This window comes from Pseudomonas sp. Pseusp10, assembly GCF_059492225.1.
In genome coordinates this window covers 1,560,687-1,791,372 of the sequence record NZ_CP168528.1, presented here as the reverse complement: position 1 = coordinate 1,791,372, position 230,686 = coordinate 1,560,687, and the positions used below count along the sequence as shown (strand labels likewise).

Genomic DNA, 230,686 nt, shown 5'->3' with positions numbered 1-230,686 from the left:
CCAGCACCACCCGAGGGTGCAGCAAGTAGTTCGCAGAGGCGCCGAAGGTCGCATCGCCACTGGCCTGCTGATCCCAGTTGCTGAGCAGTTTGCTTTCCTGACCGGCGAACAGGTTGTAGCGCCAACGCTCGTCGAGGTTGCGCCAGTTGCTGGGCTTGTACACCAGCTCCTGGGTAGTCGAGGTGATCTGGCCATCTTCGATCAGGCGCACTTCCACATCGTAAATGCCACCGGGCAATGGCCGGGTGTCCAGGGTCTGCAAACCGGCGGGCACCGATTGGGTGTTGATCAGCAAGCCATCACGAAAGATCTCCACCGAAGCCTGGCGGTTGGCGGTGACATAGATGGGATAAACACTGGGTTTCGGACTGTCGATTGCCAGGCTGTCGGAACTGCCATACATCACGCCCACGGCGGTGTCGGGGCTGGTCCCGAACGAGCGTGGCTGACGGGTCAGGCCTTCGGAATTGGGGGTGAAATAGCCCAGGCGGAAAAAACTGCCCTCCAGTTCACGCTGGGTGAAAAGTTCGTGTACCGCGTGGAATGTCTTGTTGTCCGGGCCACCAAGACGGGCCAGTTGCATGTTGAAGGTCTGGCTCCAGTTGCCCAGGCTGCCGCTGGCCTCGAGGCCGAAGCGTCCGCCCAGGTCCTGATCCTGACCGCCGTTGAGATTGATTTGGTTACGCACCATCAGGCCGCTGCTGCCACCTTCGGGTTGATCGTAAAAACGCCTGGCTTCGCTGTCGCGCTCGGCGTTTTCGGTGACGATCGACAGCAAAGAGTTTTCAAGGTTGTAGTGCACCGCCAGCATCTGCTCCGGGCACTGCCCCGAGCAGGCACCCAGTGCCACACCGGGTTTGAGGATGTCGACCCAGGTCTGGCGCTCACTGGCGCCGAAACGGCTGTCGCCGGTATCGGTGAAATCGAGCAACGTCACCCGGTCATCGCGGGACAACACAATCATCGCCTCGCCGAGTGGCTGTTGATCGAGCTCGACCCGAACCGCCAGCGGCACATCGAAAAAGTGCTCCTCGAAATCCGCCGGCAAGCCTTTGGCCTGGGCCAGCAAACTTCTGGGCGTATTATCAATTGAAGTGGGCGCCGCAAATGCACTGCTACATAACAGCAACGCAAGCGCTGCCGCGATGGGCGTCATCGGGAACATGAACGAGTACTCTAATTACGAAGAAGTTGAACCCGACCGACAAGTTGAAACTTGCCGGCCGGTCACGTTACTCAAGCAAGTAAGCGCTTACGACTCTTTCAATCTCAAAGAGCAACAGGAGGAACAGCGTCGAACATCATGGTGACGGCACCGGTGTAATCACCCGGGGTAAAGGTAGTGCCGACAGCCTTGATGTTGAGTGGGGCGCGGTAGTTGACGTTCGACTCGGTCTCGCCGACCACCATTTGCGGCGTCGTGGTCAGGACTACATTGTTGAGTGCCACTTGCAGGTCGATCGACGTGGCGCCGGAGATCAGCTTCGGCACGCTTTCAAGGCTGGCGTGTACCGAACCGTTGTTGTTGCGCATGTCGAAGAAACCGTTGACTTCGCCCATGGTACCGGTGGAAGGCCGGAAGCTCATGTCCTGGTCTTTGTTGACCAGATCCGGATCGACCGGGACTACATAAAAGCCATTGGTCGGCACATGGGCAATCAGGCTGATGGAGTGACGGGCTTCACCCGCGGCAAAAACGGCGGAAGAACTCAGAGCCAGAACAGCCAGTGGAGCGGCAATCGCGAATTTCTTGAACATCATTCAGTACCTGTCTTTATAAAGTTTTCGGTTCATTGAAAGTTCCGACAAAACAAAAAACCGTCACGAGCAGTTTTGTGTAATCCCGAACTTTCAACGCCGAAGAATGATCAAGCAATTCTTCTGGAAAGTAAGCCGGAAAGTTCCATGAAGTGCGTAGCCAAAGTGCCACGACCATAGAAAGAAAAATACTGAATTATCGAAAAACTCACTGTTCGACTGTAAGAGACGGACTACATGAAGCCAATGATCGACTAATAACAGGCGACAAAGACACAGCAACTTCTGTAGGAGAGATATTACATAACCAATAAATAAAGGCGCAAACCGAATATTTAGAGAGTTAACACTAATTTCAACTTTTCCACCTCCATTAAAAGCAATTCCGGGAACGGTGAAAGCGCCATTTTCAATGACGGTTACGCCTGGTGCCGGATGCGCCGTTGGTCAGTCAGCCTTGCTCGCTCAATAAGATATATCTTAAGTTGTATCTAAACACGACGAGATAAAGCAAAAATGAGAGACCATCATTCCCCCCACCGCGAACACGGCGACGGCCGTGACGGCTTCGAGAAGCGCCCCGGCCGCGAACGCGGCGGTCGCGGCCCACGGGTGTTCGCCCCCGGCGACCTGAAATTGCTGCTGTTGGCGTTGATCGCCGAACAGCCATGCCACGGCTATGACCTGATTCGCCAGATCGAAGGCATGTTCGACGGCGCCTACAGCCCCAGCCCCGGTGTGATTTATCCGACCCTGACATTCCTTGAAGAAAGCGAAATGATTGCGGGCGATGCCGAAGGCGGGAAAAAACGCTACAGCGTGACCGATGCCGGACGTCTGTTCCTGAAAGAGCAAGCCATTGCACTGGATGGCGTGCGGATGCGCATCGACGTCAGCAAGCGTTCGCTACGCGGACATGATCGCCCGGCAGAAATCCATGAAGCCGTGCATAACCTGCGCCACGCCCTGCAAATGCACCATGGGCGCTGGAGCCCGGACGAAATCCTGCGGGTACGCGACCTGCTCAACAACACCGCCAAGGCCATCGTCGACGGCCCGGCCGTTCAGGAGAAAGCCGAATGACTGAAGTGATCGCCTCAACCATTCACCGTGTCATGCACGAGATCAAACGCCGTCGCCTGGAAGTGCTGCGGGTGGTCGATCTGACCCCGCGCATGCGCCGGATTACCCTGGGCGGGCCTGAGCTGGCTGGCTTCGTCAGCCTGGGTACGGACGACCACGTCAAGCTGCTGTTCCCGCAGAACGCCGAGCAAGCGGCGACGCTGGAAACCCTGGTGCTGGGCGCCGGCAAGGCCAACGGCCCGTTGCCTGAAATGCGCGACTACACCCCGCGCCGCCATGACCCCGACACGCTGGAACTGGACATCGACTTTGTGCTGCATGGCGACGGCCCGGCCGCGACCTGGGCCGAACAGGCCCGACCTGGACAGTTCCTGCACATCGGCGGGCCAAGGGGCTCGATGATCGTGCCGGACATCTTCGACAGCTACTTGCTGATCGGCGACGAAACCGCCCTGCCCGCCATCGCCCGACGCCTGGAAGGGCTGGCGGCCAATCGGCGTGCCCTGGTGATCGTGGAAGTGGAAAACGGCAAGGAGCAGCAAGTGCTGGAAAGCGCTGCCGAGGTCAATGTGATCTGGGTGCTGCGCGAAGGTGGCAAGGACCATTTGCTGAGCACTGTGCGTCAGATCAAGGCTCCTGCCGGCAGCCTGTACGCGTGGGTGGCGACCGAGAGTAAGGTGTCGCGGCAAATTCGCCGGGTGTTGCTCGATGAGCACGGGCTGGATGAGCAGTTCGTCAAGGCTGTGGGTTACTGGCGGCTGGATGACAGCGAAGAGGATTGAGCCTTGAAGGATCGCAGCCTGCGGCAGCCCCAGGTACTGACGCCGAAGTCGTTCCAGTCATCCGCGATCCGTAGCAGCTGGCGTAGCCTGCGTCCGGCTGCGCAGCAGTCGTTCCAGTCATCCGCGATCCGTAGCAGCTGGCGCAGCCTGCGTCCGGCTGCGCAGCAGTCGTGAAGTCAGACGATGTGGAGCATCAGTCAGACCGAGTGCTCGGGTTCTACGACTGCTGCGCAGCCGGACGCAGGCTGCGTCAGCTGCTACAAAGAGCGTGTCGTGGCACGCCAGCGATCCAGTCCGATCAGCAACAGTGCAATCAACACAAACCCCAGCAACAACCCACCCGCATTGATAAACACCTGTGGATAACCCAGCTTCTCCACATCAATGAACGGGTACGGATAAGTCGCCAGCAGATGCCCGCGCAGCAGCGAGTAGGCGAAGTACACCAGCGGGTAAATCATCCACAACGCGATGTGCCCCAATCGCAACGTACCCTTCGGTACACAGCACCACCAGTAGCCCAGAAACAGCAGCGGCATGACGTCATGCAGCAGCTCATCGGCCAGCCATTGCCAGCCTTCGGGATGCCACAAGTGACGCAGCAACAGGTTGTAGGCCAGGCCGACCACGGCGATGCTCACGGACACTCCACTGCTGACCCACGGCTGTAAAAACCAGTGGCGCGCGGCCGACTCACGGGAAGTCAGTTCACAGGTCAGTACGGTCGCCACCAGCGTATTGCTGAGCACGGTGAAATAGCTGAAGAAGCTCACCAGCCCACCTGTCAAACTGGCTGCCAGCGTCCAGCGTGAGTAAAAAATCAGGTACAGCTGAATGCTCAATCCGGCCCAACCAAGGATGGCAGCAATAGCGACGAAACGACGCCGCGCAACTGACGGGATGAACATGTCAGAGCGGACGCTTGGTGCGCATCAACTTCACATACAGGCGCTCGACCTTCTCCCGAGCCCACGGGGTTTTACGCAGGAACGTCAGGCTCGACTTGATGCTCGGATCGCTCTTGAAGCAGCGGATATCGATGCGCTCGGCCAGCCCCGACCACTCGTAGTGTTCAACCAGCGCGTTGAGGATCTGTTCCAGCGTCACGCCATGCAACGGATCGGTGTTGTGTTCAGTCATGCCGGGCCTTCGAGCAGAGTGGGAATTGGAAGCCGCGCACCTTAGCCGAGGGCTTCGCTGGGGGGAAGCGATCTATCAAATGTAGGTGAACTTGTAGGAGCGAGCTTGCTCGCGATGCGCCAGAGAGCACCGCGGGGTGTCAGATTGGGCGCGTTATCGTTGACGACCATCGCGAGCAAGCTCGCTCCTACAACTGTTACCGAATCCGAAAGGCTGCATGTCAGTAAAAGCCCTTTCTCTATTTGTAACAGATCATTATCCTTGCGCCCGCTTTAGCTGAAACGCTTCTGCTAGCCATTTCTTCCGTCTAATCCCCCAGAAAAAGATCAAGAATTTCTTCTCTATGCCTGATTTCCAACTTTCGAAAGACAGCGCTGTCTTTAAGCCTGTTGCCTGCCGAAAAACCTTGAACCTGATAGGCGGATTCACCGCTTTGGGCCTTGCCACTTGCGCTCACTCGGCTCCGGCCTTCGATAGCGACTCACCGTGGATGCTCGGCGACTGGAACGGCACTCGTACCGAACTTGCGGAAAAAGGCTACGACTTCAAAGTCGATTACACCGGCGAAATGGGCAGCAACCTGCATGGCGGTCACGACCACGATCGCACCGCACGCTACAGCGACCAGTTTGCCCTCGGCACTCATTTGGACTTGCAGAAGATCCTCGGCTGGGACGCCGCCGAGTTCCAGCTGACCATCACCGAACGCAGCGGCAACAACATCAGCAACGACCGCATCAACGATCCGCGTGTCGGCGGCTTTACCTCCGCCCAGGAAGTCTGGGGCCGTGGCCAGACCTGGCGCCTGACGCAGATGTGGTATCAGCAGAAATTCTTTGACCAGAAACTCGACATCAAGGCCGGCCGTTTCGGCGAAGGCGAAGACTTCAACAGCTTCCCCTGCGACTTCCAGAACCTGGCGTTCTGCGGCTCCCAGGTCGGCAACTGGGCGGGCGACATCTGGTACAACTGGCCGGTCAGCCAGTGGGCGCTGCGGGTCAAATATCATCTTACGCCGCAGCTGTACGCGCAGATCGGCGCGTATGAGCAAAATTCGTCGAACCTGGATCGCGGCAACGGCTTCAAACTCAGCGGCAGCGGCACCCAGGGCGCGGTCCTGCCGGTGGAACTGGTGTGGACGCCGAAGCTCAACGGCCTGCCAGGTGAATACCGCGCCGGTTACTACTACAGCAGCGCCAACGCCACCGATGTCTACAAGGACAGCAACGGCCAGCCTGCCGCCCTGAGTGGCGAAGCCTACCGCAGCGCCTCGAGCAAGCACGGCATGTGGCTGGGTCTCCAGCAGCAAGTCACCAGCCTCGCAAGCGATCATTCCCGCGGCCTGAGCCTGTTCGCCAACGGCACGATGCACGACAAGAAGACCAACGCCATCGACAACTACGTCCAGGCCGGTCTCGTCTACAAAGGCCCGTTCGACGCGCGCGCCAGGGACGACATCGGTTTTGCCATGGCCCGCGTCCACGTCAACCCGGCCTTTCGCAAGAATGCCGAGGCGACCAATCAGGCCCACGCCGTCTTCGACTTCGACGACTCGGCCTTCCTGCCGCCGCAGGACACCGAATACAGCGCCGAACTCTATTACGGCGTGCACGTGACCAACTGGCTGACCGTGCGCCCGAACCTGCAATACATCCGCCACCCGGGTGGCGTGAACCAGGTCGACGACGCGCTGATCGGCGGGATCAAGGTCCAGTCGTCGTTCTAAAAAACACCGAAAGAACCTGTGGGAGCGAGCTTGCTCGCGATGGTCGTCAACGATAACGCTGCGAGCCTGACACTACACGGCGTTCTCAGGTTTTTCGCGAGCAAGCTCGCTCCTACAACATGCCCGCGCCGGATCGTCATCTACAGTGAACTTGCGCGGGACTACTTGAAACGTCACGGAGAATCACACTATGAGCACCGATAGTGCCTTGAGTCGAAGCCGTCTATGGCCGACCCTGCTCGGCATTCTACTTCTACTGATGGGCCTGGCCATGCTGGCCGGGGGGATCAAGCTGAGCATGCTCGGCGGCTCGCTGTATTACCTGCTGGCCGGTATCGGCATCGCGCTGAGCGGCGTGTTGCTGATCGCGGCCCGCCGCGCGGCGCTGGGCCTGTACGCACTGGTGCTGTTCGCCAGTACTGTTTGGGCGCTGTGGGAAGTCGGCCTCGACTGGTGGCAACTGGTGCCACGCCTGGCGCTGTGGTTCGCCCTCGGCGTGGTGATGCTGCTGCCGTGGTTCCGTCGTCCATTGCTGATCAACGGCCCTGCCCCTATGGGTACAGGCGCCTTGAGCGTGGCCGTGGTCCTGGCCGGTGCCACCGCCGTGGCCAGCCAATTCACCCATCCCGGCGAGACCCTCGGCGAGTTGGGTCGTGAATCGGCTGACATGACCAGCACTGCGCCGCAGATGCCTGAAGGCGACTGGCAGGCCTATGGTCGCAGCGAATTCGGTGACCGCTATTCGCCACTCAAGCAGATCACCCCGGCCAACGTCGGCAAGCTGCAGGAAGCCTGGCGTATCCAGACCGGCGATCTGCCAACCGCCGATGACCCGGTGGAACTGACCAACGAAAACACCCCGCTCAAGGCCAACGGCATGCTCTATGCCTGCACCGCCCACAGCAAGGTGCTGGCGCTGGATCCGGACACCGGCAAGGAACTGTGGCGTTTCGACCCGCAGATCAAGAGCCCGGTGGGTTTCAAGGGCTTCGCCCACATGACCTGCCGTGGCGTGTCGTACTACGACGAAGCGGCCTACGCCAAGTCTGAAAACGCTGCCTCTGCAGTGATTTCCGAGGCCGGCAAAGCCGTCGCCCAGGCCTGCCCGCGTCGTCTGTACCTGCCAACCGCCGATGCACGCCTGATCGCACTCAACGCCGACACCGGCAAGGTCTGCGAAGGTTTCGGTAAAAACGGTGTGGTTGACCTGACTCAAGGCATCGGACCGTTCACCCCGGGTGGCTACTACGCCACCTCGCCGGCAGCGATCACCCGCGACCTGGTGATCATGGGCGGCCACGTCACCGACAACGAGTCGACCAACGAGCCATCCGGCGTGATCCGTGCGTTTGACGTACACGACGGTCATCTGGTGTGGAACTGGGACAGCAACAATCCAGACGCGACCGAACCGCTGCCAGAGGGCGAACACTACAGCCGCAATTCGGCCAACATGTGGTCGCTGGCCAGCGTCGACGAAAAACTCGGCATGGTCTACCTGCCGCTGGGCAACCAGACCCCTGACCAGTGGGGCGCAGACCGCACCCCGGGCGCCGAGAAGTTCAGTGCCGGCCTGGTCGCGCTGGACCTGGCCACCGGCAAGGTGCGCTGGAACTACCAGTTCACTCACCATGACCTGTGGGACATGGACGTCGGCAGCCAGCCAACCCTGCTGGACTTGAAAACCGCCGACGGCATCAAGCCGGCCGTGATCCAACCGACCAAGCAAGGCAGTCTGTACGTACTCGACCGTCGTGACGGCACGCCGATCATCCCGATCAAGGAAATCCCGGTTCCGCAAGGCGCCGTGAAAGGTGACCACACCGCGCCGACCCAGGCCCGTTCGGACCTGAACCTGCTGGCCCCGGAACTGACCGAAAAAGCCATGTGGGGCGCCAGCCCGTTTGACCAGATGCTGTGCCGCATCCAGTTCAAGGAGCTGCGTTACGAAGGTCAATACACCCCGCCGTCGGAACAGGGCAGCCTGATCTATCCGGGTAACGTCGGCGTCTTCAACTGGGGCGGAGTTTCGGTCGACCCGGTTCGCCAGATGCTGTTCACCAGCCCGAACTACATGGCCTTCGTCTCGAAGATGGTGCCTCGCGCCGAAGTCGCGGCCGGCAGCAAGCGCGAAAGCGAAACAGCGGGCGTGCAACCGAACACGGGCGCACCTTACGCGGTGATCATGCACCCGTTCATGTCGCCGTTCGGCGTACCGTGCCAGGCTCCGGCCTGGGGCTACGTGGCCGGCATCGACCTGACCACAGGCAAAGTCGTGTGGAAACGCAAGAACGGCACCAGCCGCGACAGCTCGCCATTGCCTATCGGCCTGCCACTCGGCGTGCCAAGCATGGGCGGCTCGATGGTCACCGCCGGCGGCGTCGGCTTCCTGAGCGGCACGCTGGATCAATACCTGCGCGCCTATGACGTCAACACCGGCAACGAGCTTTGGAAATCGCGCCTGCCGGCTGGCGGTCAGGCTACGCCGATGACTTACACCGGCAAGGACGGCAAACAGTACGTGCTGTTGGTCGTCGGTGGCCACGGCTCACTGGGCACCAAAATGGGTGACTATGTGATTGCGTACAAACTGTCCGAGTAAGTTTTAGCGGCAGTCAAAACAAAGGCGACGCCCGTGAGGACGTCGCCTTTTTTGTCGCCGCAGATTTCAAATCACCCCCGCCCCCCTGTGGGAGCGAGCTTGCTCGCGATGGGGGCATGACAGACACCCTTGAGGTGACTGTCAGACCGCAATCGCGAGCAAGCTCGCTCCCACAGGGGATAGTGTCGCCGCAAAATCCAGCTAACCTGTCTCTGCGCTGAACACGCCGTCGAAACACGCCCTTGCAGAAAATGCCCGTTGAAACCACCGCCAACCTGCCCCATCTAAGACCCATACCCATTGCGCAGGTGCCCCCATGAGCGACCAGCAAGAATTCCCCGAAGACCCAAGCGAATACGCCGATCCGCAAAGCGCCCCACAGCACAAACCCGGCAAAGGCCTGGCCCTGCCCGGCCAGAACCTGCCGGACAAGGTCTACATCATCCCGATTCACAACCGACCGTTCTTCCCGGCCCAGGTGCTGCCGGTCATCGTCAACGAAGAGCCGTGGGCCGAGACCCTGGACCTGGTGGCCAAGTCCGAACACCACTCCCTGGCCCTGTTCTACATGGACACGCCCCAGGATGACCCGCGCCATTTCAACACCTCGGCCCTGCCGCTCTACGGCACTCTGGTCAAGGTGCACCATGCCAGCCGCGAAAACGGCAAGCTGCAGTTCGTCGCCCAGGGCCTGACCCGCGTACGCCTCAAGACCTGGCTCAAGCATCACCGCCCGCCGTATCTGGTGGAAGTCGAATACCCGCACCAACCCACCGAGCCGACCGACGAGGTCAAGGCCTACGGCATGGCGTTGATCAATGCGATCAAGGAGCTGCTGCCGCTCAACCCGCTGTACAGCGAAGAGCTGAAGAACTACCTCAACCGTTTCAGCCCCAACGATCCGTCGCCGCTGACCGACTTCGCGGCGGCCCTGACCTCGGCCACCGGCAGTGAGCTGCAGGAAGTGCTCGACTGCGTGCCGATGCTCAAGCGCATGGAAAAAGTCCTGCCGATGCTGCGCAAGGAAGTCGAAGTCGCGCGTCTGCAAAAAGAGATTTCCGCCGAAGTTAACCGCAAGATCGGCGAGCATCAGCGCGAGTTCTTCCTCAAGGAACAACTCAAGGTCATCCAGCAGGAACTCGGCCTGACCAAGGACGACCGCAGCGCCGACCTTGAACAGTTCGAACAGCGACTGACCGGCAAGGTCCTGTCGCCACAAGCTCAGAAACGCATCGAAGAGGAAATGAACAAGCTGTCGGTGCTGGAAACCGGCTCGCCCGAGTATGCGGTCACCCGCAATTACCTCGATTGGGCGACCTCGGTGCCGTGGGGCATATACGGTGAAGACAAACTCGACCTCAAGCACGCGCGCAAGGTGCTGGACAAACACCATGCCGGCCTCGACGACATCAAGGACCGCATCCTCGAATTCCTCGCGGTCGGGGCTTACAAAGGCGAGATCAGCGGTTCCATAGTGTTGCTGGTGGGGCCGCCGGGCGTGGGCAAGACCAGCGTCGGCAAATCCATCGCCGAATCCCTGGGCCGGCCGTTCTATCGCTTCAGCCTTGGCGGCATGCGCGACGAGGCCGAGATCAAGGGCCACCGCCGCACCTACATCGGTGCGCAACCGGGCAAACTGGTGCAGGCGTTGAAAGACGTTGAAGTGATGAACCCGGTGATCATGCTCGACGAGATCGACAAGATGGGCCAGAGCTACCAGGGCGACCCGGCCTCGGCGCTGCTGGAAACCCTCGATCCGGAGCAGAACGTCGAATTCCTCGACCACTACCTCGACTTGCGCATGGACCTGTCGAAAGTGCTGTTCGTGTGCACCGCCAACACCCTCGATTCGATCCCCGGCCCGTTGCTCGACCGAATGGAAGTGATTCGCCTGTCGGGCTACATCACCCAGGAAAAAGTCGCCATCGCCAAGCGTCACCTGTGGCCCAAGCAACTGGAAAAGGCCGGTGTGTCCAAAGGCAGCCTGAGCATCAGCGACAGCGCGCTCAAGGCGCTGGTCGACGGTTATGCCCGTGAAGCCGGCGTGCGCCAGCTGGAAAAAAACCTCGGCAAACTGGTGCGCAAAGCGGTGATGAAACTGCTCGATGAGCCGAACGCCGTGATCAAACTCGGCCCGAAAGACCTGGAAACGTCCCTCGGCAAACCGGTGTTCCGCAACGAGCAGGTACTGTCGGGTGTCGGCGTCATCACCGGTCTTGCCTGGACCAGCATGGGCGGCGCGACCCTGCCGATCGAAGCCACGCGCATCCACACCCTCAACCGTGGGTTCAAGCTCACCGGGCAACTGGGCGATGTGATGAAGGAGTCAGCGGAAATCGCCTACAGCTACGTCAGCTCGCACCTGAAGTCGTATGGCGGCGATCCGAAATTCTTCGACGAAGCCTTCGTGCACCTGCACGTGCCGGAAGGCGCCACACCGAAAGACGGCCCGAGCGCCGGCGTGACCATGGCCAGTGCACTGCTGTCGCTGGCACGCAATCAACCACCGAAGAAAGGCGTGGCCATGACCGGTGAATTGACGTTGACCGGGCATGTACTGCCGATTGGCGGTGTTCGCGAGAAGGTCATTGCAGCGCGGCGGCAGAAGATTTTCGAACTGATTCTGCCGGAGGCCAACCGCGGCAATTTTGAGGAATTGCCGGAGTATCTGAAGGAAGGCATTACCGTGCATTTTGCCAAGCGCTTTGCGGATGTGGCGAAGGTGTTGTTCTGATGCTCTTGTAGCGCCTGTACTGCCGTCTTCGCGGGCAAGCCCGCGAAGGCGTCAGTCCTGACACCACCGTCCAGGCTGACCGTCACACTTTGTCTCATCTTAAGTTATGCTCGCCGTTCGTCGTGAACGCCGGAGCCCCCGACCCCATGTCCCCCATTCGCCTGCTTGCCCCCCTCGCCCTCGCCTTGCTGGCCGCGTGCGCCACGCAACCTGCACACAACGTGACCGTGGAAAAACAAAGCGAATGCCCGGTGCAGCTCAGCAATGGGCAAAACCTGATCCTGACCCTGCCGAGCAATCCGACCACGGGCTATCGCTGGGCGATCCAGGATTCGGCCGGCGGCGTACTGCACGCCTTGGGGCCTGAGGTTTATCGAAATCCGGAAGATGCCGGCATCGTCGGTGCGGCCGGGGTTTCGACCTGGCGCTTTCAGGCTTTTGCGACCGGCACCGGGCGTTTGCGCCTGACCTCGCAACAGCCATGGGCACCGGAAGTGTTGCCGGTGGACTCGTTCGACTGTGCGATCTCGGTTAACTGACCGTGGGCTGGCTGATTCTGGCGCTGATGGGCGCGGTGACCTTTCTTTATGGCCTGAGCGTGCACGCCTCTCTGTTGTGTCTGCTGGTCAAGCCACTGCCGGTGCTGGCCCTGCTCGGCTGGCTGCATGACGCACCGCCCGGCGAATATCGGCGCTGGATCAGCCTGGGCTTGATCTTTTCCTTGCTCGGCGACGTGTTGCTGGCCTGGCCCGGGGACTTGTTCGTGTTTGGCCTGGGCGCGTTTCTGGTCGCCCACCTGGCCTATCTGAAAGCCTACCTGAGCGATTGCCGGCGCCTGGCTCCTTTCCCCCTGGTCATCGCCCTCGGCGTCGGTGCGGTGCTGTTGGGGATTCTGATTGCTCATGGACTGGGGCCACTACTGGTTCCGGTGATCGTCTACGGCCTGGCCATCAGCGCCATGCTCTGGCGCGCGCTCGCGCGGCTCGGCAGCGACGTGCCCAAGCGTTCGGCGCTGCTGGCGACGGCGGGTGCGGTAGCGTTTGTGTTCTCCGACAGCGTGATTGGCATCAGCCGTTTTGTGGTGCCGTTCGACGCGGCGGCTTATGTGATCATCCTCAGCTATTGGCTGGGGCAATGGGGCATCACTGCCTCGGCATTTCCCCAGTCCCGCCGCACTTTGTAGCAGCTGCCGAAGGCTGCGTTCGAGGGCGAAGCCCTCGCCATCCAGCCCACCTGAAAAACGAGTCGCAAGATTTACGACTGCTTCGCAGCCGAACGCAGCCTTCGGCAGCTGCTACCTGGATTGCGCGCTCATCCGGCGGTTTATCAGACAACCCGCGCATCCCCGCGCCAACTTGGCTAAAATGCCGGCCTTTTCCACCTACGCCGCTGGAACCGCCGTGAGCAAAGAATCCGATCGCCTTTTCGCCCAGCCTTTGGCCCAGGTGCCTGACTTCGCCTTTAACGAGGATGTGGTGCGGGTGTTCCCGGACATGATCAAGCGCTCGGTGCCGGGCTATCCGACCATCGTCGAAAACCTTGGCGTGCTCGCCGCGCAGTTCGCCCAGCCCAATAGCGTGCTCTACGACCTGGGCTCGTCGCTGGGCGCCGTGACTCAGGCCCTGCGCCGGCACGTGCGCACCGACGGTTGCCGGGTGATTGCTGTGGATAACTCGACGGCGATGGTCGAACGCTGCCGCGAGTACCTCAACGGACAGGATTCGATGTTCCAGGAATTGCTACCGGTCGAAGTGATCGAAGGCGACATCCTCGCTCTGGAGTTCCAGCCTGCCTCGGTAGTAGCGCTGAACTTCACCCTGCAATTCATTGCCCCGGAACAACGCACCGCGTTGCTGACGCGTATCCGCCAGTCGCTGCTGCCCGGTGGAGCGCTGATCCTTTCGGAAAAACTGCGCTTTGAAGACGAGCAGGAGCACGCACTGCTGACCGACCTGCACATCGCCTTCAAACGCGCCAACGGCTACAGCGAACTGGAAATCGCCCAGAAGCGCAGCGCCATCGAAAACGTCATGAAGCCCGACAGCCTCGAAGAGCACCGCGAACGCCTGCTGGCCGCCGGGTTCTCGAAAGTCGTGCCGTGGTTCCAGTGTCTTAACTTTGCCTCGTTGATTGCCTTGCCATGATTGATCTGTCCCCCCTCGCCCGCCGTCTGGCCGGCACCCCGCTGGCCGACTGGGCCAACACCCTGCAAGCGCAACTCGACAAGAAAATGGAAAAGGGTCATGGCGACCTGGAGCGCTGGCAAAGCGCGCTGGACGCCTTGCCGAAAATCCAGCCGAGCGAAGTCGATTTGCTCAACGGCTTGAAGCTGGACACCGACTGCGACGATGCAACCCGTGCGCAAATGCGCACCGCGTTGATGGGGTTGTCGCCATGGCGCAAGGGGCCGTTCGACCTGTTCGGCGTGCACGTCGACACCGAATGGCGCTCGGACTGGAAGTGGTCCCGTGTGGCACCGCACCTGGACCTTGCGGGCAAGCGCATCCTCGATGTCGGCTGCGGCAACGGCTATTACATGTGGCGCATGCTCGGCGCTGGCGCGGACAGCGTGATCGGTGTCGACCCGAACTGGCTCTTTTTCTGCCAGTTCCAGGCCGTACAGCGTTACCTGTCGGAGCCGAACGCCTGGCACCTGCCGTTTCCCTTTGAAGACCTGCCGCCGAACCTCGAAGGCTTCGACACGGTGTTTTCCATGGGCGTGTTCTATCACCGCCGTTCGCCCATCGAGCACTTGCTGGCGCTGAAGGATTGCCTGGTCAAGGGCGGTGAACTGGTGCTGGAAACGCTGGTGGTCGAAGGCGACAAGCACCAGGTGCTGGTGCCGGAAGACCGCTATGCGCAGATGCGTAACGTGTGGTTCCTGCCGTCGGTGCCGGCGCTGGAGCTATGGCTGCGTCGTGCCGGGTTCACCGATGTGAAGTGCGTGGATGTGAGCACCACCACGGTCGCGGAACAGCGCGGGACGGAGTGGATGAAGTATCAGTCGCTGAGCGACTTCCTCGACCCCGAGGATCACAGCAAGACCATTGAAGGGCTGCCGGCGCCGATGCGGGCGGTCATCGTCGCTCGCAAATAAATCTCCAGACAATGGAGATCCCCTGTAGGAGCGAGCTTGCTCGCGATGGTGGATCAGTCGACATCAATGAACCTGACACTCCATCGCGAGCAAGCTCGCTCCCACAGGGGTTCGGTGTTTAGTCTGAAGGCTTTGCTCTGCGCGCCTTGAAAAACTCGCTCAACACCGCCCCGCACTCCTCCGCCAACACCCCGCCTTCATACAGCACCCGGTGATTCAGGAAACCCTGGGTAAAGAACTGCCCCTGGCTCTGCACAATCCCGGCTTTCGGCTCCAGTGCGCCGTACACCACCCGCGTTATCCGCGAATGCACGATCAGGCCTGCGCACATGCTGCACGGTTCCAGCGTCACGTACAGCGTGCTGCCCGGCAGGCGATAGTTGCTCACCGCTTGCGCAGCGGCGCGGATCGCGACCATTTCCGCGTGGGCGCTGGGATCGCTGGCGCTGATCGGGCAGTTGAAGCCGCGACCGATGATTTCACCGTCCTGCACCAGCACCGCGCCCACCGGCACTTCGCCCAGGGCTGCGCCTTGAGCCGCCAGGGCCAGGGCTTCACGCATGAAGTCGCGGTCACGGCTGCGGTCGATGATCGCGGCGGGACGAATCTGACGCATCACGCCACCTCGATGGCGGCCATCAGGCCGGTTTCCATGTGGTCGATCACATGGCAGTGGAACATCCATACCCCCGGGTTATCCGCCACCAGCGCCACTTGCACGCGCTCGTTCTTGCCCAGCAGGTAGGTGTCGGTGAAATACGGAATGACCTTGTGCCGGTTCGAGGCGATGACCTTGAAACTCATGCCGTGCAGGTGAATCGGGTGCTGATACTGAGTCATGTTTTTCAATTCAAAAATGTAGCTCTTGCCCTTCTCGAGCTTGGCAATCGGGCGGTCGGCGCAGGTCTTGTCGGTGATGTCCCAAGCCTTGCCGTTGATTTGCCACAAGCTCGGTGGTTTGCCATTGTCGACATTGACTGATACCGAGCCGACCCATTCGAAATTGAAGTTGAGTTTCTCGGCATTGGCCAGGTCGGGCTCGGCGATCGGGTTGGCAGGCAGTGCCGGCGGCCACTCGGTCGGCGCATCGCTATTGGCCACCGAACGGAACGTGCCCAGGCGCACCGGACCGTTGCGCAGGGACAACTCTTCACCGGCCGGCGGGGCCTTGATCGCCAGGCAAATGCGCATGCCGGGGCCGAGCCAGTACTCCTTGCCCAGCGGCCGTGGCTCGATCGGGTTACCGTCCAGCGCGTAGATCTGCGCTTCGACGCCGGGAATGTTCAGGCGATAGGTCAATGTGTTGTCGAGGTTGAGCAGGCGCACGCGGGTAATCTGCCCGGCCGGCAACTCGATCACCGCTTGCGGCACGCCATTGATGGTCGCCAGGCGCCCCGCCGTGCCGCCCCGGGCCGCTTCCCGGGGAATGCTGAACTCGACGAAATTGCCCACCTCGTCGACATGCCAGCTCTTGAGGCTCAAGGTTTTTTCATACTTGAAGCCGGTCGGCTCGCGTTCTTCGACGATCAGCGGCCCGACCAGACCGCGACCGAGTTCTTCGCTGCTGTTCACGTGCGGGTGATACCAATAGCTGCCGGCATCGGGTACGCGGAATTTGTAGTCGAAATACTCGCCCGGCAGCACCGGAAGCTGCGATACGTAAGGCACGCCATCCATTTCCAGCGGCAGGCGGATGCCGTGCCAGTGAATGGTGGTGGCGACCGGCAGGTGATTGATGAAGCGCACCCGCAACCAATCACCCTGGCGCGCCCGCAACTCGGTGCCCGGCGCCGAAGGGCCGAACGCCCAGGCCTGGGTCTTGTGCCCGGCCACCAGTTCGACGTCCAGCGGCGCCGCGATCAGTTCATAGTCGTGACCCGCGTCAGCGTCGGCCATCTTGCCCAACCAGTAACGCGACGCGCCACCAGCCCCCACGCCAACGACAACAAGACCGGCCAGGCCACCGAGGATTTGGCGACGGGTAAAGGACATGAACTCAACTACCTCACGTATCAGCTACAGGCCCGGGGCCCGCAAAAGGCGAATACGATACACCCGCAGTTGTGAAAGAAACAGCAAAGCGGGCGTGACGACGGGCCGCAGCCGGACGGCACTCTGTTTTGATCTGTCTCTGACAGCACAGATCCATCAATACCTGAGACTGCGCGCCGCTATTCCTACAGACCAGGCTGTAGTCCGCCCTGCATAGTGCCGACTTCAAACCCATCCATTTCTCAAGGAGAGAGAAATGAATTCCTCAGATACAAACTCACAATTCCTACTTCCCGACCCCGACGACGTGCAGGCCCTCAAAGACCTGGTGATCCCGTTCGTGGAAGCCTGTCCCGACATGCACGATATGGCCCACGGCGAAGCCCAGGGCATTCTGGACAAATACGGTATCGAGCACATCGACCCGGACAAGGTCTGGTGGCACCGCTTCGACAATACTTCAGTCAGCAGCAATACGGCCTTCCTGTTCTGGGAACACTATCCCAAACCCTGCGAGTCGCTGACGCTGCCGCAGCTGGTGGTCCAGCGCTTCCACTCCCACGACCAGGACAACGCCGACCTGCTGGACAGTGATGGCGGTTTCTACAATGAGGGCGCAAACGCCCGCATCTACAACGAAACCAACGAAATCCGGATGTACCCCAGCAGCGTCATAAAGGATCTATGGCGAATCAACTTCAGTGACCGTTACTGGGAAAAAATGGGCAGCTTCTGGGTAAACCATTCGGATGACTATCGGACACTGGCCAAGCTCAATTTCATCTCCAAGGCCCTGGAGGAGCATGACAGCTCGCGCCTGAGCAACGAAAACCTCAAGACCGTGCTCAAAGCCGTGGCGGGAAATATTTCCTGGCCGATCACCCTGGACATGCTCAGGTCCGAAGCGTCACCTGTAAATGATCTGCGGGTCACGCCCCTGACCATCGGCACTTACCAGTCCACCGACATCCTGCGCATCGTCGACAAAAAGGGTTATCAGATTGTCTATACACCCGGCGAGCTGGATGCATTCCATGTATTCGAAACACCCCATGACTTGCATCTATGGCTGATGCATCACAACAACAAGGCCGACAATCGCGCACGTTTCATGGCGCATTTCCCTCTGTCGGCGCAACAACAGGATGGCGACAACGCTGGTCTTAACCACACCATCGATTTGCTCTTTTTCGGTGGTTCCTACGACAACAGTCAACTCAACCTGGATTGGCCGGCGCTGGAGATGGATGCCTTTACCTGGCTTCGCGACTCTGTCAGGGAGCGTATGTTCGACGATGCCGATCTGTCGCTGCGATCCAATGGCGATCTGCGGGAGAAAATGTGGATCGGCTATCTTTCGACATTTACCCGACTCTTTGGCGCCATGGCCGTCGCTGGCTGGCCGGTCGCCCTTGCGGCCGTCGGTGCCGGCCTGGCCAACATTGGCCTGAACATCGCCGAGGCCGTCAATGGACACAGCGTTGCCGATCGCAAAAGCGGGGTCATTGGCGCCATCACCGCCTCTATCGACAGCCTTTTCAACCTGTTGGCCCTGCGCGGCGCCGTGGAAATATCGGAAGTCGGCAGCGCCAAGGAAGAGTTCACCCCCCAGGAAAACCTCGCCGAGCCTGAGTACACCGCCGGCGCCACGCCCCGCCCCCCGGTGATCACCACACGCCCGGTCCCTCCCCTGGACAGCGAAAACCCGCTGGCCCCCTTCCAGACCAATGAAATTCTCGATGGCCTGCAAGTGGTCAGCGACGAAGGCAAGTATCGCAATATTTACCAGCCCCCGACTGGCGGCAACTACATCGGGATCGACTATTCCTACTATCAGGTCCGCTACGTCAACGAGATGAAAACCTGGGTCATCATCGACCCGGCCAACCCATTCTCCTTCCACCGCAACCTGCCGGTTCGCCTGAACGCCGAAGGTGAATGGGAACTTCTCGGTCGCCCCGGACTGAAGGGGGGCGGGAAATTTTTCGACCAGCTGCCGTGGGGCCGCCCGGCCGCCCCTCTACCCGACATCAATAGCGCTCCGACACCCTACGATGTTCCTGCTGAGTTACGACAAGATCTCAAGCCTGTGGCCTGGAACGAAGTGGATGACAAACATTTGAATGACGATTTCGTCGACCTGCGAAATCCGGAGGGGCCCTCCAGCCAGTTCAAGGCATTGCGCAAAACTTTGTACCGGGACGCACATGACTACTTTGCCAACGCTTCACTGCCGCCGCGCCCCGCCATCCCGGCTCTGAACGCGGCCAGCAAACCGAAAGACATCATCAAGACGCTGCTCAAGGAATCTCCAAGCCTAGTGATCGGTGAAAACCACTCGAGCGTCGGCAGCAAGCAATTCCTTATCGAAAACATGGACATACTCGCCAAGCAAAAGGTCAAGACCTTGTACATGGAGCATTTGCTCACTGACTATCACCAGGCCGACCTGGACATCTTCAACCGGGGTGGCGATCTATCGGAGGATCTGGAGAGCTACCTGAAACAGCTCGACAGGGGCCACGGAACTGACCCTTCCGGTCGTTTTTCCTTTCGCGAAGTGGTCAAGGCCGCACAGAAAAACCACATCCGCGTGCAGGCCATTGACTGCACGGCCAGTTATCACTCGAGAGGAATTTCCGGCGCATCCGCCAACTATCGGCAAGAAATGATGAATTACTTCGCCAAGACGGTCATCGATGCCGACCAGGCAGCCAGGGGTGCGCATCGTTGGGTGGCGCTGGTCGGTGAGTCTCACGCCAATACCTTTAACGCAGTACCGGGGATCAGCGAGCTCGAGGGTGGTATCGGCCTGCGCATCGAGAGTGCCGAAGCAGGCCAGGCCAGAGGCATCGAGCCAGATCCGGGAAGAACCGGTACCGATCCGGAGAAGCTGACGCCAGTCTTCGTCAAAAACGACTTGCGCCTGCAACTGGAATTGCCGCCAGGGCTAGTCAGGGAACAGGCGCTGAGCGTTGCACTCAAGGAGCCAGGAATGATGACCCTGGAACAAACCGGCAGCGAATTTGAACTGGTTCATCGCAGCAGGGAGGGACTCTTGGTGCACACGCCTATCGCACGCGATGTCAAAGGTTTCTACATCAAAAACTCCAAGTGGAATATCAACAACCAGCGTTTTGGTACGTTCAAGGAATTGATGGACGCCCTCACTGGCATGGGCATGACACTGACCCGGGTTCCCTGAGACGCTGACCAGCGAGCCACGCACAAAAAAGCCGCGTGAAACTCAGGTTTCACGCGGCTCCATGTGGTCCAGTCTTCAGGCCATCAGGGCCTGCAGTGGATCATTCCCACTCAATGGTCGCCGGCGGCTTGCTCGACACGTCGTAGGTGACGCGGGAGATGCCTTCGATTTCATTGATAATACGGCCGCTGACGGTTTCCAGCAGTTCGTAAGGCAGGTGTGCCCAACGCGCGGTCATGAAGTCGATGGTTTCCACGGCACGCAGGGCCACGACCCAGGCGTAACGACGGCCATCGCCGACCACGCCAACCGATTTCACCGGCTGGAACACCACGAATGCCTGGCTGACCTTGTGGTACCAGTCGGCCTTGCGCAGTTCTTCGATGAAGATGTGGTCGGCACGACGCAGCAGGTCGGCGTATTCCTTCTTCACTTCACCGAGGATGCGCACGCCCAGGCCCGGGCCCGGGAACGGGTGACGGTAGACCATGTCGTACGGCAGGCCCAGTTCCAGGCCCAGACGACGGACTTCGTCCTTGAACAGCTCGCGCAGTGGTTCGACCAGCTTGAGGTTCATTTCTTCCGGCAGGCCGCCCACGTTGTGGTGCGACTTGATCACGTGGGCCTTGCCGCTTTTCGCGCCAGCCGATTCGATCACGTCCGGGTAGATGGTGCCCTGGGCCAGGTACTTGATGTTGTCCAGCTTGCAGGACTCGGCATCGAACACGTCGATGAAGGTACGGCCGATGATCTTGCGCTTCTTCTCCGGGTCGGCTTCGCCGGCCAGGTTGCCCAGGAACTGCTCCTCGGCGTTGGCGCGGATCACCTTGACGCCCATGTTCTCGGCGAACATGGCCATCACTTGCTCGCCTTCGTGCAGGCGCAGCAGGCCGTTGTCGACGAACACGCAGGTCAGTTGGTCGCCGATGGCCTTGTGCAGCAGCGCGGCAACCACGGACGAGTCAACGCCGCCGGACAGACCAAGCAGTACGTTGTCGGTGCCGACCTGGGCGCGAACCTGGGCGATGGCGTCTTCAGCGATTTTCGACGGAGTCCACAGGGCTTCGCACTCGCAGATGTCGAGGATGAAACGCGACAGAATACGACCGCCTTGCTTGGTGTGAGTCACTTCCGGGTGGAACTGCACGCCGTAGTAGCGACGCTCATCGCTGAACATGCCGGCGATCGGGCAGCTCGGGGTGCTGGCCAGGATGTGGAAGTCAGACGGCATTTTGGTGACCTTGTCACCGTGGCTCATCCATACGTCGAGGCCGAACAGGCCGTCGGCGTCGATGTGGTCTTCGATGCCGTCGAGCAGGCGGCTCTTGCCGACCACGTCGACGCGGGCGTAACCGAACTCACGCAGCTCGGAACCTTCAACCTTGCCGCCCAGTTGCTCGGCCATGGTCTGCATGCCGTAGCAGATACCGAACACCGGTACGCCCAGGTCGAAAACGGCTTGCGGGCAGCGAGGGCTGTTGGCTTCGTGGACCGACTCCGGGCCGCCTGCGAGGATGACGCCTTTAGGAGCGAACTCGCGGATCGCATCTTCGTCCATGTCGAACGGGTGCAGTTCGCAGTACACGCCGATTTCACGCACGCGGCGGGCGATCAGCTGGGTGTACTGGGAACCGAAGTCGAGGATCAGGATGCGGTGAGCGTGAATGTCGAGGGCCATGATTCAGTCTCGTCTAAAAAATTCGGAAACAGTCGTGATTCAGAAACAACTCGGGGCTGAATAAAACAGCCCCGGTTGCTTGGTTTGTTGCTTGAAGGCTCAACCTACGCGGTAGTTCGGCGCTTCTTTGGTGATCTGCACGTCGTGCACGTGGGACTCGGCCATGCCGGCGCCGGTGATCCGCACGAACTCAGGCTTGGTGCGCATCTCTTCGATGTTGGCGCTACCGGTGTAGCCCATCGAAGAGCGCAGGCCGCCCATCAACTGGTGGATGATCGCGCTCAGGGTGCCCTTGTACGGAACACGCCCTTCGATGCCTTCCGGAACGAGCTTCTCGGCGCCTGCCGAGGAGTCCTGGAAGTAACGGTCGGAGGAACCTTGAGCCTGGGACATGGCGCCCAGCGAACCCATGCCGCGATAAGCCTTGTACGAACGGCCCTGGAACAGTTCGATCTCGCCCGGAGCTTCTTCGGTACCGGCGAACATCGAGCCCATCATCACGCAGGAAGCACCGGCAACGATGGCCTTGGACAGGTCACCGGAGAAACGGATACCGCCGTCGGCGATCAACGGCACGCCAGTGCCTTCAAGGGCAGCGGCGACGTTTGCGATGGCACTGATTTGCGGCACGCCGACACCGGCGACGATACGGGTGGTGCAGATCGAGCCAGGGCCGATACCGACCTTGACTGCGTCAGCGCCGGCTTCGGCCAGGGCCTTGGCGGCAGCGCCGGTGGCAATGTTGCCGCCGATGACCTGCACTTCAGGGAAGTTCTGTTTGACCCAGCGAACGCGGTCGATCACGCCTTTGGAGTGACCGTGTGCGGTGTCGACCACCACCACGTCAACGCCGGCATTGACCAGGGCGGCTACGCGGTCACCGGTGTCTTTACCGGTGCCGACGGCCGCGCCAACGCGCAGACGACCTTGATCGTCCTTGCTGGCCAGCGGGTAAGCCTTGGCTTTTTCGATGTCGTTGACGGTCATCATGCCCTTGAGGGCGAATTTGTCGTCGACGATCAGCACGCGTTCGATGCGGTGCTTGTGCAGCAGTTCACGCACATCGTTCTTGTCGGCGCCTTCCTTGACCGTGACCAGACGCTCTTTAGGCGTCATCACTTCACGGACAGTGGCTTCCAGACGGTTCTCGAAACGCACGTCACGGGAGGTGACAATGCCGACCAGGTCGCCATTGTGCAGCACCGGAACGCCGGAGATGTTGTGCATGCGGGTCAGTTCGAACAACTCGCGCACGGTGGCGTCGGCGACGATGGTGATCGGGTCCTTGACCACACCGGCTTCGTAACGCTTGACCTTGCGCACTTCGGCAGCTTGCTGCTCGATGGTCATGTTCTTGTGGATGATGCCGATACCACCTTCCTGAGCCATGGCGATTGCCAGACGGGCTTCAGTGACGGTGTCCATGGCAGCGGAAACCAGTGGAATATTCAGCTCGATGCCACGGGTAAGGCGGGTCTTGAGACTGACTTCGTTAGGAAGCACCTCGGAATAACCGGGCACTAGGAGAATGTCGTCGAATGTCAGAGCTTCTTGGCTGATACGCAGCATCGCGGGGGCTCCCGAGCGGGAAAATGGAAGCGCGCCATTATAGTCAGACACCCCCTCGGGTTCAATGTAAAACTCTGACTATTATTGGCATTACGGATATACGGGAATCAAAACCATGAAATTGCTGTTTTTTTGTAGGAGCGAGCTTGCTCGCGATGAAACTGAAGGCGGCACTTGTTTCCAGACAGCACGCGTCATCGTTTACGCCCATCGCGAGCAAGCTCGCTCCTACAGGTTTCAGAGTTCGACTTTTACCCAACTGACCGGCTGATCCAGCCAATCGGCGAACTCGTCGAGAAAGTGCTGTTTAAACCCGGCTTCGGCCCAGTTGTTGAAGATGAAACCGAGGTTGGAGAAGCCGCATTCCTGCAGGAACAGAAAGCCGTTGATGTCGTCTTCATGTCCGCATTCCGGGCAGGTGAAGTTATCGGTGCGTCCTGGCATCCAGTCTTCCAGGCTTTCGAACAGGGCTTCACCGATTTCCTTGCGGCACTCGGCACAACCTGCTTCTCCAAGGAAACCCTTGGCCGGCGTATAGATGCAGCGCTTGGTGACAATTTCCAGGCCGTTGACGGCTTCGCCAAACGGCAGCGCCTCCGGATGCAGGACCACCTCACGGGCACCCTCGGCGATGGCGTGGCCCATGCGGTTGCCGGTGCGGCCGCAAGTGGTCAGTTCTTCCTGGATGATGTTCTTGCGCACCAGCCAGCGCACGACGGCCCTGGCCCGGGGTTCGTGCACCGGCAGGGTGGAGATTTTCGGGACGATGATGCTTTGGGAATTCATGGGTACAGGCCTGAAGCTTTGATGAAGGGACCTCAGTGGTCGCGCGGACAAGACACATATCCAAAATTATAGGCTGACCCTGTGGGAGCGGGCTTGCCCGCGAAGAGGCCGGCAAATCCAACATCTACTCCGACTGACACACCGCCATCGCGGGCAAGCCCGCTCCCACAGGGTTACGGGCAAGTCCACAATGCTTTTTACAGTTCTACGACAACCGCTTGCGAAGCACGGGTTGCCTTGGCGCGGGCGGCTTCGATCGATTCGTCGCGCGCCAGGGCCACGCCCATGCGGCGCTGACCGTTGACTTCAGGCTTGCCGAACAGACGCAACGCGGTATCCGGCTCGCTCAAGGCAGCGCCCAGATTGGCGAAAGCGGTCTGGGTCGACTGCCCTTCCACCAGGATCACCGCCGAGGCCGACGGCCCGAACTGACGGATCAACGGAATCGGTAGACCGAGAATGGCCCGTGCGTGCAGGGCGAACTGCGACAGGTCCTGGGAAATCAGGGTCACCAGACCGGTGTCGTGCGGGCGCGGCGAGACTTCGCTGAACCACACCTGATCACCCTTGATGAACAGCTCGACGCCGAACAGACCACGGCCACCCAGGGCTTCGGTCACGGCTTTGGCGACGCGTTCGGATTCAGCCAGGGCAATCGGACTCATGGCTTGCGGCTGCCAGGATTCCTGGTAGTCGCCCTTCTCCTGACGGTGGCCGACCGGCGCGCAGAAGGTGGTGCCGCCCACATGGCGCACGGTCAGCAGGGTGATTTCGTAGTCGAAATCGATGAAGCCTTCGATGATCACCCGACCTTTACCGGCGCGGCCACCTTCCTGGGCGTAGTCCCAGGCTTTCTGCACGTCATCGACGCTGCGCAGCAGGCTCTGGCCCTTGCCCGAAGAACTCATGACCGGCTTGACCACGCAGGGGAAACCGAGGTCTTCGACGGCTTTGCTGTAGTCCTCGAAGGTGTCGGCGAAGTGGTACGGCGAGGTTGGCAGGTCCAGCTCTTCGGCGGCCAGGCGACGGATGCCTTCGCGGTTCATGGTCAGTTGCGCGGCGCGGGCGGTCGGGATCACGTTGAAACCTTCGGCCTCCAGTTCCACCAGGGTCGAGGTGGCGATGGCTTCGATTTCCGGCACGATAAAATGCGGCTTCTCGGCTTCGATCACGGCGCGCAGGGCCGCACCATCAAGCATGTTGATCACGTGGCTGCGGTGCGCAACCTGCATGGCCGGCGCGTTGGCGTAGCGATCCACGGCAATCACTTCAACGCCCAGGCGTTGCAGCTCGATCACCACTTCCTTGCCCAACTCGCCACAGCCACACATCAATACGCGGGTCGCGGTGGACGACAATGGAGTTCCGATACGGGTCATCTGAAGGTCCTCAAGGAGCGGATCATCGCGGGACGCGCCATGCGCGCTTCCCATGGGGAGAAAGCGCGGCATTTTACATGAACTTCAGCCGACGACAGCCTGTTTGCGCAGGCGCCAGGCCATGATCAGCCACACGGCGGTGACCCCGGCGAACTTCGAACCCAGGGCGGTGAGGATCACCCCCGGTGTCAGCGCGTCGATCATGCCGAAAAAGATAAAGGTATCGAGGGGAATGCTCAGGGCCGAACTTATCCACAGGCGATCATGCAGCGGACGCTTGGTGATGCTGAACACCAGCCAGTCGATGCATTCGGAAACCGCGAACGCCGTGGCGCTGGCCAGGGCGATGGACGGATCGGAGGTGACATAGGACAACACCAGCGCCACCAGCATCGCCGCGAGGGCGCCATGTCCGAATCGGGCTTGCACCATGTCGCGCAATACAAACACCAGCCCGCCCCAGGCCGACCAGATGATGTCCAGGTGCGGCGCGGTGGAAAAGGCGTAGTTGATCAGCACGACGCTGCTGATGTAGGCGATCAGGAAGAGCATGGGCAGTGGGATGCCTGAGGATTCAAGGCGCACAGGGTACTTCAGTCATGCAATGCCGCCAAATGCAACGCGATCCTTGTAGCAGCTGGCGAAGCCTGCGTTCGGCTGCAAAGCAGGCGCAAATTCTGAGTCCCCGGTCTTCCAGAAAGTCCGCGTTGCCTGATTCCACGACTGCTGCGCAGCCGAACGCAGGCTTCGCCAGCTGCTACCGGTTCGGGGTTTTGTTGAGCATCCAGATCAACCCGCTGGCCTTGGCCCGCTCATGACACAACCCCAGCACCTTGCGGCGCTCGGCGTTGTCCATACGGCTCCAGCGGGTGATTTCTTCCACCGTGCGCTGGCAACCGGTACAGATGTCATCCTCGTCCAGCGCGCAAATGTTCACGCAGGGCGATGCTACCGGGCGTTCGGTGTCGGTCATTGTTCCTGCTCGGCCAGATCGCGGGCATAACGCTGCGAGTTGTGCACGTAGTGAGCAGCGCTGGCCTCCAGCATTTTGATTTGCGGCTCGGTCAATTCGCGCACCACTTTGCCAGGTGAACCCATGACCAGCGATCCGTCCGGAATCTCTTTGCCTTCGCCGATCAGCGAATTGGCGCCGATGATGCAGTTCTTGCCAATCTTCGCGCCATTGAGAATCACCGCGTTGATGCCGATCAGGCTGTAGTCGCCGACGGTGCAGCCATGGAGCATGGCGTTGTGGCCGATGGTCACGCCAGTGCCGATGACCAGCGGGTAGCCCATGTCGGTGTGCATCACGGTGCCGTCCTGGACGTTGCTGTTCTTGCCGATCAGGATCAACTCATTGTCGCCGCGCAGAACGGTGTTGAACCAGACGTTGGCGCCCTCTTCCAGCTTTACCTTGCCCACCAGCACGGCACTGGGAGCAACCCAGCTCTGTGGATGGGTTTCGACGCGGGCGTCGCCCAGGCGGTATTTCATTGTGTTGTCCTCAAGGCTCAGGCAGGCAGGTTCAAACCATTCGAACGATGGCTTCAGGTATTGATAAAGCTTTTGGGAGGTTGGTGCAGGCTGATTTTCGCGTCATACAGCAAGTTGATCAACTCGACGATCATGATCGCCGTCAGCCCCCAGATCTTGTATTCACCAAAGCGATAGCTCGGCACATACCAGCTGTGGCCCTGATAATCGATGCGATGGGTATGTTCACGGGGGTCCTTGCGGAAGAACTCCAGGGGCACGCTGAACACGGCGGCGATCTCGGCATCATTGGCCTGGTATTCGACGAAATCCGGAATCACCCCGACATACGGGGTGACCTTGATGCCATGCAGGCTGATCAACGGGCTGAGCGGGCCGATCACCTCGACCAGCCCCGGCGGCAAGCCGATCTCTTCTTCGGCCTCACGCAAGGCGGTGAAAATCAGGTCGGGGTCTTCGGGGTCACGGCGCCCGCCGGGAAAGGCGACTTCACCGCCATGGGTCGACAGTCCGCTGGCACGCAGGGTCAACACCAGCTCTGGCTCGTCACTGCGGGTGATCGGCACCAGCACTGCGGCCTCGGGAAAACGATGGTCGGTCTCCAACGTGCGTGGTGTGTGGTTACTTACCCGATGCAGTAGCTCGTCCAGCATGAGTGTTCTCGATCTGTGCCTTACCCGGCATCATGCACCAATCGCTGCGGCCGCCCAACCCCCGCAACCGCCCCATGTCGCGAAACGACAACTTGCCGACAGACACTGCCGCACGCCAAGATAGGCCCAGCATTCAGGAACCCAAGCATGAAATTTTGCAGCCAGTGCGGCAACCCGGTGACCCAGCGCATTCCCGAAGGCGATTCCCGCCTGCGTTTTGTCTGCGACAGCTGTCAGGCCATTCACTACCAGAACCCCAATATCGTCGCCGGCTGCGTGGCGACCTGGGGCAGCAAGGTGTTGCTGTGCCGGCGGGCCATCGAGCCGCGCCGCGGCTACTGGACCCTGCCCGCCGGTTTCATGGAGAACGGCGAGACCATCGAGCAGGCGGCCATTCGCGAAACCGCCGAGGAAGCCTGCGCCCGGGTGCGCAACCTGAGCATCTATACCCTGATCGACGTGCCGCACATCAGCCAGGTGCATGTGTTCTTTCGCGCCGAGCTGGCGGACCTGGACTTTTCTGCCGGCCCCGAGAGCCTGGAAGTGCAACTATTCGACGAAGCGGACATTCCTTGGGATGAGCTGGCTTTCCGCACGGTGGGCCGTACCTTAGAATGCTTCTTCGCTGACCGGCGGACCGAGATCTATCCCGTACGGTCTGAATCGATCCCGCCGCTTGCTCAGCCTGCCAATACCTGATGTCATCTTGTTATCATTCGAAGGCGCTGAACGATCGTCCGAACGCGCCCCCGAGCCTACGGCGGCTCCTGCAAAAACATCTATACATAAATAGTCGCGACACCTCCTGGGGAATCGTTTCAATGCGCTGGTTGCTTGCCCTGTTCTGTTTGTCGTTCGTCACGGTATCCCAGGCTTCTGCCGTGGAAACCCTGGACGGCAAGGTCATCGAGAAAATCCTGATTCTCAAGTCTTCCCATCAATTGCAATTGATCAATGACGGCAAGCCGCTCAAGACCTATCGCATTTCCCTGGGCAAGCGTCCCAAGGGGCCGAAGCTGATGGAAGGCGACAAACGCACCCCGGAAGGCTTCTACTGGGTCGACTGGCGCAAGACCAGTGATAAATTCAACCTGGCAATGCACATTTCCTACCCGAACATCAGCGACTCTGCCCGCGCCCGACGTGAAGGCGTCGAGCCCGGCGGCATGATCATGATCCACGGCACACCGGATACCGTGGACACCCCGGAAGACCTGTTCCACACCCTGGACTGGACCGACGGCTGCATCGCCATGCGCAACATGGACATGCGCGAAGTCTGGAACCTGGTGCCGGACGGCACGATGATCGAGATTCGTCCGTAATCGCAACACCCACCTTGTAGCAGCTGGCGAAGCCTGCGTTCGGCTGCGAAGCAGTCGTGAAATCAGCCGACGCGTTGTGTCAGGAATACTTCGCACTCAGGTTTTACGACTGCTGCGCAGCCGAACGCAGGCTTCGCCAGCTGCTACAGGTCGAGTTTCTTCTTCTGACCGCCACCGTCGGTCGCCCTCGAAAAAATAAATTCAACAGATCGCGGTCTGCGACAGCACCTGCCGGAGAGATACCAGTTCCCTTCTCAGAAGCTGCCGCAGGCTGCGATCTTTGCTATTGAACTCCCCACCTCTAATACCACTTCAAACATCCCCCCATTTCAATCGCTCTTCAGAGCTGGATTTACCGTGCATCCTGCCAGCCAGTGGCGTTGACATGGTATTCAAGTGGTATTAGTTTTTGCTCCATTCAAGGGTGACAACACTCCAATATCCGCCCCGGACACCGCCATGAACGATCTCCACGCCCTGCGCCCCGACGACACCCAGCCCACGCCGCTCTACCTGCAACTGGCGCGCAACCTGGAAGCGGCGATCCATGCCGGCCAGTGGAAAGCCGAACAGGCCATGCCTTCGGAGCGCAACCTGAGCGAGACACTGGGCATCTCCCGCGTCACTGCCCGCAAGGCGCTGGAAGTGCTGCTCGAACAAGGCCTGATTCGCCGCAACCAGGGCTCCGGCACCTTCATCACGCCGCGCCTCGAACAACCGCTGTCGCGCCTTTCCGGTTTCAGTGAAATGCTCCGTCTCAAGGGTTTCGTGCCCGGCTCGCAATGGCTGGAGCGGGAAATCACCCTGCCGACCCACGAAGAGCTGATCCGCCTCGGCCTGTCGCCCAACGACAAAGTCGCGCGCCTCAAACGCCTGCGTAAAGCCGACGACACCGTAATGGCTATCGAGATGAGCACCCTGCCCGCCTCGATCATTCCCAAGCCGCAAATGGTCGGCGATTCCCTCTACGAATTCCTCGACGGCATCGGCAAACCGGTTGTCCGCGCCTTGCAGCATATCCAGGCGATCAACGCCTCGGACGAGTTCGCCGCGCTGGTCGGCATCGCCCCCGGCACCGCCATGCTGCTGATGACCCGGGTCGGCTACCTGGAAGACAACACGCCCATTGAAGTTACCGACACCTATTGCCGTAACGACTACTACGACTTTGTCGCAGAGCTTCGTAGATAAAGAGCTGCGTCGCTAAACACCGAGAACCCCACATGTCCGAAGACAACATCCTCACCCCCGACGGCTGGGTACGCGGCCGGCTGGTTCACGAACACGGCAAGGTCGTCGCCATCGAAGGCGTGTCCTGCGATCCGGCGGACAACGATCTGCCGTACCTGCTGCCGGGCTTTATCGACCTACACGTGCACGGCGGTGGCGGCAAAGACATCATGGAGGGCACGCCGGCCTTCGAAACCATCACCCGCACCCACGTGCGCTTCGGCACCACGTCGTTGCTGGCCACCACCATGACCGCACCGAACGAAGAGATCTTGCGCGTGCTCAAGGCCGTCGGCGAATTCTGTGAGCAGCGACCCCACGGCTGCGCCCGGGTGCTCGGTGTGCACCTCGAAGGCCCCTACATCAATCCCGGCAAACTCGGTGCGCAACCCAACTTCGCCCACACCGCGCTGATGGCCGAAGTCGAAGCGTACCTGGCGCTCGCACCGATCCGGGTGATCACCATTGCCCCGGAAATTGCCGGCCACGACGCCTTGATCCGTGACCTCAGCGCCCGTGGCGTCCGCATGCAAATTGGCCACACCCTGGGCAGTTACGAGGAAGGCGTGGCTGCGCTGGCAGCCGGCGCCAGCAGTTTCACCCACCTCTACAACGCCATGAGCCCGCTGCATCACCGCGAACCGGGGATCGTCGGCGCCGCGTTGGCCCACGCCCAATACGCCGAACTGATTCCGGACTTGCTGCACGTGCACCCCGGCGCGATCCGCGTGGCCCTGCGTTCGATCCCGTGCCTGTACTGCGTCACCGACTCGACCGCCGCCGCCGGCATGCCCGACGGCGAATACAAGCTCGGCAGCCACACCGTGACCAAATGCCTGGGCGGCGTGCGCCTGCCCGACGGCACCCTGGCCGGCAGCACCCTGACCATGGATCAGGCCCTGCGCAATCTGGTGAAGATCGGCCTGCCCATCGCCGAAGCCTCGCAGCGCCTGTCGCAATTCCCCGCCGACTACCTCGGTATCACCGAACGCGGGCGCCTGCAACCGGGGGCCTGGGCCGACTGCGTGCGGCTGGATCGCTCACTGAAACTGACCGCTGTCATGGTCGAAGGAGAAGACATTGACTTCAAAAATGCTTGAAGAGGCGCTGTCCTCGTTCGAGGCCGTGCAAGCCCAGCTGCAACAACTCGACCCGCAGTTGATCGAGATCGCCGGACGTCTGCGCCGTCAGCCGCCGCAAGTGGTCATGACCGTGGCCCGCGGCAGCTCCGACCACGCCGCCAGCTACTTCGCCTACCTGACCATGCAACTGCTGGGCATCCCGGTGGCGTCGTTGCCGATGTCGGTGGTGACCATGCAGCAGGCGCCGTTGAAGGTCAGCGGCCAGGCGGCATTCGCCTTTTCGCAATCGGGACAAAGCCCTGACCTGGTCAACAGCCTGCGCCTGTTACGCAAACGCGGTGCCTTGAGCATTTCGCTGGTCAATGCCGAAGACTCGCCGCTGGAAGCCGCCTGCGAATTCAGCCTGCCACTGTGTGCCGGCACCGAAAGCAGCGTCGCCGCGACCAAGAGTTTTATCGCCACCCTCAGCGCCAGTGCCCGGCTGATTGGTCACTGGAAAGAAGACGCCGAACTGCTCGAGGCTGGTTCCGCCTTGCCCGAGGGACTGCGCGACGCCGCGCAGCAGGACTGGAGCCCGGCCATCGACGCCTTGCGCGACTGTCAGCGGCTGATGGTGATCGGCCGTGGCGCCGGTTTCGCCATCGCCCAGGAAGCGGCGCTCAAGTTCAAGGAAACCTCAGCGATCCAGGCCGAAGCCTTCAGCAGCGCCGAAGTCCGTCACGGCCCGATGGCCTTGATCGGCGACAACTACCCGCTGCTGGTGTTCGCCCCACGGGGTGCCGAGCAGGCCGGTTTGCTGAGCCTGGCAGCCGACATGCGCCAGCGTGGCGCCCGTGTCCTGCTGGCCGCACCGGATGACGTGCTCGAACGCGACCTGACGCTGACCCGCGCCGAGCACCCGGCCCTCGACCCGATACTGGCGATCCAGAGTTTCTACGTGATGGCCGCCGGCCTGGCCGTGGCCCGCGGCATGGACCCGGACCAGCCGCGGCACTTGAGCAAAGTCACCCGTACGCACTAACCCCCCTTGTAGGAGCGAGCTCGCTCGCGATGGTCGTCAACGAAAACGCGTGTTTGCTGGATAAACGCGGCGTTCTTTAGTCCATCGCGAGCTCGCTCCTACAAGGGGGCGCATTGATCCGAACCGATGTTTTGAATGAGACCGAGCCATGCACAACAACAATAAAGAGCTGACCTTAAGCGCCCCGCTCAGCGGCCCGGTGCTCACGCTTGCCAAAGTCCCGGACCCGGTGTTTGCCAGCGGTGCCATGGGCGACGGCATCGCCATCGATCCGCTCAACGACACCCTTCACGCCCCGTGTGCCGGCGTGGTGGTACATGTCGCCCGCACTGGTCATGCGGTGACCCTGCGGGCCGACAACGGCGCGGAGTTGCTCCTGCACCTGGGCCTCGACACGGTCGAATTGCAGGGTCAGGGTTTCTCCATGCTGGTCAAGGAAGGCGCGCGTGTCGCCAATGGCCAACCGCTGCTGCGCTACGACCTGGACAAGGTTGCGCAACAGTGCAAAAGCCTGGTCAGCCTGCTGATCCTCACTAACAGCCAAGACTTTCAGGCACGGCCCATCACCCTCAAATCGGTGAAGGTCGGCGAGCCGCTGCTGCACATCATTCGTCGACAGACATCGAACGCAGAGGTCGATGTCGAGTTTGCCGGCGCAGAGATTGTCGGCCTCGTACGCATTGCTCACCGTGGTGGTCTGCACGCGCGGCCGGCCGCGTTGATCCGTCAGACCGCGCAAGGTTTCAAAAGCAAATCGCAGCTGCATTTCGCCGGCAAGTCGGCAACCTGCGACAGCCTGATCGGCCTGATGGGGCTGGCCATCGGCGAGCAGGCAGAAGTCCAGGTCAGTTGCCAGGGTCCGGATGCCGAGGCCGCGCTGCAAGCCTTGCTGACCGCGTTATCCACAGCCTTGGCCGAAGACAGTCACGCCACCGCGCCACCCACGATTGCCCAACGCAATCGCCCCGCCGAAGCCGGTGTGTTGCACGGCGTCTGTGCGGCGCCCGGCCTGGTCGGCGGGCCGCTGTTTCGCCTGAATGCGATCAGCCTGCCGGTGGATGCCGGCCATCATGATCCGCAGCAGCAACGGCAGGCTCTGGACGCGGCACTGAGCCAGGTGCGCAGCGACATCGACCACACCCTGGCCCAGGCAAAAAAACACAAGGACAGCGCCGAAGAGGCGATTTTCGCCGCACACCTGGCGCTGCTCGAAGATCCGGCCTTGCTGGGCGCCGCCAGTCAATCCGTCGCCCAGGGCACGGCCGCGACTCACGCCTGGAGCCAGGCCATCGACGCGCAATGCGAAGTGCTCCAGCAAACCGGCAGCACATTGCTCGCCGAACGCGCCAACGACCTGCGCGACCTCAAGCAACGGGTGCTGCGTGTATTGCTCGGCGATACCTGGCATTACGACGTGCCGGCCGGCGCCATCGTCGCGGCCCATGAACTGACGCCCTCCGATCTGCTGCAACTGAGCCAGCAAGGTGTCGCCGGGCTGTGCATGGCCGAAGGCGGCGCGACCTCCCACGTGGCGATTCTGGCCCGGGGCAAAGGCCTGCCGTGCATGGTCGCACTGGGCTCGACGCTGCTGGATCAACGACAGGGGCAACCGGTGGTGCTGGACGCCGACGGAGGCCGTCTCGAACTGACACCCAATGCAGAGCGCCTTGCGGACGTGCGCCAGCTGCAACAGCAACAGCAACAACGCCGGGCCGAACAACAGGCCCAGGCGCATACACCGGCGCTGACCACCGATGGCCTGCGCATCGAAGTCGCGGCCAACGTGGCGTCCAGCACGGAAGCGGCAGACGCATTGGCCAATGGCGCCGACGGCGTCGGCTTGCTGCGCACCGAGTTTCTCTTCGTCGACCGCCACACTGCTCCGGACGGACAGGAACAATGCCACGCCTATCAAGCAGTGCTCGATGCCATGGGCGACAAGTCGGTGATCATTCGCACCATCGACGTTGGTGGCGACAAGCAACTCGACTACCTGCCACTGCCCGCCGAGGCCAATCCGGTGCTCGGCCTGCGCGGCATTCGCCTGGCTCAGGTTCGCCCTGAACTGCTCGACCAGCAACTGCGCGCGCTGCTGCACCTGCGCCCGTTGTCACGCTGCCGGATCCTGCTGCCGATGATCACTGAAGTTGATGAGCTGCTGCACATCCGCCAGCGCCTCGACGCCTTGTGCGATGAACTCGGTCTGACACAACGCCCCGAACTGGGAGTGATGATTGAAGTGCCGGCCGCCGCGCTGCTGGCCGAGCAACTGGCGGAGCACGCCGACTTCCTGTCCATCGGCACCAACGACCTGTCGCAATACACCCTGGCCATGGACCGCGACCATGCCGGGCTTGCCGCGCGCGTCGATGCACTGCACCCGGCCCTGCTGCGGTTGATCGCCCAGACCTGCGCCGGTGCGGCGCAGCACAAGCGTTGGGTCGGTGTGTGCGGTGCACTTGCTTCCGATCCGCTGGCCACGCCGGTGTTGATCGGCCTGGGGGTCAGCGAGTTGTCGGTGAGCCCGGTACAGATCGGTGAAATCAAGGACCGCGTGCGTCATCTCGACGCCAGCGAATGCCGGCGCATCAGCCATGACCTGCTCAAGCTGAGCAGCGCCAGCGCCGTGCGTCATGCCTGCCACCAGCATTGGCCTCTGAGCTAAAGAACAACAAGAATCCAGGGAGATCCGCCATGTACCAACTTTTCATTGAAGGCCTGCAGCGCCTCGGTCGCGCACTGATGCTGCCGATCGCGATCCTGCCGATTGCCGGCCTGCTGCTGCGCTTGGGCGATACCGACCTGCTGAACATCGCGATCATCCACGACGCCGGTCAGGTGATTTTCGCCAACCTGGCGATGATCTTCGCCATCGGCATCGCGGTCGGTTTCGCCAAAGACAACAACGGTACGGCGGGGCTTGCCGGGGTGATCGGCTACCTGGTGATGATCTCCACGCTCAAAGTGCTCGACCCGAGCATCAACATGGGCATGCTCGCCGGGATCGTCAGCGGCCTGATGGCCGGCGCGCTGTACAACCGTTTCAAGGACATCAAGCTGCCGGAATACCTGGCGTTCTTCGGTGGCCGGCGTTTCGTGCCGATCATCACCGGCTTCAGCGCGGTGGGCCTCGGCGTGGTGTTCGGCCTGATTTGGCCGCCGATCCAGCACGGCATCAACAGCTTCGGCGTGTTGATGCTGGAAAGCGGCAGCATCGGCGCATTCATTTTCGGCGTGCTCAACCGCCTACTGATCGTCACTGGCCTGCACCACATCATCAACAACATGGCATGGTTCGTCTTCGGCAACTTCACCGACCCGGCCACGGGCGCCCTCGTGACCGGCGACATCTCGCGCTACTTCGCCGGCGACCCCAAGGGCGGCCAATTCACCACCGGCATGTTCCCGATGATGCTCTTCGGCCTGCCCGCCGCGTGCCTGGCGATGTACCGCAACGCCTTGCCGGAACGACGCAAAGTCATGGGCGGGATCTTCCTGTCGATGGCCCTGACCTCGTTCCTCACTGGCGTCACCGAACCCGTCGAGTTCGCCTTCATGTTCCTTGCGCCACTGCTCTTCTTGTTGCACGCGCTGCTGACCGGCCTGTCGTTGGCTATCACCAATCTGCTGAACATCCACCTGGGGTTCACCTTCTCAGGTGGTTTCATCGACATGATCCTTGGTTGGGGCAAGTCCACCAACGGCTGGCTGGTGTTTCCGGTGGGCCTGGCGTACGCCGTGATCTATTACGTGGTGTTTGATTTCTGTATCCGCCGCTTCGACCTGAAAACCCCGGGACGTGAAGGTGTTACGGCCACCGAGCAAGTCGCTGTGGCCGACAACGAGCGTGCCGGGGCTTACATCAAGGCCCTGGGCGGCGCCGAAAACCTGATCACCGTCGGCGCCTGCACCACGCGGTTGCGCCTGGACATGGTGGATCGCCACAAGGCCTCGGATACAGATTTGAAAGCGCTCGGCGCCATGGCCGTGGTGCGTCCGGGCAAGGGCGGGAGTTTGCAGGTGGTGGTCGGGCCGATGGCCGACGCCATCGCCGACGAGATTCGCCTGGCGATGCCGGCGTTGGGTCGCGCCATCGTGTCGTCGCCTGCGGCAGTCATTGATGAACCCGCACCTCACGCCGTGGAGACACCTGAAGCCCGGCGATGGCTGGAGGCGCTGGGCGGTGGCGACAATGTGCTGCAACTTGACTGCATCGCCATGACCCGCATCCGCCTGCAACTGGCCGATGGCAAGGCCTTGTCGGAATGTGATTTGAAAGCGCTGGGTTGCCAGGGTGTGAGTCAGCTGGACGGTGACGTTTGGCATCTGTTGATTGGTGACAAGGCACCGACCTTGAATGATGCGCTGGAAGCGTTGGTCAATCGTAGCGAGGTCAGTGCCAAGGTTTAGATTCTCGGTGCCTGACAGGCCGCCATCGCGAGCAGGCTCGCTCCCACATTGGATCGGCAAACACTGGACCATTGTGGGAGCGGGCTTGCTCGCGAAAAGGCCATCACATTCAGCATCAATGTTGCCGGTTAGACCGCCTTCGCGAGCAAGCCCGCTCCCACACTGGATCGGTGTACATCCTTTGAATCGCAACCAAAAAAAAACCCGCTGAAATCACTTTCAGCGGGTTTCTCATCTAAGCAGCCAGGAAGATCAGAAATCCTCCAGTCGCCACACTTCATAAGCCGGCGTCTCGTAGGGATGGCTCTGCTTCAGAGCCGCCACCACCGCGCGAATCAACTCATCCGCCACCACCAGCTCGACCTTCCATTCCTCGACCTGTTCGACCTGCCCCGCTTGCCCAATGAACGGCTGGCTGCCGTCCAGTGGGCGAAACTGGCCAAGGCCCAACACCTGCCATGCGCAGTGATCATAAGCACCGATCCGTCCGCCACCGGCGGCGAATACGGCACTCTTGACCACGTCGACATGACTGTCGGGAACAAAAAAGCTGAGCTTGTACACGGCGCTTAGTTTACCCACACGCGAGCATTACGGAACATGCGCATCAGCGGTGCATCTTCGTTCCAGTCATCGGAACGCCACGAGTTCTGCACGGCGCGGAACACTCGCTCCGGGTGCGGCATCATGATCGTTACGCGACCGTCGCGGCTGGTCAGGCCGGTGATCCCGCGCGGCGAGCCGTTCGGGTTGGCCGGGTAGCTTTCGGTGACCTTGCCGTGGTTGTCGACGAAACGCATCGCCACGCAACCCGACAGATCGGCTTCCAGCAGTGCTTCTTCGCTGGCGAACTCGGCATGACCTTCGCCGTGGGCGATGGCGATCGGCATGCGCGAACCGGCCATGCCCTGCAGGAAGATCGAGTTCGACTCCTGGATCTGCACCATGGCAACACGGGCTTCGAACTGCTCGGAACGGTTGCGCACGAAGTGCGGCCAGAACTCGCTGCCCGGGATCAGCTCGTGCAGGTTGGACATCATCTGGCAACCGTTGCACACGCCGAGGGTGAAGCTGTCGTTACGCTCGAAGAAACCCTGGAACGCATCGCGGGCGCGGCTGTTGAACAGCGCGGATTTCGCCCAGCCTTCACCGGCACCCAATACGTCGCCGTAGGAGAAACCACCGCAAGCGACCATGCCCTTGAACTCGTTCAGGTCGACACGGCCGGCCAGAATGTCGCTCATGTGCACGTCAATCGCGTTGAAACCGGCGCGGTCGAACGCAGCCGCCATTTCCACCTGACCGTTGACGCCCTGCTCACGCAATACGGCAACCTGTGGGCGAATGCCTTTCTTGATGTAAGGCGCGGCGATGTCCTGGTTGATGTCGTAGCTCAGCTTGACGCTCAGGCCCGGGTTGTCTTCTTCCAGCAGCACGTCGAACTCTTGCTCGGCGCAGTCGGCGTTGTCACGCAGACGCTGGATCTGGTAGCTGGTCTCGGCCCACTGGCGTTGCAGCAGACGACGCTGGCCTTCGAACACGGTGTCACCGTTGAAGGTGATGCCGATCTCGCCATTGTTGATTGGCTGACCGATCACCGACACGCAATCGCCCAGGCCCGCAGCGCTGAACTGCGCGAGGATGTCCGGGGTAGCGTCCTGGCGAACCTGGATCACGGCACCCAGTTCTTCGTTGAACAGGATCGCGGCGATGTCGGCGGAAGAATCCGCCAGGCTGTCGAGGTTCAGGCTCAGGCCGCAGTGACCGGCGAACGCCATTTCGACGACGGAGGTCAGCAGACCACCGTCGGAACGGTCGTGGTAAGCCAGCAGGTGACCGTCGGCGTTGAGGCCCTGGATCACGGCGAAGAAGGCCTTGAGGTCTTCGGCGTCGTCGACGTCCGGAGCCTGCTTGCCGAGCTTGCCGTGAACCTGTGCCAGGATCGAGGCGCCCATGCGGTTCTGGCCGCGGCCCAGGTCGATCAGGATCAGGTCGGTGGTGCCCTTGTCCATGCGCAGTTGCGGGGTCAGGGTCTGACGGATGTCAGTCACTGGCGCGAAACCGGTGACGATCAGGGACATCGGCGAAGTGACGGACTTGTCCACGCCTTCATCGTTCCAGCGCGTGGCCATGGACATCGAGTCCTTGCCCACCGGAATGGTGATGCCCAGCTCAGGGCAGAGTTCCATGCCGACCGCTTTCACGGTGTCGTACAGACGTGCGTCTTCGCCCGGGTGACCGGCAGCCGACATCCAGTTCGCCGACAGCTTGATGTCGGAGATCTTGCCGATGCGCGAAGCCGCGATGTTGGTCAGGGTTTCACCGATGGCCATGCGACCCGACGCCGGAGCGTCCAGTAGTGCCAGCGGAGTACGCTCGCCCATGGCCATGGCTTCACCGGTGTAGACGTCGAAGCTGGTGGCGGTGACGGCAACGTCGGCCACCGGCACCTGCCACGGGCCGACCATCTGGTCACGGGCCACGAGGCCGGTGATGGTGCGGTCGCCGATGGTGATCAGGAAGCTCTTGCTGGCCACGGCCGGGTGATGCAGGACGCGCTCGACGCAGTCGGCAATGTTCAGGGTCGACGGATCGAAGTCATCGCCCAGCTCGGCTTCACGCACCACCGAACGGTGCATGCGCGGCGCCTTGCCCAGCAACACTTCCAGTGGCATGTCCACCGGGCTGTTGCCGAAATGGCTGTCGGTGACAGTCAGCTGTGGTTCGGCAGTGGCTTCGCCGACGACGGCAAACGGGCAACGCTCACGTTCGCAGATCGCCTTGAAGCGTTCGAAATCCGCCGGGCCTACGGCCAGAACGTAACGTTCCTGGGATTCGTTGGACCAGATTTCGTGCGGGGCCATGCCCGGCTCGTCGTTTGGAATGTTGCGCAGTTCGAAACGGCCACCGCGGTCGCCGTCGTTGACCAGTTCCGGGAAGGCGTTGGACAGACCGCCCGCACCCACGTCGTGGATGAAGCTGATCGGGTTCTTGTCGCCCAGTTGCCAGCAACGGTCGATGACTTCCTGGCAACGGCGTTCCATTTCCGGGTTTTCGCGTTGTACCGAAGCGAAGTCCAGGTCTGCCGAGCTGGTGCCGGTGGCCATGGAGGAAGCTGCACCGCCGCCCAGGCCGATCAGCATCGCCGGGCCGCCAAGCACGATCAGCTTGGAGCCAACGAGGATCTCCCCTTTCTTGACGTGTTCTTCACGGATGTTGCCCATGCCGCCAGCCAGCATGATCGGCTTGTGGTAGCCGCGAACTTCGTCACCGTGCGGGGTGGTGATCGATTGTTCGAAGGTACGGAAGTAACCGGTCAGCGCCGGACGGCCGAATTCGTTGTTGAACGCGGCACCGCCCAATGGGCCTTCGATCATGATGTCCAGTGCGGTAACGATGCGCTCAGGCTTGCCGTACGGCACTTCCCACGGCTGTTCGAAGCCCGGGATCTGCAGGTTGGACACGGTGAAACCGGTCAGGCCAGCCTTCGGCTTGGCACCGCGACCGGTGGCGCCTTCGTCGCGAATTTCGCCACCGGAACCGGTGGACGCGCCCGGGAACGGAGCAATCGCAGTCGGGTGGTTATGGGTTTCAACCTTCATCAGGATGTGCACCGGTTCCTGCACCGCGCCGTACTGGCGGGTTTCAGGGTCCGGGAAGAAGCGGCCGGCCACGGAGCCGACGATCACCGAAGCGTTGTCCTTATAAGCCGACAGGACACCTTCGTTGTGCATCTGGTAGGTGTTCTTGATCATGCCGAACAGGCTTTTTTCCTGGCTCTGGCCGTCGATGTCCCAACTGGCGTTGAAGATCTTGTGACGGCAGTGCTCGGAGTTCGCCTGGGCGAACATCATCAGTTCGATGTCATGCGGGTTACGCTTCAAGCCGACGAAGGCGTTGACCAGGTAGTCGATCTCGTCTTCGGCCAGGGCCAGGCCCAGCTCGGTGTTGGCTTTTTCCAGCGCGGCGCGGCCGCCACCCAGCACGTCGATGGCGGTCAGGGGTTTCGGCTCGGCGTGGCTGAACAGGCCGGCGGCCTGTTCGAGGTTGCCCAGAACGATCTGGGTCATGCGGTCGTGCAGCCCGTCAGCAATAAGCTGGGCTTCAGCGTCGCTGAACTGGCCGGCCACATAGAACGCGATGCCGCGCTCCAGGCGCTGGATTTTCGCCAGGCCGCAGTTGCGGGCGATGTCGCTGGCCTTGCTCGACCACGGCGAGATGGTGCCGAAACGCGGCAGCACCAGAAACAGACGACCGGTCGGTTCTTGTACCGGAACGCTTGGACCGTACTTCAGAAGGCGCGCAAGCACCTGATGTTCGTCGCCGGTCAGGACGCCGGTAACTTCGGCGAAGTGAGCGAATTCAGCATACAGGCCGCTGACAGCCGGAACCTTCTGGCTCAGTTGCTCAAGGAGCTTGCTGTGGCGAAAGGCAGAAAGGGCAGGAGCGCCGCGCAGGATCAACATCTTCGGGACAGCCTCGGGAAGGGGTGTGCTTTGAGGCCGTGCATTCTAGCCTAAACAGCCCGCGACAGCACCCGAAACGCTACGCACGGTTGCACTCGGGTATCGATCTGTGTTTCTGCCTCGAAAGTCAGGTTAACCAGGCATGTGACGACAGCTTATTTTTACTGTAACAGAATGCAGACAAGGCCCGTTCCTGCGGGGTTTCGGCCGGATTTGTGATCTCTAGCAGACTAGCCCTTCACTGTCGAGATATGGCGCCCGTGGTCCTTTGCGTATACTGCGCAGATGTTTTTCCCAACGGCTTTACGTCCGCGGTACGCCAAATGGCTGATCGCAACCGGACTCTTCCTGATGCTCGGTGGCTGTGTTGATAAACCCAACACGCTCGAGCGCGTAAAGGAGGATGGTGTGCTGCGGGTGGTTACCCGAAACAGCCCCGCCACCTACTTTCAGGATCGCAACGGTGAAACCGGCTTCGAATACGAGCTGGTGAAGCGCTTCGCCGACGATCTGGGGGTCGAGCTCAAGATCGAGACCGCCGACAACCTCGATGACCTGTTCAACCAGATCGGCAAGCCCAACGGTCCGGTGCTGGCGGCTGCCGGCCTGGTCAGCAGCGACGAACGCAAAAAGCAGGTGCGCTTCTCCCACTCCTACCTGGAAGTCACCCCGCAGATCATCTACCGCAACGGCCAGTCACGGCCGACCGATGCGAAGGACCTGGTGGGCAAGAAGATCATGGTGCTCAAGGGCAGCACCCACGCCGAACAACTGGCGCAGTTGAAACAGAAGTTTCCCGGCATCGAATACGAAGAGTCTGACGCAGTCGAGGTCGTCGATCTCCTGCGCATGGTGGATGAAGGTCAGATCGACCTGACGCTGGTCGACTCCAACGAAGTGGCAATGAACCAGGTGTACTTCACCAACATCCGGGTCGCCTTCGACCTCGGTGACGCCAGCAACCAGAGCTGGGCCGTCGCGCCGGGCGACGACAACAGCCTGCTCAACGAAATCAACGATTACCTCGACAAGGTCAAGAAAAACGGCACCCTGCAACGCCTCAAGGACCGCTACTACGGGCATGTCGACGTCCTCGGCTACATGGGCGCCACCACGTTTGCCCAACACTTGCAGCAACGCCTGCCCAAGTACGAACAGCACTTCAAGGCGTACGCCAAGAAAGAGAAAGTCGACTGGCGCCTGTTGGCGGCCATCGGGTACCAGGAGTCGTTGTGGCAAGCTGCCGTCACGTCCAAGACCGGCGTGCGCGGCCTGATGATGCTGACCCAGAACACCGCGCAGGCCATGGGCGTGTCCAATCGCCTCGATCCGAAACAAAGCATCATGGGCGGCGCCAAGTACCTGGCCTACATGAAGGACCAGCTCGACGATTCGATTCAGGAACCCGACCGTACCTGGTTTGCCCTGGCGGCCTACAACGTCGGCAGCGGCCACCTGGATGACGCACGCAAACTGGCGGCCAGGGAAGGGTTGAACCCGGACAAATGGCTGGATGTGAAGAAGATCCTGCCGCGCCTGTCGGAAAAAAAGTGGTACAGCAAGACCCGTTACGGCTACGCCCGTGGCGGCGAACCGGTGCATTTCGTGGCGAACATCCGTCGTTACTACGACATCCTGACCTGGGTCACGCAGCCGCAGCTTGAAGGCGATCAGGTCGCCGAGGGCAAACTGCTGGTGCCGGGGATCGACAAGACCAAGCCGGCGCAGGAACCTTCGCCCCTGTAGGAGCGAGATTGCTCGCGATGGTGGGTAACGATAACGCGGGTTTTCTGAAAGAACGCGGCGCTCTCAAGTCCATCGCGAGCAAGCTCGCTCCTACAGGGTTTTGTATTGGCTTTTAAGCTTTTGCGGCAGCCGCCAGAATCAGCGCCTTCATCTCCGAAACAGCCGACTTGAACCCAACGAACAGCGCGTGGGCCACCAGTGCATGGCCGATGTTCAGCTCGTTGATGCCCTTGATCGCCGCCACGGCTTCAACGTTGTGATAGTGCAGGCCATGGCCGGCATTGACGATCAGCCCCTGGGCCAGGCCGAAGGCCACGCCATCGGCCACACGCTTGAGTTCTTCAGCGACTTCGGTTGGCGTCTCGGCATCGGCGTAACGCCCGGTGTGCAGCTCGATGGCTGGCGCGCCGACACGGCGGGAGGCTTCGATCTGACGCTCGTCGGCATCGATGAACAGCGACACTTCGGAGCCGATCTTCGACAGGCGCTCGACCGCCGCCTTGATCCGCGCTTCCTGCCCCGCCACGTCCAGACCGCCTTCGGTGGTCAGTTCCTGACGGGTTTCCGGCACCAGGCAAATGTGCGCCGGGCGGATGCGCTCGGCGAACTGCATCATTTCTTCGGTGACGCCCATTTCGAAGTTCATGCGGGTTTGCAGCACGTCCTTGAGCAGCAGAACGTCGCGCTCCTGGATGTGCCGACGGTCTTCGCGCAGGTGCACGGTGATGCCGTCAGCGCCCGCCTCTTCCGCGTCCAGTGCTGCCTTGACCGGGTCCGGGTAACGGGTACCCCGGGCCTGACGCAGGGTGGCAACGTGGTCGATGTTCACGCCAAGGAGAATACGGGTGCTGGTGGTCACGGAAGCGCTCCAGAAGAAGAGAAAGTTCGGTGCACAGCATACATGGGGAATTTACGGTTTTCGAAACAACTCGCGGGAAACCAAAGGTCGGCCCCCGAGATGCACCGCCAGCGCCTGACGCATCAAGCGCTTGGCCGCCGACAAGGCACCCGGCGCGCTCCAGTCGGCATCAGCCATCGCCAGCAGTTCAGCGCCATTGAACAAACCCGGTTGCAGCAGGTAGACCCGTTCAAGCCCCGCATCCACTTGCAAACGATAAAGACCGTCGGGGGCGATGGCCTCATCATGGATATCCGTAGTCAATGAGAATCCGTAGCCGAGGTCATCGAGCAAGCGCCACTCGAAGGAGCGCAGCAAGGGCTCCAGGGGGCGACCTTCGGCCAGGGCCAGCAAGGTGGCGGCGTAATGATCGAACACCGAAGGGAGCGGATCTTCAGCGGGCAACAGACGAATCAGCAGTTCATTGAGGTAAAGACCGCTGAACAGAGCCTCACCATTGAGCCAGGTGGAAACACCGGCACTTTCCATACGCCCGACGTTCTTCAGCTCACCCTTGCCCCGGAACTCCACTTCCAGCGGCACGAACGGCCGCGCCAACGTCCCGGCCTTGCCCCGTGCACTGCGCAACACTGCCCGCAACCGGCCTTGCGGCGTGAGGAAATCCACCAGCGCGCTGTTTTCACGGTAGGCGCGGGAGTGCAGGACGTAGGCGGGTTGGGCGATGGGCGGGGTTGAGGACATGGCAATCAGAATTCTCAAGACAGGAACACGATCTTACAAACACCCCAAAACCATTGTGGGAGCGAGCTTGCTCGCGATTGCGGTCTGCCAGTCAACATTGACGTTGAATTTCAGGCCCTCATCGCGAGCAAGCTCGCTCCCACAGGGTTTCTCTGGTGTATCAGGAACCGAGTCTTACAGGTCGCCATAACCCAGCGAACGCAGCGCACGTTCGTCATCGGACCAGCCACCCTTAACCTTGACCCACAGGTTGAGCATGATCTTGGAGTCGAACAGCAGCTCCATGTCCTTGCGCGCTTCGGTGCCGATGCGCTTGATGCGCTCGCCCTTGTCGCCAATGATGATTTTCTTCTGGCCATCGCGCTCGACGAGAATCAAGGCATGGATGTGCAGGGTCTTGCCCTGCTGCTTGAACTCTTCGATTTCGACCGTGATCTGGTACGGCAGCTCGGCGCCCATCTGGCGCATGATTTTCTCGCGCACCAGCTCGGCGGCGAGGAAACGGCTGCTGCGGTCGGTGATCTGGTCTTCCGGGAAGAAGTGATCGTTTTCCGGCAAATGCCCGGCAATCACGCGCTCCAGCGCATCGAGGTTGTGCCCGTGCTGCGCGGAAATCGGCATGATCTGCGCATTCGGCAGCTGCTCCTGCAACCAGCTCAGGTGCGGCATCAGCTCGGCTTTGTCTTCGATGCGATCGGTCTTGTTCAGCGCCACGATCAGTGGGCCGGTCACGTACTGGACGCGCTCGAGAACCATCTGGTCTTCTTCGGTCCACTTGGTGCGGTCGACCACAAAGATCACCACGTCGACGTCTTTCAACGCCGCCGAAGCAGTCTTGTTCATGTAGCGGTTCAGAGCCTTTTCGCCGCCCTTGTGCATGCCAGGGGTGTCGACGTAGATCGCCTGCACATCGCCCTCGGTCTTGATACCGAGCATGTTGTGACGGGTGGTCTGCGGCTTGCGCGAGGTGATCGCCAGCTTCTGACCGAGGATGTGGTTCAGCAGCGTGGACTTGCCCACGTTCGGACGGCCGACGATGGCAACATAGCCACAGCGAGTTGCGTTTGTATCAGTCATTGCCATTCTCCACACCCAGGGCAATCAGTGCTGCGGCGGCCGCTACCTGTTCGGCAATACGACGACTCACACCCTGACCTCGGCTTTTTTCATTCAGTAAGATGATTTCGCATTCGACGAAGAACGTCCGGCAATGCGGCTCACCCTGGATATCCACCACTTCGTAACGCGGCAGTTCACAACCACGAGACTGCAGGAACTCCTGCAGGCGGGTCTTTGGATCTTTGTTGGTGTCGACCAGCGTCAGGCCTTCGAACTCTCCGGCCAGCCAGGCGAGCACACGCTCGCGGGCCACTTCCATGCCAGCATCGAGGTAGATCGCACCGATCAACGCTTCCAGGGCATCGGCCAGAATCGACTCGCGACGAAAGCCGCCGCTTTTCAGTTCACCGGAGCCCAGGCGCAGGTATTCGCCCAGATCGAAACCACGAGCCAGTACGGCCAGGGTCTCACCTTTCACCAAGCGCGCGCGCAAACGCGACAACTGGCCTTCGCGGGCCAGCGGGAACCGCTCGAACAGCGCCTCACCGGCGACGAAGTTGAGGATGGCGTCACCGAGGAATTCCAGGCGTTCGTTGTTACGCCCGGCAAAACTGCGGTGAGTCAGGGCCAGGACCATCAGTTCCTGATCCTTGAAGGTGTAGCCGAGCTGACGCTCTAGACGGCTTAAGGAGACGCTCACGGTTTACCCACGCTGAGTTCGTGGCTGGATTCCACCGCCATCGCCGTGATGCGGCGCAGGCTTGGGACAATTAACGCTGTGTTCAAAAATTACGTCCTGAATATCATTGGCTTCATGCTTCCGGGCGCCGAAATGTGCCGGTTCCAGAAATGCATTCGGCGCTGTGTTCAACAGCGCCGTGTTTGATTACTTGATCAGGCCAACCCGCGAGAAATTCGGCAGGTGGCTGAGTTTTGGTTCCGGCCAGCTCATCCAGACCGCAAAGGCCTTGCCGACGATATTCTTGTCGGGAACCATGCCCAGCAGATCCTTGGGAATGCTCGGATCATCCCAGTAGCGACTGTCGTTCGAGTTGTCGCGGTTGTCGCCCATCATGAAGTAGTGCCCGGCCGGCACGGTCCATGAATGGTCCGGCATTGCACGGTAGCGGCTCATTTCCTTGCGGATCATGTGCTCGGCTGCACCGAGTTTTTCCTTGTAGAGCTCAGCGCTGCCCAGCGTGCCCGGCTCGGAGCCGACCAGTTGCTCGGCAATCGATTGACCGTTGACGAACAGACGCTTGTCCGCGGTGTAGCGAACCGTGTCGCCCGGCAAGCCAACTACACGCTTGATGTAGTTGACGTTCGGATCGCTCGGGTAACGAAACACCATGACATCGCCGCGCTGCGGATCACCGACTTCGATGATTTTCTTGTCGATCACCGGCAAGCGGATCCCGTAGGAAAACTTGCTCACCAGAATGAAGTCGCCGACATCCAGGGTTGGCTTCATCGAACCGGAAGGAATCTGGAACGGTTCCACCAGGAACGAACGCAGCACCAGCACGATGAACAGCACCGGGAAGAACGACTTGCCGTATTCAACCAGCAGCGGCTCCTTGTTCAGCTTCTCGACCACAACCATGTCAGGCTGGCTGACGCTGCCCTGATAGGAGGCAATGGCGGCACGCCGACGCGGCGCCAGGATCAACAGATCGAGCAACGCCAACAGGCCGCAGACGAACACGGCGATGACCAGCAACAGCGGGAAATTTAGTGACATAGGACCTAACTATCCAACCTGAGCACTGCAAGGAAGGCTTCCTGTGGAATTTCCACGTTGCCGACTTGCTTCATGCGTTTCTTACCGGCCTTTTGCTTTTCCAGCAGCTTCTTCTTACGGCTGACGTCACCGCCGTAGCATTTGGCCAATACGTTCTTTCTGAGCGCCTTGACGGTTGTCCGCGCCACAATCTGCCCGCCAATGGCGGCCTGGATTGCCACGTCGAACATCTGCCGCGGAATCAGATCCTTCATCTTCTCGGTCAACTGGCGACCTTTGTAGTGCGAGTTGTCACGGTGCACGATCAGCGCCAGGGCGTCGACCTTGTCGCCGTTGATCAGCACGTCCAGTTTCACCAGGCTGGCCGATTGGTAACGATCGAAATGGTAGTCCAGAGAAGCATAGCCGCGACTGGTGGATTTCAGACGATCGAAGAAGTCCAGCACCACTTCGTTCATCGGCAGGTCGTAGGTCACTTGTACCTGGGAGCCGAGGAACAGCATGTCGACCTGCACACCGCGTTTTTCGATGCACAGGGTAATGACGTTACCCAAGTGCTCTTGCGGCACAAGAATATTGGCGCGCACGATCGGCTCGCGCATGTCTTCGATGGCAGACAGGTCCGGCAGCTTCGACGGGTTGTCGACGTAGATCGTCTCACCGGTCTTGAGCAGCAGCTCGAAGATTACCGTCGGCGCCGTGGTGATCAGGTCCAGGTTGTATTCGCGCTCCAGGCGCTCCTGGATGATTTCCATGTGCAGCATGCCGAGGAAGCCGCAACGGAAGCCGAAGCCCAGGGCGTCGGAGCTTTCCGGCGTGTATTGCAGCGACGAATCGTTGAGGGTGAGCTTTTGCAGCGCTTCACGGAAATCTTCGAAGTCGTCGGAGCTGACCGGGAACAGACCGGCGTATACCTGCGGCTGAATGCGCTTGAAGCCTGGCAGTACGTCGACGTCCGGAGTTGTACTCAAGGTCAGGGTATCGCCCACTGGCGCACCGTGAATGTCCTTGATGCTGGCGATGATGAAGCCCACTTCACCGGCTTTCAGGTCAACGGTCGGGGTGTGTTTCGGGTTGAACACGCCGACGCTGTCCACCAGATGGATCTTGCCAGTGGACTTGACCAGGATCTTGTCACCCTTCCTCACGCGGCCGTGGCGCACGCGAACCAGGGAGACAACGCCCAGGTAGTTGTCGAACCAGGAGTCGATGATCAACGCTTGCAGCGGATCTTCGATGTTGCCGGTCGGCGCCGGAATGGTGGTCACCAGGCGCTCGAGCACTTCATCGACGCCCAGACCGGTCTTGGCACTGCAAGTGACCGCGTCGGTGGCATCGATGCCGATGATTTTTTCGATTTCTTCCTTCACGCGGTCCGGATCGGCCTGTGGCAGGTCGATCTTGTTCAGCACCGGCATCACTTCCAGGCCCTGTTCGATCGCCGTGTAGCAGTTGGCAACCGACTGCGCTTCAACGCCTTGACCGGCATCGACCACCAGCAGCGCGCCTTCACAGGCAGCCAGCGAACGGCTCACCTCATAGGTGAAGTCAACGTGGCCGGGGGTATCAATGAAGTTGAGCTGGTAGTTGATACCGTCTTTGGCTTTGTAATACAGAGTAACGCTGTGCGCCTTGATGGTGATCCCGCGCTCGCGCTCGAGGTCCATGGAGTCCAGGACCTGGGCTTCCATTTCGCGCTCGGCCAGGCCGCCACACATCTGGATGAAGCGATCGGCCAGCGTCGACTTGCCATGGTCAATGTGGGCGATGATGGAGAAATTGCGGATATGACTCAAATCACTCACGGATCAACACTCAAAAAGGCTGCAGGCATAGCCCGCCGAAAAATAGCCGGGAATTGTACCTGATCCACGGCGCAAGCGTCACGTTCGCAGGTCAGACGGCACCTACAAAAACGCCCCGGTCTTGCGACCAGGGCGTTTTTTATCGTCAAAGCAGTCGGAAAATGCCCGCTGTCAGCCTGCCCGGCGCATCAGCCAGAGCCCCGCCACGGCACAAATACCCGCCGGCACCAGCACCGAAAGCAAGGGTGGGAAGCCGAACACCTGGCTCGACGGCCCCAGCAGATCCTGAACGATGCGGAAGGTGAAGCCCACCAGCACGCCGGTGAACACTCGTTGACCCAGGGTCACCGAACGCAGCGGACCGAAGATGAAGGAAATCGCCATCAACACCAGAGCGGCAGTGACCAGCGGCTGCAACACCTTGACCCAAAATGCCAGCCAATAACGGCTGTTGTTCAACCCCTGCTCCGCCAGATAGTGGATATACCCCCACAGACCGCTGATCGACAGCGACTCCGGCACCATGACCACAGTGCTCAACAATTGCGGACTCAAGGCTACTTCCCATCGCTCGACCGGGGCCGACACCACTTCAGTGCTGCGCTCGTGGAACAGCGTCGTCGTGACGTCCGTCAACTGCCAGTGATCCGTGTCGAACTCGGCACGCTTGGCAAAGCTCGCCGACAGCATGTGCCGTTCGTTGTCGAAACGGTAGCGGGTCACGCCGTACAGGATGCCGTTGGGTTGTACCGAGTTGACGTGAATGAACTCATCGCCCTGGCGGTGCCACAAGCCGTGCTTGGCGCTTTGTGCATCGCCGCTGCCCTGGGCCAGCGAGCGATTGGCCTGCGCGGCGGTTTCGGCAGGCGGCGCGATGTACTCGCCGACCAGCACACCGGCGAGCATCAATACCAGCATCGGTTTCATCACCGCCCAGACGATCCGGCCGATCGACACACCGGCGGCGCGCATGACGGTCAGTTCACTGTTGCTGGCCAGACTGCCCAGACCGATCAGGCAACCGATCAGCGCAGCCATCGGCAGCATTTCGTACATCCGGCGTGGCGCAGTCAGCGTCACATAACTCAGAACATCGAGCAGGGTGTAGGTATCGGTGACTTCACTCATCTCGTCGATGAAGGCAAACAGTGTCGCCAGGCCAAGAATGATCCCGAGCACCGCCAGAATCGCAATCAACACGCTGCTACCAATGTAGCGATCCAGCTTAACCACGGGCCACCTCCAGCGCGCTGCGGCGACTTGCCCTCTTCAAACGCAAGGGTTCCCAATAGAGCAGGCCCAGGCCGATGGCCAGGAAAATCCCGTGCACCCACCACAAGCCCAGTGCCGCGGGGATCTTGCCCTTGTCCAGGGCACCGCGGGCGGCAATCAGAATGGTCAGGTAGGCCATATAAAGAAGAACCGCCGGCAGCAACTTGAGAAACCGGCCCTGACGCGGGTTGACCCGCGACAACGGTACCGCCATCAAGGTCACGATGAACACCAGCAACGGCAGTGACATACGCCATTGCAATTCGGCGCGCAAACGAATGTCTTCACTGCCGACCAACTTACTGGTCGGCATCGCATCACGGTCGGTGACTTCGTCACTGACGTCCGGTTTTGGCAGCAACACACCGTACTCGTCGTATTTGATCGCCCGGTAGTCGGCCTGACCCGGACTACCGTCATAGCGATAGCCGTTATCAAGGATCAGGTAGCGGTTGCCGTCCGGGCGAATCTCCTGACGCCCCTTTTCCGCCACCAGGACAGAAATCCCGCGATCCTTGTTATTGGAACTGATGTTTTTTTGCGAGATGAACACACCGCCCAGGTTGACGCGGTCATCCGACATGCGCTCGGTGTAGGTGACCCGGGTACCGTCTCGCAGGGCCTGGAAACGCCCTGGCTCCAGGGTATCGAATTCGGTCAGGGCATCCTGCTTGTTCAGCAGCAACTGAAACTGGTTGGCCCCTTGTGGCGCCAGGCTCAGGCTCAGCCACGCCACGATGAGTGCAACCAGGGTGGCCGGAAACATTGTCATCCAAACCAGCCGCTGCTGGCTCATGCCGGTGGCCGAGAGCACGGTCATTTCACTTTCGAGGTACAGGCGCCCGTAGGACAACAGGATCCCGAGAAACAGCCCCAGCGGCAGGATCAGCTGGAGGAATCCCGGCAGACGAAAGCCCATGATCAGGAACAGCGAACCCGGATCCAGCAGGCCAGAGGCCGCCTGGGCGAGGTACTTGATGAAACGACCGCTCATGATGATGACCAGCAGCACGGCGCTGACGGCGCTCAAGGTCAACAGGACTTCGCGGGACAGGTAACGGAAGACAATCAAACCAGACACTCCAGGGTTGTCAGGCTAAGGCGGCCAAACAAGCAAACGTATCGGACAGCCCGCAAGGCAGAGCCGCCGAAAAAAAGATGGCGCATTATCCTGTGATTGGGCACGCCTGTCACTGCGCAATGCATGGGGCAGGTGTAGGAGCGAGCTTGCTCGCGATGGTCGTTAACGATAACGCGGGAGACCTGAAACCCCGCGGTGGTCTCGGGTTCTTCGCGAGCGGGCTCGCTCCTACAGGGCCGTCAATTCCATGAAGATCGTACAACCGAGGGTTGTCAGCCGCCGGTAGCGAGGTTCAAACTGCGGCCTTTGTCGCCGGTCGATCCTGGCGCCTTTCTGTCTATAAGCAATCGACGCACATAAGGTGTCGGGCGCATGCGTGATAACCATCAATTCAGGGACCCGGACATGGAACTGGTTGTAAAAAGCGTCAACCCCGAAACGTTGAAGACCGCCACTCTCGTGGTCTCCGTCGGCGAAGGCCGCAAGCTCGGCGCTGTTGCCAAACGACTCGACGAACTGAGCGGCGGCGCGATCAGCGCAGTGCTCAAGCGCGGCGACCTGGCCGGCAAGGTTGGCCAGAGCCTGTTGCTGCACAGCCTGCCGAACCTCAAGGCCGAGCGTGTGCTGCTGGTGGGCGTGGGCAAGGATGATGAACTGGGTGACCGCCCGTTCCGCAAAATCATCGCCGGTATCCTCAACACCCTGAAAGGCCTGGGTGGCAGCGATGCGGTGCTGGCCCTGGATGAAGTGGTCGTCAAAGGCCGCGACAGCTACGGCAAGACCCGCCTGCTGGCCGAAACCCTGGTGGACGGCGAATACAGCTTCGAGCAGTTCAAGAGCCAGAAAGCCGATCCCCGCGCCCTGAAGAAAATCACCCTGCTGACCATCAAGGCCGCTCAGGCCGAAGTGCAACGCGCCGTGACCCACGCCACCGCCATCGCCAACGGCATGGCCTTCACCCGTGATCTGGGCAACCTGCCGCCGAACATCTGCCACCCGACCTTCCTTGGTGAGCAGGCAAAAGAGCTGGGTAAAGAGTTCAAGGACCTGAAAGTCGAAGTCCTCGACGAGAAGAAGATCAAGGCGCTGGGCATGGGCTCGTTCTATGCCGTGGGCCAGGGCAGCGCACAGCCACCGCGCCTGATCGTCATGCAATACAACGGCGGCAAGAAATCCGAGAAGCCATACGCGCTGGTTGGCAAGGGCATCACCTTCGACACCGGCGGTATCAGCCTGAAACCGGGCGCCGGCATGGATGAAATGAAGTACGACATGGGCGGCGCCGCCAGCGTGTTCGGCACCCTGCGTGCCGTGTTGGAACTGAAGCTGCCGATCAACCTGGTGTGCATCCTGGCCTGCGCCGAGAACATGCCGAGCGGCACTGCGTCGCGACCAGGCGACATCGTCACCACCATGAGCGGCCAGACCGTGGAAATCCTCAACACCGACGCCGAAGGCCGTCTGGTGCTGTGTGATGCCCTGACCTACTCCGAGCGCTTCAAGCCGCAAGCGGTGATCGACATCGCCACCCTGACCGGCGCCTGCGTGGTCGCCCTGGGTTCCCACACGTCGGGCCTGCTGGGTAACAATGACGAACTGATCGACCAACTGCTGAGCGCCGGCAAGGCTGCCGACGACCGCGCCTGGCAACTGCCGCTGTTCGATGAGTACCAGGAACAGCTAGACAGTCCATTTGCCGACATCGCCAACATTGGTGGCCCGAAAGCCGGCACCATCACCGCAGCCTGCTTCCTGTCGCGCTTCACCAAGAACCTGAACTGGGCGCACCTGGACATCGCCGGCACTGCCTGGACCAGCGGCGGCAAGGACAAGGGCGCCACTGGCCGTCCGGTTCCCCTGCTGACCCAGTACCTGCTGGATCGCGCCAAAGCCTGAAACCGTTGATGGGCGGCGGCGTCACTTTCCGGTGACGCCGCTTGCCGCTCTGGAACCGCAATGACCAAAGTCGACTTCTATATCCTGCCCAGCGCCGATCCTTCGGCACGCCTGGACTTTGCCTGCAAGCTCACCGAGAAAGCCTGGCGCATGGGCCACCGGATCTACCTGCATTGCAGCGACGCGGCCCAGCGTGACGATCTGGATGCGCGGCTGTGGGCGTTCAAGGGTGAAAGCTTCGTGCCCCACGGTCCTGCCGACAGCGAACCTGACGGCTTGATTGTTTTGGGGTTGGGCGATGACTGCGGTCAGCATCAGGATTTGCTGGTCAATCTCGACCTGAAAGTCCCGGCCTTCGCCAACAAGTTCGCCAGAGTGGCGGAAGTGGTGGTGGAGGATCCGACGATCAGAGCGGCCGCGCGGGAGAGTTTCCGTTTCTACCGCGAACAGGGCTATCCTCTGCAAGATCACCGTTTACAGCGACTCTGAGCCTTCCAATGGACACTCCAAAACCGCTGCAACAGTCCGCGCACCTGCTGGACGACCTTGAGTCGATCCGCCAATTGCTCGGCAATGACAACCTGCAACCGCCCCTGCTGACCGACACGGTCGAGGAAGGCGATCAGGAACAGATTCCCATGTTGTTCGACGCCGTGAGCGAGCCTTCGCCACCCGTCGTAGCGACAACCCCTGCCCCCATCGTTGAACCCGTCGCCGCGGCGACGTCGACGCCTGCCGCCAGCAAGAACCCGGATGACTTGCTGCACCTGGACAGCGAATTGCGCGCCGCCGCGCAGCTGATCATGCAAGACGTGATCGACGATTTCGCCCCGCACATCGAAACCGAAATCAAACGCCGCCTCAGTGCACGACTTGAGCGGTTGTTGAGCCAGTACAACGATTGAACAACTTGCGGCGAGGGCTCTTCTGTGGGAGCAAGCTTACTCGCGATGAGGGCGTCACATTCAACATTGATGTGTCTGTTCGACCGCTATCGCGAGCAAGCTCGCTCCCACAAAAAGCCCCCGCCACAGGTTGAATCTTCAGGTACTGAGATAGCGCCCGATCAACGCGATCCCGCTGGCCAGCACCAGCCACGTCACCAGGCGCACGAACGCCTCGCGGGACAAGCGCATGGTCAACCGCCGTCCGAACCACAGCCCCAGCGCCATAGCCGGCAACAGACAAACCGCCAGCACCAGTAACGGCAAATCGGCATACACACCGGCGATTGCAAACAGGCTCAAACGCACCACCGTACTGCAACTGATCAGTGCGCTCTGGGTGGCCCGGGCCGCCTCCTTGGGCAACCGGCTGTTCAGATAGATCGCATAGAGAAAGCCGCCGCTGCCAAACAACGCGCCAAACATTCCGCCCACCGTCCCCATCGGCAGTGCCCACAGGGCGGACAGTTGCGTCGGCCGGGTCTTGATCCACAGGCTGTAAATCGCATAGGCGCTGATGAACAACCCCATCAACAGTAGCAACAGGTCGGACTTGAGGTTCAGCAGGAAAATCACTCCCAGCGTGCAACCCACGGCCATACACGGCAACAACCGCAACAGCTCCGACCTGGCTACATCACGCCGCGAAGGCAACAGATTGCCGAATGCAGCGACAAAATCGAGCAGCACCAGCAACGGCACGATCTTCGACAGCGGCATGAACAGAATCAGAATCGGTCCCGCCACCAGCGCCGTACCGAAACCGGCGATGCCGAATACGATGTAGGCCAGGGCAATCCCTGCGCCGATGACCAGCCATTCCATGGCGCCGAATGGCCATTGGGTTAACAACTCAAGCACACTCATTCTCCCTGTCTTCCTTGATTACCGCTGACGACTTTAAACCTGTGGGAGCGAGCTTGCTCGCGATGGCGTCTTAAAATTCATCGACGATGTCGACTGCTGGACCGCTATCGTCGGATCGCCGCCCGGAGCAAGCTCGCTCCCACATCAAGCGGCTCCACAAGGGATTTATGCTGGGCCATGGAGATTGCCGGGCAAATGCCTTTAAACTGCGCCCCATGATTAAAGATCCCTTTGCAAGACTCGGCCTGGACCGTGAAGTCCTGACCGTCAGCCAGCTCAATGGCCGCGCGCGGGTGTTGCTCGAAGACGTGTTCAGCAACATCTGGGTCGAAGGCGAAATCTCCAACCTCGCCCGCCCGGCTTCCGGCCACGTGTATTTCACCCTCAAGGACAGCGGCGCACAGGTGCGTTGCGCGCTGTTCCGGCAGAACGCGGCACGGGTTCGCCAGGCCTTGAAGGACGGGCTCGCGGTCAAGGTGCGAGGCAAAGTCTCGCTGTTCGAAGGGCGCGGTGATTATCAGCTGATCCTCGACACCGTGGAGCCGGCCGGCGATGGCGCCTTGCGCCTGGCTTTCGATGCACTCAAGGAAAAGCTCAGCGCCGAAGGCCTGTTCAGTGCCGAGCGCAAGGTCCCGCTGCCGGCGCATCCGCAACGCATCGGCATCATTAGTTCGCCCACCGGCGCGGTGATCCGCGACATCATCAGCGTGTTCCGCCGCCGCGCACCGCAGGTGCAGTTGACGCTGATCCCCACCGCCGTACAGGGCCGCGAAGCCACCGCACAGATTGTCCGCGCCCTGAAACTGGCGGATGCCCGCGGTTTCGACGCACTGATCCTGGCCCGTGGCGGCGGGTCGCTGGAAGACCTCTGGTGCTTCAACGAAGAAGCCGTGGCCCGTGCCGTAGACGCCTGCGTGACGCCGATTGTCAGCGCGGTCGGCCATGAAACCGACGTATCGATCAGCGACTTCGTGGCCGACGTTCGCGCACCCACCCCTTCCGCTGCCGCCGAATTGCTGGCACCGGACTCCAGCGATCTGGTGCGTCGGGTCGAAAGCCTGCACCGACGCTTGGTAATGCGCATGCGTGACCGCCTGATGCGCGATCGACTACGCCTGGAAGGTATCTCCCGGCGCCTGCGTCATCCCGGCGAGCGCCTGCGCCAGCAAGCGCAACGCCTGGATGACCTGGACATGCGCATGCGCCGCGCGTTCGAGCGTAGCCTCAACACCCGTCGCGAACGCTTGATCCGCCTGGAAACCCGTCTGGCCGCACAACATCCGGGCCGGCAACTGGCAATGCTGCGCCAGCGCCTCGACAGCCTGGCCGAGCGCCTGCCGCGCGCCATCCGCGAAGGCCTGAAGAACCGTCGCCTGCAATTGCACAGCCAGATGCAGACACTGCATGTAGTCAGCCCGTTGGCGACCCTCGGCCGTGGTTACAGCATTTTGCTGGACGAGCGCGGCAATGCGATCCGCAGCGCCGCGCAAACCCATACCGGCCAGCGCCTGAAAGCCAAACTGGGCGAAGGCGAACTGCAAGTCCGGGTCGAAGACAATCACCTGACGCCCGTCACCCTTTCTTTACTGGACTGATCCATGCCGCGCTTCCTGGCTCCATTGCTGTTGCTGTGCCTGACCTTCAATGCCCACGCCGACAGCTACATCACCCGCCTGTTGAACAAACCGGTGCCGGGCGGCGTTGCGGTGGTCGACCTGGGCACATCCATCCAGGCGCCAAAAGCCAGTTATCAAGGCAAACCGGTGCTGGTGGTCAAGGAACAGGAAAACTGGCTGGCCATCGTTGGCGTGCCGCTGACGGTCAAACCAGGGGCTCAATCGATCAGCAGCGGCGGTCGTAATCTGAGTTTTACAGTTGGCAACAAGACATACCCGGAACAGCGCATCACCCTGAAGAACACCCAACAGGTCAATCCGGACCCGGAGAATCTCAAGCGCATCGAGCGTGAATTGGCCGAGCAGATTGCCGCTTACCGCACGTTCAGCCCCAACACCCCGAGCAACGTGCTGCTGGACAAACCGGTGAACGGGCCGCTGTCGAGCAAGTTCGGCGTGCGGCGCTTTTTCAACGGCGAAGAGCGCAATCCCCACTCAGGCCTGGACTTCGCCGTGCCGGCCGGTACGCCGATCAAGACTCCGGCTGCCGGCAAGGTGATCCTGATCGGTAACTACTTCTTCAATGGCAACACGGTATTTGTCGACCATGGTCAGGGCTTTATCAGCATGTTCTGCCATATGTCGAAAATCGACGTGAAGGTGGGGCAACAACTGGCCCGGGGCGGTGTGGTTGGCAAGGTCGGGGCGACTGGCCGCGCGACCGGACCGCACATGCACTGGAACGTCAGCCTGAACGATGCGCGGGTGGATCCGGCTATCTTCATTGGTGCGTTTCAACCTTGATTATTGCGTAAGGTAGCTGACGCCATCGCGAGCAAGCTCGCTCCCACAGTGTCCGTGTTCACGCAGATCCAATGTGGGAGCGAGCTTGCTCGCGATGGCATTTTCACAGGCACCGAAAGTCGTCCAGCCACGCCCCACACCAATTGCGCACCACTCAAACCTTGCGCAAACAACAAAACAATCATTGCCAATCACAGCAATAAAATCTCGATAAACACTCGCCCACGAGTATTCCTCTCAATTTTTTTCGACTGCTTGCCAACCTTCACCCCCGCGGTTAGGGTTGAAGGCATGAAAACCTCTCACACCCTCATTCAGCTCCGCCAGCACCGCAGCCTGTGCCTCGTCAGTGCACGACTGCCGGGCTGAATCGTGGTGCCTCGTCCCAAGCGTTACGCCAAGAACTTTTGATCCACCGGCAGGCCGCCTTTTTTCGGCCCACACAATAAGGATTTCCTGATGAGCATGCTCAAAGACCCGTCTTCGAAATACCGCGCGTTCCCGACCATCGACATTCCGGACCGCACCTGGCCATCGAAAACCATCACCGCCGCGCCGATCTGGTGCAGCTCCGACCTGCGCGACGGCAACCAGTCGCTGATCGAACCGATGGACGCGGTCAAGAAGCTGCGCTTCTGGAAAACCCTGGTTCAGGTCGGCGTGAAGGAAATCGAAGCGTCGTTCCCGGCCGCCTCGCAAACCGACTTCGACTTCGTTCGCACCCTGATCGAAGGCAACCACATCCCGGACGACACCACCATCCAGGTGCTGACCCAGGGCCGTGAAGACCTGATCGAGCGCACTTTCGAATCCCTGCGCGGTGCGAAGAAAGCCATCGTTCACCTGTACAACGCGACCTCCCCTTCCTTCCGCCGCATTGTCTTCAACCAGGACAAGGACGGGGTCAAGGCCATCGCCGTGAACGCCGCCAAACTGTTCGTCAAGTACGCGGCCATGCAGCCGGACACCGAGTGGACCTTCGAATACTCGCCAGAAACCTTCAGCGCCACCGAACTGGAGTTCGCCAAGGAAGTCTGCGATGCGGTGATCGAAGTCTGGAACCCGACGCCCGAGCACAAGATGATCCTCAACCTGCCGGCCACCGTCGAATGCGCGACGCCGAACATCTATGCCGACCAGATCGAATGGTTCGGCCGTCACATCAACCGTCGTGACAGCGTGATCATCAGCCTGCACACCCACAACGACCGTGGCACTGGCGTTGCCGCGACTGAGTTGGGGCTGATGGCTGGCGCCGACCGTGTCGAAGGCTGCCTGTTCGGCAACGGCGAGCGTACCGGTAACGTCGACCTCGTGACCGTGGCCCTGAACCTCTACACCCAGGGCGTGAACCCTGAGCTGGACTTCTCCGACATCGACGGCGTGCGCAAAGTCGTCGAAGAGTGCAACCAGATCCAGGTGCACCCGCGTCACCCGTACGTCGGCGACCTGGTTCATACCGCGTTCTCCGGCTCGCACCAGGATGCGATCCGCAAGGGCTTTGCCCAGCAGAAACCGGACGAGTTGTGGGAAGTACCGTACCTGCCAATCGATCCGGCCGACATCGGCCGCAGCTACGAGGCGGTCATCCGCGTCAACAGCCAGTCGGGCAAGGGTGGTATCGCCTACCTGCTGGAACAGGAATATGGCATCAGCCTGCCGCGTCGCATGCAGATCGAGTTCAGCCAGGTCGTGCAGCGTGAAACCGACCGCCTGGGCCTGGAAATGACCGCCCAGCAAATCCACGCGCTGCTGTACAGCGAGTACTTGCAGGCCAACACTCCGTACGCGCTGGTCAGCCATCGCCTGCAAGAAGAGAACGGCCACAGCGCGGTGGAAGTCGAAGTCGCCAGCCAAGGCCAGGGCGAAACCAATCTGCACTGGCGCGGCAAGGGCAACGGCGCCCTCGAAGCGCTGGTGGCCGGCCTGCCGATTCCGGTGGAAATCATGGACTACAACGAGCACGCCATCGGCGCGGGCACCAATGCCAAGGCCGCGGCCTACATTGAACTGCGTGTGAACGGTGAACGTGCGGTGCATGGCGTCGGCATCGACGAAAACATCACCACCGCCAGCTTCAAGGCCCTGTTCAGCGCACTGAACCGCTCGCTGAGCCAGCCGGAAGCGAAAGCGGCGTAAACACCGCTGATACACAAAAGGCCCCGGGGTGTGAACCTCGGGGCCTTTTTGTTTGCCTGTCCGTTTTTGTGTTGTTTGTCCCGGCCCCATCGCGAGCAAGCTCGCTCCCACATTGTCCGTGTTCACACTAACCACTGTGGGAGCGAGCTTGCTCGCGATGAGGCCCTGTCAGACAGTAAAGATTTCAGGTGAACTCGAAGGTATCTGCATCCAGATTCGCCGGAAACCGCTGCCGATACGCGGCCAGCTCTGCCGCATCCAGCGTAACCTTGAACACCCCGTCAGCCTCCCCCGCACTGAGCAGCGTCTCACCCTGGAAATCCAGTACCTGGCTGTCACCCGTATACGCAAAGCCTTTGCCATCCGTGCCAATGCGGTTCACCGCCGCCACATAGCACAGGTTCTCGATCGCTCGCGCGGGCAACAAGCGGTTCCAGTGCTGGCGCCGGGCACCTGGCCAATTGGCGGTGTACAGCAGCAGATCCGTGTCCTGGGCGTCACGACTCCACACCGGGAAGCGCAAGTCGTAGCAAATCAGCGGCCGCACTCGCCAGCCCTTGAGCTCGAACTGCACCTGGCGGTCGCCGGGGGTGTAGTGGTTGTGCTCGCCAGCCATGCGGAACAGGTGACGCTTGTCGTAGTGCAACACTTCGCCGTCCGGACGCGCCCACAGCAGACGATTGCGGTGACTACCGTCGGCGGCCTGAACGATCACACTACCGGTGATCACCGCATCCAGCTTCGCCGCCTGAACCCGCAGCCACTTGCTGGTGGGGCCGTTTTCCGGCTCGGCGAGGGTCTCGGATTCCATGGAGAACCCAGTGGTAAACATTTCCGGCAGGATGATCAGGTCAGCGCCGCTAGCCTGTTCCAGCAACAGTTCGAAATGCTCGAGATTGGCCTGACGGTCGTGCCAGGCCAGGGACGTCTGGATCAGCGCCACGTTCAAATTGGGCAATGCACTCAGATCACGCATAGTTTTTCCGCTGCCTCACGCAGGGTCTCCTCACGCTTGGCAAAGCACAGCCGCACCAGGCGCTGGCCTTCAGGAGGCGTCTGGTAGAACACCGAGATCGGGATACTGGCCACGCCATGCTCGCGAGTCATCCACAGGGCCATCTCGACGTCATTGAGGTCAGGGCGGATCTGCGAGTAATCGACCAACTGGAAATAGGTGCCGGTCACCCGGGTGAAACTGAAACGCGACGGCGCCAGCAGATCGCAGAACAGATCGCGCTTGGCCTGATAGAAACCAGGCAGCTCTTCCACGTGCTCGGGATGCTCGGCCATAAAATCGGCCAAGGCATATTGCAGCGGCGTCACACCACAGAAATTGACGTACTGGTGCACCTTGCGCAATTCCGCCGTCAGGGCCGGTGGTGCGACCACGTAGCCAGTTTTCCAGCCTGTGACGTGGTAGGTCTTGCCGAACGAACTGACCACGAATGCACGCTGATACAGTTCCTCATGGGCCAGCACGCTGACGTGGGGCACACCGTCAAACACCAGGTGCTCGTAGACTTCGTCGCTGATCACATAAATGTCGCGATCGCGGATCAAGGCTGCCAACTGGTCGAGTTCGGCACGACTGATCAACGCACCACTAGGGTTGTGCGGGGCGTTGAGAATGATCATCCGCGTGCGCGGGCTGAGTGCCTGGGCAAGCTTCTCGAAGTCGATACTGAAGTCGTTCAGGCCCAGTTGCACATGCACGCAACGACCGCCGGCCAGCTCTACCGAAGGCTCGTAGCTGTCGTACGCCGGGTCAAATACGATGACTTCGTCACCGCTGTGGATAACCGCCTGAATGGCACAGAAAATCGCCTCGGTCGCGCCGGGGGTGACCGTCACTTCAGTATCCACATCCACCTGCGCGCCATAACTGCGGGCGATCTTCGCCGCGATCTGCTGACGCAACACCGGCAGCCCGGTCATTGGCGAATATTGATTATGGCCGCTGGCGATATGCCGGCCAACCGCATCGCACAGGGCCTGCGGGGCCGCGAAATCGGGAAAACCCTGGGACAGATTGAGCGCGCCGGTCTGTGCCGCGAGCTGAGACATCTGAGTGAAGATAGTGATGCCGACATTCGGCAGCTTGCTGGTGATCATCGGTGGTTCCCTGCTCTACACCCGGCTCTACGGCGGCGCGGGGGAGTCCGAGGATAGCCCAAACGGCAGGCATGAAAAAGGGCGCCATTGGCGCCCTTTCCATCCCACGGGAAAAACCTCGATCAGCGCTTGTCGCGACGCTTCTTGTCGGCCTTCTTGTGGTGCGACATCAAGCGACGCTTCTTGTTGACCTGACGGTCGGTGAGCGTGTTCTTGTTGCCTTCGTACGGGTTCTCGCCGCCCTTGAACTCGATGCGGATCGGCGTACCGACCAGCTTCAGCACACGACGGTAAGTGTTTTCCAGGTAACGCACGTAAGACTTCGGCACCTTCTCGATCTGGTTGCCGTGGATCACGATGATCGGCGGGTTCGCACCACCGAGGTGGGCATAACGCAGCTTGATCCGGCGGCTGTTGACCATCGGCGGCTGGTGCTCGCTGACCGCGTCTTCCAGGATCTGGGTCAGGCGGCTCGTCGGCCAGCGGGTGACCGCGGACTTGAACGAGTTCTGTACCGAGGCGTAGAGGTTACCCACACCAGTGCCGTGCAGGGCCGAGATAAAGTGAATATCGGCAAACTCGACGAAGAACAGCCGACGCTGCAATTCGATCTTCACGAAGTCGCGCTCGCTCGGCGTCATGCCGTCCCACTTGTTGATCGCGATGACCAACGCACGACCGGCCTCAAGGGCAAAGCCCAGCAGGTTGAGATCGTGGTCCACCACACCTTCGCGGGCGTCCATCACAAAGATCACCACGTTGGCGTCTTTGATCGCTTGCAGGGTTTTGACCACGGAGAACTTTTCGACTTCTTCGTGGATCTTGCCGCGCTTGCGCACACCGGCGGTGTCGATCAGCGTGTACTTCTCGTCGTTACGCTCGAACGGGATGTAAATACTGTCGCGGGTGGTGCCGGGTTGGTCGTAGACGATTACCCGGTCTTCCCCGAGCATGCGGTTGACCAGGGTCGACTTGCCGACGTTCGGCCGGCCGATGATCGCGATCTTGATCCCGTCTTTTTCGCTTGGGCCAGGAATGCGCTTGGCTTCCTCGCCTTCGGCGACGTCTTCTTCCTCGCCTTCTTCCAGCTCGTCTTCGTCTTTCGGGAAGTCACTCAGTGCGATTTCCAGCAACTGGGTGATACCACGGCCGTGGGCACCGGCGATCGGGATCGCATGGCCCATGCCCAACGGGGCGAATTCGGCGCGGGCCATTTCCGGGTCGATGTTGTCGACCTTGTTGGCCACCACGTGGGAGCGCTTGTTACGTTTGCGCAAATGCTCGGCGATCATCTGGTCGGCGGCGGTGAAACCGGCCTTGGCATCTACCAGGAACAGAACGACATCTGCTTCTTCAATGGCCAGCAGCGACTGCTCGGCCATCTTTTCGTCCATACCGTGCTCGTCACCGGAGATACCGCCGGTGTCGATCAAAATGTAGGAACGCCCTTGCCACTTGGCCTCACCGTACTGGCGATCACGGGTCAGACCGGACAAGTCGCCGACGATGGCGTCACGAGTCCTGGTCAGGCGGTTGAACAAGGTGGACTTGCCGACGTTCGGTCGGCCCACCAGGGCGATTACGGGAACCATGCGGCTCTCCACTTCGTTATTTCAGAAAATACAAAAGCCGCTGCGAGGCAGCGGCTGGTGCTCGGGGCAATCACGTTGTCATTTGTAGGAGCGAGCTTGCTCGCGAAAAACGCAAAGACACCGCGTTTATTCAGGTCGCCAACGTAATCGTTGACGTCCATCGCGAGCAAGCTCGCTCCTACAGTCCTACAAACGGTGAAGCCGCTTGGGGGTTAAAACCCAAGCATAGTCGTTACTTGATGGTCAGGGCTTCCAGTTTGCCGCTGTTGCCATACACATAAATCGTGTCACCCACCACCAGCGGACGGGCACGCAGGCCGTCGCTGTCGATGCGTTCACGGCCGACGAATCGACCGTCCACCTGACTCAGCAGGTGCAGGTAACCTTCCAGGTCACCGACTGCAACGTAACTGGAGAACACTTCCGGGGCCGACAGTTGGCGACGGGCCAGCGAATCGTTGCTCCACAAGGCCGAGGTAGAACGCTCATCGACGCCTTCAACGGTGCCCGAAGACAGGCTCACATAAACGGAGCCCAAACCCTGGGCGACACCGGCGTAGCTGGAAGCATCACGCTGCCAGAGCTGACGGCCGCTTTGCAGGTCCAATGCGGCAACGCGCCCTTGATAGCTGGCGACATACAGTGTCCCGCCCGACAGCAGCAAGCCACCGTCGATATCGACCACACGCTCCAGCTCCGAACGACCTTGCGGGATCGCTACGCGCTGTTCCCACACCGGCACGCCGTTGGTGATATCCACGGCAACCACTTTACCGGTCGACAGGCCAGCCACCGCGAGGCGGTTGGTCACGATCGGCGCACTGGTACCACGCAGGGTCAGTACTGCAGGCGTGCTGTCATAGATCCAGCGGCGGTTACCGGTGGAGGCATCCAGGCCGATCAGACGATCGTCCTGGGTCTGAACCACCACAACGTCACCGTTGTTGGCTGGCGGAGCCAGCACTTCGCTGGACACGCGAGCGCGCCACTTTTCTTCGCCGTTGATGGCGTCCAGGGCAACGATTTCACCCTTGAGCGTACCGATCATGACCAGACCGTAACCAACGCCAACAGCGCCGGAAACAGGCAGTTCGAGATCTTTCTTCCATTTGACGTCGCCCGTGTTGCGGTCCATCGCCATCAACACGCCAGTGACGTCCGCGGCGTAGATGGTTTCGCCATCGATGGCCGGAACCAGCATGTTGTAGGTTTCGCCCTGACCGTCACCGATCGAACGACTCCACTGCTTGTGCAGAACCACTTCTTCCTTGAAGTCGACCAGTTCGGCCGGGGGCAGTTCTTTTTTGCTGTTGCTGCTGCAACCCGCGGCCAACAAGGCCAGAGCCAGCAATGCTGCATGTTTCCAACGAATCACGTCACGCATCCCCTTTGGCCAGGTCGTCCAGCTTGATTTGCAGGCCACCGACCGCCGCTTCATCCGACAGTGCCGCCTTGGCTTTTTGATACGCCGCGCTCGCCTCATCGGTACGACCCAACTGCACCAGCAGGTCGCCCTTGAGCTCTTCGCGAGTGGCCAGGAATGCCTTGTCGGCATCGCCTTCAAGCAGCTTCAGTGCTTCGTCGGCCTTGTTCTGCGCACCCAATACCTGGGCCAGACGCTGACGGGCGATTTCGCCCAGCGCCGGGTTGGCCGGTTTGTCGACAATGGCTTTCAGCTCGCTGGCCGCGTCGTCCAGCTTGCCGCTGTCCACCGCCACTTTGGCCACGAACAGGCTGCCGTATTGCGCGTAGGCGCTGCCGCCGAACTCGCTGTTGAGCTTGCCGGCCAGGTCCGAAACACGCGCCGCATCGGGCTTGCCGTCAGGCGTCAGCGTGGTTTCGAGCAATTGCTGATAGAGAATCGAGGCGCCTTGCGACTGATTGCTCTGATACTTGTGGAACGCCTGCCAGCCGAACACGATGACCAGCGCCAACAGGCCGCCAGTAACCAGGGGCTTACCGTTGCGTGACCACCATTCCTTCAATTCCGCCACATGTTCGTCTTCGGTACTCGACACCCCAATACTCCTTAATCGCTAATTCGGCTGTTTAGACAGCTTCAATCCTGCACGACGCAGGTGGCCAGGTGAGCGGCAAGCGCATCCCAGGCAATGCTTTGTTGTTCGCCCTGGCCACGCAGGGGTTTGAAACCTACCACTTGCTGGGCCATTTCGTCGTCACCGAGGATCAGCGCGTACAGCGCACCGCTCTTGTCGGCCTTCTTGAACTGGCTTTTGAAACTGCCGGCGCCGGCATTCACTTGCAGGCGCAGGTTGGGCAACTGGTCACGCACACGCTCAGCCAGGGTCAGGCCGGCGAGCTCGGCGGCTTCACCGAAGGCGCAGAGGTAGACGTCGACCTGACGGGAGATCTCTTCCGGGATCTGCTCCAGGGTTTCCAGCAACAGCACCAGACGTTCGATGCCCATGGCAAAGCCAACACCGGCGGTCGGCTTGCCGCCCATCTGCTCCACCAGACCGTCGTAACGGCCACCGGCACACACGGTGCCCTGGGCGCCGAGCTTGTCGGTGACCCATTCGAAAACGGTCTTGCTGTAGTAGTCCAGCCCGCGAACCAGCTTCGGGTTGATCACGTAAGGAATGCCGGCGGCGTCCAGACGAGCCTTGAGGCCCTCGAAATGCACGCGGGATTCTTCGTCGAGGTAGTCGGCCATCTTTGGCGCATCGACCAATACCGCCTGGGTGTCGGCATTCTTGGTATCAAGAACCCGCAGCGGGTTGGTTTTCAGGCGACGCTGGCTGTCTTCGTCGAGCTTGTCCATGTGCGCCGAAAGGTACTCGACCAGCGCTTCACGATAACGGCCACGGGACTCGCTGGTGCCCAGGCTGTTCAGTTCGAGCTTGACCGCATCGCGGATGCCCAGTTCGCCCCACAGGCGCCAGGTCAGCACGATCAGCTCGGCGTCGATGTCCGGACCGTCGAGGTTGAACACCTCGACACCGATCTGGTGGAACTGGCGATAACGGCCTTTCTGCGGACGCTCGTGGCGGAACATCGGGCCGATGTACCAGAGTTTCTGAACCTGGCCGCCGCCGGTGATGCCGTGCTCCAGCACCGCACGCACACAGGCCGCCGTGCCTTCAGGGCGCAGGGTCAGGGAGTCGCCGTTGCGGTCGTCGAAGGTGTACATCTCTTTTTCGACGATGTCGGTCACTTCACCGATGGAGCGCTTGAACAGCTCGGTGAACTCGACGATCGGCATGCGGATCTGCTTGTAACCGTAGTTATCCAGCAGGCGCGAAACGGTGCCTTCGAAATGACGCCACAGGGGGGTCTGTTCGGGCAGGATGTCGTTCATGCCACGAATGGCTTGCAGAGACTTGCTCACTTAAATTCCTTAATTCGTTCGGCTCTTTTTAGCCAGGCTTAGCCGCGCGCAATTACGGCAGCGTCAGCTTCGACCTTCTCGGCCGCTTTCTGGCGGATCAAGCGTTCAAGCTCATCCACCAGATTGTCATTCGTCAGTTTCTGCGACGGCTTGCCGTCGATGTAAATCAGGTTTGGCGTACCGCCGGTCAAGCCGATATGGGCTTCCTTGGCTTCGCCCGGGCCGTTGACCACGCAACCGATGACCGCGACATCCAGCGGCACCAGCAAATCTTCGAGGCGCCCTTCCAGCTCGTTCATGGTCTTGACCACATCGAAGTTCTGCCGCGAGCAGCTCGGGCAAGCGATGAAGTTGATGCCACGGGAACGCAGGTGCAGGGATTTGAGAATGTCGTAGCCGACTTTCACTTCCTCGACCGGGTCGGCCGCCAACGAGATGCGGATAGTATCGCCAATCCCTTCGGCGAGCAGCATACCGAGGCCCACGGCAGATTTCACCGTGCCGGAACGCAAACCACCGGCTTCGGTGATACCCAGGTGCAGCGGCTGGACGATTTCCTTGGCCAGCAAGCGGTAGGCTTCGACGGCCATGAACACATCGGAAGCTTTCACGCTGACCTTGAAGTCCTGGAAGTTCAGGCGCTCAAGGTGCTCGACGTGGCGCAAGGCAGACTCGACCAGCGCGGCCGGGGTCGGCTCGCCGTATTTCTTTTGCAGGTCCTTTTCCAGGGAACCGGCGTTCACGCCGATACGGATCGGAATCCCCCGGTCACGGGCGGCATCGACCACCGCGCGCACGCGGTCTTCGCGACCGATGTTGCCCGGGTTGATTCGCAGGCAATCGACACCCAGTTCAGCTACGCGCAAAGCGATCCGGTAATCGAAGTGAATGTCGGCAACCAAGGGCACCTTGACCAGTTGCTTGATCTTGCCGAAGGCTTCGGCGGCGTCCATGTCCGGTACGGAGACCCGCACGATATCGACGCCGGCTGCTTCCAGACGATTGATTTGCGCGACAGTGGCCGCGACATCGTTGGTGTCGCTGTTGGTCATGCTCTGCACAGCGATAGGTGCATCGCCGCCAACAGGCACGTTACCGACCCAGATCTTGCGGGATTCGCGACGTTTGATTGGAGATTCGCCGTGCATGACTTATTGACCCAACTTCAGGCGAGCAGTCTCGCCACTGGTGAACGGAACGACATCAACCGACTGGCCGTTGTAGCTGACCTGAGCGCCGCGCGCAAAGCCCAGACGCACGGTAAACGGTGGTTTGCCATTGACTGCCAGGCTGTCGCCTTTGCGCTTGAGACCGCTGAACAGCACCTTGCCGCTACCGTCGGTCACTTGTGTCCAGCAATCGGCGGTGAACTGCACCCCGACCTGGCCTTGACCGGCCACTGGCGCGGTTACCGCTGGAGCAGGAGCCGGAGCGCTCGGGGCTACCGGCGCAGTCACCACCGGGGCCGGAGCTACTGGAGCTACCGGGGTCGGAGTTGCCGGGGTCACCGGCGTTGCGACAACGGGCGCGGCAGTGTGGGCTGGTGCGGTCGGCGTTGCCGGGGCGGCTGGCGCAGTCGCCTGAACCTGCTCAGGTGCTTCAGCCGGAGTGTCGGCCTGTGGCAGCGCGAGGGCGGTTCCGCCTTCAGTCTGACCTTCCACGACGGCCTGGTCTTCCGGCTCGTCCAGCGGATGAATCTGTGTCGTACCGTCGGCGCCCTCGACTTCAACGTGTTCCGGAGCCAGACCGATCAGGTCCTTGGTGCGCATCGAGGTTTGATCCTGCCACCAGACAAAACCGCCGCCGATCACCGCAATCAGCAACAGCAGGCTGACAATTCGCAAAATGGTGTGGGAAACCCGAACCGGTTCTTCAATACGGCCCAGGCTGTGGACGTTGCTGCCTTGGGAGTCGGTGCCGGTGGATTGATCGAACTGCTGGACCAGAACGGCCTGATCCATGTCGAGCAACTTGGCATAAGCACGAATATAACCGCGGGCAAAGGTATGCCCAGGCAGTTTGTCGAATTGGCCCGCTTCAAGATTGCTCAGGGAATTGACGGTGAGGTTGAGCTTGAGGGCCACTTCGGCCAGCGACCAGCCATTGCTTTCGCGGGCCTGGCGCAGAGTCTCACCAGGGTTAACGCGATTCGCTGCTACAACTTCGGGATGCGCCGCTTTCATCATTGCTCCGACAGGTATTGCTGATATTCCGGCGTACCGGGATAGAGTCGTTTTAGTTGCAGGCCGGCACTTGCGGCCTTGTCGCGATCTTCAAACACTTTTGCCAGTCGAACGCCGAGCAATAGACTACGTGCATTTTGTTCGGCGAGCTGGTTAAAACGGTCGTAATAATCGCGCGCGGGCACATAATGCCTGTCTTCGTAAGACAACTCAGCCATTTCCAGCAATGCACGTGGTTGCTGGCGATTCAGGCGCAGGGCTTTTTCCAGTTGCTGCCGGGCCAAATCGCGCTGACCAAGCATCGCAGCGGTCATGCCCAGGTTCTCGAACACCCGCGAACGCTCAGGATACAGGGTATCGGCAGCGGCTTGCTCAAAGCGCTCGTAGGCTTCCTTGTAACGTTTCTGCTCGAACAAAAAACTGCCGTAGTTATTGAGGATTCGTGCATCGCCGGGACGGGAAGACAGTGCCTGGCGAAAATGTTCGTCGGCAAGTTCCGGTTCCATCTCGGCCTGGAACACCAACCCCAGCGCCGCATTAGCATCCGGGTCGGAGCCATCCAGCTCCAGCGCTTTTTTCAGCGGAACCTTGGCGCGCTCGGTCATGCCTTGTTGCAAATACCCGATACCGAGTTGCACATACGCCGCACGCGCTTCATCACGGCCCTTGCTGGTCTTCATCGGGTTGTAGTCGCCCGAAAGCACGCAGCCAGCACACAGGCTGGCCAACAGCAAAAGCAGCGCAAAGCGCAGTGACATAGAGATCCTCTCTCGGTTATTCCGCAGCGTTTTGAGCCATATCGTTGTCAGCGTTCAATTCACGCACGGCGATATAACGTTCGCTGCGACGGGTGCGATCCAGCACCTGCCCTACCAATTGACCACAGGCCGCGTCGATGTCTTCACCACGGGTGGTGCGGACGGTGACGTTGAAACCGGCATGATGAAGCTGATCCTGGAAACGACGAATCGCGTTATTGCTCGGACGCTCGTAACCGGAATGCGGGAACGGGTTGAACGGGATCAGGTTGATCTTGCACGGGATGTTCTTGAGCAACTCGATCATTTCCACCGCGTGCTCGACCTTGTCATTGATGTCTTTGAGCAAGGTGTACTCGATGGTCAGCACGCGCTTTTCGCCGAGATTCGACATATAGCGCTGGCACGACTCGAGCAGCATCTTAAGCGGATATTTCTTGTTGATCGGCACCAATTGGTTACGCAATGCGTCATTCGGTGCGTGCAGGGACAACGCCAGGGAGACGTCGATGTGCTTGGAGAGCTCATCGATCATCGGCACCACGCCGGAGGTCGACAGGGTCACACGGCGCTTGGAAATGCCGTAGCCCAGGTCGTCCATCATCAAATGCATGGCCGCGACGACGTTGTCGAAGTTCAGCAGCGGCTCACCCATGCCCATCATCACCACGTTGGTGATGGCACGGTCGACGGTTGCCGGGACGCTGCCAAAGGATTTGTTGGCAATCCACACCTGACCGATGACTTCGGCGGCGGTGAGGTTGCTGTTGAAGCCTTGCTTGCCGGTGGAGCAGAAACTGCAATCCAGGGCACAGCCTGCCTGGGACGAAACGCACAAGGTGCCGCGCTTGCCCTGGGGAATGTACACGGTCTCGACGCAGCTGCCGGACGCCACGCGCACCACCCACTTGCGGGTGCCGTCGCTGGAGATGTCCTCGCTGACCACTTCTGGACCACGGACCTCGGCAACAGCCTTGAGCTTTTCGCGCAAGGCCTTGCTGACGTTCGTCATGGCATCGAAATCATCGACACCAAAGTGGTGAATCCATTTCATTACCTGACCGGCACGGAAACGCTTCTCCCCGATTGAGTCGAAGAATTTTTCCATTTCCAGCTGAGTCAGACCCAGCAGGTTAGTTTTTACAGTCGATGTAGTCATGGATTCACCTTCACTCTTAAGCCGATGCTTAGCGAGTGGTTACTTCAGTAGCTGCGAAGAAGTATGCGATTTCGCGAGCGGCAGCGGCTTCGGAGTCCGAACCGTGTACGGCGTTGGCGTCGATGGAGTCAGCGAAGTCAGCACGGATGGTGCCCGGAGCTGCTTCTTTAGGGTTGGTAGCGCCCATCAGCTCACGGTTCAGAGCGATAGCGTTCTCGCCTTCCAGAACCTGAACGACAACCGGACCGGAGATCATGAAAGCAACCAGGTCGTTGAAGAAACCACGAGCGCTGTGCTCAGCGTAGAAGCCTTCAGCTTCGGCTTTGGACAGTTGCTTCAGTTTCGAAGCTACAACGCGCAGGCCAGCTTTTTCGAAACGAGTGGTGATCTCGCCGATCACGTTTTTAGCAACGGCGTCAGGCTTGATGATGGAGAAAGTACGTTGAACAGCCATGGTGTAACTCCAGAAACGGTAATTTACGAAAAATTAAACCCGCGAATTATACGCGGGTTCTCGGGTATTGCCTAACCTGCGGCGTGGCTCAGTCGCGTTCTTCGATCCAATGGGCCTGAATGGCCTCCAGGATCTTTTCGCCACAATGCTCAGGCATGTCGTCGAAATCGGGCAGTTCCATCACCCAATTACGCAGATCGACGAAGTTGACCGACATAGGGTCCACGTCGGGCTTGCTTTCAGCTAGCTGGATCGCGATCTCCAGCACATCAGTCCACTTGAGTTTCATGACAATTCCTTGAATCAGTGCGGTGCTTCGGCTGCGTGGTTGAGCGAGTACTTCGGAATTTCGACGGTCAGGTCTTCGACACCGACCTTGGCCTGACAACCCAGGCGCGATTGAGCTTCCAGCCCCCAAGCCTTGTCAAGGTAGTCTTCTTCCAGCTCGTCAGCCTCTTCCAGCGAGTCGAAACCCTCGCGGATGATGCAATGACAAGTGGTGCAGGCGCAGACGCCGCCACAGGCGCTTTCCATCTCGATATGGTGTTCATGGGCCAGCTCGAGGATGGAAATACCCGTCTCAGCCTCAACAACCATGCCCTCGGGGCAAAACTTCTCGTGTGGCAGAAAAATGACCTGCGGCATCGTTATTCCTCAATCTCATTCAGGTTGCGCCCCGCCAGCGCGGCTTTCACCGTCGAGTCCAGGCGGCGGGCAGCAAAGGCGTCGGTCACTTGCGACAGACGCTTGGTCTGCTGCTCGATGGCGTAACCATCGGTACCTTTCATCAGTTCGCTCAGTTCCTGCATCTGCATCTCGATGACCATGCGCTCTTCGGCATCGAGCAGACGATCGCCATCAGCCTCCAGAGCACCCTGCACCGCTTCGATCAGGCGCTGGGCATCGACCTGCTGCTCGCGCAACACGCGGGCAACTTTGTCGTCATTGGCGTGCTGGAACGAGTCCTTGAGCATTTTGGCGATTTCGCCGTCGGTCAGGCCGTAGGACGGTTTGACCTGAATGCTAGCCTCGACGCCCGAACCCAGTTCGCGGGCGGAAACACTGAGCAGACCATCGGCATCGACCTGGAAGGTCACGCGAATCTTCGCAGCACCAGCCACCATCGCTGGAATACCACGCAGTTCGAAACGAGCGAGGGAACGGCAGTCGCTGATCAGCTCACGCTCACCCTGCAACACATGGATGGCCATGGCCGACTGACCGTCTTTATAAGTGGTGAAATCCTGAGCGCGGGCGACGGGAATGGTGGTGTTGCGCGGAATCACCTTTTCCATCAGGCCGCCCATGGTTTCCAGACCAAGGGACAACGGGATCACGTCGAGCAGCAGCAGTTCGCCACCATCACGCTTGTTACCAGCCAGCGTATCGGCCTGGATCGCAGCACCAATGGCCACCACTTGATCCGGATCGATTTCTGTCAGCGGCTGGCGAGCGAAAGCTTCGGCGACGGCTTCACGAACACGAGGCACGCGAGTCGAACCACCAACCATGACCACGGCATGCACGTCTTCCAGCTCGATGCCGGAATCGCGAACAGCGCGACGGCAAGCTTTCAGGCTGCGAGCCACCATCGGCTCGATCAGCGCATTGAAAGCTTCACGGGACAGTTCGGCCTTCCAGTCGCCATAGGCAACTTCAACGGCCGCAGCATCGGTCAGTGCTTCCTTGGCCGCGCAGGCGGTTTGCAGCAAATTGCGCTGCACACCCGGATCGAGGTCAGCGGACAGACCGGCGCCCTCAATGATCCAGCCAGCGATCGCGTGGTCGAAGTCATCGCCACCCAGGGCGCTGTCGCCGCCGGTAGCCAGGACTTCGAACACACCGCCAGTCAGGCGCAGAATCGAAATATCGAAGGTGCCGCCGCCCAGGTCATAAATGGCGACCAGGCCTTCGGCATGCTGATCCAGACCGTAAGCCACCGCCGCCGCCGTCGGCTCATTGAGCAAACGCAGCACGTTCAGACCGGCCAGTTTGGCTGCATCCTTGGTGGCTTGACGTTGGGCATCATCGAAATAGGCCGGAACGGTGATCACCGCGCCCACCAGCTCGCCACCCAGGGTCGCCTCAGCGCGCTGGCGCAGGACCTTGAGGATATCGGCAGAGACTTCGACCGGGCTTTTCGGGCCCTGGATCGTCTCGATGAACGGCATGTGCGACTCGCCGTCAACAAAACGGTACGGCAGTTGCTCGCCCAATTGCTTGACGTCGGACAGACCACGACCCATCAAGCGCTTGACCGACAGCACGGTGTTCAAGGGATCGGTGGCGGCAGCCAGCTTGGCCGACTCGCCGACTTCGACGCGATCGGCGTGGTAGCGCACGGCAGACGGCAGGATGACCCGCCCTTCTGCGTCAGCCAGAGGCTCGGAAAGACCACTGCGCAATGCAGCGACCAGCGAATTGGTAGTGCCCAAGTCGATCCCCACAGCCAGACGACGCTGGTGCGGTTGAGGACTTTGGCCGGGTTCGGCGATCTGCAGTAGGGCCATCGTTATCAGGACTTATCTGTATATCAGGCGTGCGACCGGAGCGGCACTGGGTTAATCGTCGAGGCGCTCTTCTAACTGGCGCACTTCGTAAGTGAGCTTGTCGAGGAACTGCATGCGCCGCATCAGGCGTTCGGCCCGTTCACGTTGCGCGGCATCATTCCAGCAAGCTGCGAAGCTTTGGTTCAGCTCATCCTGGGCTGCCTTCAGGCGGCGCTTGAAGACCGCAACGCCGTTGAGGTCGGCACTGTCCTGCAGGTCCTCGAGCTCTTCACGCAACTCCATTTGTTGCAGAAGGAACTCCGGATCATGCACCGTGACTTCCAGCGGCAGCTCGCCACCATTCAAGGCGAGCAGGTAGCGCGCGCGCTTGGGCGGACTCTTGAGCGTCTGGTAGGCCTCGTTGAGGCTCGCCGATCGCTCCAGGGCCAATCGTTGTTCGCGTTCGGAAGCGTCGGCAAAGCGGTCCGGATGAACACCGCGCGCCAGCTCGCGATAGCGCGTAGCCAGCTGATCGAGGTCCAGGTTAAAACTCGGTTGCAGCTCGAATAAAGCGAAATGACAAGGAGTACCCACGACAAGCCTCAGATGTTGAAGCTTTCGCCGCAGCCACATTCACCGCGTACGTTGGGGTTGTTGAACTTGAAGCCTTCGTTCAACCCTTCCTTGACGAAATCGAGCTCGGTGCCGTCCAGGTAGGCCAGGCTTTTCGGGTCGATGATCACTTTTTCGCCGTGACTCTCGAACACCTGATCCTCTGCAACCACCTCGTCGACAAACTCCAGCACGTAGGCAAGGCCGGAACAGCCTGTGGTGCGAACACCCAGACGAATCCCTTCACCTTTGCCGCGCCCGTCGAGGGAGCGCCGCACGTGTCGAGCAGCCGCTTCTGTCATGCTGATAGCCATCGGTGACTCCTTACTCGTCGCCAAAACTCGAAAATCAGATCAAGCCTTTCTTCTGCTTGTAATCGCGAACAGCCGCCTTGATGGCGTCTTCAGCGAGTACCGAGCAGTGAATTTTCACTGGCGGCAGGGCCAGTTCTTCAGCCAGCTGAGTGTTCTTGATGGTTTCTGCTTCGTCCAGGGTCTTGCCCTTCATCCACTCGGTGGCGAGGGAGCTGGAAGCGATAGCCGAACCGCAGCCGTAAGTCTTGAACTTGGCATCTTCGATGATGCCGGCGTCGTTGACCTTGATCTGCAGGCGCATCACGTCGCCGCACGCCGGAGCGCCGACCATGCCGGTGCCGACATCAGGATCTTCCGCGTCCATCTTGCCGACGTTGCGCGGGTTTTCGTAGTGGTCGATGACCTTTTCACTGTAAGACATGATTCTCAATCCTCACTCATCAGGGCCGCTCTTGAGGCCCTGCAGTTACGCTGCGTCAGTCGCCGCGTCGCTACAGGACCTGTATCCGGCGGCTTCTATAGTTAGTGTGCCGCCCACTCGATCTTCGAGATATCGACACCATCTTTGTACATGTCCCACAGCGGCGACAGAGCTCGCAGCTTGATAACCGCCTCGCAGACTTTCTGCGCGGCGTAGTCGATTTCTTCTTCGGTGGTGAAGCGGCCGAAGGTGAAACGGATCGAACTGTGGGCCAGTTCGTCGTTGCGGCCCAGGGCGCGCAGTACGTACGAAGGCTCAAGCGATGCAGAGGTGCAGGCCGAACCGGACGAAACCGCCAGATCCTTGAGCGCCATGATCAGCGACTCGCCTTCAACGTAGTTGAAGCTCAGGTTCAGGTTGTGCGGAACGCGGGCGGTCATGCTGCCGTTGACGTACAGCTCTTCCAGATGCTCGACCTGTTTGAAGAAACGGTCGCTCAGGGCCTTGATGCGCACGTTCTCGGCAGCCATGTCTTCCTTGGCTACACGGAAAGCTTCGCCCATACCGACGATCTGGTGGGTCGCCAGGGTACCGGAACGCATGCCGCGCTCGTGACCGCCGCCGTGCATGGTCGCTTCGATACGTACGCGCGGCTTGCGGCTCACGTACAGGGCGCCGATGCCTTTAGGACCGTAGGTTTTGTGGGCAGAGAACGACATCAAGTCGACTTTCAGTTTTGACAGGTCGATATCGACCTTGCCGGTGGACTGAGCAGCGTCGACGTGGAACAGGATGCCCCTGGAGCGGGTCAGTTCGCCGATGGCTGCGATGTCGTTGATGGTGCCGATTTCGTTGTTCACGTGCATGACCGAAACCAGGATGGTGTCATCACGCAGTTCTGCTTCGATCATTTCAGGCGTCACCAGGCCATCGGTGCGAGGCTCGATGTAGGTGACTTCAAAACCTTCACGCTCCAGTTGGCGCATGGTGTCGAGGACAGCCTTGTGCTCAATCTTGGTGGTGATCAGGTGCTTGCCCTTGGTGGCATAGAAATGCGCCGCACCCTTGATTGCCAGGTTGTCGGACTCGGTGGCACCGGAGGTCCAGACGATTTCACGCGGATCGGCGTTGACCAGGTCGGCGACCTGACGGCGAGCGTTTTCAACGGACTCTTCGGCCTTCCAGCCGAACACGTGGGAACGGGACGCCGGGTTACCGAAGTTTCCGTCGACCAGCAGGCATTCACTCATTTTTTGCGCAACACGCGGATCAACCGGGGTGGTCGCAGAGTAATCAAGGTAAATCGGCAATTTCATGGACTATCTCCTAAATCAGGCTGGCTGGCGTGCCGCTAGCTCTTTGGCTGTCATTCGACGGCGGACGCTTCAATCTTGTCCAGGCGCGGCACCTTGCTGTTGCAACGGCGCTGGTCCTGACGCTGGGCTACTTCTTGCACCTCACGGCGAGTCACAAGATCAGCCAAGCTGATACCGCTCAGAAATTCGTGAATCTGCAGGCTCAGATCGCACCACAAGTGGTGAGTCAGGCAAGTGTCGCCGGAATGGCAATCACCCTGCCCCTGGCATTTGGTGGCATCGACCGATTCGTTTACCGCATCGATCACCTGGGCGACCTGAATGCCCTGCATATCGCGGGACAACTGGTAACCACCGCCCGGACCACGCACACTGGACACCAGATTGCTGCGGCGCAGCTTGGCGAAAAGCTGTTCGAGGTAGGACAGGGAGATGCCTTGGCGCTCGGAGATATCGGCCAGGGACACGGGCCCGTGCTGCGCGTGCAACGCCAGATCAAGCATGGCGGTCACGGCGTATCGGCCTTTTGTAGTCAGTCGCATGGACAATTACCACGGAGTTCGGAATGAGGCGAGTATGCAATTCCCGAGTATTTAAGTCAACTATAAGACCTAGTACTTTAGTCAGGTTTACCCGCAAAAGAGCGGCCGCATCATAGCAAAGGCTGGCCGTATACAGCCAGCAGTACCGCGTCATCGTTCATCGCGAGCAAGCTCGCTCCCACATTGGACCGCGCCCACCCGGACAACTTGATCTCCTGTGGGAGCGGGCTTGCTCGCGAAGGGAGCGGCGCGGTCTAGCTGGCCTGACTCTGATCCTTGTCCTTCACACAGGCGAAGTCTTCCTCGCGCAGCTCAGGCAGATCTTTCGCACAGTAATTACTGCCCAGATCCTTCAACGCCCCGCACATCCCCTCCAGACGCCCGTCGACTGCCTGCAGGTGATCGAGCAACTGATTAATGGCGCGAGCCACCGGGTCCGGCATGTCTTCTGTCACACCGTAGGCATCGAAGCCGATTTTCTCAGCCATGGCCTTGCGCTTGGCGTCCTGCTCTTCGTCGGGCTTGACGATGATTCGCCCCGGAATACCCACCACCGTGGCACCCGGTGGAACCTCTTTGGTCACCACCGCGTTGGAGCCGACCTTGGCACCCGCACCAACAGTAAACGGGCCAAGTACCTTGGCGCCGGCACCGACAACGACACCATCACCCAGCGTCGGGTGGCGCTTGCCTTTATTCCAGCTGGTGCCACCAAGGGTGACGCCCTGATAAATGGTCACGTCGTCGCCGATCTCGGCGGTTTCACCGATGACGATGCCCATGCCATGGTCAATAAAGAAGCGACGACCCACCTTGGCGCCCGGATGAATCTCGATCCCGGTCAACCAGCGGCCGAAGTTCGACACCAACCGCGCCAGCCATTTCAGGTCCGCGCGCCATAGCATCGCCGACAAACGGTGAATCCAGATGGCGTGCATGCCCGGGTAGCAAGTCAGGACTTCAAAAGCGTTACGCGCCGCCGGGTCTCGGTGGAATACGCTCTGGATATCTTCACGCAAACGCTCGAACATCATTAATCCTTCCGATTTAGAAGCTCACCACGGGCCGCTTTCTGGGTTTCCGTGAGGATGCCACGCAAAATATTCATTTCCGCCCGACTGACCGAGCTGCGTCCGTACAACCGGCGCAGGCGCGCCATCAAGTGCCGCGGCTTTTCCGGATCGAGGAATTCGATGGCCACCAGGGTTTGTTCCAGGTGTTCATAGAATCGCTCCAGTTCATCCATGGTCGCCAGCTCAGCGCTTTTGACCGAAGCCACTTCTTCCTTCTCGACCTTGCTCGGCTGACCTTGGGCCGCCAGCCAGGACATGCGCACTTCATAACCCAACACCTGCACCGCCGCCCCAAGGTTCAGCGAGCTGAACTCAGGGTCCGATGGAATGTGCACGTGGTAATGACATCGCTGCAGCTCTTCGTTGGTCAGGCCGGAATCTTCGCGACCGAACACCAGGGCGATTTCCGCACCTTGCCCCGCTTCCTCGACCACTTTCGCGCCGCATTCGCGGGGATCGAGCAGCGGCCAGGGAATGCGCCGGTCGCGGGCGCTGGTGCCGAGCACCAGGTTGCAACCGACCAAGGCATCTTCCAAGGTGGCGACGACTTGCGCGTTTTCAAGGACATCCCCGGCACCGGAGGCACGGGCATCGGCCTCGTGATGCGGGAACAGACGAGGCTCGACCAGCACCAGCCGCGACAGCCCCATGTTCTTCATGGCACGCGCAGCCCCGCCGATATTGCCCGGATGGCTGGTATTGACCAGGACGACACGAATGTTTTGCAGCAAGGGAGGCGCTCTCGAACACAATAATCGGGAGCAGAATCTTACAGCTACACCTACCGTTAAGCTATGAAAGCGAACGTCGTCCTTCTCCTGTAGAAACTTTCTGATAGAATGCCCGGCTTTCTTTAACAACCTTAGGTGACACATCCATGCAGCCCATGCTGAATATCGCGCTGCGCGCCGCCCGCAGCGCCAGTGAATTGATCTTCCGCTCCATCGAGCGCCTGGATACCATCAAGGTCGACGAAAAAGACGCCAAGGATTACGTATCCGAGGTGGATCGCGCCGCCGAACAGAAAATCATCGACGCCCTGCGCAAGGCCTACCCGAATCACTCGATCCTGGGTGAAGAGACCGGCATGCACGCCGGCACCGGCATCGAAGGCGAAGAGTACCTGTGGATCATCGATCCGCTGGACGGCACCACCAACTTCCTGCGCGGCATTCCTCACTTCGCTGTCAGCATCGCCTGCAAATACCGCGGTCGCCTGGAACACGCCGTTGTTCTGGACCCGGTTCGCCAGGAAGAATTCACCGCCAGCCGTGGTCGCGGCGCTCAACTGAACGGTCGTCGCCTGCGCGTCAGCGGCCGTACCAGCCTGGACGGCGCCCTGCTGGGTACCGGCTTCCCGTTCCGTGACGACCAGATGGACAACCTCGACAACTACCTGGGCATGTTCCGCGCACTGGTTGGCCAGACCGCCGGCATCCGCCGCGCAGGTTCGGCAAGCCTGGACCTGGCCTACGTGGCTGCCGGCCGTTTCGACGCGTTCTGGGAATCGGGCCTGTCCGAGTGGGACATGGCTGCAGGCGCCCTGCTGATCCAGGAAGCCGGCGGCTTGGTGAGCGACTTCACCGGCGGTCACGACTTCCTTGAAAAAGGCCACGTCGTTGCCGGCAACACCAAATGCTTCAAGGCAGTCCTGACGGCCATCCAGCCGCACCTGCCGGCCTCGCTGAAGCGCTAAGCTTCCAGCGACAGAAAAAGCACCCTGCGAGGTGCTTTTTTTATGCCTGGAATTTGCACTCGAAATCACCACAAACCCACTGTAGGAGCGAGCTTGCTCGCGATGGCCGCGAACGATAACACGCGCTATCTGATAACCGCGGCGCCCTTGGGGTCTTCGCGAGCAAGCTCGCTCCTACAAGGGGCACGTAACGACCCATAAATCCCGGGCACAAAAAAGCACCCCGCAGGGTGCTTCTTTTTTATCCAGCGTCAGCTGATCACTGAGCCGCCTGATTCTCCGACAAGATCAACTTGCCTTCTTTATCCACAGGAATCTGATTGCCCGGATCGCGATCCATACGCACTTTGCCTTCCTTGCCGTCCAGCGAATAACGCACGTCGTAACCTACAACCTTGTCACTGATGTCGTTAACCGTATTACAGCGGGTCTGGGTCGTGGTGTAGGTATCACGCTCTTGCATGCCTTCCTGCACCTTGTTGCCGGCATAACCACCACCGACAGCACCCGCGACCGTGGCGATCTTCTTACCGGTGCCGCCACCGATCTGGTTACCCAGCAATCCACCTGCCAACGCACCGACCACCGTACCGGCGATCTGATGTTGATCTTTCACCGGCGCCTGCCGGGTGACCGTTACATCCTTGCATACTTCACGCGGAGTCTTGATTTGTGTCTTGACCGGCTCAACGGCTAATACCTGAGCAAACTCAGGGCCGCTTTTTTTAACCAGGCTGTAGGTGGCCACAGCACCCCCGGCAGTCACACCGACAGCACCCAGTACCGCACCAACCAGCATCGACTTGTTCACATGAACCTCCTGGACCATCACATGCGGAACATGTCCGCGCTTCTCCCAGCCTTGGAGCACAAAAAAAGGCGCGAGTTCAACTCGCGCCTTTTTTGGACTACACCACCCCAGGAAGCTTCCTTCAAGGACGGTCGTCGACTTCCTTCTCGGTAGTGGCAGGAGGAATCAGGTCTTCCGTGCTTAGGTTCAGCCAGATCAGCACCACGTTAGCGATGTAGATCGACGAGTAAGTACCCGCCATAACACCGATGAACAGGGCGATGGAGAAGCCAAACAGGTTGTCGCCGCCGAAGAACAGCAGGGCCGCGATCGCCAGCAAGGTGGAGATCGAAGTCGCCATGGTCCGAAGCAGGGTTTGCGTGGTCGAGATGTTGATGTTCTCGATCAGGCTGGCCTTGCGCAGCACGCGGAAGTTCTCGCGAACCCGGTCGAATACCACGATGGTGTCGTTGAGAGAGTAACCAATGATCGCCAGTACCGCCGCCAGCACCGTCAGGTCGAAGGTGATCTGGAAGAACGACAGGATACCGATGGTCACGATCACGTCGTGGATCAAGGACACGATCGCACCGACCGCAAACTTCCACTGAAAGCGGAAAGCCAGGTAGATCAGGATGCCGCCCAGCGCCATCAGCATGCCGAGGCCGCCCTGGTCGCGCAGTTCTTCACCCACCTGCGGGCCGACGAACTCGACACGCTTGACCGTCGCCGGGTTCTCGCCACCGACCTTCTGCAAGGCTTCGGCTACCTGGTGACCCAGTTGCGGATCTTCGCCAGGCATACGCACCAGCAGGTCGGTAGTTGCACCGAAGTTCTGCACGATAGCTTCGTGATAACCCGCGGTCACCAGCTGCTCACGCACCTTGGTAACGTCGGCCGGACGCTCGTAGGTCAGCTCGATGAGCGTACCGCCGGTGAAGTCCAGGCCCCAGTTCATGCCCTTGTGAAAGACACTGAACATTGCCAGCGCGGTAAGGAACAATGTGACGCCGAACGCAAAGTTGCGAACGCCCATGAAGTTGATTGTACGTAACATGGCAGCCCCTTAAATCCACAACTTCTTGAAGTCACGACCGCCGAAGATCAGGTTGACCATCGCGCGGGTCACCATGATGGCCGTGAACATCGAGGTAAAGATCCCGAGGGACATGGTCACTGCGAAGCCCTTGACCGGGCCGGTGCCCATGGCAAAGAGGATGCCGCCGACCAGCAAGGTGGTCAGGTTGGCGTCGAGAATCGCGGTGAATGCCCGGCCGAAGCCTTCGTTGATTGCGCGCTGCACGGTCATGCCGGCGGCGATCTCTTCACGAATCCGCGAGAAGATCAGCACGTTGGCGTCGACCGCCATACCCATGGTCAACACGATACCGGCGATACCCGGCAGGGTCAGCGTTGCACCCAGCAGCGACATCAGGGCCAGCAGCATCACCATGTTCACCGCCAGGGCGACGGTGGCGATGAGGCCGAAGAAGCGGTAGATGGCCATGATGAACAGCGAGACGAACAGCATGCCCCACAGCGACGCATCAATACCCTTGGTGATGTTGTCCGCACCCAGGCTAGGACCAATGGTGCGTTCTTCAGCAAAATACATCGGCGCAGCCAGACCACCGGCACGCAGCAGCAGCGCCAGCTCGGACGACTCGCCCTGGCCGTTCAGGCCGGTGATACGGAACTGAGCCCCCAGCGGCGACTGGATGGTCGCCAGGCTGATGATCTTCTTCTCTTCTTTGAACGACTGAACCGCTACGTCTTTCTCGACGCCGTTAACCACTTGCTTGGTGTAAGTGGTCACCGGACGCTGCTCGATGAAGATCACCGCCATGCTGCGACCGACGTTGCTGCGGGTCGCACGGCTCATCAGCTCGCCACCGTGGCCATCCAGGCGGATGTTCACTTCAGGCGTACCGTGCTGAGAATCGAAACCGGCCTTGGCGTCAGTCACCTGGTCACCGGTGATGATCAGGCCACGCTCGATCAGCGCAGGAGGACGCTTGCCCTCACGGAACTCGAAGGATTCGGAAGTGGCTTTCGAAGCACCCGGCTCAGCAGCCAGACGGAACTCGAGGTTGGCCGTCTTGCCGAGGATACGCTTGGCTTCGGCGGTGTCCTGCACGCCCGGCAGCTCAACCACGATGCGGTTGGCGCCCTGACGCTGGACGATCGGTTCGGCAACACCCAGCTCGTTGACGCGGTTACGCACCGTGGTCAAGTTCTGCTTGATGGAGTATTCGCGGATTTCCGCCAGCTTGGCCGGGGTCATCGCCAGACGCAGCACCGGTTGACCATTGAGGTCGGCCGGAACAATGTCGAAATCGTTGAAGTTCTTGCGGATGATCGAACGGGCCTGTTCACGGCTGTCTTCATCAGCGAAGCCCAGCTGGATGGCACCATTGAGTTGCGGCAGGCTGCGATAGCGCAGCTTTTCTTTACGCAGCAGGCTCTTTACATCGCCTTCGTAGACTTTCAGGCGCGCATCGAGGGCTTTGTCCATGTCCACTTCCAGCAGGAAGTGCACACCACCGGACAAGTCCAGACCCAGCTTCATCGGGTGCGCAGCGAGGTTGCGCAGCCATTGCGGGGTGGTTTGTGCCAGGTTCAATGCAACGACGTAGTCATCACCCAACGCCTTGCGTACAACGTCCTTGGCCGGCAGCTGGTCTTCAGCCTTGGTCAGGCGAATCAGCCCGCCCTTGCCGCTGGCAGACAGGGTCGCTGCCTTGACGTTGATCCCGGATTCCTTGAGCGCAGCGCTCACACGATCCAGATCAGCCTGATTGACCTGCAGCGCAGTGCTTGCACCGCTGACCTGAATGGCCGGGTCATCAGGATAAAGATTGGGAGCGGAATAAATCAGACCGACCGCCAGCACCGCCAGGATCAGAATGTATTTCCACAGAGGATATTTGTTCAGCATCACGCCGCCCGTTTATGACGCGGGGCGCCTTGCGCGCCCCGTCGATTGAATATGAAGTTGAAACTTAGATCGCTTTGAGCGTGCCTTTTGGCAGCGTGGCGGCAATGGCGCCTTTCTGGAATTTCATTTCGACGGTGTCGGAAACTTCCAGAACGACGAAATCGTCGGCCACTTTAGTGATCTTGCCGGCGATACCGCCGGTGGTCACAACTTCGTCGCCCTTTTGCAGGCTGCTCAGCAGGTTTTTCTGCTCTTTGGCGCGCTTGGCCTGTGGACGCCAGATCATCAGGTAGAAGATGACCAGGAAGCCGACCAGGAAAATCCACTCGAAACCGCCGCCCATAGGGGCTGCCGCAGGTGCAGCAGCGTCTGCCATGGCATTAGAGATAAAAAAGCTCATTTAGCACTCCTAGTTGCAAATGTTGATTCTTGGGGTCAGAAAACTCAGTCCAAAGGCGGAACAGGTAACCCGCGTTTGGCGTAGAAGGCATCGACAAAGGCGGCCAATGTACCCTGTTGAATAGCCTCGCGCAAACCAGCCATAAGCACTTGATAATGGCGCAAGTTATGGATGGTATTGAGCATGCTTCCCAGCATTTCGCCGCACTTGTCCAGGTGATGCAGATAAGCGCGGGAGAAGTTCTGGCAGGTATAGCAATCGCAGGTCGGATCCAGCGGCGAATCATCATGGCGATGGAACGCGTTACGGATCTTCAGCACGCCAGTATCAATGAACAGATGCCCATTGCGGGCATTACGGGTTGGCATCACGCAATCGAACATGTCCACACCGCGGCGCACACCCTCAACCAAGTCTTCCGGTTTGCCAACGCCCATAAGGTAACGAGGTTTGTCAGCCGGCATCTGGCCCGGCAGGTAATCCAGCACCTTGATCATTTCATGCTTGGGCTCGCCCACCGACAGACCGCCGATGGCCAGGCCGTCGAAACCGATCTTGTCCAGGCCTTCCAGGGAGCGCATGCGCAGGTCCTGGTGCATGCCGCCCTGAACGATACCGAACAGCGCCGCCGTGTTGTCACCATGGGCGTTTTTCGAGCGCTGGGCCCAACGCAGGGACAGTTCCATGGATACGCGGGCGACGTCTTCGTCCGCCGGGTACGGCGTGCATTCGTCAAAAATCATCACGATGTCGGAGCCCAGGTCACGCTGGACCTGCATCGACTCTTCCGGGCCCATGAACACCTTGGCGCCGTCGACCGGGGAAGCGAAGGTCACGCCCTCCTCCTTGATCTTGCGCATGGCGCCCAGGCTGAACACCTGGAAACCGCCGGAGTCGGTCAGAATCGGGGCTTTCCACTGCATGAAATCGTGCAGATCGCCGTGCTTCTTGATCACTTCCGTGCCCGGGCGCAGCCACAGGTGGAAGGTGTTGCCCAGAATGATTTCAGCGCCCGTCGCCTCGATATCCCGTGGCAGCATGCCCTTGACCGTGCCGTAGGTGCCCACCGGCATGAAGGCCGGGGTCTCGACGGTACCGCGCGGGAAGGTCAAACGACCGCGACGAGCCTTGCCATCGGTGGCAAGCAGCTCAAAAGACATACGACATTGGCGACTCATTCTGTTTCCTCAGGGCCACGTGGCGCGGGGTTACGGGTGATAAACATCGCATCACCGTAGCTGAAAAAGCGGTACTCGTTGTCGACGGCGGCTTTATAAGCGGCCATGGTCTCGGGATAACCGGCGAACGCCGAAACCAGCATCAACAGCGTGGATTCGGGCAAATGGAAGTTGGTGACCAGGGCATCGACCACATGAAACGGCCGGCCCGGGTAGATGAAAATGTCGGTGTCGCCGCTGAACGGCTTGAGCACGCCATCGCGGGCGGCGCTTTCCAGGGAACGCACACTGGTGGTCCCCACCGCCACCACCCGACCTCCGCGCGCGCGACAGGCGGCAACCGCATCGACCACGTCCTGGCCGACTTCCAGCCATTCGCTGTGCATGTGGTGGTCTTCGATCTTCTCGACCCGCACCGGCTGGAAAGTACCCGCGCCAACGTGCAAGGTCACGAACACCGTCTCGACGCCCTTGGCGGCAATCGCCTCCATCAGCACCTGATCGAAATGCAGCCCCGCCGTCGGCGCCGCCACCGCGCCCAAACGCTCGGCGTAGACGGTCTGGTAACGCTCGCGGTCGGCGCCTTCGTCCGGGCGGTCTATATAAGGAGGCAACGGCATGTGCCCGACGCGGTCGAGCAGCGGCAACACCTCCTCAGTGAACCCCAGCTCGAACAACGCATCGTGACGCGCCAGCATCTCGGCCTCGCCACCGCCGTCGATCAGGATCTTCGACCCAGGCTTGGGCGACTTGCTGGAACGCACATGGGCCAGCACGCGATGACTGTCCAGCACCCGCTCCACCAGGATTTCCAGCTTGCCGCCGGAAGCCTTCTGGCCAAACAGCCGCGCCGGAATCACCCGGGTATTGTTGAACACCATCAAGTCGCCGGGACGCAAATGCTCCAGCAAATCAGTGAATTGACGGTGTGCCAGGGCGCCGCTGACCCCATCCAGGGTCAACAGGCGACTATTGCGACGCTCGGCCAAAGGATGGCGGGCGATCAGCGAATCGGGGAGCTCGAAAGTAAAGTCAGCAACGCGCATGATGGGGTTCGTCTAGCAGGGCCGGGAAGTCTAGCGGAATTATCAAAAATTCTCCATGTACCTGATTGACCAGCGGTTATCTCATCTCTATACTTCGCCGCCATTGAGCCCTGATGGCGGAATTGGTAGACGCGGCGGATTCAAAATCCGTTTTCGAAAGGAGTGGGAGTTCGAGTCTCCCTCGGGGCACCATTTGATGTACATAGACGTCCAAGGACGTCTAGGCAACACCCCTAGAGCCCGCTAACTGCGGGCTTTTTGGTCTCTGGGGTTCCATCCCCGTCCCTTGCCAGCCAGCCTCTTTTTGGTACATTTTCTGTACATATTCCAGTTCGAGAACCGGAGGAGTACAGCGATGCCATTGACCGCCTTGCAAATCAAAGCGTCCAAGCCTGCCGACAGACCGTTCACGTTGAGTGATAGTTCGGGTCTTGCCCTGCTGGTGAAACCCAACGGCAGCAAGTATTGGCACTTCCGGTACACGTATCAGGGTCGGGCGGCACGCATGTCACTGGGCGTGTATCCGCATATCTCCTTGCAGGAAGCTCGTGAACGAGCTGCGGAATGCCGCAACCTACTCAAGCAAGGCACCAACCCCGGCGCCAAACGCCGCGATGACAAGCTGCGACAGCAGGAGGCCGGGCTCAACACCTTCAGGCGAGCCGCGGAGTACTGGTACCAATTCAAATCGGACTCCGGCCGCAGCAGCGCCACGCTGAAGAAGATCCGCGACTATCTCGATAAGGATCTACTGCCCGCTCTCGGCGAGAAGCAACTGGAGCTCATCACGCGAAGCGACTGCGCAAAACTGCAGGCCTGCATCGAAAAACGAGGCGCCTTCAATGTTGCGGACAAGACCCGGACCTGGCTGAAACAGATTTTCAGTCAAGCCATTGCACGCGGCCTGTGCGAACACAATCCAGCCTCCGAACTCCATGCCATTGCGATAGCCCCACCGCCCACTCAACACTACCCACATCTGCACGAACACGAACTACCTGAGTTTCTCCGGGCCTTAAGCAAGACCACCAGCCGGCTACCAGCGAGGATTGCATCATGGATGACAATTCTAACGGCGAGCCGCCCCGGCATGGTTCGCTACGCAAAATGGGAGGAAATCGATTTTGAGGAAGGGATTTGGACCATCCCGGCCGCCCGCATGAAGATGCGCAGAGACTACGTTAGCCCTCTACCTCATCAATTGATTACCATGCTTACCAAACTGAACCAAAGCACTGGCCGCAGTCGGTATCTATTCCCAGGCAATGGTGAAAAGCAGCCAGTCATCAGTGAAAACACGATCAACCTGGTGTTCGCCAAGATCGGCTATAAAGGACGACTCGTCAGCCATGGCACTCGTCATACCGCAAGCACGCTGCTGCGCGAACATGGCTGGCTGAAGGACCATGTCGAAAGCCAGCTGGCTCACGTCGAGGGCGGCATCTCTGGTGAGTACAATCAAGCCCTATACCTGCCGCAACGTCGGATCATGATGCAGTGGTATGCAGACTATCTCGACGCCCTCAAAGAAGGCATTACAGCCAACCTTCGCGATCAATTTGATACTCGCGTTAATCAGTTCCTCGCACGCCCTTCTGCACCGCCTCTAACAGCATCCCATACACACAAAGATGATCACATCCAAAAGCTGCCTATCGAGACAGACTCAACGGCGACTCAGTGATCACGTGACGCCTCACCAATTCGACCCGGTCGACGACAACATCATCGCCTTGCAAAACTACGGTGGCGCATTCCAGCACTGGTAAGCCGGTGAGATCTCCACAGCCCAGCCTTCCACGCGGGCCCATCCAAACAGGGCTGCAAAGCCGCCCTGTTTGGATGGACCTCACTTAAAAAATCTAAAGCCCATACAGCTGTCTGTGGAAAACCACTGATTTCCACCGGTGGATAATTTCTTCCACCGCCTCAGAAATCCGGAAAATTCGAGCCTTGACCCGAATTATCCACAGGCGTAGAAAAGATCGGGCAAAGCGCTGTCGTTGACAGCAACCCAGGTAGCCAGAACCTTTAAGGCTACGCCACACCGTGGTGGTTCTCCCAAAGTGCGATTAGCGTCCGGCGGCTCGCACGGTCACAGCGATGTGATGGATGCCTACTTCTACCAGAGTGCCACTGGCGGCAACTCATACCCTTTTATAGCTGCCCTGCAGCAACCTATTCGCTTGGCCATTTCATTGCGCCAACCTGCGCCCGTCTCTTTCTTCCGGAAAGAGACGGGCGCTCCTACCATTGCTGCAGCCCACCTCGTACAAGGCATTGCGGCATTCCCCCTCGTGACAATCGGCGTGACAAACACCGAAGCCACCAGCAACAGCGATGCAGATGATGGTGCCGCAGCCCAAGGAATGGACTGCACCTGACTGACAGTCAGGCGTGCACCGGTCATCGCATCGCTGCCTTAACCCGACTCAGGATCTCGCGGCGCCGGTCTCGTCAGTCAGCGCAGCCTCCACCCGCCCACTTCCTCGGAAGTGTTCAGGAGGCCAGATCATGAGATGCCCAAGCTCCCGGTCGTAAAGAGCCGCCAGTCCCGCGTTAGTGGACAACCCTCACAGGTCGCAGGGGCCTTGATCCCTGATAACACTCAGCATTCTTGGCGGGATGACGTGGGGGAAGGATTCAGTGATTTGATATCGAGAGGATTGGGGTTATGGCGTTAGTCGGCAGACGGGATGGACGCAATTTTGGCTATGGCCGGCAATTGAGCTACGCCGGGCCGCAGGCGTTGAAAGATATGTTCGGCGGTGGGCATTACGGCACGGTCAAGGCGCATAGTGATCGCTGGCAGGCATTTGTACGCTGGTGTCGGTCGGAGGATGGGCCGGGGTTTAACGATGCGCGACAAATTGATCGGCAGACCTTGCTGGACTACGCCGGGTATCTGCGCCAGCAAGTTGTACAAGGTGAGCTCGCTATCGCGACTGCGCAAAACCGATTATCCAGTGCGAATCGGACCATGGCCGCGCTGCGAGGTGATCAGTATGTGAAGGTGTCGAGTCCGAGCAAGGCTTTAGGACTGCAGCGCACAACCGTCCGCACAGCAGCCCTGCAAGGCGAGGATCGTGAACAGGTGAAGCGGATCGTCGAGGCGCTCTGCGAATACCAACTGCCGCGCGCGGCTGCCATCGTGCAGCTGGCACGAGCCACAGGCATGCGCTTACGCGAGGCGATTTTGGCCGACCTTCCGCGCTTGAAGCATGAGGCCGAACAATACGGCAAGATCAACATCCAGGACGGTACCAAAGGTGGCCGTTCAGGCGCGTCAGCACCTCGCTGGATCAGGGAGGATGATCATATTCGTGACGCACTGAGGTTTGCCCAAAAGGTCTCGCCCGACGATAGCCGCAACCTGCTTGCACCGAACGAACGCTACCTCGATTTCTTGCAGGGAATCGTCGGCCCCGCACGGGACATCCTCCATAAGAACAACCTCAAAGGCTTCCATGAATTGCGGGCAGCCTATGCATGCGAACGTTACGAGCAAATCACCCATCATCCCGCGCCTATCAACGGTGGCCATTGCTATCAGCTCAACCGACACCTCGATCAGGAGGCCCGAGTACAAATCAGCTATGAGCTGGGGCACGGCCGTATCGGCGTGGTATCGGCTTACATTGGTGGTCGAGCATGAACACTGCATTCGATATGGAGCTGTTCCTGGCGGGCGTCTTGACCGGGTCACACACCACACGCCAACGCCACCTGCGTCAGGCGAAGACTATCCAAACAGCGATCGCTGAGCGCTGGCAATGCGACAATCCATGGACTTGGCAGAGAAAACACCTTGCATGGTTTTTGAATCACCATCTAAACCAGCGCACTGAATCGACGCGCTATTACTATTTGCTGACCATGCAATTACTCACTCATCGCCTAGGAAAATCCTGGCAGTTCACCCCCTAAGCGAAGGTCAGAAAACGGCCGATTCTGTTGAAAAAGTCGGTCCTTCCAGACTGCCCGCATACTGACCGCTGAAAACGCCTGTTTTGCGTGCAGCTACGCGAAATCTGAGCCCGAAATCCTCTGCTCAATGTAAAGATTTCAATCTCAAGCGCGTACTTTTCTGCCGAGTAAAGTCCAAGCGATTGCTGGCATTTCCCCATCGAATTCCAAGGTTCTTGGCGGCAACTACCACTTCGACCTGCACCAACTGTACAACGCCCAGGGCGGCTACATCGACGTCGCGCCGGGGGATGGTCACCCGTCTACCTGCTGATCCCCGACCCGGTGGATCTGCAGCTCGGGTTATTGATGCGAGATTCGAAAGCCTAGATCCGGAACTGCCCTACCAACGTGCCTAAATGCTGCCCCAGGTCCGCCAGGCTGCGGGACGTCTGGGCGCTCTTCTGGGTCTCGCCCGCAACGTTGTCCACCGCCACCGCAATCTGATGTACGCTGCGGTTGATCTCTTCCGCCACGGCGGTCTGTTCTTCGGCGGCGCTGGCAATCTGCGCGTTCATGGCGTTGATGGTGCCGATCAACTGCGCCATCGAATCCAGCGACGCACCGGCCTGATTGGCCTGCACCGACGTGCCGTCACCCGCTTCACTGGAACGACGCATGGCCTCGACAGCCGACTGCGTGCCCGTCTGCAACCGATCAATCATCCCCTGAATTTCCTGTGTGCTCTGCTGCGTACGGCTGGCCAGCGCCCGCACTTCATCCGCCACCACCGCAAAGCCGCGCCCGGCTTCCCCGGCCCGCGCCGCTTCAATGGCTGCGTTGAGCGCCAACAAGTTAGTCTGTTCGGCAATCGAGCGAATCACCCCCAGTACGCTGACAATCGACGACACGTCCTGCTGCAAACTGTCCAGCGACACACCGCTGTCGCGGATATCACTGACCAGCGAATGAATCTGCTTGATACTGCCGTCCACCACACGCTTGGCGGTCTGGCCTTCGGCGTCGGTCTGCTGTGCAGCCACTGCCGCGCCTTGGGCACTGCGCGCAACTTCCTGGGCCGCCGAAGACATCTCATTGATCGCCGTGGCGACCTGATCCGTCTCGTGGCGCTGACGCTCCATCGCCTGCTCGGAACGGTTGGCCTGATCGGCGACCTGCGTCACCAGCCCGGTCAGTTGAGTGGTCATCTCGGTAATCTGCCGAACCATGCCGTGAATCTTGTCGACAAAGCGGTTGAACGAACCGGCCAGCTCGCCCAACTCATCCTGACTGGTAATTGCCAGGCGGCGGGTCAGATCGCCATCACCGGCCGCGATGTCATCCAGATTGGCCTTCATCAGATGCAGCGGGCGCAGCAAAGTATTGGCCAGCACCATTCCGACAATCGCAATGATCAGCAACACTACCGCCGCGACCCCGACGATGCTCAACACCACGCCTTTCATGCGCTCGGTCACCTTTGCCTCGATCACCGCGACCTGCGCCTCGATCCCGTCGAGGTTCACCGACGTACCGATCGCCATGTCCCACTTCGACAGATACTCGGTGTAACCCAGTTTGGGCACCAGAACCTTCTCATTGCCCGGCAGCGCCGAGCTGTAGGCCAGATAATGCGTGCCTTCCTTCGCCACACGGACCAAATCGCGATTCACGTACACACCATTCGGATCCTTCGACTCGGCGAAACTCTTGCCGATACCGCCAGGGCTGGTGCTCTTGAACAGTTGGATAATCTGCGAGTCATAACCGAAGAAATAACCTTCCTTGCCGTAACTGATCCCCGACAACAACTTGATCACCTGAGCCCTGGCCGCGTCATCGCCTGGAGCGGCTGCGTCATACAACGGCTTGATCGTGGTCATCGCGACCGCCACATAACTCTGCAGAGTCGCCTTGGCATCCGACAACAAGCGTTGACGGGTTTCCTCGACCTCCTTGCGCGCCTGATCCTGAAGAATCCACACCGTCGTCAAACTGATCACAACAGCAAACAACAACACCGGCAGCACCGCGAGGGACAACACCTTGTTCTTCAGACTCAGACGCATAATTTTACTCTCGAGTTATAAGCGGCATGCCTGGTTATAGGCAGAACGGCGGGAAAGTTGAGATGGGTGAGTGTATGCACGAATCAAACAGGCGGTGATCGTAAGGTCGAGTAAAGTCCAAGCGATTGCTGGCATTTCTCCATCGAATCCCCAGGTTCTTGAGCGCACTGCTCTGGCACAAATACTGAAGCTCAGTATTTCGCTCCCGTTCATTTCCCGTTCCACCTCCGGTCAACTGGACATACTGTCCTTGGACATCGTGAGTTATGAATGTCAGTCTAGGAACACCTACTTCTGCGATTAGATTTTGCATTTAAGTTTCCTTAAACGAAAATCAGAAGAATGGCGTACATCAAGGTGCAGGGAATCAATAGAGTATAACCGCTCAACAACATATAACGAAGGTTGTCATAACGCGCCATACCCATACAGGTGGCCATGTTGGCGCTTGGGAAAGGCCCGTACGAATCACCTTTCGATGAGAAAATAAGGACCATGATCCAAGCTGCCGTACTGATTCCCATTTGGTCAGCGATACCGCCAAACATCTGGTCTACGAGAACAACAACGGCAGCAGACGCTCCTGGTACGCCTAACAGGCCAATCATCGCCACGAGCAGAACGAAACTGTATGGGGAGAGCTGCGTCAAGTCGTCGCGATATCCAGCTATCAGATGTTCGAATGGGCCCATTTTATCAATGACATTGAAAAGTGTTGCCAACATCCAAAACAGTAAGAACAGATTAATAACGCTACCTGCTCCACGATAAAATGCATGGATGACTTCGGTAGGAGATTTCCCAGCCGCACACCCAGTTGCAAAGGCCATTAGTGGAAGAGCCAAAAGTGGTAACGTAATTCCTGCACGGGTGTAGCCCGCGTATACAATCGTCAACAGCAAGCCGCTGATGAATACAAAAGTTGCGCGTTTAACATGCGTACAGTCTGGTGTTTCCGCGTCACTCTCTGTATCTGAGTAGTAATCGTTTACAGCAGCCGCACGCTTCTGATGGTAGAATATTACCGGAATGCCAACAATTATTGACATAATTGCTAGTGGCCCAGCGCCGAAAGTTAGGTACTGCAAATAGCTCACATCCGCTGCCTGCATAATAGCAATGTTAGAGCCCGCAAATGGTGCCAAGGCTAAGCCTGCACAGCCTCCATATAGAAACGCTACAGCGGTTGCTCTACGGGTGATCTTATATTCTGCTGAAAAAGCGATGAGGATCGGTCCTGCGATAGCTAGAGAACCGGCAAGCGTGCCCAGCATGAATACTACCAACATACTAGCTAGCATGATTCCGATCATGGCGGTGTATTTCGAGCGTATACCTACACCGTTCAATACAGCCTGAACAACATTGTGTGCAACGCCCGTTGACCGTAGAACCTCGCCGAGTCCAGCACCCATAACAGCTACTAAGCCGATGATGGTGACGTTATTACTTAAAGCTCCTCCTAAGAGCACTCCAACTTCGAGGGGTTGAGGTTGGAGGATTGCAAAAGCTGCTACTAGCGCCAGACAAGTAGCCAATAATATGTCCAACCCCCAAAAGCAGAAGCCAGCATAGATTAGGATAGGCAGAAGCCCCCATGCCGTGTCTGCTGCCCCATAAAAACCGACAAAAACACAGCTTATGACTCCGAGCAAAGCGGTGGCTAGCATTGCCGACTGCTTGCCTGGTTTATAGGTCAGGTTTTTTGGTAGAAATTTGCTAATTGTTATGCTCACAATAATTCACCTAGTCCAGCACCGTTGTTGATTACGATGTCCTCGAAATGAGCTATGGTCGAGCGCATTTGCACCCGACCGTTCAGGTCTTGCCAGAGGGTAAGCCTTGTCATGACAGCCAAACTCTGGACTCATGTAGAGCATAGGAAATCTGGCTCGCAGGCTTCCTTGGCGAAACTGAGGATATGTGGGAATAACTTACACGAGGAGGGAAGGCTTCATTCAAAAAAGAATGCGCAACCTCCATTTCAGCCAAGACGAAAAGTGAATGATTCATATTATCTCCTGCTATATTTTTAATTATGGCAGCGACATCAAACAAGCGAATATCGACTTTTGTTTTTATTGTATTTCTAGCTTTTAATTTAAGGAGTTATTCTAACCCACCAAGTCCCCAGAAAATATGTGTCATGATTTTCATGACCCTCTTTCACAGTCTGTTCCAGAATATGCTCGCTGAGTTACGTTTCGTGCGCTTGAGGCACTTCGGATTCCCTATTAGTCCCATTTTGGAACCGGCGCCCGGATGGTCGTCGATTACAAGACGCAAAGGGAACCGGAAGTGAACAACACATTGTAAAACCTCGATCAAATTAACGAAGGTGGGTCACATCAATGGCAAGGTGTAGGAGAGGATCAACCGGTTCTGATCCACATCTCTCTGGAAGTCGCTTCGGTAGGTAGCGTTACGCAGGCGAACGCTGAGGTTCTTCAGTACCGAACCCTTCTGGAACACGTAGGCAATGTCCGTATTTCGCTCCCACTCCGTGGAGCCGCCAGATCCATTGCGGACCTCAGCATCACGTCCTGTGAGGTATCGGGTCATGAAGCTCAGCCCAGGCACGCCGAGGACTGCGAAGTCGTAGTCGAAGCGTGCGAAGGTGGTTTTCTCTTCAGCTTCACTGAAGTTACTGACCTGGACTTCGGTGAACAGCGTTGTGTTGGTGCCGTCGATGAAGGCGAAGGCTGTATCACCGGAGAGGCTCTGGTAACCCAGCGAAAACTTCGCACCGCCGAGTGTGTAATCCAGCTTGCCAGCTAGAGCCTTGTTGTCGATATCGCCGGCATAGCGAGCACCCGAGTCACCGGTAAGGAAGTAGCGTGCTTCAGCACCCAGCTTCCCAGGGCCGAATGGGATGCTGTATCGCAAACCCAGGTAGTGCTGGGTATAAAAGTCCTGAAGCTCTCCGTAAAAGTAACTGGCTGTCAGAGATGGCGTCAGGCTGTACTGAGCTCCGCCGTAGTAAAAGCGGTCGCTTTCGCCAGTAACCACAAAGCGACTGTTGCGCGAGTCCACAGTCATCGGCTCGTAATCTTGCGAGTTGCGATCCTGTGCTCGATTGATCACACCGCCGGTCAACTTCAAATCAGCAATGTCACTCGACGTGATCTGAGCACCTTGGTAGGTGGTAGGAAACAGACGGCTCGTGTTGGCATTGATCACCGGAAGCTCCGGTATCAATGTGCCTAGCCTGAGCTCCGTCTCAGCGATCTTCGCCTTCCCCGTCAACGCCAACCGGGAATAGCTGTCCTGTGCACGCTTGGCATAGCTGGGTTTACCAGGTTCGGCTTCCGCGTCTTGCTGCAACAAACCCGTATTGGAGCGCTCTGGCCCGGAGTCGAGTTTGAGTCCTAACATCCCAATGGCGTCGACACCGAACGCTACCGGCCCCTCGGTGTAACCAGAATCGAAGCGCAAGGTGAAACCCTGAGCCCACTCCGCACGCTTGGACTGCTGGTTAGCACTGCTGCTGACCTCGTCGCGATAGTCGCTATTGAAGTAATAGTTGGTGATGTCGAGGGAGGCCTTGCTGTCCTGGACGAATGCTGCGGAGGCATGCGTACCCCAAATCATGGAGCCGGCCAGAGCCATCCTGGAAGTGTTGACGGCGGTGAATCTCATCATGCGATAGCCCCTGCAGATATTTATCTTTATGGATTGGTGCCAATAGAGCTGGCGCCCATTTAGTTCACGCTAACTCGCTGAGCTGAAAAACAACTCTGACAACGCGCTAGAGCAAGCTGCACTGGATAAAACTCATATACAGCTTGCTCATGCACTTTATGGATTTGTGCCAATAGAACTGGCGTCCATTTAGCTCAAGCTAACTCGCTGAGCTGAAAAACAACTCTAACAACGCGTTAGAGCAAGCTGCATTGGATAAAAATTCATATACAGCTTGCTCATGCACTTTATGGATTGGTGCCAATAGAACTTGCGCCCATTTATCTCAATCTAACTCGCCGAGCTGAAAAACAACTCTAACAACGCTAGAGCAAGCTGCATTGAATAAAAATTCAGCTACAGCTTACTCATGCTTAAGCTCTAGTTTTTCGTAATTGGCCACTTGGGCAACATGGCTTTAAGGTAGGTAAGCTGGTCATACATGGGGGTCGCTGATCCTGGTGCGCCCACGTATATAACCTTCTCCGACAGCTTTGAAAAGGACGCGTAAAAATGCTGAGCGGACTTGACTACAACAATGCGTTTCCCAATCAAATCACACCCTAGCTTTGTAAACACGTCCGCGTTGAGGGCTTGGTTCCGGTTGGAAATTATCAGACATTCAATTCCTTGTATCTCGACCAGAGCAGCATCGCCAACAGACATGGTCTCACCGGCTTGTCCGGTCATGGTGTGGTTGCGCTGCAGGGCCTTGACAGAGAATTCCCCATCCACCGGGTCGCCAGACATTTTGCTAACTTTTCCGCCCAGTCTCAAACTCAGCCGAGCGTTTATCCCCGCCTCAAAAGCAAACTGCACCAGCATTGGGTCCCAGATAGGCCCAATTGCGACATCTCGAATACCGAGCTCTAGCAGCCTCTGCAGGATAAAGGTTGAATCGCCAGCAGCACCGCTGCCTGGGTTATCAGCTCGGTCAGCTAATATGACTGGTGTTATGCTTCCCTCCAGCGCCAAGTCTATAGCCTCATCAATCGAAAGATAACTGATTTGCAACTGATCGCGAATCGAGATGAGCTTGTCAGCCAATTCCTTGGCAAGCGTCTCTGCTTTATCTGGATCATTGTCTGTATAAACCAGGAGCTTTGTCCCCATACTGGGTACGTCGCCTGTAGCAAATCCTTGGATAGCTGAAATCGTCAAAATAGAACCTTGTCCTTCGAGCTCCATCAGGCTATCAATGAATGATCGACCAGGTTCACGAGTAGTATGGATAGGCACCACCATGTGCGTATCTATCACCGCAGCGACAGGCCTTACTTCACCAGTAAAGGTTTTTACACATATATCTACCAGCTCTTCTGCGCGCACCCTGATATCCGTGTGCGGGTATTCCTTATAGGCAATGAGCACGTCAGAGTTCATGACCATCGATGGGCTAAGATGAGCATGCGGGTCCAGTTCGCAGCCTATGACTGCTTTGCTGCCTGCAATTTTCCGAACATGCTCAATGAGATCGCCTTCGCAATCATCATAACCATCAGCCACCATTGCCCCATGCAACCCCAGTAGTACCACATCTACCGGCAATGCATTGCGCAAATCCGTGAGTAGTTCATCTCGTAGGGCCTCGTAGGCTGCCCTGGTTACCAATCCTGAGGGTTGTGCTTGGGCATACAAGCCTTCTAGCACCGTCCAGCCTTCTTTGCGACCTCTCTCACGAGCAACGATGAGCGGCGCCGAGTACCTGGTGCTGTGCTGAGGGTGTTGCCCTGCGGGATAGTATCCCCCAAGGCGAAATGCTTCGAGACCGGTTGGCAGTGGCGAGAACGTATTAGTCTCAGTTCCAATACCAGCACTGAATACACGCATTTTATGACCTCCTGCTAAATTTCTAGTGTCCCACGATGCTCGCGTAATCGTCCTATGCATTCTAAACTTCAGGGCGGAGTATCAAGAACTGGCAAATAAATTTGCGGATGCTTTCATCTTGGATATCGCCTGAAATTCCATTTTCTATGATGGCCGTGGCGGTGGTGGTTGGTAACTATATGTATAGATTACAAATATTTTTTAGTCTGACGTAAGAAGCGATGCGATGGGCAAAACTCCTACCGCATCACTGACATAATAGGATTTATGCTGTGGCGTTGGCAGCGCTGGACTGCGGAGCATCACGCCATGTCAGGGCAATAAGAAGGGCGACACCGGATGACGCGACCAGCATGCCAAAGGCTGCAAAATACGATCCATTGAACTGTACGATTAACGCGCCCATCGCCATAGGCCCCACAGAACCTGCCAGCTGACCGCCGAAGTTCATCAGCCCTGTTGCACTACCGATCAAGTCCGGGCGGAAACGTTTCAAAGGAATTGCAAAGCAGGTAGCGTAGATGAAGTTGTAGGAAAGCATGCAAAGCGTCCAATAGATGATCAGCAGTGACATGGACTTGGTGTTCATCATCAAGGTCATGAGTGCTATGCAACCAAATGCGCCAAACATCATGAAATATTTTTCACGGCCATTCCCGAATTTATCAAGCATCCAGCCCACTGCATTTGTTCCGGCGAATCCAATAAGGTAAGGAACTGCCGATGCGAGGCCGACATGAAGCAGGTCGATGTTGTATGTTTTTGAAAGATAGGATGGCATCCAGGAGTTCAGGCCGATACTCAGCATGCTCGCGCAGAACCAAATCGCAGTTAGCTTTAATGCAGCGGGGTCTTTGAGGAGCTCTTTGAACTGGTTAGTCTTGGCAGGCTGCGACGATGCTCGAAGGCGCTGTGCCGCCATCCCTCCCTTGAGGGCAAACCACAATATGATCGAGGTTATAACACCCAGGGCCATCAGGATATGAAACGACCCACGCCAACCCAGGTACACCATAGTCAAACCGAGTAGGCCGGAACCTGCAGCCTTCCCTAGGTACGCAGTGGATATCAAAAAGGATTTTGCACGTGCGCGCTCATTTTTGGGAAAAGTTTCGGCGACAGTCACAGAACTGGCGGGTGAAAAGCAGCCTTCGCCCATGCCGAATAAAAACCGAATAACCAACAATGACGCAAATGACCAAGCCAGTGCAGTTGCACCGGTGAAAATAGACCAGGCGACAACACAAAGAACTATGACGATTCGCGATCCATACCGGTCAGAGACCCATCCACCAAAGAGCTGCATAATCGCATAGCTGAGGTAAAATGCACTAAGTACCATGCCGGCTTGCTGAGCGTCCAAGGCAAATTCCTTGCTAACAGGAATGATTGCAAGGCTCATCACAATTCGATCTGCGTAGCCAACCGCCCATGCCAAAAACAATGCGGCGAGTACAATTGTTTTTTTCGCTCTACTAGTTTCGTTTCCAAAACTGTTCATATCAATCTCTCTATAATAAATATTGTTGAGAGGCAGTGAATCTAATTTTTTGAAGTTGCCAATTATTTTGTTAGATGTCTAATTACACTTACTGGACCGCCGCTACCACCGTGATCTCGACTAAAACTTCTGGCCGTGCCAGTTCCGCTTGCATCGTGGTCCGTGTCGGGGCTTCCCCGCTTGTCAGCCAGGTTTCCCATACATCATTCATTGCCGCAAAATCTCGCCCAATGTCTTTGAGATAGATGGTGGCACTTAAAATCAAATCTTTGTGAGAACCTACCTCTGCTAACAGGGCGTCGATTTTATCAAGCACCTGGAGTGTCTGCGAACTGGCTGTTACACCATCACCCGGCACCTGGCCGGACAGAAATACCAGATTGCCATACGTAGCGGCTGCGCTCAGACGAGGGCCAGAGTTGAGACGATTGATGGTCATGATTGATCTCCGGTAAATCAAGCTGTTCGATATGAATAAAGCTGAGGGTTTAGCGGTGCTTTCCGCTCGCTAATCAGGTTGGCCAGTAAGTCAGCACTTCCGCAGGCTAAAGTGAAGCCGAGTGCACCGTGACCGACGTTGAGCCAGAGATTTTTGTAATGAGGCGTAGCGCCAATTATCGGCACTCCTGTAGGAGTAGCTGGACGCATCCCGGCCCACTCCACCGCTTCACGATAATTTCCACCATTGGGAAACAATTCCTGAGCAGCTGATCTAATTGCATTGATTCGACCAGGATCTACTTCTGGGTTAAATCCGACGATATCTACCATTGCAGCTACTCGCAGTTTATCGTCCAAACGTGCATACACAATCTTTCTATCGTAATCAGTTATGCTAACTTCTGGAGCCATATTTCCTTTCGAGATCGGCACAGTGAGGCTATAACCCTTAAGGGGATAAATCGGTATCGACAGCAGCGGCAATTTCAACACTGATGTTTTATAACCGGTGCACAGAACCAAATTCTGTACGTCAAGTTCATCATTGCCGAAACGAAGTTTCTCGATCACCCCATTTCTATGGACTACGTCTGTAACAGGCTTCCCCAGGACGAAATTGCACAAATTGGAACTAGCCAGCTCTTTGACGAGAGACTGGCAAAATTTGTAGCAATCACCTACCTCTTCATCAGGTGTGAAAATCCCCCCAACGAATGGAGTGTTGGAGAGACACGAATCGAGGGTTGCAAGCCCAGCGCGTGTCACTACCCGCTGGTTCTGAGGGTCGGACAAATGCTTACTGTGGTGTTTAAAACTTGCTTCATCGCGGAAGGCAACCAGCTTGCCATTGCGTCTCCAAGCGAAATCATCAATAGCGGCTGCTGATAGCCAATTGTGAAGCGTGTCCCGGCTATGCAACGCAAGCTCCAGCAGCTTCTGAGCATTTGCCTGGTTAACAGAGCTACGGCAAGCGAGCAGAAATTCCGCCATCCATTTCCATTGCTGCATGTCCAATCGCGGGCGTAACTTTAAGGGAGAATTGCTTTTTAGCAGCCAGCCAATTGCCTGCATTGGCACACCTGCATCTGCAAGGGGAGCAACGTAGCGATAGGAGAGTTGCCCGCCGTTTGCAAAGCTCGTTTCGCTCGCCAGTTCGGATCGAGCATCAATCAGGTCAACGGCGACTCCTTGACGTACCAAGGCATATGCCGTTGTAAGACCTACAACCCCACCACCGATGATGCTTACCCGCATTGCAGTCGCCCTATACGAAAATTGTTACGCTTTGGCGCAACTTAGCAGGGGGTGACAGGCTTCGGATAATGAATAAGAATCGACTGGGTATAGACAAAGGTTATGGTGTCGCATGCGGCTACGTCACATCGAAATTTTTCAAGCCATCAGGCAGGCAGGCTCAATCAGCGGAGCTGCTGAACTCCTCCACGTTAGCCAGCCTTCCGTCACCAAGGTCCTTCAACATGCTGAGGCTCAGCTCGGCTTTGCCCTGTTTCGACGTGTGAAGGGAAAGCTTCTCATCACGCCCGAGGCCCAGGCCTTGGAAATGGAAGTGAGAAAGGTCACCACCAGCCTTGACGGGGTACGTCGACTGGCCGAAAGCTTGCGCCAAATGCCGTCCGAAACGCTAAGAATCGGCGCCACACCTGCGCTTGCCTCCTCCCTTCTCCCGAGAGTTGTCGCAAGCTGGCAGCAACGGCATGAGAACTCAAGATTCGAACTGACCAGCCTGCATAGCCAGGAGCTGGTACAGAACCTATTCATGCAGGAAATCGACCTGGCATTGACCTTTCGACATCCGGAACATCCGGGTTTGGACGTCATACCGGTCATCACCGGCGATCTGTTGTTATTGAGCCCTCTCGGCCACAAATTCAACTCTGCATCGAAACCGGTAGACATCAGTGAGCTTGCAGGTGAGCAACTGATCGGGGTTTCACCTATCGATCCGATGTTTAGCCAGTTAGGTAGCTACCTGGCGAACGTTGAACCATCACCTAAAACTGCCGTTCGTGTTCAAACTTATTCTCTAGCCCGATCACTGGTCGAGTCAGGTGTCGGAGTCGCTATAGTCGATCCATTCACGGCCTATGAATCAAACTCAAGCCGATCAAAAATTGCGAAGCTCAGTCCTCCTTGCAGCGTTACCCTGTACGCCATGAAGCGTGCTAACGAGCCTGAGTCCCACTCATTCCAAGCGCTTCTACAGATACTGAACGACCAAGCGACCGGCATTTTGAACGCGCTGAACGAAGATCCTTCTGAACGAGCTCCATGAAAGACAGGGCACCGTTTCCCCCTTACAATAAGTGATAGGCATACGGTTAATCGCGAAAGTTCGCCATGTGTCGGTTCGGCATTTTTTTGGCAGACCAGGGAGTCTATCCGTAACCAGTTCCTTGTAGATATTATTCACAGCTCGTCGGAAATTAGATGGAGAAATCCGATCAAGCTTCCATCTACACCAGTCCTTATTGGAGGCAGGTAGGGTGTACACTTCACGGTACAACGTGGAAGTGTACACATGCAAAAAACTATGTTAATTATACGGTTATGCTAATATTCGAGTCTCCCTCGGGCACCAAAATTAAGAAAGGTCTTGCTTAGCAAGGCCTTTTTTTTCGCCCGCAGAAAAGCACCTGACACCCCACCACCTTGTGGGAGCCAGCCTGCTGGCGATGCTTTTGCCCCTGCCCTTCCACACCACCCGCACCGCCGGAACATTTCACAAGGATTCCCCCCATGGAATTACACATGGAAACCGTCGCCCTCTTCTCCCTCAAACTGGCTTATGAATCGGAAGGTCAGAGCCCGATTTTGCGAGATGATTTGGTGATGGGGGATTACCAGCGGGATGTGTTTGAGCTGCTGGTGCGGCGGGGGGATGTTGAGGGGATTCAGGTGAAGGTGGGTGAGTGTGTGGGGTTGGCGTTGGAGGCTGTTGGGGGTGTGGATAAGCCGTTGGGGCGGGAGTTGGGGAGGTTGGCGGGGGAATTTGCCGGGATTCGGGCAATGGAGGAGCTTGATGCTCCGCTGATTGCGCTGAAGGACTATTTAAAAGATATTCTATGAATAAAGCGGGGGTGCCTTAAAGCGGTAGTGCCCAATAGCCGAACCGAAGTTGGTCGCCGCGTCTTAACCGATAAAAAATATGTCCCCTTTTTCCCCTATCCCCTTTTCCCCCGCCCGTGCAACCGAGGGCGCGGATCGTGAGGCCTATCGGTCGGAACATGCTGCCGACACCCGCTGAATGCGCCGAAGGCAGATCCAGCCAACAAGCAAAATGACATGTTCAACTAGCGGAAGCAATCCATGAAAAAGAACGTTGGATCACTGATTCCCTTACAGGATTACCTGCGAGTTCATAGGGTTGTCCGCTCTGCTTTGGATATGGCAGGCGCGGAAACAGCCCACGCTTGCTGGTTTTTCAGCGTCGCGGGTGCAGCCATTCTTAGAAAATATTATAAAAAAGATGCTCATGCCGTGGCAGGGGCTATGTGCCTGATGGTGGATGAAGAAAACGCCAACGTGTTGTGCTTCGCTACCTTAGAAGGCGACACAATTAGTAGCTCCAATAATGCGTTTCACGCACTGGTGGTGTGCGGCGATTACGTTGTGGACTTCATGAGCCCTATCTTTCCGGAAACCTGTAAATCCTCAGGCCATCCGTTTATGGCACCGTCCAAGTCATTCCAACGAAAGATCGAAACCATGGCATCGTCTCACACCGACCTAAGCAGAGACGGGGACTTCTTTTTTTCCCCAAATGAGATGCTGACCGACCATCTTAAGAAGAGGTTTGTGCAAGGCCATCTTCAGTCTGATGTCTTGAATGCTTGCCTGGAGTGGTTTACCAAGCCCCCTAAGCCGATGCGTCCCACTCTCACTGTGGCTGATGAAAAGGGCCAGATCATCAACATGAAGCTCAAGGACGGCTTTGTCGTCGGGTCATGGTAAGTCGTAATTAAAGAGGAAATAATGCGTCGATGAATACTGAGCTACTGCTGACGTCCGCCGTCGTGTCCGCTCTCGTAGGGGGATTTGTCAGCCTCAGAGCCTCGGAGCGAAAGATCCAAATTGAGAACATCACCCAGGAGCGTGCTAAGTGGCGTGAGCAGATTCGCATTAACGCCCTGAAAGTTCATCAGACTGCGAGTAAAGCGGCTACACCGGAAGTCAAGACACCACTGGCTGAGTTGAGACTGGTGTTTGAGTTGCTGCTGAACCCTCTTGACCCTGAGGATATTGCCATCCTCAAATGCATTGAGGGGCTTTCTGAATGCAAAGAACCTGTAAAGCGGCTCCCTGAGTTTTCGAAACGCGTGGCATACCTACTGAAGCACGATTGGGAGCGCGCCAAACGGGAGGCTAAGCCATGGTGGTGGAGTCTATTCAAAAAGTCACATCGGGAGAGTCTGGGGTGAGAGTTGGCCAAACCCCGAAGACAACAAAGGGACAGATTTATTTCTCTTAGCCGGAAAATAAATCTGTCCCCTTTTCCCTGCCTTTTCCCTAAAATAAATCTGTCCCCTTTCCGGTCCCCTTTCCGTTTTCCGCTCTCTTCATACCTCGATAAAATATGAAATCCAAAAAAAACACTTGCCCCCCAAAGGTTAATAAGAGACGCACATACAGCTGCCAAATTGCAAACTGCATGCGCATCGCCCCACTTTATCAACGCAAGAAATCGCAGAGTCTTAACTCCCTCAAAATAGAACCACTTACTGAGAGCAGCAACCTGCAAGCCGCCACTTTACTACCAAGAACATCTCACAGCACGACCTCTACCACTTCATCAAAAAACTCGTAAATATTTTCCTTTTCCTCTTCCGACAACATTCGGACGCATGTTAAATTTCGTATAGTTCGAGAGCATGCGACATAAAGAATTTTTTTCACATCGAAATCAAACTCATCAAACTTATCCTTTGAAAAAAGACCGTTAAAATTGTAAGAGCTCTTCCAAAAAAAATCCTCCATAACCACCAAAGTATCCTTAATCCCGGAGCCTTTGGTCTTATGCATTGTAATGAACGGAGTTTCTTCGTTAACATACCTCAAGTAGTTACTTGCCTCCCCCATCGAAACCCCGACATCAACAAGATTATGATAAAACGTTTCCACCTTAATTTTTTTCAGCAACTGAGCATAATCATACTCATCTAAATACTCCATTTGCTCCGAAACCTTAGTAAAGCTTTTCGCTCCACTAACATACAGAGCTTTAAATTTTTGATACTCCTCATCACCAACTAGCCCCTCCAAGAACTTTTCTTTTCTCCGGAGAACCCTGCGCCGAGCCTCTGACTCGGTTATTAGGTTGTTTTTTATTGCAAATTCTACTGACTCCTCTGCACTTCGCCCACCAGCAAACAACTCATGCAATCGCGCTGATAGTTGTTGCTTGCTAGCAAGACTGTGAATTAAGTAGCCAGACCTTTTAACAACCTGCAATATCTCATGAAAATTTTTCGATTCGAACAAACTCATCAAAGAGTGCACTTCACTGTACTGCAGAGCTGACAGATACTCTTCCAACCTATCATTTATTGAAACACTAAATCGGTCATTAAAAATATCAAATAAAGCCCCAAACCCTGCCTTCTTTGAAATTGCTTTATTTGTGAGAATTAGAGTTTTTTGCTCACCACCTTCAGATGCAATTTCAATTAAACGATTAATTTTATCAAAATACTCCGCCTTTATAGTCGCATCGCTGAAAGCGTTTGGCCTATCGTTGCAAACAGCATAGTAAAGCTTAACGACTCCCTGCCGCTCCTCAGCGCGTTCCTCTACTCCGTCAGTTGTTTTCAAAGCGAGTTGTTGCGTTAAATCGTCAACTCTAAACTTATTTATAAATTCAATTACCTGAACTGAGCAACGATAGTTATCTGGCTTGTTGACCTTATGTAATTCTTTGCGCTCCACATACTTTTCGACGTCACCCACACCATCCTCATAGATTCCCTGCATAGAATCCCCAAAAAGGCCTAAAACTTTTCCAGGTCTATTTTTCACCCCATTAACGAAAACCTCAATTATCCCTGGATTGGTATCTTGATACTCGTCGATGAATACATAGTCGTATTTATCAAACAAAATCCTTAAGAGCTTAGGCTTTTTTAATAAAAGACATGATATTGTTATAAGACCATCGTGACCAAAACTTAACTCATCAAACCGGTCAAACGGGGATTCATTGTATACAATCTCGTAATGTGGTACCGAAGCGATTCGGGCTATTATAAATAAGTTAAACTCCTCAATTTTGGTGTTCAACTCAGCAACATACCCATCCTGATCCTTGTCAAACAGTCGTTTCCCAGGACACTTTGAAACCTTCTCTCCTTTTATTGCGTAAAGCGCATCAGCAAATTTCTCATAAGCTTTTTTATATCTTTTATGCTCTGCATCACCAACAGGAATGAAAAACTCCTGCACCAATCGCATCCTAAACACTTCAAAAATTACAGAGTGTATATCCAACGTATAGTTTTTTATAAGGCCATATAGAAAAGAATGAATTGTGGAAATTTTATGCGAGCCGCCAACTCGCTTCGCTATTTCTTCAGAAGCCAAGTTAGTATGAGTAATACAAACAGCCAAACGATCAGGGTAGCTTTTTGTAATATGACTTAAAACTGTTTTTAACGATTCAGTTTTTCCACTCCCCGCCCCCCCTTGCAATACAAAATCGATACCACTATCAACGCAATGAAGGACTTCTGAGATAGGACTCATTTCGCCAGCCATTTTATGCCCTCCTCAATATATACAGGCGTTTTCCACTGAACATTTTCTTTTGTCAAGGCTAAGAATAACAAGGAGGAAGCGAATGCAGATTTCTTGTCTAACACCTTATCTACTAGTTCGTAAGAGGATATCCCATCATTAATTGCAGATATATTTTTCAAGCCTTGGATATTTGATATATTCTCTTTTATAAGATCCAAGTTGATATTTACAAAAGCATCCTCAAAGCTTCTTCCATGGTAATCATTTTCAGATTTTTGATACGCAATATATGGATTAACATCTTCTAACTGTAATCCATGTTTTTTCAGATTGGCAAACCACTTATCAAATTCCTCCACCTCTTCGAAGCCTGGCGAGCCTAAATAATATCTTATCGTTGCGTTACTAGTGTGAGTCCCCTCATTTACGCTACAAGATACATACCCGCCCTTTTTCCCGTCCTCACCTTCTTTAAAAACGGTAGTATCAATATCAGTTACAATTAGCGCTTTAATGCCAATAAAATCTAAAAAATGCCTAAACGCCTTAGCGTTCGCTCCGGCCTCCAAGACTGTAATATTCTGCGATGATAGTGGCACTCGTGTTTGTTCAGCATCATCCAAACTATCAAAACGACTTACAAAATAGTCCCACAACACTCTTTCCGTGAGCCCCTCTATAAACACGACCTTACTGGCAAAAAACAACTCACAGGCACTAAGCGTAAGATACTGCTTTATGAAATTGAAAGAATCTATATCAGCAGCATACTTTCTCTCGAGCTCGGAATGAAAGTTCTTTATCTCCACCCCAGTATCTGAAGACTTAAAATACCTAATATCTTCAAAATTGCATTGAGATACTATATGCGATGAATGGGTTGTTATTACTGTCTGAAGATTATCAATTTCAGACAGTATAGATTTGATTTTAGTTGAAAACACATACTGAATTTGTGGGTGCGTGTGCGCTTCAGGCTCTTCAATAAAAAGCAAATTTATTTGGCATTTACTTTTATTAAACGACTCCTTTCTTATCTCAATAGCCAATAGCAAATAAAGAATATTCATATGCCCTAGACCATTATAGGTCTCAGGCAGAAAACTTCCATCTCCACCGTATACTACCTGTGAGCAATTATCTAAAACCTCCTTTGATTCAAGGTTTGAAATCACCTTGATATTATCAATACCTAAAAATTTTTTTGCACCAGCCAGAAATGGATTAAAAAACTCTTCGTATTTTTTTTCTAGCCCCTCATCCATCCCAATCAACAACTCGTTAACTGGGTCAAAATGCTCTTGTTCATCGTTTGCTTTATTAAAGTACTGCGTAGTAAGCCTAGATAAAACCTTTTTTCCGCCCTCAGAGCTTGCGACGTCCCTTCTTGCATGAATTATCTCGAAATTTATTAGCGCCCGAATCAAACTTTTATCTTTCGGCACTAGGGCCTGCCTATTTTCCTTAACATCTTCATCCTTCATGAAAGCATATAAATTACTAACCAAGTACTTATATAAATTTTTCTTGATATAGCGCTCTTTGCAACTAGTAACCAACTCAAGATCCCTAAGAAGCCGATCTGAGTCTATGACACACTCAAACAAAATCTTAACTATATTATTATTTTCGTCTAAATCCAGAATAAAGTCCGAGATTTTTTTGAGATCATCATCTTCGTGAAATTCGATTTCGAGAGTCATTTGAATCGCTAAATCATCGATTCTCTTCCCATGCTGCATTGCCAGTATTTGGCCCCGATATTCCATAGGGAAGTCATCAAACGTAAACTTCATCGAGGACTCATAAAAACGTTCAAAAAGAACTAAAAACGAAGTTTTACCGCTATTATTCCGCCCAATAAGGAGGGATAAATCACGACGCAAGTCTAAAGTTGCGTCTCTCAACATTCTAAAATTCTTGGCAGTGATCTTGGTGACTTTCATTTTTTCTCAATCCATGAATAACAGTTTAATTCTGCAGCCCACAAATCCCTTTTTTATTAGGGAAAAGGCTACTGGCCACCATCCAAGATAGACGTCAAAATGCTGTTATTCAACAGAATTTTTCGGCAACCACGAATATATAATAAATAAGTCGGCAGGCCTATATACTTCCCTCCGTCTCCACTAATTCAAAAAACCAATACCTATACAAATCAAACTAGTATCATAATAAGACAACAGAGAAGAATCACAATATTTTCGGAGTCTAAACAGGCAGCGAACGAAGACCTTGAAATCAGCAACTTTAGAACCTAATGAGAAGCACAACAAAAGGTGCACTGATACTTAAACCAGCTTATTGATTTAAGCTCTAGAAATCACATCCAATATCTCAAGCTACTCCCCTATGGTGTATAGAAAAAATCCTACTTAACACGTGGAAACTCTTCATTTTTGCCACATCAAGACCATGGAAAAAGTACAAGAAGGGACACTCCATATTGTTTCTCAGCGTAGATCTGAGGCCGATGCGTTCGAAGGTTGCGAGAAAAGGGCCCGCACGATACCCTTCCACCGTCGCTGCCAATTCAGCGACCGGGTGTGGTAACCCGAGTTATTCAAGGCGCAACAGCGCCCCATTCACGTCATCAGGCGCTTTTTTTATGCCTGCGGCGTGAGTTATGGCGGCTGTGCGTGGGACGCCCTCGGGCGTGCCGGTTTCCTTGATTCCCGGTTTACCACCCTGCGCACAGCTGTCACCCATTCGTGTGGTAACGAACGTGGCAGCTCCTCATATCAAGGAGTTGGATAATGCGCAGTATCAATCCGTTTGAAATTTGGCTTTTCCCTCTACGCAATTCCCAATCGCGTAACGCCCTCCCCCATTGCCTCTCCATCCTCGGAGGTGGCCAATGACCGACCAATCTGAACTCAAAACCATCGGCCTGACACCCGCAATCTACTGTGCGGATCAAGCGCTGTTTCATGTCACTCGCGGCGTTCCTCTCGGCGATGCGTTGTCCATGGCCTCCGATTTTCTGTTCCTGGCTAAAACGCTCACTGAAGATGCTGCTTATGCCAGAGACACCGACCGTCACGCCTGGGCTGCGCATTATCTGACTTCGATGAGTAAGGCGTTGGTGGATGATGCGGTGAAGGTGCTGACGCGGGATCGGACTTGTGCGTCGGCCTCCAGGCAAGCGGGGGTAAAGGCTGAGGGGTAGTGATTGAAACACTGAAATAGCTTCAGATTTCAGAAGTCAGGCATGACGCTTGTGGGAACGGGCTGGGTTGCGGTGGCCAGGGTATTCAGCGGGATATGTGGATGCCTTGCGTTTTTCGCGAGCGAGCTCGCTCCTACAGTGGATTTGCTACAACCCAATGGCTATTGGACCGACCATCCGAATAACCTCAGGATTTGTACAGCTGACTAAAATTCAGTGGGGGATCTCTTCAACGAGCCCTTACAAGGCGGGAGGTTTTACGATGAAGGTCGTAACTTCGCTGGCGTTGCTGGTAGCGGCAGGATGGATCTCCGTGGTTGGTGCAGCCCCGAAGCAAATCGTTGCCGTTCCCTTGAATGCAACTACTCACAATGCCGGGCATATCGCTCAGGCCATTCTGACCCCCTTGAACAGTAGTGAGACGGCGCTCTCATTGTTCGTGGGCGGTGTACCCATTGGCACTGCAATTCCGGCGCACTTGTATACCTATATCTACTCGGGAAGCTGCGCCAGGCACGAGCCCAAGCCGGTCTATTCACTCAATCGCATCGTGGCTGACAACTTCAACGAGCAGGCGGGCATCCAACTCTGGAAGAGCGTGCCTATGGCTTATGACTCGCTGCGGTCCGGCGGATACGCGCTGGTGATGCGGACAAGCCCGGCCGATGGGAATCCCGATATTTTCTGTGGTGAGCTTGGTTAAGGGTTTTCCCCGCTTCCATGCATAGCGTGGGAGCGGGGGATTATCCCTCTCAGGCTGCTTGCAGTATGACGGTGCTCATTCAACAGCAGATGTTGATTGCCTTGCGTTTTTCGCGAGCAGGCTCGCTCCTACAGTGGGTTGGGTTTCAGCTTGGCTTTTTGTGGTGGTTGGGCTGGCGCTATCGCGAGCAAGCTCGCTCCCACAGGGGGCTTTGTGTGTTTAGTGAGATTTGGGATTAGTCCCGGGGTTTTCGGGGCTTTTTATTGCTTGGGGCAAAGTAAATGCTGGGGATTCGGTTTTGAGATTTCCGGCCTCAGAGTGCTTCCGGTGGGGTGCCTTGGGTCGCGACAAATCAATTTTCAGCCACTTCTCCAACTAACAATAAATCAGCCCGCCCAATTCACTCAATATATTTCAGATAAACACCAAACATTATTAGGGTGATACTTAATAACCAACCTAATCCCCATGAGACAATCAACATCCACTTTAAGCCTCTCGGGAAACTTTCGACTTCCACAAGATCCACAATACCTCTCTTCGCGGAAAACCTCGGCATTATCAGGACCATAGTGAGAACGCCACTACGCACAACCTTCCCAACAAAACCCATATGAGAAAATGCTGACCTGTTAATATTTATGAAATGACTATTGCGCAACAATGTTTCCGATTTTTCGGTGTAAACATGCACAATGTAAACCAACCATATCGCTACAAATACTAATGAACCCAGCATTAACAATGATACTAGGCCGAGGGGGATATTATTCATTTCGCTACTACTTCATAGAGGTATTCACCAATGTGCTCACCCGCCATTTCGCCTATCCGTCCACCTCCCACTCCCCCCACTGCACCGCCAACTACGCCGCATACGAGTGCACCAGGCCCGCTACTGGCGATACCTAACACCAACATGCACCCAAAGATCGTTGCCTGCCCTCCAAAGCTCCCTACAACGGCTCCACCAACAAGGCTTCCCGCCAAAGAAGAGCCCTCGACATACTTCGCCTTCGTACACTCATCCTCCCGTCCCAACGCACATGCCTGCTTGATCTTCAGCCCCGCAGAGGCAACCTCCAGCGCAGTGCCGATGTAGACTCCTCGCTTGATCAGCTTCGCCGCCCTGGCCACGCCACTGACCTTCTGCGCATATCCGGCAATCTCGCCAGTACTCATGTAACTCTTGGTCGAAATCCCCAGCATTCGTTTTATCGAACCTTGGGAACGAAGCCCCGAGCCGTAGGAGGCTACATTGCCCAGTTGTTTTTCCAGCTTGACGAACAATCTGGCGCGTTCGCTGTAGAACCTGTCTCTGGCGGCAATAGATCCGCTGCGCAGATAGTTTTTATGGGCCTGTTCGATCTCCTCTAGCGTGGTCTTTATCGCGGCCATGTGTTTGCTCCACCCATCACTGACAACCCCGGCGCCAATAGCGCCATCGTCGAGTAAGCCCTGCAGCAACTCGAAGTTGTCGAGAAAGAAGTCGTCGGCGTCGACTTGATTAGTCAGCAGGGCGAGGTGAATGTCCCTCGCCTTGGTCATCAAGTACGCCTCTTGATGGGTACTGGATGAGGTCGTTACATCACCGATGATCACTAACTCGCCTGCCAACACCACAGTGTTGGCGATATGGCTGTTGAGTGCATCAAACTTGTTTTTTGCAATGCCAGTTAGTCGCAGCTCGGCCTTGAGAGATTCGAAAGACTGGGTTCGGAAATTGATAAACGCTAGAGGCTCTGTCATCTGTGCCTCACGAATATCTTTTATTACCGATGCGATCCCAGCCGCCCGCGATGTTACCGCCGCCGGCACCATCACTGCGTTTTTGCTGGGTGTACACGGTTTTAATGCGGCCATAATTCAGTTGCACGATTTCAATTGGAACGCCGGCTGCAGCATTTTGCGCGTAATCGGCGATGATGACTTCCTCGAGCACGATCTCGTAGTACTTGAGCTTCTCGGCACCCGCACGGCTTAGCACCAGGGTGACTTCTTTCAGGTGCTCACCGGCGCAACTGGCTTCCATCAGTTTGCAGCTGGACTTGTCCAGCGTTTTGGTAAAAGTGAAATGGCTCAGCGTTGTCCGGCCGGCAGTTGCGCCACCGGCAGAGCTGGCGGTGGCTGAAGTGCTTTGACAGGTGCTAAAGCTATAGCCACTCACTTCGATCCAGTTGCGGTATTTTTCGTCCAGCGCTTCGCCTGGAATACCTTCGATTTTGATAAAAGCGTCAAACGCCATGAGACCGCTCCTTGGCAGGGTGGATTGTCTAGTTTTTAAAGGACCAGGAAATCTACGCCGTTCGGAATCAGCGATGCCTCATTCAGCCATCGCCAAAAAACAGAATCAGATGTTTCCGATTCTGTTTCGGCAGTCGGATGTAGGACGTTTCCACGCCGTAGGCATTGGAGGTTGGTTCTGTTGCGTCGTCAGCTTTGATGGTGGTTAGGCTGGCGCTATCGCCAGCAGACTGGCTCCCACAGGGGTTTTGTGTGGTGGCTGGGATTTGGGATTGGCCTCGAAGTTTTTCGGGGCTTTTTAGTATTCGGCTCAGGGAATGGCTTTCGGGTTACGGCGGAATGAATCAGCGCATCTGCACCATAGAATGGCCCACGGTTCTGATGCTTCTTCTCACCTGTAATGCTTGCTATACATCCCCCATCGACAGACCCTCCGGGCATTAGGCCAGTGTGTGAACGCCCCCTGCACCACTCATCTAGACTTAATGGATAGTCGTAGGCAGAACCGAGCACGTCGCTTTGGTGCGGTTCGATCAATAGCAGCGTGGCAAGCTGCCCTTTATGCCCAGTAGAGGCGCGGCGAAGACCGTGCCGGGCACAACAAGATGCCCGTTCAGGGTGCCCTGGCCAACGGCCAAATTGCCACGATACCGTGACGTGGTGTGAGTGCCGCAGCCGACACTTTCGGACGACCGACAACCTTCTGGTTTGTCCGTGACCGTGAGGATTGCTGAATGCCTGATGAGATGTTGCACCTGCCTGTGGTCAACAGTCTGCTGGAGCGCCATAAGGGCTCTGCGGGTGCGCTGTTGCCCATTCTTCATGATATTCAGGAGCGCATTGGGTACATCCCTGATGTCGCCGTCCCCGAGATTGCCCATGCCCTGAACCTGAGCCAGGCCGAGGTTCGTGGGGTGATCAGTTTTTACCATGACTTCCGTACTGCGCCGCCCGCGCGGCATATCCTGCGGCTGTGCCGGGCTGAGTCGTGCAAGAGTCGCGGTGCCGAGCAGTTGGCTGCGCAGTTACGTGAGCGTCTGCAACTGGATGACCACGGCAGCAGCGCCGATGGCAGCATCAGTTTGCGTCCGGTGTATTGCCTCGGCGCTTGTGCCTGCTCGCCTGCCCTGGAGCTGGATGGCCGGGTGCATGCGCGGCTGAGTGCCGAGCGTCTGGATGCCTTGCTCGACGCTTGCCGGGAGGACGCGTGATGCCGACTCTTTATCTGCCCTGTGATTCGCTGGCCCGTGCTGTTGGTGCCGACGAGGTCTCCACGGCCCTGATCACTCAGGCCAAGGAACGCAATCTGCCACTGGAGCTGCAGCGCACCAGTTCGCGTGGCCTGTATTGGCTGGAACCGCTGCTGGAAGTGGACAGCCCGCAAGGTCGTATCGGGTTTGGCCCGCTGACTGCTGCCGATGTGCCGTCCGTGCTTGATGCGCTGCAAGGCGAGCCGTCCGCCCATCCACTGGCCTTGGGCCTGGTGGAGGAATTGCCCTATCTGAAGACACAACAACGCCTGCTGTTCGCCCGCGCAGGCATCACCCGGCCATTGTCGCTGGACGATTATCGAGCCCACGGCGGTTTCGAAGGTTTAACAAGAGCCATCACCCTTGGCGGCGAGCAAACTGCGACCGCGGTGTTCGATTCAGGCCTGCGCGGCCGTGGCGGCGCGGCCTTCCCCGCCGGGATCAAATGGCGCACGGTGCGCGGCACTCAAGCTGCGCAGAAATACATTGTGTGCAACGCCGACGAAGGCGACTCCGGCACTTTTGCTGACCGCATGTTGATGGAAGGCGATCCCTTCCTGCTGATCGAAGGCATGGCCATTGCCGGCATTACCGTCGGCGCCACTTACGGCTACATCTATGTGCGCTCGGAGTATCCGGATGCCGTGGCCACGCTGCGCAACGCGCTGCAGATTGCCCGGGAGAACGGCTACCTCGGCGCCAATGTCGGCGGCAGCGGCCAGGCTTTCGATATGGAAGTACGCGTCGGTGCCGGTGCTTACATCTGCGGTGAAGAAACCGCGCTGCTGGACTCCCTCGAAGGCAAGCGCGGGATCGTGCGCGCCAAGCCGCCGATTCCTGCCTTGAAGGGGCTATTCGGCCAGCCGACGCTGGTGCACAACGTGCTGACCCTGGCCTCGGTGCCACTGATTCTGGCCAAGGGTGCGCAGTTCTATCGTGATTACGGCATGGGCCGCTCCCTGGGCACCATGCCCTTCCAGTTGGCGGGCAATATTCGTCACGGCGGGCTGGTGGAACGGGCCTTTGGCCTGACCCTGCGGGAACTGGTGGAAGACTACGGCGGAGGGACCGCCAGTGGCCGGCCGCTGAAGGCCGCGCAGGTCGGCGGCCCGCTCGGCGCCTGGGTGCCGCCTTCGCAATTCGACACGCCGCTGGATTACGAAGCCTTCGCCGCCATCGGCGCGATGCTCGGTCACGGTGGTGTGGTGGTGGCTGACGATACGCTGGACATGGCCCATATGGCGCGCTTCGCGATGGAGTTCTGCGCCGAGGAATCCTGTGGCAAATGCACGCCGTGCCGCATCGGCTCGACTCGGGGCGTAGAGGTGATCGACCGCTTGCTGGCCGCGCCTGACCAGAACGGTCGCGATGAGCAGGTGATCATCCTCAAGGACCTGTGCGACACCCTGCAATACGGTTCGCTGTGCGCGTTGGGCGGCATGGTTTCCTTTCCGGTCGCCAGCGCCCTCAAGCACTTCCCCGCCGACTTCGGCTTGCAGCCCTCGGAGGCCGAGCAATGATTACTCTCTTCGACCCGAAAACCGATATCGATCTGGGCACTCCGGCCCGCGACAGCCAGGTGCAAGTCACCCTGAACATCGACGGCCGCAGCATCAGCGTGCCCGAAGGCACTTCGGTGATGCGCGCCGCTGCGCTGCTGGGCACCACCATTCCCAAACTCTGTGCCACCGACAGCCTGGAAGCCTTCGGCTCCTGCCGCATGTGCCTGGTGGAGATCGACGGCATGCGCGGTTATCCGGCGTCCTGCACCACGCCGGTCAGCGAAGGCATGACCGTGCACACGCAAACGCCGAAGCTCGCGACGCTGCGGCGCAACGTCATGGAGCTGTACATCTCCGATCACCCGCTGGACTGTCTGACCTGCTCGGCCAATGGCAACTGCGAGCTGCAAACCGTGGCCGGTCAGGTCGGCCTGCGGGAGGTGCGTTACGGCTATGAAGGCGACAACCATCTGGCCGATGTGAAGGACACGTCCAACCCCTACTTCGACTACGACCCGAGCAAGTGCATCGTCTGCAACCGCTGCGTGCGCGCCTGCGAAGAAACCCAGGGCACCTTTGCCCTGACCATTACCGGGCGTGGTTTCGAATCCCGCGTGGCCGCTGCCGGTGGCGAGAATTTCCTCGAATCGGAATGCGTGTCCTGCGGCGCCTGTGTGCAAGCCTGCCCGACCGCGACCCTGATGGAAAAAAGCGTGGTCGAACTGGGTCAACCGGAACGCAGCGTGATCACCACCTGTGCCTATTGCGGCGTGGGCTGTTCGTTCCGCGCCGAGATGAAAGGCGATCAGCTGGTACGCATGGTTCCGGACAAAAACGGCCATGCCAACCACGGCCACTCTTGCGTCAAGGGGCGCTTTGCCTGGGGCTACGCCACCCACCCGGATCGCATCACCAAACCGATGATCCGCAAACACATCAACGACCCGTGGCAGGAAGTCAGCTGGGATGAAGCGGTGACCTACGCCGCCAGCGAATTCCGTCGGTTGCAGCAGAAATATGGCCGCGATTCCATCGGTGGGATCACTTCCAGCCGCTGCACCAACGAAGAAACCTACCTGGTGCAAAAACTGGTGCGTGCGGCCTTCGGCAACAACAACGTCGACACCTGTGCGCGGGTCTGCCACTCGCCGACCGGCTATGGCTTGAAACAAACCCTGGGCGAGTCCGCCGGCACCCAGAGTTTCGACTCGGTGATGCAAGCCGACGTGATCCTGGTGATGGGCGCCAACCCCAGCGACGCCCACCCGGTGTTCGCCTCCCAGCTCAAACGCCGCCTGCGTGAAGGTGCGCGGCTGATCGTCATCGACCCGCGGCGCATTGATCTGGTGGACACGGTGCATGCCCGCGCCGAACTGCACCTGGCCCTGCGCCCGGGCACCAACGTCGCCATGCTCAACGCATTGGCCCACGTTATCGTCACCGAAGGCCTGCTCAACCAGGCCTTTGTCGACGCCCGCTGCGAGGGCAGCGATTTCGCCCGCTGGAGCGAGTTCGTCAGCCGTGCGGAAAACTCGCCGGAAGCCCTTGGCCCTGTCTGCGGCGTCGCCGCTGCCGACATCCGTGCCGCCGCTCGTCTGTATGCCACCGGCGGCAACGCGGCGATCTACTACGGCCTGGGCGTCACCGAGCACAGCCAGGGCAGCACCGCCGTCATGGGCATCGCCAACCTGGCCATGGTCACTGGCAACATCGGTCGTGAAGGCGTGGGCGTGAACCCGCTGCGCGGGCAGAACAACGTGCAGGGTTCCTGCGACATGGGTTCCTTCCCCCACGAATTGCCCGGTTACCGGCACATCTCCAACGAGGTGGTAAGGGCGCAGTTCGAACAGGCCTGGAATGTCACCCTGCAACCCGACCCGGGCCTGCGCATCCCGAACATGTTCGAGTCTGCCCTGGCCGGCAGTTTCAAAGGCCTGTATTGCCAGGGCGAGGACATCGCCCAGAGCGATCCGAATACCCAGCACGTCACCGCCGCTTTGTCGGCGATGGAGTGCGTGGTGGTGCAAGATATTTTCCTCAACGAAACCGCCAAGTTCGCCCATGTGTTCCTGCCGGGCAGTTCGTTCCTGGAAAAAGACGGCACCTTCACCAATGCCGAGCGGCGCATCTCCCGGGTGCGCAAGGTCATGGAGCCGCTGGGCGGCAAGGCCGACTGGGAAGGCACAGTTGCGCTGGCCAATGCTTTGGGCTACCCGATGAACTACAAACATCCATCGGAAATCATGGATGAAATCGCCAGCCTGACGCCGACCTTCACCAACGTCAGCTACGCCGAACTGGATCGCCACGGTAGCCTGCAATGGCCGTGCAACGCCGAGGCACCGGACGGCACGCCGACCATGCACATCGAGCAATTCGTGCGCGGCAAGGGGCGTTTCATGCTCACCGGCTACGTGCCCACCGAGGAAAAGGTCAACGCTCGCTATCCGCTGCTGCTGACCACCGGGCGCATCCTCAGTCAGTACAACGTCGGCGCCCAGACCCGGCGCACCGACAACGTCGCCTGGCACGACGAAGACCGCCTGGAAATCCACCCGAGCGACGCCGAAAGCCGTGGCATCAACGAAGGTGACTGGGTCGGCATCGGCAGCCGCGCCGGCCAGACCGTACTGCGTGCGCGGGTCACCGAACGGGTCGCCCCGGGCGTGGTGTACACCACTTTCCACTTCCCGGAATCGGGCGCCAACGTGATCACCACCGACAACTCCGACTGGGCCACCAACTGTCCGGAGTACAAGGTCACCGCTGTGGAAGTCAGCCGCGTCTATCACCCTTCGGAGTGGCAAAAACGCTATCAGGCGTTCAGTGACGAACAGCACCGTCTGTTGAATGAACGCCGTCAGGCGAAAGCGGAGGTACGCCGATGAGCACTGAAAACCTGATCAAGATGGCCAACCAGATCGCCCAGTACTTCACCAGCGAACCGGACCAGCAACTGGCCGTACTCGGCGTGCGCAATCATCTGCAGATGTACTGGACGCCCGGCATGCGCAAGGAGTTGCTGGCCTGGCAGACGGAGCATCAGGGGGCGGATTTGCACCCGCTGGCGCAGGCGGCGGTCAGTGGGGCGGGCTGGGAGGCTTAGGTTCAACCTGCTGGCTGCCCCCCCTGTAGGAGCGAGCTTGCTCGCGAAAAACTCAAGGACACCGCGCTTATCCAGAATTCGCGCGTTATCGTTGACGTCCATCGCGAGCAAGCTCGCTCCTACACATCTTTCCGTGACGCCGTCACCGTCACTTCAATCGCCCGGACACTGATCGCCGCGAATGTCGCCGTCATCAGTACGCCGTTGAACCCCAGCAACACCGCCAGCACTCGCGAGACGCCGAGCTTGGGCACGAGCTCGCCGTAGCCGATGGTCAGGCCCGTCACGAAGGCGAAATAAACACCGTCATCAGGGCTCCACCCTTCCAGGTGAGCGATGATGAGGCCGAACGCAACGATCACTAGAAGCAGTATAGAGAAGATCGGCCACACCACTTTGAAGTAGAACCAGACGGCTTTGTAGAACTCGTGGCGGACGTTTGATGCACGGGCGAGGTTCATGTCGTGGGCTTCCTGGGGTTTGCCTGACCGGCAATTGAATGCGCAGCGGTTCAATACCCCGTTCAGCTTGGCACAAGCGCTGAAAACTGCGACCAACGGGGCGTTATCTCTGGCGAGGACTATGACAAAGATGACGCCCCACAAACTATCCAGAAACCGCCTGCTGTTGGATTCCTTGTAGGAGCGAGCCTGCTCGCGATGGTCGTTAACGATAACGCGTGTTTCCTGTTTAAACGCGGCGCTCTCCAGTCCATCGCGAGCAAGCTCGCTCCTACAAAAAAATTGCCATCATCGGTGGTGATGGCAGGTTTATCCCTCAGTTGGCTTCGCTTTCCCGAATCAGCTTCTTGTTGATCTTGCCAACACTGGTCTTGGGGATTTCGGCGACGAACTTGAACTGCTTGGGGATCGCCCATTTGTTGATGCGGCCGCCGTCGACGAAGGCTTGCAGGTGCGTTTCGAGGATCTTGCGGTCCAGGTATTGCCCCGGCTCGCTGACGACCATGGCCATGGGGCGTTCGCCCCACTGTTCATCGACGATACCCACCACCGCGACGGACATGACGGCCGGGTGTTCGCTGATCAGGCTTTCCAGTTCCAGGGAGCTAATCCACTCGCCGCCGGTCTTGATCACGTCCTTGATGCGATCCTTGATTTCCACGCCGCCCAGCTTGTCGATCGAGGCCATGTCGCCGGTGTGCAGCCAGCCGTTGTGCCACAGCTCCGCGCCTTTGTCCGGGGCTTTGAGGTAGCCCTGGGTCAACCACGGCGCGCGCACCACGATCTCGCCCAGGGACTCGCCGTCATGGGCCACGTCATTGCCCTCGGCGTCGATGATCTTCAGGTCGACCAGCGGCACCGGTGTGCCGGTCTTGATACGGGTCGGCAGTTGGGCTTCGGCGGATAGCTGGCGGTCTTCGTCGCGCAGGTAGGTCAGGCACAGCAACGGGCAGGTTTCCGACATGCCGTAGCCGGCGTGCACCACCATGCCTTTGGCGCTGGCTTCACTGGCGATGCCAAGGGTCAGCGCACTGCCGCCGAGGAGCATTTTCCAGTCGTCGAAACGGGTCGCCTTGCCTTCCTCGCAGTTGAGGATCATCTGCAGGATGGTCGGCACGCAGTGGGAGAAGGTCACCTTCTCTTCGCGGTACAGCTTGACCAGGCTGTTGGGTTCGTAGCGGCCCGGATACACCTGCTTGATGCCCATCAGGGTCGCGACATAAGGCACGCCCCACGCATGTACGTGGAACATCGGCGTGATCGGCATGTACACGTCGTCGGAACGCAGCAGCGGCTGGCCCTGATAGACGCCCAGGGTGCCGACGGCATTCAGGGTATGCAGCACCAGTTGCCGATGGCTGAAGTACACGCCTTTCGGGTCGCCGGTGGTGCCGGTGGTGTAGAACAGCGTGGCGACCGAGTTTTCGTCGAAATCGGGGAAGTCGTATTGGTCCGGGGCCAGGGACAGCAACTGCTCGTACTCACCGAACACCGGCAGTGACGTCGTGGTCGCCTCGTCATCGGTGAGCTGCAGGTAGCCTTTAACGGTTTCCAGCCGCCCGTGGATCTGCTCGACCAGAGGCAGGAAATCATCATGCACCAGCACCAGGTCATCCTCGGCGTGGTTCATGGTGAACAGCACCTGCTCCGGCGACAGGCGAATGTTCACCGTGTGCAGCACCGCGCCGATCATCGGCACGGCGAAGAAGCATTCCAGGTAGCGGTGGCTGTCCCAGTCGAGCAGGGCCACGGTGTCACCGGCCTTGACCCCGGCCGCCGTCAGCGCATTGGCCAGTCGACGGATGCGCTGGTTGAGCGTCTGGTAGCTGTAGCGCAGTTTGTCGGCGTAGACGATTTCCCGGCCCGGCTCGTAGCGCACGCCAGACAGCAGCAATTGCTTGATCAGCAAGGGATAGGCATAAGCGCCGTCGGCGGGCGGGATTATTTTTGTATTCAGCATGGTTGGAGTTCCTTGTCCTTCGATCAGAACTGGTCGGCTTGCAGCTCGTAGAGGCAGTCGCTGCCGGCCTTGGCCGATGCGCTCAACGAGTGGATACGCGGCAGCAAGCGGGCAAAGTAGAAGCGCGCGGTCGCCAGTTTGCTGGTGTAGAAATCGTCCTCGGCATCCCCGCTCATGACGACCTTGGCCATGCGCGCCCACATGTAGGCATACGCGGTGTAGCCAAACACGTGCAGGTACTCGACCGAAGCCGCGCCGATTTCGTTCGGGTTGCTCTGGGCCCGATCCAACAACCACGCGGTCAGCTCGTCGAGGATGTCCACGGCGGCGTTCAACGGCTTGGTGAACTCGCCGAGGTCAGCGCAGGCATTGGCGGTGAAGTTGCGGATTTCCGAAGCGAACAAGCGGTAGAGCGCCCCGCCGCTGCCGACGATCTTGCGCCCGGCCAGGTCCAGGGACTGGATGCCGTTGGTGCCTTCGTAGATCTGGGTGATGCGCACATCGCGCACCAGTTGCTCCTGGCCCCATTCGCGGATGTAGCCGTGGCCGCCGAAGATCTGCTGGCCGTGGAGGGTGGTTTCCAGGCCCATGTCGGTGAGAAACGCCTTGGCCACCGGCGTCAGCAGCGATACCAATTCCTGCGCGCGCTGGCGTGTTGGCGCGTCTTCGCTGTACTTGGCGATGTCCAGTTGCAGGGCCACGTAGCTGGAGAACGCACGGCCGCCTTCGTTCAAGGCTTTCATGGTCAACAGCATGCGGCGCACGTCCGGGTGCACGATGATCGGGTCCGCGGCCTTGTCCTTGTTCTGCGCGCCGGTGGGTGCACGGCTTTGCAGACGGTCACGGGCGTACGCGACGGCGTTCTGGTACGAGCGCTCGCCCTGTGCCAGACCCTGGATGCCCACACCCAGACGCTCGTAGTTCATCATGGTGAACATGGCCGCCAGGCCTTTGTTCGGTGCGTCGACGATCCAGCCGGTGGCGCCATCGAAGTTCATCACGCAGGTGGCGGAGGCCTTGATGCCCATCTTGTGTTCGATGGAGCCGCAGGACAGCGCGTTGTTTTCGCCCAGCGAACCGTCGGCGTTGACCAGCACTTTGGGTACCAGAAATAGCGAAATGCCTTTCGGGCCGGCCGGTGCATCCGGCAGTCGCGCCAGTACCAGATGGATGATGTTTTCGGTCAGGTCGTGGTCGCCGCCGGTGATGAAAATCTTGCTGCCGCTGACCTTGTAGCTACCGTCGGCCTGGGGTTCGGCCTTGGTGCGAATCAGGCCCAGGTCGGTGCCGGCGTGGGCTTCGGTCAGGCACATCGAACCGGTCCAGGTGCCGGCATACATGTTCGGCAGATAGCGTTGCTTGAGCTCTTCGCTGGCGTGAGCCTTGATCGACAGGCAGGCGCCGGCGGTCAGCATCGGGTACAGGCCGAACGACAGGCTGGCCGAGTTGACCATCTCTTCGACCTGCGCCGAAATCGCCTTGGGCATGCCCATGCCACCGTACTGCGGATCACCGCCGACACCGACCCAGCCGCCCTCGGCGAAGGCTTGATAGGCCTCGGCAAAACCGTCCGGCGCGGTGACCAAACCATTGCTCCAGGTACAGCCCTGTTCGTCGGTGGCGCGGTTCAAGGGTGCGATGACTTCGCCACTGATCTTGCCGGCCTCTTCGAGGATGGCGGCAGCGGTTTCTTCATCGATCACGTCGGCCAGGCCGGGCAAACTGGCCCAGAGCCGGGACACCTGGAAAACCTCGTTGAGTACGAAGCGCATGTCGCGCAGGGGAGCTTTGTATTCAGACATCTTGGCTTACTCGGAAGTGGTCAGGGCATGGGGCATGCCCGGACGTTCAGTGGATTCGGTGTTCTCGGCTGCGGTATCGGAACCCGGCTGCGGGGCCCGTTCGCGCAGCAGGAAATACGACAGGGCCGGAATCAGGATCAGCGCGCCGAGCATGTTCCACAGGAACATGAAGGTCAGCAGGATGCCCATGTCGGCCTGGAACTTGATCGGCGACCAGACCCAGCACACCACGCCGGCGGCGAGGGTGATGCCCACCAGCCCGACCACCCGGCCGGTAAACGAGACGGCGTTGCGGTAGGCCTGGGACAGCGGCAAGCCCTGGCGCTGGAAGTGCAGTTGCACGCTGAGCAGGTACAGGGCGTAGTCCACGCCGATGCCGACGCCGAGGGCGATCACCGGCAGGGTCGCGACTTTCACGCCGATGCCCATGGCCACCATCAACGCTTCGCAGAGGATCGAGGTCAGCACCAGCGGCAACAGCGCCACCAACGTGGCCCGCCAACTGCGGAAGGTGATCAGGCAGAACAGCGTCACCGCCGCGTACACGTACAGCAGCATGGTGTGATTGGCTTCACGCACCACGATGTTGGTCGCCGCCTCGATACCGGCGCTGCCGGCGGCGAGCAGAAACTGGCGATCGTCGCTGCTGTTTTCTTTGGCGAACTTGTCAGCAATCGCCACCACCGCATCCAGGGTTTCGGCTTTGTGATCCTTGAGGAAAGCGATCACCGGCATCAGCGAGCATTCGGTGTTGAACAGCTCCGGCGAGTTGACCGAGGCTTGCTGCGCGGCGTAGTTGAGCACGTCCTGATTGCGCTGGATGCTGTTGAGCTTGGGGTTGCCTTCATAGGTGCCGGCGGTGATCTGGCGTACCGCGTTGACCAGCGAAGCAGTGGCCTGCACGCCCGGATACTGTTGCAGCTCCCAGGCCAGGCGGTCGGCGAGCACCAGGGTCTTGTAGTTCAGGCAGCCTTCCGGCGCGGTCTTGATCATCACGGCGAACAGGTCGCTGGACAGCGCGTAATGCTGGGTGATGTAGGCGTTGTCGCGGTTGTAACGCGAGTCGGCGCGCAGCTCCGGCGCCCCGCTTTCCAGGTCGCCGATCTTCAGGTTGAGGCTGACCACGTAACCGCCAATGCCCATCAATACGGCGACCAAAACGGCGCCCGTAGCCCACTTGGCGGTGGTGAAGCGATCGAGCAGATCCCAGAGTTTGCCGAAACCTTTATGCTTTTCGGCACGGGTGTCGATTTTCAACGCACGCTCGGCGGCCTTGGCGCCAACACCGACATAGGACAGCGCCACCGGCATCAGCAACAGCGAGGTGAAGATCAGCACCGCGACGCCGATGCTGGCGGTGATCGCCAGGTCCTGGATCACCGGGATATCGATCAGCATCAACACGGCGAAACCCACGGCGTCGGCCAGCAACGCAGTGACACCGGCAATGAACAGACGGCGGAAGGTGTAGCGCGCGGCGATCAGTTTGTGGGTGCCACGGGCGATGTCCTGCATGATGCCGTTCATCTTCTGTGCCGCATGGGACACGCCGATGGCGAAGATCAAAAACGGTACCAGCACCGAGTATGGATCGATGGCGTAACCGAGCCAGGCGACGATGCCCAGTTGCCAGACCACCGCGATCAGCGAGCAGCCGACCACCAGCAGAGTGCTGCGCACGCAACGGGTGTAGGCGTAGATGATGGCCAACGAGGTGACCACCGCCAGACCGAAGAACATCATCACCTGGATCAGGCCGTCGATCAGGTCGCCCATGAGCTTGGCGAAGCCGATCACCCGCACCTTGTAATGGCCGGTGCCTTCGACTCCGGATTTACGCGCAGCGCTGTCGCCGGCGTATTCGATCTTGTCGCGCAACTGCGCTTCGAGCATCTGCGAGAAGGCGTGGTAGTTGATGCGCTGGCCACCTGCCGCGGCTTTGTCCAGCAGCGGCACGATCAGCATGGTCGACTTGAAGTCGCTGGCCACCAGGCTGCCGACAATGCCGGCGCGGGAAATGTTCTGGCGCAGCTGTTCGATCTGTTCAGGCTGCCCTGAATAGGTGTCGGGCATCACCGGGCCGCCCTGGAAACCGTCCTCGGTGACTTCGGTCCAGCGCACCGCCGGGCTCCACAGGGACTTCATCCACGCGCGGTCGACGCCTTCGGTGAGGAACAACTGGTCGTTGACCTGCTTGAGTACGTCGAGGTATTCGGGATCGAAAATATCGCCCTGGGTGTTCTCCACCACCACCCGCACCGAGTTGCCCAGACCGCGCAGCGACTGGCGGTTTTCCAGGAAGTTCTGGATGTACGGCTGGCTCTGCGGAATCATTTTCTCGAAGCTGGGGCGCAGCTCCAGGCGAGTCACCGCCATGTAGCCCAGCACCACCGTGGCCAGCGCCATCAACAGCATGAACAACGGGCGGAAGTTGAACACCAGCCGTTCGAGGAGGTTGCCGGAGCGCTGGTCGAAATCACGCACATCGCGGATCACCGGCATGGCGTCTTGTTTGATATTGCCCATGTCTGGGTTCTCGCTCTTAGGGTTCGAGGGCTGGATCGGCGGACAGCGTCCGGGCACCACGGCTGCCCGCCAGCACCAGGGCGCCGTCGGCGGACTGGGTTGCGCCGGCGACCGGTGTCGGTGCCGGTTGCTGCAGCAGATGCAGCTGCGTGCCCGTCCCCTGGCTGACCAGCATCTGCCCGCCCTGGGTGAACAAGCGGTAGTTGTCACGGGCATCGATCAGGCCCGCGGTGATGCTGACGTGCAGGCCGGTTTCCAGTGCGCTCCAGCTCTGGCCGCCGTCGGTGCTGCGCAGCACGTTGCCGCGCAGGCCGTAGACCAGCACTTCGCCGGGCTTGCCGAGCACGCCGAAGAAGTTGCCCTGATACGGCGTCGGCACGGCATTGAAGCGTTGGGCGCTGTCGTCCCACTTGAGCAACAGACCCTGCTCGCCGGCGATGTACAACGCCTCGCCGGTGGAGGCGATTGCGTTGAGGTGCAAGCTCTGCGGGTTGTCGGTGCGATCCTGGAACGGGGTCCAGCTCTGGCCACCGTCGTCGGTGCGCAGGATCAGGTTGAACACGCCGACCACATAGCCGGTTTTGTCGTTGGCGAACCAGACGTCGAGCAGCGGTTTATCCGCGCCTTGATCGACTAGTCGTTGGCCTTCCATGGCCAACTGGGGCCATTGCTCGTTGCCCGGCTCGGCCTTGGCCAGCGCCGAGTAATGCTTGATCAGCAATTCGCCGATCTGGCGACCGTCGAGTTGCTTCTTCCAGGTCGCGCCGGCGTCGCTGCTGTGCAACACCACGCCGTCATTGCCCACCGCCCAGCCCTGGGTGGCGGTCGGAAAATTCACTGCGGTGAGATCGGCACTGACCGGCACGGAGGCCTGCTGCCAATGCTTGCCCGCATCATCGGAAAACAGAATATGGCCACGCTGGCCGACGGCAATCACGCGCCCGCCGGCGCGGGCCATGCCGGACAACGGGCTGTTGATCGCCAAGGCGCTGACCCTGGCGGGCAGGTCCAGCACGTCGACGTATTCGGCCGCATGGGTGACGCCCTGCAACACGCCGAGCACAACGCCCAACGCCAGCTGCAAAATATTATTTTTATACGAACACATGCTGCGTCCTCTTCGGAAAACCGCGTCGAGGCACACTTGCGTGTGCCTGACGTGCAGGTCATGCCGTTTGTAGGAGCGAGCCTGCTCGCGATGGACGTTAACGATGACGCGTGCTGTCTGGATACCCGCGTCGCCCTCTGGTCCATCGCGAGCAGGCTCGCTCCCACAGTGGATCTTGGCTTAGCGAATGCCGGCGCCTGCCAGGGATTCCGACGACCACTGCGCCTTGGAGAGCGGCTCGATGTACTTGATGCCGCCGTACGGGCCGACCACACCGTTGATGTTGTACGAACCACCGACCAGGTCGTAGATCATGAAGGGCGTCGAATCCGGCACCTGCTTGTCATAGCTCTGGCTGAGGAAGGCGAAGGAGCCGCGATAGAGCTGACCACGGGCGTCATATTGATCCGAGGCCAGAGCGGTCCAGCTGTCTTCGTCGAGGTAGAAGCGACGCTTGGCGTAAATGTGACGGGCACCTGCCTTGAGGTTGCCTTCGACGACCCAGACGCGGTGTTTTTCCCAGCGCACGAAGTCCGGTGCCAGGTGGTTGGCGGTGGTCAGCGACTTCGGGTCCTGGACGTAGGTCAGCTTGTAGGTGTTGTAGGGCACGATCATTTCCTGCTTGCCCACCAGCTTCCAGTCGTAGCGATCCAGCGCACCGTTGAACACGAACACGTCATCGTAGGTGCCCGCACCCGCGGTACCAGGGTTAGGCGTGTCGTAGGCCAGGTTCGGTGCCAGTTTCACCCGACGCTGACCCGGCAGGTATTGCCAGGCGCGACGTGGCTGCTGCAGCGGGTTGGCGGCGTCCTTGAGCATCACCGCCTCGCCGGCCCGGCGCGCAGGGCCGGTGTACGACAGCTTCATCTGGTAGTACACATCGGCGCTGCTGATCGGCTGCGAGAGGTTTTCGTAGATCGGGTAGGAGATGTTCGCTTGTCCGGTGGTCGCCAGGCTTGGCACGCCGGCGGAGTCGACGTTCCACGAGTCGTACTTGGAGCTGATGCTCACGCCCTGGTAACGCAGCAGGAAGTTCCACATCGCTTCGTTGCCCGACTGCGGAATCGGGAACGGTACGCCCGGCAGGACGTTGTCGATGGCCAGGCCACCTTCGAGGGACTTGGCGCCGCTGGCGTTCTTCACGCCGTTATCCAGAATGGCCTGGGGCAGCGAAACGGTACGGTGCGTCGGGAACACGTCGACATGGAACGTCGGGAAACGCTTGGCCAGTTCTACCGTGGTCGCCGTGAGCAGGCCCTTGTATTGGTCGACGTTCTTGCCGTCGATTACCAGCAGCGGTTTTTCGCTGGCAAACGGATCCGGGCGCATGCTGTCACCGGATTTGAAGCTGGCCGGCGGCGTCGTCAAGCCTCCGTTGTAGGCAGGAATGGAACCATCAGCGTTCCCGGCTTTTTCAGCGCCCACCATGGTCAGGCTGGTGCCTAGCTTGGCAGCTTCCTGGGTTGAAACAGCGGCCTGTGCCTGGGCGGCAAGGACCATGGCCAGCGAAGCGGCCAACACGGTTTGTGCGAATTTCATCTTGTTATTCTCCTGCTTGCATTGAGCAAATCAGTGGTGAATCAAAAGGTTGTTTTCATCGTCAGGTACACGGCGCCACGGTCCTCAGTCGTGGCACCACCTCCGGAGAAGGACGAATAGCCACCGGCGAAACAGGCGAAGTTTTCATTGCCGCTGAAGGCGTTCGGGGTGGAGCCGTCACCACCGTTCGGGCCGGTACTCACACCGCTGACGTTGCACTTTTCGGTTTTGCCGAAGGAGTCCACGTACTTCAGGTCGACAAAGTATTTGTTGTACACAACGGCACCGACGCCCACGGCATAGTTGCCGGTGTCCTTGGCCCCGCCACCGGAGACCGGTGACACACCGGCGAGACCCACGTTGACCGACATCGGCGCGTTGAGGTCGACACCGGGGAACACCTGGTACCAGGTCGGTGTGAAGTTGACCGCGACGCCCCAGTTGTCCCGGGTCGGCGCGTCGATGCCGCGATAGCTGTCCTTGCCCTTGTAGAGCGCCTCGTTCTTGCTATCGAGCTTGAGCAGGTTGCTGTAGTACAGCTCGGCAAGCACAGTTGCCTGATCGAACACCGGCGTTTTCGGCAGGGTCATCAAGCCGTTGAGCGTCCAGTGCAAGGTGTCGCCAGTAGCGCTCATGCTGTCGCCGCGACTCGGGGTGTCGTAGATCACACCGGTGACGTCCGTACGTGCAGGCAGCAGACCCAGACCTTGACCCAGGCCCAGCGGGCTGCGGGTACTGACAATCGCGGGAATACTGGCCAGCGGCATGTTGTGACGAATGTTCAGGTCCGAACCGACGCTGATCCCGCCCACGTCCTTGGACAGGCTCAGGCCAAAGATCTTGATGTTGTCGGCATACGCCAGTTGATAGGTGGCGGTGTCCAGTGAATTGAGGGTGTTGACCACCGCAGGCACTTGCCCTGCCGGCCGGGTGCCGTTGGGGTTGGCCGAGGTAATGCCCCTGGCATCCAGCCAGGCTTGCGGCAGGATTTCCGAAGTCTCGCGGTAGTAGATGCCGAGGGTGCCATCCAGCCAGGCTGGCGACCACTTGGCCATCACGCCCCAGTCGCCGCTGCTGCTCGGTGTCAGGTCATGCCCGCGACGCACGTTGGTCAAGGCGTTGCACGGCGCCAGGCCACAACCCAGCGGGCTGCCAGGCACCTTCGCGTTGGTGTTGCCGAGCAGGAACGACTGCGCACCATAGCCGATCAGATCCGAACCACCGTAGTAAGTACCGGCTTCGGGCAGACGCGCGGCGTCCCAATCGAGGAAGTACTGGGCGCCCACGGTCAATTCCGGATTGACGGTGAACGTCATCGACAGTTGATTGCGCGGGACGAACAGTTCCTTGGCTTCGGTGCCCGGCGACGCGGCAAGCTTGGCCAGGTCGAGGCCGGACTGGCCGTAGCTGACCGAGTGCACCGGGTTGAGAATGGTCTCGCCCCAGAACACGTTGTGCTGACCGGCCTTGGCGCTGAACATCGACTCCTCGCCCACTTCGGTGCTGTAGAACACGAAGGCATCGAGGATTTCGCCCGAAGGACCGCTGTAGTAGCGCTGGGCATAGTTGCTCAGGTGCGGGCTGCCATTGCCGACGTTGTCATGGGTGACCGCAGCCAGGCGCGGGTCGTTGGCGATCAGGCCCGACGTCGATCCATTGCCGTTGACGAACGGATTGGAATTGGAACCGGTGTTGTCGTAGGCCTTGTCGTACCAGCTGGCGGCGCTGACGCGAAAGCCCATGGCGTTCTTGTAGACCACATCCATTTCGGTCAACAGGTCGACACGGTTGGTGATGTTGGTGCCGGCCTTGCGGAAGTTGTAGTCGCCGTCGTTGTTGTTCGGCGTTCCCAACATGCGCTTGTCAGCGCTTTCGGTGCGCACGCCGTAGTTGTACTTCACGGTGTTATCCAGGCGCGCGGTCCAGTCCGGGTTGCCCAAATCGAGCTCGACCCCATGGGCCGCCGGCGCGATGACGGCCAGAATGGCCGAGGCCAACAAGGTGTAGCGCGCTACGGTGAAGCCGTGACTCTTATTGTTGTGCATTGCGTTGTCTCCGCCTTTTTGTATTTGTTTTAAGCGCAGCCGCCCTCACGCAAACATGGATGGGTTTGCGTTTAAGGAATGAGGGCAAATGCCGGTTGGCGTACTGCCAGTCCAGCTCCTTGTACTAGCGGTCCAGCTCCAGGATGAGTGCTTCGGCTTGCTGCCAGTGGCCAAATCCTGCGGCCGGATTGAGGTGGCCGACATCGCCCAGATTGAGCAATTCGGCGCCCCAGCCTTCTGCCATGCGGGTGACCGCAGGCAGCGTGGCAAGGTGATCGTTGGTGCTGCCGGCCACAATGCTGCGGAACGGCAGCGGGCCTTGGGGCAGAGGATTCCAGCCCTGGCTACGCAGGGTTTCGGAGGATGGATAGTTTGCCGGCCAGACCGCATCGAGGTCCGGTGGCGCGGCCAGCAAAGCGCCCTTGACCGGACGGCTGTAATGCGCCGCCCAATGCGCGACCATCAGTACGCCGGCACTGTGGGCCACCAGAATCACGGGGCCGTCGATCTGCTCGAGTTCGTGCTGGATTGCCCGGACACGGGCCATGCAGTCGAGTTTGTCGGTTTCCAATGGCGGGACGCTGCGCACTTTGCCCAGCCTGGCTTGCAGCAACGTTTGCCAATGTTCAGCCACGTGCTCGCGCAGACCCGGGACGATCAGAACGGTGGCGGCAGTTTGCAATTTGTCCACGTCAACACCTTCGCTTTCTCGATAACTCGACTGGCTGTTTGCGCCAGGGGCTTTTTGTAGGGTCGACATTAAAGAGCGCCCACCCGAAGCGCTTTACATTGGACGTCAGGCACTTTTCTTTTGATGACAAATTGTCGGACATCCGGACAGCTCGACCACTGGTCGAAAAACCCCGCAGGTTGGCGCAGGGTCACTGTAATCAATGGATCAGGGACGATTGCTTCAAACAACACCGTTGATTCGCGACCGGACAACATGAAAACCATCAACGACATGACAACTGTTCAACTGTTGATACGCTGGATATAGTCGCCACGCTCACGCCAATCGCCATCGGCACAGGGAAGCCCCTCGCATGACCAAGCTTGTTCGCGCCGCCGTCTTGACCAACTACCTGGAGGTCACCCAGTACCTGGGTTTCAACCCGCGCGATGTCATGGCAGCCGTCGGTCTGAGCAAAGCCCAATTGCAGGCCCCTGAACACCGCATCCCCATCGATGCCGCCGTGCGCCTGCTGGAAGACTCCGCCGCCGCCAGCGGCTGCCAGACCTTCGGCCTGAGCATGGCCGAGTCGCGCCAGCTCTCGGACTTCGGCGTGGTCAGCCTGCTGCTCAGCCACCAGCGCACCCTGCGCGATGCCTTGCAGGTCGTGGTGGACTACCGGCACCTGATGAATGATTCGCTGGCCATCTTCATTGAAGAGGCCGGCAAGATGGTGATCATTCGCGAAGAGGTGGTCACCGAAACGCCAATGCCCAGCCGCCAGGCTACCGAACTGGCCATTGGCGTGATGTTCCGGCTGTGCTCGGCCCTGCTCGGCTCGCACTGGCACCCCTACAGCGTCAACTTCATGCACCAGCCACCGGACAACCTGCACCTGCATCGCCGGCTGTTCGGCTGCAACCTGGAGTTCGGCAGCGAATTCAACGGCATCGTCTGCCCCGACATCAGCCTCGACATGACCAACCCCAACGCCGACCCGGCCATGGCCCGCTACGCCCAGAGCTACCTCGACTCACTGCACAGCCACGAAGGTGCCTCGATGCTGTTCGAGGTGCGCAAGGCCATCTACCTGCTGTTGCCCATGGGACGCGCCACCATCGAACAGGTAGCCCAGAGCCAGGGCATGAACGTACGCACCCTGCAACGCCGCCTCAAGGACGACGGCTGCGCCTTCAACGACGTGATCAACGATGTGCGTCGAGATCTGGTGCTGCGTTACCTGGATAACCCGAACTACTCGCTGAGTCGCATTGCCGACATGCTCGGCTACTCGATGGCGAGCTCGTTTACGCGGTGGTTTATCAGTCAGTTTGGAATGCCGCCGGCGACTTGGCGGGCACAAAAACAATCCACAGCAAAACCTGTCGCAGGCCCGAAAGAATCCTGAGTCGAGCACACAAAAAAAGGTTCTTCATGTAGGAGCCAGCCTGCTGGCGATGGACTCAAGCGCGTCGCGTTAATCCAGTTCACACGCGTAATCGTTAACGACCATCGCTGGCAAGCCAGCTCCCACAAAGGACCGCGCCCACGCTGAAACTGTAGGAGCCAGCCTGCTGGCGATGGACTCCAGTGCGCCGCGTTCATCCAGTTCACACTGCGTAATCGTTAACGACCATCGCTGGCAAGCCAGCACCCACAAGGGACCGCGCCCACGCTGAAACTGTAGGAGCCAGCCTGCTGGCGATGGACTCCAGTGCACCGCGTTAATCCAGTTCACACCCGTTATCGTTAACGACCATCGCTGGCAAGCCAGCTCCTACAAGTGACCATGCCCACGCTGAAACTGTAGGAGCCAGCCTGCTGGCGATGGACTCCAGTGCGCCGCGTTCATCCAGTTCACACCCGTTATCGTTAACGACCATCGCTGGCAAGCCAGCACCCACAAGGGACCGCGCCCACGCTGAAACTGTAGAAGCCAGCCTGCTGGCGATGGACTCCAGTGCGCCGCGTTCATCCCGTTCATACGCGTTATCGTTAACGACCATCGCTGGCAAGCCAGCTCCCACAAGGGACCGCGCCCACGCTGAAACTGTAGGAGCCAGCCTGCTGGCGATGGACTCCAGTGCGCCGCGTTTATCCAGTTCACGCGCGTAATCGTTAACGACCATCGCTGGCAAGCCAGCTCCTACAAGTGACCATGCCCACGCTGAAACTGTAGGAGCCAGCCTGCTGGCGATGGACTCCAGTGCGCCGCGTTCATCCAGTTCACACGCGTAATCGTTAACGACCATCGCTGGCAAGCCAGCTCCCACAAGGGACCGCGCCCACACTGAAACTGTAGGAGCCAGCTTGCTGGCGATGGACTCCAGTGCGCCGCGTTTATCCAGTTCACACGCGTTATCGTTAACGACCATCGCTGGCAAGCCAGCTCCCACAAGGGAACGTGCCCACGCTGAAGAAACTGTAGGAGCCAGCCTGCTGGCGATGGACTCAAGTACGCCGCGTTCATCCAGTTCACACGCGTTATCGTTAACGACCATCGCTGGCAAGCCAGCTCCTACAAACGACCGCGTCCGAATCCAAACCAGTGAAAGCCCCCAAAAAAAACGGCGACTGCTGGTACAGTCGCCGCGAAAGACCGGTGTTTGTGACACCGGTCGAGAGCCCCACGGCATGAGGAGTCAACGCCGTGTGGCCCTGCCATAAAACCTGTGCGTGACGAGGCGTTCAGAGCCCCCAGTGCAGCAACAACAGCACCAGCACGACCAGGAACACCGTCTCCCCCACCATCAGCAGGATCGGCTTGATCCCGACCGCCGCCAGCTCCTTGAGCCGGGTCTTCATGCCCAGGGCGCTGATGGAAATCACCAGGCACCAGCGCGACAGTTCGTTGACCGATCCTTGCACCGCAGGCGCTATCCATCCGGTACTGTTGATGCAGGCCAGAATCAGAAAACCGACGGCGAACCACGGCAACAATGGCGGGCGTTTGCCCGTCGGGTCGGCGCCTTGCATGCGGGTGATCATCGCGGCGGTGACGATCACCGGCAGCAGCATGGCAACGCGCATCAGTTTGACCACCGTGGCCGTGTCGCCGGTCTCGGTCGACATGCTGTAGCCGGCGCCGACCACCTGGGCCACGTCGTGGATCGTGGCGCCGAGGAACACGCCCGCCACTTGCGGCGACAACTGCAGCCAGTTGGCGATCATCGGATAGACGATCATCGCCATCGTCGACAGCGCCGAAACACCAATCACGGTGAACAAGGTCGCCCGTTCTTTCTGCGGATGGTTCGGCAATGCCGCTGCCAACGCCAAGGCCGCCGAGGCGCCACAGATGGCGGTCGCGCCGCCGGTGAGCATGCCGAACAGGCGCTGGAAACCCAGGGCCTTGGCGGCGATCACAGACACGCTGATGGTCACCACCACCAGAATCACCACCAGCGCTATCGGCTTCCAGCCCAGCGCCGCCATCTGTTCGAGGGTGATGCGCATGCCCAGCAGCGCCACGCCGATGCGCAGCACCGTGCGGGCGGTGAACTCGACGCCGGCCTTGCACGGGCCGTCATCGGCCAGAAAATTCAGGGCCATGCCCAGCAGCAAGGCAAACAGCATGACCGGCGCACCGTAGTGCTCGGACAAGAACGACGCGGCGGCCGCCACGATCAGGCTGACGATAAACCCCGGAGCCAGTTCGCGCGTGCGACTGTGGATACGGGTGAGAGCAATGACGCTCATGGCGCGGACTCCTCGGATGCGATGACGATAAACGCCTGGCCGTCGATGTTCTCGACCGGGTAGTTGGTGACTTTGACCAAGGTGGAATTGAGCATGTAGCCACTGCGCAAATCGAAGCGCAGGCCATGGGCGCAGCATTGAATCACCCGCCCCTCAAGGCGCCCGCCACACAGCGAGGCGCCCTGATGCGGGCAGCTGTCGTCGATGGCAAACAGCTGCCCGTCGACGTTGAACAACGCCAGGCTTTTGTCTTCGAATTCGAACAGCGCCCGGCCACCGGCCTGCGGGTGTTTGCCGGCCGGCACGGGAATGCGCCGAGTCATACTGACTGCCGCTCGCGATCACTTTCCTTAAGGGCTTCGTTCATCGCCCCGAGCAGCGCCTGAGCAGGTTGTGCACCGATCACCGTCATGCGGCGGTCGAACTGGAAGCTCGGCACGCCACTGGTCGCGCCGGGGAATCCATCAAATGGCGTGGCGTCACCCTTCAGGCAATCGAGCACCCCGTCCGTATCGACGCCACAGGAGCGGGCAATGGCGAGCAAGGTCTCCCGACAACCCAGGTTTTCGCGTCTGTGGAAATAAGCGGCGAACAGTCGTTCGAGCAACATTTCACGCTGACTGGAATTGCCCAGTCCGCTGACACGCTCGAACAAACGATGGGCGTCTGCAGTGTTGGGCATCGTCTCGATGTGGCTGAGGTCGATGGCCAGGCCAACCGCACTGGCAGCCTGCTGTACCTGGGCCTGGCGCATGGTCATGGCGTCCGCATTGCCCAGGCGTTTGCGATAGAACTCGGCGAAGGGCTCACCTTGTACCGGCAACTGAGGCAACAACTGCACCCCATGCCACACCGTGGTGATCTGCACATCCGGGTGGCGACTGCGAAACTGCACCTGCGCATGCTCCAGTTGGCGTTTGCCGATCAGGCACCAGGGGCAGATAAAATCGAAAAACACATCAATACGTAAACGACGACTCACAACTTCACCTCTAAACCCGCTTCACCGACAGGGTCAGGCACGCTCTGACCCTGAAGCCGGGCAATATCTTTGTGGTAATGACACTTGGCATAAAAGAACACCGCCGCCGCCGCGAGGCTGACCAGTGGCACCAGTTGAAACGCGGCATGCAGACCGATGAGGTCGGACACCCGGCCGGTGATGAACGGCCCCGGCGCCAGCCCCAGCATGTTGTTGGCCAGGGTCAGCGTGGCGAACGCCGTACCGTGCACCGAGTAATGGGTCAGGTTGGCAACCATCGCGCCGGCAGGTCCCGTGGTACCGGTGGCAATCAGCATGCCCAGGCAGATCAGCAGCAATTGCACCGGCCCTGCCTGCAAGGCAAACGCCGCCGACAACAGCAGGCAACTGCCCAGGCAGAAGCCGATGGCCAGGCTGACCTTGCGCTCCGGCGAGTTGCGACACAGGCGATCGCTGAGCATGCCGCACAGGATCATGCCCGCACCGCTGCACAACACGATGATCGCCGCCATGCCGCCGGCCTTGTCGGTGGGCATGTCGTAGTAACGGTTGAGGTAGCTGGGAATCCACACCATCACCGTACCGCCGACGAACAACTGCAAGCCGCTGGCGATGTAGGTCGACACCACCGAACGGCTGGACCACAGCGTGCGCAGCGGACGCTTGACCGCGGCAGCCGTCTTGTTCGCAATCTGTGCGGCACGCTGTGGCGCAATGCGCGCTTCCTTGACGATGAGCGGATAAAGCATCGCCAGCACCAGGCCAAACAACGACATGCCGGCGAACGACCAGCGCCAGCCCAGCTTGGCCGCGATGGCGCCGCCCAGGGCCATGCCCAACACCGAACCGAACATCCCGCCTGCCATGAAGGCACTGGCCAGGGTGGCGCGCATGTGTTTGGGGAACACCGAAATCACCACCGCGATGCCCACGCTGCCGTAGGCCGCTTCGCCGACGCCGACCATGAACCGCGCGATGAACATCTGCTGGTAGTCCTGCGCCAACGCGCAACCCAGGGTCGCCACGCTCCACAGGAACGCCATCAGCGCCAGGCTCTTGACCCGGCCGAAGCGGTCGGCCATCAACGACAGGGGAAACGTCAGCAGGCCGACCATCAGGGCAACGATACCGCTGAGCAGACCCAGCTGTCCGTCGCTCAACGCCCACTCAGTCTTGAGCAGGGGGAACACCGCGTTCAGTACCTGACGCGACATGTAATCGGAGATCAACAGGCCGAACGTCAGTGCAAAGACGATCCAGGCATATTGGCGCGCAACGCCGACTCCGCTGGAGTCGTCATCGTCAGCGGCTATTGGGTGAAAGGCCATGCAGCCTCCTCAAGAGCTTTGTTTTATTTTTGTTATCAAGCGTGTAACGGTCAGGCGGACGAGAGGTCACGGCCTCTCGTCCCGACCCTCGGTCAACCGCGTTGCGGTACACCTTTTTGCCCAGCCTTGCGGTTGGGGGCCATGCCGTTGGCCAACAGGGTTTCTTCGATGGTTTCGTACTGCACGCCGATGCGATAGATCTCGCGAGCTTCTTTGCCGGTGGCGATTTCGCGGCCCAGTTCGTGGGCGATGCGCACGGTTTGCCGGATCTGCGCCACCGAGCCGAAACGATCGCCCTTGTGATCAATGATAGTGTCTTCATTGCCCACGCGCGGGTGCATGCCCATGGCCATCGCCATGGTGTTGAACGGCATGACGTTCTTGAGCAGCGATTCGGAGGTCAGGGTGCAACCGTCCGGCGCGCGGTGGATGAAGTTGAAGAAGTTGAACGGGTTCGGGCCGTCGAAGCCGCCACCGATGCCGATCCAGGTCAGGTTCAGCGGACCCTTGTAGATGCCCCTGCGCACCAGGCGCTCGAGGGTTTCCATGGCGTGCATGCCGGTCAACTGGAAGTGCGGCTGGATGCCGTTCTCCGTCAGGCGCTTGAGGTGCTCGGCAACCCAGGCCGGACCTGCCGGTACGGTCATTTCGCTGTAGGCGGCCTGGAACATCGGGTTGGCCAGGGAGGTGCCTTCCAAGTATTCCGGATACAGCAGCTCCATGATGTTCATCTGGGTGGTGTTGATTGCCACGGTGACCTGATCCGGTTTCGGCGTCAGCTCGGCCAGCATGTGGCGGGTGTCGTCGGACAGCCACTTGGCCGCTTCACCATCGCTTTCCGGGGCGAAGGAAATCGAGCCGCCGACCTGGATGATCATGTCCGGCACGGCTTCACGCACACCGGCGATCAGCTCGTTGAACTTCGACAGACGCTTGGAGCCCTTGCCGTCCAGTTCACGCACGTGCAGATGCAGTACGGTGGCGCCGGCTTCATAGCATTCGACCGCTTTCTGGACTTGCTCGTCCATGGTCAGGGGGATGTCTTCCGGGAAGTCTTCGGGCATCCACTCCGGGCCGTACGGGGCCACGGTGATGACTACCTTTTCCATGTTTTCCGGGTGCAGGGAATCGTCGAAGAATTGCATGGTCTACTCCAGTTCTTATGATTGTCCCGTCCACCCGGGGTCGTGCCGGGCAGACGTGTTTACGAGTGCGAATGCTGCGAGTGCGGATGCTGCGAGTGCGAATGCAGGTAGCGTTCGATCAGAACGTCTTGTCGCCGATGATCCCGGCACGTTCCATCTTGCGATGGCATGGCGGGTAATCCATGACGGCGTAATGCTGGGTACTGCGGTTGTCCCAGATGGCGATGCTGTTGGGCTTCCAGCGCCAGCGCACCTGATACTCGGGGATGTACGCCTGGCTGATCAGGTAACGCAGCAACTCGCTGGCGCCGGGGTTGGCGTCCTGGCCGAAGCGCACCCGCTCAGGGGTGTGGTAGTTGCTGAAGTGGGTGGTGAAAGCGTTGACGAACAGCACCTTTTCACCGGTTTCCGGGTGAGTGCGCACCACCGGGTGTTCGGCGTCCGGGTACATCGCCTTGAGCGCCAGGCGTTTTTCAATCGGCATCGCCGCACCGAAGCTCGCTTCGATGCTGTGGCGTGCACGCAGGTCGGCGATCTTGACCTTTACGTCTTCCGGCAAGTTCGCATAGGCCTGGACCATGTTGGCCCACATGGTGTCGCCGCCGACCGGAGGGCACTCCACGCAGCGCAGCACGCAGCCCATCGGCGGTGCTTCGCGCCAGGTGGCGTCGGTGTGCCAGGCGTTTTCATAGCGGTCCATCGGCTGGTCCGGATTCTTGTAGATCCGCACCAGTCCCGGATGATCCGGATCGCTGCCGGCCACCGGATGATCCTCCAGCTCGCCGAAGCGCCGGGCGAAGGCCACGTGCTCGGCGCGGGTGATGTCCTGATCGCGCAGGAACACCACGCGGTGCTTGAGCAACTGGGCACGAATCTCGGCAAACAGACCGTCGTCATGCACCGCGTCGGCCAGATTGACGCCGATCAGTTCGGCGCCAATGCTGCAGGTCAATTGTTCGACTTTCATGGCTGGCCACTCCTCAAATGACGAAAATCGACGAGCCGGTGGTCTTGCGTGATTCAAGGTCGCGATGGGCCTGCACCGCGTCCTGCAAGGCGTAGTGCTGGTTGATCTCGATCTTGATCCGGCCGCTGCCGACGTGGTCGAACAGCTCACCGGCCAGGGCGGCTTTTTCCGCAGGGTCGCTGATGTAGTTGGCCAGGGCCGGACGGGTCAGGAACAGCGAACCTTTCATCGCCAGCATCACCGGGTCGAACGCCGGGATCGGCCCCGACGCGGTACCCACGCAGACCATCAGGCCACGGGGTTTCAACGAATCCAGCGACCCCATGAAGGTGTTCTTGCCAACGCTGTCGAACACCACGTTGACGCCGACACCGTCGGTCAGTTCGCGAACCCGCGCAGCAACATCTTCATGGCTGTAATTGATTGTATGGTCGCAACCGTGAGCGCGAGCGATTTCCGCCTTTTGCTCAGTCGAAACCGTGCCGATCACGTTCAGGCCCAGCAACTTGGCCCACTGCGAAACAATCAGGCCGACACCACCGGCAGCGGCATGCAGCAGGATGCTGTCGCCGGTCTTGAAGTCGTAGATGCGGCGCATCAGGTACGAGGACGTCAAACCGCGCATGGTCATCGCGGCAGCGGTCTCGAAGCTGATGGTTTCCGGCAGCTTGATCAGCGGCGCGGCCGGGATCAGGCGCTCGGTGCTGTAGGCGCCGAGGGTATTGAGAAAACCGGTGTAGGTGACGCGATCGCCGACCTCGACGTTGGTGACCCCATCACCAACGGCCTGGACTACGCCAGAGGCCTCGACGCCCATGCCGTTAGGCAGCGGAATCGGATAGGTACCGTTACGGAAATAGGTGTCGGCGTAGTTCAAACCAACCGCCACATGACGGAGACGAACCTGGCCTGGACCGGGTTCGCCGACTTCGACGTCCTCATAACGTAGAACTTCGGGACCACCGGTTTCGTAGAAGCGTACGGCTTTGGCCATTTTTCTTATTCTCCAATCTGCAATATGGGCGTGTTGCATCGAATTGCGCTGATTGGACTGTAGGACGAGGCCTGTTGAGACGCTTCTCATCAGACGACAATGGCTTTTCATTTCATGACAGACAGAAACGGGATCGCACTGGCAGGTCCCGCCGTCACCTGCGCTATCATCGCCCGCTTCCACGCCCCAAGAGTCTTGAACCCGGATGTCCGACACGCTGCCACTGCCCGACGATCACCAAGCCCTGCCGCCGGTCCTGGCGGGCCCGCTGTTGCGGCGCCTTGAGCCCACGCGGCTGGCGCTGTGGCTGGTGGGTTCCCGGGCGCTGGCGCTGACCTTGCGCTTGCAGGGCGTCGGCGATATCCGCCTCGATAGCGGGCAATGCACCGTGATTGCAGTGGGGGCTCATGCCTTTGTGCACTTGATCGATGTGCACCTGGATTGCGCCCTGCCCCGGGATGAGTCGATCGACTATGACCTGCTGATCGATGGCGCAGAAAAAGGCGTCGCCGACTGGGCGCCACACCTGCTGTATGGCGATGCCCATTGCCCGAACTTCGTTCTGCGCGAACGGGTCGATCAGTTGCTCCACGGCTCTTGCCGCAAGCCTCATCACCCGGCGGCAGACGGCTTGCTCTGCGTCGACCGGTTGCTGGCGCAGGAACATGCCGCCAAGGACCGCCCGGCACTGCTGATGATGACGGGCGATCAGGTCTACGCCGATGACGTCGCGGGGCCGATGTTGCGGGCGATTCACGCCTTGATCGAGCGCCTGGGCCTGTTCGGGGAACACCTCGAAGGCGCGGTGGTCAGCGACAGCGCCAGGCTCTACGAGCATCCGGCCAGTTACTATCACCGTGCGGATCTGCTGCCGGCACTGCAAAGCAATGAAACCCTGCGCGAGCGTTTTTTCGGTGGCGCGCGCAAGCCGATTTTCACCAGCAGCAGTGCCGACAATCACCTGGTGACCTTCGCCGAAGTCATGGCCATGTATTTGCTGGTCTGGTCGCCAACGCCCTGGACCCTCATCGACCCACAGGCACCGGCGATGACGCCGCAAAGGCTTGAACGCTACGCCCTCGAACAGACGCGCATCGATGCCTTCAAGGCAGGCCTTGGCAACGTCGCGCGAGCAATGGCGCATCTGCCGACGCTGATGATTTTCGACGACCACGACATCACCGATGACTGGAACCTGTCCGCGCAATGGGAGGAAACGGCCTACGGCCATCCGTTCTCCCGGCGCATCATCGGCAACGCGCTGCTGGCGTACATGTTGTGCCAGGGCTGGGGCAACAATCCGGATGCGTTCACTGCCGTGATGGAAAAGGCCGGTACGTTGAGCGCCAGCGCACACGACCGTCACCTCGACAGCACAGTTCAGGATGACTTGATCGATGAGCTGCTGAAGTTTCAGCACTGGCATTACGTGCTGCCCACCACCCCCGCCATCGTGGTGATCGACACCCGCACCCGGCGCTGGCGCAGCGAGATGAACCTCAAGCAACCGTCCGGTTTGCTCGACTGGGAAGCCCTGAGCGAACTGCAACAGGAACTGCTCGACCACCCGAGTGCGATCATCGTTTCACCGGCGCCGATCTTCGGCGTCAAACTGATTGAAACCGTGCAGCGCGTATTCAGCTGGTGCGGTTATCCATTGCTGGTGGACGCGGAAAACTGGATGGCCCATCGCGGCGCGGCACAGGTGATCCTGAATATTTTCCGCCACTCGCGCACGCCGGGTAACTACGTGGTGCTGTCAGGCGATGTGCATTATTCCTTCGTCTACGAAGTGCTGATCCGCCACCGCAAGGCCGGGCCGCGCATCTGGCAGATCACCAGCAGCGGCATCAAGAACGAATTCCCGGCCACCCTGCTCGAGTGGTTCGACCGCCTCAACCGCTGGCTGTACTCACCACGTTCGCCGCTGAACTGGCTGACCAAACGTCGACGCATGCGCATCGTGCCCCACGTTCCCGAACACGCCGAAGCCGGTGAGCGGCTGTGGAACTCGGCGGGGATCGGGCAGGTGTTTTTCAATGACCTGGGGCAGCCGCAGACGATCTACCAGCACAACTCGAACGGAGCACCGAAGACCAGGATGGTTGCGCCGCAAAGCGATGATTGAGGTAGAGAAAACACCACAAAAAACTGTGGGAGCGACGGTGTGGTGATCCGGCCTGCTCGCGAAGGCTGTCAGTCAGCCTCAACAATTGTGACTGTCATACCGCCTTCGCGAGCAGGCTCGCACACACTGGATTTCTGGCGTACGCATTTCTTGTGCTATTTCCAGATCCTGTGGGCCTGCTCGCGAAGAGGCCAGTTAAATATTGGGGAAATCCATCCTGTAACCCGCCCCCGGCGCACCTTCATGGAGTGCCACCTGAATTTTCGAATACAAGGCATTCGCCTCAGCTGTGGTGATTGATCGCGAACAATCACGCAGTACAACACGTAGTAGCACATTCTCCTGCCCCGGCAGCAATCCGAGGCGATCGATGGCCTGCGAAGGCAGTTCTGTGAACTCCCAGCGCCCTTTGATTTGCATTTCCTCGATCCAATCTGAACAATCACCAGCTGCCTGCAACATCCTTTCAGTCAACACTTCCTCGCTTAGCCCCGGCGTTACCGCTAACGAAATATCACGAGTAATCGAAGGCAACCGAGAGACGGCACTCCACGGATTCAGATCATGCATCTGTGCCTGTACTCGTTCGTTCTGATCACGCAGCAAACGAATATCGGGGATGCCTTTTCGCAGCATTGTCAAACGATCCAACCCCATTCCCAGCGCCAGTCCTCCATGGCGCAAAGGATCGATCTTCAGTCGCTCCAACAAAGATTTGGCAATTCGACCGCACTCCAGAACCTCTACCGGGACGCCGTCATTCAACAGATTTACTTCGATCCCGCCCTCAGTGTAGTGATGCGGACTATCACTGTAGATCCAAGGCATATCAGGCACGGCAGATTCGAGGATATCGCCGACCAGGCAAAGCAAATGCTCATGCGTCGACAAATCAGGATCGCCGAGCACCCAGATATCCATCTGATGCGGTTCCGCACAATGCCAACGATCCCGGCTGTCGCGACGAAAAGTGATGCCAGGTGCAGCCAATAATATTGACTGCCCCGGTTGTCGTAGCTGGGCCGCTCGCTGAAGCGCAGATGGAATTTGGCTAGTGGTTTGCGTCCGCAACAGAGACCACTCGTCAACCCATCGAGTGTGTGCACTACCAAGCGTAATCTCAGATGGGTCATAACCAAGCAATCCGTAGTTCTCTTCAGCGGAGACAATTCTCGGGCCCGTCTGCACTTGCGCTTGTGGCCAGCCTTTATCCGTTAACCCCTGAAGAACCTCCTTCAGTAATAATCGAATGGCGTGATCAGGTGCGGCGGGATCTGTTAGATCAGCCAGTAGCAAGGCTTGGTGTACGGATGTATCCGTCAGATATTTCTTTGATTCCTGCACTAAACAGCCCCTTATTAACGGTTAAATGTAGAGCTCCTCTTAAAAAGAAGCCTCATAGACCAACCTAACGATTTCAGATCGTCCATCACAACCAAATTCGGCAAAATACTATTTTTTCGGAAGAGGACTACAGACACTACTTACACAAATAACCAAGAGCATCTTACAGGACGACTAACGAGCATCATTAATTCTAAAAAAACCTCAAACCACCTATTTAACATATCAAAAAAATCTGTATTAATTATTTCGCCCCCTCAAGACCACTAGGGAGCACAAAACCAACAAAATGAAAAAGGATGATCAAATGAAAAAGAAAAGTGCCATTAAAGAAAAGCTTACTCGCATAACTTCCGGCCCGGAAAACTTTGGCTGGGCGCCGTTAGCTTGGGCTCATACTGAAGAGTAAATGATAAAAATGGGCGTCAAGATCACTCTTGCCGCCCATCGAAAAATCAAGGAGGCACCAATGTTATCCAAAACAATGATATCAACACTTTTTTGTCAAGAAGAGCCTTCTATAATTGCAGACTCTGATGAGTTCCTCCAAGAGTGCTCGAAGCTAGGATTCAAGACCATCAACATCTCTGACATCGACAGACTCCCAAAAAGCAGCATCATTTTTTCATTCACTAATGACGCAGCGAAAAAGACATTTGATATTGCGAAAAACACCAAACACAAAAAAACCATCTTTTGTGCAACACAAGTATTCGAACCTACTTTAGAAGCAGCACTATATAGCTTAAACCTATTACTAATAAGCGACTTTGAACGAGCATTAAGTACACAAAGACGCATACTGAACATGCTAAACTCACACAACTCATTTTTTTTGAGCGGAAATGATGCTGGCGCGCAAATAACGATAGCCCCTCACGCCAAACCTTACGCGTTAATTACAGAGGACATAGAAAATAACTTCATTCAGTCCGTGGCGGAGTTTTTTGAAGTTCATTATGCTCACATGAACCCACAAGAACCGAGCCCATTTTCATTTCGTGGAACTTTAAAGATATCCGGAATACTTACAGTCCTTAGAAGACCCAACCCAACATTACCAGAAGGCTTAAAAATCTCTTTAAAATGGTTGAGCGATCGCATATCTGAAGAAGGCGCACTATTAGCCATTGAAGACAATACAATCACCTCACTAAAAATAAATGGCAATGAACACATAAAACTATTGGATCTTGCAGCAGGGCCTAGAGGTCTTAAGCTGACTGAATTTGCTATTGGAGTAAACGACACAATCGCAAATAGCATTGACTACAAAATCAACTCTCAATTAAACGAAGGGATTAATGGAGTTCATATAGCAATTGGGAACGGTTCCTCTGGCTATCACATAGATTTCCTGAGCCCGGCAGTGAACGTAAGCCCAACTCACAACTGAGCAAACTTAATCGCCCTCACTACAACCTCCCACATCACAGCAATGTCTAAAAACTGACACTATAAAAGGGCTTACAGAAATGATGAGCAGTGACGCACGGCAAGTTACCGATGGACCTCAAGGCGCACAGGCCGGCGGATTCTGGTGTACCTATAGGCTTGCCCGCGATAAGACCTGCACATCCAACATCAATGCTCACCGAAGCACCGCTTTCGCGAGCAAGCTCGCTTCCACAATTGATCGGAGTCGCTCATGGACCTCACCCGAACCCTGATCATCGGCAACTCCGGCTCCGGCAAGAGCTGGCTGGCCCAGCGGCTGGCCGAGCAACTGCGCGTGCCCTGGACCGATCTCGACCGGATTCACTGGCTGTCCGACGAGCACAGCATCCCCCGCCCCCGCGCCGAAGCACTGGCCATGGCACGGATCGCGGCCGAACAGGAGCATTGGGTGATCGAAGGCGTGTATGGCTGGATCGCCAGTGAACTCCTGCCACGGGCGACTGCGCTGATCTGGCTGAGCGTCGGGGACGAGGATTGCGTGACCAACATTCAACAACGTGAGGCCGGACGCGACGAACAGGACCTGTTGCTGATCGCCTTGCTGGAGTGGGCAGGCAGTTATCGCCAGCGGCAAGGGTCCAGTGGGTTTGCGGCGCATCAGCGTTTGTTCGAAGGGTTTACCGGTGCAAAAATTCAGTTGATGGATCGAGCTGAAATTACGGATTTTTTCGGCGCAATACGAAACACAGGTTAACCACTGCATCTGACCCGTTCAAACCGGATTTGGACTACAGCACTCGCGGAAAAGTCTTTTGAAATGCAAATGGATACTGAACATCTATCCAAATGCGGAGAAGACCATGCGATATATCCAATACTTGCTGAGTCATTACAGTAGGAAAAAGAACACGCCGGCTGGCGTCGACGTGCCTGATGAAACCGCTTACCTACTAAGTTCCAAAGCCAATGCTGAACGATTACTCAAGTCAATCGAGAACTTGCGAAATCGCCAGACTCACCCCTCTGACAATCATCTCCACCTCCCGCTCATCAATCGTCAGCGGCGGCAGCAGGCGAATGGTTTTCCCCCGCGTGACGTTGATCAGCAAACCGTGATCCCGGGCGGCGATCAGGCTCAGGTCACGGATCGGTTGCTTGAGTTCGATACCGATCATCAGCCCCTGACCACGGATCGCCATTACGTTCGGGTTGCCCGCCAATTCTGTGCGCAATCTTCCGAGCAGGCGTTCCCCCTGAAGCCGGGCGTTTTCCAGCAGCCCTTGTTCTTCAACGATATCCAGCACGGTGCAACCGACCCGGCAAGCCAGCGGATTACCGCCGAAGGTGCTGCCGTGGCTGCCCGGCGTGAACAGTTCGGCCGCCTTGCCACGGGCCAGGCAAGCGCCGATAGGTACGCCGTTGCCCAGGCCTTTGGCCAGGGTCATGACGTCCGGGACGATGCCTTCGTGCTGGAACGCAAACCATTGGCCGGTGCGGCCGATACCGGTCTGGATTTCATCGAGCATCAACAGCCATGAGCGCCGGTTGCACAGTTCGCGCACGGCCTTGAGATAGCCCGGTGGCGCCAGTTGCACACCGCTTTCGCCCTGGATCGGCTCCATCAGTACCGCCACGATCCGCGAGCCATGGGCTTGTTGCACCTTGTCCAGCGCGTCGAGGTCGCCGAACGGCACTTTGACGAAATCCCCCGGCAGCTTGTTGAAACCCAGGCGCACAGCCGGGCCATCGCTGGCCGACAACGTGCCGAGGGTGCGGCCATGGAACGCGTTCTCCATGACCACCACCAGCGGCTGCTCGATGCCTTTGTGCCAGCCATGCAGCCGGGCGATTTTCAGTGCGGTTTCGTTGGCTTCGGCCCCGGAGTTGTTGAAAAACGCCCGGTCCATGCCCGCCAGGCGGGTCAGTTTCTGCGCCAGCCGTTGCTGCCAGTCGATGCTGTAGAGATTCGACGTGTGCAGCAGTAATCCGGCCTGCTCGGTAATGGCGGCAACGATTTTCGGGTGGGAGTGGCCGACGTTGGTCACCGCCACACCGGCGACCGCATCCAGGTATTCGCGGCCGGCCTGATCCCACAGGCGAGTGCCCAGGCCCTTGTTGAAACTCAGGGCCAGGGGTTGGTAAGTGCTCATCAGGCAGGCGGCGGTCATGACATCAAGCTCCAGCAAGGGTCGGTGTTTTTGCAGTATGGTTAGCCACCTGAACTGGATAAACGCTGAAAATCTTCAATCATTTTAAAGTTGAGCTTGATAATGGATTTATTCCAGGCAATGACCGTTTACGTGAAAGTGGTGGAGACCGGCAGCATGACCGCCGCCGCTTTGCAGTGTGATATGTCCACGACCATGGTCGGCAACCACCTCAAGGCCCTGGAGCAACGGCTGGGTGTGCGCCTGCTCAACCGCACGACGCGGCGCCAGCGGCTGACCGAGTTCGGTGCCGCGTACTACCAGCGTTGCCTGGAAGTGTTGGGGTTGGTGGCCGATTCAGAGCGACTGGCCGAACAGGCTCTGGACGAACCGAGCGGTACCTTGCGCATCACCGCGCCCTTGACCTTCGGCACCGAACGCCTGGCGCCGGCACTGAGTGAGTTCAGCCGGAAAAACCCGCGGGTGAAGCTCGACGTGGTACTGACCAACCGACGCCCGGATCTGCTGGAAAACGGTCTGGATGTAGCGTTTCGCCTCGGCGCGCTGGAGCCCTCCAACCTGATCGCCCGCCCGCTGATCGACTACACCCTGACCATGTGCGCGTCACCGGAATATCTGGCCCGCCGGGGAACACCGCAGACACCTGAAGACCTGCGACTCCACGATTGCCTGTCCTTTGCCTATCCGGCCGGCGATGACTGGCAATCGGTGCAAAAGGAATGGCGCCTGGCCGGTCCCGATGGCGAAGTCAGCGTGGGGGTCAGCGGGCCGATGCTGATCAACAGTTCGGCCGGACTGCATCAGGCAGCGCGAACCGGCATGGGCATCGTGATGATGCCCGACGCCCTGGTCGAGCAGGACCTCAAGGACGGAAAGCTGTTGGCCTTGATGCCCGATTACTGCCCGCCCAGTCGGCCGATGCACCTGATCTATGCCCAGGATCGCCACCGCTTGCCGAAACTGCGGCGTTTCGTCGAATTCGCCGTACGGATGTGGGGCAAGCACCCGTTGGCCGAATAGACCATGCACGAGTCAGTGGCAGGGTTGTCCATCCGCCCTTCACTCACATCCCCGACTTCACCAGCACCGGTTGTTCCTGATAACGATTCGGGTACAACTGCTTGAGCTGCGCCACCTTCGGCAAGTCATTGATCACGATGTACGGATAGGTCGGATGTTCGGTCAGGAAATCCTGATGCTCCTCCTCCGCCGGATAGAAACCGTTGAAGGTTTCAAGCCGGGTCACGATCGGTTTGTCGAAGGCATGGGCGGCGTCGAGCTGGGCGATGTAAGCCTGCGCGACCCGCTGCTGCTCAGCGCTTTTGGTGAAGATCGCCGAGCGATACTGGGTGCCGCTGTCCGGCCCCTGACGGTTGAGTTCGGTCGGGTTGTGCGCCACCGAAAAGTAGATCTGCAGCAAGGTGCCATAGCTGACTTGAGCTGGATCGAAGGTGACTTCGACCGATTCCGCATGGCCGGTATTGCCGTTGCTGACGCGCTCGTAATGCGCTGTATTGGCCGCCCCGCCCGCGTAGCCGGAGACGGCATTCTTCACGCCTTTGACATGCTGGAACACACCTTGAACGCCCCAGAAACAGCCACCGGCGAACACCGCGGTTTCGCTGCGGGCCTGGGTGGTTTCGTCGAGGGCCGGCGGTGGAATGATCACCGCCTCTTCGGCACCACCGAACGAGAAGGCCGAGCATTGGCTGATGATGCCGGCAGCCGCCAACCCCAGCAGGGTACGGCGCCAGGTAATGAGAGTTTTCATGGGGGCGAACTCCTGAATCGTTGAAAAGTTATCAGCCGAACGTGAAGGCGTAAGCCGACGCACCCGGGTCAAGAAACTCGATACTGAAGGTCCGGTCGCTTACACCGTCGTTCTGCCGCACCAGTTGGTACAAGCGCTGCTCGGTTACGGTGCCACTGCCATCGGGGGCCACGTCCATGCCATGGGCATCGCCGGGAGCCTGGCCGTCGATCAACACCTTGAAGCGCACCGGCTTGCCATCGGCGCCAGGACCGAGCACCAAATGCAAATCACGGGCATGGAAGCGATAGACGATGCGGCTGGCCGGTGCGCTGGCGGTGGCCCGCTCCGGGCCGACATGCCACTGCCCGCCCAGGCTCCAGTCGTTGAGGGCCAGTTGCGTCGGCGGGTTGTAGGCTGCGACCTTGTCCGGCACCAGCGCGGTTTCCGGCACGAAATGTTCCGCGCGCTGGTAGCCGACATAGGTTTCCGGCGACTGCACGGCGTTGTTGTCCGGGGCCATTTGCACGCCATCGGCCTTGGCATCGATCAGCCCGTCCGCAACTTTTGCAGCGCCTGCCTCACGCAGCAATTGCTGGATGACTCGCTCCGACTCCGCATACGCGCCTTCGCCGAAGTGGTGATAACGAATGCGCCCCTGGGCATCGGCAAAGTAATGCGCTGGCCAGTATTCGTTGTTGAAGGCGCGCCAGATCTTGAACTCGTTGTCGATGGCCACCGGGTAGTTGATGCCCAGGTCTTTCATGGCTTTGGTGACGTTGTTGACGTCGCGCTCGAAGGCAAACTCGGGCGCATGCACGCCGATCACCACCAACCCCTGATCGCGATACTTCTCGGCCCAGGCTTTGACATAGGGCAGCGAGCGCAGGCAGTTGATGCAGGAGTAGGTCCAGAAATCCACCAGCACGACCTTGCCTTTCAAGGCCTGGGCATCGAGGGGCGGCGAGTTGAGCCATTGCACGGCGCCATCCAGAGGCGGCAGGTTGCCTTCGACCGGCAAGCTGCCCGAGGTTTTCTCGGCCACGGGCATCGCGCCTTCGGCGACCGGGTTTTGCGCCATCAGCGCCACGCTGTTACGCGGCGACTTGCCGCTCAGTTTCTCCACCAGCGCTTGTTCAATACCGCCGGTGGACGCCGTGGAAAACCGCGCCAGAACCCCCGTGTCCAGCCCCAGGGCAATCGCCGCCACACCGGCCAGCATCGCCGCGCCGAGACCGCGACGCACCCATTCACCCGCGCCAATCGAACGTTTCATCGCGATGAAGACTTTTCCGCCCAACAGCAACGCCAGCGCGAGGGAAGTGGCGGCACCCGCGGCGTACGCCAGCAGCAAAAAGGTGGTTTGAATGCTCGCCCCTTGCAGCGCCGCGCCGGTCAGCAGCAAACCCAGGATCGGCCCGGCGCAGGGCGCCCACAGTAGGCCGGTGGCCACGCCGATCAGGAACGAAGCACCGGGACGTGGCCGCGCATCGGCGCCCGCCGCTTCCGATAAACGACCGCCCGCCGCCACCAGCGGCCGGGTCAGGCGCTCGGCCAGTTGCGGCAGCAACAACGTCAGACCGAACAACGCAACGAACACCAACGCCAGCCAGCGCCCGTACTGATTGAGCTGCACCACCCAGCCACCACCCACTGCGGCCAATGTGGCAACCAGCGCGAACGTCAGTGCCATCCCCACCAGCAGCGGCAATCCGCTTTTGACGAAGGGTTGCCCGGTGCGGGCGAAGACAAACGGCAACACCGGCAGAATGCACGGGCTGACAATCGTCAGCACACCACCGAGATAAGCGAGGACCAGCAGCCACATGGCGATTACCTGCAAAAAGTGAGTGGAAGGGAATCACACCGTCTTCGGCACGAATTTCATCGCCAGGCCGTTCATGCAGTAACGCAGGCCGGTGGGTTTCGGACCGTCATCGAAGACATGGCCCAAATGCCCGCCGCAGCGCCGGCAGTGAACTTCCTCGCGGACCATGCCGAACGCACGGTCCTGACGGGTGGCCACGGCCTTGTCCAGTGGTGCCCAGAAACTCGGCCAGCCGGTGCGGCTGTCGAACTTGGTTGCCGAAGAAAACAGCGGCAGGTCGCAACCGGCACACACGAACGTGCCGTCACGGTGCTCGTTGTTCAGCGGGCTGCTGTAGGCCCGTTCGGTGCCTTCTTCGCGAAGGATGTCGTACTGCTCGTCGCTCAGGATTCTGTGCCATTCGCTGTCGCTGTGGGTCACTTCGAACTCCTCGGCCGCACTGGCCTCGCTGATCAATGCCGTGCCTGTGGAAAACTTCGGCAACAGACCAATCGCCATGGCTGCCACCCCCAGCCCGCCGCTCGCTACAAGAAATTGCCGTCGTGAAAACATGCTCGCCTCCAAAAATCCAGGGGTGTTTCATGGAACACAGCCTAGGCTTTGGGTGATCGCCAAATCCTCACGGGAAGTTAAACAATTCGTGATAACTCGGGCGCTGAAAAACCCGCACAATGAATAACGCCAACATTGAACACTGCTATTCCTGTGGGAGCGGCGGTGCGGCGATCCGACTTGCTCGCGAAGACGGAGTGTCAGTCGATGGTGATACTGGCTGACCTGACGCTTTCGCGAGCAAGCCCGCTCCCACAGGTTTTTTGAACATAAGCCGAATGGCATGCGCCCATTGCACCGAAGGATTGAGCTGGATGGAACAGACCAAACGCGTCCTCGTGGTCGAGGACGATATGCATATCGCCGACCTGATCTGCCTGCATCTTCGCGATGAGCAGTTCGAGGTGGTGCACAGCGCCGATGGCGATGAAGGCATGCGCCTGCTGCAACAGGGCAACTGGGACGCACTGGTCCTCGACCTGATGCTGCCCGGTGTCGACGGCCTGGAAATCTGCCGCCGCGCCCGGGCCATGGCCCGCTACACGCCGATCATCATCACCAGCGCGCGCTCCAGCGAAGTGCACCGGATCCTCGGCCTCGAACTGGGTGCCGACGACTATCTGGCCAAACCCTTTTCCATGCTCGAACTGGTGGCCCGGGTCAAGGCGCTGCTGCGCCGGGTGGATGCCATGGCGCGCAACCTGAAGATGGACGCCGGCAGCCTGCTCACCGACGGCCTGGCCATCGATCCGATTACCCGCGAAGTGTCCCTCGACGGCCGTCGCCTCGATCTCACGCCCCGGGAGTTCGACTTGCTGTATTTCTTCGCCCGCCAGCCCGGCAAGGTGTTTTCGCGCATGGACCTGCTCAACGCCGTGTGGGGCTACAGTCACGAAGGCTACGAGCACACGGTCAACACCCACATCAACCGCCTGCGCGCCAAGATCGAGGCCGATCCGGCGCAACCGGTGCGCATCCTCACGGTGTGGGGCCGCGGCTACAAATTCGCCACCGGTGAGGAGCCGCAGCCATGAGGCTGACCCTGACGCAACGCCTGTCCCTGGTGTTCGCCGTGCTGCTGCTGGTGTGCTGCGGCACCTCGGCGTGGTTGCAGGTGCGCTCCAACCAGATGCATGAGCAGGAAGTGGTGCAAGGCTTGTCCCGGGACCTGGCGCAGCACATTGCCCGTGACACGGTGCTGATGGACACCCAGGGCCTGATGCCCAATGCCGTGCGCGATCTGTTCAGCAAACTGATGCAGGTCAACCCGAGCGTCGAGGTGTATCTGCTCGACACCGCGGGCAAGATTGTCGGCAGCGCCGCGCCCGAGGGCCGCATCCGTCGCGAACGGATCGACCTGGCCCCGATCCAGCGCCTGCTGCGGGGCGACGCCCTGCCGATTCTCGGCGACGACCCGCGCAGCGTCGATGCACGCAAGGTGTTCAGCGCTGCGCCGCTGAAGGTCGATGGCAAACCGGCCGGTTACCTCTACGTGGTATTGCTCGGCGAGGACCACGACCGCCTGGCCGAACGCGGCGCGACCAGTGCGGCGCTCAACACAGCGCTGCTGTCCATCGGCTTGGTGGCGCTGCTGTGCCTGATTGCCGGCCTCACCGCGTTTGCCCTGATCACCCGACCGTTGCGCCGCCTGACCGAAACCGTCAGCCAGTTCGACATCGATGGCGTTCCGGTCATGCCAGCCCCGCCCGTCGCAGTGGAAAAAGCCGCCAGCCACGATGAAATCGCCGTGCTCGATGCGGCGTTCCGGCAGATGCAGGCACGCCTGGGCGAGCAATGGCGTTCGTTGACCCGTCAGGATCAGGAGCGCCGCGAGCTGGTGGCGAACATCTCCCACGACTTGCGCACGCCGCTGGCCTCGTTGCACGGTTATCTGGAAACCCTGTCGCTCAAGGACGCCACGCTGTCCCCGGCCGACCGCCGTCGCTATCTCGGTATCGCGCTGGACCAGAGCCGCAAGGTGGGCGGTCTGGCGCAGTCGCTGCTGGAACTGGTGCGGCTGGAGCACGGCTTCGTGCAACCGGTGCTGGAACGCTTTTCCCTGACCGACCTGGCCCAGGACATCTTCCAGAAATTCGAACTCACCGCCGAGGCGCGCAAAGTCGAACTGAAGGCCACGTTCGCGCCGAACGTCTCGGCCGCCTGCGCGGATCTCGGGTTGATCGAGCGGGTGCTGACCAACCTGTTCGACAATGCCCTGCGCCATACCCCGCCGGGTGGCGAGGTCGAACTTGGCCTGCGCCCGCAAGGGTCGTACATCGAAGTCACGGTCAGTGATACCGGCCCCGGCATCGCCCCGGAACTGCGCGAAGGTTTGTTTCAGCGCCCGTTCAATATCGGCGGCGCACGGCGTGACGGCGGGTTGGGGCTGCGGATCGTGCATCGCATCCTGCAATTGCATGGGCGCGAGATTCAGTTGATCGATGTGCCGGGGCGGGGTGCAACCTTTCGTTTTTCGTTGCCGATTGATGAAGAGACAGCGTCGGCGTTGGCGGTGCGGTCGATGAACCTCAATACACCGCGGCAGGCCTGAGAGACCGCGGCGCCTGCATCGCGAGCAAGCTCGCTCCCACAGGGTTTTCGGGTGTTCACAGATTTTGCGTACACCCACTAACCCTGTGGGAGCGAGCTTGCTCGCGATGAGGCAGGCACAAACAACCCGAGATTCAGATCAGTCCCGATACCCCGGCGCCACTCGATCCAGCATTCGCAACAACGCCGCCCACGCCAGTTGCATGGCATCCGGATCACTCAACTCGCCTTCTTCCAGCGGCCGCCCCGGATCATTGAACTGCCGCTCGGTGTGCGCGCAAATCTCGGCCGACGGCAGCACCAGCTCACCGGCAGCTTGCGCCGCCAACTGAATCTCACAGGCCTTTTCCAGGTAGTACATACGCATGAACGCCTGCCCTACCGTCTCGCCCACCGTCAGCAAACCATGGTTGCGCAGCATCATCACCGGCTTGTCACCCATGTCCGCCACCAGCCGTTGTTGCTCACTCAAGTCCAGCGCTACACCTTCGTAATCGTGATAAGCGACACAACCGTAGAACTCCATGGAAATCTGATTGACCGGCAACAACCCACACTTCAACGCCGCCACCGCGCACCCGGATTTGGTGTGGGTGTGCAGCACACATTGCGCATCGTCACGGGCACCGTGGATGGCGCTGTGAATCACGAAACCGGCCGGGTTCACCGGGTACGGCGACGGCTCCACAGCGTGGCCATCGAGATCGATCTTGACCAGACTGGACGCGGTGATCTCGTCGAACATCAGCCCATAAGGGTTGATCAGAAAATGATGCTCCGGCCCCGGAATGCGCACCGAGATGTGGGTGAAGATCAAATCGGTCATGCGAAAGTGCGCAATCAAGCGGTAGCAGGCCGCCAGTTCTTCACGCAGACGTTGCTCTGTCAATGTCATGCCACGGTGCTCTCTTTTACGGTGCTCTCTTTCACGGTGCAGTCTTTCACAGTGCAATCTTCCAGCCCTTGCCCCAGGGCATCCCAGCCATCGAAGCCCCGGCGAGCGATGAACACCAGGCGTGTTGAGTTGGCCCGGGCGTCATCCAGTGCCGGCAGAAACTGACTGCGCGTGCCGACATGTTGCAGCCAGTGCGCCGTGCTGCCCGGCGTCAGCAGCACCAGGCCTTTGACCCGGAATACATCACTGGGCAGCGCCCTCAACCAGCCACGCAAGCACTCAACATAGAGGGCCGCGTTGCTCTGCCACAACCAGCTGCTGAACATCTCGCCATGATCGCCAGCGGACACCCGGGTCAGCGGTTTCTGTGCCCGAGGCTCAAGGTCCAGATCGGTATCCAGCCACAACGCATCGGGCAACTCGGCTTGCACACTTTCATGCACGCGAGTCCTGGCGCCCAATGCATCGCGCAGCGTTTGCAGCTGTGATTCATCGACCAGGTCAGTCTTGTTCAACAGCAACAAGTCGGCAGCCGCCACCTGCGCCCTAGCCAGGCGTGCGTACTCACCATCGAGTTGCAGATGACGGGTGGCGTCGACCACCGTGATGACCATGTCCAGTTGCATCTGGCTGCGCAGTTGCGGGTAGGCCAGGGTTTGCACGATGCGCTGCGGGTCGGACACACCGCTGCACTCGATGACGATGCGCTCCAGCCTTGGCTGCAACTGCGCCAGGCTGCCAAGCTGCGCCAGCAGGTCTTCCTGCACGGTGCAGCAGATGCAGCCGTTTTGCAGGCTGTACACCGCGTCGGTGACTTCGGAAACGATGGCCGCATCGATGTTCAGCTCGCCGAAATCGTTGACGATCACCGCCAGCCGACTGCCTTCGGCACGGCGCACCATACGGTTGAGTAGTGTGGTTTTACCGGCGCCGAGAAAACCCGACACCACGGTCACGGCGATACGTGGAGAAGTCATTCTGCCTTGCCCTCCAGCACCGGTGGTTCGCCCTGCCAGACGGCTTTGAGGCCGACTGCTTCCAACGTTGAATGGCGGTCGTAAACCAGTTGCCCTTCAACGAAGGTCAGCAGCACCTGGGTCTTGTGGATGTAGTTGCGTGCCGGTGCAGCGAACAGGTCGCGGTCGATGACGATCAGGTCCGCCGACTTGCCCACTTGCAGGCTCCCGGTGCTGTGCTCCAGGCCCATGGCCACGGCGCCGTTGCTGGTGATCACGGTCAGCGCCTGTTCGAGGCTGATCGGGTCACCGAAGCAGGCCGGATCGTCGTTCCACGGGTTCTGCCGGGTGATCATGGTTTCCAGCGCCAGCCACGGGTCGATGGACGCCACCGGCCAGTCGGTGCCCATCACCGCAGTGCCACCGGCGGCGAGCACGCCTTTGAAATCGTAGATACGCTTGAGGCGCTCCTGACCATAGCCGGAACGCGCGCCGCTGGCGAACGGCGTCGGGTACCAGGCGGCCGGGGAAAATTCGGCGATGACATTCAGTTCCTTGAAGCGCGGCAGGTTGCCGGGGTGCAGCAAGGTGCTGTGGGCGCACTGGTGGCGGACACCGCTGAAACCGTTGCGACGACGGGCCTCGGCCACGGCATCGAGGAACACGTCGGAGGCGCCGTCACCGGTGCAGTGGGCGATCACGCGGATGCCCTTGCGGTCCATGTCCACCACCATGTCGGTGATGTGTTCCGGGGTCAGGTTGAGCTTGCCGCGCCAGCTCGATTCCTGCGGCCACGGGGTCAGCAGGTACGAAGACTTCGGCTCGACCGTGCCGTCGAAATGGAACTTCACCGCGTTGGCGCTCAGGCGCGCGCTGCGGTAGTAGTGACGTTCACCGGCCAGCAGCTCCCAGCGGCGACGCACCGGGAAGATGTCGTCCTGCCAACTGATCGCCGCTTCGATGCGCACCGTCAGTTCGCCGCTGTCGTCCAGTTCCTTGAGGGCCTGCAAACGCTGTTCGCAGACGTGCACGTATTTGCTCGCCGTAACGCCACGCGAGCTCTGGAAATGCACGCCATCGCGATAGGCGCGGCGCAACACGCTGACCGGCGTCGGTGGCATGGCCGCGTGGATCATCGCGTAGGCGCCGTCAATCATCAGGCCGGTGGGTTCGCCGCTCAGCTCGTCACGCTCGAAATAACCGTTGCGCGGGTCGGCCGTGTGACGGTCGATGCCGGCCAGTTCCAGGGCCTTGGAGTTGACCATCATGGTGCCCCACATACGGTCGAGCAGCGCCACCGGACGGTCCGGCATCACGCTGTCGAGCCATTCGCGACCCGGCGTCAAACCCGCCTCGCGGAAGGTGTAGCGCACCCAGTATTGGCCATAGATCCAGCCGTCGCCGGGATGGCTGTCGGCATAGGCGAGGATGCTTTCGCGCAGCTGTTCCGGGGTCGGGTCTTCGATGCCGACGTCGAGGTCATCGGCGTAGCGCGGTGCCAGCGCGAGGTCGGGGTGCGTGTGCATGTCGTGCAGGCCGGGCATGCAGAACGCGCCTTGCAGGTCATGCACGCGGGTGTTCGGGCCCTTGAACATCTCGATCTGGCCGAGGCTGGCGACTGCGATCAACTTACCGTCGCGGATGGCCACGGCCTCGGCCCACGGGTTGGCCGGGTCCTGGGTGTAGATACGCCCGTTGGCGAGGATCAGGTCGGCGTAGGTCCCCTGCACGGAATGGGTAGAGGAAAAGTTATCGGACTCAGCCATGTAAGCCACCTTTGAGTTCAGGGAGATTGAAAGGTCCGCCGGGCGTTGTGCGTGTCGGCGACCTGAAAAAATTGTTGTTGTTTTAGTCAGCCAGAAACGTTGTGGCGTCGACCTCGATCATCACCGGTTCATGGCGATTGCCGAGTTGCCCGAGCAGCTCGCGCAAGCCGTGCAGATGGCTCACCCGGTGATGGGCGACGTGACAGCTCTGCGCCAGCGCAGCGAAGTCCGGCGTGAGGATGTCCACCCCCAGCAACGGCACCGCCTTGGCATTCATGTAGTCGCGGATTTCGCCGTAGCTGCTGTTGTTCCACAGCAGCAGGATCACGCCGGCGCCGGCCTCTTTGGCGGCGATCAGTTCGGCGCTGGAAAACTGCAAGCCGCCATCGCCGACTAACGCCACCACCGGGCGCAGCGGTCGGGCCAGCTTGGCACCGATGGCGGCGGGCAAACCGTAGCCGAGAGTGCCGTAGCCGCTGCCGGCGTTGAACCAGCTATTAGGGGTTGGCGCACGGTAGCCGAGGGCCCCCTGGTACACCGGTTGCGTCGAATCGCCGACGATCAATGGCTGCGGCAAGTGATCACGGAGCGTATCGAGCAAGGCTTGCATGCGGCTCTGCTGCGCGTTCCAGCCAGCCCGTTCGATGGCGTTGACCCGGCTCACCCGCTCGCCCGCCCAACCGGCAACAGCCTGACGTTGTGGCAGTCGCGCCAGCAGCGAACGCAAGCCCTGTCCGGCATCACCGAGCAATCCGACTGTAGCTGTCTGCACACCGAGCACTTGCATCGGGTCGATGTCCAGACGAATCAGCGGCACCTTGAACGCCAGTGGACCGAGGCCAAAAAAGTCATAGTCGGTTTCACCCAGTTCGGTGCCGACGGCCAACACCACGTCGGCCTCGGCGAACAGTTCGCGACCATGGGCCGACGACTGCACACCGTCGAGCAGCAAAGGATGTTCGGGAGCCAGCAAACCACGGGCGTTGGTGGTCAACGCCACGGGGGCCTGAAGACGTTCGGCGAGCGCGGCCAGGACTTCAGCGGCCCGGCGCACGCCGCCACCGGCGAGGATCAATGGACGCTTCGCGTTGCCGATCAGGGCCACCGCAGCATCAATGGCTTCCGGCGCCGGGGCAGGCGCTGCCGGTAACGGACGCGGGCGCAGGTCCAGACCTTCGGCGGACATTTCCAGCACATCCAGCGGAATCTCGATGTGCACCGGCCGCGGCCGCGTACAGCCAAACAAGGCAAACGCCCGCGCCAGTACTTCCGGCAATTGCGCCGGGTGCTGCAACGTATGGCTGAAAGCGCAGACCCCGGCAACCAGCGCGCGCTGATCCGGCAGCTCATGCAGGTGACCATGGCCCAGGCGCAGGTGTTCGCGACGGTTGCAGGTGGAGATCACCAGCATCGGCACCGAATCCGCATAGGCCTGGCCCATGGAGGTGATGATGTTGGTCATGCCTGGACCGCTGATGATGAAGCACACCCCGGGCTTGCCGCTGGCCCGGGCATAACCGTCGGCCATGAACCCGGCGCCCTGCTCGTGGCGCGGGCTGATGTGCTTCAGGCGACTGCCGTGCAAGCCGCGATACAACTCGACCGTGTGCACGCCGGGAATGCCGAAGACAGTTTCAACGCCATAGCCTTCCAGCAACTGAACGAGCGCCTGGGCACAACGGGGCATGCAGCACCTCCTGGATCAAGGGCCACGGTGGCCCAACGACGAATGGGGCTAGTATTGTTGAATCAACCGATACAACAATCGATTTTTTTTGGCCTGACTGTTCGATTTACGTCACCATATGAGCCACTCAAAACAATAACGGGATGATTTATGCGTTTTCCTTCGATGACAGCCCTTCGCGCGCTGGATGCGGTTGCCCGCACAGGCAGCGTGTCGATCGCAGCCCGTGAACTGAACCTGACCCGCAGCGCCATCAGCCACCAGATCAGCAAGCTTGAGGAATGTGTCGGTTTCGCCCTGACCGAGCGCATTGGCCGGGGCATCGGCCTGACGTATCAGGGCGAACGCTATGCGCGGGAAGTGCACGGGATTCTGTTGAACCTGCTGGACGCCGGGCAGTTGGTCGATGACCAGGAGATTTCCGGACGGCTGTGTGTCAGTTGCGCGCCGGGGTTCGCCACCTATTGGCTGTGCCACCACATCGGCGCCTTCTTGCGGCAGTACCCGCAAGTGCAATTGCAGCTGATCTCGCCGCGGACACCGGACGACACCAACAACCCCGCCACCGATCTGTTCATTGCCTACGGCATCGGCGACTGGCCGGAAATGGTCGTTGAAGAGATTGTGGCGCTGCGCTTTTTCCCGGTGTGCAGCCCGCGCCTGATCAACGCATTGAGCGGGCTGAAAAACCCGCAGGAACTCAGTGCCTACCCGCTGCTGCACATGACCGACTATTCGGACTGGCGCGTGTGGCTGACCGCTGCCGGTGCTTCAGGGGTCAACGCGACGAGCGGCATCCTGTTCTCCGACGCCCACTGCGCGCAATCCGCCTGCATAGCCGGCCAGGGCATCGCCATCGGCGACAACCTGATCAGCGGCGATGCCTTGTCCAAGGGTTTGCTGGTACGTCCGTTCGACATCAGCATCGACCTGCACCGTGGCTATTACCTGGTCGCCGACCCACAAAAAGCCGATCGCGCGGTGGTCCAGGCCTTCAGCAACTGGGTCAAGACACAGCTGCAATCGTCCCACCAGACCTGGCAGGACACCCTGTAAAAGCACATCACATTCCCCTGTGGGAGCGAGCTTGCTCGCGATGAGGCCACCACAGTCACCATTGATGTCGCCTGATACATCGCTATCGCGAGCAAGCTCGCTCCCACAGGGTAGAAGCTCTATTTCGGGGCCTCTGGCCGAGGCGAAATACACAGCTTATTTGTTCAATAAAACTAACCAATACGAGCAAAATAATTCCATTGATGTAGCGATATTTTTAACAATAATAAGCCCAAAGCCCATTTCGGATTCGCATCCGTCCTCGTACGTCTTATGGGCAATAAAAAGAGGAACTCCATAGTGTCCAGCCGTTCAGCGATTCAGCTTAGCGCTCAAGGTATCAGCCAGTATTACGGCCGTTTCGCGGCGCTGGATAACGTCGATCTCGACGTTCGCCAAGGCGAATTTCTTACCCTGCTGGGTCCGTCCGGCTCGGGCAAGACCACCTTGCTGATGATACTGGCCGGTTTCCTCAGCCCGACCTCGGGCAAGTTGATGGAACAAGGCGTCGACATCATCAAGCGCTCCGCCGAGAAGCGGAACTACGGCATGGTGTTCCAGGGTTATGCGCTGTTCCCGCACATGAGCGTGGCCGACAACGTCGCCTACCCGCTGCGCATCCGTAAAGTCGCGGCCGAAGAACGCAACCGCCGGGTCAAGCACATCCTTGAAGTGGTCGGCCTCGGTGCGCACATGCACAAGAAACCCGCCGAGATGTCCGGTGGTCAGCAGCAGCGCGTGGCGATTGCCCGGGCGCTGGTGTTCGAGCCGGAACTGCTGTTGCTCGACGAGCCGCTGTCGGCGCTGGACAAGAACCTGCGCGAACAGCTGCAAACCGAGCTGCAACGCATCCACCGTCAGGTCGGCACCAGTTTCGTGTTCGTCACCCACGACCAGAACGAAGCGTTGGCGCTGTCCTCGCGCATCGCGATCTTCAACCACGGCAAGCTGACTCAGGTCGACACCCCGGAAAACATCTACAACCGCCCCGAGAGTCGTTTCGTTGCCGAGTTCCTGGGCAAGATGAACCTGTTCGCGCTGGATAACCTGACCCGCAACGGCCAGACCGCCAGCGGCCGCTGCGGCACCAGCGTATTGCATGCCCAGGCGCCGAACGCACTGAGCCAGGCGCCGATCGTACTGGCCGTGCGCCCCGAGCACATGGAACTGCACAGCGAGTGCCCGACCCGGGACGGCTACAACGTGATGCCCGCACAACTCACCGACAAGGTCTATCAAGGCTCCAGTACCCATCTGGCACTCAAGGTCGGCGGCGATACGTTGCCGATCAACCTGTCCGTCCCCGGCAATCACCCAGGCGCGTCGATGGCCAGCGGTGCACCGGTGTGGCTGAGCTGGCCGGTGCAGCAAAGCTTTCTGCTACAGGCCTGACCCCAAAAAAGCTGCGTCACAAAGCTCTCTTCCAATGACAACAAAAAGGCCGGTGTCCACGCAGACACCCGCCAACTGAGGACTTGCCCATGCGCCAGGATCACCAACAAGACTGCATCGAAGTGCTTATCGAAAAGGCCCGCGACGGTCAGATCAACCGTCGCACCTTCATCCAGGCCATGGGCCTGCTGGCCGCGGTGCCATTGGCGCTGCGCAGCGGCATCAGCTGGTCGGCGGACAAGCCGCTGGTGGTGGTCAACTGGGGTGGCGATGCTCTCAACGCGTTCCGTTCGGCGTGGACCGACACCTTCACCAAGAACACCGGCATCCAGGTGCGCATCGACGGCGCCGGCCCGACCGAAGGCGCAATCCGCTCGCAACTGGCCAGCGGTCAACCAAGCTGGGACGTGGTCGACGTCGAGAGCTACAGCGCCATCGTGCTGGGCCGGGAAAAGATCCTGCAGCCGCTGGACTACAACGTGATCAAGCGCGATCAAGTGGCCCCGGCGCTCTCCTCCGATTTCGGCATCGCCAGCTACCAGTTCAGCTATGTCATGGCCTGGGACAGCGCAAAATTCGGCGACAACGGGCCGAAGACCTGGGCCGATTTCTGGGACGTGAAGAAATTCCCCGGCAAGCGCACGTTGTACAAGTGGATGAACGGCATGCTCGAGGCGGCGTTGCTGGCCGACGGAGTTCCGGCCGATCAGCTGTACCCGCTGGACGTGCCGAGGGCGATGAAGAAGATCGACGAGATCAAGCCTCACGTCCTGTCGTTCTGGAGCTCGGGTGCCGAGAGTCAGCAATTGATGGTCGACGGTGAAGTGTCGGTGGGCGCGATCTGGCACACCCGCGCCAAGCTGCTCAGCGAAGACACCGACAACCGCGTGCGCTGGAGCTTCGACAACGGCTTCATCAATTCCAGCAGCTGGGCCGTGCTGAACGGCAACCCGGGCGGCACTCAACCTACCATGCAGTTCATCCAGCAAGCGTTGCAACCCGAAGGCCAGCTCAAGCTGTTTGAATTGCTGGGCAACGGCCCGTCGAACAGCGCCACGGAAAAACTGATGTCGGCCAAGCAACTGGAAGGCAACTGCGCGTCCGAAGACAACCTGAAAAAACAGATCGCTCTCAATGCCCAGTGGTACGCCGACAACTACTCCAAAGCCCTGGAAGAGTATCTGACGCGGTTGTCCAAGTGAGCCATTGACCATGACTACGACCCTGACCTCAACCCTGACCACCCCCAAGCCCCGCTTCAGTTCGCCGGGCCTGGAGCGCAGCATGCTGCTGTTCCCGCTGCCGGTGTTGCTGTTGGTCTTCTACGTGCTGCCGTTTCTCGGCGTGGTCGGCTGGAGCTTCTCACTGCCCACTCCGGGCATCGAGCAGTACCAGCGCATCGCCACGGACCCGGCGATCCACGAAATGCTCTGGCGCACCTTGCGCCTGTGCCTGACCGTCAGTGGCCTGGCCTTGGTGATCGGTTATCTGCTGGCCTACTGCTGGGTGTTCAGCCCGCCGTTCTGGCAGCGGGTGGTGGAGATCTGCATCTTCATCCCGTTCTGGATTTCGGTGCTGGTACGGGCCTTTGGCTGGTTGATCGCCCTGCGCAGCAACGGTGTGCTCAATAACGGTTTGATAGACATGGGCCTGATCGATCAGCCGCTGCAACTGAGCCGCAATGAAATCGGCGTGGTCATCGGCATGCTCCACGTGATGATCCCGTACGCGGTGTTCCCGCTGCTGTCGACCATGCGTCAACTCGACCAACGTGTGCTCATGGCCTCGCGCGGCCTGGGTGCCGGTGCCTTGCGCACCTTCTGGCAAGTGCTGCTGCCGCAGACCCTGCCGGGCATTCTGGGCGCGTTCATCATGGTCTTCGTGTTCTGCCTGGGTTTCTTCATCACCCCGGTGCTGTTGGGTGGCGGGCAAACGGTGATGATCGCCGAGTACGTGTTCCTGCAAATGTTCCAGACCAGCAACTGGGGCCTGGGGGCGGCACTGAGCGTGGTGTTGCTGGCCCTGGTCAGCGCGCTGATCTGGGTGCTGTTGAAAATGACCCGCGTGAACCGACTGGTAGGCTGAGATCATTATGAATACCCATCGCACAAGCCTGAGTACCCGGTTGCTGGCCGTGGTCGCCATGGCCTTCATGCTGTTCCCGCTGCTGACGGTCATTCCGGTGTCGTTCACCAGCAAACGCTTCCTGTCGATGCCCGAAGGCAACTGGTCGCTGCGCCACTACGAAGCGCTGGTGAGCAACCCGGACTGGTTCCACGCCATCAGCCAGAGCCTGACCATCGCCTTGGCCACCAGCGTCATCGCCACCTTGCTGGCCGCCAGTTTCAGCCTCGGTATCTGGTACATGCGCTCCAAATGGGCCACGGCCCTGATGGGCCTGGTGCTGTTGCCAATGGCGATCCCGCCGGTGATTTCCGCACTGGTGCTGTACTTCATGGAGACCAAGCTCGGTCGCTTCGCGCCGGGCATGGGCTACGACACCCTGACCGGCGTGGTGATCGCCCACGTGATCATGGTGGTGCCGTACGGCGTGGTGACCATGCTGGTGGCCCTCAGCCAGATCGACCGGCGCATCGAACTGGCCTCGCGCAACCTTGGCGCCAGCCTGATGCAGACCACGTTCATGGTGATCCTGCCGAACCTGAAACTGGGTCTGGCCTCCACCGCGCTGTTGGGTTTCGCCCTGTCCTGGGAAGAAGTGGCGGTCACGCTGTTCATCACCAGCGTCAACGTCGACACCCTGCCCAAGCGCATCTGGAGCGGCTTGCGCGATAACGTCGACCCAAGCGTCGCGGCGATTTCGGTGTTGCTGATCAGCTTGACCTTGCTGGTATTGATCGGCCGGTTGGTGGTTCAGCATCTGGCGGACAAGCGCGCGCAGAAGCCGCAATCCCTGTAGGAGCGAGCCTGCTCGCGATGGTCTCAAGGGCACCGCGTTCACCCAGAATGAACGCGTTATCGTTAACGTCAATCGCGAGCAAGCTCGCTCCTACAAGGGAGGGGGGCGAAAAACATGACCAGCCGCCTGTTGATCCGTGACAACACCGCCCCGGTCCAATAGATTAGTCGGCCTGAAAAAGCCCCCGGGCTTTCTCGCCCCTATTCAAGTTCAAAGAAGTAGTGAAATTTCAATGTCCGATTCCAATACCGCTGAATCCGTAGTCACCTTGTCGTCCAAAGCGGAATACGAAAACTCCATCAATCTTTCACAGCACGTGCCCCAGGCGAAAACCATCAGCGAGATGGTCCTGGACGCTTTCCAGTCCACCCGCGAAAGCGACCAGATCCGCGAACTGCGCGCCGCGATCCGCCAGGCCCACGATAGCTTCGATGACGACAAGGCCTACGAGCTGATGGGTCAGCTCAAGCAGCTCAAGGACGCCGAAGCAGCGGACATCGCCGCGCTCGAAGACCTGAGCAGCAAGTTCCCGATCAGCCGCATCCTCTCCAGCTTCAAGGACGACCCGGCGTTCCAGGAAATCGTCTACGGCCTGGCCCTGAAGGTGCTGAACCAGACGCACCAGGCCATCAGCAACCCGAGCGGTGGCAAGAGCAAGGCCGCCAAGGCCAAGAAAGAAATCGAAGTGTTCACCATCAGCAAGGATGGCATCAGCGTCACCCTGCCGCTGCGCACGCCGCGCTCGCGCCTGAACGTCGACCGTGAAGCCCTGGAATTCCTCGGTTTCACCTTCGTGGGTGAAGGCGATGAGGCGGAACTGGAAAGCGAAACCTTCCTGGACAACAGCGGCGCCGAGCAAGCGGTCAACCGCAAGAACATCATCACCGCCCTGCAGCAGCAGACGGCGTTCGATGGGTACAGCATCGCCGCGCAGTAATACCTGATGTTGTGGCTAGCGAGCTTGTCTGTGGCGAGGGGGCTTGCCCCCGTTCGGCGGCGAAGCCGTCGTAAACTCGGTGAATGCGGCTTTCCTGAAAGACTCAAATAGCTTGATTGGGGTGGCTGCGCCACCCAACGGGGGCAAGCCCCCTCGCCACAGGCAAGCCCCCTCGCCACAAGGTCCTCAGCGACTGACTCAAGAGCCCCGCCATCCGTGCGGGGCTTTTTATTGCCCGTGATTCGGGCAAAACCGCGATTACTCTTCCAGTATCGACGCAGAACACCACTTCCCTTCACCCATGAGCACCACGGGTCCGCCTGCGGGGAGCGTCAACTCACTTTCCAGCCCAGACCTCGGTGGTGCAACTGCCGAGGTCATCATGAACACGACCCCCTTGTATCGCCAGCTGGCCAACCACTACCTGGACGCTATCCGCAGCGGCACCTTGAAAACCGGTGAACGCTTGCCCTCGATCCGCTTGATGATGGAAAAACACGCCGTCAGCCTGTCAACCGCCGTGCAGGTGTGCCGGGAGCTGGAAGACTATGGCGTGCTGGAGGCCCGGCCACGCTCCGGCAACTACATTCGCCAGCCCGACACCCTGCCCAAGCCCGCCCCGGCTGCCTCGGTGCCAGCGCTGGATACCAGTGCCTATGTCGGCATTCATGAACAAGTCTCAACGGTGCTCAAGGCCAGTCAGCGGGCGACGATCAAGGTCAACTTCGCCAGCGCCTACTGCGCGCCGGAGCTTTATCCGCTGAAGACCTTGCAGGACAACATGGTCAAATCCCTACGCTACGACGCCCGCCTGCTCGGTACCGCTGGCTCGACCAGCGGCAACAGCGCATTGCGCAACATCCTGGCCCGGCGGGCACTGGCCAGCAAGACCCACCTGGCCCCCGAACGGATTGTGATCACCAACGGCGCCACCGAAGCGATCAATCTGGCCTTGCGTGCGGTCACCTGCCCCGGCGACACCGTGGCCGTGGAGTCGCCGACGTTCTACGGTCTGCTGCAAATTCTCGAAAGCCTGAGCCTGCGGGTGCTGGAAGTCCCGGCCTCGGCCCACACCGGGCTCAATCTGGCGGCCCTGGAACTGCTGCTGCAAGGCCCGGAACGGGTCAAGGCATTGATCGTCATCCCCAACCTGCAAAACCCGCTGGGCAGCATCATGCCCGACGCCAACAAGGCACGGCTGGTGAAACTGTGCGCCGAGCACAACACCGTGCTGATCGAGGACGACACCTACGGCGACCTGGTGGACACCGAGCAGCCGCTGTCCACGCTCAAACACTGGGACCGCACCGACAACGTGATCTATTGCGCCTCGCTGAACAAAACCCTGGCACCGGGCATGCGCCTGGGCTGGATCAGCGCCGGCAAATGGCACGACCGTGTGGAGATGCTCAAGCATACGCAGTCCCGGGGGTGCGAAGCGTTATCGCAATTGGCGGTCAGCGAATTCATGCGCACACCGTCTTATGAACGTTACCTGCGGCGTTTGCGCAAAACCCTGACCGTACAACGCGCGCAGATGAGCGCGGCGATCACCCGTTATTTCCCCATCGGCACCAGTGTGACCCATCCGCAAGGCGGCACGCTGTTATGGGTGGAGTTGCCCCGCCGGCATTCATCCATGGCGTTTTTTCACGAGGCGCTGAAAGTCGGCATCCAGATTTCCCCTGGGGATATCTTTTCCAACACCGAGCGTTTCGATCACTTTGTGCGCATTGGCTGCGGCACGCCGTATTCGCCGCGGATTGATGAGGCTTTGCAGACGTTGGGCCAAATCCTGAAAGCTCAGGGCTAACACTACCCTCTGTGGGAGCGGGCTTGCTCGCGAAAGCGCTGTGTCAGACACATCAATGTTGAATGTGCTGACGCCTTCGCGAGCAAGCCCGCTCCCACAGGGGGACCTTCGGCAAATACAAAATCGATGAACGACAACAATCAACTGTGGGAGCGGGCTTGCTCGCGAAAGCGCTGTGTCAGTCACGTCAATGTTGAATGTGCTGACGCCTTCGCGAGCAAGCCCGATCCCACAGGTTTTTAGGGTGGGGTTCAGATCGGGGGTTGATGCAGGCAGATGATATGCGGGTCATCATTCCAGTGCGGGAAACGCTCGGCGATCAGCGGGTCGTGACCGGGGATGACGTGGTCGTCGCCATCGGCCAGGCGGTCGATCTCGGTGAAGGCTTCGAGGGTTTGCGCCAGGTCATCGAGGATCGGAAACGGGCTGCGCTCACGAATGTTGACCCACAGGTGCGCGGCATCCGAGGCCAGCACAATCCAGCCGCGCCCGGTCGCCACCCGCACCACCTGACTGCCGGGCGTATGCCCGCCCACCGGGTGCAGGGTCACGCCGGGAACCACCTCGACGATTCCACCGTGCAAGCGCATCCGCCCTTCGAACAGCGGCGGCAGCGCCGACATCACGTCCTCGACCTCGTAGGTTTTGTTCACCGTGCGATGGGACATTTTCGGCCCGGTGCAAAAACGCAGTTCTGCTTCCTGCAAATGCACGGTCGCCTTCGGGAACAGCCCGAGGTTGCCGGCATGATCCCAATGCAAATGGGTAAGGATCAGGTGCTCGACCTGCGCCGGATCGATGTCCAGTTGCCGCAGGGATTCTTCCGGCAGGCGGTACATCTGACGATTGCGCCGGTCCGCCGTGGCCGGTTGGAAACAGGTGTCGACCACGATCACCTGTTGCTCGTTGCGGATAACCCAGAAGTAGTAATCCAGTGGCATCGGCGCATTTGGATCACCGCAGCAGGCGTCGTAGAGAAAGTTCTCCCGGGCGGTGCGCTGGGCGTTGGCGCCGACGCGGATGGCGAACACTTCGTACACAGGAACGGACATAGACACCTCCGGGCTCAGGCGGCCGCCGTGGTTTTGAGGGTCGGACGGAAGTCGAAATCGATCTGGTCGCTGATGCCCAGCTCCTGTGCCAGCTTATGCAGGCCGCTGTAGTCGCGCATGATGGTCGCGTTCTTGTTGCTCTCGCGGGTGTCGGCAATGATCAGCGCCGCATCCTCGACCCCGAGTTGCGTCAGAATCGCCTCCCACATCGAGTAGTCCTGAGCGATAAAAGCACTCAGCGCCACCGACAGGTTGCGAGCGAAAAACTCCCGCTGGGTCGGCTGCATGTTCGCGTACATGACCTTCGCCACTTCGGCCAGCACCTTGCTGTGGGCATATTCGTCACGGTTGTGCAGCTCGGCCACCCGACGGTTCTGCGGCTGGATGGTCTGGTCGTCTGCCAGCAGGTCCAGATAGGCGTTGACGCTGATCTCAGCCACCACCGCAAAAGTGATCGCCGCCAGATCCCGCTGCCATTGCTCGGGCAGCTCTGCATGCAAGGCCTTCAGGCGCAGGTAAGTGACGGACGGCGGCAAGTCCAGATCCTGATCCAGTGCCCGCTCCAGTCTGGTCCGTTCGATGGCGCGCAGGTGCATCAGCGTGTGGTAGTGCTCGTCGATCAGGGTCTGTTGCATGGCCTCGCGAAAATGCCAGTCGTCCTTGCCCAGATACTGATTGGCGATGACGCTGAGTGCCGGGTTGACCACATGTTCCTCGGCGGTGACGGTGCGCAGGTTGTAGCCGATCCAGCCCCAGGTCACCACGCTGCTCTTGAGCTCGTCACTCAAGGCCTGGAATTTCGGGTGATGGAAAAACGGCACCATGCACTCCGGGTAATCCGGGCGCAGCGGGTCGAACGCTTCAATGATCTGGGCCCTGTCCGGCGCACAAACGGAGGCGCGCTTGGTCCAGGCCTGGTTGAGCCGCACGATCAGTTGATGATCGACCTGGGCGATCTCGATTGCTGTTTGCATGACGCGATACCTGTAAGGCGCGTACCCGCCAGGGGGTACGCCAAAAGAATGAAGGGCGACGGAAAAATCAGGCCAGCCAATAGCGGGTCAGGTGGCGCGCCGGGTCAGTGTAACGACTGCGCGCGTGGATCATTCGCCAGTTATCCCAAATCAGCAGGCATCCGTCGGGAATCAGCACCGGAATGTTGTGCTCGACGAAGTACGCTTCGCCGAGCACGGCAAATCTGGCCAGTGGCGAGGTGCTGTTGACGACAAGGGATTGCTGCAACGCCTCCTTGGACGGATTCACATCGCCGTAGTGAAACTGGTTGTAGCTGAAGCGGAAAATATCCCCGTCCTCCGTAGGCGTGAGGATGTACTCCTTGACCCGCCGTTGTCCCGGTTCGCCCGGTTTGGCGGTGGCGACAAACTCTACCGGCGTGTCATCGAGCCATTCGCGCAGCTGCGGCTCGCTGCGTTCGAGGACGCGGAGAAACTCATAACCGTCCACCAGGCCGGTATGCCCGCCGCCACAGGTCGCCTGTTTATGGCAATGCAACGCCAGGTAGCGCGGCGGCGGCCCGTACACCGGCGCCTCGGTGTGCGGGCCGATGCCGTTCATGCTCTGGGAGTACGGCAAGTCTTCGTAACCCGGTTTGCGGGTAATGGGAAAAGCCATCTGGCCGTTGAACTGCGGAATGATCGGACCGAACTCTTGCAAGGTGCCTACGACATCATCGGCAAATTCGTCCGGAGTCAGCACCGTCCAGCCCAACGTCGACAGTTCTTCATGACGATGGCCGAGCGAAATGTAAGGTTGAGACGCAACAATCCCTTGATCTGACATGGTGAGATTCCTGGCAGGTGATCAGGCGTTTACGGTTGAGGTGTAAGCGGCAATGAAGTCGCGGCAGGCGTCGCCCGGCCGATAGCGCTGCTCATCGATGCTCTGCACCGGGGTGATTTCGGCGGCGGTGCCGGTGAGAAAACACTCGTCGAAATCGCCAAGCTCCGTAGGCAAAATCGTGCGTTCGACGACCTGATAGTCCAGCGCTTTGGCCAACTCGATCACGGTCTGCCGCGTGATGCCGTTGAGAAAACAATCCGGCAGCGGCGTGTGCAGCGTCCGGCCTTTGACGAAGAACACATTGGCGCTGGTGGCTTCGGCGACATGGCCGCGCCAGTCGAGCATCAGCGCATCGTGGTAACCCGTGTTCTCGGCATCGTGCTTGCTCAGCGTGGCGATCTGGTAATGCCCGGATGCCTTGGCTTCGAACGGGCTGCTGCTCGGTGGCGGGCGGCGCCAGCTCGCGGTTTTCAAGCGGATGCCGGCCATCCGCGCCGCCGGGTCGAAATAGCTCGGCCACTGCCAGCAAGCGACGGCCACATGTACACGGTTGAAACGCGCCGAGGTGGAAATCATGTCACTGCCACGCCAGGCCACCGGGCGCAGATAACCCTCGACGACCTGGTTGCGTTGCAGCAGTTCATGGCTCGCCGCTTCCAGTTCAGCCAGCTCATAGGGGATGGCAAAGTCCATCATTTGCGCCGAGCGATACAGCCGCTCACTGTGCTCGCGCAGCTTGAAAATCCTGCCGTTGTAGACCCGTTCGCCTTCATACACGGTGCTCGCGTAATGCAGGCCATGGGTCAACACATGCAACTGCGCCCGGGACCACTCGACGAACTCGCCGTCGAGCCAGATAACGCCCTGGCGTTGATCAAACGGGATACTGCTCATGTCCATATCTCCCCATTGCTCATGATTTTTCCTACGCCGTTTCCAGCAACACGGGTATCAATTCGGGCACCGCTGCGGGTTCGCTCTGAAAGAAAAACGAACGCTCACCGAATGCCGGCTGCAAGTCGTCGAACCAGGTCACTTGCGGATCAAAGCGCGCATAGAACGTGCGCAACACCCATAACGGATTGCGCGCCTGGAGGAACTGCAAGACGAAGACCTTTTCCCCGGCGACAGTCTCGATGCCGTTGATCAACACCTTGCCGTAGAAGGTGCTCATGGACGGCCCGCGCACTGTGCGCGCCAGCCCGGACACCGTGCGGTACGCCGCCTGGAAGATCTCGAAGGCCCGGGCCAGCGGCATCGCGAAGTAATGGCTGGGGCCGGTGTCACGCTCGACGAACATGTAATAAGGCACGGCCCCGAGCCGCACGCCTTCGGTCCACAGCTCGGCCCAATCGGCGGGGTTTTCGTTGATGTGGCGGATCACCGGCGCCTGCATGCGCAGCGTCGCCCCCGTCGAGCGGATGCGCTCGATGGCCTGACGGGCGATGGCCTGGCGGATCTCCACCGGGTGGTTGTAATGCCCCATGATCGACAGGTTTTTTCCCGCCGCGACGATGCGCCGGAACAGCTCCAGCAACTCAGGCGCATCCTTGTCGCTGACAAAACGCTGCGGCCAGTACGCCACTGATTTGGTGCCGATGCGGATGCTCTTCAGGTGTGGCAAATCCAGCAGCGGCTCGATGTAACCGGCCAGCGAGCGGGTGTTCATGATCATCGGGTCGCCGCCGGTAATCAGCACGTCCGTCACTTCGCTGTGCACCCTCAGGTAACTCACCAGCTCCCGGGACTCACGGGCATTGAACTTGAGCTCTTCTTCGCCGATGAACTGCGCCCAGCGGAAACAGAAGGTGCAGTACGCGTGACAGGTCTGACCGGCGCCGGGGAAAAACAGCACGGTTTCGCGGTACTTGTGCTGGATGCCCGACAGGACTTTTCCGTTGAGGGTGGCAACGTTGTGGGTCAACTGCCCGGCCGGATGAGGATTCATGCGCAGCCAGATCGCCTCGATCCGACGCTTGATCGCCGCGCTGTCATCCTGCTCGATCAAGTGTTTGAGCGAGGCATATTCCTCCGCCAGCAACATGTCCTTGTGGGGAAAGGTCATGCGGAAAACCGGATCGTCCGGAATGTTGTTCCAGTCGATCAGCGTGCCCAGCACGTATTCATTGGTACGAAATGGCATGACCCGGGCCACGACGGTCATGGCCTCCTGCAACGCCGGCGTCAGCTTGTGCCAGTAAGGTGTGTCGCGGATGGTGCGTGAGTTATAGGGTTTGTAGCGTTCGTGCTCCGACAGTCCTTGCATGACCGCGCTCCTGGTGATTGCCCTGAGAGTTGTTACGCGATGGCCGGCGCTTTGCGCTCTATGTCCATCCACGCCCGGACGCTGTCACGGTCCCACTGGCGACGCACATAGGCTTCGAGCCGGGCAGGCACCGGATCGCCGTTGGCAACCAGTCGGTTGAGCATGATTGCCAGGTCGGTGTCGGCAATGCTCCAGTCACCGAACAGATGCTCGGCGCCCTCTTCCAGCAAATGGTCGGCGACGAAGAACAAGCGCTCGACGGCGGCGTGGGCCTCGTCGGACAGCGCGGTGTTTTTCTTGCCGAAATACACCAGGTCAAACGGGCGCTCCTTGCGTACCACCAGCAAGTCACTGCGCAACCAGGCCTGCAATTGACGGGCACGGGCGCGCTGCTGGAAGTCCTGCGGATAAAGTTTTTTATGCCCCGGGGAGAGTTCATCGAGGTATTCGGCAATCGCCGACGATTCCGACAAGGCAAAACCTTCGTGAACCAACGTTGGAACTTTGCATGTCAGCGAAAGATCACGATAACTCGCCAGATAGTTGTCGCGAGCTTTCAGATCAACCGTAACCAGTTCAAATGAAAGTTGCTTTTCCTTGAGCGCCACAAAAGCCGACATTGCAAAAGCACTGACATAATCAGCACCGATGTACAGTTTTAGCTTCCTGTTTTCCATAGAACACTCCATTCACCAACTGCAGGGATTAACGTGCATTTGAAGTGATCGTAGTTAGTTGAATGAAGGCTGAATAGATACAGAATTTGTTCGTTTCAATCGATACAGAAAGTTGTTATTTACCGGCAGACACGCCGCCAAAACCGCTGCAAAAGGGGATACGGGGGGCAGGCCTGTAAAACAAAAAAGGGAGCCAACGAAGGTTGGCTCCCTGGGCAGATGCGGTGGGAAATTACGGCTGGGTGGTGATCAGGCCATGGCTGTCGGCAAAGTTCGAGAGCAGTGCCATTTGCGGCATGTTGCTCATGTTCAGCATCGCCAGAGGCTCGTGTTTGCTGGTGTTGACGAAGCCATGCCTGGTCCAGGCCGGCACCAGCAGCACGTCGCCGCTGCTGACGTTGACCTCATCGGCATCGCCGAGGGTCAGTACGCCGCTGCCGCACTGGATGACGAACAGATGCCACCAGGAATGGGCATGGCCGTTGAGCGTCACACCTGGATTCAGCCATTGCATGGCGATCGCCATCCCAGGTGTCACTTCACAGCCCTCAATGCTCTTGTCGTGGGCCAACGCGACAATATCAACGTCACTGGTTTCAAGGGTTTGACGCAAACCCGCCAGTTCGGTGCCTTTCCACACCTTGGGGCCTGGCGGTCGATGATGCAGACTCTGGCGAAAATCCTTATATGAAAAAAACGCACCTTGAAAGTTATCCATTCGCACGTCCTTTCTTTTTATTCCCCATACTTTAGCGCTGAACCTTAAGTTAACGGTTCAGCGCTGTAAAGCCGGGGGAATATTTTATAAAACCGATGGGCGCAAGGCGGCGATCATGTCCACTTCAATCGCGGCATTCTTGGGTAACTGATACACACCTATCGTGGTGCGTGTATGTTTACCGGCATCGCCCAGCACATGGCTGAACACATCCGAAGCGCCGTTGGCCACTTCGCTCAAATCGACAAAGTCCGCCGTGGACTTCACATAGACCGTTACCCGGATCAATGACTTGATTTTGTCCAGCGAACCAATGGCATCGACGATCAGCGCCAGGCCGCGCATCGCGCTGATGCTGGCCGCCGCTTGCGCATCGGCCATGCTGAGGTCCAGCCCGACCCGGCCGGGGTAGTGAATCTTGCCGTTCATGCGCGGCACCAGGCCGCTGATGTACAGCTCATCGTGATGACGGATCAGCGGCGCGTAATGCCCGCCGGCGGTGTTTTCGCCGTAGATGTCATAACCAAACTCTTTGGCCAGGGCGATGAAGCGTTCATCGCAGGTCATGTGCTGGATCATTGATCGAACCCTCTTAATCAGTAATGCAAAAACCTGGTGCTTGCGGGCTCAGCACACGGCGCGGGTGGCCGGTGCCAGGCAAGTCACCTCGATGCGTGACTCAATCGACTCGGCCAGACGCAACAGGTCGTTGCTCAGTTGCCCGTAGTGCTCGTTGAACAACACGATGTGGCCGATGAATGAGAAATTGTCTTTGACCAGCGCGCTGACCGAGTCGCCGATACGTTTGGCGTACTGCCCTTCCACCAGGTCGATACGCAGTGCGCGGGCCAGGACCCCGATGTCAGGCGTGGCACGCAGGATCCCGCCGGTCGGTGCCCTGAGCAGGCGAATGCCGCAGTAGCCGCGAGCCACTGGCTCATGCTGTTCGGTCCGGCCTTCCACTGCCCAGCGCACCCAGCGTTCCCACGGATCGAAATTGACGAAGGCTCGTTTGGCCAGGTCCCAGATGTGCATGCCGCCGGGACGCATGTTGGTTTCCACGGCGGAGGTCAGGTTGTCGCTGCGCAGGAACACTTCGTTGTGCCATGCACCATTGTTTCTGGACACCAATCCGGACATATGCCGACCGGCTGCCATCAAACGCGCCTGTACCTGTGCCGGAAGCGGTGCCGGTACGACTTGCTGGATCTCCGCGCGGTAGGCGCCTTCGGTGGTGGTTTTTTCAGTCACCCAGGTGCTGCCGGCCACGTAGTCCCAGCTGTATTCGCGGGCGTTCTGCACCAGCTCTTCAAGGACGATGCCGCCTTCGCGATAAGGCTTCAGGGCGAGCCAGGCGTCATCGCATTCCGAAGGGTGATGGATGACGCGACAGCCCCGGCTGGCGCCTTCGCAGGCCGGTTTGATGAAAGCCTTGCCGCCCAGTTCGACAACGCGCTGGCGCAGTTCCGGCAGGCTTTCGACTCGCGCGGAAAACACCGGTCGGTATTCTTCAGGGGAGGTGCTGGCCGCCGCTTCGAGCCGGCGAAAGATCTGTTTGTCCAGGCCCGCCCGCGCTTCGTCCGGGGTAATGCCCGGCAGGCCGAAGTGGCTGGCCAGCGCTGCACCAAGCAGCACGCCGCGATCGGAGAACGGCAGTACGCCGATCAGTTTCCAGTTGTCGGCATTCAGGCACCCCACCACCAGTTCAAGGGACGCCGCCACGTCTTTCTCGGCCAGCGAAGTGCTGCAGACGTGATCGGCCACCTGGTCGTCATGGGGCTGAATTTTCTCGACCAGCAGGATGAGCCTGGCGTTGTAGAGCGACTTGCACAGCTCGCGCAGTTTCTGGATATCGTGAACCCGATTGCCGTTGTACCCGACCACTACCACGCATGAAGTCGTATTCATTAATGCCCCCGACCTGCAAAGTGAAAACCGCAACGGCGATGACTCAGTCATGCAACGACGCATTGGATTTACGGTTGAGCCAGTACCAGGCCAGGATCCCTCCGGCACCGATAACGGCCAGCACCAGCGCGTTGTAGGGCGCAGGCACCACCCGCATGATCAACACCGTCAACCCGGCCCCGACACCCAGGGACACTTCCTTGACGAACATGTTGTTCTGCTTGACCGAGAAGTAATCGAGGTAGCTGAAGGCGCATTCGGCGATGGACAGCAGCGCCACCCAGATCAACGCCCCGGCGAGGGTTTCGACGTGGAACGCGGCGGGCGAAGACAGCACGGCAAAGCCGCCGACGATGATCCCGATCACCGCCACGACCTTGAAGCGCCCGGTGCGCTCGATCAGCTTCATCACCGGCACCTGGGCAAACACCACCACGGCGCTGTTGAGGATCAGCATCAAGCCGTACCAGGCCGGCAGCTCGCCGGTCTTGAGCAGGATCGCTTGCGGCAGGATCGAGAACACTCCGAACAGCTTGATGCCCATGATGATCCCGGCAATCACCCAGGGCAGTTTGTTGCCCCAGTTGCTGCCGGCCTGACTGGCCGGACGGGCTATCACTGGCTCGCTGGTGAAAGTCGCACCGAGGGCAATCGGCAGGCACAGCAACACGAACGCCGCCGCACCGAGGAAAAACATGGTTGGCGTGAGCAGTGGCGACAGCAGGATCAAACCGGCCACCAGGCTGCCCATGTTCATGGCCACGCGGTTGTAGGCTGCACCCTCCTTGGTCTGGGCCGCTTCGCTCTTGATCAGGTAACCGGCAATGGCAATGCCATAGGCAAACAGCGCGGCAGCAAACATCACCATGCCTTGATGGCTGGTCAGCGCCAACAGCACCAGGCCAAGGCCGGCACACAGCAGCGTGACGCTCAGGGAGCGACGGCCAAGCACCAGTAAAGTCAGGGGCAACAGCAGCAACAAGGCGCGATATCCGAGGGCCAGAATGCTGTTGGTGGCCGTATCGAGCCAGACGTTGGCCTTGCCCAGCACCGCGAACAGCGAGACAGCGGTGATGATCCGGATCGTGAACAAACGCAGGTTGATGACCGGTTTGGCGACCGCGACAGTTGTTTCGACACCCATGCAACACCTCATGAACCACGCGATTGCCGCCCGGCAAAGGTCGACCATCAGAAAAGTCTGTAAGGGCATGGTAGAGACAGAGGCTTATCCTGATCAGAGCAAGTTCGTATAGAATCCAACGAACTTTACTGCCGGAGAGACCAGTAAAATGCAGGTTCAACGTGCAGTCATAGCCGCCATTGAATTCCAGCCCGGCGCGCCGCTGGTGCAGCAGATCGTCGATCAGCTGACCCAGGCGATCAGCACGGGTGGCCTGCCCCACGGCGCCAAACTGCCGCCGATTCGTGAACTCTCCGACTTGATGAACGTGGGCAAATCCACCGTGGTCGATGCCCTGGACCGCTTGCGTGCCAAGGGTCTGGTGGTGTCACGCCAAGGCTCCGGGCATTATGTGCATCGCTCCAGCGCCGCGCTGCAAAGCGGTACCGGCCCGGACCTGCAACCCCAGGACACCCTCAGCGTGGTGCGCCGCGCACTGCTGCTGGACAACGGCGCGCTGCGCCCCGGCTGCGGTTTCCTGCCGACCTCCTGGCTGCCCGCCGAAGAGTTGCAGAAAGCCGTGCGCAGTACCCTGCGAGCGACGTCCTTGCGCATGGGCGAGTACGGCGTGGCCGGTGGTTATCTGCCGCTACGCCAGGCTTTGCGGGTCAAACTGGCGACTTTCGGCATCGAAGCGCCGGTGGACCAGATCATCACCACCGCCAACACCATGCAGGCCATCGACCTGCTGATGCGCCTGCTGGTCAAACCCGGCGACACCGTGCTGCTCGACGACCCCTGCTATTTCAACATGCACGCCAACCTGGCGCTGCACGGGGCCAAAGTCATCACCATCGCCCGGGATTGCGACGGCATGGACCTCGACGCGTTCGAGCAACTGCTGATCGCCCACAAACCCGTGCTGTACATGACCAACAGCACGCTGCATAACCCCACCGGCCACTCGTTCACCCCGGCCCAGGTCTACCGCTTGCTGGAGCTGAGCCACCGCCATGGCTTCCACATTGTCGAAGACGATTTGTACTGCGACATCCAGCAACGCCGCACCCCGCGCCTGGCCGCCAGCGGGCTGGACAACGTGAGTTATGTCTCCGGTTTCTCCAAGACCCTGACCGCCAACAGCCGTGTCAGCTACACCGTACTGTCACCGCAATTGGCGGCACGCATGGTCGCCCTGAAAATGGCCTGCGGCGGGGTGACGTCGGAACTGGCGGAGCAGATCACCTGCACCATGCTCAGCGACGGCAGCTATGCCAAGCATGCGCGGCGCACGGTGGACCGGTTGTATGAATCCAACAGCCGAGTGGCCACTTGGCTGGCGGAGGCCGGGTGTTCGCTATCGTCGCTACCCGGCGAAGGCGTGTTTATCTGGGCGCGGTTGCCGGATGGATTGCATGCCGAGAACCTGGCTCGCCAAGGGCTGGAGAACAACATGGTATTGGCGCCGGGCACTTTGTTGAGCAAAGGGCCGAATGCCAGTCAGTTCCTGCGCTTCAACGTGGCGCACAGTGACAGCTTGCAGGTGCGCGAGCGGTTTTTCCGTTTGCTCGATAAACCACTTAAGTAACCGACTGCTCTCAATCCTGTGGGAGCGGGCTTGCCCGCGAAGAGGCCATCACATTCAACATTGATGTTGCCTGTCAGTCCGCCATCGCGAGCAAGCTCGCTCCCACAGGGGGCCGACGCTAGTCCAATGTGGGAGCGGGCTTGCTCGCGAAGAGGCCGTCACATCCAGCATCAATGTTGCCTGACACACCGCCTTCGCGGGCAAGCCCGCTCCCACAGGGGGTTGTAGTGTCCCGGCCATCCCCCGGCCAGCAGATCGCTACGATTGCCGACCTCATCCTTGCCGGCTAACTTCGCCCCCCGTCGCTGCCAATTCAGCGACCGGGCCTGAGAACCCGGGTAAGATGCCCCGCAGCTGCGCCCCACGATTATTGGCGTTTTTTACGCCTGAAATTTCGTGTCATGGCGGCTGTGTGTGGGAGACCTTAGGGTCTGCCGGGTCCTGCATCTCCGGTTTCTCAGCCTGCGCACAGCTGCCACCCATTCGCCTGAGAACGAACGGGACAGCTTCACTTATGCAGGAGTTACAAATGAACGTTATTGATCCGTCTGCTACACCAGTCATGCCCCTCCACCTCCCAACCAACAAGAGGTGAAGCCCAATGACCAATCCCCAGGACCTCAAAACCATCGGCCTCACCCCCTTCTCCTACCACGCCAACGAACCACTGTTCCGCATCAACGCCGGAGTCCCGGTCATCGAAGCCCTCTACCACGCCTCCGACCTGCTCCACGTCGCCAAACTGCTCGCCTCAGACGCCGCCATGGTTCGCGACTCCGACCGGCACGCCTGGGCCTCGCACTATTTGCAGGATATGAGCAAGGCAATCATCGATGACGTGGTGAAGGTGCTCGATGCACCGTGTAACAACCGCACGTGAATGAAAAAGCCCCACCCTTCTCTCGAAGGGCGGGGCTTACAAGCTGACGATTGTTGTAACTTCAGGGCCGAACGAGGCAGCCGTTTTGTTGCAAGCAATTTGAATCAGCCAAGGCTAAGCGCTCAGCCCACTCACATAAATTCTTTTGCCCTCAAAAATTCTTGTAGTTTCCATAACGAGAAAACGATCAGACAAAAACCACTAAGCCAATTCAATACGCGAATATTCTTCCTTCCACGCAACGCTCTTCCAACAACGCCTCCTCCCAGGACATACAGCATCTGGCAGGCAAAACTACCGATAAAGAAACCCGTCAGGGATAGCGGTACGTTAACTGCCACCCCGTCCGAATGATTAGCGATGACAAAAGAAGTGATTGCGACGATGGTCAGGGGGTTGGTCAGTGTTAAGGCAAATACTGAGAGAAAACCTGACTGGCGCGAGTGGTTCATATCTGGATCTGAGTATGCAGAGACCCTTACACCGAGATAGAAGAGATAGACGATCGAGGCGATCGTCAACAGATCCAGATGTTTTAGTACAAATGTCTTAACGAGCGCTATACCCGCTAGCGCGACAGCCGAATACAGTGCATCTGCCAGTGCTGCACCCAATGCGCAGGGAATCGCGCTTAATCGCCCATGCAAGATGGACTGCCTCAATATGATCAACGCAATGGGTCCGAACGATATCGACAGGACAATTGAAAAAACCAAAGACCGTTGAAAATCCTGCACCGGCTCGCTCCCTGAATTTCGCCGCAGGCAAAATATCTGCACGTCGAATGAACGGCAATGGTCGACTGATGAATAACTTTTTCATTCAGAAGATTCGCCACCCAAAAAAGACAAAATTCCTACAGACACAAAGCAGCGAATTATCCTCGCGAAATTCCTGAAACACTGCGGCGCGGCCATCGCGAGCAAGCTCGCTCCCACAGGTCTCAGCGTCGCGCTCGATACCAGCGATAACGCTAGTCCAATGTGGGAGCGAGCCTGCTCGCGATGGCAGCAACTCGGTCCACAAGAAAGTACCCAACAAAAAGCCCCGCTCTTCTCTCGAAGGCGGGGCTTTTCAATTCAGCATCCGACGCTTAAGGCGCGTACGTCAGCAGCAACTCCGTCGGCACTTTGAAGTCCAGGGACATCATCACGCTCAACGCGGTAATGGTGAAGATCGAGAACACGAACAGCTTGCGTGCCCAGACCGTGTCATCCACTGCCTTGTAGCCGGTCCAGGCCATGTACAGCCAGTACATGCCCATGGCCGCGGCGACGGCGAGGTAGCTCATGCCGGCATAGCCGCTGAAGGTCAGCATCAAGGTCGCCACGAGGAAGGCAAGGATGTAGATCAGGATGTGCTTCTTGGCCACCTGGATGCCGCGCTTCACTGGCAGCACCGGAATCGATGCGGCCAGGTAATCGTTGAAGCGGAAGATCGCGATGGCGTAGGAATGCGGCATCTGCCACAGGCTGAACATCACCAGCAGGGTCAGCGCGGCCATGTCGAAGGTGTTGCTTACTGCGACGTAGCCAATCACCGGTGGCATGGCGCCCGACAGACTGCCCACCAGCGTGCCGTGAACCGACTTGCGCTTGAGGTACAGGCTGTAAAAGCCGACGTAGATGACGAAGCCGATTACCGCGAACAGCGCGGCCAACGGGTTGGCCACCTTGTACAACAGGGCAACGCCGGCGACACCCAGGACGGTCGCATAGATCAGGGCCAGTTTCAGGGAGATCAAGCCCTGGACCAGCACCCGGTTCTTGGTGCGTTCCATCTTCAGGTCGATGTCGCGGTCGATGCAGTTGTTGAACACGCAACCGGAGGCAACCACCAGGGACGTGCCGATCATGGCGGCCAGGAAGATGGCCAGATCGACATGCCCTTTGGAGGCCAGGAAAAATCCGCCTGCCACAGAAAGCACGTTACCGAAAATGATCCCCGGTTTGGTGATTTGGATAAAGTGCTTGAGGGACATGCGGATTTACCTCACTTCGCCATCATGAACGTGTGGATGCTGAACATGATCCACAGCGACAAGCCAACCAGCAGGACAATCACGATCGCGGCGAAGACAAACGCAATCACGTTGTTACGCTGCGCGGCCGAACGGTCCAGGTGGAGGAAGTACACCAGGTGCACCAGCACCTGGATGACTGCGAACGCGACGACGATCATCAGGGTGATCGACTTCGGCAGCGTCGGGTACATCACCAGACCGAATGGAATCAGGGTCAGGATCACCGACAGGATGAAGCCGATGGCGTAGGACTTGACGCTGCCGTGACCGGCGTCGTCGTGGCCGTGGGAATGTGATGCGTTAGCCATTTACATAGTCCCCATCAGATAAACAACGGTGAATACGCAGATCCACACTACGTCCAGGAAGTGCCAGAACAGGCTCAGGCAGCTCAGACGGGTCTTGTTGGTCGCCGTCAGGCCTTTTTTCTGCACCTGGTACATCATGATCGCCATCCAGATCAGACCGCTGGTCACGTGCAGACCGTGGGTGCCGACCAGGGTGAAGAACCCGGACAGGAAGCCGCTGCGGTTCGGACCGTAGCCTTCGGAGATCAGCATGTGGAACTCGTTGATCTCCATGCCGATGAAGCCGGCACCGAACAGGAAGGTCATGGCCAGCCAGCCCAGGACCTGCTTCTTGTTGCCACGGAAGAACGCCAGCATGGCGAAGCCGTAGGTGATCGAACTGAACAGCAGCAGAGCGGTTTCGCCCAGTACGTATGGCAGTTCGAAGATGTCGTGGCCCGACGGGCCACCCGCTACGTTGTTAACCAGTACCGCGTACGCCGCGAAGATCGATGCAAACAGAATGCAGTCGGTCATCAGGTAGAGCCAGAAGCCGTATACGGTCATCTCGCCCGAGTCGTGGTGATGGTCATCATGCCCATGTCCATCGACATGGGTGTGTCCAGCATTGGTCACTAAGTTCGACATGGTTTAAGCCTGTTCCAACGAGGTTTCAACACGGGTGGCGGTGGCCGGGATTTTCCCTGCCGCAACCAGACGCTTGTGCTGCTCGGCTTCGATGCGCTCGATCACGTCGACCGGCACCATATAGCCTTGATCATCACGGGCCGCGTGGATCGCGAAGTAGATCACGGTGCCAGCCAGGCTCGCGATCGCCAGCCACCAGATGTGCCAGATCATCGCGAAACCGAACACGGTCAGCAGCGCGCCCATCACCACACCGGTAGCGGTGTTGTTTGGCATGTGGATCGGCTCGTACTTGGCCGCAACCTTGTACGCGGTGCCGTTTTCCTTGGCTTCGGTGAACGGGTCGACAACGTCGGCTTTTGGCAGCACGGCGAAGTTGTAGAACGGAGGTGGCGACGAGGTCGACCATTCCAGGGTGTGTGCATTCCACGGGTCGCCGTGTTCGCACATGTTTTCCGGCTTGTTGCGGTCACGCACGCTGACGTACAGCTGGATCAGCTGGCAAGCGATACCCACGGCGATCATCACCGCACCGAACATGGCGACGTACAGGTACGGCACCCACTCAGGGTTGGTGGTGGCGTTCAGACGACGGGTCATGCCCATGAAGCCCAGTGCATAGAGCGGCATGAACGCGACGAAGAAGCCCGAGATCCAGAACCAGAATGCAGCCTTGCCCCAGCCTTCGTGCAGCTTGAAGCCGAACGCTTTAGGGAAGTAGAAGCCGAAACCGGCGATGTAACCGAATACCGCACCGCCGATGATCACGTTGTGGAAGTGCGCGATCACGAACAGGCTGTTGTGCAGAACGAAGTCGGCACCCGGGATGGCCAGCAGTACGCCGGTCATGCCGCCGATGGCGAAGGTCACCATGAAGCCCAGAGTCCACAGCACCTGGCTGGTGAAGCGCAGACGGCCCTGGTAGATGGTGAACAGCCAGTTGAACAGCTTCACACCCGTCGGGATGGAAATCAGCATCGTCGCCAGACCGAAGAAGGCGTTGACGCTGGCACCCGAACCCATGGTGAAGAAGTGGTGCAGCCAAACCATGAAGCCCAGGATCGAGATTGCGCCCGATGCGTAGATCATCGAGTGGTGGCCGAACAGTTTCTTGCCGGTGAAGGTCGAGATGACTTCGGAGAAGATACCGAACGCTGGCAGGATCAGGATGTACACCTCAGGGTGACCCCAGGCCCAGAACAGGTTCACGTACATCATCGGATTGCCACCAAGTTCATTGGTGAAAATGTGGAAATCCATGTAACGGTCAAGCGTCAGCAGCGCCAGGGTAGCGGTCAGGATCGGGAACGAAGCCACGATCAGGACGTTGGCCCAGGTGCAGGTCCAGGTGAAGATCGGCATGTCCATCAGCTTCATGCCAGGGGTACGCATTTTCAGCACGGTGGCCAGGAAGTTGACCCCCGTCAGTGTCGTACCCAGACCCGATAGCTGTAGCGCCCAGATGTAGTAGTCCATCCCCACGCCAGGGCTGTATTGCAGGCCCGACAACGGCGGATAGGCAACCCAGCCGGTCTTGGCGAATTCGCCGACGCCCAGGGACAGGTTGATCAGTACCACGCCGGAAACCAGCAGCCAGAAGCTCAGGGAGTTCAGGAACGGGAACGCAACGTCACGCGCGCCGATCTGCAGCGGCACTGCAAGGTTCATCAGGCCGGTGAAGAATGGCATCGCCATGAAGATGATCATGATCACACCGTGAGCGGTGAAGATCTGGTCATAGTGTTCAGGTGGCAGGTAGCCAGGCGAACCCTCGGTGGCCATGGCCAACTGGGTACGCATCATGATGGCGTCGGCAAAGCCGCGCAGCAGCATGACCATGGCGACGATGATGTACATCACGCCGATTTTCTTGTGGTCGACCGACGTCAGCCACTCGGTCCACAGGTAGGTCCACTTCTTGAAGTAGGTGATTGCAGCGAACAACGCCAGACCACCGAGCGCGATCATGGAGATGGTCACCATGACAATCGGCTCGTGGAACGGGATCGCTTCCCAACTTAATTTACCAAACATCGTTTACTCCTCTGCCCCGGCAGCTGAATGCGAGTTCATGTCCGTAGCGGCCACTTCTTTCTCTTTCTTCTCGTGGTGCACCTTAGGACCCGGTTTCATGCCTTCGTACTTGTCGACGATGGTCTGGAACAGGTTCGGCGTCACCGAGGAGTAGAGCTCGACTGGGTTGTTCTGGCTTGGCTTGGAAAGGGCTGCGTATTCAGCTTGTTCAAGCTGTTTAGGTGCCTTTTTGACTTCGCTTACCCAGGCGTCGAATTCTTCCTGAGTCGTTGCGATCGCTTTGAATTTCATGCCGGTGAAACCAGCGCCGCTGTAGTTGGCGGAGATACCGTCCATTTCAGCGTTCTCGTTGGCGATCAGGTGCAGCTTGGTCTGCATGCCCGCCATCGCGTAGATCTGGCCGCCCAGAGCAGGGATGAAGAACGAGTTCATCACGGCGTCGGAAGTGATCTTGAAGTTGACCGGGGTGTGCGCCGGGAACACGATCTTGTTGACCGTGGCGATGCCTTGTTCCGGGTAGATGAACAGCCACTTCCAGTCCAGCGCGACCACTTCGATGGTCACCGGCTTCACGTCGGATTCCAGCGGCTTGTACGGGTCAAGGGCGTGGGTCGACTTGTAGGTGACGTAACCCAGGGCAATGATGATCAGCACTGGAACGGCCCACACCGCGATCTCGATCTTGGTGGAGTGGTTCCATTTCGGGGTGTAGGTGGCGTTGGTGTTGGACGCGCGGTATTTCCAGGCGAACAGGAAGGTCATGACGATGACCGGAACCACGACCAACAGCATCAGCAGCGTTGCGGTGATGATCAGGTTTCGCTCGTCCAGACCGACCTGGCCCTTGGGATTGAGCAAGGTCATGTTGCAGCCTGACAGCAACAACGTGCCGATCAGCGGCAATAAGCCTAGTAGTCTGGGGTACCTGTTTTTACTCATCTCACGACCTCTAAAGCAGCTTGCGCAATGCAGTTGGGTTTTGATCGCCAACACTTCACCCTGCCAAGGGTTGGCATTTTTCTTGGATTGAATAAGGGCATGCCCGTCGCGCGTCAGACGCTTTACGACAAATCCCGGGCCTGCAGTGAGTTCTTATTCGAATTCGTGGTCAAAGGCCTTGTTACAGACCAATTCCATTTGGTGCGGGTAGTTGGAGGCTCCGACACCTGGGCATCGCATGAAGCCACCAGACCTCTCGACACCCTGTTTCTGCTCACGCCTGGTTAAGATTTGAGCAGTGCCGGGAATTCAGTGCGGGCGATTGTAGATATGTAACGTTTTATAAACCATGTCTCATCCCGAAATAATTTTTATCCGTACCGGCAACAATCATTAACCGTTTTCGCAAAAGTGGCGCATCTTATCGAAATTCATTCTCAACAAAAACACCAAAATAAGTAGGTCTTCCACCCACAGTTCAGACAGTATCGGGTCCCTGTTCACTGCCCTTGAGCGTGCCCGAGGCCCGATATGACGGGGGCTCTGGCTATTCGCCAGACCGTGTTAAAAGTGCCTGCTTGTGCTCGGAACGGAAAAAACCGGAAGCCTGCAAAACAGCCCAATTTCGTTACGTTTCCATGCACCAATCCGGCCTCATCGAACGCCCTGCGACACCGACTCTGTGACAACATGTCGCACATGTGTCGCACCCTTGGCTGTCGCACATCACGGTCATTTTACCTGGCCTCTGAAATGCGCTGCGCAAGACAAAAAAAGCCCCAGTCCTCTCTGCGAGGACCGGGGCTTTCTTGTCCGACAATGCGTGGCGGCAGATGACCTCAGCGCAGCGCTTTGCGGTTACGCGAAGTCAGCAGTGGCACCAGCACCACGATCAGCACGAAGGCAACCAGCGCCCACTGCGCCAGCGACAGACCGAGGATCGGCGGATACGGTGTGGAGCAGAAACCATCGACCTGGAAGCCCAGCGGGAAGATCTTCGCCAGCGGCAGGTCATCGACAATCGGTTGCAGCACATCGATGCCACAGCTGACCGCCGGATAGAACTGCGTATAGACGTGATGCCCGGCAACGCCGACGCCGGCCAGCGCGCAGATCACCACCAGGGTTTCAAACACCGTGATGCTGCGACGGGTGCGCATGGCGGCACCGATGAAGGCAAAGATCGCGATCAGCAGCAACGCGTAACGTTGCAGGATGCACAGCGGGCAAGGTGCCTCGCCCAGGACAATTTGCATGTACAGCGCGCCGCCGATCAGCGCCAGGCAAATGATGCCCAGCAACACCAGATAGCGCCGCTCACGCCCCAACCGCATGGTTTCCTCGCTCATCGCGTTTCCCTTCAAAATATCGATTGCCCGCCAGTCTACACGCTGACCCGGACCTTTGAGAGTCTGGAGCATGTCAGGGGGATTCGGGGGAATAGACGACAGGGCGGTTAAGAAGGGATTAACTTTCCAGTCTTTTTCAAGAATTGAAACCGGGGTGCGCCCATCGCGAGCAAGCTCGCTCCCACATTGGCCCGTGTCGTTCACAGATCAAATGTGGGAGCGAGCTTGCTCGCGATGAAGGCGACTCGGTCTCCAGTACTGTTTATTCCAGCGCCGCTGCCGGCCCGAAGAACTCATAGCGGCTTTGCTTCTCCGGCACGCCCAGTGCCTTGAGGTGGCGCTTGATGGATGCCATGAAAGCTTTCGGCCCCAGGAAGTAAACATCCAGGTCACGCTGCTCCGGCAGCCATGCATGCAACTGCTGTTGGCTCAACAAACCGACCTTGTGTGCCGCCGGGCTCACGCCGTCGTCCTCGGAATAGCAATAAAAGCGCTTGAGTTGCGGGTGACGCTCGGCCAGGCCGTCGATCCAGTCGCGGAAGGCATGGACGCTGCCGTTGCGCGCGCAGTGGATAAAATGCACCGGCCGCCGGGTTTCCAGTGCCGCTTCGAGCATCGCCAGGGTCGGGGTAATGCCGACGCCGCCACTGATCAGCACCAGCGGTTTGTCGCTGGCGGTCAGGGTGAACTCGCCCGATGGCGGGAACAACTGGATGCTCGCGCCGACATGCATCTGGTCATGCAGGTAGTTGGACGCGCGACCACCGGCTTCACGCTTGACACTGATGCGGTACCGGCCTTTGTTCGCCAGCGCCGACAGCGAGTAGTTACGACGGATCTCTTCACCATCGAGGATCAGTTTCATGCCGATGTACTGGCCGGGTTCTGCCGCTAGGATCGGGCCTTTGTCGGCGGGTTCGAAGTAGAACGACGTGATCTCGGCGCTCTCCTCGACCTTGTCCACCACGATGAACTCCCGCGCCCCGCGCCAGCCGCCGTGGGCCTGTTCTTTTTGGTCGTAGACGCTGGCTTCGGCACCGATCAGGATGTCCGCCAGTTGCCCGTAAGCCGCGCCCCAGGCCGCAATCACTTCAGGAGTGGCGATCTCTTCGCCCAGAACTTCGGCGATGGCCCGCAGCAGGCAGGTACCGACAATCGGATAGTGTTCCGGCAGAATCTGCAGGGCCACGTGCTTGTTGATGATCTTGGCCACCAGGTCGCCCAACTGGTCGAGCTGGTCGATATGGCGCGCATACATCAATACGCCGTTGGCCAAGGCTCGCGGCTGGTCACCGCTGGCCTGGTGGGCCTGGTTGAACAACGGGCGAACTTGCGGGTATTCCGAGAGCATCATGCGATAGAAGTGCGTGATCAGCGCTTCACCACCGCTTTCGAGCAGCGGCACGGTGGATTTGACGATGGCACGGTCTTGAGCGCTCAGCATAAGGTAACTCCTGGTCTTCTTGAGTTGCTAACGGATTACCCTATGCTTATCAGCTTCCATGCCAACTAATTAATCGTTATAAAACAATAAATTAACAGCACGATAGTCATTTAGACACCGCCTGATTTATAGTCATACCGACTACACGGAGTCACTATGACTGCAAAACCCCTGCTCACCGCCCTGCTGCCCCTGGTCGCCGATCTGTCCCGCGAACTGCCCGAGGGCGAGCGTTATCGCCGCCTGCTGGAAGCCATGCGCGCCCTGCTCCCGTGCGATGCCGCCGCCCTGCTGCGCCTCGATGGCGAATGGCTGGTGCCGCTGGCCGTCGATGGCTTGAGTACCGACACCCTCGGTCGGCGCTTCAAGGTCAGTGAGCACCCGCGTTTCGAAGCGCTGCTCAGCAGCCCCGGTCCGACCCGTTTCGCTGTCGACTGCGACTTGCCTGATCCCTATGACGGTCTGGTCGATGGCCTGGATGATCATCTGGAAGTCCACGACTGCATGGGTTGCCCGTTGTTCATCGACGAGCGTCCATGGGGTCTGCTGACCCTCGACGCCCTCGATCCGGAGCGCTTCGAACCGATCGAACTGGATGCCCTGCAAGCCTTCGCCAGCCTCGCCGCCGCCACGGTCAACGCCGCCGAACGCATCGAGCGGTTGAACAACCGGGTCGAAGATGAACATCAACGCGCCGAAGTCTACCGCCAGGCCAGCGGCCAGCAGCAGCGCGAGCTGATTGGCCAAAGCAAGGCCCATAAAAGGCTGGTGGAAGAAATCAATCTGGTGGGCGGCAGCGACCTGACCGTGTTGATCACCGGCGAAACCGGGGTCGGCAAGGAATTGGTGGCCCAGGCCATTCACGACGCTTCGTCCCGCGCCGACAAACCGATCATCAGCCTCAACTGCGCCGCATTGCCCGATACCTTGGTGGAAAGCGAGTTGTTCGGTCATGTTCGCGGCGCCTTCACCGGGGCGATGAACGACCGCCGTGGCAAGTTCGAACTGGCCAATGGCGGCACGCTGTTTCTCGATGAGGTCGGTGAGTTGTCGCTGACCGTGCAGGCCAAGCTGTTGCGCGTGTTGCAGAGCGGTCAATTGCAGCGACTGGGGTCGGACAAGGAGCATCAGGTCGACGTGCGCCTGATCGCGGCAACCAACCGAGACCTCGCCGAAGAAGTGCGCAGCGGCCGTTACCGTGCCGACTTCTACCATCGCCTCAGCGTTTATCCGCTGCTGGTGCCGGCCCTGCGCGATCGCGGGCGCGATGTGCTGCTGCTCAGCGGTTACTTCCTGGAGCAGAACCGCTCGCGCATGGGCCTCAACAGCCTGCGCCTGAGCAGCGACGCCCAGGCCGCGCTATTGGCCTACGACTGGCCCGGCAATGTGCGCGAACTTGAGCATTTGATCGGCCGCAGCGCCTTGAAAGCCCTGGGCAATTGCAAGGAACGGCCGAAGATTCTCAGCCTGAGCGCAACCGACCTGGACTTGCCCAATGCCAGCGTTGAAACCGCTGCCGAGCAACCTGTCGCCACCGCCACCCAAGCGCCGACCGGCGATTTGCGCGAGGCTACCGAGCGTTATCAGCGTCAAATGATCGGTGCCTGCCTGGAACGTCACAACAACAATTGGGCAAGCGCGGCCCGTGAGCTAGGCCTGGATCGGGCGAATCTGGGGCGGATGGCCAAAAGGCTCGGCATGAAGTGATGACCCCTTCGTCGGAACGCCGCCCGGAGCAAGCTCGCGCCCACAAAGGCAGCGACAATCCCTGTGGGAGCGAGCTTGCTCGCGATGGCGTCTTACTGTTCGCCGCAATAGTTAAAGCCTGCTGCAAACAAGTCGATAACCCGGCATCGAAGTCATGGCGATCCCGAGATTGCCCGTCACCTTTTTCCAGAGAAGGTTCATATGTCCTCCAACAAAGCCCGCGCAGACTCACTTTCGCTTCTGCTGTTTACCTTGCGCAGCGGCAAGCTGATGGCTATCAACCTGCTCAAGGTCAGTGAAATCATTCCCTGCCCGCCGCTGACCAGGCTGCCGGAGTCACACCCTCACGTCAAAGGCATTGCTACCCTGCGCGGGGCGTCGCTGTCGGTGATCGACCTCAGCCGCGCCATTGGCGAGCGCCCGCTGGAAGATCCGAACGGCGGCTGCCTGATCGTCACCGACGTCAGCCGCTCCAAGCAGGGCCTGCACGTGCAGGCCGTGAGCAAGATCGTCCATTGCCTGACCACCGACATCCGCCCGCCGCCCTTCGGCTCCGGTGGTTTGCGCGCTTACATCACCGGCGTGACTTCGGTCGATGGCACCCTGGTACAAGTACTGGACATCGAAAAAGTCATTCACGGCATCGCCCCGGCACAAATCGAAATGGCGCCGACCGAACTGAGCATGGAAGACGCCGAATTGCTCGGCAACGCGCGCATTCTGGTGGTCGATGACAGCCAGGTCGCCTTGCAGCAATCGGTGCACACCCTGCGTAACCTTGGCCTGCAATGCCATACGGCCCGCAGCGCCAAGGAAGCCATCGACTGCCTGCTGGACCTGCAAGGCACCGCGCAGCAGATCAACCTGATTGTCTCGGACATCGAGATGTCGGAAATGGACGGCTACGCCTTCACCCGCACCCTGCGGGAAACCCCGGATTTCGCGCATCTTTATGTACTGCTGCACACGTCGCTGGACAGTGCGATGAACGCCGAAAAAGCACGACTGGCGGGAGCGAACGCGGTGCTGACCAAATTCTCTTCGCCTGAATTGACCCAGTGTCTGATCACCGCCGCCAAGGCTGTCGCCGAACAGGGTTACTGAGTGTTGACCGGAGAATTCTGCTGGCTGATGCGGCGCGACCTCTCCATCGTCCTGCCGTCTCCCGAATGGCCAGCCGGCCTGCAACTGAGTGAATACCGTCCCGAACTGGGTGCCGCCGTGCACCGGCTGATGGAGCTCGGTTATCTCGACGGCGGCGGTCGCGTCGCCGCGCTGGACATGTGGCAACGGCAGTTCGAAACCGACCCGGAATATGACCCGGCCCTGTGCTTGATTGCCCTGGATGCCGGAGAAGTGGTGGGCGTATGTCAGTGCTGGACCAGTGCCTATATCAAGAACCTGGTGGTGCATCCGCGGTTTCAAGGCCGTGGATTGGGGCGTGCCTTGTTGTTACAGGCATTCAAGGTGTTCCAGCAACGGCGTGAAGGCTTCGTGGACCTAAAGGTACTGGAAGACAACCTTCGGGCGCGGCGACTCTATGAAAGCGTCGGGATGCGCGCAGTCCGCCGGGAGCCGGTTCCGCTCTGATGCACCGCCATCGTCGGAACGCCGCCCGGAGCAAGCGCGCTCCTACACTGGTTGCTCATTGCGCACAGATTTTTTGTCTCATGAAGATCTAATGTGGGAGCGAGCTTGCTCGCGATGAGGCCCGCATAATCGACTTAAAACCTTCAGGCATACTCACGTCTTGGCCACTCAATACCAAGGAAGCTCAAGCCATGAAGTCTGCCAGCCTCATTCTCCTCTGCCTCACCGCCCTCACCTCTCAGGCCCACGCCTCAAGCCCTGACGCCTGGGCCACCTACGATAAAGCCGTACTCGCCAGTTGCACCAAGGCCAGCGGCCTGAAAGACGCCAAACCTGTGGGCAACGCCGCGCAGTTCGATGACCGGGTCGGCTACACCGCGTTACTGCTGCAGGGCCAGTACCCGCAAAAACACATGAAAGGTGCGCAAGGCACCGAGCTGTGCCTCTACAACAAAAAGAGCAAAACCGCGTACGTCAGCGAATGGGACTCCATCCGCCCGGTCGGCAAGACAAACTGAGTGGCACATAACTTGCCTCGGTAGCGGCCTTTGCGGCGGCATTCTGTCGCTGCTTCATGCCCTGTGATGCGAGTGAACGCTCAATGAATACGACGTTTTCCTGCGTAGGCTGCGGCAAATGCTGCAACGACCACCATGTACCCCTGACCCTGAGCGAAACCCGGATGTGGGCAGCCGATGGCGGTCAGGTGATCGTGCTGGTGGAAGCGTTTCTGGACAACGGCCTGGGTCTGCCGGTGCAACAACGGGAACACGCCGAACGCCGTTCGGCGGCCGTGCGCAGCGGCGAATCCGAGGCGTACGTGGCCATCACCTTCGCCGCCTACAATGCTGGCCCCTGCCGGAATCTTGACGAAGACAACCTCTGTCGCATCTACGAACGCCGGCCGCTGGTGTGCCGTATCTATCCGATGGAAATCAATCCGCACATTCCCCTGAACATCACTCTGAAGGAATGTCCGCCCGAGTCGTGGGAAAAAGGACCGGATCTGATTGTAGGCGGTGAACTGGTAGACCGGGAGCTATCGGAATTGATCCAGCGTTCCCGTCAGGCCGATCGCGATGACATTCAGATGAAGGATGCGATTTGCGCATTGCTGGGGATTCGGACAACCGCGCTGAAGGGCGATGGCTTCACCGCTTATCTGCCGGACATGAACGAGTTCGCCACGATCGTCGATGAATTGACCGGGCAGGCCTTGCCGCAATGGAGCAGCGAATGGCTGTTCCATGTCTCGACTGAGGATGTCGCCGGGCAGGTACTTGCGGCCGGTGCGCAAGTGGCGACGGATGTGCCGGCGAACTATGCGTTTATTTCATTGCGCACGGCCTGAACGCCTGACTCTGACGCAAACCCGATCTGCGTCAGAGCGATTCCAGCGTTATGTCAGCGGGTAGCAACCGCCATGCATTCGACTTCCACCCGTGCATTCATTACCAGTTTTTTCGCACCGAACGTTGTCCGGGCAGGCAATCGATCTGTCGGGAAGTAACGCTTGTAGACTTCGTTCATCGCACCAAAGTCCTTCATGTCTGCAAGAATGACCGTGCATTTGGCAACGTTCTCCAAAGACGAACCACTGCGTTGCAGGGCGCTGCTCAGATTCTCCATGGTTTGGACCATCTGCGGGCCGAAGCCACCCTTGACGAGTTCGTCACCGGCACTGACGCCAATCACACCTGACAGATGGATCATCTCGCCGACCTGTACCGCAGCGGCAAACGGCAGGCCTTCTCCACCTGGGAAGTACCGAGGAAAATCGGGGGCTGCTGCTGGCAAGTACCGCTGGGTAATCGCCTGATACCGGCCATCTTGCTTCAGACGCTCAAGGGCCAGATTCAGGTTGTCGCGCAATTGAGTATCGGTTTTGCGCAAGGCCATGGCCACGCCGCTGCCCAGCATGGGATCCTCAAGGGCAGGACCGGAAAAATCGAACGCCTTACCTTGGGGCTGGCTGAGTAATGCGTAAGTGATTTCGATGGAGTCTTGCAGGGTGGCATCGATCCCCCCCGCAAGCAGGCTCTCGATCAATTGCTGGTTGAAATCGAAACTGCGTACCGTTACCCCGGCCGGAGCCCAACGGGCCTTGGCGAACGCTTCGCGGCTGGTACCCGCGAGGACGCCGACTGTTTTCCCCTTGAGCGATTGCGCATCCGCTTGCAGATTCGCCCCTTTGCGCACCACAAGGCGGCTGCTCAGGGGGTAGAGATCGTTGGTGAAATCAACCCGCTCTTTACGCGCCGATGTGGCGGTCATCGGCAGGATCACATCAAAGCGGCCAGCTTCAAGGGCGTGAATATTGGAGGCGTAATCCTGATCTATCCAGACACAGCGGGTGTTGAGTTCGGCGCAGAGTGCATGACCCAACTCAATGTTCAATCCCACCAACTCACCCTTGTCGTCACGGCTTTCAAACGGTGGAACAATGGCTTCGATACCGAAACGAATCTGTGGCTCTGGTGCGGACGACACGCAACCAGCGGTCATGACCAGTAGCGACAGTAGCGAAAAAGATTTCACCAGAGACATATTGACGGCCTTCATCAGGAATTCATGAGCCTGGAATGCTCAACGAATGGCCATTGCATTTCCCAGCAGCGTAATCGCCAACTCCTGTGGGAAACGTCTTGATGAATGAGAGAAAAAAACCGTCAGCAATCTCGGAGGGTCAGCGCTTGCCCATCGAACGACGAGTCCCCGGCGGTGCCATGCCTGGGGTTTTGGTGTGGCCGTTCTTGGCGCCATTCTTGTACCACGGCTGGTTGGAGCCCTTGGCCGACGCCAGTTCGCCGGGCTTGAACGGGAACTTGAAAGCCGGAATCTCGGCTTTGGTTTCGCCTTCGGCACTGGACTCGAGACTGTCTGGCAGTGCGGCCGGCTCGTCGCGCAGGGTGTCGGCGACCGGCGGTTGTTTCGGGGAAGTCATGAAAGCTCCGGGTGATGCGTAATGTGTCGGGCCCGGTCAGCGAGCCGCGAAAGGCCGCCAGTATAGCGGATTAGCAGCAGCGAGCTTCAAGCGGCAAGCTTCAAGTCAAAAGCAGTGGGGATGGCTTTTGGACTTGCGGCTTGCCGGTTGAAACTTGTAGCTTGCTAAGCATTCCTCACCGCCCGACGAGCCCCCCCCATGAAAAAAACCGTCCTTGCCTTCAGTCGCGTCACGCCCGAAATGGTCGAACGCCTGCAACAGGACTTCGACGTCATCGTGCCGAATCCGAAAAACGGCGACATCAACGCCCAGTTCAACGAAGCCCTGCCCCATGCCCACGGCCTGATCGGCGTCGGTCGCAAACTCGGCCGCGCCCAATTGGAAAACGCTGCCAGGCTGGAAGTGGTGTCCAGCGTCTCGGTGGGCTACGACAACTATGACCTCGGCTACTTCAACGAACGCGGGATCATGCTGACCAACACGCCGGATGTGCTCACCGAAAGCACCGCCGACCTGGCGTTTGCGCTGTTGATGAGCAGCGCGCGACGCGTTGCCGAACTGGATGCCTGGACCAAGGCCGGACAATGGCAAGCGACCGTCGGTGCGCCGTTGTTCGGTTGCGATGTCCACGGCAAGACCCTGGGCATCGTCGGCATGGGCAACATCGGTGCCGCCATCGCCCGGCGCGGTCGCCTGGGGTTCAACATGCCGGTCATCTACAGCGGTAACAGCCGCAAGACCGAGCTGGAACAGGAACTCGGCGCACAGTTGCGCAGCCTGGATGAATTGCTGGCCGAAGCCGACTTCGTCTGTCTGGTGGTGCCGCTCAGCGAAAAAACCAGGCACCTGATCAGTCATCGCGAACTGGCGCTGATGAAGCCAAGTGCCATCCTGGTGAATATTGCTCGCGGCCCGGTGGTGGATGAACCGGCGCTGATCGAAGCACTGCAAAACAACCGCATTCGCGGTGCTGGGCTGGACGTGTACGAAAAGGAGCCGCTGGCCGAGTCGCCACTGTTCCAGCTGAAAAACGCCGTGACCTTGCCGCACATCGGCTCGGCCACCCATGAGACCCGCTATGCCATGGCCAACCGTGCCCTGGCCAACTTGCGCAGCGCCCTGTTGGGCGAACGACCGCAGGACCTGGTCAACCCGCAAGTCTGGAAGGGTTAAAAAAACGGGCAGGTGCCAAAAGCGCCTGCCCGTTTAATACAAAAAAGTCACTCTCAACGTATTAAACAGCTCTCTGAATACACACCCTGCAATTCAGTCAACAACCAAATAACAAAACCACTCGATAGACTCTCCTTCCTACCCCAGACACTAAGGGAACAGCAACGGAGATCACCAGCTTGAGCCAACTCACAACAAGTCGAGTCATTCGATATAGCAAAGCCACACTGATGTTATTTGTCAGCCTCTTTGGATTGCTGATGCTATACAACAACTTCACGGACTACTCGACCAGCCATGAATACATCAGCCACATCCTGAGCATGGACACCACCAATGGTCGCAAAAAATACAGCTACAGGGCTATTACTTCCGCCATGCTGCACCACCGTATTCACTGGCTGATCATTACACTTGAAGTGGTTTACACCATATGCTGTCTACTCGGAACCTATTACCTTTACAAAAATATCAACACCAGCCCCGAACAATTTCACGAAGCCAAGAAACCTGCACTTATAGGATTACTGATCGCACTGTTTCTTTATTACGTTGGTTTTCAAGTGATCGGCACCGAATGGTTCAACATGGACGAATCGAAAACCTGGAATTACAAGGACAGGTCTCAACATATTATTGATTTCATCTTTCCGCTATTGATATACATCGCGATAAAAATCGAGCACTGAATCACTCAGCACTCGACGCCCCCCTCAGGCCAGCTTGCCGTTGCCCAGCACCTGCGGCACTTTGGGTTTGCGAAACACCAGTACGTTCCCCGACATCACCAACACCAGCCCCAACAGGGCCGGCATCGTCCACTGATAACCCTCGGCGAACGCCGATACGTTGAGCGCCACCACCGGAAACAGCACTGTGCAATACGCCGCCCGCTCAGGCCCCATGCGGCCGACCAGGGTCAGGTAGGCGGTGAAACCGATCACCGATCCCGGAATCACCAGGTACAGCAGCGACCCGATGTAACGCGCGCTCATTTCCATCTCGAAGGGAATGCCTTTGACCAGACACCACACCGAGAGCATCGCCGCACCGTAAGCCATGCCCCAGGCATTGGTGGTCAGCGGCTTCAGGCCGGCCTTCTGTTGCAGGCTTGAGAGCATGTTGCCTGCCGAGAAGCACAAGGTGCCGCACAGGGCCAGACCAAGGCCGAGCAAGGTTTCCGGGCTGGCGGTATGCCCGGCCAGTTCCGGCCAGAACAGCAGCCCCAGCCCAAGCAGGCCCAGCGCACCGCCCATCAGCACGTTGCGGGCGATTTTCTGACCGAAGAACACCCGCGCATTGAGGGCATTCCACAGGGTGGCGGTGGAAAACACCACGGCTACCAGACCGCTGGGGATCCACTGGCTCGCGGTGAGGAAGCACATGAAGTTGACGCAGAACAGACACAAACCTTGAGCCAGGCAGATCAGGTGCCCGCGACGGTTCATCACTTGCAGACGTCGGCTGAGCAGCAGGATCACGAACAGCACCAGCGCGGCGAGGCCGAAGCGGTAGACGATCGACACGGGAATGGCCACCACGCCCAGTTGCCATTTCAAGGCTATCCAGGTGGTGCCCCAGATCAGCACGGTCAGCAGGTACAAAGAAAGGTTCATGACTAAGGCTCCTCGATAGGTGCCCAGTGTCCGGCGCCACGCCTGGACGCACTTGCATAAACTTGCGCTTTTGTCTGGCGACAGGCTGGCAGGCGCACGTCTACGGAGTAGGATGCAGGGCGTTGGATGCAGGTGTTAGAGAGCAACAATCATGGCTGCACTGGATTCCCTACAAGTCTTTCAAGCCCTCAACCGCTCGCCGAATGCTCGCCTCGAGCACAGTGCCGAGCTCGGTGACGGCTTGTCCGCAGCCTTGTGGAGCAATCACCACGACGCCCAGGAATACGAAGCGCCCAGCCACCACACGTTGTCCTGCTACATAGCCGGCGGCACCGGCACCTTCCGTCGCGAACAGCCCGGCAACAAGGGCGGCCCGGACAAACTGTGCATCCTGCCGGCCGACCACCAGTCAGGCTGGGTGATCAATGGCAGCATTCGCCTGGCACACCTGTATTTCAGCCCCGAACAATTTGCCCTCGGCTGCGTCACCCTGCTCGATCGCGAACCACGGGAAATGCAGCTGCGCGAGCAAACCTTTCTCGATGATCCGCAGCAGGCGCTGCGCTTTCGGCAGTTGATCACCTTAAACTGGGACGAGCCGGGCGAGCGCCTGCTCACCAGCAGTCTGGCCCACGAACTGCTCAGCCATGCCCTGCTCAGCCAGGTCAACGCCCGGCAAGGCCTGCGCCTTAAAGGTGGGTTGGCCGCGCATCAGCGTCGGCATCTGGTGGAATTCATCGACAGCCATCTGGACGAGGCCGTCAGCCTCGGTCAGCTGTCGGCGTTGTGCGCTTTGTCGGAATACCACTTCGCGCGGATGTTCCGCGAAAGCTTCGGCTTGCCCCCCCACCAGTACGTGCTGGCGCGACGCCTGAACCGGGCGCGGGAATTGCTGCGCACGACCTCGCAGCCTCTGGGTGAGATTGCACTGGCCTGCGGCTTTTCCAGTGCCAGCCACTTCACCAACCGATTTCGCCAGGCATTAGGTGGAACGCCCGGCGAGTATCGCCAGGCGTTTCTGCGCTAGTTCCGAGCTTTTTCGGCGCCTTTCAGGCCGCCATCGCGAGCAAGCTCGCTCCCACAAGGATTGGCGGTGCTCAGCTGTTTTGTGATCACCCTTTTCCCCTGTGGGAGCGAGCTTGCTCCGGGCGGCGTTCCGACGATGAACGATGACGCGGTCTGTCGTCAGAACTCCAAGGTGCTGGACAGCGAAATCTGCCGCGAGTCACCCATCGACACAAAGAAGCGGCTCGCCGCCGAGGTGTAGTAAGTGCGGTCGAACAGGTTCTTCACGTTGAGCTGGAACTTGACCTTCTGCCCTTCGACCCTGATGTCGTAGGTGGCGAATGCATCGGCCACGGTGTAGCCCGGCAGGTCGAAATCGTTCACCGCGTTGCCCGCGCGCTCTCCCACATAACGCGCCCCGGCGCCGACCCGCAGCTGATCACCGCCAATGACGGTGCCGAAGTCATAAACGGCCGACAACGAGCCGCTGTTCTTCGCCACGTTTTGCAGTTGATTGCCTTTGTAAACCGGGTCTTCGGTGACTTCGGCATCGGTATAGGCGTAGCTGCCGATCATGCTCCAGCGGTCGCTGAGCTGACCGCTCAAGTCCACTTCCAGGCCACGGGAACGCACTTCGCCGGCGGCACTGTAAATCGTGGTCGGGCCTTCGGCGTTGGCCACCAGCACGTTGCGTTTCTTGATGTCGAACAGCGCGATGTTACCGGTGACGCGACCCGGCAGATCAAGCTTGGCACCCAGCTCCCAGGACTTGGCTTCTTCCGGCGCGATGCCGCCGTCAAGCACGGTGCTGCTGCCGCTCAACGGCGCGATGGTCGAGTTGGGTTTGAACGACTCGGTGTAGCTGCCGTAGAACGACAAGGCATCGGTGTATTTGTAAACCAGGCCAGCGCGCGGCACCCATTTCTGCCCGTTGCTGTCGGTGTTGGCGTGGAACGGCACGCCTTTGCCAGCATATTGGTCGTACACCTGGAAGCGCGCGCCGGCCACCAGAATCCACTGGTCGGTGAGATGGATGGAGTCTTGCAGGAAGACCGAATCGCTGCGCAGTTCATCGGTCTGCGCGCTGTCGGGCGCACTGACGGTGGTGCCCGCCACTTCCCGACCATAGACCGGATTGACGTAACTGAACGTGGTCAGGCTTTTCTGGCGGATCAGGTCTTCGCGGAAGATCTTGCGGTATTCGTCGTCGATGCCGAACAGCAGGTCGTGCTGCATGCCAAGCACGTTCACATTGCCTTCAAGGCTGGCGGTGGTGAAACGGTCGGTGCTGATCGCATTCCGGGTACCGTCCATGCTGCGGGTCAGGGTGCCCTTTTGGGTGTCGATGGCAGTCACGCGCACCTGGCTGGCATCGTAGGTTTCGCGGTTCCAGCTGTAGCCGAAATGGGCTTTCCAGTTGTCGTTGAGTTCGTGATCGGCTTCGAAGTGATAGAGGTCCGAACGCCCTTGCATGTTGTTGAACGGCTCATCGAGGCGCTCGTTACGCGAGATATCCAGCGGATGGTTGGTCCGTGGATCGATCAGCGTGCCGCGGTCGAACGGCGTGAGGAATTCGCGGTGCTCATAGGCGAACAGCAGCTTGGTGCTTTCGCCGTACCAGGCCAGAGATGGCGCGATCAGGCTCTCGCGATGCACGCCGAAATTGCGCCAGTAATCTTCGTCTTCGTGGTCAAGCACCATGCGGTAGGCCAGCCCGGAATCTCCGAGGGCGCCGGTGCTGTCGAGACCGCCGCCGCTGCCATTCTTGCCGTCGCCATAGCTCGAACCGCGCAAGTTCAAGGCGTTGTACTGCTCAAGCTCGGGCTTCTTGCTGACCATATTGACCACCCCGCCCGGATCCTGAATGCCGTAGAGCAACGAGGCCGGCCCCTTGAGCACTTCAACCCGGTCGACGCTGGCGTTGAGGCCACGGCCCTGCACGATCGGCATGCCGTCGCGCATGATCGAGCCGTTACGGTTGTCGCCGAAGCCGCGAACCATCACCGAGTCCTGGGTGCTGCCCAGAGTGTTGGCCTGGGTGATGCCGCTGACATTGGCCAGGGCGTCATCAAGATTGCGCGGTGCCTGGTCGCGGATGACCTGGGCCGGGACGACATTGATGGTCTGCGGGATGTCCTGAATCGGGGCTGAAGAGCGCATCACCGAAGAGGTGGGTGGCGGCTGGTAGCTCATGGAGTCATCCATCACCGAGGTGATGGTGGTCGCGCCCAGGTTCAACGCACCTTCAGTCGGCCGTGGTTCCAGGGCAATGGTGTGGCCGTCGGTGCGACGGAAGGTCAAACCCGAACCGGTGAGCAGACGTTGCAGGGCCTGTTCGGCGCTCATCTGGCCATTGATGGCCGGCGCATTGAGGCCGTACGGCGCTTCATCGGTGTAGACGACGCTGATGCCGGTCACCCGGCTGAAATCACTCAGGGCCTGGGGCAACGGTTTGGCAGCCAGCGAAAAACTGAACTGCTCACGCGACTGACTGCCGCCTGTCTCAGCGGCCAGCGCCACGCTCAGCGGCAACAACGCCAATACCGAAAAGCTCAACGCAGACACACTCAACCATTGTTTGACCGAACCCGATTTTGCCCTGGACTTCATTACTCACGACCTGTGTAGAACCGCTACGGATGCGAATGACTCGCAGTTTCAGTCACTACACGGATGGCAATCGGGTTTACCTCATCACATTTTGAAAATATTTTTATTCCGGGTGATGCAGTGTTTGAACTGGCCCCATCGCGAGCAAGCTCGCTCCCACAGGGTTATGTGTTGCCCCAATACTGTGAACGACTCAATACCTGTGGGAGCGAGCTTGCTCGCGATGGGGCCGCCAGCTTCAACGCAAAATAATCAGATGCCCCAGCACTTGATGCTGCTCAAACCCCATCAACCCCTGCAAAGAACTCAACACCGCCTGCGGGTTCTTGCTCGGGAAGCTGCCACTGACCCGGCGAGCCGCCAGTTCATCGTTGAGCAACACGATCCGCCCGGGGTAGTAGCGCGCCAAATCCTGTACCACGTCGGCCAACGTCGCCTTGTAGTAATTGAGCCAGCCCTGGCGCCAGGCCAAATGCGCTCCGCTGTCCACCAAGTGGAGTTTTTCCATCGAGCCTTCGCCGTAGGCCACTTGCTGGCCGGCGGTGAGAATTTGCTGTTCGGCGTTCTTGTCCGCCGACACGCCAACCCGCCCCGACAACACCGTGACCTGCGCGCCATGGGGTTGCAAACGGACTTCGAACTGCGTGCCCAGGACCCGCGCCTGCCCTTTCTCGGCGTCCACCACAAACGGCTCGCCGGTATGGGTGACGCTGAAAAAACCGGCGCCGCGGCGCAACTGCACATGGCGCTCGCCACGGCTGAAGTCCACCGCGATGGCACTGTCGGCATCCAGGGTGACTTGCGATTGGTCGGCCAGGGTCACGGTGCGAATGTCCCCTGGCGCCGAGACGTAATCCGCCCCCAGGTCATCGATCCAGCGCATCGGCTGCCAACCCGTGCCGAGGCTGATCATCAGCAGCAGGCAAGCGGCCATGGCGCCGGACCAGCGCCCAACCGCACTGCGCCGTGGGCGATCCATCGCCTTGAGATACCCCTGCAAGGCAAAGGCGTCTTCATGGGCGAGGGTGCGCGCCGGCACTTCGCTCAACTCCCACAGCACTAGCGCCTGGGCATACGCCTCGGCATGGGCGGGGTCGGCTTGCAACCATTGGCTGAACGTAGCCTGGTCACCGCTGCTTGGCTGGTCATGTAACAGGCTCAGCCAGGCCAACGCGGCCTGCTCCTGCGCGGGCGTCGGAATGACGCGGTCAAAGTGGTTCACGGTGCTTTCCCTGGCATACGCGTTTCGGCTTCCCGAAGGCTGGCCTTGCAGGCTTCGAGAGCGCGCATCATATGTTTTTCCACGGCACTTTGGGACAAACCCATGGCCTTGGCGATCTCGGCGTACTTACGGCCATGAATGCGATTGAGCAAAAAGATCTGCCGCGTACGCTCCGGCAAGGCGCGCAACGCCGCTTCGACATGACGCAAATCGCTGCCTGCCTCCAATGCCGCCTGCGGTCCGCTGCCGTGGCTGTCCGGCGGTTCGACCAGCAAGCCTTCACTGGCCCGGACTCGCGTGCCTTCACTGCGCAAATGGTCGATGGCGATGTTGCCGGCGCAGCGCAGCAGATAAGTGCTGAGCTCCTCGACCTGCACCAGCGGCCGCCGCCAGAAACGCAGGAACAAATCCTGTACCAGGTCAGCCGCCGTCGCCCGGCAACCGACGCGACGATTCACCAACGCCTCCATTTGCGAGCGCTGGGAAAGAAACACCTGGAGAAAATGCGCACGGTCGCCGCGCTGTTGATCGTGCTCGATATCGCGGGGGTCGGGTGGGAGAGTGATCATCATTCATGTTTCGACCTGAAAACCGGTGAGGCCACGACAGCGTCAGGGGGCCGGCAAGGCCGCAATATTAATGATAAATATTCTCATATGCAAAAGGATCGGGGGCAGCCCTCTATTACGCCCGTTGGTTGCACCGCAAACCTGGCTGTCCCCGCAGCCATGCCAATGGCCACGGAATCCAAAAGCCACCGAAAACAAAACGGGCCTGCAATGCAGGCCCGTTTTCATGGGAAGGTAAAAAGTGAATCAGGTATCAGCCGTTAAGCGCCGCCTGTTCGTTTTCCAGAAACTCTTCTTCCAGCAGCTGGTCGGCATGGGCGCCACTCTCGATGGGCACCACATTGGCTCGTTTGCCGCGTAGTTTTCCGAACATATGCTCCAGAGCATGTTCAAGTTTGGTGGCCGCCCCGTCGATCGCCTGCTCCATGGTGGAGGCTTTATGGGCGACGGAAATCGGTTGATGGCCTTTTGGCCGCGCCTCCAGTTGGCAGCGCATGTCGTGGGGACCCGGCTTGTCGCCGTTCTCGTCCCGCAGGTGAACCTCAACTCGTGTCAGGTCCTCTTCGTAGCGTTCGAGCGTGCTCTCAATGGTCGTACGTACCCACTCCTCCAGTCGTTTACTGCCTTGAATATGGTTATCGCTATTGACTTGGATTTGCATAGTTCATCCCTTATTTCAGCTAGCTCGCGAGAGGCCGGTCAGCTAAGCCCTTGGGCGTCATCACCGTGACCTCTTGGTTACACAATCGGTCTGTACGCTGAACAATTCAACCCCCTAAAAAAGATAAATTTTCAATCGCAAAAAAAGCCGGACAACCGATAAAAGCGCTGTTAAGGTCGGGAGTTGGGTCGCCCTGCTCTTACGTAATATTTGCTCACATTTGCCGCTCCCCCAACGGGTGCAAGCTGCGAAAAATCCCCGCTTCTTCCACCAGCCAGTCATGCACCGCACGCACGCCGGGATGGCTCAGCGCACCCGGTGCATAGAGCAGCATGTAGCGTTTGTGGTTAGGCACCGCCAGACCAAAAGGCACGATCAACGCCCCACGCTCCAGTTCATCGTTGAGCAGCGTTCGTCGGGCAATCGCCACCCCCATCCCGGCGATGGCCGCTTCGATCGTCAGGTGATTGCGATTGAAGGTATGCCCGCGTCGCACATCCGCCCCCTCGAAGCCGATGGCATTGAGATAAAACTCCCATTCCGCGTACTCGTAGCTGCCACGCCAGGCGGTGATGTCGTGCAGCAAGGGAAAGTGCATCAGGTCTGCCGGACCGTGCAGCGGCGGACGACCACGCAACAGGCTCGGCGCGCACACCGGAAAAATCTGTTCATCGAGCAAGGCTGTGGATAACAGCCCCGGGTAGCTGCCGTCATTCAGATCGATCGCCAGGTCGAAGTCACCTTCATGCAAGGGCACGCTGCTGTCCTCGGCCACCAGGCGCAACTGAATGTCCGGAAAACGCTGCTGCAAACGCGGCAGGCGCGGCGTCAGCCATTTGCTCAGGAATGACGGAATCGAACGCACCCGCAGAATCCCGCTGATCATGCCTGCATCCAGTCGCCGCAATTCGGCGTCGATGCTGCCAAAAGCCTCGTTGACGGTAACGGCCAGGCGCTGGCCCTCAGCGCTCAGTTCCACTCCACGGGCGCGGCGGTGAAACAGGCGAAAGCCCAGGCGTTCTTCCAACTGGCGGATCTGCTGGCTGACGGCGCCCGGTGTGATGTGCAGTTCTTCGGCGCATCGGGTGAACGATAGGTGCCGCGCGGCACAGGCAAACACGTTCAGCCAGACATACGTCTGGGCGTGTAATTGACGACTCATCGTTTAGTCCTGCTAAAGGATATCTTAGGAATTTTCGTTGGTCACGCAGGATCGTGGCAGGCAGTATCTCCCAAATTGCGCTTGTCCTACAGAAATGGCAGCGATTTCCCTTCCATTGCATGTACAGGCTTTAGCATGGCTATCAGTGTTTTCGATCTCTTCAAAGTCGGCATCGGCCCGTCCAGCTCCCATACCGTCGGTCCGATGCGCGCCGCCGCGACCTTTGCCCGGCAGTTGGTCGAACAGGGTTTTCTGGCTGACGTGCGACGAGTGGAGATTCGCCTTTACGGCTCTCTGTCGGCAACCGGCGTCGGCCACGCAACGGACCGCGCCTGCGTTATGGGTCTGATGGGCGAATGGCCCGACAGCATCGACCCCACTACCATTGACAGCCGAATCAACACCCTGCGCAAAACCGGTCAGTTGCCTCTGGCAGGCATTGCGGACATTGCCTTCGACTGGCAACGCGATCTCCTGCTGCTCAACGAGAGTCTGCCCTACCACCCCAATGCCATGTCCCTGACAGCCTTCGGTGAAACCGGCGAACTGTTCGAGCAAACCTACTACTCGGTGGGCGGTGGTTTCATCATCGAAGCGGCCGAAGCCGAATCCGGGATCGCACCGACCGGCGATGTGGTGCTGCCTTACGACTTTTCCAGTGCCGCCGAATTGCTCAAACTCTGCAACGAGCACGGGCTGCGGGTGAGCGAACTGATGATGGCCAACGAACGGGCATGGCGCACTGACGCGCAGATCCGCCAGGGCCTGTTGCATATCTGGTCGGTGATGCGCGAATGCGTCGAACAGGGCTTGCGCCACGAAGGCATTCTGCCCGGCGGTCTGAATGTTCCGCGTCGAGCGGCGAAACTGCATCGCAGCCTGCAGGAAATCGGCAAGCCGAATGTCATCACCTCCACATTGTCAGCGATGGAATGGGTCAACCTGTACGCCCTTGCCGTGAACGAAGAAAACGCGGCCGGCGGGCGCATGGTCACGGCACCGACCAACGGCGCGGCGGGGATCATTCCGGCGGTACTGCACTACTACATGAAATTCAATGCCGACGCGTCTGACGACGATGTAGTCGCGTTCTTCCTGGGCGCAGCTGCCGTCGGCATCCTGTGCAAGAAAAACGCTTCGATCTCCGGAGCCGAAGTCGGCTGCCAGGGCGAAGTCGGCTCCGCCTGCGCCATGGCCGCCGCGGGCCTGGCAGAGGTGCTTGGCGCCACCCCGGAACAGCTGGAAAACGCTGCCGAAATCGGCCTGGAACACAACCTCGGTCTCACCTGCGACCCGGTTGGCGGACTGGTGCAAGTGCCGTGTATCGAGCGCAATGCGATCGCAGCGGTGAAGGCCATCAACGCCACGCAAATGGCCCTGCGCGGCGACGGCAAACACTTCATTTCCCTGGACCGGGTGATCCGCACCATGCGCGACACCGGGGCGGACATGCACGACAAGTATAAAGAGACGTCGCGGGGCGGACTGGCGGTGAACTGGGTGGAATGTTGATCGCTTTGGAGGCACGTCGAGGTTTATTGCCCTGAAACGTGCAGAAAACACGGCCACTGCAGGAGCGAGCTTGCTCGCGAAAAACCAAAAGGCACCGTGGGGTGTCTGGGTTTACGCGTTATCGTTGACGATCATCGCGAGCAGGCGCGCTCCTACAGAACGTGTTTTTTGTCCGACAATTTTGTCGGCATGCCCCTTGCTACATCCTGATTGGAACAATGATGGCGAGATGGCCGGTGGTCTGACATTGCGAACCAACCCGATCACGGCCGGTCAACAACTGCACGTTCAATCAGGCGGTGACGCATCATGGACAACCCTTTCCAGCTCATTACCGATGCCTTTGCAGCGGATTACCAGATCAACCTGAGCATTCAGGGACTGGACGGCAGCATCATGCTGACCCTCTCCAACAGTGGCCGCGTGGTGGCCAAACGCATGATCAGCGCCGAACAACGCAATGACCCCCAACGTCTCAAGCGTCTGGTTCAAAGCATTCAATTCGGCATTGCCATCGAACAAGGCCACAGTGCCGTGGCCATCCTCGAATCCATGACCGATGACGGCACCCGCAGTCTGCCGCCGCCACCCGCCAAAGGCCGGCCCCGACCCGCCATGGGGCTTTAAAGCTCGCCCTTTTCTACTTCCGGATGTTCACTGGAGCCCGCACCTGTTTTGCGGTGTGGGTTTTCAATCTTCACCGAAGGAAATTGCGACGAAGCGTAACGCACCACCAGAATCGCAAACGCCAGCAACAGAATCCCGCCGCACAGATAAATGATTCCCAGGTCCGGCGGGTTGTGGTGCGAAACGTTGGAAATCAGCAGCCGCGTCAGCGCGGTGATCGCCACGTAGATCAGGAAGCGCACGGGCATGTGGTTGGTCTTGAAGTAAATCCCGACCATCGCCCCCAGTTCCAGGTAGATGAACAGCAGCAAGATGTCATCGATCTTGATGTGTCCCTCTTCGATCATTCCGAGAAACTCCATCACCGCCGCCCACGCGGTCACCGCACCAATGGCGAACAGCGCCAGGTAGTGAAAGGTTTCAACGAACAGATTGCCCAGGGACTCGGCCAGCTCATGGACGTTCTGCCGCAATTTTTCGGCCCAGTTGATTTTCACGATGCTGCTTCCTTAGGTCGGTTCGAACGGATGATGCGGGTTGGACGTGAAGGTTTTTCTGCATGCAGAAAAAAGGCCAGCCCATGATGGCGAGCCGCTCTGGATTGCGCGCCGTGGCGTTTGGTCGCACCTGCTCCGCGCCTCACCTGACAAATGTCGAAACCGGTCTACATTAAAAAGCCACTACCCAAAAGGCAGGGATTCGCTTATCCTTTATGCTGTATATAGATACAGTAGTCGAAACCGACAACCAATGTGAAGGCATGTGAGGTGGTGAATGGCCGTCGAAGTGGTATACCGCAGCAGCCGAGATCTGGAGCGCTTGTTCATGGATAAAGCCGAAGCTGACCGTCATGACAAAATGCTCGAACTGGCCGAATTGCTGGCTGAAGTGTTGCAGAAAGCCGTTCCGTCGCTGACCGAGCAGCAAGTGGAAGAAGCCGGGATCTACATGGCGAAGAATCGCGATGTGTTCGCCAAGGCGTTCAAGAGCCAGCCGGACGCCCTGTCCGAACTGCTCAGCGCACCGGTTGAAGTCGCAGAACCGGTTGCAGCGGTCGAGGTCGTTGAAGCCGCTGAGCCGATCACTCCGGCCAAGCCTGCCAAGGTCCCCAAAGCCGCCAAGTAAGCAAAGCCCAAATTGAACAGGCCCTGAGTCGAATGGCTCAGGGCCTTTTTCATGCCTGTGGAAAACTCATGCCTGATTCACCGGTACAACACTTTCTCCGCCAACTCGTCGGCCACCCGTGCGGGGGAGCGTTTTTCCGCCTGGGCGTGGGCGAACACTTCGGTCAGGCGCGAGCTGATTTTCGACAGATGTGCGGTGATGGTCGGCAGTCCTTCGCCGCGGTGCTTGAGCGACACGTAAATCAGCCCACCGGCGTTGATCACGTAATCCGGTGCGTACAGGATGCCCCGCCGCTCCAGTTGGTCGGCGACGTCCAGATGCGTCAACTGATTGTTCGCCGAACCGGCCACCGCCGAGCAGCGCAATTGCGCCACGGTATGGCTGTTGAGTACACCGCCCAGCCCGCAGGGCGCGAGGATGTCGCAAGGTGTGCTGAGCAGCGCGTCGTTGGCAATCGGGTGCGCACCGAGTTGCTCCATGGCCAGTTGCACCTTGCCGTGATCGATGTCGCTGACCAGCAGTTCGGCACCGGCGGCGTGCAACTGTTCTGCCAGGGCATAACCGACATTGCCCAGGCCTTGAATGGCAACGCGCAGGCCTTCGAGGTTATCGCTGCCCAGTCGCGCCATCGCAGTGGCGCGAATGCCGGTGAACACGCCCATCGCCGCGTGTGGCGCGGGATCGCCCGCCGAGGTGGTGCTGGTGACGTGCTGGGTCTGCTGGGCGATGCAATCCATGTCCGCCACTGAAGTCCCGCTGTCGATGGCGGTGATGTAACGGCCTTCGAGCTGTTCGATGCAGCGTCCGAAGGCTTCAAATAGCGCCGCACGGTTTTCCACATGGGCCGGGCGCACGATAACCGCTACGCCGCCGCCCTGGGCCAGGCCGGCCAGCGCTGCCTTGTAGCTCATGCCTTGGGCCAGGCGCACAGCGTCCTCGACCGCGGACTCGTCGCTGGGGTAGGCAAGGTAACGACAACCACCCAGGGCAGGCCCCAGCCGGCTGTTATGAATGGCAATGACCGCCTTCAACCCGGTGACCGAGTCAACGCTCAGATGTAGCGATTCAAGGCGAGTGCTTTGCATGAGAGCGAACATCGTAAGGCTCCCGAATCACTTCTTGTAGTCGCCAGTATAGGCTTGCGCCCAAAAATTGCAGAAGCGCACAGGAATAAGCACGGCCACGATGCTAGCTTTCGGAAATAACCTGTATTGGCCCTTGTTCGGCACTGGACGAATGCCGGAGAGGGGGCTAAAACGAGGCATTGCCCGGAGATTCTGATGACCCCGCGCCAATCGTTTTTCGCCTGCCTGCAACGTTCACCGCCCGCGCTGTTCGAGGCGGCACTGTGGATTGCGGTCGAGCACGACAGCGAGGTGAACCCACAAGCACTGCTGGCCGATTTCCAGACGTTGCAACAACGGGTCAGTGGTGGCTTGCCGATGTTGCCGGTCAGTGAACTGGCCCAGCCGTTGCTGCGGCGCATGAACGACCTTGGTTTTGCCCAGGACGATTTCACGCCATTGCGCCCGCAAGTGGCACTGCTTGACAAAGTTCTGGAACGCCGGCGAGGGCAACCCTTGACGCTGGGGCTGATTGCACTGGAGTTGGCCAAAGGCCTGGAGATTCCCATGGTCGGGGTCAACTTCCCCGGACATTTCCTGCTGCGGGTGCCGGGCGCCGATCATTTACTCGACCCCTGCGGCGGCCGTCGCCTTTATCCGAACGATTGCCGGGAATTACTGCACCGCCAGTACGGCCCGAACATAAAGCTCGGCGCCGAGCACCTGGAAACCGCCGAGCCGGTGCAGATGCTGCAACGGCTGTCGCGCAACCTGCGCCAGTTGTACCTGTCCCACGACGATGTCATCAATGCCTTGATCGACGCCGATCGCGTCCTGGAACTGGGCAACGCCAGTGCCACAGACTACTTGTCCCGGGCCAGCCTGTACCAGCGCCTGGACTGCCCGAATGCCGAGCGTTTTGACCTGGAGCATGCGCTGCTGCTCAGCGACGATCCGATCCAGCGGATTCGCCTGACGGAGCGGCTGGGGCATTTGCCGCCGAACGCCATCGTTCACTGATCACAAAACACCTTGTGGGAGCGGCGGTGCGGCGGTCCGACTTGCTCGCGAAATCGGTGTATCAGCCACATTATTGTTGACTGACACGCCTTCTTCGCGAGCAAGCTCGCTCCCACATTGGAACGGTGTGAGGCATCAAGGCGTGTCTGGCTGATTCGCCGGATGCGCCTTGATAAACGCCGGATGCGTTGCCGCCAACGCCGCCACTCGACGAATCCGCGGGTAAGCCTCAAGGGAAACATTGAAGCGCTCGGCCGCATACAACTGCGGGATCAGGTAGACGTCCGCCAACCCGGGCTCGGGGCCGAAACAGTAACCGTCATCGCCGATCAACTGCTCCACCGTGGCCAACCCTTGGCCGACCCAGTGACCGATCCACTCCACCACCTGCGGTTCGTCGTGGCCCAACTGGCGCAGACGATTGAGCACGCTGACGTTATGCAACGGGTGCACATCGCAGCCGATCACTGCCGCCACACCGCGTTCATGGGCGCGGGTGGCGAGGTCCCCGGACAGCAGTGGCACCTGTGGATAACGTTCCTCCAGGTATTCGATGATGGCGGGAGACTGGATCAGCAACTCACCTTCATCGGTGCGCAAGGCCGGCACCCGGCCTTGCGGGTTGACGCTCAGATAAGGCGGCTGCCGATGCTCGCCGCCCTGCGGTGCGATCAGGTTGACCGGCAAGGACTGATAATCCAGGCCCTTGAGCGCCAACGCGATACGCACCCGGTACGACGAAGTCGATCGGTAGTAGGTATAGAGTTCCATGCCTCGCTCCTGTTAACGCGCCGGCAGCACTTTGCCGCGGCACTCACCGAAACCGATGGAAGCGAAACCGTCACGACGGCAACGGCCGCGCAGGATGATTTCGTCACCGTCCTCAAGGAATTTACGCACTTCGCCCGACGCCAGTTCGATCGGTTTTTTACCACCCTCGGTAATTTCCAGCAGGCTGCCGAACTGACCGCTCTCAGGGCCCGACAACGTGCCCGAGCCAAACAGATCACCGGCCTGCAATTGGCAACCATTGACGCTGTGGTGCGCGACCATTTGCGCCACGGTCCAGTACATGTGCTGTGTATTGCTCAAGGTCAGGCGATGGGCTGGCAGGTTCTGTTCACGCATGGCTTCGGTGAGCAGCAACACTTCCAGTTCGATGTCAAACGCGCCAGCGGCCTGATCGCGCTTGTCGAGCAGGTATGGCAGCGGCTGCGGATCACCTTGCGGACGCACAGGCTGGGCGCGACGGAATGGTTCCAGCGCTTCGGCGGTCACGATCCACGGAGAGATACTGGTGATGAAGCTTTTCGACAGGAACGGCCCTAGCGGCTGATATTCCCAGGCCTGGATGTCCCGTGCCGACCAGTCGTTGAGCAGGCAGAAACCGGCGATGTGATCGGCCGCATCGCCAATGGCAATCGAGTCGCCCATGTCGTTGCCCTGGCCGATCCAGATACCCAGTTCCAGTTCGTAGTCCAGGCGTGCACAAGGACCAAAGGTCGGCTCGGTTTGACCGGCCGGCAAGGTCTGGCCTTTCGGACGGCGTACATCGGTACCGGACGGGCGAATGGTCGACGCACGACCGTGGTAGCCGATTGGCACGTACTTGTAGTTCGGCAGCAACGGGTTGTCGGGACGGAACAGTTTGCCGACGTTCTGCGCGTGCTCGATACCAACGTAGAAGTCGGTGTAATCATTGATTTTCGCCGGCAGGTGCATCTCGCAATCCGCCGCCAGTGGCAGCAGTTTCGCCCCCTGGGCTTCGATCTTGCCATGCAGGGTGCTGCCTTCGGAGAACAGTTCCAGCAAGCGTTCACGCAGGGCCACACGGGCCTCGCGGCCCAGTTCGAAGAAGGCATTCAACTGGCCGCCACGGGTGGCCTCGACGGCAGCCTTCGCGGCGCCATCGAACAATCCGGCCTCCAGGGCCGCTTGCAGATCAAAGATATGCTCGCCAATGGCCACGCCGCTACGCGGTGCCGAGCCGTTGAGGCTGAACACGCCCAACGGCAGGTTTTGCAGCGGGAAATCAGCATGGCCGTTGGCGGATGCAACCCAGCTGCGAGTGATGGAAGTCTGCGTCATGGGTTATCTCCGGGTCGGGTCGAAAGTGGCGGGCAGCGTAGCCCAGCAGGCATCGTAAGTGTTTTGCAGTTGCGGGCAATCGAGGGCGAAACGGCTTGGGCGCAACACCTGGCTGGTTTCGAACATGAACGCCATAGTGTTGTCGATTTTCGCCGGCTTGAGGTCCGCATTGATCGCTTTGGTACAGGTCTCACCGTCCGGACCGTGGGCACTCATGCAGCTGTGCAGCGAAGCACCACCGGGCACGAAGCCTTCAGCCTTGGCGTCGTATTCGCCCTGGATCAAGCCCATGAATTCGTTCATCAGGTTGCGATGGAACCAAGGTGGACGGAAGGTTTTCTCGGCCACCATCCAGCGCGGCGGGAAGATCACGAAGTCGAGGTTGGCCAGGCCGTGGACGCTGGTTGGCGAGGTCAACACTGTGAAGATCGACGGATCAGGGTGATCGAAACTGACGGTGCCGATGGTGTTGAAACGGCGCAGGTCATATTTGTACGGCACGTTATTACCGTGCCAGGCGACCACGTTGAGCGGCGAATGATTGAGCTCGCACGCCCACAATTGGCCGAGGAATTTCTGCACCAGTGTGGTGGGTTGTTGCAGGTTTTCGTAGGCGGCCACCGGGGTCAGGAAGTCCCGCGGGTTGGCCAGGCCATTGCTGCCAATCGGCCCCAGGTCCGGAAGACGCAGCGGCGCACCATGGTTTTCGGCGACATAACCGCGGGCTTGCGGGTCAATGAGTTCGATACGGAATTTAAGGCCGCGTGGCAGTACGGCAATTTCCAGCGGTTCCAGTTCAAGCACGCCGAGTTCGGTGGCTATGCGCAGGCGCCCCAGCTCAGGCACCAGCAACATCTCGCCGTCAGCATTGAAGAACACACGCTCCATGGAACGGTTGGCGCGGTAGTTGTAGATGCTGATCCCGGCCGGTTTTTCTGCGCCCGAGTTGGCGGCCATGCTCACCAGACCTTCGATGAAATCGGTCGGCTCGGCGGGAATCTCCAGCGGGTTCCAGCGCAGGCGATTGGGGGTCACGTCACCCAGTGGACCGCCGGCCAGTTGCCGATCCAGTTTGACGAACGCCGGATGATTGGCCGATGGCTGAATGCGATACATCCAGGTGCGACGCGCCTCGCTGCGCGGCATGGTGAACGCCGTGCCGGAGAACAGTTCGGTGTAAAGGCCGTACGGGGCTTTTTGCGGGGAGTTCTGGCCAACAGGCAGTGCGCCGGGCAACGCTTCGCTGCTGAATTCGTTGCCGAAGCCTGACAGGTAAGCCAGCGCTGGCGTCGTTGAATCGGGGTTCATGGAGCCTCCTGAACAGGGAGTCGGCAATGGCCGGTCGCTCTGTTGCAGAGTTCGTGGCATGCCTGGGTTATTTTTATCGTAATTCAATTACGCATAACGTAATTTGATTGGTATTGACCGTCAAGCTATAAAGACGCCCATTCGTCCCGGGATCCCAGCCACCATGGAAAAAACCAGCGACAACAACGGTAAACAGAAAGTCCGCTCGGCCGAGGTTGGCACCGACATCCTCAAGGCTCTGGCCGAGTTGTCGCCTTCGACTTCGCTGTCGCGCCTGGCCGAACACGTGCAGATGCCGGCAAGCAAGGTTCATCGCTATTTGCAGGCCTTGATCGCCAGCGGATTCGCCGAACAGAACGCCGCCACCAACCATTACGGCCTTGGTCGCGAAGCCCTGCGCGTCGGCCTGGCGGCACTCAACAGTATGGACGTGCTGAAAGTCGCCGCCCTGCCCCTGGCTGAATTGCGCGATGACTTGAACGAAACCTGTTTTCTGGCGGTGTGGGGCAATCAGGGCGCGACCGTGGTGCATATCGAACCGGCGGTGCGTGCGGTGACGGTGGTGACACAACTGGGCTCGGTGTTGCCGCTGCTCAGCTCCTCCACCGGACTGGTCTTCGGCGCTTACCTGCCTGCGCGTGAAACCGTGGACCTGCGCGATCAGGAATTGCAGAACAGCACCGCCCACGCCTTGGCCGATCAGCAGGCGTACACGACGATGTGCGAACAGATCCGCCAACGGGGCCTGCATCATGTGCATGGATTGTTGATGCCCGGTGTGGATGCCTTGTCGGCGCCGGTGTTCAACGCGATGGGCAAGATTGCGGCAGTGCTGACGGTGGTGGGGCCGACGTCGCTGTTTCATGCCGACGAAAATGGCCCGGCGGCGCAGCGATTACTGGCTGCGACACGGGCCATCAGTTGGCGGATGGGCTACGAAAGTCCTTCCGTATCAGATCAGGAACTGCGGAGCAATTTCGATCACTAGGTCACTGATATCCTTGATCGTGAGTTGCGGATGCAAATGAAATTCCTGGGAACTGTAGGCGACCGAATAAACACCAACGCCTTCGCCGTGATAGTAAGGAATTTCATTCTGTTGGAAATGAGCAAAGATATCTTCGGCCAGGCTTCGGGATTGAAGTATCTTTCGCCCGTCCGCTTGCGTGACAAAACTGGTCAAGTACAGGTTATCGATATTGATTTCCTGGAGCCGATACTTCAACGCAGCATGGACCTCCTCGATGCCAGATACCTTGATCGAGCGTTTTGATAGATTGATTGAGGGCGCATCGGTCAACCAACGGACGATATCAATTATAAGCCGTTCAAACTCTATCAGGTCCAGCCCTTTAACCCGATGTTCCGGCTTGAAAGAATACTGCCGATTGAAAAGCCCATTGATACCCTGGACATAATCAGGCAGAGTCTCTTTCTCAACCCAATCCAGTGTCTCATCGAATAACGTCCTGGATTCGCTGACGTCAGTGCCAATAATATCAACCAGCGTATTCAGATAGGTCTTGTGCGGGTTGATTCCGAGTTTCCCCAGGTGTTCAGCCAACAGCACCTCGACGGCGAAATCCGCACGAATACGCTTCAATAGCAAAATCTTACTGTTAGAAAAAAAACTGTCACTCATACAGACTTCCTGTCACGTTAAAGAGCCGAGCATCCTGCTCGAACTGTCGACCAATATACTGACAATGCAACAAATTGCTTATTTATCAGCGCCGACGACTATATTAATCAACACGGTTACTTATGCACGCAACCGTATGTTTTAATTCATTTCAAAATTTAAAATCAACCATTACCAAACCTGCATTATCAACCCCAACTTCTTCGCCATGGCAACTGCCTGTGTGCGTCGTTCCACACCCAACTTGCTGTGAATGCGCCGGGCATGGGTTTTCACCGTATGCAACGAAATGAACAGTCGCTCGGCGATTTGCTGATTGGAGTTGCCTTGTGCAATCAGGTCCAGTACTTCAAGCTCTCGCCCGCTCAGCAAACTGACATCGGTGCCCATATCGACCACTGGCGCCGTTCCCTGTAGACGACAGATCAGACTCGGCTGGCGCAAATTCAAATCTCGCAATGCCTGTTGCCCCTGACAACGCTTCACCAACGCCAGCCCGGCCTCAAGTGCTGCGTGGGCAATGTCCGTCTCACCCGTCAGGTCCGCCACTTCGCAGATTGCCAATTGCAACTCCGTTTCCAGCGCCGGCATGGCCTGTTGTTGCGCATGCTTGAGTAACGCCTTGAGACGATCCAATGGACCTTGCGCCAATTGAAGTTGAGTCTCGGCCAACACCAACTGGTATTCGATACGCGCAATCAGTTGCAGCGTGGCGGGTGGTGCCTGGCGTGCATGGGCTGCGCGATAATGACGCAAGACTCGGGTCAGCGCTTCCCGGGCCAACTCCGGGCGCCCTTGTTGCAGCCAGAAATGACTGCTTGTTTGCAGCAGTACGCCGCGATAAACCGTATCGGGAATCTGCCGCTGCTGCATCACGCGCTCGGCCTCGCGCAGACGATCAAACGCAAGGGCGTAATCGCACTGGTTGGCGGCCATCTGCGCTTGCCCGAGAAAGCCATACAGCGCGTGCTTGTCCTGGCTTTGCAGGCAGTCCTCCAGGCCGGACTGGAAGAAACCGGCGGCCAGTTCATCTTGTCCCTGACAAAGGGCCAACCGTCCTCGCCGCAGGGCAATTCGCCCCAATAGCGGCGTCGGTCGATCAGCCTCTCGAGACAACAGGGCAAAAATATCAGCCAACAAGCTCTCGGCGCGTCGGGGCGCTCCGCGCATCTCCAGCAACTGCGCGTGATCGAGCTCAAGCAGCCCTTCGAACAATAGCGAGCCTTGGGCGCGCGCCAGACACAGCGCCTCACGATTGAACGTCTGCGCCGCATCGAGTTCGGCGTTGAGCAATGCCTGTTGGGTCAGACCCGACAGGCACAACAATCGCGTCGGCCAGGCGTCGACGCTCAACTCGGCCAACGCATCGAGAAAGTGCGCGCGGGCCGCCTCCATGCGGCCTTGCAAATGCAGCAACCAGCCCTGTTGTGCCTGCCAGCGTGCCAACAGTTGCCGTTGCAGCGCCTGCGTAGGCTGCGGGGCAAATCGTGCCAGTTGCTCGATGCACGCGGCGGCATGATCGAAACGTCCGGCAAACAGCAACGCCGCGCTAACCAGTCCCACCAATTGCGGTGTAACAAGGGTCAGCTCAGCATGTTGACGCTCGTGGAGTTTCAACAACAGGCAGACATTTTCGCGCCGGAACAAATGTTCGAGGCTGAAGTGCTGCAACAGACTGACCGCCACTTCAAACTCCTGCGCCAACAGCGCCTGCTCGAACGCGCCCTGCCAGTCCTCTTTGGCGCTGAACCATTGGCAGGCACGGCGATGCCAGGATCGCCCGGCCGGGGTCGGCTCTTCACGCATTGCCCGGGCCAGTGGCTCGAAGATCCGCAACCATTCGACGGAGTCCTCCCAGGGTTCAATGAAGCAGCCCATATCCTGCAACGCGTGCAGCCACTGCGCCCCCTCACCCGTACCGAAAAGATGCTCGCACAAGCTGGCGTTGAAGCGCGGCAGATGAACCAACACCTGCCAGACCTCAACCAACTCCGACGGCAGGGTGTTGAACAATTCGTGTTGCAGATAATCGAGCAGCGTCGCCGAACGCCCCTGCTCACCCGACCACGGACAACCATTGAGTAACGCGATCCGCACGCCAGCACACCAGCCACCGCTGCGCTCAACCACCCTCTTGGCGGTTTGTGCCGCCAGGGTCGGCTCGACATGAGCGAGCAACTGCACGACTTCAGCCTCGGTGAACGCCAGTGCCCGACCTTCGCACTCGTACAACTCATCATCCAGCAGCAGCCGTGGCCAGTTGCAGGGTGGTCGTCGCCGGGAGCCCACCCACCAGGTCAGCGCCGGACTGGCAACGGCCAACAGGCGATCGAGCATCCGGTCGAGCTCCGGGTTGGGTGCGCGGCAATAATCATCGAGAAACAGCCAGGTCGGCGTCTGCAATAGCGCCAGATGCGCCAGCAGCCCCGGCTCATCCGCCGAGGGCAGACCCAGCGCTTGCGTCAGGCGCAACAGAAAATCGGCTGCACTCAACGACTCCCCCGCCAGCGGCAGCCAACAGACCCGAGTGCGCTCCGGTGCCCGAAACAGGCATTCGGTGAGCAACGCGCTCTTGCCACTACCGGCCGGTGCGCAAAGCAACTTTACCCGTGCAGTCGAGACCAGCATGGGCTCAATCAGCCGCTCGCGGGACAGATGATGGGACGACAGTCGGGGCAGGAAGCCAGGGCGGTCCAGGCAGTGCGTCATTGCAGTCATAGTGGTGCGCCTTTTTTATAATTCTGGCGCCACCCTAGACCCCTCCCGAGCGCTTGTTGAAGAAGTATTCAACACACTGATCGACACCTATAAAAAAGGTGACCGTGAAGTCACCCTTTTGTGTAAGGGCCTGTAGGAAACCTACCTGACCCCCGTGCTACGTAAGGCCGCTGGTGTGTAGTCCCCCGCTTTTGCATCGATGTTGAATTCGAAGCTGCGCTTCTCTTCGTTCTTCATCCCCAGGGCGATATAGCGACCGGCAATCAGGTCATACAGCGCTTCGACGGTGTAGGCCGGCACTTGGTGATCGTAGTAGAACTGGGCATGCCCTTCGGCGACGCGCCAGAGCTGGCCACGTCCGTCGTAGTGGTCGGCCAGCGCCACTTGCCAGCTGTCTTCATCGATGTACATGTGGCGTTTGGCATACACGTGCCGCTCGCTCGGCTTGACCGTGGCGACGACTTCCCAGACCCGGTGCAATTCATAGCGCGTCAGGTCCTGATTGATGTGCCCGGCCTTGATCACATCGGTGTACTTGAGGTCTGGCGAGTCGAGCTTGTAGCTGTTGTAGGGGATGTACATCTCCTTTTTGCCGATCAGTTTCCAGTCGTAGCGATCCGGTGCGCCGGAAAACATGTCGAAGTTGTCGGTGGTGCGCAGGCCGTCGGATGAGGTGCCGACGCCGTCATAAGCGACCTGTGGCGCACGCCGTACTCGACGCTGGCCAGCGTTGTAGATCCAGGCCTTGCGCGGTTCCTTGACCTGGTCGAGGGTCTCGTGAACCAGCAACACGTTGCCCGCCAGCCGCGCCGGCGCAGTCACTTCCTGCTTGAAATAGTTGAGGACATTATCGTCACTGCCCGGCTTCAGATCACCGAGCAACGACGGCACGGCGACTTCGTCCTTGAAGCGGATCACGGTGAAATCGCCATTGGACTGCGGTGTCGCCTGGGTAATGGTGCGGCGCAGATTGCCGCCGTGGTAACGAGTGACATGGTTCCAGATCACTTCCACGCCATTCTTTGGAATCGGGAACGCGTAGTAGCGATTGCCGGTGAAGTTGGCCAGACCGTTACCGTCGTTGATCGGTGTTACATTCAGTGCGCTGCGTTTGGCCGACTCATATATCTCGGCCGGTAACGCCACGGTGCGGTGGCTGGGATAGACCGGAATTTTGTAAGTTTCGGGATAGCGTTTGAACATCGCGATCTGGCCGTCGGACAGCTTGTCCTTGTACTTGTCGACGGTCGCTGCGGTGATCACGAACAACGGCTTTTCGTTGGCGAACGGGTCAGCCAGGAAACCCTTGCTGTCCACCGCGCCAGCATTTTTCGGGATGCCGCCGGTCCAGGCTGGAATCGAGCCATCGGCATTGCCGGCCTTCTCGGCACCGAGCGGTGTAAGACTGGTGCCGAGCTTGTTGGCCTCTTCCGGCGGCACCGCAGCCATCACGTTGGCGGTCAGCAACCCGAGGGTCAGCGCGCCTAATTGCAGAATCATCTTGCGCATTGAAATCATCCTTTTCAGCCAGATCAGAAATTCACGCCAAAGCTCAACGCCACGAAGTCACGGTCGGTGAGGACGTTGAAGTCCCCACCGAAAAAGTCGGTGTAACTGAGGCTCGCGGTGTAGGTGTTGCGATAGTCCGCATCGACACCGAGGCTGACCGCCTTGGCGCCTTCGTTGAACAGACCGTTGGGGCCAAAGCCGGAGACATCGTGGGACCACGAGAGGTTGGGTCTGAAATTGATCCCGGCGATCAGGTTGTTGTAATCGAGGATGGCCCTGGCGCGATAACCCCATGAAGTCGAGGTCACGAAACCGTCGGTATTGCCGCCGAAACCATACTGGCCATACACCGAGTCGCGGCCGTAGCGCAGTTTGGTACGTGCTTCCAGACCACCGACCCGAACCACCGCCGCCTCGCCCACCAGGGTCAGGCGATCCGCACCCGCGACCTGATCGATGAAGTGCGTCAGGGTGCTCTGGATCTGCGTCACTTCCTTGCGGCGATAACCTTTGTTGTCAGCCCCCGGTGACGTGGCGATGGGCGATGCTGCGCCGCCTGCAATCGGATTGAGCATGGCCAGGGTCAGGTCATTGGTGTTGACCTGCACCGGGAGGTTGGGGCGGTAGCTGATTTCCCCGTTCCACGCGGTGCCGGTAGACAAGGTGGTGGAAAAGCTGGCGCCGTAGAGGCGGATGTCCTCCGGGTACTCGAGGAAATACTGGCCGCGACCGAGCATCACACTTTGGGCCAGGCCTGAACCGCTGCCGGGGGCGATTCGGTTGGCAGCAGCTACGATTCCCGGAATGCTTGCCAGCGTACTGAGCCCGGCGGTAGTGGTCCCGACGTTGGGGCTGCGGCTGTGGTAGTTCAGGAAGTACAGGCCGTACTCGGTGTCGTCCCCCAGCCAGCGCAACGCCGTACCCCACTGTCCTGAGTCCCGGGCATCACGGTCGCCGCCACGGGGAACGATCACGCCCTCTTTGCTGACCTCGAAGCCCTGGCCAAAGGCTGCAGCAATCGGCTGCAGCGGTGCAATGGCCGGGCTGGCGACGGTGTAGCCCTTGTTGCAGCCATCCGCCACCACATCGACACCAAAGAAGGTGCCGCAGTTATCGACGACCGTCTGGTCCCATTCCAGTTGATAGAAGCCCTCCACGGTCAACTTCTCCGTCAGGCCCTGGGAGGCGAACAGCATGTTGACCGGGATCAGGCCCTCCTTGATCTCGGCTCCCGGGCGACGGAACGCGGACACGTCGACCGGATTGATGCTGTTGATCGAGTTGCCGATGAAGGTGCTCTCACCCCAACTGACCACCTGCTTGCCGGCACGGACCGTGCCCGGCAAATCGGCGAGGGAGTAGTTGTGATAGACGAAAGCGTCGAGGATTTGTCCGCCTGAAGACTTGGCGCCTTCTTTGCGATTGTGATCGCTGATGTCCTTGAATGGGCGGCTTTCATCCTTCAGTTCAAAGTCGTACCAGTACTTGCCACGCACAAACGCACCGGTGTCGCCGTACTTCAGTTCGAGGTCATGAATCCCCTTGAAGATCTTCGAAAAGGTTTCGCCCTTCTTGAAGTTCAGTCGCCCGTCGTCACCGGTCGAAGACTGGCCGGAACCGCCATTGACGATGCCCACCAGGTCGTTATCCGCATCACGCATGCCCCAGCTCGCGCCGACCGACAGCGAGGAATCGAACGTCCCCTCGATTTCCCCGATGTTGAACGAAATGGCCTGTGCCTGGGCACAGCAGCCTAATGCAACCGCAGCCGCCAGCGCCTGTGGTGTGAAGATGGCGCGCATTGTTGTTTTTGTCATGCGTCTTCCCCGGTGAGTGACAGAAGGCCTCACCCTACTGCCGGGCATCGGGGTCGATAAGCGCACCAAGGAGGTATTCGTGGTGTACCTCTTAAGGATGACTGGCACAGGGTCATCACCCGGACGAGCACCCGATTCCTGACTGTTGCCGGGGCTGCAACAGTGCATGTCCGTAATTGGTATTTTTCCTGCGACACTAAGGGCTTACTCTTGCCTGGCTGCCACGGTAAACCGCCGCAAGGCACGATGTACCGGCCTGCGCCGTGACTGAAAGATTTCAGATGAATTGAGGATTCGGTTCATCGCCCCGCGCTCACTGACGTTGATTTGTAGCTCCTGATCCAACGTCTTACCTTGGCCGCTGCGTTTGCAGCGGCCTTTTTTATGGGTCTCATTTTCAGCGTGGGCACGGTCCCCTGCAGGAGCTGGCTTGCCAGCGATGGTCGCTAACGATAACGCGTGTGAACCGGATTAACGCGGCGCACTTGAGTCCATCGCCAGCGGGCTGGCTCCTACAGACGCGGTCTCTTGTAGGAGCTGGCTTACCAGCGATGGACGTTAACGATAACGCGTGTGAACCGGATAAACGCGGCGTACTTGAGTCCATCGCCAGCAAGGCTGGCTCCTACAGTTTCAGCGTGGGCATGGTCACTTGTAGGAGCTGGCTTGCCAGCGATGGTCGTTAACGATAACGCGTATGAACCGGATAAACGCGGCGCACTTGAGTCCGTCGCCAGCAATCGAGCATCGACCGGCTGCTCCTACAGTTCCCGGGATTGCATGAAGAACCTTTTTTATGGGCGATGTTTTTTGATGAATGACCGCGACCAGGAAAAAACTTCGCATGCCTACATTCCTTTCAGAAAACGACTACAAGCATAGGTAAACATCACAAGCACTCCAGCCATTAAGTTGAACAGCAAGTCGGCGAACGACTTTTATCGTTGCCCGACTTCAAACTTACTTATTGCGAGTGCAACCATGAAGCCCATCAACTACAACCAGTATCGCTCAGCCAGAAGCTTCAACAGCCGAATACGCTTTCTGGTTCTTCACTACACCGCCGCTAACTTTTCAAGTTCTGTCAGTGCCCTGACCGGCCCAAATGTCAGCGCGCACTATCTGATTCCGGATATCACTGATCCCGGTTACCTGAAAGCCGGTTATACCGGGCAGGAAACTTTCAACCTGGTGGATGAAACCCATCGCGCGTGGCACGCGGGTGTCAGTCAGTGGGGTAACCGCAGCAATCTGAATGACACGTCCATCGGCATTGAAATCGTCAACCTGGCGACTGACAACAAAGGCGAGTTCACCTTCCCGCCCTATCACCCCGAACAGATTGCCGCGATTGAACAACTGGCGCTGAACATCCTCAAGCGTTACCCGGATATCACTCCGACCCAGGTTTTGGGCCACTCCGATGTTTCAATCGGCCGCAAAAGTGACCCGGGGCCGATGTTTCCCTGGCAGGCGCTGTACTTGAAAGGCGTCGGCGCCTGGTTCGATGCAACCACTCGGGACGAGTATCTGTGCCAATACAACACATCGGGCGTACCAGCCCGAAGTGAATTGCTGGGGTTGTTCAAATCCTATGGATATGATGTGTCGGGCGCGTCAACGGAAGGCGGTTTCCAACAGTTGGTGCGGGCATTCCAGATGCATTTTCGCCCGGAAAACTTCGATGGAAAAATGGACGCGCAAACAGCTGCCAATCTGAAGGCACTGGTAGTCAAATACTTTCCCGGTTGATCGCTAGCAAGCGGCTCCCGGCCGAAAAATGCAACAACCGGCAAGGTCAGTCAATGCGACCTTGCCAGCGCTATCAGAGCGTATACCTCTGCAAATTCCCCATCATTTCCTTCAGCGCTTCGATGTTGTCTTTCGGATGCGCCGCGCCTTCGAAGTCGCAAATCTGTTGCCAGTGCGCGGCCACGTCTTCCGGGGAAAAACCCGCCCGTGGATCGAACCCGGCGCCGAGACTGCGCTCCCAGCGGACCTTGCCCATCCAGCCGCCGCCGACTTCAAACAGACCGGAGGTTTCCTGGCAGTTCTCACTGGCCAGGTACACCACCAGCGGGCTGACCAGTTCCGGCTTGAGCTGCTCGAAGACTTGCGGCGGGATCAGGCCTTCGGTCATGCGCGTGCCGCCGGTAGGGGCGATGGCGTTGACCAGGATGTTGTTCTTGCGGCCTTCGATGGCCAGGGTGCGGGTCAGGCCATAGAGACCGAGCTTGGCCATGCCGTAGTTGGACTGGCCGAAGTTGCCATAGATGCCTGAGGTAGAGGCAGTGAAAATCACCCGGCCGTAGTTTTGCTCGCGCATGTGCGGCCAGGCGGCGCGGGTGACTTTGTAGGCACCTTCGACATGGACGCGGTAAACCAGGTCCCAGTCGGCGTCATCCATTTTGTGGAAGGTCTTGTCACGCAGGATCCCGGCGTTGTTGACCACCACGTCGACGCGACCGAAGACGTCCAGGGCGTGCTGGACCAGTTTGTCACCGTCAGTGACCGAGTCGTGGTTGGCCTCGGCGATGCCGCCGGCCTCGCGAATGTCCGCTACCACGCGGTCAGCGGCCGAAGCGTTGGCGCCTTCGCCCTGGGTCGAGCCGCCGAGATCGTTGACCAGCACCTTGGCGCCCTGTTTGGCGAACAGCAGTGCATGCGCCCGTCCCAGGCCGCCACCGGCACCGGTGATGATCACGACTTTATCTTCGAAGCGCACAGACTCATTCATGGGGGACTCCAGCAGGCCAAGGGACAATGAGTCCGAGTTTCAGGCACTGCGCAGCGGGTCACAATGAACACGGGGTAGGCTGAATGGTGTGCGATAAGGCTGGGGGATGATTGATAGGGAAATGGACAAGCCCCCTCGCCACAACAGTCCACATTAAGGTTCAGGAGCAGGCGACTTTGCGCGGCGGGGAAAGCAGTTGATCGCGAAACGCCAGGTAGTGCTTGAGCACCTCGCAGGGTGCCTCGATTTGCGGGTAATGGCCGATGTCCGGCAACACGACCGTGTCCGCCTCCGGGATCAGCTCCCGGTAACGCTCGACCATGTGCACACCGGAGATCGGATCGACCCCGCCATCGATTACCCGCAGCGGCACTTCACCGCGTTGCATCGCGCTCACCCAGCGGTTGCGCCAGACGCGTCGCTCCGGGATGTAGGCAATCAATTTATGCATGATCCGTGGCCCGTGATGGCTTTCGATCAGGCTCCAGAAATCATCCATCTGGCTTTCACTGGGACGGGTTTGCGGACCGAAAATCTGCCGAAAGCTTCTCACCAGGCCATCGCGGCTGAAGGCGCGGCCAATCATCCAGCCCAAAGGGCTGAGCAAGAGTTTTTGCATCAGTACCGGGCGATGGGTTTCCGGAAACAACCCGCCGTTGAGAAACACACAACTGACCAGCTTCACCCGCGACTCGTAATGCCGGGCCAGCAGTTCCTGGGCCACGCTGTCGCCGTAATCGTGGGCGAACAGGTGCACCGGCTGCTCGACATTCAGGTGTTCAAGCAATGCCTGTTGCAGATCCGCTTGTTCCAGCAGGCTGTACTCATGATTTGTCGGTTTGGCCGAATCGCCGAAGCCCAGCATGTCGCAAGCGATCACACGAAAACGCTGGGTCAATGGCTGCCACAGGTAATGCCAGTCCCAACTGGCAGACGGAAAGCCGTGAATGAGCAACAGCGGCTCACCCTGCCCTGCTGTCCAGTAACGGATGCTCTGGCCATGGAACTCGAAGGTCTGACTGCGTTTGCGCCAGACACACAGGGGGATCTCGGCGAGCACCATCAGAGTTTATAACCCGGATCCAGTTTATCGAGTTTGCGCAGCAGCGCCGGCCAGGCCAGCGCTCCCCCCATTCCTTGAGCACTTCGGGTGACACCCGCGATCATGGCTTTGGCGCCGGCGAGAATCTGCGGCTCGATGGCGATCAGTTCAGCGGCACCGTTCTGCGCCATGACCTGAATGTCGCAGGCACGCTGAAAGGTAAACATCATCAGGAACGTATCGGCGATGGTGCTGCCGCAAGTCAGCAGACCGTGGTTATGCAGCATCAGAAAATTGTTTTCACCGAGGTCGGCTTGCAGCCGCACTTTCTCCTCATGGTTGAGCGCCACGCCTTCGTAGGCGTGGTAGGCCAGGCTGGAAAGCACGAACAACGACTGCTGGCTGATCGGTAAAACACCCTGCTTCTGCGCCGACACCGCAACCCCCGAGGCCGTGTGGGTGTGGAGCACGCAAACGACATCGTGACGGACTTCATGCACGGCGCTGTGAATGGTGTAGCCCGCCGGATTGATCTCGTAAGGACTGTCCATCAGCTTGTTGCCGGCCTGATCCACCTTGACCAGGCTTGACGCGGTAATTTCGTGAAACATCAACCCGAACGGGTTGATCAGGAAATCTTCGGTGCCGGGCACCTTGGCGGAGATATGGGTGAAGATCAGGTCATCCCAACCATGTTGAGCGACCAGGCGATAACAGGCCGCCAGATCGACGCGGGTCTGCCACTCGGCGGCACTGACCTGGTCTTTGACACTGTGTGGCGATTGGACGGGAGCGACAGTCACGGCAAGGAGCCTCGGTGTTTTTATGATGGAGTGTTTCCAATGCTTACCGAGTCTAGTCAGCCCTTGAGGTTCGTGTAGTTGCATTGGCAGCCAGCTTTATGGCCCAGCGAGTCAGCCGCCCTGCTGCCCTGGATCCATGTCAAATGACCGGCGCAGGCAAGGGTCTGACAGGCAGGTTTTACCGCACTGTCAGAACCCTGGCTGGCATGGGTGGCGGGGGAACGGTCAGGCGCGCAGTGCGCTGATCAGGTCCGCCAGCCAAGGCTCGGCGTCCGTCTCGGGGGTCACGGTTTCGCTGGCATCCAGGCGCAGCATCGGCAGTACTTCGCGAATGCCCAGTTCACCGAACAATTCGCGCATCTGCTCACCGCCGCCACAAAAAGTATCGCCATAACTCGCATCGCCCAAACCGATCACCGCACCTGGCAAACCGCGCCAGGCCGCAGGCAATTGGTCACGAATGGTCGAATACAGCGGCTGCAGGTTGTCCGGCAACTCGCCCATGCCGGTGGTCGAGGTCACCGCCAGAAAGGCTTCAGGGCCAAACGCCTGGATGTCGGCGAGGGTCGCACGCGGGTTGTGCCAGGTTTCGAAACCGGCGGCGTTCAACAGGCTGGCGGCGTGGCGGGCAACTTCTTCGGCCGTGCCGTACACCGAGCCGGAAATGATGGCGACTTTCATCTATCTGATCCTGAATCCGAGTAAAAGACCGGGATATTAACAGCACGGTCGTGATTGTTCTTTTAGAATGCAATCGACAATCAATCAGGAAAGGATACTCCGATGATTAATGCACAGCTGCTGCAAATGGTGATCAACGCCTCCAACGACGGTATCGTGATTGCCGAAAAGGAAGGCGATCAGGACAAAATCCTCATTTACGTCAACCCCGCGTTCGAACGCCTGACGGGGTACTCCAGCGAAGAAGTTCTCTATCAGGATTGCCGCTTCCTGCAGTCGGGGGACCGCGACCAGGAAGCCTTGCCGTTGATTCGCGACGCCCTGAACAGTGAAGGATCCTGCCGGGAAATATTGCGAAACTACCGCAAGGACGGCACACCGTTCTGGAATGAACTGTCCCTTTCAACGGTGAAAAACCCGGCGGATGGGCAAACCTATTTTATCGGTGTGCAGAAAGACGTCACCGTGCAGGTCAAGGCGCAACAGCGTGTGGCCCAGCTTGAGGAGCAGTTGGCTGAACTCCAGGCTGAGCTTGCTGCGCTCAAAGCGACGAACGGCATAAACCAAACCCTGAATTAATGGTCAGTAACTAGAATCACCACTGACTTTGTAACTATATCTTTCGAGTTGGCCATGCAACGCGACGCACTCCTGACCCAGGATGAGCTGGATTTCATCCAGACCATGCAACACAACCCGCAACTCAATGTGCGGGACGCAACGTCGAGCCTGGTCGTCAATGGTGGGTCGCAAATCCGTGACCTGCTCACCCGCCTGGCGGCCCATGAGCAGGTCACCATTCAAGCCAGTTTCGAAAACCAGCAAATGACCTTCCCCCTGCACCTGGTGGAAGACGAGTTTCATGCGCTGCATTTGCGCCTCGGTGTGCCGAGCATCTATGAAGACGGGCCGATGGTCAGGCCCTGGCGCCTGGTACTGGAAGAACCGGTAGCGCTGGAAAACGCCAAGGGTCAACCCGGCACCCTGTGGGTACACGAAGTGTCGTGTAAAGGAGTTTTGCTGGAGGTTCGCAACAAGACCAAGCCGCCAAAGCAATTCGCCTTGTGGTTCAGCCCGTCAGGCTATGAGCGGATTGCCTTGCGTGGCACTTTCGAGAAAGAAACCGAACAGGGCTTCTACGCCTATCAGCTGAGCCAGAGCGACACGGACGAAACCGAGCGTCTGCGCCAGTTCATCCTGCAACAGCATCGGTTGACGCATCCCGCGCTGCATCTCTAACCTCAAGTATCCAGATTGCCCGCCAGGAACTGCTTCAGACGCTGGCTCATGACCTCCCCTTCATTGCCCAGGCAACCGATCGATGAGCCGGCCAGACTCTCCTGCGCCAGGTCAGCAGCATCGCCCGCCAGCAACAACTGACAATTGAGGCTCAAGGCCAGGCGATTTAAACGCCGGGGCAATTCGGCCACCGGTACCTGATTGGAAAACAGCACCAGCGCCTGGGGTTTGATCCGTTCACAGACCAGGGTCAACTCATCGAACGGCTGACCAATGGGCAGCACTCGAACCCTCGTTTGCGGGCAGCCCAGGAACAGGGCTGCGATCAGTAATTCGAGTTCCCGGCAATGGCCGGCCAGGGCACCGATGACCACTCGCTGTGGCCGGTAATCGCGCATCAACAGCAGGCGTTGCAAAACCCGCGAACGCAGGAATCCATCAAGGAATACCCATTCGCTGGTCCCGCCGAATTGATCCTGGCGTTGCAGCAATTGCCTCCATACCGGGAGCAGAATGTCTTGAAACACCACCGCCAGGGAGTAGCTGGAAAAAACCTGTCCATACACCTGCTCCAGCTGAACGTCGTCAAACGCGCTGATGGCTACCCGGATCTGCTGTTGCCATTGTGCGTAGTCGGCCAGCACGAGGTCGTTGGGAATGATCTGGGACAGCGCTTGAAGCGGTGCCGCCCTGGCCAGTAACTTGCCGATCTTGCTGACGGCAGCACCACGCTCGATCCAGCCGAGAATTTTGCGGACACGCTCGATATCGGACATCGAGTACAGACGATGCCCACTTTCGGTGCGTGTTGGAACAATCAGGCCGTAGCGTCGTTCCCAGGCTCGAAGCGTGACCGGGTTGACGCCTGTCAGGCGCGCCACCTCGCGAATCGGAAAGAGCTGCTCCTGTTCAAGGGAGACTGTCTGCGGTACGCCTGAAGCTACGTCAGTAATGACAGGCATCTAAGGTTGTACGTCCATGTGCAGATGGGAACTCATTCTAACTCCGCAGCCCCATCGTGATTCAAGTTCATAATCGAAGAAAAGCGCTCAAAGACGAAGCCGGCAGAATCAGGAATAATCCTTGCTTGTTTCAAGCCGCAGCCCGACACCCCGGCGCTGTGCCTGGCGAAGTTCCTACCCGGAGCGACGCAAATGTCTTACGGAGATACACAATGTCTACCTCTCCCGTCACGCTGATGGTCGCGCGTCGTGTTGCCAATGGTCGGTTTCAGGATCTGATCGCCTGGCTGCGCGAAGGCGAACAACTGGCCACCGACTTTCCCGGCTACCTCGGCTCCGGCGTACTCGCTCCGCCGCCAGGCGATGACGAATTCCAGATTATCTTCCGCTTCGCCGACGAGCAGACCCTGCACGCCTGGGAGCACTCCGCCTCACGCAGTGCCTGGCTCGGACGCGGCAGCGACCTGTACGCCCACCCGACGGAACATCGGGTCAGCGGCATCGAGGGCTGGTTCGGCACCGTCGGTCAACGCCCGCCGCGCTGGAAACAGGCCGTGGCAATCTGGCTGGCGTTCTTTCCGGTATCACTGTTGTTCAATTTTGTGCTGGAGCCGCTGCTCAGCGAGATGGCGCTGCTGCCCCGCGTGTTCATCAGTACCCTGTGCCTGACGCCGCTGATGGTCTATTTCTTCATTCCTTTGTCGACCCGGCTACTTGCCACCTGGCTGAACAGCACGCCCGTGCGCCGCTTGCCCACCGAACCCTCCCCCCAAAACCACTGATAACCTTTGTGGGAGCGGGCTTGCTCGCGAAAGCGGTGTGTCAGTCAACATTTGTTCCGGCTGACACAACGCTTTCGCGAGCAAGCCCGCTCCCACACAGGGCCCGATTTGCATAATAGAAGTGTGCCTCCCGTCGCTGGTATAGTTTTGCTCTCACCGCGACGCGAGCCATTCATGACCTCTTCCGCAGCTCCAATCCTCATTACCGGCGCCGGCCAGCGTGTCGGCCTGCATTGCGCCCGGCGATTGCTGGAAGATGGCCATCGTGTGATTTTCAGCTACCGCAGCGAGCGGCCCGGCGTACAAAACCTGCGCGATCTGGGTGCGACGGCGGTGTTCGCGGACTTCTCCACCGAGACCGGAATCCTCGCCTTCATCAGCGAACTGAAAACCCATACCGACTGTTTACGGGCGATTGTCCACAACGCTTCCGAATGGCTGGCCGAAACACCGGACACCAACGCCGCAGCATTCACCCGCATGTTCAGCGTGCACATGCTGGCGCCCTACCTGATCAACCTGCATTGCGCCGACCTGCTGCAACGCTCGAGCCCTGCCGACATCGTGCACATCAGCGATGACGTGACCCGCAAGGGCAGCAGCAAGCACATTGGCTATTGCGCCAGCAAAGCCGGGCTCGACAGCCTGACCCTGTCCTTCGCCGCCAGGTACGCGCCGGCCATCAAAGTCAACGGGATCGCGCCGGCCCTGCTACTGTTCAACCCTGAAGACGACGCGGCCTACCGCGCCAAGGTGCTGGCCAAATCCGCACTGGGCATCGAGCCCGGCTGCGAAGTGATCTACCAGAGCCTGCGCTATCTGCTCGACAACCCTTATGTCACCGGCACCACCCTGACCGTCAACGGCGGAAGGCACATCAAATAAGTGTCCCGCGAGGATTTTCCATGACGTTATCCCTGCCCCAGAATTATCGAGAGATCCTCATCGGCCTCGGTGAAAATCCAGACCGCGAAGGCCTGCTCGACACCCCGGTGCGCGCAGCCAAAGCCATGCAGTACCTTTGCCATGGTTACGAGCAAAGTGTCGAAGAGATCGTCAATGGCGCACTGTTCGCCTCCGACAACGATGAAATGGTGATCGTCGACAACATCGAGCTGTACTCGCTTTGCGAACACCACATCCTGCCCTTCATCGGCAAGGCGCATGTGGCTTATATTCCAACCGGCAAGGTGCTGGGCCTGTCGAAGATTGCGCGGCTGGTGGACATGTTCGCCCGGCGCCTGCAAATCCAGGAAAACCTCACCCGGCAAATCGCCGACGCGGTGCAACAGGTGACCGGCGCGGCCGGCGTCGCGGTGGTCATAGAGGCGCAGCACATGTGCATGATGATGCGCGGCGTCGAGAAACAGAATTCGACCATGAACACCTCGGTGATGCTCGGTGCCTTCCGCGAGTCGAGCAACACCCGCCAGGAGTTCCTGCAATTGATTGGACGGAGCAAGTAGCAATGCCACAACTTCAGCCAGGCATGGCACGCATCCGGGTCAAAGACCTGTGCCTGCGTACCTTCATCGGCATCAACGAGGATGAAATCCTCAACAAGCAGGATGTGTTGATCAACCTGACCATTCTGTACGCGGCCCAGGAAGCGGTGCGCGACAACGACATTGATCACGCGTTGAACTACCGCACTATCACCAAGGCGATCATCGCCCATGTGGAAGGCAACCGCTTTGCGCTGCTCGAGCGCCTGACTCAGGAAATTCTCGACCTGGTGATGGCCAACACCTCGGTGCTCTACGCCGAGGTCGAGGTCGACAAGCCCCACGCGCTGCGATTCGCCGAGTCGGTGTCGATAACACTCGCGGCAAGCCGCTAAGCTTCAAGCTTGAAGCTTCAAGCGGTAAGCTAGAAGCCACCGCAATCCATCTTGCAGCTTGAAGCTTGTCGCTCAAAGCTGTCTCGCAGAGACCCCCATGACCGATCAACAACGCCTGGAACTTGAAGCCGCCGCCTTTCGCCGGCTGGTGGCCCACCTGGACAGCCGCAAGGATGTACAGAACATCGACCTGATGAACCTCTCGGGTTTTTGCCGCAACTGCCTGTCCAAGTGGTACAAGGCCGCGGCCGACGAGCGCCAGATCGAAGTCAGCCTCGACGAAGCCCGCGAAGTGGTTTACGGCATGCCGTACGCCGAATGGAAAGCCCAATACCAGCAAGAAGCCAGCGCCGACCAGCAAGCGGCTTTCGCCAAAGGAAAACCCAATGAGTGATTTGAACACCCTGCGCGCCAGCCTCGAGACCGGCGAACATGCCTTCGTCGACACCC

The 230,686-nt window shown here is 59.0% G+C and carries 205 protein-coding genes, 1 tRNA gene and 2 pseudogenes (2 of these 208 only partly in view); 80 read left to right on the top strand and 128 right to left on the bottom strand.

The annotated features are described in order from the left end of the window. Both ACEN8Z_RS08000 and ACEN8Z_RS07995 read right to left on the bottom strand, forming a co-directional pair. Window positions 1-1,165, bottom strand: the 5' end (the start) of a protein-coding gene (locus ACEN8Z_RS08000) for a CS1-pili formation C-terminal domain-containing protein (RefSeq protein WP_495597284.1). Its footprint begins 1,358 nt before the window's first position; only the first 1,165 of its 2,523 coding nucleotides appear in the window; the start codon lies at window positions 1,163-1,165; its stop codon lies beyond the left edge, outside the window. Window positions 1,166-1,269: 104 nt separating this feature from the next. Further along, on the bottom strand, window positions 1,270-1,761 hold the full coding sequence (locus ACEN8Z_RS07995; RefSeq protein WP_495597283.1) for a CS1 type fimbrial major subunit: 492 nt from the start codon (window positions 1,759-1,761) through the stop codon (window positions 1,270-1,272). Between the two features lie 513 nt (window positions 1,762-2,274). Here ACEN8Z_RS07995 and ACEN8Z_RS07990 point away from each other — a divergent pair. From ACEN8Z_RS07990 to ACEN8Z_RS07980, 3 genes are read left to right on the top strand one after another with little or no spacing between them, the layout of a single operon-like run. Continuing rightward, window positions 2,275-2,841 (top strand): PadR family transcriptional regulator, encoded by a 567-nt coding sequence (locus ACEN8Z_RS07990; RefSeq protein ID WP_116260511.1) that lies wholly within the window; start codon window positions 2,275-2,277, stop codon window positions 2,839-2,841. After that, a complete protein-coding gene (locus ACEN8Z_RS07985) occupies window positions 2,838-3,623 on the top strand; it encodes a siderophore-interacting protein (protein ID WP_495597282.1) in 786 nt (261 codons plus the stop codon). Before ACEN8Z_RS07990 ends, ACEN8Z_RS07985 begins: the two co-directional genes overlap by 4 nt. Window positions 3,624-3,626: 3 nt before the next feature. Further along, complete coding sequence (locus tag ACEN8Z_RS07980) at window positions 3,627-3,797, top strand: hypothetical protein (protein ID WP_495597281.1); 171 nt, start codon at window positions 3,627-3,629, stop codon at window positions 3,795-3,797. A gap of 83 nt (window positions 3,798-3,880) precedes the next feature. On the opposite strand, the gene ACEN8Z_RS07975 is transcribed toward ACEN8Z_RS07980, so the two are convergent. Together ACEN8Z_RS07975 and ACEN8Z_RS07970 are read right to left on the bottom strand one after the other, a co-directional pair. Further along, a complete protein-coding gene (locus tag ACEN8Z_RS07975; RefSeq protein WP_495597280.1) occupies window positions 3,881-4,531 on the bottom strand; it encodes a Pr6Pr family membrane protein in 651 nt (216 codons plus the stop codon). Between the two features lies 1 nt (window position 4,532). Continuing rightward, on the bottom strand, window positions 4,533-4,763 hold the full coding sequence (locus ACEN8Z_RS07970) for a VF530 family protein (RefSeq protein WP_007985772.1): 231 nt from the start codon (window positions 4,761-4,763) through the stop codon (window positions 4,533-4,535). 343 nt (window positions 4,764-5,106) lie between these two features. On the opposite strand from ACEN8Z_RS07970, the gene ACEN8Z_RS07965 reads away from it, so the two are divergent. The 7 genes from ACEN8Z_RS07965 to cmoB all read left to right on the top strand — a co-directional run bounded on the left by ACEN8Z_RS07965 (window position 5,107) and on the right by cmoB (window position 14,922). Continuing rightward, window positions 5,107-6,489, top strand: a complete 1,383-nt coding sequence (locus ACEN8Z_RS07965) for a carbohydrate porin (RefSeq protein WP_495597279.1) — start codon at window positions 5,107-5,109, stop codon at window positions 6,487-6,489. A gap of 190 nt (window positions 6,490-6,679) precedes the next feature. Then, window positions 6,680-9,091: a glucose/quinate/shikimate family membrane-bound PQQ-dependent dehydrogenase gene (locus ACEN8Z_RS07960; RefSeq protein WP_495597278.1), complete on the top strand. Its 2,412-nt coding sequence runs from the start codon at window positions 6,680-6,682 to the stop codon at window positions 9,089-9,091. A 316-nt stretch (window positions 9,092-9,407) separates the two neighbouring features. Beyond that, window positions 9,408-11,825 (top strand): endopeptidase La, encoded by a 2,418-nt coding sequence (gene lon, locus ACEN8Z_RS07955; RefSeq protein ID WP_495597277.1) that lies wholly within the window; start codon window positions 9,408-9,410, stop codon window positions 11,823-11,825. Between the two features lie 146 nt (window positions 11,826-11,971). Continuing rightward, window positions 11,972-12,364: a protease inhibitor I42 family protein gene (locus tag ACEN8Z_RS07950; RefSeq protein ID WP_495597276.1), complete on the top strand. Its 393-nt coding sequence runs from the start codon at window positions 11,972-11,974 to the stop codon at window positions 12,362-12,364. Window positions 12,365-12,366: 2 nt separating this feature from the next. After that, window positions 12,367-13,008, top strand: a complete 642-nt coding sequence (locus ACEN8Z_RS07945; RefSeq protein WP_495597275.1) for a lysoplasmalogenase — start codon at window positions 12,367-12,369, stop codon at window positions 13,006-13,008. 181 nt (window positions 13,009-13,189) lie between these two features. Next, a complete protein-coding gene (gene cmoA, locus ACEN8Z_RS07940) occupies window positions 13,190-13,969 on the top strand; it encodes a carboxy-S-adenosyl-L-methionine synthase CmoA (protein ID WP_495597274.1) in 780 nt (259 codons plus the stop codon). Beyond that, window positions 13,966-14,922 (top strand): tRNA 5-methoxyuridine(34)/uridine 5-oxyacetic acid(34) synthase CmoB, encoded by a 957-nt coding sequence (gene cmoB / locus ACEN8Z_RS07935; protein WP_007993292.1) that lies wholly within the window; start codon window positions 13,966-13,968, stop codon window positions 14,920-14,922. Before cmoA ends, cmoB begins: the two co-directional genes overlap by 4 nt. 118 nt (window positions 14,923-15,040) lie before the next feature. On the opposite strand, the gene tadA is transcribed toward cmoB, so the two are convergent. Together tadA and ACEN8Z_RS07925 are read right to left on the bottom strand one after the other, a co-directional pair. Continuing rightward, entirely contained in the window at window positions 15,041-15,538 is a 498-nt protein-coding gene (gene tadA / locus ACEN8Z_RS07930) for a tRNA adenosine(34) deaminase TadA (protein WP_495597273.1), read from the bottom strand. Further along, window positions 15,538-16,914: a multicopper oxidase family protein gene (locus ACEN8Z_RS07925; protein WP_495597272.1), complete on the bottom strand. Its 1,377-nt coding sequence runs from the start codon at window positions 16,912-16,914 to the stop codon at window positions 15,538-15,540. The genes tadA and ACEN8Z_RS07925 overlap by 1 nt, the downstream gene beginning before the upstream one ends. A gap of 256 nt (window positions 16,915-17,170) precedes the next feature. On the opposite strand from ACEN8Z_RS07925, the gene ACEN8Z_RS07920 reads away from it, so the two are divergent. Beyond that, a complete protein-coding gene (locus ACEN8Z_RS07920; protein ID WP_495597271.1) occupies window positions 17,171-20,119 on the top strand; it encodes a membrane-targeted effector domain-containing toxin in 2,949 nt (982 codons plus the stop codon). A gap of 100 nt (window positions 20,120-20,219) precedes the next feature. Here ACEN8Z_RS07920 and guaA read toward each other — a convergent pair whose 3' ends face one another. The 8 genes from guaA to ACEN8Z_RS07880 form a co-directional block, all read right to left on the bottom strand. Beyond that, entirely contained in the window at window positions 20,220-21,797 is a 1,578-nt protein-coding gene (guaA, locus tag ACEN8Z_RS07915; protein ID WP_007982837.1) for a glutamine-hydrolyzing GMP synthase, read from the bottom strand. Window positions 21,798-21,896: 99 nt separating this feature from the next. Further along, window positions 21,897-23,366 (bottom strand): IMP dehydrogenase, encoded by a 1,470-nt coding sequence (guaB, locus tag ACEN8Z_RS07910; RefSeq protein WP_007993289.1) that lies wholly within the window; start codon window positions 23,364-23,366, stop codon window positions 21,897-21,899. Between the two features lie 237 nt (window positions 23,367-23,603). Then, on the bottom strand, window positions 23,604-24,152 hold the full coding sequence (locus ACEN8Z_RS07905; RefSeq protein WP_007993286.1) for a hypothetical protein: 549 nt from the start codon (window positions 24,150-24,152) through the stop codon (window positions 23,604-23,606). Window positions 24,153-24,349: 197 nt separating this feature from the next. Next, window positions 24,350-25,531, bottom strand: coding sequence for a formate-dependent phosphoribosylglycinamide formyltransferase (gene purT, locus ACEN8Z_RS07900; protein ID WP_495597270.1), 1,182 nt, complete (start codon window positions 25,529-25,531; stop codon window positions 24,350-24,352). Window positions 25,532-25,615: 84 nt separating this feature from the next. After that, window positions 25,616-26,083, bottom strand: coding sequence for a VUT family protein (locus tag ACEN8Z_RS07895; RefSeq protein ID WP_150672984.1), 468 nt, complete (start codon window positions 26,081-26,083; stop codon window positions 25,616-25,618). Between the two features lie 205 nt (window positions 26,084-26,288). Further along, window positions 26,289-26,504 (bottom strand): DUF1289 domain-containing protein, encoded by a 216-nt coding sequence (locus ACEN8Z_RS07890; RefSeq protein ID WP_116260495.1) that lies wholly within the window; start codon window positions 26,502-26,504, stop codon window positions 26,289-26,291. Continuing rightward, window positions 26,501-27,025 carry a gamma carbonic anhydrase family protein gene (locus ACEN8Z_RS07885; protein WP_495597269.1) on the bottom strand — a complete coding sequence of 175 codons (525 nt, stop codon included), beginning with the start codon at window positions 27,023-27,025 and terminating at the stop codon, window positions 26,501-26,503. Before ACEN8Z_RS07885 ends, ACEN8Z_RS07890 begins: the two co-directional genes overlap by 4 nt. 53 nt (window positions 27,026-27,078) lie before the next feature. Continuing rightward, window positions 27,079-27,678, bottom strand: coding sequence for a CoA pyrophosphatase (locus ACEN8Z_RS07880; protein ID WP_007982822.1), 600 nt, complete (start codon window positions 27,676-27,678; stop codon window positions 27,079-27,081). Window positions 27,679-27,825: 147 nt separating this feature from the next. On the opposite strand from ACEN8Z_RS07880, the gene ACEN8Z_RS07875 reads away from it, so the two are divergent. The 7 genes from ACEN8Z_RS07875 (at window position 27,826) to nagE (ending at window position 36,746) form a co-directional block, all read left to right on the top strand. Continuing rightward, window positions 27,826-28,377, top strand: a complete 552-nt coding sequence (locus ACEN8Z_RS07875; RefSeq protein ID WP_007993282.1) for an NUDIX hydrolase — start codon at window positions 27,826-27,828, stop codon at window positions 28,375-28,377. A 122-nt stretch (window positions 28,378-28,499) separates the two neighbouring features. Next, window positions 28,500-29,003, top strand: a complete 504-nt coding sequence (locus ACEN8Z_RS07870; protein ID WP_007993281.1) for a L,D-transpeptidase family protein — start codon at window positions 28,500-28,502, stop codon at window positions 29,001-29,003. 459 nt (window positions 29,004-29,462) lie between these two features. Then, entirely contained in the window at window positions 29,463-30,194 is a 732-nt protein-coding gene (locus ACEN8Z_RS07865) for a GntR family transcriptional regulator (RefSeq protein WP_442095745.1), read from the top strand. Window positions 30,195-30,226: 32 nt separating this feature from the next. Continuing rightward, on the top strand, window positions 30,227-31,333 hold the full coding sequence (nagA, locus tag ACEN8Z_RS07860; protein WP_495597268.1) for an N-acetylglucosamine-6-phosphate deacetylase: 1,107 nt from the start codon (window positions 30,227-30,229) through the stop codon (window positions 31,331-31,333). Next, window positions 31,314-32,336 carry an SIS domain-containing protein gene (locus ACEN8Z_RS07855; RefSeq protein ID WP_495597267.1) on the top strand — a complete coding sequence of 341 codons (1,023 nt, stop codon included), beginning with the start codon at window positions 31,314-31,316 and terminating at the stop codon, window positions 32,334-32,336. The genes nagA and ACEN8Z_RS07855 overlap by 20 nt, the downstream gene beginning before the upstream one ends. Before the next feature lie 148 nt (window positions 32,337-32,484). Next, window positions 32,485-35,001 (top strand): phosphoenolpyruvate--protein phosphotransferase, encoded by a 2,517-nt coding sequence (gene ptsP / locus ACEN8Z_RS07850; protein ID WP_495597266.1) that lies wholly within the window; start codon window positions 32,485-32,487, stop codon window positions 34,999-35,001. A gap of 29 nt (window positions 35,002-35,030) precedes the next feature. Beyond that, window positions 35,031-36,746, top strand: a complete 1,716-nt coding sequence (gene nagE, locus ACEN8Z_RS07845) for an N-acetylglucosamine-specific PTS transporter subunit IIBC (RefSeq protein WP_495597265.1) — start codon at window positions 35,031-35,033, stop codon at window positions 36,744-36,746. A 252-nt stretch (window positions 36,747-36,998) separates the two neighbouring features. Here nagE and ACEN8Z_RS07840 read toward each other — a convergent pair whose 3' ends face one another. Further along, the gene (locus ACEN8Z_RS07840) at window positions 36,999-37,310 is read right to left on the bottom strand and encodes an NGG1p interacting factor NIF3 (RefSeq protein WP_495598100.1); all 312 of its coding nucleotides are present in this window, start codon (window positions 37,308-37,310) and stop codon (window positions 36,999-37,001) included. A gap of 5 nt (window positions 37,311-37,315) precedes the next feature. Continuing rightward, entirely contained in the window at window positions 37,316-41,212 is a 3,897-nt protein-coding gene (purL, locus tag ACEN8Z_RS07835) for a phosphoribosylformylglycinamidine synthase (RefSeq protein WP_495597264.1), read from the bottom strand. 285 nt (window positions 41,213-41,497) lie between these two features. Here purL and mltF point away from each other — a divergent pair, with 285 nt between their 5' ends. After that, a complete protein-coding gene (mltF, locus tag ACEN8Z_RS07830) occupies window positions 41,498-42,958 on the top strand; it encodes a membrane-bound lytic murein transglycosylase MltF (RefSeq protein WP_495597263.1) in 1,461 nt (486 codons plus the stop codon). Between the two features lie 112 nt (window positions 42,959-43,070). Here mltF and pdxJ read toward each other — a convergent pair whose 3' ends face one another. The 8 genes from pdxJ to lptF form a co-directional block, all read right to left on the bottom strand. Continuing rightward, window positions 43,071-43,817, bottom strand: coding sequence for a pyridoxine 5'-phosphate synthase (pdxJ, locus tag ACEN8Z_RS07825; protein ID WP_008053219.1), 747 nt, complete (start codon window positions 43,815-43,817; stop codon window positions 43,071-43,073). A 51-nt stretch (window positions 43,818-43,868) separates the two neighbouring features. Next, window positions 43,869-44,558 (bottom strand): DNA repair protein RecO, encoded by a 690-nt coding sequence (gene recO / locus ACEN8Z_RS07820; RefSeq protein WP_495597262.1) that lies wholly within the window; start codon window positions 44,556-44,558, stop codon window positions 43,869-43,871. A gap of 174 nt (window positions 44,559-44,732) precedes the next feature. Further along, entirely contained in the window at window positions 44,733-45,635 is a 903-nt protein-coding gene (gene era, locus ACEN8Z_RS07815; protein WP_007982798.1) for a GTPase Era, read from the bottom strand. Then, window positions 45,628-46,317 (bottom strand): ribonuclease III, encoded by a 690-nt coding sequence (rnc, locus tag ACEN8Z_RS07810; RefSeq protein ID WP_007973960.1) that lies wholly within the window; start codon window positions 46,315-46,317, stop codon window positions 45,628-45,630. Before rnc ends, era begins: the two co-directional genes overlap by 8 nt. A gap of 186 nt (window positions 46,318-46,503) precedes the next feature. Then, window positions 46,504-47,358 carry a signal peptidase I gene (gene lepB / locus ACEN8Z_RS07805; RefSeq protein WP_007994848.1) on the bottom strand — a complete coding sequence of 285 codons (855 nt, stop codon included), beginning with the start codon at window positions 47,356-47,358 and terminating at the stop codon, window positions 46,504-46,506. Between the two features lie 5 nt (window positions 47,359-47,363). Continuing rightward, window positions 47,364-49,163: a translation elongation factor 4 gene (lepA, locus tag ACEN8Z_RS07800; RefSeq protein WP_495597261.1), complete on the bottom strand. Its 1,800-nt coding sequence runs from the start codon at window positions 49,161-49,163 to the stop codon at window positions 47,364-47,366. A gap of 171 nt (window positions 49,164-49,334) precedes the next feature. Then, window positions 49,335-50,396, bottom strand: a complete 1,062-nt coding sequence (lptG, locus tag ACEN8Z_RS07795) for an LPS export ABC transporter permease LptG (RefSeq protein ID WP_495597260.1) — start codon at window positions 50,394-50,396, stop codon at window positions 49,335-49,337. Next, window positions 50,389-51,507 (bottom strand): LPS export ABC transporter permease LptF, encoded by a 1,119-nt coding sequence (gene lptF, locus ACEN8Z_RS07790; RefSeq protein WP_108228033.1) that lies wholly within the window; start codon window positions 51,505-51,507, stop codon window positions 50,389-50,391. The genes lptG and lptF overlap by 8 nt, the downstream gene beginning before the upstream one ends. Window positions 51,508-51,921: 414 nt before the next feature. Here lptF and ACEN8Z_RS07785 point away from each other — a divergent pair, with 414 nt between their 5' ends. The 3 genes from ACEN8Z_RS07785 to ACEN8Z_RS07775 are packed head-to-tail and all read left to right on the top strand — an operon-like array spanning window position 51,922 to window position 54,317. Further along, window positions 51,922-53,412 (top strand): leucyl aminopeptidase, encoded by a 1,491-nt coding sequence (locus ACEN8Z_RS07785; protein ID WP_495598099.1) that lies wholly within the window; start codon window positions 51,922-51,924, stop codon window positions 53,410-53,412. A 60-nt stretch (window positions 53,413-53,472) separates the two neighbouring features. Continuing rightward, window positions 53,473-53,901, top strand: coding sequence for a DNA polymerase III subunit chi (locus tag ACEN8Z_RS07780; RefSeq protein ID WP_007994859.1), 429 nt, complete (start codon window positions 53,473-53,475; stop codon window positions 53,899-53,901). An 8-nt stretch (window positions 53,902-53,909) separates the two neighbouring features. Further along, a complete protein-coding gene (locus ACEN8Z_RS07775) occupies window positions 53,910-54,317 on the top strand; it encodes a DNA polymerase III subunit chi (RefSeq protein ID WP_495597259.1) in 408 nt (135 codons plus the stop codon). A gap of 138 nt (window positions 54,318-54,455) precedes the next feature. Here the strand turns inward: ACEN8Z_RS07775 and ACEN8Z_RS07770 are convergent, their stop codons facing one another. Next, window positions 54,456-55,223, bottom strand: a complete 768-nt coding sequence (locus tag ACEN8Z_RS07770) for a sulfite exporter TauE/SafE family protein (protein ID WP_495597258.1) — start codon at window positions 55,221-55,223, stop codon at window positions 54,456-54,458. A 215-nt stretch (window positions 55,224-55,438) separates the two neighbouring features. Between ACEN8Z_RS07770 and xseA the strand changes: the two genes are divergently transcribed. The 3 genes from xseA to leuA all read left to right on the top strand — a co-directional run bounded on the left by xseA (window position 55,439) and on the right by leuA (window position 59,782). Further along, entirely contained in the window at window positions 55,439-56,818 is a 1,380-nt protein-coding gene (gene xseA, locus ACEN8Z_RS07765; protein WP_033052047.1) for an exodeoxyribonuclease VII large subunit, read from the top strand. Between the two features lie 3 nt (window positions 56,819-56,821). Continuing rightward, window positions 56,822-57,643 (top strand): peptidoglycan DD-metalloendopeptidase family protein, encoded by an 822-nt coding sequence (locus tag ACEN8Z_RS07760; protein ID WP_495597257.1) that lies wholly within the window; start codon window positions 56,822-56,824, stop codon window positions 57,641-57,643. A 459-nt stretch (window positions 57,644-58,102) separates the two neighbouring features. Further along, window positions 58,103-59,782: a 2-isopropylmalate synthase gene (gene leuA, locus ACEN8Z_RS07755; RefSeq protein WP_495597256.1), complete on the top strand. Its 1,680-nt coding sequence runs from the start codon at window positions 58,103-58,105 to the stop codon at window positions 59,780-59,782. A gap of 184 nt (window positions 59,783-59,966) precedes the next feature. Here the strand turns inward: leuA and ACEN8Z_RS07750 are convergent, their stop codons facing one another. The 21 genes from ACEN8Z_RS07750 to trmJ form a co-directional block, all read right to left on the bottom strand. Beyond that, the gene (locus tag ACEN8Z_RS07750; RefSeq protein WP_495597255.1) at window positions 59,967-60,758 is read right to left on the bottom strand and encodes an amidohydrolase; all 792 of its coding nucleotides are present in this window, start codon (window positions 60,756-60,758) and stop codon (window positions 59,967-59,969) included. After that, window positions 60,746-61,894 (bottom strand): pyridoxal phosphate-dependent aminotransferase, encoded by a 1,149-nt coding sequence (locus tag ACEN8Z_RS07745; protein ID WP_007994874.1) that lies wholly within the window; start codon window positions 61,892-61,894, stop codon window positions 60,746-60,748. The genes ACEN8Z_RS07750 and ACEN8Z_RS07745 overlap by 13 nt, the downstream gene beginning before the upstream one ends. 122 nt (window positions 61,895-62,016) lie before the next feature. Next, window positions 62,017-63,486 (bottom strand): ribosome biogenesis GTPase Der, encoded by a 1,470-nt coding sequence (gene der / locus ACEN8Z_RS07740; RefSeq protein WP_057716294.1) that lies wholly within the window; start codon window positions 63,484-63,486, stop codon window positions 62,017-62,019. Window positions 63,487-63,718: 232 nt separating this feature from the next. Further along, the gene (gene bamB, locus ACEN8Z_RS07735) at window positions 63,719-64,870 is read right to left on the bottom strand and encodes an outer membrane protein assembly factor BamB (RefSeq protein ID WP_495597254.1); all 1,152 of its coding nucleotides are present in this window, start codon (window positions 64,868-64,870) and stop codon (window positions 63,719-63,721) included. Beyond that, entirely contained in the window at window positions 64,863-65,504 is a 642-nt protein-coding gene (locus ACEN8Z_RS07730; protein ID WP_007982766.1) for a YfgM family protein, read from the bottom strand. Before ACEN8Z_RS07730 ends, bamB begins: the two co-directional genes overlap by 8 nt. Before the next feature lie 41 nt (window positions 65,505-65,545). Then, window positions 65,546-66,835: a histidine--tRNA ligase gene (gene hisS, locus ACEN8Z_RS07725; protein ID WP_007982764.1), complete on the bottom strand. Its 1,290-nt coding sequence runs from the start codon at window positions 66,833-66,835 to the stop codon at window positions 65,546-65,548. Between the two features lie 38 nt (window positions 66,836-66,873). Next, window positions 66,874-67,983, bottom strand: a complete 1,110-nt coding sequence (ispG, locus tag ACEN8Z_RS07720; protein ID WP_003185136.1) for a flavodoxin-dependent (E)-4-hydroxy-3-methylbut-2-enyl-diphosphate synthase — start codon at window positions 67,981-67,983, stop codon at window positions 66,874-66,876. Window positions 67,984-67,986: 3 nt separating this feature from the next. Next, window positions 67,987-69,018, bottom strand: a complete 1,032-nt coding sequence (locus ACEN8Z_RS07715; protein ID WP_495597253.1) for a RodZ domain-containing protein — start codon at window positions 69,016-69,018, stop codon at window positions 67,987-67,989. After that, on the bottom strand, window positions 69,018-69,776 hold the full coding sequence (pilW, locus tag ACEN8Z_RS07710) for a type IV pilus biogenesis/stability protein PilW (protein ID WP_007998667.1): 759 nt from the start codon (window positions 69,774-69,776) through the stop codon (window positions 69,018-69,020). Before pilW ends, ACEN8Z_RS07715 begins: the two co-directional genes overlap by 1 nt. Window positions 69,777-69,792: 16 nt before the next feature. After that, on the bottom strand, window positions 69,793-70,935 hold the full coding sequence (rlmN, locus tag ACEN8Z_RS07705) for a dual-specificity RNA methyltransferase RlmN (protein ID WP_007982757.1): 1,143 nt from the start codon (window positions 70,933-70,935) through the stop codon (window positions 69,793-69,795). A 28-nt stretch (window positions 70,936-70,963) separates the two neighbouring features. Then, on the bottom strand, window positions 70,964-71,389 hold the full coding sequence (gene ndk, locus ACEN8Z_RS07700; RefSeq protein WP_108216518.1) for a nucleoside-diphosphate kinase: 426 nt from the start codon (window positions 71,387-71,389) through the stop codon (window positions 70,964-70,966). Window positions 71,390-71,477: 88 nt separating this feature from the next. Then, a complete protein-coding gene (gene iscX, locus ACEN8Z_RS07695) occupies window positions 71,478-71,678 on the bottom strand; it encodes a Fe-S cluster assembly protein IscX (protein WP_429488275.1) in 201 nt (66 codons plus the stop codon). A 14-nt stretch (window positions 71,679-71,692) separates the two neighbouring features. Further along, window positions 71,693-72,034: an ISC system 2Fe-2S type ferredoxin gene (fdx, locus tag ACEN8Z_RS07690; RefSeq protein ID WP_204929333.1), complete on the bottom strand. Its 342-nt coding sequence runs from the start codon at window positions 72,032-72,034 to the stop codon at window positions 71,693-71,695. 2 nt (window positions 72,035-72,036) lie between these two features. Then, window positions 72,037-73,899 carry a Fe-S protein assembly chaperone HscA gene (gene hscA, locus ACEN8Z_RS07685; protein ID WP_495597252.1) on the bottom strand — a complete coding sequence of 621 codons (1,863 nt, stop codon included), beginning with the start codon at window positions 73,897-73,899 and terminating at the stop codon, window positions 72,037-72,039. A 51-nt stretch (window positions 73,900-73,950) separates the two neighbouring features. Continuing rightward, the gene (gene hscB, locus ACEN8Z_RS07680) at window positions 73,951-74,472 is read right to left on the bottom strand and encodes a co-chaperone HscB (RefSeq protein ID WP_495598098.1); all 522 of its coding nucleotides are present in this window, start codon (window positions 74,470-74,472) and stop codon (window positions 73,951-73,953) included. Between the two features lie 8 nt (window positions 74,473-74,480). Next, window positions 74,481-74,804: an iron-sulfur cluster assembly protein IscA gene (gene iscA / locus ACEN8Z_RS07675; RefSeq protein ID WP_003227904.1), complete on the bottom strand. Its 324-nt coding sequence runs from the start codon at window positions 74,802-74,804 to the stop codon at window positions 74,481-74,483. Between the two features lie 34 nt (window positions 74,805-74,838). After that, window positions 74,839-75,225: a Fe-S cluster assembly scaffold IscU gene (gene iscU, locus ACEN8Z_RS07670; RefSeq protein WP_007982746.1), complete on the bottom strand. Its 387-nt coding sequence runs from the start codon at window positions 75,223-75,225 to the stop codon at window positions 74,839-74,841. A gap of 101 nt (window positions 75,226-75,326) precedes the next feature. Beyond that, window positions 75,327-76,541 carry an IscS subfamily cysteine desulfurase gene (locus ACEN8Z_RS07665; RefSeq protein WP_429488281.1) on the bottom strand — a complete coding sequence of 405 codons (1,215 nt, stop codon included), beginning with the start codon at window positions 76,539-76,541 and terminating at the stop codon, window positions 75,327-75,329. Window positions 76,542-76,591: 50 nt separating this feature from the next. Beyond that, entirely contained in the window at window positions 76,592-77,083 is a 492-nt protein-coding gene (iscR, locus tag ACEN8Z_RS07660; protein WP_007982741.1) for a Fe-S cluster assembly transcriptional regulator IscR, read from the bottom strand. Between the two features lie 254 nt (window positions 77,084-77,337). After that, a complete protein-coding gene (gene cysE / locus ACEN8Z_RS07655) occupies window positions 77,338-78,114 on the bottom strand; it encodes a serine O-acetyltransferase (RefSeq protein ID WP_007998676.1) in 777 nt (258 codons plus the stop codon). A 2-nt stretch (window positions 78,115-78,116) separates the two neighbouring features. Next, window positions 78,117-78,887: a tRNA (cytosine(32)/uridine(32)-2'-O)-methyltransferase TrmJ gene (trmJ, locus tag ACEN8Z_RS07650; RefSeq protein WP_495597251.1), complete on the bottom strand. Its 771-nt coding sequence runs from the start codon at window positions 78,885-78,887 to the stop codon at window positions 78,117-78,119. A gap of 146 nt (window positions 78,888-79,033) precedes the next feature. Here trmJ and suhB point away from each other — a divergent pair, with 146 nt between their 5' ends. Continuing rightward, window positions 79,034-79,852 (top strand): type III secretion system regulator SuhB, encoded by an 819-nt coding sequence (gene suhB, locus ACEN8Z_RS07645; RefSeq protein WP_008053258.1) that lies wholly within the window; start codon window positions 79,034-79,036, stop codon window positions 79,850-79,852. A 259-nt stretch (window positions 79,853-80,111) separates the two neighbouring features. On the opposite strand, the gene ACEN8Z_RS07640 is transcribed toward suhB, so the two are convergent. The 6 genes from ACEN8Z_RS07640 to queA all read right to left on the bottom strand — a co-directional run bounded on the left by ACEN8Z_RS07640 (window position 80,112) and on the right by queA (window position 86,204). Continuing rightward, window positions 80,112-80,663 carry a glycine zipper 2TM domain-containing protein gene (locus ACEN8Z_RS07640; protein WP_116260464.1) on the bottom strand — a complete coding sequence of 184 codons (552 nt, stop codon included), beginning with the start codon at window positions 80,661-80,663 and terminating at the stop codon, window positions 80,112-80,114. A gap of 121 nt (window positions 80,664-80,784) precedes the next feature. Next, window positions 80,785-81,699, bottom strand: a complete 915-nt coding sequence (secF, locus tag ACEN8Z_RS07635) for a protein translocase subunit SecF (RefSeq protein WP_495597250.1) — start codon at window positions 81,697-81,699, stop codon at window positions 80,785-80,787. Window positions 81,700-81,708: 9 nt separating this feature from the next. Then, on the bottom strand, window positions 81,709-83,580 hold the full coding sequence (gene secD, locus ACEN8Z_RS07630) for a protein translocase subunit SecD (RefSeq protein ID WP_495597249.1): 1,872 nt from the start codon (window positions 83,578-83,580) through the stop codon (window positions 81,709-81,711). Between the two features lie 64 nt (window positions 83,581-83,644). Continuing rightward, window positions 83,645-83,980 carry a preprotein translocase subunit YajC gene (yajC, locus tag ACEN8Z_RS07625; RefSeq protein ID WP_007956696.1) on the bottom strand — a complete coding sequence of 112 codons (336 nt, stop codon included), beginning with the start codon at window positions 83,978-83,980 and terminating at the stop codon, window positions 83,645-83,647. Window positions 83,981-84,024: 44 nt separating this feature from the next. Continuing rightward, entirely contained in the window at window positions 84,025-85,140 is a 1,116-nt protein-coding gene (gene tgt, locus ACEN8Z_RS07620) for a tRNA guanosine(34) transglycosylase Tgt (RefSeq protein ID WP_495598097.1), read from the bottom strand. A gap of 14 nt (window positions 85,141-85,154) precedes the next feature. Then, window positions 85,155-86,204, bottom strand: a complete 1,050-nt coding sequence (gene queA / locus ACEN8Z_RS07615; protein WP_495597248.1) for a tRNA preQ1(34) S-adenosylmethionine ribosyltransferase-isomerase QueA — start codon at window positions 86,202-86,204, stop codon at window positions 85,155-85,157. Between the two features lie 107 nt (window positions 86,205-86,311). Here queA and ACEN8Z_RS07610 point away from each other — a divergent pair. The 5 genes and pseudogenes from ACEN8Z_RS07610 to ACEN8Z_RS07590 form a co-directional block, all read left to right on the top strand. Continuing rightward, window positions 86,312-86,396, top strand: a tRNA-Leu gene (locus tag ACEN8Z_RS07610). 163 nt (window positions 86,397-86,559) lie between these two features. Then, window positions 86,560-87,888 (top strand): tyrosine-type recombinase/integrase, encoded by a 1,329-nt coding sequence (locus ACEN8Z_RS07605; RefSeq protein ID WP_495597247.1) that lies wholly within the window; start codon window positions 86,560-86,562, stop codon window positions 87,886-87,888. Between the two features lie 990 nt (window positions 87,889-88,878). Beyond that, a complete protein-coding gene (locus ACEN8Z_RS07600; protein ID WP_495597246.1) occupies window positions 88,879-89,859 on the top strand; it encodes an integrase domain-containing protein in 981 nt (326 codons plus the stop codon). Beyond that, on the top strand, window positions 89,856-90,131 hold the full coding sequence (locus tag ACEN8Z_RS07595) for a hypothetical protein (RefSeq protein WP_039592138.1): 276 nt from the start codon (window positions 89,856-89,858) through the stop codon (window positions 90,129-90,131). Before ACEN8Z_RS07600 ends, ACEN8Z_RS07595 begins: the two co-directional genes overlap by 4 nt. A 220-nt stretch (window positions 90,132-90,351) precedes the next feature. Then, window positions 90,352-90,500: pseudogene (locus ACEN8Z_RS07590) on the top strand (U32 family peptidase); the annotation flags it as partial. Here the strand turns inward: ACEN8Z_RS07590 and ctpM are convergent. The 8 genes from ctpM to ACEN8Z_RS07550 all read right to left on the bottom strand — a co-directional run bounded on the left by ctpM (window position 90,497) and on the right by ACEN8Z_RS07550 (window position 100,886). After that, complete coding sequence (gene ctpM, locus ACEN8Z_RS07585) at window positions 90,497-92,179, bottom strand: methyl-accepting chemotaxis protein CtpM (protein WP_495597245.1); 1,683 nt, start codon at window positions 92,177-92,179, stop codon at window positions 90,497-90,499. The pseudogene ACEN8Z_RS07590 and the gene ctpM sit on opposite strands and share 4 nt — an antisense overlap. A gap of 34 nt (window positions 92,180-92,213) precedes the next feature. Continuing rightward, entirely contained in the window at window positions 92,214-92,492 is a 279-nt protein-coding gene (locus tag ACEN8Z_RS07580) for an OprD family outer membrane porin (protein ID WP_495597244.1), read from the bottom strand. A 10-nt stretch (window positions 92,493-92,502) separates the two neighbouring features. After that, window positions 92,503-93,915 carry a Na+/H+ antiporter NhaC family protein gene (locus ACEN8Z_RS07575; protein WP_495597243.1) on the bottom strand — a complete coding sequence of 471 codons (1,413 nt, stop codon included), beginning with the start codon at window positions 93,913-93,915 and terminating at the stop codon, window positions 92,503-92,505. A 607-nt stretch (window positions 93,916-94,522) separates the two neighbouring features. Continuing rightward, window positions 94,523-95,821, bottom strand: a complete 1,299-nt coding sequence (locus ACEN8Z_RS07570; RefSeq protein ID WP_495597242.1) for an OprD family porin — start codon at window positions 95,819-95,821, stop codon at window positions 94,523-94,525. A 420-nt stretch (window positions 95,822-96,241) separates the two neighbouring features. Beyond that, window positions 96,242-97,690: a M81 family metallopeptidase gene (locus tag ACEN8Z_RS07565; protein WP_495597241.1), complete on the bottom strand. Its 1,449-nt coding sequence runs from the start codon at window positions 97,688-97,690 to the stop codon at window positions 96,242-96,244. Between the two features lie 265 nt (window positions 97,691-97,955). Beyond that, the gene (locus ACEN8Z_RS07560; protein WP_495597240.1) at window positions 97,956-99,191 is read right to left on the bottom strand and encodes an MFS transporter; all 1,236 of its coding nucleotides are present in this window, start codon (window positions 99,189-99,191) and stop codon (window positions 97,956-97,958) included. An 88-nt stretch (window positions 99,192-99,279) separates the two neighbouring features. Continuing rightward, complete coding sequence (locus ACEN8Z_RS07555; RefSeq protein WP_495597239.1) at window positions 99,280-99,630, bottom strand: RidA family protein; 351 nt, start codon at window positions 99,628-99,630, stop codon at window positions 99,280-99,282. 17 nt (window positions 99,631-99,647) lie between these two features. Beyond that, on the bottom strand, window positions 99,648-100,886 hold the full coding sequence (locus ACEN8Z_RS07550) for a D-amino acid dehydrogenase (RefSeq protein WP_495597238.1): 1,239 nt from the start codon (window positions 100,884-100,886) through the stop codon (window positions 99,648-99,650). A gap of 112 nt (window positions 100,887-100,998) precedes the next feature. On the opposite strand from ACEN8Z_RS07550, the gene ACEN8Z_RS07545 reads away from it, so the two are divergent. From ACEN8Z_RS07545 to ACEN8Z_RS07530, 4 genes are all read left to right on the top strand, one after another. Beyond that, window positions 100,999-101,925 (top strand): LysR family transcriptional regulator, encoded by a 927-nt coding sequence (locus ACEN8Z_RS07545; protein ID WP_495597237.1) that lies wholly within the window; start codon window positions 100,999-101,001, stop codon window positions 101,923-101,925. Between the two features lie 464 nt (window positions 101,926-102,389). After that, window positions 102,390-102,719 carry a hypothetical protein gene (locus tag ACEN8Z_RS07540; RefSeq protein ID WP_495597236.1) on the top strand — a complete coding sequence of 110 codons (330 nt, stop codon included), beginning with the start codon at window positions 102,390-102,392 and terminating at the stop codon, window positions 102,717-102,719. A 240-nt stretch (window positions 102,720-102,959) separates the two neighbouring features. Next, complete coding sequence (locus tag ACEN8Z_RS07535) at window positions 102,960-103,604, top strand: DUF2026 family protein (RefSeq protein WP_495597235.1); 645 nt, start codon at window positions 102,960-102,962, stop codon at window positions 103,602-103,604. A 29-nt stretch (window positions 103,605-103,633) separates the two neighbouring features. Continuing rightward, complete coding sequence (locus ACEN8Z_RS07530; RefSeq protein WP_495597234.1) at window positions 103,634-104,071, top strand: hypothetical protein; 438 nt, start codon at window positions 103,634-103,636, stop codon at window positions 104,069-104,071. Between the two features lie 346 nt (window positions 104,072-104,417). On the opposite strand, the gene ACEN8Z_RS07525 is transcribed toward ACEN8Z_RS07530, so the two are convergent. Both ACEN8Z_RS07525 and ACEN8Z_RS07520 read right to left on the bottom strand, forming a co-directional pair. Then, window positions 104,418-106,400 carry a UvrD-helicase domain-containing protein gene (locus ACEN8Z_RS07525; RefSeq protein WP_495597233.1) on the bottom strand — a complete coding sequence of 661 codons (1,983 nt, stop codon included), beginning with the start codon at window positions 106,398-106,400 and terminating at the stop codon, window positions 104,418-104,420. After that, window positions 106,385-108,328 (bottom strand): AAA family ATPase, encoded by a 1,944-nt coding sequence (locus ACEN8Z_RS07520; protein WP_495597232.1) that lies wholly within the window; start codon window positions 108,326-108,328, stop codon window positions 106,385-106,387. Before ACEN8Z_RS07520 ends, ACEN8Z_RS07525 begins: the two co-directional genes overlap by 16 nt. 911 nt (window positions 108,329-109,239) lie before the next feature. On the opposite strand from ACEN8Z_RS07520, the gene ACEN8Z_RS07515 reads away from it, so the two are divergent. After that, entirely contained in the window at window positions 109,240-109,551 is a 312-nt protein-coding gene (locus tag ACEN8Z_RS07515; RefSeq protein WP_495597231.1) for a DUF3077 domain-containing protein, read from the top strand. A 262-nt stretch (window positions 109,552-109,813) separates the two neighbouring features. After that, a complete protein-coding gene (locus ACEN8Z_RS07510; protein ID WP_442095776.1) occupies window positions 109,814-110,254 on the top strand; it encodes a hypothetical protein in 441 nt (146 codons plus the stop codon). Between the two features lie 771 nt (window positions 110,255-111,025). Here ACEN8Z_RS07510 and ACEN8Z_RS07505 read toward each other — a convergent pair. Both ACEN8Z_RS07505 and ACEN8Z_RS07500 read right to left on the bottom strand, forming a co-directional pair. Next, window positions 111,026-112,003: a hypothetical protein gene (locus ACEN8Z_RS07505; RefSeq protein ID WP_495597230.1), complete on the bottom strand. Its 978-nt coding sequence runs from the start codon at window positions 112,001-112,003 to the stop codon at window positions 111,026-111,028. A gap of 7 nt (window positions 112,004-112,010) precedes the next feature. Next, a complete protein-coding gene (locus ACEN8Z_RS07500) occupies window positions 112,011-112,499 on the bottom strand; it encodes an Hcp family type VI secretion system effector (RefSeq protein ID WP_495597229.1) in 489 nt (162 codons plus the stop codon). 733 nt (window positions 112,500-113,232) lie between these two features. Here ACEN8Z_RS07500 and ACEN8Z_RS07495 point away from each other — a divergent pair. Genes ACEN8Z_RS07495 through ACEN8Z_RS07480 form a run of 4 tightly spaced genes read left to right on the top strand, consistent with a single transcriptional unit; the run spans window position 113,233 to window position 118,356 of the window. Next, window positions 113,233-113,709, top strand: a complete 477-nt coding sequence (locus ACEN8Z_RS07495; RefSeq protein WP_007982711.1) for a formate dehydrogenase subunit gamma — start codon at window positions 113,233-113,235, stop codon at window positions 113,707-113,709. After that, entirely contained in the window at window positions 113,709-115,268 is a 1,560-nt protein-coding gene (locus ACEN8Z_RS07490) for a formate dehydrogenase beta subunit (protein ID WP_495597228.1), read from the top strand. The genes ACEN8Z_RS07495 and ACEN8Z_RS07490 overlap by 1 nt, the downstream gene beginning before the upstream one ends. Continuing rightward, a complete protein-coding gene (fdhF, locus tag ACEN8Z_RS07485; RefSeq protein WP_495597227.1) occupies window positions 115,265-118,138 on the top strand; it encodes a formate dehydrogenase subunit alpha in 2,874 nt (957 codons plus the stop codon). The genes ACEN8Z_RS07490 and fdhF overlap by 4 nt, the downstream gene beginning before the upstream one ends. Continuing rightward, window positions 118,135-118,356 (top strand): formate dehydrogenase subunit delta, encoded by a 222-nt coding sequence (locus ACEN8Z_RS07480; protein ID WP_007993881.1) that lies wholly within the window; start codon window positions 118,135-118,137, stop codon window positions 118,354-118,356. The genes fdhF and ACEN8Z_RS07480 overlap by 4 nt, the downstream gene beginning before the upstream one ends. Before the next feature lie 119 nt (window positions 118,357-118,475). Here ACEN8Z_RS07480 and ACEN8Z_RS07475 read toward each other — a convergent pair whose 3' ends face one another. The 8 genes from ACEN8Z_RS07475 to ACEN8Z_RS07440 all read right to left on the bottom strand — a co-directional run bounded on the left by ACEN8Z_RS07475 (window position 118,476) and on the right by ACEN8Z_RS07440 (window position 130,488). Further along, window positions 118,476-118,817, bottom strand: coding sequence for a potassium channel family protein (locus ACEN8Z_RS07475; RefSeq protein WP_495597226.1), 342 nt, complete (start codon window positions 118,815-118,817; stop codon window positions 118,476-118,478). A 316-nt stretch (window positions 118,818-119,133) separates the two neighbouring features. After that, entirely contained in the window at window positions 119,134-120,777 is a 1,644-nt protein-coding gene (locus tag ACEN8Z_RS07470) for a fatty acid--CoA ligase (protein ID WP_495597225.1), read from the bottom strand. A 23-nt stretch (window positions 120,778-120,800) separates the two neighbouring features. Further along, window positions 120,801-122,579 (bottom strand): acyl-CoA dehydrogenase C-terminal domain-containing protein, encoded by a 1,779-nt coding sequence (locus ACEN8Z_RS07465; RefSeq protein WP_495597224.1) that lies wholly within the window; start codon window positions 122,577-122,579, stop codon window positions 120,801-120,803. Between the two features lie 6 nt (window positions 122,580-122,585). Next, the gene (locus ACEN8Z_RS07460; protein WP_495597223.1) at window positions 122,586-125,105 is read right to left on the bottom strand and encodes an efflux RND transporter permease subunit; all 2,520 of its coding nucleotides are present in this window, start codon (window positions 125,103-125,105) and stop codon (window positions 122,586-122,588) included. A gap of 16 nt (window positions 125,106-125,121) precedes the next feature. Next, window positions 125,122-126,213, bottom strand: coding sequence for a WD40/YVTN/BNR-like repeat-containing protein (locus ACEN8Z_RS07455; protein ID WP_495597222.1), 1,092 nt, complete (start codon window positions 126,211-126,213; stop codon window positions 125,122-125,124). A 180-nt stretch (window positions 126,214-126,393) separates the two neighbouring features. Continuing rightward, on the bottom strand, window positions 126,394-127,752 hold the full coding sequence (locus ACEN8Z_RS07450; protein WP_007993891.1) for a DUF1329 domain-containing protein: 1,359 nt from the start codon (window positions 127,750-127,752) through the stop codon (window positions 126,394-126,396). Between the two features lie 41 nt (window positions 127,753-127,793). Continuing rightward, window positions 127,794-129,797 (bottom strand): DUF1302 domain-containing protein, encoded by a 2,004-nt coding sequence (locus ACEN8Z_RS07445; protein WP_495597221.1) that lies wholly within the window; start codon window positions 129,795-129,797, stop codon window positions 127,794-127,796. A gap of 124 nt (window positions 129,798-129,921) precedes the next feature. After that, window positions 129,922-130,488: an RBBP9/YdeN family alpha/beta hydrolase gene (locus ACEN8Z_RS07440; protein ID WP_495597220.1), complete on the bottom strand. Its 567-nt coding sequence runs from the start codon at window positions 130,486-130,488 to the stop codon at window positions 129,922-129,924. A gap of 355 nt (window positions 130,489-130,843) precedes the next feature. On the opposite strand from ACEN8Z_RS07440, the gene ACEN8Z_RS07435 reads away from it, so the two are divergent. Next, complete coding sequence (locus tag ACEN8Z_RS07435; protein WP_442095787.1) at window positions 130,844-131,878, top strand: AraC family transcriptional regulator; 1,035 nt, start codon at window positions 130,844-130,846, stop codon at window positions 131,876-131,878. A gap of 1,280 nt (window positions 131,879-133,158) precedes the next feature. On the opposite strand, the gene ACEN8Z_RS07430 is transcribed toward ACEN8Z_RS07435, so the two are convergent. From ACEN8Z_RS07430 to ACEN8Z_RS07400, 7 genes are all read right to left on the bottom strand, one after another. Beyond that, complete coding sequence (locus tag ACEN8Z_RS07430; protein WP_495597219.1) at window positions 133,159-134,169, bottom strand: YeiH family protein; 1,011 nt, start codon at window positions 134,167-134,169, stop codon at window positions 133,159-133,161. Further along, window positions 134,166-134,492 carry a Rieske (2Fe-2S) protein gene (locus ACEN8Z_RS07425; protein WP_008001195.1) on the bottom strand — a complete coding sequence of 109 codons (327 nt, stop codon included), beginning with the start codon at window positions 134,490-134,492 and terminating at the stop codon, window positions 134,166-134,168. The genes ACEN8Z_RS07430 and ACEN8Z_RS07425 overlap by 4 nt, the downstream gene beginning before the upstream one ends. Further along, the gene (locus ACEN8Z_RS07420) at window positions 134,489-135,151 is read right to left on the bottom strand and encodes a DsbA family oxidoreductase (protein WP_495597218.1); all 663 of its coding nucleotides are present in this window, start codon (window positions 135,149-135,151) and stop codon (window positions 134,489-134,491) included. Before ACEN8Z_RS07420 ends, ACEN8Z_RS07425 begins: the two co-directional genes overlap by 4 nt. Continuing rightward, window positions 135,148-136,479, bottom strand: coding sequence for an MFS transporter (locus ACEN8Z_RS07415; protein ID WP_008001199.1), 1,332 nt, complete (start codon window positions 136,477-136,479; stop codon window positions 135,148-135,150). The genes ACEN8Z_RS07420 and ACEN8Z_RS07415 overlap by 4 nt, the downstream gene beginning before the upstream one ends. A 92-nt stretch (window positions 136,480-136,571) precedes the next feature. Beyond that, window positions 136,572-137,624, bottom strand: coding sequence for a beta-keto acid cleavage family enzyme (locus ACEN8Z_RS07410; RefSeq protein WP_495597217.1), 1,053 nt, complete (start codon window positions 137,622-137,624; stop codon window positions 136,572-136,574). 118 nt (window positions 137,625-137,742) lie between these two features. After that, entirely contained in the window at window positions 137,743-138,591 is an 849-nt protein-coding gene (locus ACEN8Z_RS07405; protein ID WP_008001204.1) for a TauD/TfdA dioxygenase family protein, read from the bottom strand. A gap of 13 nt (window positions 138,592-138,604) precedes the next feature. After that, window positions 138,605-139,585 (bottom strand): quinone oxidoreductase family protein, encoded by a 981-nt coding sequence (locus tag ACEN8Z_RS07400; protein WP_495597216.1) that lies wholly within the window; start codon window positions 139,583-139,585, stop codon window positions 138,605-138,607. A 205-nt stretch (window positions 139,586-139,790) separates the two neighbouring features. Here ACEN8Z_RS07400 and ACEN8Z_RS07395 point away from each other — a divergent pair, with 205 nt between their 5' ends. Next, a complete protein-coding gene (locus ACEN8Z_RS07395) occupies window positions 139,791-141,713 on the top strand; it encodes an alkaline phosphatase D family protein (protein WP_495597215.1) in 1,923 nt (640 codons plus the stop codon). A 195-nt stretch (window positions 141,714-141,908) separates the two neighbouring features. Here the strand turns inward: ACEN8Z_RS07395 and srmL are convergent, their stop codons facing one another. Next, window positions 141,909-143,057 (bottom strand): PheS-related mystery ligase SrmL, encoded by a 1,149-nt coding sequence (gene srmL / locus ACEN8Z_RS07390; RefSeq protein ID WP_495597214.1) that lies wholly within the window; start codon window positions 143,055-143,057, stop codon window positions 141,909-141,911. A 418-nt stretch (window positions 143,058-143,475) separates the two neighbouring features. Between srmL and ACEN8Z_RS07385 the strand changes: the two genes are divergently transcribed. Further along, window positions 143,476-144,453: a CgnE/CgnB domain-containing protein gene (locus tag ACEN8Z_RS07385; RefSeq protein WP_495597213.1), complete on the top strand. Its 978-nt coding sequence runs from the start codon at window positions 143,476-143,478 to the stop codon at window positions 144,451-144,453. Window positions 144,454-144,705: 252 nt separating this feature from the next. Then, on the top strand, window positions 144,706-145,209 hold the full coding sequence (locus ACEN8Z_RS07380; RefSeq protein ID WP_495597212.1) for a P-loop NTPase family protein: 504 nt from the start codon (window positions 144,706-144,708) through the stop codon (window positions 145,207-145,209). A gap of 232 nt (window positions 145,210-145,441) precedes the next feature. On the opposite strand, the gene ACEN8Z_RS07375 is transcribed toward ACEN8Z_RS07380, so the two are convergent. Continuing rightward, window positions 145,442-146,623 carry an aspartate aminotransferase family protein gene (locus ACEN8Z_RS07375; RefSeq protein ID WP_495597211.1) on the bottom strand — a complete coding sequence of 394 codons (1,182 nt, stop codon included), beginning with the start codon at window positions 146,621-146,623 and terminating at the stop codon, window positions 145,442-145,444. A gap of 102 nt (window positions 146,624-146,725) precedes the next feature. On the opposite strand from ACEN8Z_RS07375, the gene ACEN8Z_RS07370 reads away from it, so the two are divergent. Then, entirely contained in the window at window positions 146,726-147,643 is a 918-nt protein-coding gene (locus tag ACEN8Z_RS07370; protein ID WP_495597210.1) for a LysR family transcriptional regulator, read from the top strand. 43 nt (window positions 147,644-147,686) lie between these two features. Here the strand turns inward: ACEN8Z_RS07370 and msrA are convergent, their stop codons facing one another. The 3 genes from msrA to msrB are packed head-to-tail and all read right to left on the bottom strand — an operon-like array spanning window position 147,687 to window position 150,753. Beyond that, entirely contained in the window at window positions 147,687-148,394 is a 708-nt protein-coding gene (gene msrA / locus ACEN8Z_RS07365) for a peptide-methionine (S)-S-oxide reductase MsrA (RefSeq protein WP_495597209.1), read from the bottom strand. 31 nt (window positions 148,395-148,425) lie between these two features. Continuing rightward, window positions 148,426-150,201, bottom strand: a complete 1,776-nt coding sequence (locus ACEN8Z_RS07360) for a cytochrome c biogenesis protein DipZ (RefSeq protein ID WP_495597208.1) — start codon at window positions 150,199-150,201, stop codon at window positions 148,426-148,428. A 33-nt stretch (window positions 150,202-150,234) separates the two neighbouring features. Then, window positions 150,235-150,753 (bottom strand): peptide-methionine (R)-S-oxide reductase MsrB, encoded by a 519-nt coding sequence (gene msrB / locus ACEN8Z_RS07355; protein WP_495597207.1) that lies wholly within the window; start codon window positions 150,751-150,753, stop codon window positions 150,235-150,237. Window positions 150,754-151,067: 314 nt separating this feature from the next. Here msrB and ACEN8Z_RS07350 point away from each other — a divergent pair, with 314 nt between their 5' ends. Beyond that, the gene (locus ACEN8Z_RS07350) at window positions 151,068-151,787 is read left to right on the top strand and encodes a response regulator transcription factor (RefSeq protein WP_008000098.1); all 720 of its coding nucleotides are present in this window, start codon (window positions 151,068-151,070) and stop codon (window positions 151,785-151,787) included. Next, the gene (locus ACEN8Z_RS07345) at window positions 151,784-153,304 is read left to right on the top strand and encodes a sensor histidine kinase (protein ID WP_495597206.1); all 1,521 of its coding nucleotides are present in this window, start codon (window positions 151,784-151,786) and stop codon (window positions 153,302-153,304) included. Before ACEN8Z_RS07350 ends, ACEN8Z_RS07345 begins: the two co-directional genes overlap by 4 nt. Window positions 153,305-153,442: 138 nt before the next feature. On the opposite strand, the gene ACEN8Z_RS07340 is transcribed toward ACEN8Z_RS07345, so the two are convergent. The 4 genes from ACEN8Z_RS07340 to ACEN8Z_RS07325 form a co-directional block, all read right to left on the bottom strand. Beyond that, the gene (locus ACEN8Z_RS07340; RefSeq protein WP_495597205.1) at window positions 153,443-154,198 is read right to left on the bottom strand and encodes a class II aldolase/adducin family protein; all 756 of its coding nucleotides are present in this window, start codon (window positions 154,196-154,198) and stop codon (window positions 153,443-153,445) included. After that, window positions 154,195-155,175: a CobW family GTP-binding protein gene (locus tag ACEN8Z_RS07335; protein WP_495597204.1), complete on the bottom strand. Its 981-nt coding sequence runs from the start codon at window positions 155,173-155,175 to the stop codon at window positions 154,195-154,197. The genes ACEN8Z_RS07340 and ACEN8Z_RS07335 overlap by 4 nt, the downstream gene beginning before the upstream one ends. Next, on the bottom strand, window positions 155,172-156,920 hold the full coding sequence (locus ACEN8Z_RS07330) for an amidohydrolase (protein WP_495597203.1): 1,749 nt from the start codon (window positions 156,918-156,920) through the stop codon (window positions 155,172-155,174). Before ACEN8Z_RS07330 ends, ACEN8Z_RS07335 begins: the two co-directional genes overlap by 4 nt. Before the next feature lie 82 nt (window positions 156,921-157,002). After that, complete coding sequence (locus ACEN8Z_RS07325; RefSeq protein WP_495597202.1) at window positions 157,003-158,607, bottom strand: 5-guanidino-2-oxopentanoate decarboxylase; 1,605 nt, start codon at window positions 158,605-158,607, stop codon at window positions 157,003-157,005. 150 nt (window positions 158,608-158,757) lie between these two features. Here ACEN8Z_RS07325 and ACEN8Z_RS07320 point away from each other — a divergent pair, with 150 nt between their 5' ends. The 7 genes from ACEN8Z_RS07320 to ACEN8Z_RS07290 all read left to right on the top strand — a co-directional run bounded on the left by ACEN8Z_RS07320 (window position 158,758) and on the right by ACEN8Z_RS07290 (window position 166,725). Next, window positions 158,758-159,663 carry a LysR substrate-binding domain-containing protein gene (locus ACEN8Z_RS07320; RefSeq protein ID WP_310057277.1) on the top strand — a complete coding sequence of 302 codons (906 nt, stop codon included), beginning with the start codon at window positions 158,758-158,760 and terminating at the stop codon, window positions 159,661-159,663. 300 nt (window positions 159,664-159,963) lie between these two features. Further along, on the top strand, window positions 159,964-161,055 hold the full coding sequence (locus ACEN8Z_RS07315) for an ABC transporter ATP-binding protein (protein WP_495597201.1): 1,092 nt from the start codon (window positions 159,964-159,966) through the stop codon (window positions 161,053-161,055). Window positions 161,056-161,144: 89 nt separating this feature from the next. Beyond that, the gene (locus tag ACEN8Z_RS07310; protein ID WP_007984193.1) at window positions 161,145-162,257 is read left to right on the top strand and encodes an ABC transporter substrate-binding protein; all 1,113 of its coding nucleotides are present in this window, start codon (window positions 161,145-161,147) and stop codon (window positions 162,255-162,257) included. Window positions 162,258-162,267: 10 nt separating this feature from the next. Further along, window positions 162,268-163,140: an ABC transporter permease gene (locus ACEN8Z_RS07305; RefSeq protein WP_495597200.1), complete on the top strand. Its 873-nt coding sequence runs from the start codon at window positions 162,268-162,270 to the stop codon at window positions 163,138-163,140. Between the two features lie 7 nt (window positions 163,141-163,147). Next, complete coding sequence (locus tag ACEN8Z_RS07300; protein ID WP_495597199.1) at window positions 163,148-163,975, top strand: ABC transporter permease; 828 nt, start codon at window positions 163,148-163,150, stop codon at window positions 163,973-163,975. 232 nt (window positions 163,976-164,207) lie between these two features. Then, on the top strand, window positions 164,208-164,912 hold the full coding sequence (locus tag ACEN8Z_RS07295; protein WP_108229062.1) for a hypothetical protein: 705 nt from the start codon (window positions 164,208-164,210) through the stop codon (window positions 164,910-164,912). A gap of 382 nt (window positions 164,913-165,294) precedes the next feature. Beyond that, window positions 165,295-166,725, top strand: coding sequence for an aminotransferase-like domain-containing protein (locus tag ACEN8Z_RS07290; protein WP_495597198.1), 1,431 nt, complete (start codon window positions 165,295-165,297; stop codon window positions 166,723-166,725). 251 nt (window positions 166,726-166,976) lie between these two features. Here ACEN8Z_RS07290 and ACEN8Z_RS07285 read toward each other — a convergent pair whose 3' ends face one another. The 10 genes from ACEN8Z_RS07285 to ACEN8Z_RS07240 form a co-directional block, all read right to left on the bottom strand. Continuing rightward, entirely contained in the window at window positions 166,977-167,777 is an 801-nt protein-coding gene (locus tag ACEN8Z_RS07285; RefSeq protein ID WP_495597197.1) for an N-acyl homoserine lactonase family protein, read from the bottom strand. A 14-nt stretch (window positions 167,778-167,791) separates the two neighbouring features. After that, window positions 167,792-168,751, bottom strand: a complete 960-nt coding sequence (locus tag ACEN8Z_RS07280) for a diiron oxygenase (protein WP_495597196.1) — start codon at window positions 168,749-168,751, stop codon at window positions 167,792-167,794. A gap of 67 nt (window positions 168,752-168,818) precedes the next feature. After that, window positions 168,819-169,577, bottom strand: a complete 759-nt coding sequence (locus tag ACEN8Z_RS07275) for a TauD/TfdA family dioxygenase (protein WP_495597195.1) — start codon at window positions 169,575-169,577, stop codon at window positions 168,819-168,821. A 21-nt stretch (window positions 169,578-169,598) separates the two neighbouring features. Beyond that, a complete protein-coding gene (locus ACEN8Z_RS07270; protein ID WP_495597194.1) occupies window positions 169,599-170,471 on the bottom strand; it encodes a branched-chain amino acid aminotransferase in 873 nt (290 codons plus the stop codon). Window positions 170,472-170,502: 31 nt separating this feature from the next. Further along, window positions 170,503-171,843, bottom strand: a complete 1,341-nt coding sequence (locus tag ACEN8Z_RS07265) for a KamA family radical SAM protein (protein WP_495597193.1) — start codon at window positions 171,841-171,843, stop codon at window positions 170,503-170,505. A 32-nt stretch (window positions 171,844-171,875) separates the two neighbouring features. Next, on the bottom strand, window positions 171,876-172,520 hold the full coding sequence (gene yfcF, locus ACEN8Z_RS07260; protein WP_495597192.1) for a glutathione transferase: 645 nt from the start codon (window positions 172,518-172,520) through the stop codon (window positions 171,876-171,878). A 232-nt stretch (window positions 172,521-172,752) separates the two neighbouring features. Beyond that, window positions 172,753-173,238, bottom strand: a complete 486-nt coding sequence (locus tag ACEN8Z_RS07255; RefSeq protein WP_495597191.1) for a cupin domain-containing protein — start codon at window positions 173,236-173,238, stop codon at window positions 172,753-172,755. 84 nt (window positions 173,239-173,322) lie between these two features. Then, window positions 173,323-173,817 (bottom strand): RidA family protein, encoded by a 495-nt coding sequence (locus tag ACEN8Z_RS07250; protein WP_495597190.1) that lies wholly within the window; start codon window positions 173,815-173,817, stop codon window positions 173,323-173,325. Between the two features lie 48 nt (window positions 173,818-173,865). Then, on the bottom strand, window positions 173,866-175,146 hold the full coding sequence (locus ACEN8Z_RS07245) for an ATP-grasp domain-containing protein (protein WP_495597189.1): 1,281 nt from the start codon (window positions 175,144-175,146) through the stop codon (window positions 173,866-173,868). Between the two features lie 43 nt (window positions 175,147-175,189). Continuing rightward, a complete protein-coding gene (locus ACEN8Z_RS07240) occupies window positions 175,190-176,290 on the bottom strand; it encodes an MFS transporter (protein WP_495597188.1) in 1,101 nt (366 codons plus the stop codon). A gap of 148 nt (window positions 176,291-176,438) precedes the next feature. Between ACEN8Z_RS07240 and ACEN8Z_RS07235 the strand changes: the two genes are divergently transcribed. Both ACEN8Z_RS07235 and ACEN8Z_RS07230 read left to right on the top strand, forming a co-directional pair. Beyond that, the gene (locus ACEN8Z_RS07235; protein WP_495597187.1) at window positions 176,439-177,857 is read left to right on the top strand and encodes an aminotransferase-like domain-containing protein; all 1,419 of its coding nucleotides are present in this window, start codon (window positions 176,439-176,441) and stop codon (window positions 177,855-177,857) included. Between the two features lie 601 nt (window positions 177,858-178,458). After that, on the top strand, window positions 178,459-178,737 hold the full coding sequence (locus ACEN8Z_RS07230; RefSeq protein WP_495597186.1) for a DUF3077 domain-containing protein: 279 nt from the start codon (window positions 178,459-178,461) through the stop codon (window positions 178,735-178,737). A gap of 131 nt (window positions 178,738-178,868) precedes the next feature. Here ACEN8Z_RS07230 and ACEN8Z_RS07225 read toward each other — a convergent pair whose 3' ends face one another. The 6 genes from ACEN8Z_RS07225 to cyoA form a co-directional block, all read right to left on the bottom strand. Further along, window positions 178,869-179,474: a LysE family translocator gene (locus ACEN8Z_RS07225; protein ID WP_495597185.1), complete on the bottom strand. Its 606-nt coding sequence runs from the start codon at window positions 179,472-179,474 to the stop codon at window positions 178,869-178,871. Between the two features lie 356 nt (window positions 179,475-179,830). Further along, window positions 179,831-180,718 (bottom strand): heme o synthase, encoded by an 888-nt coding sequence (gene cyoE, locus ACEN8Z_RS07220; protein ID WP_007986830.1) that lies wholly within the window; start codon window positions 180,716-180,718, stop codon window positions 179,831-179,833. Window positions 180,719-180,729: 11 nt separating this feature from the next. After that, a complete protein-coding gene (cyoD, locus tag ACEN8Z_RS07215; protein WP_108229076.1) occupies window positions 180,730-181,068 on the bottom strand; it encodes a cytochrome o ubiquinol oxidase subunit IV in 339 nt (112 codons plus the stop codon). Continuing rightward, a complete protein-coding gene (locus ACEN8Z_RS07210; RefSeq protein ID WP_008000700.1) occupies window positions 181,069-181,695 on the bottom strand; it encodes a cytochrome o ubiquinol oxidase subunit III in 627 nt (208 codons plus the stop codon). A gap of 3 nt (window positions 181,696-181,698) precedes the next feature. Next, the gene (gene cyoB, locus ACEN8Z_RS07205; protein WP_111281029.1) at window positions 181,699-183,729 is read right to left on the bottom strand and encodes a cytochrome o ubiquinol oxidase subunit I; all 2,031 of its coding nucleotides are present in this window, start codon (window positions 183,727-183,729) and stop codon (window positions 181,699-181,701) included. A gap of 3 nt (window positions 183,730-183,732) precedes the next feature. Then, window positions 183,733-184,668, bottom strand: coding sequence for a ubiquinol oxidase subunit II (cyoA, locus tag ACEN8Z_RS07200; protein ID WP_008000697.1), 936 nt, complete (start codon window positions 184,666-184,668; stop codon window positions 183,733-183,735). A gap of 27 nt (window positions 184,669-184,695) precedes the next feature. Between cyoA and ACEN8Z_RS07195 the strand changes: the two genes are divergently transcribed. Then, entirely contained in the window at window positions 184,696-184,956 is a 261-nt protein-coding gene (locus tag ACEN8Z_RS07195) for a hypothetical protein (RefSeq protein ID WP_495597184.1), read from the top strand. 551 nt (window positions 184,957-185,507) lie between these two features. On the opposite strand, the gene ACEN8Z_RS07190 is transcribed toward ACEN8Z_RS07195, so the two are convergent. Both ACEN8Z_RS07190 and hmpA read right to left on the bottom strand, forming a co-directional pair. Further along, a complete protein-coding gene (locus ACEN8Z_RS07190) occupies window positions 185,508-186,017 on the bottom strand; it encodes a disulfide bond formation protein B (RefSeq protein ID WP_277534725.1) in 510 nt (169 codons plus the stop codon). Window positions 186,018-186,279: 262 nt separating this feature from the next. Continuing rightward, window positions 186,280-187,461 carry an NO-inducible flavohemoprotein gene (hmpA, locus tag ACEN8Z_RS07185; protein WP_495597183.1) on the bottom strand — a complete coding sequence of 394 codons (1,182 nt, stop codon included), beginning with the start codon at window positions 187,459-187,461 and terminating at the stop codon, window positions 186,280-186,282. A gap of 156 nt (window positions 187,462-187,617) precedes the next feature. Here hmpA and norR point away from each other — a divergent pair, with 156 nt between their 5' ends. The 5 genes from norR (at window position 187,618) to ACEN8Z_RS07160 (ending at window position 192,109) form a co-directional block, all read left to right on the top strand. Further along, window positions 187,618-189,168, top strand: a complete 1,551-nt coding sequence (gene norR, locus ACEN8Z_RS07180; RefSeq protein WP_495597182.1) for a nitric oxide reductase transcriptional regulator NorR — start codon at window positions 187,618-187,620, stop codon at window positions 189,166-189,168. A 201-nt stretch (window positions 189,169-189,369) separates the two neighbouring features. Further along, window positions 189,370-190,272: a chemotaxis protein CheV gene (locus ACEN8Z_RS07175; protein ID WP_007986822.1), complete on the top strand. Its 903-nt coding sequence runs from the start codon at window positions 189,370-189,372 to the stop codon at window positions 190,270-190,272. Between the two features lie 27 nt (window positions 190,273-190,299). Further along, complete coding sequence (locus ACEN8Z_RS07170; protein ID WP_495598096.1) at window positions 190,300-190,758, top strand: GNAT family N-acetyltransferase; 459 nt, start codon at window positions 190,300-190,302, stop codon at window positions 190,756-190,758. Between the two features lie 191 nt (window positions 190,759-190,949). After that, entirely contained in the window at window positions 190,950-191,276 is a 327-nt protein-coding gene (locus tag ACEN8Z_RS07165; protein WP_495597181.1) for a hypothetical protein, read from the top strand. Window positions 191,277-191,359: 83 nt separating this feature from the next. After that, on the top strand, window positions 191,360-192,109 hold the full coding sequence (locus ACEN8Z_RS07160; RefSeq protein ID WP_495597180.1) for a YkgJ family cysteine cluster protein: 750 nt from the start codon (window positions 191,360-191,362) through the stop codon (window positions 192,107-192,109). Between the two features lie 53 nt (window positions 192,110-192,162). Here ACEN8Z_RS07160 and ACEN8Z_RS07155 read toward each other — a convergent pair whose 3' ends face one another. Both ACEN8Z_RS07155 and ACEN8Z_RS07150 read right to left on the bottom strand, forming a co-directional pair. After that, complete coding sequence (locus tag ACEN8Z_RS07155) at window positions 192,163-193,305, bottom strand: transporter substrate-binding domain-containing protein (protein WP_495598095.1); 1,143 nt, start codon at window positions 193,303-193,305, stop codon at window positions 192,163-192,165. 139 nt (window positions 193,306-193,444) lie between these two features. Continuing rightward, on the bottom strand, window positions 193,445-193,702 hold the full coding sequence (locus ACEN8Z_RS07150) for a hypothetical protein (RefSeq protein ID WP_495597179.1): 258 nt from the start codon (window positions 193,700-193,702) through the stop codon (window positions 193,445-193,447). 198 nt (window positions 193,703-193,900) lie between these two features. Between ACEN8Z_RS07150 and ACEN8Z_RS07145 the strand changes: the two genes are divergently transcribed. Both ACEN8Z_RS07145 and ACEN8Z_RS07140 read left to right on the top strand, forming a co-directional pair. Then, window positions 193,901-194,875, top strand: a complete 975-nt coding sequence (locus ACEN8Z_RS07145; protein WP_495597178.1) for a 2-hydroxyacid dehydrogenase — start codon at window positions 193,901-193,903, stop codon at window positions 194,873-194,875. A gap of 179 nt (window positions 194,876-195,054) precedes the next feature. Further along, window positions 195,055-195,564 (top strand): DUF2165 family protein, encoded by a 510-nt coding sequence (locus ACEN8Z_RS07140; protein ID WP_495597177.1) that lies wholly within the window; start codon window positions 195,055-195,057, stop codon window positions 195,562-195,564. Between the two features lie 24 nt (window positions 195,565-195,588). Here ACEN8Z_RS07140 and ACEN8Z_RS07135 read toward each other — a convergent pair whose 3' ends face one another. Beyond that, on the bottom strand, window positions 195,589-196,491 hold the full coding sequence (locus tag ACEN8Z_RS07135) for a DMT family transporter (protein ID WP_008000673.1): 903 nt from the start codon (window positions 196,489-196,491) through the stop codon (window positions 195,589-195,591). A 151-nt stretch (window positions 196,492-196,642) separates the two neighbouring features. Here ACEN8Z_RS07135 and ACEN8Z_RS07130 point away from each other — a divergent pair, with 151 nt between their 5' ends. Beyond that, window positions 196,643-197,518, top strand: a complete 876-nt coding sequence (locus ACEN8Z_RS07130; protein WP_495597176.1) for a helix-turn-helix domain-containing protein — start codon at window positions 196,643-196,645, stop codon at window positions 197,516-197,518. Between the two features lie 158 nt (window positions 197,519-197,676). Here the strand turns inward: ACEN8Z_RS07130 and ACEN8Z_RS07125 are convergent, their stop codons facing one another. The 5 genes from ACEN8Z_RS07125 to ACEN8Z_RS07105 form a co-directional block, all read right to left on the bottom strand. Continuing rightward, the gene (locus tag ACEN8Z_RS07125; RefSeq protein ID WP_495597175.1) at window positions 197,677-200,106 is read right to left on the bottom strand and encodes a TonB-dependent siderophore receptor; all 2,430 of its coding nucleotides are present in this window, start codon (window positions 200,104-200,106) and stop codon (window positions 197,677-197,679) included. A 238-nt stretch (window positions 200,107-200,344) separates the two neighbouring features. Continuing rightward, window positions 200,345-201,328: a FecR family protein gene (locus ACEN8Z_RS07120; RefSeq protein WP_495597174.1), complete on the bottom strand. Its 984-nt coding sequence runs from the start codon at window positions 201,326-201,328 to the stop codon at window positions 200,345-200,347. Beyond that, window positions 201,325-201,897, bottom strand: a complete 573-nt coding sequence (locus ACEN8Z_RS07115; RefSeq protein ID WP_495598094.1) for an RNA polymerase sigma factor — start codon at window positions 201,895-201,897, stop codon at window positions 201,325-201,327. The genes ACEN8Z_RS07120 and ACEN8Z_RS07115 overlap by 4 nt, the downstream gene beginning before the upstream one ends. A 253-nt stretch (window positions 201,898-202,150) precedes the next feature. Continuing rightward, entirely contained in the window at window positions 202,151-202,558 is a 408-nt protein-coding gene (locus ACEN8Z_RS07110; RefSeq protein ID WP_442095836.1) for an HPF/RaiA family ribosome-associated protein, read from the bottom strand. Window positions 202,559-202,772: 214 nt separating this feature from the next. Then, complete coding sequence (locus ACEN8Z_RS07105) at window positions 202,773-203,720, bottom strand: LysR substrate-binding domain-containing protein (RefSeq protein WP_108218256.1); 948 nt, start codon at window positions 203,718-203,720, stop codon at window positions 202,773-202,775. Window positions 203,721-203,855: 135 nt separating this feature from the next. On the opposite strand from ACEN8Z_RS07105, the gene ACEN8Z_RS07100 reads away from it, so the two are divergent. After that, on the top strand, window positions 203,856-205,232 hold the full coding sequence (locus ACEN8Z_RS07100; protein ID WP_495597173.1) for an L-serine ammonia-lyase: 1,377 nt from the start codon (window positions 203,856-203,858) through the stop codon (window positions 205,230-205,232). Window positions 205,233-205,541: 309 nt separating this feature from the next. Next, window positions 205,542-205,859 (top strand): DUF3509 domain-containing protein, encoded by a 318-nt coding sequence (locus ACEN8Z_RS07095; protein WP_108229095.1) that lies wholly within the window; start codon window positions 205,542-205,544, stop codon window positions 205,857-205,859. Here ACEN8Z_RS07095 and ACEN8Z_RS07090 read toward each other — a convergent pair. Then, window positions 205,856-206,356 carry a phosphate-starvation-inducible protein PsiE gene (locus ACEN8Z_RS07090; protein WP_008000650.1) on the bottom strand — a complete coding sequence of 167 codons (501 nt, stop codon included), beginning with the start codon at window positions 206,354-206,356 and terminating at the stop codon, window positions 205,856-205,858. The genes ACEN8Z_RS07095 and ACEN8Z_RS07090 overlap by 4 nt on opposite strands. Before the next feature lie 277 nt (window positions 206,357-206,633). Here ACEN8Z_RS07090 and ACEN8Z_RS07085 point away from each other — a divergent pair. After that, window positions 206,634-206,873: pseudogene (locus ACEN8Z_RS07085) on the top strand (YebG family protein); the annotation flags it as partial. A 188-nt stretch (window positions 206,874-207,061) separates the two neighbouring features. Here ACEN8Z_RS07085 and ACEN8Z_RS07080 read toward each other — a convergent pair. After that, window positions 207,062-208,081, bottom strand: coding sequence for a Glu/Leu/Phe/Val dehydrogenase family protein (locus ACEN8Z_RS07080; protein WP_442095838.1), 1,020 nt, complete (start codon window positions 208,079-208,081; stop codon window positions 207,062-207,064). Between the two features lie 183 nt (window positions 208,082-208,264). Here ACEN8Z_RS07080 and ACEN8Z_RS07075 point away from each other — a divergent pair, with 183 nt between their 5' ends. Further along, window positions 208,265-209,068: a SirB1 family protein gene (locus ACEN8Z_RS07075; RefSeq protein ID WP_495597172.1), complete on the top strand. Its 804-nt coding sequence runs from the start codon at window positions 208,265-208,267 to the stop codon at window positions 209,066-209,068. A 135-nt stretch (window positions 209,069-209,203) separates the two neighbouring features. On the opposite strand, the gene maiA is transcribed toward ACEN8Z_RS07075, so the two are convergent. The 3 genes from maiA to hmgA are packed head-to-tail and all read right to left on the bottom strand — an operon-like array spanning window position 209,204 to window position 212,464. Continuing rightward, window positions 209,204-209,839 carry a maleylacetoacetate isomerase gene (gene maiA / locus ACEN8Z_RS07070; protein WP_495597171.1) on the bottom strand — a complete coding sequence of 212 codons (636 nt, stop codon included), beginning with the start codon at window positions 209,837-209,839 and terminating at the stop codon, window positions 209,204-209,206. 12 nt (window positions 209,840-209,851) lie between these two features. Further along, window positions 209,852-211,156 carry a fumarylacetoacetase gene (gene fahA / locus ACEN8Z_RS07065; RefSeq protein WP_495597170.1) on the bottom strand — a complete coding sequence of 435 codons (1,305 nt, stop codon included), beginning with the start codon at window positions 211,154-211,156 and terminating at the stop codon, window positions 209,852-209,854. Between the two features lie 3 nt (window positions 211,157-211,159). Then, window positions 211,160-212,464 (bottom strand): homogentisate 1,2-dioxygenase, encoded by a 1,305-nt coding sequence (gene hmgA / locus ACEN8Z_RS07060; protein WP_495597169.1) that lies wholly within the window; start codon window positions 212,462-212,464, stop codon window positions 211,160-211,162. A 163-nt stretch (window positions 212,465-212,627) separates the two neighbouring features. Here hmgA and ACEN8Z_RS07055 point away from each other — a divergent pair, with 163 nt between their 5' ends. Next, window positions 212,628-213,452, top strand: coding sequence for an IclR family transcriptional regulator (locus ACEN8Z_RS07055; RefSeq protein ID WP_008000627.1), 825 nt, complete (start codon window positions 212,628-212,630; stop codon window positions 213,450-213,452). Here ACEN8Z_RS07055 and ACEN8Z_RS07050 read toward each other — a convergent pair. The 4 genes from ACEN8Z_RS07050 to ACEN8Z_RS07035 all read right to left on the bottom strand — a co-directional run bounded on the left by ACEN8Z_RS07050 (window position 213,417) and on the right by ACEN8Z_RS07035 (window position 220,150). After that, complete coding sequence (locus ACEN8Z_RS07050; protein ID WP_495597168.1) at window positions 213,417-214,106, bottom strand: hypothetical protein; 690 nt, start codon at window positions 214,104-214,106, stop codon at window positions 213,417-213,419. The genes ACEN8Z_RS07055 and ACEN8Z_RS07050 overlap by 36 nt on opposite strands. Before the next feature lie 171 nt (window positions 214,107-214,277). Further along, window positions 214,278-216,824 (bottom strand): LuxR C-terminal-related transcriptional regulator, encoded by a 2,547-nt coding sequence (locus ACEN8Z_RS07045; RefSeq protein WP_495597167.1) that lies wholly within the window; start codon window positions 216,822-216,824, stop codon window positions 214,278-214,280. A gap of 141 nt (window positions 216,825-216,965) precedes the next feature. Next, the gene (locus ACEN8Z_RS07040; RefSeq protein WP_442095846.1) at window positions 216,966-218,333 is read right to left on the bottom strand and encodes a DUF1329 domain-containing protein; all 1,368 of its coding nucleotides are present in this window, start codon (window positions 218,331-218,333) and stop codon (window positions 216,966-216,968) included. A 23-nt stretch (window positions 218,334-218,356) separates the two neighbouring features. Beyond that, a complete protein-coding gene (locus ACEN8Z_RS07035; RefSeq protein ID WP_495597166.1) occupies window positions 218,357-220,150 on the bottom strand; it encodes a DUF1302 domain-containing protein in 1,794 nt (597 codons plus the stop codon). Between the two features lie 981 nt (window positions 220,151-221,131). Here ACEN8Z_RS07035 and ACEN8Z_RS07030 point away from each other — a divergent pair. Next, window positions 221,132-221,902, top strand: coding sequence for an N-acetylmuramoyl-L-alanine amidase (locus ACEN8Z_RS07030; protein ID WP_495598093.1), 771 nt, complete (start codon window positions 221,132-221,134; stop codon window positions 221,900-221,902). 73 nt (window positions 221,903-221,975) lie between these two features. On the opposite strand, the gene ACEN8Z_RS07025 is transcribed toward ACEN8Z_RS07030, so the two are convergent. The 4 genes from ACEN8Z_RS07025 to ACEN8Z_RS07010 all read right to left on the bottom strand — a co-directional run bounded on the left by ACEN8Z_RS07025 (window position 221,976) and on the right by ACEN8Z_RS07010 (window position 225,413). Next, complete coding sequence (locus ACEN8Z_RS07025; RefSeq protein WP_495597165.1) at window positions 221,976-222,887, bottom strand: SDR family oxidoreductase; 912 nt, start codon at window positions 222,885-222,887, stop codon at window positions 221,976-221,978. Window positions 222,888-223,047: 160 nt separating this feature from the next. Next, on the bottom strand, window positions 223,048-223,950 hold the full coding sequence (locus tag ACEN8Z_RS07020) for an alpha/beta fold hydrolase (protein ID WP_495597164.1): 903 nt from the start codon (window positions 223,948-223,950) through the stop codon (window positions 223,048-223,050). Beyond that, window positions 223,950-224,732 carry a class II aldolase/adducin family protein gene (locus ACEN8Z_RS07015; protein WP_150718054.1) on the bottom strand — a complete coding sequence of 261 codons (783 nt, stop codon included), beginning with the start codon at window positions 224,730-224,732 and terminating at the stop codon, window positions 223,950-223,952. The genes ACEN8Z_RS07020 and ACEN8Z_RS07015 overlap by 1 nt, the downstream gene beginning before the upstream one ends. A gap of 225 nt (window positions 224,733-224,957) precedes the next feature. Beyond that, window positions 224,958-225,413 carry a flavodoxin gene (locus ACEN8Z_RS07010; protein WP_495597163.1) on the bottom strand — a complete coding sequence of 152 codons (456 nt, stop codon included), beginning with the start codon at window positions 225,411-225,413 and terminating at the stop codon, window positions 224,958-224,960. A 102-nt stretch (window positions 225,414-225,515) separates the two neighbouring features. On the opposite strand from ACEN8Z_RS07010, the gene ACEN8Z_RS07005 reads away from it, so the two are divergent. Both ACEN8Z_RS07005 and ACEN8Z_RS07000 read left to right on the top strand, forming a co-directional pair. Next, window positions 225,516-225,992 carry a PAS domain-containing protein gene (locus tag ACEN8Z_RS07005; RefSeq protein WP_495597162.1) on the top strand — a complete coding sequence of 159 codons (477 nt, stop codon included), beginning with the start codon at window positions 225,516-225,518 and terminating at the stop codon, window positions 225,990-225,992. Window positions 225,993-226,046: 54 nt separating this feature from the next. Beyond that, window positions 226,047-226,652 (top strand): hypothetical protein, encoded by a 606-nt coding sequence (locus tag ACEN8Z_RS07000; protein WP_495597161.1) that lies wholly within the window; start codon window positions 226,047-226,049, stop codon window positions 226,650-226,652. Between the two features lie 2 nt (window positions 226,653-226,654). Here ACEN8Z_RS07000 and ACEN8Z_RS06995 read toward each other — a convergent pair whose 3' ends face one another. Further along, entirely contained in the window at window positions 226,655-227,614 is a 960-nt protein-coding gene (locus ACEN8Z_RS06995) for a MerR family transcriptional regulator (protein WP_495597160.1), read from the bottom strand. Window positions 227,615-227,826: 212 nt separating this feature from the next. On the opposite strand from ACEN8Z_RS06995, the gene ACEN8Z_RS06990 reads away from it, so the two are divergent. The 6 genes from ACEN8Z_RS06990 to ACEN8Z_RS06965 all read left to right on the top strand — a co-directional run. Beyond that, window positions 227,827-228,396 (top strand): antibiotic biosynthesis monooxygenase, encoded by a 570-nt coding sequence (locus ACEN8Z_RS06990; protein ID WP_495597159.1) that lies wholly within the window; start codon window positions 227,827-227,829, stop codon window positions 228,394-228,396. 174 nt (window positions 228,397-228,570) lie between these two features. Next, complete coding sequence (folM, locus tag ACEN8Z_RS06985; RefSeq protein ID WP_495597158.1) at window positions 228,571-229,281, top strand: dihydromonapterin reductase; 711 nt, start codon at window positions 228,571-228,573, stop codon at window positions 229,279-229,281. Window positions 229,282-229,301: 20 nt separating this feature from the next. Beyond that, complete coding sequence (gene folE, locus ACEN8Z_RS06980) at window positions 229,302-229,862, top strand: GTP cyclohydrolase I FolE (protein ID WP_204929223.1); 561 nt, start codon at window positions 229,302-229,304, stop codon at window positions 229,860-229,862. 2 nt (window positions 229,863-229,864) lie between these two features. Then, window positions 229,865-230,236 carry a dihydroneopterin triphosphate 2'-epimerase gene (gene folX / locus ACEN8Z_RS06975; protein WP_008000591.1) on the top strand — a complete coding sequence of 124 codons (372 nt, stop codon included), beginning with the start codon at window positions 229,865-229,867 and terminating at the stop codon, window positions 230,234-230,236. A 97-nt stretch (window positions 230,237-230,333) separates the two neighbouring features. Next, the gene (locus tag ACEN8Z_RS06970) at window positions 230,334-230,630 is read left to right on the top strand and encodes a DUF1244 domain-containing protein (RefSeq protein ID WP_008000589.1); all 297 of its coding nucleotides are present in this window, start codon (window positions 230,334-230,336) and stop codon (window positions 230,628-230,630) included. Continuing rightward, window positions 230,623-230,686 carry the beginning of a HopJ type III effector protein gene (locus ACEN8Z_RS06965; protein WP_495597157.1) on the top strand. Its footprint extends 275 nt past the window's final position, so 64 of the gene's 339 nt are visible here — the first part of the coding sequence; its start codon is at window positions 230,623-230,625; the stop codon falls past the right edge of the window. Before ACEN8Z_RS06970 ends, ACEN8Z_RS06965 begins: the two co-directional genes overlap by 8 nt.

Bases quoted from the DNA above. Each gene is read 5' to 3' on its own strand.
- cysE (WP_007998676.1), bottom strand. From the start codon at position 78,114: ATGTTCGAGCGTTTGCGTGAAGATATCCAGAGCGTATTCCACCGAGAC.
- ACEN8Z_RS07100 (WP_495597173.1), top strand. From the start codon at position 203,856: ATGGCTATCAGTGTTTTCGATCTCTTCAAAGTCGGCATCGGCCCGTCC.
- ACEN8Z_RS07885 (WP_495597269.1), bottom strand. From the start codon at position 27,025: ATGAAATACCGCCTGGGCGACGCCCGCGTCGAAACCCATCCACAGAGC.
- iscX (WP_429488275.1), bottom strand. From the start codon at position 71,678: ATGAAACTCAAGTGGACTGATGTGCTGGAGATCGCGATCCAGCTAGCT.
- ACEN8Z_RS07110 (WP_442095836.1), bottom strand. From the start codon at position 202,558: ATGCAAATCCAAGTCAATAGCGATAACCATATTCAAGGCAGTAAACGA.
- iscR (WP_007982741.1), bottom strand. From the start codon at position 77,083: ATGCGACTGACTACAAAAGGCCGATACGCCGTGACCGCCATGCTTGAT.
- ACEN8Z_RS07425 (WP_008001195.1), bottom strand. From the start codon at position 134,492: ATGACTCGGCGCATTCCCGTGCCGGCCGGCAAACACCCGCAGGCCGGT.
- ACEN8Z_RS07170 (WP_495598096.1), top strand. From the start codon at position 190,300: ATGCGGCGCGACCTCTCCATCGTCCTGCCGTCTCCCGAATGGCCAGCC.
- ACEN8Z_RS07750 (WP_495597255.1), bottom strand. From the start codon at position 60,758: ATGCGTGATCTGAGTGCATTGCCCAATTTGAACGTGGCGCTGATCCAG.
- ACEN8Z_RS07785 (WP_495598099.1), top strand. From the start codon at position 51,922: ATGGAACTGGTTGTAAAAAGCGTCAACCCCGAAACGTTGAAGACCGCC.
- purT (WP_495597270.1), bottom strand. From the start codon at position 25,531: ATGACCCGTATCGGAACTCCATTGTCGTCCACCGCGACCCGCGTATTG.
- ACEN8Z_RS07280 (WP_495597196.1), bottom strand. From the start codon at position 168,751: ATGCAAACAGCAATCGAGATCGCCCAGGTCGATCATCAACTGATCGTG.
- ACEN8Z_RS07020 (WP_495597164.1), bottom strand. From the start codon at position 223,950: ATGGTGCTCGCCGAGATCCCCCTGTGTGTCTGGCGCAAACGCAGTCAG.
- ACEN8Z_RS07190 (WP_277534725.1), bottom strand. From the start codon at position 186,017: ATGAGCGAGGAAACCATGCGGTTGGGGCGTGAGCGGCGCTATCTGGTG.
- ACEN8Z_RS07490 (WP_495597228.1), top strand. From the start codon at position 113,709: ATGCCGACTCTTTATCTGCCCTGTGATTCGCTGGCCCGTGCTGTTGGT.
- ACEN8Z_RS07255 (WP_495597191.1), bottom strand. From the start codon at position 173,238: ATGGATAACTTTCAAGGTGCGTTTTTTTCATATAAGGATTTTCGCCAG.
- cmoB (WP_007993292.1), top strand. From the start codon at position 13,966: ATGATTGATCTGTCCCCCCTCGCCCGCCGTCTGGCCGGCACCCCGCTG.
- maiA (WP_495597171.1), bottom strand. From the start codon at position 209,839: ATGGAACTCTATACCTACTACCGATCGACTTCGTCGTACCGGGTGCGT.
- ACEN8Z_RS07530 (WP_495597234.1), top strand. From the start codon at position 103,634: ATGAATACTGAGCTACTGCTGACGTCCGCCGTCGTGTCCGCTCTCGTA.
- rlmN (WP_007982757.1), bottom strand. From the start codon at position 70,935: ATGACTACATCGACTGTAAAAACTAACCTGCTGGGTCTGACTCAGCTG.
- ACEN8Z_RS06995 (WP_495597160.1), bottom strand. From the start codon at position 227,614: ATGCCTGTCATTACTGACGTAGCTTCAGGCGTACCGCAGACAGTCTCC.
- ACEN8Z_RS07010 (WP_495597163.1), bottom strand. From the start codon at position 225,413: ATGAAAGTCGCCATCATTTCCGGCTCGGTGTACGGCACGGCCGAAGAA.
- ACEN8Z_RS07050 (WP_495597168.1), bottom strand. From the start codon at position 214,106: ATGAGTGACAGTTTTTTTTCTAACAGTAAGATTTTGCTATTGAAGCGT.
- ACEN8Z_RS07870 (WP_007993281.1), top strand. From the start codon at position 28,500: ATGCGCTGGTTGCTTGCCCTGTTCTGTTTGTCGTTCGTCACGGTATCC.
- ACEN8Z_RS07455 (WP_495597222.1), bottom strand. From the start codon at position 126,213: ATGTGTTCGTATAAAAATAATATTTTGCAGCTGGCGTTGGGCGTTGTG.
- ACEN8Z_RS07285 (WP_495597197.1), bottom strand. From the start codon at position 167,777: ATGTCCGTTCCTGTGTACGAAGTGTTCGCCATCCGCGTCGGCGCCAAC.
- ACEN8Z_RS07000 (WP_495597161.1), top strand. From the start codon at position 226,047: ATGCAACGCGACGCACTCCTGACCCAGGATGAGCTGGATTTCATCCAG.
- ACEN8Z_RS07310 (WP_007984193.1), top strand. From the start codon at position 161,145: ATGCGCCAGGATCACCAACAAGACTGCATCGAAGTGCTTATCGAAAAG.
- ACEN8Z_RS07385 (WP_495597213.1), top strand. From the start codon at position 143,476: ATGGGCGTCAAGATCACTCTTGCCGCCCATCGAAAAATCAAGGAGGCA.
- ACEN8Z_RS07325 (WP_495597202.1), bottom strand. From the start codon at position 158,607: ATGCCCCGTTGTGCCCAGGCGCTCGTTCAGTTGCTGGAAGGCTATGGC.
- ACEN8Z_RS07115 (WP_495598094.1), bottom strand. From the start codon at position 201,897: ATGATCACTCTCCCACCCGACCCCCGCGATATCGAGCACGATCAACAG.
- hscA (WP_495597252.1), bottom strand. From the start codon at position 73,899: ATGGCCCTACTGCAGATCGCCGAACCCGGCCAAAGTCCTCAACCGCAC.
- ACEN8Z_RS07475 (WP_495597226.1), bottom strand. From the start codon at position 118,817: ATGAACCTCGCCCGTGCATCAAACGTCCGCCACGAGTTCTACAAAGCC.
- ACEN8Z_RS07075 (WP_495597172.1), top strand. From the start codon at position 208,265: ATGACCCCGCGCCAATCGTTTTTCGCCTGCCTGCAACGTTCACCGCCC.
- ACEN8Z_RS07570 (WP_495597242.1), bottom strand. From the start codon at position 95,821: ATGATGAGATTCACCGCCGTCAACACTTCCAGGATGGCTCTGGCCGGC.
- ACEN8Z_RS07525 (WP_495597233.1), bottom strand. From the start codon at position 106,400: ATGGCTGGCGAAATGAGTCCTATCTCAGAAGTCCTTCATTGCGTTGAT.
- ACEN8Z_RS07025 (WP_495597165.1), bottom strand. From the start codon at position 222,887: ATGAATGAGTCTGTGCGCTTCGAAGATAAAGTCGTGATCATCACCGGT.
- ACEN8Z_RS07775 (WP_495597259.1), top strand. From the start codon at position 53,910: ATGGACACTCCAAAACCGCTGCAACAGTCCGCGCACCTGCTGGACGAC.
- ACEN8Z_RS07920 (WP_495597271.1), top strand. From the start codon at position 17,171: ATGAATTCCTCAGATACAAACTCACAATTCCTACTTCCCGACCCCGAC.
- queA (WP_495597248.1), bottom strand. From the start codon at position 86,204: ATGCGCGTTGCTGACTTTACTTTCGAGCTCCCCGATTCGCTGATCGCC.
- tgt (WP_495598097.1), bottom strand. From the start codon at position 85,140: ATGTCTTTTGAGCTGCTTGCCACCGATGGCAAGGCTCGTCGCGGTCGT.
- leuA (WP_495597256.1), top strand. From the start codon at position 58,103: ATGAGCATGCTCAAAGACCCGTCTTCGAAATACCGCGCGTTCCCGACC.
- ACEN8Z_RS07415 (WP_008001199.1), bottom strand. From the start codon at position 136,479: ATGGCCTTTCACCCAATAGCCGCTGACGATGACGACTCCAGCGGAGTC.
- ACEN8Z_RS07040 (WP_442095846.1), bottom strand. From the start codon at position 218,333: ATGCGCAAGATGATTCTGCAATTAGGCGCGCTGACCCTCGGGTTGCTG.
- ACEN8Z_RS07665 (WP_429488281.1), bottom strand. From the start codon at position 76,541: ATGAAATTGCCGATTTACCTTGATTACTCTGCGACCACCCCGGTTGAT.
- ACEN8Z_RS07305 (WP_495597200.1), top strand. From the start codon at position 162,268: ATGACTACGACCCTGACCTCAACCCTGACCACCCCCAAGCCCCGCTTC.
- cyoE (WP_007986830.1), bottom strand. From the start codon at position 180,718: ATGTCCCTCAAGCACTTTATCCAAATCACCAAACCGGGGATCATTTTC.
- ACEN8Z_RS07555 (WP_495597239.1), bottom strand. From the start codon at position 99,630: ATGACCATCAATCGTCTCAACTCTGGCCCTCGTCTGAGCGCAGCCGCT.
- ACEN8Z_RS06990 (WP_495597159.1), top strand. From the start codon at position 227,827: ATGTCTACCTCTCCCGTCACGCTGATGGTCGCGCGTCGTGTTGCCAAT.
- ACEN8Z_RS07135 (WP_008000673.1), bottom strand. From the start codon at position 196,491: ATGAACCTTTCTTTGTACCTGCTGACCGTGCTGATCTGGGGCACCACC.
- fahA (WP_495597170.1), bottom strand. From the start codon at position 211,156: ATGACGCAGACTTCCATCACTCGCAGCTGGGTTGCATCCGCCAACGGC.
- ACEN8Z_RS07520 (WP_495597232.1), bottom strand. From the start codon at position 108,328: ATGAAAGTCACCAAGATCACTGCCAAGAATTTTAGAATGTTGAGAGAC.
- ACEN8Z_RS07275 (WP_495597195.1), bottom strand. From the start codon at position 169,577: ATGTCAGATCAAGGGATTGTTGCGTCTCAACCTTACATTTCGCTCGGC.
- ACEN8Z_RS07045 (WP_495597167.1), bottom strand. From the start codon at position 216,824: ATGACTGCAATGACGCACTGCCTGGACCGCCCTGGCTTCCTGCCCCGA.
- mltF (WP_495597263.1), top strand. From the start codon at position 41,498: ATGTTTTTCCCAACGGCTTTACGTCCGCGGTACGCCAAATGGCTGATC.
- norR (WP_495597182.1), top strand. From the start codon at position 187,618: ATGACTGCAAAACCCCTGCTCACCGCCCTGCTGCCCCTGGTCGCCGAT.
- ACEN8Z_RS07970 (WP_007985772.1), bottom strand. From the start codon at position 4,763: ATGACTGAACACAACACCGATCCGTTGCATGGCGTGACGCTGGAACAG.
- ctpM (WP_495597245.1), bottom strand. From the start codon at position 92,179: ATGCGTCTGAGTCTGAAGAACAAGGTGTTGTCCCTCGCGGTGCTGCCG.
- ACEN8Z_RS07230 (WP_495597186.1), top strand. From the start codon at position 178,459: ATGACCAATCCCCAGGACCTCAAAACCATCGGCCTCACCCCCTTCTCC.
- ACEN8Z_RS07410 (WP_495597217.1), bottom strand. From the start codon at position 137,624: ATGCAATTCTTCGACGATTCCCTGCACCCGGAAAACATGGAAAAGGTA.
- suhB (WP_008053258.1), top strand. From the start codon at position 79,034: ATGCAGCCCATGCTGAATATCGCGCTGCGCGCCGCCCGCAGCGCCAGT.
- folM (WP_495597158.1), top strand. From the start codon at position 228,571: ATGACCTCTTCCGCAGCTCCAATCCTCATTACCGGCGCCGGCCAGCGT.
- ACEN8Z_RS07395 (WP_495597215.1), top strand. From the start codon at position 139,791: ATGTCCGACACGCTGCCACTGCCCGACGATCACCAAGCCCTGCCGCCG.
- ACEN8Z_RS07380 (WP_495597212.1), top strand. From the start codon at position 144,706: ATGGACCTCACCCGAACCCTGATCATCGGCAACTCCGGCTCCGGCAAG.
- ACEN8Z_RS07210 (WP_008000700.1), bottom strand. From the start codon at position 181,695: ATGTCGAACTTAGTGACCAATGCTGGACACACCCATGTCGATGGACAT.
- ACEN8Z_RS07150 (WP_495597179.1), bottom strand. From the start codon at position 193,702: ATGACTTCCCCGAAACAACCGCCGGTCGCCGACACCCTGCGCGACGAG.
- ACEN8Z_RS07290 (WP_495597198.1), top strand. From the start codon at position 165,295: ATGAACACGACCCCCTTGTATCGCCAGCTGGCCAACCACTACCTGGAC.
- ACEN8Z_RS07595 (WP_039592138.1), top strand. From the start codon at position 89,856: ATGAACACTGCATTCGATATGGAGCTGTTCCTGGCGGGCGTCTTGACC.
- ACEN8Z_RS07080 (WP_442095838.1), bottom strand. From the start codon at position 208,081: ATGTTCGCTCTCATGCAAAGCACTCGCCTTGAATCGCTACATCTGAGC.
- era (WP_007982798.1), bottom strand. From the start codon at position 45,635: ATGACTGATACAAACGCAACTCGCTGTGGCTATGTTGCCATCGTCGGC.
- secD (WP_495597249.1), bottom strand. From the start codon at position 83,580: ATGCTGAACAAATATCCTCTGTGGAAATACATTCTGATCCTGGCGGTG.
- iscA (WP_003227904.1), bottom strand. From the start codon at position 74,804: ATGGCTATCAGCATGACAGAAGCGGCTGCTCGACACGTGCGGCGCTCC.
- fdx (WP_204929333.1), bottom strand. From the start codon at position 72,034: ATGCCGCAGGTCATTTTTCTGCCACACGAGAAGTTTTGCCCCGAGGGC.
- cyoA (WP_008000697.1), bottom strand. From the start codon at position 184,668: ATGAGTAAAAACAGGTACCCCAGACTACTAGGCTTATTGCCGCTGATC.
- cyoD (WP_108229076.1), bottom strand. From the start codon at position 181,068: ATGGCTAACGCATCACATTCCCACGGCCACGACGACGCCGGTCACGGC.
- ACEN8Z_RS07145 (WP_495597178.1), top strand. From the start codon at position 193,901: ATGAAAAAAACCGTCCTTGCCTTCAGTCGCGTCACGCCCGAAATGGTC.
- ACEN8Z_RS07165 (WP_495597181.1), top strand. From the start codon at position 190,950: ATGAAGTCTGCCAGCCTCATTCTCCTCTGCCTCACCGCCCTCACCTCT.
- ACEN8Z_RS07780 (WP_007994859.1), top strand. From the start codon at position 53,473: ATGACCAAAGTCGACTTCTATATCCTGCCCAGCGCCGATCCTTCGGCA.
- ispG (WP_003185136.1), bottom strand. From the start codon at position 67,983: ATGCACGGCGAATCTCCAATCAAACGTCGCGAATCCCGCAAGATCTGG.
- ACEN8Z_RS07450 (WP_007993891.1), bottom strand. From the start codon at position 127,752: ATGAAATTCGCACAAACCGTGTTGGCCGCTTCGCTGGCCATGGTCCTT.
- ACEN8Z_RS07300 (WP_495597199.1), top strand. From the start codon at position 163,148: ATGAATACCCATCGCACAAGCCTGAGTACCCGGTTGCTGGCCGTGGTC.
- ACEN8Z_RS07030 (WP_495598093.1), top strand. From the start codon at position 221,132: ATGAAGCCCATCAACTACAACCAGTATCGCTCAGCCAGAAGCTTCAAC.
- ACEN8Z_RS07560 (WP_495597240.1), bottom strand. From the start codon at position 99,191: ATGAACAGTTTTGGAAACGAAACTAGTAGAGCGAAAAAAACAATTGTA.
- ACEN8Z_RS07960 (WP_495597278.1), top strand. From the start codon at position 6,680: ATGAGCACCGATAGTGCCTTGAGTCGAAGCCGTCTATGGCCGACCCTG.
- guaA (WP_007982837.1), bottom strand. From the start codon at position 21,797: ATGGCCCTCGACATTCACGCTCACCGCATCCTGATCCTCGACTTCGGT.
- guaB (WP_007993289.1), bottom strand. From the start codon at position 23,366: ATGCTGCGTATCAGCCAAGAAGCTCTGACATTCGACGACATTCTCCTA.
- ACEN8Z_RS07005 (WP_495597162.1), top strand. From the start codon at position 225,516: ATGATTAATGCACAGCTGCTGCAAATGGTGATCAACGCCTCCAACGAC.
- ACEN8Z_RS07565 (WP_495597241.1), bottom strand. From the start codon at position 97,690: ATGCGTGTATTCAGTGCTGGTATTGGAACTGAGACTAATACGTTCTCG.
- ACEN8Z_RS07270 (WP_495597194.1), bottom strand. From the start codon at position 170,471: ATGAGCAGTATCCCGTTTGATCAACGCCAGGGCGTTATCTGGCTCGAC.
- lon (WP_495597277.1), top strand. From the start codon at position 9,408: ATGAGCGACCAGCAAGAATTCCCCGAAGACCCAAGCGAATACGCCGAT.
- der (WP_057716294.1), bottom strand. From the start codon at position 63,486: ATGGTTCCCGTAATCGCCCTGGTGGGCCGACCGAACGTCGGCAAGTCC.
- xseA (WP_033052047.1), top strand. From the start codon at position 55,439: ATGATTAAAGATCCCTTTGCAAGACTCGGCCTGGACCGTGAAGTCCTG.
- ACEN8Z_RS07515 (WP_495597231.1), top strand. From the start codon at position 109,240: ATGACCGACCAATCTGAACTCAAAACCATCGGCCTGACACCCGCAATC.
- cyoB (WP_111281029.1), bottom strand. From the start codon at position 183,729: ATGTTTGGTAAATTAAGTTGGGAAGCGATCCCGTTCCACGAGCCGATT.
- ACEN8Z_RS07460 (WP_495597223.1), bottom strand. From the start codon at position 125,105: ATGGGCAATATCAAACAAGACGCCATGCCGGTGATCCGCGATGTGCGT.
- ACEN8Z_RS07495 (WP_007982711.1), top strand. From the start codon at position 113,233: ATGCCTGATGAGATGTTGCACCTGCCTGTGGTCAACAGTCTGCTGGAG.
- ACEN8Z_RS07985 (WP_495597282.1), top strand. From the start codon at position 2,838: ATGACTGAAGTGATCGCCTCAACCATTCACCGTGTCATGCACGAGATC.
- bamB (WP_495597254.1), bottom strand. From the start codon at position 64,870: ATGCGTGACGTGATTCGTTGGAAACATGCAGCATTGCTGGCTCTGGCC.
- ACEN8Z_RS07865 (WP_442095745.1), top strand. From the start codon at position 29,463: ATGAACGATCTCCACGCCCTGCGCCCCGACGACACCCAGCCCACGCCG.
- purL (WP_495597264.1), bottom strand. From the start codon at position 41,212: ATGTTGATCCTGCGCGGCGCTCCTGCCCTTTCTGCCTTTCGCCACAGC.
- ACEN8Z_RS07400 (WP_495597216.1), bottom strand. From the start codon at position 139,585: ATGGCCAAAGCCGTACGCTTCTACGAAACCGGTGGTCCCGAAGTTCTA.
- ACEN8Z_RS07370 (WP_495597210.1), top strand. From the start codon at position 146,726: ATGGATTTATTCCAGGCAATGACCGTTTACGTGAAAGTGGTGGAGACC.
- ACEN8Z_RS07760 (WP_495597257.1), top strand. From the start codon at position 56,822: ATGCCGCGCTTCCTGGCTCCATTGCTGTTGCTGTGCCTGACCTTCAAT.
- cmoA (WP_495597274.1), top strand. From the start codon at position 13,190: ATGCCGGCCTTTTCCACCTACGCCGCTGGAACCGCCGTGAGCAAAGAA.
- ACEN8Z_RS07105 (WP_108218256.1), bottom strand. From the start codon at position 203,720: ATGAGTCGTCAATTACACGCCCAGACGTATGTCTGGCTGAACGTGTTT.
- ACEN8Z_RS07545 (WP_495597237.1), top strand. From the start codon at position 100,999: ATGCGGCTACGTCACATCGAAATTTTTCAAGCCATCAGGCAGGCAGGC.
- ndk (WP_108216518.1), bottom strand. From the start codon at position 71,389: ATGGCTGTTCAACGTACTTTCTCCATCATCAAGCCTGACGCCGTTGCT.
- msrB (WP_495597207.1), bottom strand. From the start codon at position 150,753: ATGTTTTCACGACGGCAATTTCTTGTAGCGAGCGGCGGGCTGGGGGTG.
- ACEN8Z_RS07375 (WP_495597211.1), bottom strand. From the start codon at position 146,623: ATGACCGCCGCCTGCCTGATGAGCACTTACCAACCCCTGGCCCTGAGT.
- nagE (WP_495597265.1), top strand. From the start codon at position 35,031: ATGTACCAACTTTTCATTGAAGGCCTGCAGCGCCTCGGTCGCGCACTG.
- ACEN8Z_RS07540 (WP_495597236.1), top strand. From the start codon at position 102,390: ATGGAATTACACATGGAAACCGTCGCCCTCTTCTCCCTCAAACTGGCT.
- secF (WP_495597250.1), bottom strand. From the start codon at position 81,699: ATGTTACGTACAATCAACTTCATGGGCGTTCGCAACTTTGCGTTCGGC.
- ACEN8Z_RS07155 (WP_495598095.1), bottom strand. From the start codon at position 193,305: ATGTCTCTGGTGAAATCTTTTTCGCTACTGTCGCTACTGGTCATGACC.
- ACEN8Z_RS07350 (WP_008000098.1), top strand. From the start codon at position 151,068: ATGGAACAGACCAAACGCGTCCTCGTGGTCGAGGACGATATGCATATC.
- ACEN8Z_RS07890 (WP_116260495.1), bottom strand. From the start codon at position 26,504: ATGACCGACACCGAACGCCCGGTAGCATCGCCCTGCGTGAACATTTGC.
- ACEN8Z_RS07125 (WP_495597175.1), bottom strand. From the start codon at position 200,106: ATGAAGTCCAGGGCAAAATCGGGTTCGGTCAAACAATGGTTGAGTGTG.
- ACEN8Z_RS07430 (WP_495597219.1), bottom strand. From the start codon at position 134,169: ATGAGCGTCATTGCTCTCACCCGTATCCACAGTCGCACGCGCGAACTG.
- ACEN8Z_RS07770 (WP_495597258.1), bottom strand. From the start codon at position 55,223: ATGAGTGTGCTTGAGTTGTTAACCCAATGGCCATTCGGCGCCATGGAA.
- ACEN8Z_RS07095 (WP_108229095.1), top strand. From the start codon at position 205,542: ATGGACAACCCTTTCCAGCTCATTACCGATGCCTTTGCAGCGGATTAC.
- ACEN8Z_RS07245 (WP_495597189.1), bottom strand. From the start codon at position 175,146: ATGAATACGACTTCATGCGTGGTAGTGGTCGGGTACAACGGCAATCGG.
- ACEN8Z_RS07240 (WP_495597188.1), bottom strand. From the start codon at position 176,290: ATGGGTGTCGAAACAACTGTCGCGGTCGCCAAACCGGTCATCAACCTG.
- ACEN8Z_RS07535 (WP_495597235.1), top strand. From the start codon at position 102,960: ATGAAAAAGAACGTTGGATCACTGATTCCCTTACAGGATTACCTGCGA.
- ACEN8Z_RS07480 (WP_007993881.1), top strand. From the start codon at position 118,135: ATGAGCACTGAAAACCTGATCAAGATGGCCAACCAGATCGCCCAGTAC.
- ACEN8Z_RS07295 (WP_108229062.1), top strand. From the start codon at position 164,208: ATGTCCGATTCCAATACCGCTGAATCCGTAGTCACCTTGTCGTCCAAA.
- yfcF (WP_495597192.1), bottom strand. From the start codon at position 172,520: ATGGAAAACAGGAAGCTAAAACTGTACATCGGTGCTGATTATGTCAGT.
- ACEN8Z_RS07320 (WP_310057277.1), top strand. From the start codon at position 158,758: ATGCGTTTTCCTTCGATGACAGCCCTTCGCGCGCTGGATGCGGTTGCC.
- ACEN8Z_RS07360 (WP_495597208.1), bottom strand. From the start codon at position 150,201: ATGTGGCTGCTGGTCCTCGCTTATCTCGGTGGTGTGCTGACGATTGTC.
- ACEN8Z_RS07175 (WP_007986822.1), top strand. From the start codon at position 189,370: ATGTCCTCCAACAAAGCCCGCGCAGACTCACTTTCGCTTCTGCTGTTT.
- ACEN8Z_RS07605 (WP_495597247.1), top strand. From the start codon at position 86,560: ATGCCATTGACCGCCTTGCAAATCAAAGCGTCCAAGCCTGCCGACAGA.
- ptsP (WP_495597266.1), top strand. From the start codon at position 32,485: ATGCACAACAACAATAAAGAGCTGACCTTAAGCGCCCCGCTCAGCGGC.
- ACEN8Z_RS07580 (WP_495597244.1), bottom strand. From the start codon at position 92,492: ATGCAAAATCTAATCGCAGAAGTAGGTGTTCCTAGACTGACATTCATA.
- ACEN8Z_RS07990 (WP_116260511.1), top strand. From the start codon at position 2,275: ATGAGAGACCATCATTCCCCCCACCGCGAACACGGCGACGGCCGTGAC.
- iscU (WP_007982746.1), bottom strand. From the start codon at position 75,225: ATGTCTTACAGTGAAAAGGTCATCGACCACTACGAAAACCCGCGCAAC.
- ACEN8Z_RS07505 (WP_495597230.1), bottom strand. From the start codon at position 112,003: ATGACAGAGCCTCTAGCGTTTATCAATTTCCGAACCCAGTCTTTCGAA.
- ACEN8Z_RS07715 (WP_495597253.1), bottom strand. From the start codon at position 69,018: ATGAAAGCGGCGCATCCCGAAGTTGTAGCAGCGAATCGCGTTAACCCT.
- ACEN8Z_RS07055 (WP_008000627.1), top strand. From the start codon at position 212,628: ATGGAAAAAACCAGCGACAACAACGGTAAACAGAAAGTCCGCTCGGCC.
- nagA (WP_495597268.1), top strand. From the start codon at position 30,227: ATGTCCGAAGACAACATCCTCACCCCCGACGGCTGGGTACGCGGCCGG.
- ACEN8Z_RS07435 (WP_442095787.1), top strand. From the start codon at position 130,844: ATGACCAAGCTTGTTCGCGCCGCCGTCTTGACCAACTACCTGGAGGTC.
- ACEN8Z_RS07160 (WP_495597180.1), top strand. From the start codon at position 191,360: ATGAATACGACGTTTTCCTGCGTAGGCTGCGGCAAATGCTGCAACGAC.
- ACEN8Z_RS07510 (WP_442095776.1), top strand. From the start codon at position 109,814: ATGAAGGTCGTAACTTCGCTGGCGTTGCTGGTAGCGGCAGGATGGATC.
- pilW (WP_007998667.1), bottom strand. From the start codon at position 69,776: ATGTCACTGCGCTTTGCGCTGCTTTTGCTGTTGGCCAGCCTGTGTGCT.
- ACEN8Z_RS07130 (WP_495597176.1), top strand. From the start codon at position 196,643: ATGGCTGCACTGGATTCCCTACAAGTCTTTCAAGCCCTCAACCGCTCG.
- ACEN8Z_RS07470 (WP_495597225.1), bottom strand. From the start codon at position 120,777: ATGCTGAATACAAAAATAATCCCGCCCGCCGACGGCGCTTATGCCTAT.
- ACEN8Z_RS07445 (WP_495597221.1), bottom strand. From the start codon at position 129,797: ATGCACAACAATAAGAGTCACGGCTTCACCGTAGCGCGCTACACCTTG.
- recO (WP_495597262.1), bottom strand. From the start codon at position 44,558: ATGTCCTCAACCCCGCCCATCGCCCAACCCGCCTACGTCCTGCACTCC.
- ACEN8Z_RS07925 (WP_495597272.1), bottom strand. From the start codon at position 16,914: ATGTCCTTTACCCGTCGCCAAATCCTCGGTGGCCTGGCCGGTCTTGTT.
- ACEN8Z_RS07895 (WP_150672984.1), bottom strand. From the start codon at position 26,083: ATGCTCTTCCTGATCGCCTACATCAGCAGCGTCGTGCTGATCAACTAC.
- fdhF (WP_495597227.1), top strand. From the start codon at position 115,265: ATGATTACTCTCTTCGACCCGAAAACCGATATCGATCTGGGCACTCCG.
- ACEN8Z_RS07235 (WP_495597187.1), top strand. From the start codon at position 176,439: ATGCAGGTTCAACGTGCAGTCATAGCCGCCATTGAATTCCAGCCCGGC.
- ACEN8Z_RS07745 (WP_007994874.1), bottom strand. From the start codon at position 61,894: ATGATCACCAGCAAGCTGCCGAATGTCGGCATCACTATCTTCACTCAG.
- ACEN8Z_RS07330 (WP_495597203.1), bottom strand. From the start codon at position 156,920: ATGGCTGAGTCCGATAACTTTTCCTCTACCCATTCCGTGCAGGGGACC.
- ACEN8Z_RS07600 (WP_495597246.1), top strand. From the start codon at position 88,879: ATGGCGTTAGTCGGCAGACGGGATGGACGCAATTTTGGCTATGGCCGG.
- ACEN8Z_RS07195 (WP_495597184.1), top strand. From the start codon at position 184,696: ATGCAGTTGGGTTTTGATCGCCAACACTTCACCCTGCCAAGGGTTGGC.
- ACEN8Z_RS07500 (WP_495597229.1), bottom strand. From the start codon at position 112,499: ATGGCGTTTGACGCTTTTATCAAAATCGAAGGTATTCCAGGCGAAGCG.
- msrA (WP_495597209.1), bottom strand. From the start codon at position 148,394: ATGAAAACTCTCATTACCTGGCGCCGTACCCTGCTGGGGTTGGCGGCT.
- ACEN8Z_RS07405 (WP_008001204.1), bottom strand. From the start codon at position 138,591: ATGAAAGTCGAACAATTGACCTGCAGCATTGGCGCCGAACTGATCGGC.
- ACEN8Z_RS07975 (WP_495597280.1), bottom strand. From the start codon at position 4,531: ATGTTCATCCCGTCAGTTGCGCGGCGTCGTTTCGTCGCTATTGCTGCC.
- folX (WP_008000591.1), top strand. From the start codon at position 229,865: ATGCCACAACTTCAGCCAGGCATGGCACGCATCCGGGTCAAAGACCTG.
- ACEN8Z_RS07265 (WP_495597193.1), bottom strand. From the start codon at position 171,843: ATGCAAGGACTGTCGGAGCACGAACGCTACAAACCCTATAACTCACGC.
- ACEN8Z_RS07995 (WP_495597283.1), bottom strand. From the start codon at position 1,761: ATGATGTTCAAGAAATTCGCGATTGCCGCTCCACTGGCTGTTCTGGCT.
- ACEN8Z_RS07250 (WP_495597190.1), bottom strand. From the start codon at position 173,817: ATGATCCAGCACATGACCTGCGATGAACGCTTCATCGCCCTGGCCAAA.
- ACEN8Z_RS07965 (WP_495597279.1), top strand. From the start codon at position 5,107: ATGCCTGATTTCCAACTTTCGAAAGACAGCGCTGTCTTTAAGCCTGTT.
- ACEN8Z_RS07035 (WP_495597166.1), bottom strand. From the start codon at position 220,150: ATGACAAAAACAACAATGCGCGCCATCTTCACACCACAGGCGCTGGCG.
- ACEN8Z_RS07905 (WP_007993286.1), bottom strand. From the start codon at position 24,152: ATGAATTCCCAAAGCATCATCGTCCCGAAAATCTCCACCCTGCCGGTG.
- ACEN8Z_RS07880 (WP_007982822.1), bottom strand. From the start codon at position 27,678: ATGCTGGACGAGCTACTGCATCGGGTAAGTAACCACACACCACGCACG.
- ACEN8Z_RS07340 (WP_495597205.1), bottom strand. From the start codon at position 154,198: ATGACATTGACAGAGCAACGTCTGCGTGAAGAACTGGCGGCCTGCTAC.
- hmgA (WP_495597169.1), bottom strand. From the start codon at position 212,464: ATGAACCCCGATTCAACGACGCCAGCGCTGGCTTACCTGTCAGGCTTC.
- ACEN8Z_RS07335 (WP_495597204.1), bottom strand. From the start codon at position 155,175: ATGACTTCTCCACGTATCGCCGTGACCGTGGTGTCGGGTTTTCTCGGC.
- ACEN8Z_RS07345 (WP_495597206.1), top strand. From the start codon at position 151,784: ATGAGGCTGACCCTGACGCAACGCCTGTCCCTGGTGTTCGCCGTGCTG.
- yajC (WP_007956696.1), bottom strand. From the start codon at position 83,980: ATGAGCTTTTTTATCTCTAATGCCATGGCAGACGCTGCTGCACCTGCG.
- tadA (WP_495597273.1), bottom strand. From the start codon at position 15,538: ATGCGTCAGATTCGTCCCGCCGCGATCATCGACCGCAGCCGTGACCGC.
- folE (WP_204929223.1), top strand. From the start codon at position 229,302: ATGACGTTATCCCTGCCCCAGAATTATCGAGAGATCCTCATCGGCCTC.
- ACEN8Z_RS07550 (WP_495597238.1), bottom strand. From the start codon at position 100,886: ATGCGGGTAAGCATCATCGGTGGTGGGGTTGTAGGTCTTACAACGGCA.
- hmpA (WP_495597183.1), bottom strand. From the start codon at position 187,461: ATGCTGAGCGCTCAAGACCGTGCCATCGTCAAATCCACCGTGCCGCTG.
- ACEN8Z_RS06970 (WP_008000589.1), top strand. From the start codon at position 230,334: ATGACCGATCAACAACGCCTGGAACTTGAAGCCGCCGCCTTTCGCCGG.
- ACEN8Z_RS07950 (WP_495597276.1), top strand. From the start codon at position 11,972: ATGTCCCCCATTCGCCTGCTTGCCCCCCTCGCCCTCGCCTTGCTGGCC.
- ACEN8Z_RS07465 (WP_495597224.1), bottom strand. From the start codon at position 122,579: ATGTCTGAATACAAAGCTCCCCTGCGCGACATGCGCTTCGTACTCAAC.
- ACEN8Z_RS07875 (WP_007993282.1), top strand. From the start codon at position 27,826: ATGAAATTTTGCAGCCAGTGCGGCAACCCGGTGACCCAGCGCATTCCC.
- lepB (WP_007994848.1), bottom strand. From the start codon at position 47,358: ATGTCACTAAATTTCCCGCTGTTGCTGGTCATCGCCGTGTTCGTCTGC.